The 230,686-nt window shown below is 30.0% G+C and carries 188 protein-coding genes and 2 tRNA genes (2 of these 190 running past the window's edge); 80 read left to right on the top strand and 110 right to left on the bottom strand.

Features of this window, described 5'->3' with window-relative positions:
* The 6 genes from BTO07_RS10045 to BTO07_RS10020 form a co-directional block, all read left to right on the top strand.
* Positions 1 to 1,048, top strand: the 3' portion of a protein-coding gene (locus BTO07_RS10045; protein ID WP_087521101.1) for a molybdopterin molybdotransferase MoeA. The gene continues 197 nt to the left of window position 1, outside the view; 1,048 of the gene's 1,245 nt are visible here — the last part of the coding sequence; its start codon lies off the left edge, out of view; the stop codon is at positions 1,046 to 1,048.
* Complete coding sequence (gene moaC / locus BTO07_RS10040) at positions 1,048 to 1,521, top strand: cyclic pyranopterin monophosphate synthase MoaC (protein ID WP_087521100.1); 474 nt, start codon at positions 1,048 to 1,050, stop codon at positions 1,519 to 1,521. The genes BTO07_RS10045 and moaC overlap by 1 nt, the downstream gene beginning before the upstream one ends.
* Positions 1,522 to 1,610: 89 nt before the next feature.
* Positions 1,611 to 2,720, top strand: coding sequence for an NTP transferase domain-containing protein (locus BTO07_RS10035; RefSeq protein ID WP_087521099.1), 1,110 nt, complete (start codon positions 1,611 to 1,613; stop codon positions 2,718 to 2,720).
* 49 nt (positions 2,721 to 2,769) lie between these two features.
* Positions 2,770 to 3,234 (top strand): hypothetical protein, encoded by a 465-nt coding sequence (locus tag BTO07_RS10030; RefSeq protein ID WP_087521098.1) that lies wholly within the window; start codon positions 2,770 to 2,772, stop codon positions 3,232 to 3,234.
* A 50-nt stretch (positions 3,235 to 3,284) separates the two neighbouring features.
* Entirely contained in the window at positions 3,285 to 4,694 is a 1,410-nt protein-coding gene (locus tag BTO07_RS10025) for a sensor histidine kinase (protein WP_087521097.1), read from the top strand.
* A gap of 48 nt (positions 4,695 to 4,742) precedes the next feature.
* Positions 4,743 to 5,516, top strand: coding sequence for an enoyl-CoA hydratase/isomerase family protein (locus BTO07_RS10020; protein WP_087521096.1), 774 nt, complete (start codon positions 4,743 to 4,745; stop codon positions 5,514 to 5,516).
* Positions 5,517 to 5,600: 84 nt separating this feature from the next.
* Here BTO07_RS10020 and BTO07_RS10015 read toward each other — a convergent pair whose 3' ends face one another.
* Entirely contained in the window at positions 5,601 to 6,179 is a 579-nt protein-coding gene (locus BTO07_RS10015) for a hypothetical protein (RefSeq protein ID WP_087521095.1), read from the bottom strand.
* Positions 6,180 to 6,441: 262 nt separating this feature from the next.
* Positions 6,442 to 7,023: a hypothetical protein gene (locus BTO07_RS10010; RefSeq protein ID WP_087521094.1), complete on the bottom strand. Its 582-nt coding sequence runs from the start codon at positions 7,021 to 7,023 to the stop codon at positions 6,442 to 6,444.
* A gap of 194 nt (positions 7,024 to 7,217) precedes the next feature.
* Here BTO07_RS10010 and BTO07_RS10005 point away from each other — a divergent pair, with 194 nt between their 5' ends.
* Together BTO07_RS10005 and BTO07_RS17435 are read left to right on the top strand one after the other, a co-directional pair.
* On the top strand, positions 7,218 to 8,087 hold the full coding sequence (locus BTO07_RS10005) for an AraC family transcriptional regulator (RefSeq protein ID WP_087521093.1): 870 nt from the start codon (positions 7,218 to 7,220) through the stop codon (positions 8,085 to 8,087).
* Between the two features lie 8 nt (positions 8,088 to 8,095).
* Complete coding sequence (locus tag BTO07_RS17435; protein WP_198342448.1) at positions 8,096 to 8,269, top strand: hypothetical protein; 174 nt, start codon at positions 8,096 to 8,098, stop codon at positions 8,267 to 8,269.
* Here the strand turns inward: BTO07_RS17435 and BTO07_RS10000 are convergent, their stop codons facing one another.
* From BTO07_RS10000 to BTO07_RS09990, 3 genes are all read right to left on the bottom strand, one after another.
* Positions 8,270 to 8,929 (bottom strand): HD domain-containing protein, encoded by a 660-nt coding sequence (locus tag BTO07_RS10000; RefSeq protein WP_087521092.1) that lies wholly within the window; start codon positions 8,927 to 8,929, stop codon positions 8,270 to 8,272.
* A gap of 1 nt (position 8,930) precedes the next feature.
* Positions 8,931 to 9,170: a hypothetical protein gene (locus tag BTO07_RS09995; RefSeq protein WP_087521091.1), complete on the bottom strand. Its 240-nt coding sequence runs from the start codon at positions 9,168 to 9,170 to the stop codon at positions 8,931 to 8,933.
* A gap of 74 nt (positions 9,171 to 9,244) precedes the next feature.
* Complete coding sequence (locus tag BTO07_RS09990; protein WP_087521090.1) at positions 9,245 to 9,655, bottom strand: BrxA/BrxB family bacilliredoxin; 411 nt, start codon at positions 9,653 to 9,655, stop codon at positions 9,245 to 9,247.
* A gap of 349 nt (positions 9,656 to 10,004) precedes the next feature.
* Here BTO07_RS09990 and BTO07_RS09985 point away from each other — a divergent pair, with 349 nt between their 5' ends.
* From BTO07_RS09985 to BTO07_RS09960, 6 genes are all read left to right on the top strand, one after another.
* Positions 10,005 to 10,772, top strand: coding sequence for a TerB family tellurite resistance protein (locus BTO07_RS09985; RefSeq protein ID WP_087521089.1), 768 nt, complete (start codon positions 10,005 to 10,007; stop codon positions 10,770 to 10,772).
* 160 nt (positions 10,773 to 10,932) lie between these two features.
* Complete coding sequence (gene ileS / locus BTO07_RS09980) at positions 10,933 to 14,340, top strand: isoleucine--tRNA ligase (RefSeq protein ID WP_087521088.1); 3,408 nt, start codon at positions 10,933 to 10,935, stop codon at positions 14,338 to 14,340.
* A 5-nt stretch (positions 14,341 to 14,345) separates the two neighbouring features.
* A complete protein-coding gene (locus tag BTO07_RS09975) occupies positions 14,346 to 14,723 on the top strand; it encodes a TraR/DksA family transcriptional regulator (protein WP_087521087.1) in 378 nt (125 codons plus the stop codon).
* A gap of 58 nt (positions 14,724 to 14,781) precedes the next feature.
* Positions 14,782 to 15,426: a hypothetical protein gene (locus BTO07_RS09970; RefSeq protein ID WP_087521086.1), complete on the top strand. Its 645-nt coding sequence runs from the start codon at positions 14,782 to 14,784 to the stop codon at positions 15,424 to 15,426.
* Between the two features lie 43 nt (positions 15,427 to 15,469).
* Positions 15,470 to 16,087, top strand: coding sequence for a lipoprotein signal peptidase (locus tag BTO07_RS09965; protein WP_087521085.1), 618 nt, complete (start codon positions 15,470 to 15,472; stop codon positions 16,085 to 16,087).
* A gap of 98 nt (positions 16,088 to 16,185) precedes the next feature.
* Positions 16,186 to 16,791 (top strand): DUF4230 domain-containing protein, encoded by a 606-nt coding sequence (locus tag BTO07_RS09960; protein ID WP_087521084.1) that lies wholly within the window; start codon positions 16,186 to 16,188, stop codon positions 16,789 to 16,791.
* A 78-nt stretch (positions 16,792 to 16,869) separates the two neighbouring features.
* On the opposite strand, the gene BTO07_RS17430 is transcribed toward BTO07_RS09960, so the two are convergent.
* From BTO07_RS17430 to BTO07_RS17330, 8 genes are all read right to left on the bottom strand, one after another.
* Positions 16,870 to 17,046, bottom strand: coding sequence for a hypothetical protein (locus BTO07_RS17430; RefSeq protein ID WP_198342447.1), 177 nt, complete (start codon positions 17,044 to 17,046; stop codon positions 16,870 to 16,872).
* Between the two features lie 27 nt (positions 17,047 to 17,073).
* Positions 17,074 to 20,376 (bottom strand): Ig-like domain-containing protein, encoded by a 3,303-nt coding sequence (locus tag BTO07_RS09955; protein ID WP_157663322.1) that lies wholly within the window; start codon positions 20,374 to 20,376, stop codon positions 17,074 to 17,076.
* Between the two features lie 179 nt (positions 20,377 to 20,555).
* Positions 20,556 to 21,146 (bottom strand): phage tail protein, encoded by a 591-nt coding sequence (locus BTO07_RS09950; RefSeq protein WP_087521082.1) that lies wholly within the window; start codon positions 21,144 to 21,146, stop codon positions 20,556 to 20,558.
* A gap of 143 nt (positions 21,147 to 21,289) precedes the next feature.
* Positions 21,290 to 21,970 (bottom strand): response regulator transcription factor, encoded by a 681-nt coding sequence (locus tag BTO07_RS09945; protein WP_087521081.1) that lies wholly within the window; start codon positions 21,968 to 21,970, stop codon positions 21,290 to 21,292.
* Between the two features lie 12 nt (positions 21,971 to 21,982).
* Positions 21,983 to 22,774, bottom strand: coding sequence for a sensor histidine kinase (locus BTO07_RS09940; protein WP_087521080.1), 792 nt, complete (start codon positions 22,772 to 22,774; stop codon positions 21,983 to 21,985).
* A gap of 785 nt (positions 22,775 to 23,559) precedes the next feature.
* Positions 23,560 to 23,949, bottom strand: coding sequence for a hypothetical protein (locus tag BTO07_RS09930; protein ID WP_087521078.1), 390 nt, complete (start codon positions 23,947 to 23,949; stop codon positions 23,560 to 23,562).
* A 130-nt stretch (positions 23,950 to 24,079) separates the two neighbouring features.
* Positions 24,080 to 24,709 carry a hypothetical protein gene (locus tag BTO07_RS09925; protein WP_087521077.1) on the bottom strand — a complete coding sequence of 210 codons (630 nt, stop codon included), beginning with the start codon at positions 24,707 to 24,709 and terminating at the stop codon, positions 24,080 to 24,082.
* A gap of 1 nt (position 24,710) precedes the next feature.
* Complete coding sequence (locus BTO07_RS17330) at positions 24,711 to 24,848, bottom strand: hypothetical protein (RefSeq protein ID WP_157663321.1); 138 nt, start codon at positions 24,846 to 24,848, stop codon at positions 24,711 to 24,713.
* Positions 24,849 to 25,030: 182 nt separating this feature from the next.
* Here BTO07_RS17330 and uvrC point away from each other — a divergent pair, with 182 nt between their 5' ends.
* Both uvrC and BTO07_RS09915 read left to right on the top strand, forming a co-directional pair.
* Positions 25,031 to 26,827, top strand: a complete 1,797-nt coding sequence (gene uvrC / locus BTO07_RS09920) for an excinuclease ABC subunit UvrC (protein ID WP_087521076.1) — start codon at positions 25,031 to 25,033, stop codon at positions 26,825 to 26,827.
* Complete coding sequence (locus tag BTO07_RS09915) at positions 26,824 to 29,025, top strand: patatin-like phospholipase family protein (RefSeq protein ID WP_087521075.1); 2,202 nt, start codon at positions 26,824 to 26,826, stop codon at positions 29,023 to 29,025. Before uvrC ends, BTO07_RS09915 begins: the two co-directional genes overlap by 4 nt.
* A gap of 234 nt (positions 29,026 to 29,259) precedes the next feature.
* Here the strand turns inward: BTO07_RS09915 and BTO07_RS09910 are convergent, their stop codons facing one another.
* Positions 29,260 to 31,512 (bottom strand): inorganic phosphate transporter, encoded by a 2,253-nt coding sequence (locus BTO07_RS09910; RefSeq protein ID WP_087521074.1) that lies wholly within the window; start codon positions 31,510 to 31,512, stop codon positions 29,260 to 29,262.
* Between the two features lie 83 nt (positions 31,513 to 31,595).
* Positions 31,596 to 32,825, bottom strand: coding sequence for a porin (locus BTO07_RS09905; protein WP_087521073.1), 1,230 nt, complete (start codon positions 32,823 to 32,825; stop codon positions 31,596 to 31,598).
* A 337-nt stretch (positions 32,826 to 33,162) separates the two neighbouring features.
* Between BTO07_RS09905 and BTO07_RS09900 the strand changes: the two genes are divergently transcribed.
* Positions 33,163 to 35,964 (top strand): TonB-dependent receptor, encoded by a 2,802-nt coding sequence (locus tag BTO07_RS09900; protein WP_087521072.1) that lies wholly within the window; start codon positions 33,163 to 33,165, stop codon positions 35,962 to 35,964.
* A gap of 130 nt (positions 35,965 to 36,094) precedes the next feature.
* Entirely contained in the window at positions 36,095 to 38,059 is a 1,965-nt protein-coding gene (locus BTO07_RS09895; protein ID WP_087521071.1) for a hypothetical protein, read from the top strand.
* 74 nt (positions 38,060 to 38,133) lie between these two features.
* Here the strand turns inward: BTO07_RS09895 and BTO07_RS09890 are convergent, their stop codons facing one another.
* The 9 genes from BTO07_RS09890 to BTO07_RS09850 all read right to left on the bottom strand — a co-directional run bounded on the left by BTO07_RS09890 (position 38,134) and on the right by BTO07_RS09850 (position 50,563).
* Complete coding sequence (locus tag BTO07_RS09890; protein WP_087521070.1) at positions 38,134 to 38,484, bottom strand: toxin-antitoxin system YwqK family antitoxin; 351 nt, start codon at positions 38,482 to 38,484, stop codon at positions 38,134 to 38,136.
* 263 nt (positions 38,485 to 38,747) lie between these two features.
* Complete coding sequence (locus BTO07_RS09885) at positions 38,748 to 39,251, bottom strand: hypothetical protein (protein WP_087521069.1); 504 nt, start codon at positions 39,249 to 39,251, stop codon at positions 38,748 to 38,750.
* Positions 39,252 to 39,466: 215 nt separating this feature from the next.
* Positions 39,467 to 40,603: an efflux RND transporter periplasmic adaptor subunit gene (locus BTO07_RS09880; RefSeq protein ID WP_087521068.1), complete on the bottom strand. Its 1,137-nt coding sequence runs from the start codon at positions 40,601 to 40,603 to the stop codon at positions 39,467 to 39,469.
* Between the two features lie 2 nt (positions 40,604 to 40,605).
* On the bottom strand, positions 40,606 to 44,925 hold the full coding sequence (locus BTO07_RS09875; RefSeq protein ID WP_087521067.1) for a CusA/CzcA family heavy metal efflux RND transporter: 4,320 nt from the start codon (positions 44,923 to 44,925) through the stop codon (positions 40,606 to 40,608).
* A gap of 71 nt (positions 44,926 to 44,996) precedes the next feature.
* On the bottom strand, positions 44,997 to 45,296 hold the full coding sequence (locus BTO07_RS09870; RefSeq protein ID WP_157663320.1) for a hypothetical protein: 300 nt from the start codon (positions 45,294 to 45,296) through the stop codon (positions 44,997 to 44,999).
* 160 nt (positions 45,297 to 45,456) lie between these two features.
* Positions 45,457 to 48,834 carry a hypothetical protein gene (locus BTO07_RS09865; RefSeq protein WP_087521065.1) on the bottom strand — a complete coding sequence of 1,126 codons (3,378 nt, stop codon included), beginning with the start codon at positions 48,832 to 48,834 and terminating at the stop codon, positions 45,457 to 45,459.
* A 55-nt stretch (positions 48,835 to 48,889) separates the two neighbouring features.
* Positions 48,890 to 49,384, bottom strand: coding sequence for a methylated-DNA--[protein]-cysteine S-methyltransferase (locus BTO07_RS09860; RefSeq protein ID WP_087521064.1), 495 nt, complete (start codon positions 49,382 to 49,384; stop codon positions 48,890 to 48,892).
* Between the two features lie 5 nt (positions 49,385 to 49,389).
* Positions 49,390 to 49,788 carry an NUDIX hydrolase gene (locus tag BTO07_RS09855; protein ID WP_087521063.1) on the bottom strand — a complete coding sequence of 133 codons (399 nt, stop codon included), beginning with the start codon at positions 49,786 to 49,788 and terminating at the stop codon, positions 49,390 to 49,392.
* Between the two features lie 10 nt (positions 49,789 to 49,798).
* Positions 49,799 to 50,563, bottom strand: a complete 765-nt coding sequence (locus BTO07_RS09850; RefSeq protein WP_087521062.1) for a TatD family hydrolase — start codon at positions 50,561 to 50,563, stop codon at positions 49,799 to 49,801.
* Between the two features lie 101 nt (positions 50,564 to 50,664).
* Here BTO07_RS09850 and BTO07_RS09845 point away from each other — a divergent pair, with 101 nt between their 5' ends.
* Positions 50,665 to 52,017, top strand: coding sequence for a DEAD/DEAH box helicase (locus BTO07_RS09845; protein WP_087521061.1), 1,353 nt, complete (start codon positions 50,665 to 50,667; stop codon positions 52,015 to 52,017).
* Positions 52,018 to 52,019: 2 nt separating this feature from the next.
* Entirely contained in the window at positions 52,020 to 52,385 is a 366-nt protein-coding gene (locus BTO07_RS09840) for a Na(+)-translocating NADH-quinone reductase subunit F (protein WP_087521060.1), read from the top strand.
* A gap of 4 nt (positions 52,386 to 52,389) precedes the next feature.
* Here BTO07_RS09840 and BTO07_RS09835 read toward each other — a convergent pair whose 3' ends face one another.
* Entirely contained in the window at positions 52,390 to 53,610 is a 1,221-nt protein-coding gene (locus BTO07_RS09835; RefSeq protein ID WP_087521059.1) for a hypothetical protein, read from the bottom strand.
* Positions 53,611 to 54,255: 645 nt separating this feature from the next.
* Here BTO07_RS09835 and BTO07_RS09825 point away from each other — a divergent pair.
* Complete coding sequence (locus tag BTO07_RS09825; protein ID WP_232457006.1) at positions 54,256 to 54,408, top strand: hypothetical protein; 153 nt, start codon at positions 54,256 to 54,258, stop codon at positions 54,406 to 54,408.
* Between the two features lie 122 nt (positions 54,409 to 54,530).
* Here BTO07_RS09825 and BTO07_RS09820 read toward each other — a convergent pair whose 3' ends face one another.
* The 3 genes from BTO07_RS09820 to BTO07_RS09810 form a co-directional block, all read right to left on the bottom strand.
* Positions 54,531 to 55,283: a hypothetical protein gene (locus BTO07_RS09820; protein ID WP_087521057.1), complete on the bottom strand. Its 753-nt coding sequence runs from the start codon at positions 55,281 to 55,283 to the stop codon at positions 54,531 to 54,533.
* A 177-nt stretch (positions 55,284 to 55,460) separates the two neighbouring features.
* On the bottom strand, positions 55,461 to 56,180 hold the full coding sequence (locus BTO07_RS09815) for a 3-ketoacyl-ACP reductase (RefSeq protein WP_087521056.1): 720 nt from the start codon (positions 56,178 to 56,180) through the stop codon (positions 55,461 to 55,463).
* 93 nt (positions 56,181 to 56,273) lie between these two features.
* Positions 56,274 to 57,122, bottom strand: a complete 849-nt coding sequence (locus tag BTO07_RS09810; RefSeq protein WP_087521055.1) for an OmpA/MotB family protein — start codon at positions 57,120 to 57,122, stop codon at positions 56,274 to 56,276.
* A 115-nt stretch (positions 57,123 to 57,237) separates the two neighbouring features.
* Here BTO07_RS09810 and BTO07_RS09805 point away from each other — a divergent pair, with 115 nt between their 5' ends.
* Positions 57,238 to 58,230: an FAD:protein FMN transferase gene (locus BTO07_RS09805; protein ID WP_087521054.1), complete on the top strand. Its 993-nt coding sequence runs from the start codon at positions 57,238 to 57,240 to the stop codon at positions 58,228 to 58,230.
* A gap of 74 nt (positions 58,231 to 58,304) precedes the next feature.
* Entirely contained in the window at positions 58,305 to 59,585 is a 1,281-nt protein-coding gene (locus BTO07_RS09800) for a hypothetical protein (protein ID WP_087521053.1), read from the top strand.
* Positions 59,586 to 59,589: 4 nt separating this feature from the next.
* Here BTO07_RS09800 and BTO07_RS09795 read toward each other — a convergent pair whose 3' ends face one another.
* The 6 genes from BTO07_RS09795 to BTO07_RS09770 all read right to left on the bottom strand — a co-directional run bounded on the left by BTO07_RS09795 (position 59,590) and on the right by BTO07_RS09770 (position 64,285).
* On the bottom strand, positions 59,590 to 60,360 hold the full coding sequence (locus BTO07_RS09795; RefSeq protein ID WP_087521052.1) for a class I SAM-dependent methyltransferase: 771 nt from the start codon (positions 60,358 to 60,360) through the stop codon (positions 59,590 to 59,592).
* A 5-nt stretch (positions 60,361 to 60,365) separates the two neighbouring features.
* A complete protein-coding gene (gene map, locus BTO07_RS09790; protein ID WP_087521051.1) occupies positions 60,366 to 61,175 on the bottom strand; it encodes a type I methionyl aminopeptidase in 810 nt (269 codons plus the stop codon).
* Positions 61,176 to 61,232: 57 nt separating this feature from the next.
* A complete protein-coding gene (locus BTO07_RS09785; protein ID WP_087521050.1) occupies positions 61,233 to 61,634 on the bottom strand; it encodes a BT0820 family HAD-type phosphatase in 402 nt (133 codons plus the stop codon).
* Complete coding sequence (locus tag BTO07_RS09780; RefSeq protein WP_087521049.1) at positions 61,634 to 62,176, bottom strand: thioredoxin family protein; 543 nt, start codon at positions 62,174 to 62,176, stop codon at positions 61,634 to 61,636. Before BTO07_RS09780 ends, BTO07_RS09785 begins: the two co-directional genes overlap by 1 nt.
* 15 nt (positions 62,177 to 62,191) lie before the next feature.
* The gene (gpmI, locus tag BTO07_RS09775; RefSeq protein ID WP_087521048.1) at positions 62,192 to 63,709 is read right to left on the bottom strand and encodes a 2,3-bisphosphoglycerate-independent phosphoglycerate mutase; all 1,518 of its coding nucleotides are present in this window, start codon (positions 63,707 to 63,709) and stop codon (positions 62,192 to 62,194) included.
* 300 nt (positions 63,710 to 64,009) lie between these two features.
* Positions 64,010 to 64,285 carry a hypothetical protein gene (locus BTO07_RS09770; RefSeq protein WP_087521047.1) on the bottom strand — a complete coding sequence of 92 codons (276 nt, stop codon included), beginning with the start codon at positions 64,283 to 64,285 and terminating at the stop codon, positions 64,010 to 64,012.
* Positions 64,286 to 64,441: 156 nt separating this feature from the next.
* Between BTO07_RS09770 and BTO07_RS09765 the strand changes: the two genes are divergently transcribed.
* Both BTO07_RS09765 and BTO07_RS09760 read left to right on the top strand, forming a co-directional pair.
* The gene (locus tag BTO07_RS09765) at positions 64,442 to 66,187 is read left to right on the top strand and encodes an aromatic amino acid hydroxylase (protein WP_087521046.1); all 1,746 of its coding nucleotides are present in this window, start codon (positions 64,442 to 64,444) and stop codon (positions 66,185 to 66,187) included.
* Positions 66,188 to 66,196: 9 nt separating this feature from the next.
* Positions 66,197 to 66,514 carry a rhodanese-like domain-containing protein gene (locus tag BTO07_RS09760; RefSeq protein ID WP_232457005.1) on the top strand — a complete coding sequence of 106 codons (318 nt, stop codon included), beginning with the start codon at positions 66,197 to 66,199 and terminating at the stop codon, positions 66,512 to 66,514.
* A 147-nt stretch (positions 66,515 to 66,661) separates the two neighbouring features.
* Here BTO07_RS09760 and BTO07_RS09755 read toward each other — a convergent pair whose 3' ends face one another.
* Positions 66,662 to 67,048 carry a hypothetical protein gene (locus tag BTO07_RS09755; protein ID WP_087521045.1) on the bottom strand — a complete coding sequence of 129 codons (387 nt, stop codon included), beginning with the start codon at positions 67,046 to 67,048 and terminating at the stop codon, positions 66,662 to 66,664.
* 182 nt (positions 67,049 to 67,230) lie between these two features.
* On the opposite strand from BTO07_RS09755, the gene BTO07_RS09750 reads away from it, so the two are divergent.
* Entirely contained in the window at positions 67,231 to 67,674 is a 444-nt protein-coding gene (locus tag BTO07_RS09750) for a hypothetical protein (RefSeq protein ID WP_087521044.1), read from the top strand.
* Between the two features lie 59 nt (positions 67,675 to 67,733).
* Here the strand turns inward: BTO07_RS09750 and BTO07_RS09745 are convergent, their stop codons facing one another.
* Both BTO07_RS09745 and alaS read right to left on the bottom strand, forming a co-directional pair.
* Positions 67,734 to 68,681: a GSCFA domain-containing protein gene (locus BTO07_RS09745; RefSeq protein ID WP_087521043.1), complete on the bottom strand. Its 948-nt coding sequence runs from the start codon at positions 68,679 to 68,681 to the stop codon at positions 67,734 to 67,736.
* Between the two features lie 71 nt (positions 68,682 to 68,752).
* Positions 68,753 to 71,371, bottom strand: a complete 2,619-nt coding sequence (gene alaS / locus BTO07_RS09740) for an alanine--tRNA ligase (RefSeq protein ID WP_087521042.1) — start codon at positions 71,369 to 71,371, stop codon at positions 68,753 to 68,755.
* A 159-nt stretch (positions 71,372 to 71,530) separates the two neighbouring features.
* On the opposite strand from alaS, the gene BTO07_RS09735 reads away from it, so the two are divergent.
* From BTO07_RS09735 to BTO07_RS09710, 6 genes are all read left to right on the top strand, one after another.
* The gene (locus BTO07_RS09735; RefSeq protein ID WP_087521041.1) at positions 71,531 to 72,499 is read left to right on the top strand and encodes a M23 family metallopeptidase; all 969 of its coding nucleotides are present in this window, start codon (positions 71,531 to 71,533) and stop codon (positions 72,497 to 72,499) included.
* 94 nt (positions 72,500 to 72,593) lie between these two features.
* Positions 72,594 to 72,923: a MerR family transcriptional regulator gene (locus BTO07_RS09730; protein ID WP_087521040.1), complete on the top strand. Its 330-nt coding sequence runs from the start codon at positions 72,594 to 72,596 to the stop codon at positions 72,921 to 72,923.
* Between the two features lie 105 nt (positions 72,924 to 73,028).
* Entirely contained in the window at positions 73,029 to 73,637 is a 609-nt protein-coding gene (locus tag BTO07_RS09725) for a LemA family protein (RefSeq protein WP_087521039.1), read from the top strand.
* 5 nt (positions 73,638 to 73,642) lie between these two features.
* On the top strand, positions 73,643 to 74,083 hold the full coding sequence (locus BTO07_RS09720; protein ID WP_087521038.1) for a TPM domain-containing protein: 441 nt from the start codon (positions 73,643 to 73,645) through the stop codon (positions 74,081 to 74,083).
* Positions 74,080 to 74,919 (top strand): TPM domain-containing protein, encoded by an 840-nt coding sequence (locus BTO07_RS09715; RefSeq protein WP_087521037.1) that lies wholly within the window; start codon positions 74,080 to 74,082, stop codon positions 74,917 to 74,919. The genes BTO07_RS09720 and BTO07_RS09715 overlap by 4 nt, the downstream gene beginning before the upstream one ends.
* Before the next feature lie 78 nt (positions 74,920 to 74,997).
* The gene (locus BTO07_RS09710) at positions 74,998 to 75,846 is read left to right on the top strand and encodes a hypothetical protein (RefSeq protein WP_232457004.1); all 849 of its coding nucleotides are present in this window, start codon (positions 74,998 to 75,000) and stop codon (positions 75,844 to 75,846) included.
* Here BTO07_RS09710 and BTO07_RS09705 read toward each other — a convergent pair.
* The 13 genes from BTO07_RS09705 to msrB all read right to left on the bottom strand — a co-directional run bounded on the left by BTO07_RS09705 (position 75,843) and on the right by msrB (position 93,688).
* Positions 75,843 to 76,220 carry a DUF423 domain-containing protein gene (locus BTO07_RS09705; RefSeq protein WP_087521036.1) on the bottom strand — a complete coding sequence of 126 codons (378 nt, stop codon included), beginning with the start codon at positions 76,218 to 76,220 and terminating at the stop codon, positions 75,843 to 75,845. The two genes, BTO07_RS09710 and BTO07_RS09705, sit on opposite strands and share 4 nt — an antisense overlap.
* A gap of 7 nt (positions 76,221 to 76,227) precedes the next feature.
* Positions 76,228 to 79,920, bottom strand: coding sequence for a metallophosphoesterase (locus tag BTO07_RS09700; protein ID WP_087521035.1), 3,693 nt, complete (start codon positions 79,918 to 79,920; stop codon positions 76,228 to 76,230).
* 14 nt (positions 79,921 to 79,934) lie between these two features.
* Positions 79,935 to 80,534 carry a nucleotidyltransferase family protein gene (locus BTO07_RS09695; protein WP_087522602.1) on the bottom strand — a complete coding sequence of 200 codons (600 nt, stop codon included), beginning with the start codon at positions 80,532 to 80,534 and terminating at the stop codon, positions 79,935 to 79,937.
* 4 nt (positions 80,535 to 80,538) lie between these two features.
* Positions 80,539 to 81,558 (bottom strand): XdhC family protein, encoded by a 1,020-nt coding sequence (locus BTO07_RS09690; RefSeq protein WP_087521034.1) that lies wholly within the window; start codon positions 81,556 to 81,558, stop codon positions 80,539 to 80,541.
* Between the two features lie 60 nt (positions 81,559 to 81,618).
* On the bottom strand, positions 81,619 to 83,913 hold the full coding sequence (gene tamL, locus BTO07_RS09685; protein WP_087521033.1) for a translocation and assembly module lipoprotein TamL: 2,295 nt from the start codon (positions 83,911 to 83,913) through the stop codon (positions 81,619 to 81,621).
* A 7-nt stretch (positions 83,914 to 83,920) separates the two neighbouring features.
* Positions 83,921 to 88,933 (bottom strand): translocation/assembly module TamB domain-containing protein, encoded by a 5,013-nt coding sequence (locus BTO07_RS09680; protein WP_232457003.1) that lies wholly within the window; start codon positions 88,931 to 88,933, stop codon positions 83,921 to 83,923.
* A 169-nt stretch (positions 88,934 to 89,102) separates the two neighbouring features.
* Positions 89,103 to 89,372, bottom strand: coding sequence for a hypothetical protein (locus BTO07_RS09675; protein ID WP_087521031.1), 270 nt, complete (start codon positions 89,370 to 89,372; stop codon positions 89,103 to 89,105).
* A gap of 15 nt (positions 89,373 to 89,387) precedes the next feature.
* Positions 89,388 to 89,906: a peptide-methionine (S)-S-oxide reductase gene (locus BTO07_RS09670; RefSeq protein WP_087521030.1), complete on the bottom strand. Its 519-nt coding sequence runs from the start codon at positions 89,904 to 89,906 to the stop codon at positions 89,388 to 89,390.
* Positions 89,897 to 90,841: an aldo/keto reductase gene (locus tag BTO07_RS09665; RefSeq protein ID WP_087521029.1), complete on the bottom strand. Its 945-nt coding sequence runs from the start codon at positions 90,839 to 90,841 to the stop codon at positions 89,897 to 89,899. Before BTO07_RS09665 ends, BTO07_RS09670 begins: the two co-directional genes overlap by 10 nt.
* Positions 90,842 to 90,858: 17 nt before the next feature.
* Positions 90,859 to 92,415 (bottom strand): protein adenylyltransferase SelO, encoded by a 1,557-nt coding sequence (locus BTO07_RS09660; RefSeq protein WP_087521028.1) that lies wholly within the window; start codon positions 92,413 to 92,415, stop codon positions 90,859 to 90,861.
* A gap of 32 nt (positions 92,416 to 92,447) precedes the next feature.
* The gene (locus BTO07_RS09655) at positions 92,448 to 92,696 is read right to left on the bottom strand and encodes a glutaredoxin family protein (RefSeq protein WP_087521027.1); all 249 of its coding nucleotides are present in this window, start codon (positions 92,694 to 92,696) and stop codon (positions 92,448 to 92,450) included.
* Between the two features lies 1 nt (position 92,697).
* Entirely contained in the window at positions 92,698 to 93,234 is a 537-nt protein-coding gene (gene msrA / locus BTO07_RS09650) for a peptide-methionine (S)-S-oxide reductase MsrA (RefSeq protein ID WP_087521026.1), read from the bottom strand.
* A 1-nt stretch (position 93,235) separates the two neighbouring features.
* Positions 93,236 to 93,688, bottom strand: coding sequence for a peptide-methionine (R)-S-oxide reductase MsrB (gene msrB, locus BTO07_RS09645; RefSeq protein WP_087521025.1), 453 nt, complete (start codon positions 93,686 to 93,688; stop codon positions 93,236 to 93,238).
* A 192-nt stretch (positions 93,689 to 93,880) separates the two neighbouring features.
* Between msrB and BTO07_RS09640 the strand changes: the two genes are divergently transcribed.
* Positions 93,881 to 95,089: a Pycsar system effector family protein gene (locus BTO07_RS09640; RefSeq protein ID WP_087521024.1), complete on the top strand. Its 1,209-nt coding sequence runs from the start codon at positions 93,881 to 93,883 to the stop codon at positions 95,087 to 95,089.
* Positions 95,090 to 95,226: 137 nt separating this feature from the next.
* Here BTO07_RS09640 and BTO07_RS09635 read toward each other — a convergent pair whose 3' ends face one another.
* Together BTO07_RS09635 and der are read right to left on the bottom strand one after the other, a co-directional pair.
* Entirely contained in the window at positions 95,227 to 97,611 is a 2,385-nt protein-coding gene (locus BTO07_RS09635; RefSeq protein ID WP_087521023.1) for a GAF domain-containing protein, read from the bottom strand.
* A 77-nt stretch (positions 97,612 to 97,688) separates the two neighbouring features.
* Positions 97,689 to 98,999, bottom strand: a complete 1,311-nt coding sequence (gene der / locus BTO07_RS09630) for a ribosome biogenesis GTPase Der (protein ID WP_087521022.1) — start codon at positions 98,997 to 98,999, stop codon at positions 97,689 to 97,691.
* A gap of 81 nt (positions 99,000 to 99,080) precedes the next feature.
* On the opposite strand from der, the gene BTO07_RS09625 reads away from it, so the two are divergent.
* Positions 99,081 to 99,605 carry a hypothetical protein gene (locus BTO07_RS09625; RefSeq protein WP_087521021.1) on the top strand — a complete coding sequence of 175 codons (525 nt, stop codon included), beginning with the start codon at positions 99,081 to 99,083 and terminating at the stop codon, positions 99,603 to 99,605.
* On the opposite strand, the gene era is transcribed toward BTO07_RS09625, so the two are convergent.
* Positions 99,602 to 100,486 carry a GTPase Era gene (gene era, locus BTO07_RS09620; protein WP_087521020.1) on the bottom strand — a complete coding sequence of 295 codons (885 nt, stop codon included), beginning with the start codon at positions 100,484 to 100,486 and terminating at the stop codon, positions 99,602 to 99,604. The two genes, BTO07_RS09625 and era, sit on opposite strands and share 4 nt — an antisense overlap.
* Before the next feature lie 173 nt (positions 100,487 to 100,659).
* On the opposite strand from era, the gene BTO07_RS09615 reads away from it, so the two are divergent.
* Positions 100,660 to 100,732 (top strand) — tRNA-Met (locus BTO07_RS09615).
* A gap of 198 nt (positions 100,733 to 100,930) precedes the next feature.
* Here BTO07_RS09615 and BTO07_RS09610 read toward each other — a convergent pair.
* The 8 genes from BTO07_RS09610 to BTO07_RS09570 all read right to left on the bottom strand — a co-directional run bounded on the left by BTO07_RS09610 (position 100,931) and on the right by BTO07_RS09570 (position 112,258).
* A complete protein-coding gene (locus BTO07_RS09610) occupies positions 100,931 to 101,797 on the bottom strand; it encodes an RnfABCDGE type electron transport complex subunit B (RefSeq protein WP_087521019.1) in 867 nt (288 codons plus the stop codon).
* A gap of 54 nt (positions 101,798 to 101,851) precedes the next feature.
* Positions 101,852 to 102,709 (bottom strand): ferredoxin-NADP reductase, encoded by an 858-nt coding sequence (locus tag BTO07_RS09605; protein WP_087521018.1) that lies wholly within the window; start codon positions 102,707 to 102,709, stop codon positions 101,852 to 101,854.
* A gap of 283 nt (positions 102,710 to 102,992) precedes the next feature.
* Entirely contained in the window at positions 102,993 to 103,574 is a 582-nt protein-coding gene (locus BTO07_RS09595; RefSeq protein WP_087521016.1) for an electron transport complex protein RnfA, read from the bottom strand.
* The gene (gene rsxE / locus BTO07_RS09590) at positions 103,571 to 104,203 is read right to left on the bottom strand and encodes an electron transport complex subunit RsxE (RefSeq protein WP_087522601.1); all 633 of its coding nucleotides are present in this window, start codon (positions 104,201 to 104,203) and stop codon (positions 103,571 to 103,573) included. The genes BTO07_RS09595 and rsxE overlap by 4 nt, the downstream gene beginning before the upstream one ends.
* Positions 104,196 to 104,912 (bottom strand): FMN-binding protein, encoded by a 717-nt coding sequence (locus BTO07_RS09585; protein ID WP_087521015.1) that lies wholly within the window; start codon positions 104,910 to 104,912, stop codon positions 104,196 to 104,198. The genes rsxE and BTO07_RS09585 overlap by 8 nt, the downstream gene beginning before the upstream one ends.
* Positions 104,909 to 105,928: an RnfABCDGE type electron transport complex subunit D gene (locus tag BTO07_RS09580; RefSeq protein WP_087521014.1), complete on the bottom strand. Its 1,020-nt coding sequence runs from the start codon at positions 105,926 to 105,928 to the stop codon at positions 104,909 to 104,911. Before BTO07_RS09580 ends, BTO07_RS09585 begins: the two co-directional genes overlap by 4 nt.
* Positions 105,921 to 107,279, bottom strand: a complete 1,359-nt coding sequence (gene rsxC / locus BTO07_RS09575) for an electron transport complex subunit RsxC (protein ID WP_087521013.1) — start codon at positions 107,277 to 107,279, stop codon at positions 105,921 to 105,923. Before rsxC ends, BTO07_RS09580 begins: the two co-directional genes overlap by 8 nt.
* A 5-nt stretch (positions 107,280 to 107,284) precedes the next feature.
* The gene (locus BTO07_RS09570) at positions 107,285 to 112,258 is read right to left on the bottom strand and encodes a 2-oxoacid:acceptor oxidoreductase family protein (protein ID WP_198342446.1); all 4,974 of its coding nucleotides are present in this window, start codon (positions 112,256 to 112,258) and stop codon (positions 107,285 to 107,287) included.
* Between the two features lie 776 nt (positions 112,259 to 113,034).
* Between BTO07_RS09570 and BTO07_RS09565 the strand changes: the two genes are divergently transcribed.
* Together BTO07_RS09565 and BTO07_RS17690 are read left to right on the top strand one after the other, a co-directional pair.
* Positions 113,035 to 113,307 (top strand): hypothetical protein, encoded by a 273-nt coding sequence (locus tag BTO07_RS09565; protein WP_087521012.1) that lies wholly within the window; start codon positions 113,035 to 113,037, stop codon positions 113,305 to 113,307.
* A 156-nt stretch (positions 113,308 to 113,463) separates the two neighbouring features.
* Positions 113,464 to 113,595 (top strand): hypothetical protein, encoded by a 132-nt coding sequence (locus tag BTO07_RS17690; protein ID WP_442956785.1) that lies wholly within the window; start codon positions 113,464 to 113,466, stop codon positions 113,593 to 113,595.
* A 499-nt stretch (positions 113,596 to 114,094) separates the two neighbouring features.
* Here the strand turns inward: BTO07_RS17690 and BTO07_RS09560 are convergent, their stop codons facing one another.
* The 6 genes from BTO07_RS09560 to BTO07_RS09530 form a co-directional block, all read right to left on the bottom strand.
* Entirely contained in the window at positions 114,095 to 114,682 is a 588-nt protein-coding gene (locus BTO07_RS09560) for an IS3 family transposase (RefSeq protein WP_257789773.1), read from the bottom strand.
* 207 nt (positions 114,683 to 114,889) lie between these two features.
* A complete protein-coding gene (locus BTO07_RS09550) occupies positions 114,890 to 115,348 on the bottom strand; it encodes a helix-turn-helix domain-containing protein (RefSeq protein ID WP_087521009.1) in 459 nt (152 codons plus the stop codon).
* Between the two features lie 211 nt (positions 115,349 to 115,559).
* Positions 115,560 to 115,904: a hypothetical protein gene (locus tag BTO07_RS09545; protein WP_020894505.1), complete on the bottom strand. Its 345-nt coding sequence runs from the start codon at positions 115,902 to 115,904 to the stop codon at positions 115,560 to 115,562.
* 251 nt (positions 115,905 to 116,155) lie between these two features.
* Positions 116,156 to 117,439, bottom strand: coding sequence for a PIN-like domain-containing protein (locus BTO07_RS09540; protein WP_157663319.1), 1,284 nt, complete (start codon positions 117,437 to 117,439; stop codon positions 116,156 to 116,158).
* Positions 117,440 to 117,594: 155 nt separating this feature from the next.
* Positions 117,595 to 118,029, bottom strand: a complete 435-nt coding sequence (locus BTO07_RS09535; protein ID WP_087521007.1) for a hypothetical protein — start codon at positions 118,027 to 118,029, stop codon at positions 117,595 to 117,597.
* Positions 118,030 to 118,278: 249 nt separating this feature from the next.
* Entirely contained in the window at positions 118,279 to 120,108 is a 1,830-nt protein-coding gene (locus BTO07_RS09530) for an AIPR family protein (protein WP_087521006.1), read from the bottom strand.
* A 188-nt stretch (positions 120,109 to 120,296) separates the two neighbouring features.
* Between BTO07_RS09530 and BTO07_RS09525 the strand changes: the two genes are divergently transcribed.
* Positions 120,297 to 120,575 carry a hypothetical protein gene (locus BTO07_RS09525; protein WP_087521005.1) on the top strand — a complete coding sequence of 93 codons (279 nt, stop codon included), beginning with the start codon at positions 120,297 to 120,299 and terminating at the stop codon, positions 120,573 to 120,575.
* Here the strand turns inward: BTO07_RS09525 and BTO07_RS09520 are convergent.
* The 4 genes from BTO07_RS09520 to BTO07_RS09505 form a co-directional block, all read right to left on the bottom strand.
* The gene (locus BTO07_RS09520; protein WP_087521004.1) at positions 120,536 to 121,111 is read right to left on the bottom strand and encodes an HNH endonuclease; all 576 of its coding nucleotides are present in this window, start codon (positions 121,109 to 121,111) and stop codon (positions 120,536 to 120,538) included. The genes BTO07_RS09525 and BTO07_RS09520 overlap by 40 nt on opposite strands.
* A gap of 157 nt (positions 121,112 to 121,268) precedes the next feature.
* Entirely contained in the window at positions 121,269 to 122,012 is a 744-nt protein-coding gene (locus BTO07_RS09515) for a hypothetical protein (RefSeq protein WP_087521003.1), read from the bottom strand.
* Between the two features lie 237 nt (positions 122,013 to 122,249).
* Positions 122,250 to 122,675, bottom strand: a complete 426-nt coding sequence (locus BTO07_RS09510) for a hypothetical protein (protein ID WP_087521002.1) — start codon at positions 122,673 to 122,675, stop codon at positions 122,250 to 122,252.
* Between the two features lie 180 nt (positions 122,676 to 122,855).
* Positions 122,856 to 123,215 carry a hypothetical protein gene (locus BTO07_RS09505; RefSeq protein ID WP_087521001.1) on the bottom strand — a complete coding sequence of 120 codons (360 nt, stop codon included), beginning with the start codon at positions 123,213 to 123,215 and terminating at the stop codon, positions 122,856 to 122,858.
* Between the two features lie 205 nt (positions 123,216 to 123,420).
* Here BTO07_RS09505 and BTO07_RS17630 point away from each other — a divergent pair, with 205 nt between their 5' ends.
* Positions 123,421 to 123,552, top strand: coding sequence for a hypothetical protein (locus tag BTO07_RS17630; protein ID WP_257789744.1), 132 nt, complete (start codon positions 123,421 to 123,423; stop codon positions 123,550 to 123,552).
* Here BTO07_RS17630 and BTO07_RS17325 read toward each other — a convergent pair.
* Positions 123,545 to 123,694 (bottom strand): hypothetical protein, encoded by a 150-nt coding sequence (locus BTO07_RS17325; RefSeq protein ID WP_157663318.1) that lies wholly within the window; start codon positions 123,692 to 123,694, stop codon positions 123,545 to 123,547. The genes BTO07_RS17630 and BTO07_RS17325 overlap by 8 nt on opposite strands.
* A gap of 30 nt (positions 123,695 to 123,724) precedes the next feature.
* Here BTO07_RS17325 and BTO07_RS17320 point away from each other — a divergent pair, with 30 nt between their 5' ends.
* On the top strand, positions 123,725 to 123,889 hold the full coding sequence (locus BTO07_RS17320; protein ID WP_157663317.1) for a hypothetical protein: 165 nt from the start codon (positions 123,725 to 123,727) through the stop codon (positions 123,887 to 123,889).
* A gap of 218 nt (positions 123,890 to 124,107) precedes the next feature.
* Here BTO07_RS17320 and BTO07_RS09495 read toward each other — a convergent pair whose 3' ends face one another.
* The 19 genes from BTO07_RS09495 to BTO07_RS09410 all read right to left on the bottom strand — a co-directional run bounded on the left by BTO07_RS09495 (position 124,108) and on the right by BTO07_RS09410 (position 156,245).
* Entirely contained in the window at positions 124,108 to 124,446 is a 339-nt protein-coding gene (locus BTO07_RS09495) for a hypothetical protein (protein ID WP_087520999.1), read from the bottom strand.
* A gap of 6 nt (positions 124,447 to 124,452) precedes the next feature.
* A complete protein-coding gene (locus BTO07_RS09490) occupies positions 124,453 to 124,875 on the bottom strand; it encodes a lipocalin family protein (RefSeq protein WP_087520998.1) in 423 nt (140 codons plus the stop codon).
* 194 nt (positions 124,876 to 125,069) lie between these two features.
* Entirely contained in the window at positions 125,070 to 125,744 is a 675-nt protein-coding gene (locus tag BTO07_RS09485) for a hypothetical protein (RefSeq protein ID WP_087520997.1), read from the bottom strand.
* 163 nt (positions 125,745 to 125,907) lie between these two features.
* On the bottom strand, positions 125,908 to 126,783 hold the full coding sequence (locus BTO07_RS09480) for a hypothetical protein (protein ID WP_232457002.1): 876 nt from the start codon (positions 126,781 to 126,783) through the stop codon (positions 125,908 to 125,910).
* Between the two features lie 141 nt (positions 126,784 to 126,924).
* Entirely contained in the window at positions 126,925 to 127,983 is a 1,059-nt protein-coding gene (locus tag BTO07_RS09475) for an SIR2 family protein (protein WP_087520996.1), read from the bottom strand.
* A gap of 156 nt (positions 127,984 to 128,139) precedes the next feature.
* Positions 128,140 to 129,147: a hypothetical protein gene (locus BTO07_RS09470; protein WP_087520995.1), complete on the bottom strand. Its 1,008-nt coding sequence runs from the start codon at positions 129,145 to 129,147 to the stop codon at positions 128,140 to 128,142.
* A 155-nt stretch (positions 129,148 to 129,302) separates the two neighbouring features.
* Positions 129,303 to 129,797 (bottom strand): hypothetical protein, encoded by a 495-nt coding sequence (locus BTO07_RS09465; RefSeq protein WP_087520994.1) that lies wholly within the window; start codon positions 129,795 to 129,797, stop codon positions 129,303 to 129,305.
* Between the two features lie 151 nt (positions 129,798 to 129,948).
* A complete protein-coding gene (locus BTO07_RS09460; protein WP_087520993.1) occupies positions 129,949 to 130,695 on the bottom strand; it encodes an HNH endonuclease in 747 nt (248 codons plus the stop codon).
* A gap of 186 nt (positions 130,696 to 130,881) precedes the next feature.
* Positions 130,882 to 131,364, bottom strand: a complete 483-nt coding sequence (locus tag BTO07_RS09455; RefSeq protein WP_087520992.1) for a hypothetical protein — start codon at positions 131,362 to 131,364, stop codon at positions 130,882 to 130,884.
* Positions 131,340 to 131,993 carry a hypothetical protein gene (locus BTO07_RS09450; RefSeq protein WP_087520991.1) on the bottom strand — a complete coding sequence of 218 codons (654 nt, stop codon included), beginning with the start codon at positions 131,991 to 131,993 and terminating at the stop codon, positions 131,340 to 131,342. Before BTO07_RS09450 ends, BTO07_RS09455 begins: the two co-directional genes overlap by 25 nt.
* A gap of 163 nt (positions 131,994 to 132,156) precedes the next feature.
* A complete protein-coding gene (locus BTO07_RS09445) occupies positions 132,157 to 132,504 on the bottom strand; it encodes a hypothetical protein (protein ID WP_087520990.1) in 348 nt (115 codons plus the stop codon).
* 17 nt (positions 132,505 to 132,521) lie between these two features.
* Positions 132,522 to 133,010, bottom strand: coding sequence for a hypothetical protein (locus tag BTO07_RS09440; RefSeq protein WP_087520989.1), 489 nt, complete (start codon positions 133,008 to 133,010; stop codon positions 132,522 to 132,524).
* 92 nt (positions 133,011 to 133,102) lie between these two features.
* Positions 133,103 to 134,260, bottom strand: a complete 1,158-nt coding sequence (gene xerA / locus BTO07_RS09435; protein WP_087522598.1) for a site-specific tyrosine recombinase/integron integrase — start codon at positions 134,258 to 134,260, stop codon at positions 133,103 to 133,105.
* 274 nt (positions 134,261 to 134,534) lie between these two features.
* Positions 134,535 to 135,461: an endonuclease/exonuclease/phosphatase family protein gene (locus tag BTO07_RS09430; RefSeq protein ID WP_087520988.1), complete on the bottom strand. Its 927-nt coding sequence runs from the start codon at positions 135,459 to 135,461 to the stop codon at positions 134,535 to 134,537.
* Positions 135,462 to 135,481: 20 nt separating this feature from the next.
* A complete protein-coding gene (locus BTO07_RS09425) occupies positions 135,482 to 136,480 on the bottom strand; it encodes a PorP/SprF family type IX secretion system membrane protein (protein WP_087520987.1) in 999 nt (332 codons plus the stop codon).
* Between the two features lies 1 nt (position 136,481).
* Positions 136,482 to 144,287, bottom strand: coding sequence for a PKD domain-containing protein (locus BTO07_RS09420; RefSeq protein WP_087520986.1), 7,806 nt, complete (start codon positions 144,285 to 144,287; stop codon positions 136,482 to 136,484).
* A 307-nt stretch (positions 144,288 to 144,594) separates the two neighbouring features.
* Positions 144,595 to 144,768, bottom strand: a complete 174-nt coding sequence (locus BTO07_RS17315) for a hypothetical protein (RefSeq protein ID WP_157663316.1) — start codon at positions 144,766 to 144,768, stop codon at positions 144,595 to 144,597.
* A gap of 206 nt (positions 144,769 to 144,974) precedes the next feature.
* Positions 144,975 to 145,268 carry a TM2 domain-containing protein gene (locus BTO07_RS09415; RefSeq protein ID WP_087520985.1) on the bottom strand — a complete coding sequence of 98 codons (294 nt, stop codon included), beginning with the start codon at positions 145,266 to 145,268 and terminating at the stop codon, positions 144,975 to 144,977.
* A gap of 336 nt (positions 145,269 to 145,604) precedes the next feature.
* Complete coding sequence (locus BTO07_RS09410) at positions 145,605 to 156,245, bottom strand: T9SS type A sorting domain-containing protein (protein ID WP_087520984.1); 10,641 nt, start codon at positions 156,243 to 156,245, stop codon at positions 145,605 to 145,607.
* 878 nt (positions 156,246 to 157,123) lie between these two features.
* Here BTO07_RS09410 and BTO07_RS09405 point away from each other — a divergent pair.
* From BTO07_RS09405 to BTO07_RS09380, 6 genes are all read left to right on the top strand, one after another.
* Positions 157,124 to 159,061, top strand: a complete 1,938-nt coding sequence (locus tag BTO07_RS09405) for a protein-disulfide reductase DsbD family protein (protein WP_087520983.1) — start codon at positions 157,124 to 157,126, stop codon at positions 159,059 to 159,061.
* Positions 159,062 to 159,096: 35 nt separating this feature from the next.
* Positions 159,097 to 160,593 carry an aminotransferase class V-fold PLP-dependent enzyme gene (locus BTO07_RS09400; RefSeq protein ID WP_087520982.1) on the top strand — a complete coding sequence of 499 codons (1,497 nt, stop codon included), beginning with the start codon at positions 159,097 to 159,099 and terminating at the stop codon, positions 160,591 to 160,593.
* A 312-nt stretch (positions 160,594 to 160,905) separates the two neighbouring features.
* Entirely contained in the window at positions 160,906 to 161,733 is an 828-nt protein-coding gene (locus BTO07_RS09395) for a prephenate dehydratase (protein ID WP_087520981.1), read from the top strand.
* Between the two features lie 43 nt (positions 161,734 to 161,776).
* On the top strand, positions 161,777 to 162,922 hold the full coding sequence (locus BTO07_RS09390) for a pyridoxal phosphate-dependent aminotransferase (RefSeq protein WP_087520980.1): 1,146 nt from the start codon (positions 161,777 to 161,779) through the stop codon (positions 162,920 to 162,922).
* Between the two features lie 127 nt (positions 162,923 to 163,049).
* Positions 163,050 to 163,901, top strand: a complete 852-nt coding sequence (locus BTO07_RS09385) for a prephenate dehydrogenase (protein WP_087520979.1) — start codon at positions 163,050 to 163,052, stop codon at positions 163,899 to 163,901.
* A gap of 21 nt (positions 163,902 to 163,922) precedes the next feature.
* Entirely contained in the window at positions 163,923 to 165,005 is a 1,083-nt protein-coding gene (locus BTO07_RS09380) for a bifunctional 3-deoxy-7-phosphoheptulonate synthase/chorismate mutase type II (RefSeq protein ID WP_087520978.1), read from the top strand.
* Between the two features lie 356 nt (positions 165,006 to 165,361).
* On the opposite strand, the gene BTO07_RS09375 is transcribed toward BTO07_RS09380, so the two are convergent.
* The gene (locus BTO07_RS09375; RefSeq protein WP_087520977.1) at positions 165,362 to 166,003 is read right to left on the bottom strand and encodes a hypothetical protein; all 642 of its coding nucleotides are present in this window, start codon (positions 166,001 to 166,003) and stop codon (positions 165,362 to 165,364) included.
* A 196-nt stretch (positions 166,004 to 166,199) separates the two neighbouring features.
* Between BTO07_RS09375 and rsgA the strand changes: the two genes are divergently transcribed.
* From rsgA to BTO07_RS09340, 7 genes are all read left to right on the top strand, one after another.
* Complete coding sequence (rsgA, locus tag BTO07_RS09370) at positions 166,200 to 167,168, top strand: ribosome small subunit-dependent GTPase A (protein WP_087520976.1); 969 nt, start codon at positions 166,200 to 166,202, stop codon at positions 167,166 to 167,168.
* 3 nt (positions 167,169 to 167,171) lie between these two features.
* On the top strand, positions 167,172 to 167,624 hold the full coding sequence (dtd, locus tag BTO07_RS09365; protein ID WP_087520975.1) for a D-aminoacyl-tRNA deacylase: 453 nt from the start codon (positions 167,172 to 167,174) through the stop codon (positions 167,622 to 167,624).
* Positions 167,625 to 167,629: 5 nt separating this feature from the next.
* Entirely contained in the window at positions 167,630 to 168,277 is a 648-nt protein-coding gene (locus BTO07_RS09360; RefSeq protein ID WP_087520974.1) for a TatD family hydrolase, read from the top strand.
* A complete protein-coding gene (locus BTO07_RS09355; RefSeq protein ID WP_087520973.1) occupies positions 168,274 to 168,987 on the top strand; it encodes a tRNA threonylcarbamoyladenosine dehydratase in 714 nt (237 codons plus the stop codon). Before BTO07_RS09360 ends, BTO07_RS09355 begins: the two co-directional genes overlap by 4 nt.
* A gap of 80 nt (positions 168,988 to 169,067) precedes the next feature.
* Positions 169,068 to 169,706, top strand: a complete 639-nt coding sequence (locus tag BTO07_RS09350; RefSeq protein ID WP_087520972.1) for a YceI family protein — start codon at positions 169,068 to 169,070, stop codon at positions 169,704 to 169,706.
* A gap of 102 nt (positions 169,707 to 169,808) precedes the next feature.
* Positions 169,809 to 171,731, top strand: coding sequence for a DUF3857 domain-containing protein (locus BTO07_RS09345; RefSeq protein WP_232457001.1), 1,923 nt, complete (start codon positions 169,809 to 169,811; stop codon positions 171,729 to 171,731).
* A gap of 5 nt (positions 171,732 to 171,736) precedes the next feature.
* Positions 171,737 to 173,695, top strand: a complete 1,959-nt coding sequence (locus BTO07_RS09340) for a DUF3857 domain-containing protein (RefSeq protein WP_087520971.1) — start codon at positions 171,737 to 171,739, stop codon at positions 173,693 to 173,695.
* 49 nt (positions 173,696 to 173,744) lie between these two features.
* Here the strand turns inward: BTO07_RS09340 and BTO07_RS09335 are convergent, their stop codons facing one another.
* Positions 173,745 to 174,371 (bottom strand): CPBP family intramembrane glutamic endopeptidase, encoded by a 627-nt coding sequence (locus tag BTO07_RS09335; RefSeq protein ID WP_087520970.1) that lies wholly within the window; start codon positions 174,369 to 174,371, stop codon positions 173,745 to 173,747.
* A 4-nt stretch (positions 174,372 to 174,375) separates the two neighbouring features.
* Entirely contained in the window at positions 174,376 to 174,834 is a 459-nt protein-coding gene (locus tag BTO07_RS09330; RefSeq protein ID WP_087520969.1) for an Lrp/AsnC family transcriptional regulator, read from the bottom strand.
* Between the two features lie 156 nt (positions 174,835 to 174,990).
* Here BTO07_RS09330 and BTO07_RS09325 point away from each other — a divergent pair, with 156 nt between their 5' ends.
* Positions 174,991 to 176,190 carry an aminotransferase class I/II-fold pyridoxal phosphate-dependent enzyme gene (locus BTO07_RS09325; protein WP_087520968.1) on the top strand — a complete coding sequence of 400 codons (1,200 nt, stop codon included), beginning with the start codon at positions 174,991 to 174,993 and terminating at the stop codon, positions 176,188 to 176,190.
* A gap of 159 nt (positions 176,191 to 176,349) precedes the next feature.
* On the opposite strand, the gene BTO07_RS09320 is transcribed toward BTO07_RS09325, so the two are convergent.
* Positions 176,350 to 177,372, bottom strand: coding sequence for a metal-dependent hydrolase (locus BTO07_RS09320; protein WP_087520967.1), 1,023 nt, complete (start codon positions 177,370 to 177,372; stop codon positions 176,350 to 176,352).
* Positions 177,373 to 177,450: 78 nt separating this feature from the next.
* On the opposite strand from BTO07_RS09320, the gene nhaC reads away from it, so the two are divergent.
* Positions 177,451 to 178,920 carry a Na+/H+ antiporter NhaC gene (gene nhaC / locus BTO07_RS09315; protein ID WP_087520966.1) on the top strand — a complete coding sequence of 490 codons (1,470 nt, stop codon included), beginning with the start codon at positions 177,451 to 177,453 and terminating at the stop codon, positions 178,918 to 178,920.
* 3 nt (positions 178,921 to 178,923) lie between these two features.
* Positions 178,924 to 179,376 carry a GNAT family N-acetyltransferase gene (locus BTO07_RS09310; protein ID WP_087520965.1) on the top strand — a complete coding sequence of 151 codons (453 nt, stop codon included), beginning with the start codon at positions 178,924 to 178,926 and terminating at the stop codon, positions 179,374 to 179,376.
* Here BTO07_RS09310 and BTO07_RS09305 read toward each other — a convergent pair.
* Complete coding sequence (locus BTO07_RS09305) at positions 179,327 to 179,581, bottom strand: hypothetical protein (protein WP_087520964.1); 255 nt, start codon at positions 179,579 to 179,581, stop codon at positions 179,327 to 179,329. The two genes, BTO07_RS09310 and BTO07_RS09305, sit on opposite strands and share 50 nt — an antisense overlap.
* A gap of 333 nt (positions 179,582 to 179,914) precedes the next feature.
* Positions 179,915 to 181,888: a putative porin gene (locus tag BTO07_RS09300; RefSeq protein ID WP_087520963.1), complete on the bottom strand. Its 1,974-nt coding sequence runs from the start codon at positions 181,886 to 181,888 to the stop codon at positions 179,915 to 179,917.
* 181 nt (positions 181,889 to 182,069) lie between these two features.
* Here BTO07_RS09300 and BTO07_RS09295 point away from each other — a divergent pair, with 181 nt between their 5' ends.
* On the top strand, positions 182,070 to 182,669 hold the full coding sequence (locus BTO07_RS09295) for a ribonuclease HII (protein WP_087520962.1): 600 nt from the start codon (positions 182,070 to 182,072) through the stop codon (positions 182,667 to 182,669).
* A 244-nt stretch (positions 182,670 to 182,913) separates the two neighbouring features.
* Complete coding sequence (locus BTO07_RS09290) at positions 182,914 to 183,966, top strand: nucleoid-associated protein (RefSeq protein ID WP_087520961.1); 1,053 nt, start codon at positions 182,914 to 182,916, stop codon at positions 183,964 to 183,966.
* A 147-nt stretch (positions 183,967 to 184,113) separates the two neighbouring features.
* Here the strand turns inward: BTO07_RS09290 and lipB are convergent, their stop codons facing one another.
* The gene (gene lipB, locus BTO07_RS09285; protein WP_087520960.1) at positions 184,114 to 184,818 is read right to left on the bottom strand and encodes a lipoyl(octanoyl) transferase LipB; all 705 of its coding nucleotides are present in this window, start codon (positions 184,816 to 184,818) and stop codon (positions 184,114 to 184,116) included.
* Positions 184,819 to 184,889: 71 nt separating this feature from the next.
* On the opposite strand from lipB, the gene BTO07_RS09280 reads away from it, so the two are divergent.
* A complete protein-coding gene (locus tag BTO07_RS09280) occupies positions 184,890 to 188,189 on the top strand; it encodes a reprolysin-like metallopeptidase (RefSeq protein ID WP_087520959.1) in 3,300 nt (1,099 codons plus the stop codon).
* Between the two features lie 68 nt (positions 188,190 to 188,257).
* Here BTO07_RS09280 and pruA read toward each other — a convergent pair whose 3' ends face one another.
* A complete protein-coding gene (gene pruA, locus BTO07_RS09275) occupies positions 188,258 to 189,883 on the bottom strand; it encodes an L-glutamate gamma-semialdehyde dehydrogenase (protein ID WP_087520958.1) in 1,626 nt (541 codons plus the stop codon).
* A 154-nt stretch (positions 189,884 to 190,037) separates the two neighbouring features.
* Here pruA and BTO07_RS09270 point away from each other — a divergent pair, with 154 nt between their 5' ends.
* Positions 190,038 to 190,754 carry an NRDE family protein gene (locus BTO07_RS09270; protein ID WP_087520957.1) on the top strand — a complete coding sequence of 239 codons (717 nt, stop codon included), beginning with the start codon at positions 190,038 to 190,040 and terminating at the stop codon, positions 190,752 to 190,754.
* Here the strand turns inward: BTO07_RS09270 and BTO07_RS09265 are convergent.
* The 3 genes from BTO07_RS09265 to BTO07_RS09255 all read right to left on the bottom strand — a co-directional run bounded on the left by BTO07_RS09265 (position 190,720) and on the right by BTO07_RS09255 (position 193,514).
* Positions 190,720 to 191,709, bottom strand: a complete 990-nt coding sequence (locus tag BTO07_RS09265) for a DUF3667 domain-containing protein (RefSeq protein WP_157663315.1) — start codon at positions 191,707 to 191,709, stop codon at positions 190,720 to 190,722. The genes BTO07_RS09270 and BTO07_RS09265 overlap by 35 nt on opposite strands.
* Positions 191,710 to 191,837: 128 nt before the next feature.
* Complete coding sequence (gene apaG, locus BTO07_RS09260; RefSeq protein ID WP_087520955.1) at positions 191,838 to 192,224, bottom strand: Co2+/Mg2+ efflux protein ApaG; 387 nt, start codon at positions 192,222 to 192,224, stop codon at positions 191,838 to 191,840.
* Between the two features lie 75 nt (positions 192,225 to 192,299).
* Positions 192,300 to 193,514, bottom strand: a complete 1,215-nt coding sequence (locus tag BTO07_RS09255) for a type IX secretion system plug protein (RefSeq protein ID WP_087520954.1) — start codon at positions 193,512 to 193,514, stop codon at positions 192,300 to 192,302.
* 163 nt (positions 193,515 to 193,677) lie between these two features.
* Here BTO07_RS09255 and BTO07_RS09250 point away from each other — a divergent pair, with 163 nt between their 5' ends.
* A complete protein-coding gene (locus tag BTO07_RS09250) occupies positions 193,678 to 195,534 on the top strand; it encodes an ATP-binding protein (RefSeq protein WP_087520953.1) in 1,857 nt (618 codons plus the stop codon).
* Positions 195,524 to 196,168, top strand: a complete 645-nt coding sequence (locus BTO07_RS09245) for a response regulator transcription factor (protein WP_087520952.1) — start codon at positions 195,524 to 195,526, stop codon at positions 196,166 to 196,168. Before BTO07_RS09250 ends, BTO07_RS09245 begins: the two co-directional genes overlap by 11 nt.
* Before the next feature lie 43 nt (positions 196,169 to 196,211).
* Here BTO07_RS09245 and BTO07_RS09240 read toward each other — a convergent pair whose 3' ends face one another.
* From BTO07_RS09240 to BTO07_RS09225, 4 genes are read right to left on the bottom strand one after another with little or no spacing between them, the layout of a single operon-like run.
* Positions 196,212 to 197,777 carry a T9SS type A sorting domain-containing protein gene (locus BTO07_RS09240; protein ID WP_087520951.1) on the bottom strand — a complete coding sequence of 522 codons (1,566 nt, stop codon included), beginning with the start codon at positions 197,775 to 197,777 and terminating at the stop codon, positions 196,212 to 196,214.
* 3 nt (positions 197,778 to 197,780) lie between these two features.
* Positions 197,781 to 199,070 (bottom strand): hypothetical protein, encoded by a 1,290-nt coding sequence (locus BTO07_RS09235; protein ID WP_087522596.1) that lies wholly within the window; start codon positions 199,068 to 199,070, stop codon positions 197,781 to 197,783.
* A gap of 4 nt (positions 199,071 to 199,074) precedes the next feature.
* Positions 199,075 to 207,936, bottom strand: coding sequence for a LamG-like jellyroll fold domain-containing protein (locus BTO07_RS09230; protein WP_232457000.1), 8,862 nt, complete (start codon positions 207,934 to 207,936; stop codon positions 199,075 to 199,077).
* A 21-nt stretch (positions 207,937 to 207,957) separates the two neighbouring features.
* Positions 207,958 to 208,857 (bottom strand): tail fiber protein, encoded by a 900-nt coding sequence (locus BTO07_RS09225; protein WP_087520950.1) that lies wholly within the window; start codon positions 208,855 to 208,857, stop codon positions 207,958 to 207,960.
* Positions 208,858 to 209,352: 495 nt separating this feature from the next.
* Here BTO07_RS09225 and BTO07_RS09220 point away from each other — a divergent pair, with 495 nt between their 5' ends.
* The 13 genes from BTO07_RS09220 (at position 209,353) to BTO07_RS09160 (ending at position 219,956) form a co-directional block, all read left to right on the top strand.
* Positions 209,353 to 210,702: a Na(+)-translocating NADH-quinone reductase subunit A gene (locus tag BTO07_RS09220; protein ID WP_087520949.1), complete on the top strand. Its 1,350-nt coding sequence runs from the start codon at positions 209,353 to 209,355 to the stop codon at positions 210,700 to 210,702.
* Between the two features lie 4 nt (positions 210,703 to 210,706).
* A complete protein-coding gene (locus tag BTO07_RS09215) occupies positions 210,707 to 211,924 on the top strand; it encodes an NADH:ubiquinone reductase (Na(+)-transporting) subunit B (RefSeq protein WP_087520948.1) in 1,218 nt (405 codons plus the stop codon).
* Between the two features lie 2 nt (positions 211,925 to 211,926).
* The gene (locus BTO07_RS09210) at positions 211,927 to 212,673 is read left to right on the top strand and encodes a Na(+)-translocating NADH-quinone reductase subunit C (RefSeq protein ID WP_087520947.1); all 747 of its coding nucleotides are present in this window, start codon (positions 211,927 to 211,929) and stop codon (positions 212,671 to 212,673) included.
* Between the two features lie 3 nt (positions 212,674 to 212,676).
* Positions 212,677 to 213,330, top strand: a complete 654-nt coding sequence (locus BTO07_RS09205; protein WP_087520946.1) for an NADH:ubiquinone reductase (Na(+)-transporting) subunit D — start codon at positions 212,677 to 212,679, stop codon at positions 213,328 to 213,330.
* 82 nt (positions 213,331 to 213,412) lie between these two features.
* Positions 213,413 to 214,159 (top strand): NADH:ubiquinone reductase (Na(+)-transporting) subunit E, encoded by a 747-nt coding sequence (nqrE, locus tag BTO07_RS09200; RefSeq protein WP_087520945.1) that lies wholly within the window; start codon positions 213,413 to 213,415, stop codon positions 214,157 to 214,159.
* Positions 214,160 to 214,163: 4 nt separating this feature from the next.
* The gene (gene nqrF / locus BTO07_RS09195; RefSeq protein WP_087520944.1) at positions 214,164 to 215,474 is read left to right on the top strand and encodes an NADH:ubiquinone reductase (Na(+)-transporting) subunit F; all 1,311 of its coding nucleotides are present in this window, start codon (positions 214,164 to 214,166) and stop codon (positions 215,472 to 215,474) included.
* 505 nt (positions 215,475 to 215,979) lie between these two features.
* On the top strand, positions 215,980 to 216,846 hold the full coding sequence (locus BTO07_RS09190; RefSeq protein ID WP_087520943.1) for an alpha/beta hydrolase: 867 nt from the start codon (positions 215,980 to 215,982) through the stop codon (positions 216,844 to 216,846).
* Positions 216,846 to 217,640 carry an alpha/beta hydrolase gene (locus BTO07_RS09185; protein WP_232456999.1) on the top strand — a complete coding sequence of 265 codons (795 nt, stop codon included), beginning with the start codon at positions 216,846 to 216,848 and terminating at the stop codon, positions 217,638 to 217,640. Before BTO07_RS09190 ends, BTO07_RS09185 begins: the two co-directional genes overlap by 1 nt.
* A gap of 52 nt (positions 217,641 to 217,692) precedes the next feature.
* The gene (locus tag BTO07_RS09180) at positions 217,693 to 218,142 is read left to right on the top strand and encodes a retropepsin-like aspartic protease (protein WP_087520942.1); all 450 of its coding nucleotides are present in this window, start codon (positions 217,693 to 217,695) and stop codon (positions 218,140 to 218,142) included.
* Between the two features lie 20 nt (positions 218,143 to 218,162).
* Positions 218,163 to 218,612, top strand: coding sequence for a GatB/YqeY domain-containing protein (locus tag BTO07_RS09175; protein WP_087520941.1), 450 nt, complete (start codon positions 218,163 to 218,165; stop codon positions 218,610 to 218,612).
* 58 nt (positions 218,613 to 218,670) lie between these two features.
* Positions 218,671 to 218,744: transfer RNA gene (locus tag BTO07_RS09170), tRNA-Arg, on the top strand.
* Positions 218,745 to 218,876: 132 nt separating this feature from the next.
* Positions 218,877 to 219,293, top strand: coding sequence for a CBS domain-containing protein (locus BTO07_RS09165; protein ID WP_087520940.1), 417 nt, complete (start codon positions 218,877 to 218,879; stop codon positions 219,291 to 219,293).
* Between the two features lie 246 nt (positions 219,294 to 219,539).
* Entirely contained in the window at positions 219,540 to 219,956 is a 417-nt protein-coding gene (locus BTO07_RS09160) for a CBS domain-containing protein (RefSeq protein WP_087520939.1), read from the top strand.
* A 37-nt stretch (positions 219,957 to 219,993) separates the two neighbouring features.
* Here BTO07_RS09160 and BTO07_RS09155 read toward each other — a convergent pair whose 3' ends face one another.
* The 3 genes from BTO07_RS09155 to BTO07_RS09145 all read right to left on the bottom strand — a co-directional run bounded on the left by BTO07_RS09155 (position 219,994) and on the right by BTO07_RS09145 (position 223,561).
* Entirely contained in the window at positions 219,994 to 221,349 is a 1,356-nt protein-coding gene (locus BTO07_RS09155; RefSeq protein ID WP_087520938.1) for an exonuclease domain-containing protein, read from the bottom strand.
* On the bottom strand, positions 221,350 to 222,006 hold the full coding sequence (gene rpe, locus BTO07_RS09150; protein ID WP_087520937.1) for a ribulose-phosphate 3-epimerase: 657 nt from the start codon (positions 222,004 to 222,006) through the stop codon (positions 221,350 to 221,352).
* A 691-nt stretch (positions 222,007 to 222,697) separates the two neighbouring features.
* Entirely contained in the window at positions 222,698 to 223,561 is an 864-nt protein-coding gene (locus BTO07_RS09145; RefSeq protein WP_087520936.1) for a sigma-70 family RNA polymerase sigma factor, read from the bottom strand.
* A gap of 201 nt (positions 223,562 to 223,762) precedes the next feature.
* Here BTO07_RS09145 and BTO07_RS09140 point away from each other — a divergent pair, with 201 nt between their 5' ends.
* Positions 223,763 to 224,332: an RNA polymerase sigma factor gene (locus BTO07_RS09140; RefSeq protein WP_087520935.1), complete on the top strand. Its 570-nt coding sequence runs from the start codon at positions 223,763 to 223,765 to the stop codon at positions 224,330 to 224,332.
* Positions 224,333 to 224,635: 303 nt separating this feature from the next.
* Here BTO07_RS09140 and BTO07_RS09135 read toward each other — a convergent pair whose 3' ends face one another.
* Positions 224,636 to 225,250: a deoxynucleoside kinase gene (locus tag BTO07_RS09135; protein ID WP_087520934.1), complete on the bottom strand. Its 615-nt coding sequence runs from the start codon at positions 225,248 to 225,250 to the stop codon at positions 224,636 to 224,638.
* 282 nt (positions 225,251 to 225,532) lie between these two features.
* Here BTO07_RS09135 and BTO07_RS09130 point away from each other — a divergent pair, with 282 nt between their 5' ends.
* The 4 genes from BTO07_RS09130 to gldA all read left to right on the top strand — a co-directional run.
* On the top strand, positions 225,533 to 226,384 hold the full coding sequence (locus BTO07_RS09130; RefSeq protein WP_087522593.1) for a GLPGLI family protein: 852 nt from the start codon (positions 225,533 to 225,535) through the stop codon (positions 226,382 to 226,384).
* 30 nt (positions 226,385 to 226,414) lie between these two features.
* Positions 226,415 to 229,165 carry a TonB-dependent receptor gene (locus BTO07_RS09125; RefSeq protein WP_087520933.1) on the top strand — a complete coding sequence of 917 codons (2,751 nt, stop codon included), beginning with the start codon at positions 226,415 to 226,417 and terminating at the stop codon, positions 229,163 to 229,165.
* A 78-nt stretch (positions 229,166 to 229,243) separates the two neighbouring features.
* Positions 229,244 to 229,993, top strand: coding sequence for a hypothetical protein (locus tag BTO07_RS09120; RefSeq protein WP_087520932.1), 750 nt, complete (start codon positions 229,244 to 229,246; stop codon positions 229,991 to 229,993).
* 68 nt (positions 229,994 to 230,061) lie between these two features.
* Positions 230,062 to 230,686, top strand: the 5' portion of a protein-coding gene (gldA, locus tag BTO07_RS09115) for a gliding motility-associated ABC transporter ATP-binding subunit GldA (RefSeq protein WP_087520931.1). 269 nt of this gene lie beyond the right edge of the window; 625 of the gene's 894 nt are visible here — the first part of the coding sequence; it begins with the start codon at positions 230,062 to 230,064; the stop codon falls past the right edge of the window.

The following is a 230,686-nucleotide window of genomic DNA, read 5'->3' as shown; positions in this document are numbered from 1 at the left end:
AAGCTTTGAAATTGAAGGTATTCAAGCTGCGGGAAGTAAACAAATCACTTTAAATAACGCTGAAAATTGTATTGAAGTGATGACAGGCGCGGTTTTACCAAACAATGCAAACACTGTTATTAGATACGAAGATGTAACTATCGAAAATAGAGTAGCAACGATTAATGTAGATTCATTAAATGATGGGCAAAACATCCATAATAAAGGAAAAGACGGTAAAGTTGGCGATTTATTAATCAAGCAAAACACCAAAATATCAGCAGCAGAAATAGGAGTTCTAGCAACTGTTGGTAAATCGTTTGTAAAAGTAGCAAAACAACCAAAAGTAATGATTGTTTCTACAGGTGATGAATTGGTTGGTGTAAATGAAATTCCGCTAGAACATCAAATAAGAAGAAGCAATGTTTTTACCTTAGTTTCTTTGTTAGAGAAATTAAATATTCCTTCAGAAACAGCACATATAACAGATGATAAACCTATTTTAAAATCTAAAATTAAAAGCTTTTTACAAGAATATGATGTATTGCTTTTTAGTGGAGCAGTTAGTAAAGGTAAGTTCGATTTTTTACCAGAAGTTTTTGATGAATTAAGTGTAGAAAAACTGTTTCATAAAATTACTCAAAGACCAGGGAAACCTTTCTGGTTCGGAAGCGCAGCTTCTTTAAGTATTAGTGAACAGAATGTTTATCCGAATGAAAAAGATAATAATTGCAAGAAAACAATTGTGTTCGGATTTCCTGGGAATCCGATTTCTACATTTGTAAATTGTTTAGCGTATTTTTATCCTTGGTATTACAAATCAGTAGGATTAGAAGTTGAAAAAGAAACTGCAATTTTATCAGCAGATGTTACTTTTAAACCGAGTTTAACGTACTTTTTACAAGTGAAATTAAATTCTAGATTTGGACATTTAATTGCAACTCCAATTACAGGAAATGGATCTGGAGATTTAGGGAGTTTGGTAAAAACAGATGCTTTTATTCAATTACCAGATGATATAACCACGTTTAAAAAAGGAGATATTTTTCCTATAATAAGATATAGATAATGAGTGAATTCAGTCATTTAAACAAAAAAGGAAATCCTAAAATGGTAAATGTTTCTGATAAGAAAATTACCAAAAGAACAGCAATTGCAAAAGCAACAATGTTTTTAGGGAAAGAAGTAATTGTTCATTTTACAAATGATGAGTTAATCACTAAAAAGGGACCTGTTTTTCAAACGGCAATTATTGCAGGAATTCAAGGTGTTAAAAAAACATCAGAATTGATACCAATGTGTCATCCATTATTGATTAATGGAGTTGATATTGATATCAATATTATAGATTCTGAAAATATAGAAGTTTTTTGTGAAGTTACGATTACAGGAAAAACTGGTGTAGAAATGGAAGCTTTAACGGGTGCAAATATTACTTGTTTAACTATTTATGATATGTGTAAAAGTATCAGTCAGGAGATGATAATTAAAGAAGTAAAATTGCTAGTTAAAACTGGAGGGAAATCGGATATTAATAATTAAATGTCACCTCGAGCGCAGTCGAGAGGTAATGAATAGTTCTCGACTGCGCTCGAACGGACAAAGAGGATTTAAAAAAAGTTCTACATAAGATGAAAAAACATAAAAAACATACAAATTTAGAAAGAAGAGATAATGATACTTTTGCTCCTAATGAAATAGCATTTCTAGGAACAAATTGTGGTATTATTTCAGATTTAGTCCATAAAATTTCTGAGAGATTATCAAACTATAAATTGGCATATTTTGATGCTTCTCACGCAAAAGATGTTGCTGAAAATAAGTTATCAGAATTTACTTTTCATCATCAAGGAAACTTGCAAATTACAACTTATGGAAACGTAAATAAGTTTGAACAACGTTTACAATTTGCACAATATGATTATGTTTTTATCAATGGTAATCATTATCAAGGAGCAAAACAAATTTTAATTTTAGATGAAGCAAAAGAAGCTTCCGTTTTAAAAAGATTAGAGCAGTTAGATAGCATTCAGTTTGTTGTAAGGTTGAAAAAAGAGACGGAGTATTTTTCGTTCTTAGAGGAGAAATATGCACAGATAAAAAATATTACATGCTATACAATTGATGAGGTTGATAAAATTTCAAATCACATTCATAATCTTATTCAAGAAAAAATTGCGCCAGTAAAAGGGTTGGTTTTAGTTGGTGGCAAGAGCACAAGAATGGGGCAAGATAAATCTGAATTAGATTATTTTGGAAAACCTCAAAAGGAAGTTGCAAAAGAATTGTTAGAAAACAATAATTTAGAAACCTTTTATTCAGTTCAAAATTCATCAGAAAACGAATATGAAATTCATGATAAATTTTTGAATTTAGGCCCTTTTGGAGGAATATGTTCTGCTTTTCAAAAAGACCCAAATGCTGCTTGGTTTGTCTTAGCCACGGATGTTCCTTTTATAAATGATGAAGTAGTTCAGCAATTATTAAAACATAGAAATCCAAGTAAAATTGCAACTGCAATTAAAGGAAAGGGAAATGAGTTTCCAGAGCCTTTAATTACTATTTATGAGCCAAAAGCGTATCCTATTTTATTACAATATTTAGCACAAGGATATTCTTGTCCTAGAAAAGTATTAATTAATTCTGATGTAGAAATTGTTGAAATTGATGATGATTTTATCAGAAATATTAATACTCCTATAGACTTTGATACTGCTAAAAACGAGATAAATAAGTTGTAAATTAGAGGTGTTAAAGACATGCATATTTTAGAATAAACTTAATTTAAAAATGAAAACAAAGAATTTATTTTTTATTACTCTTTTTGGAATACTTTTTGCGAGTTGTGAACCAGAACTTTCTACGAAAGAATTTATGGTTGATAGTTGGGAAACTACCTATTTAAAAATAGAAATGTTCACTGTAAATAAAACCGATTCTTTGCAGGTGTATGAAGATACATTTGATAATAATCCAGAGTTAGTTGCACAATCTAAATATAACAAAGATGGTACTTTTTCTGCTTGGTTTAAAAACAGAAAAGGAGATCATGTCTCTAATTCTGTAGGAAAGTGGAATGTGGTAAATGATTCTTTAACTGTAGCTTTTCATTATGGAGGTAGAGATTTAAAAGTGAGTTATTTTATAACAAAAACTGAAGATGGGTTTGTAGGGAAAAGTAAGTATGATTGGGATGAAGATGGCGATTTTGATGACTTACTAACAATGAAAACTAAAAGAATAAAAATTGACTAAATTTGAGTAACTTTAAAAAGATTTCTTTAAGAATACGTATATTTTTATCAATGATTCTGTTGGTGTTATTAGCATCAATATTAATTTTGGTAGTAACTGTTTATCAATATGATGAACAAACAAAAGATTATAATATTCAACGTTTTGAGCGTAAAGAAGCAACTACAAAACAAACCATTGAGTTAGAATTAAAAAACAAGACTACATATTCTGTAAATACTCAAAATTTACCAAAAATATTTCAAGAGCGAATTTTTGAAATATCATCTATTAATAAGATGAATATTTCTATGTATGATTTACAAGGTGATTTACTAAAATCTTCAATTGCAAGTGCATTTGAAAAGATTGATAATAAACCAATTCCAGAAAATATTCTTAATGAATTGGCTCAAAATTCTAATCATAAAATATTTAAAACAAGAGAAGAAAAAGGAATTGGCTATCAATCATCATTTTCTTTTATTCATGATCCAAAGTTTAAAAGAATTGGAATTTTAGAATTACAATTTACTCAAGACAACTCTGAAATTGAAAAAGAATTGAAAGAATTTATGCAGAGGTTGGGGTTGGTATATATTTTAATGTTCTTAATCGCAATTGCTCTTGCGTATTTTTTATCTAGTTATATAACGAGATCAATAAAAACCATTTCTGATAAAATGGAGCAAACCCGTTTAAATAAAAGAAATGAAAAAATTATATTAAATAAAGCAAGTTCAGAGATTGGTATTTTAGTGGAAGCGTATAATAACATGATTGATGAACTGGGAGAAAGTGCTGCTAAATTAGCTAGAAGCGAACGAGAACAAGCGTGGAGAGAAATGGCAAAACAAGTGGCTCATGAAATTAAAAACCCACTAACTCCAATGAGACTAACTGTTCAGAGTTTTGAGCGTAGGTTTGATCCTTTAGATGAAAAAGCAAAAGAGAAATTAAAAGAATTTAGTCAAACATTAATTCAGCAAATAGATGTAATGAGCTCTATAGCCTCTGCTTTTTCTGATTTTGCTAAAATGCCAACTCAAAAAAAGGAGCAAATAGAAATTATTAGTGTTGTAAAGTTTGCATTAGATATTTTTAATGAATCATACATAAAGTATTACCCTGAAGAAACTGAATTACATGCTAATTTAGATAAAACACAGTTGATTAGAATTGTAACTAATTTAGTTAAAAATGCGATTCAAGCAACAGATAAAGAAGAGAATCCTTTAATTGAAGTTAAAGTTTTAACAGAAGATAATAATTTAAAAATTATAGTTTCTGATAATGGAAAAGGAATTGCTGAAGATGTGAAAGATTTAATTTTTGAACCAAAGTTCACCACCAAAACTAGTGGAATGGGATTAGGTTTAGCAATGATAAAAAATATAATTGAAGCTTATGATGGTTCTATTTCTTTTACTTCTAAAGAAGGAGTAGGAACTATTTTTACAGTGACTTTACCAAAGAAATAATATAATATTACCTTAAAAGAAATTGAGAGGTAATTAAATCCATAAATAATGAATTTCGAAAATATTTTAATTGAGAAAAAGGATAGTTTAGCTCAAGTAACTATCAACAGACCAAAAAAATTAAACGCACTTAATAGCGCAACTATTAATGAGTTAAATGTTGCTTTTGAAGCGTTAGAAGATGATGATGATATTAGAGTAATTATCCTAACAGGAAGTGGTGAAAAAGCTTTTGTTGCTGGAGCAGATATTTCTGAATTTGCTCATTTTTCTGTTGAAGAAGGAGGAGATTTGGCAAGAGAAGGACAAGAAATGTTATTTGATTATATAGAAAATTTATCTACACCTGTTATTGCAGCAGTAAATGGTTTTGCTTTAGGTGGTGGTTTAGAATTAGCGATGTCTTGTCATTTTAGAGTTGCATCTGATAATGCAAAAATGGGGTTGCCAGAAGTTTCTTTAGGAGTTATTCCAGGTTATGGAGGTACACAGCGTTTGCCTCAATTAGTAGGTAAAGGAAAAGCAATGGAAATGATTATGACAGCAGGTATGATATCTGCAGAAGAAGCCAAAGGGTGTGGTTTGGTTAATCATGTAACTACACAAGAAGAATTATTGCCATTGGTAGAAAAAATTGCAAGTAAAATTATAAGAAACTCATCGGTAGCTATTAGTGCGGCTATAAGAGCAATTAATGCAAGTTTTGAAGATGGTATAGATGGTTTTGATGTTGAAATTGAAGAGTTTGGAGAATGTTTTGGAACAGAAGATTTTAAAGAAGGTACAACTGCTTTCTTAGGAAAAAGAAAACCTAATTTTTAGAAAAAAGTATACATAAAAAGCGAGTCCAAAAGGACTCGCTTTTACTATTAAGCCATAAGCTTAATAAAACAATTAACTAAATTTTTATAGAGTAAACTCCTTTATATAACTTCTATTATCAGAAATCACAACAATTTTATATTTACCAGTTTTATTTTTAGATAGTTTGTAAGCTCTTTGTAACTCTTTACCTACTAAAGTTTCAGAAAGAACAACTTCATCATTATAGTGTATAATAATTTTTACAGACTCTTGTTTAAATGCTAGTTTAGAAACATAAATCAAATTCTCTTTAGCTCTAATTACAGGCTTAAATACTTTTTCATTATTGTTATTTAAGAAGGTAACTAAACCATTTTTAACATAAAACTCTTTAATATGAATTTCAAAGTCTTTGTTTAATTCAGCTGAATAAATTCCGTCTTCTAAAGCAGAAAAATTAAATATTCTTGAATAATTTCCAGAGTTTTTAATTTCATTACTATAGAATGCTGTTCCTTGATTATCTTTAATTGTTAAAGATTGCCCTTTCTTAACATTCTTAAACTCTACTTTAACTGTTCTTTTTGCTTTCTTGTCAGTAGTGTTTTTGTCTTCGTTTGCGTAACCCATTAATGTTCCTAACATTAATGCTACTAGTGTAATCTTTTTTAGTGTTTTCATAATATTAAATAATTATACTGCAAATTTAAGACAGAAGTTTAATTCTGAAAACATCAAAATTGGTTTATTTATGTTCTAAATTATCAGTTATTAAAATGTTAATTAACTACTAGGTTAATATAGAGTAGATTTAGGTTAATTTCACATACTGTGCGTGCATAGTAATTTAGATGTGTTAATTAGTTATATATAAAAAAGCGAGCCCTTTTGGACTCGCTTTTACTATCAAGCCATAAGCTTAATAAAACAATTAACTAAATTTTTATATTGTAAAACCTTTTACAAAAGTTCTATCTTCAGTATTAAGAATAATCTTATAATTACCAACTTTATTTTCAGATAATCTGTAAACTCTATTTAAATGCTCTTTACCTTCTAAAGTTTCAGAAAGAATAACATTACCATTATAGTATATGATAACCTTTAAAGGTTCTTGGTTGAAGTCTAATTTAGAAATATAAAGTAAATTGTCTTTAGTTCTAATTACAGGCTTAAATACTTTTTCACTATTGTTATTTAAAAAAGTAACTAAACCATTTTTAACGTAAAATTTCTTAATAATGATTTCAAAATCTTTATTTAATTCTGCTGAATAAATTCCGTCTTCCAAAGCAGAAAAGTCAAATATTCTAGAATATCTTCCAGAGTTTTTAATTTCATTATTATAGACTGCTGTACCTTGATCATTTTTAATAGTTAAAGATTGTCCTTTTTTAACATTCTTAAATTCTACTTTAACTGTTCTTTTAGCTTTATTATCAGTAGTGTTTTTGTCTTCGTTTGCGTAACCAATTAATGTTCCTAACATTAATGCTACTAGTGTAATCTTTTTTATTGTTTTCATAATATTAAATAATTATACTGCAAATCTATGACAGAAATTTTGTTATGAAAACATCAAAATTGGTATTTTTGTGTGCTAAATTATCAGTTATGTATATGTTAAATAGATGTTAAGTTAATATAGTATATAATTTTGTTAATTTTATACATCTTTTTAGATTTTAGTGTCGTAAATTTGATATAAATTAGAATATTATGAATGTTAAACCAACTTTAGAAAAAATTAGCCCAGATTTTGGAAGTTCTATACTTGTAAAAAAGCATACGGAGTTTTTAAAGCAGATAAAAGCTTTCTGGCATTTTCACCCAGAAATCGAATTGGTTTATGTAAATAAAGGAAAAGGTAAAAGGCATATTGGTAATCATTTGTCTTACTTTAATAATAGTCAGTTATTATTAATAGGTTCTAACTTACCTCATAATGGTTTTACAGATAGGCTTACAACAAATGGTTCTGAAACACTAGTACAATTTAAACCAGACTTTTTAGGTGAAGTGTTTTTTGAAGTACCTGAGATGAAACCTATTAGCATTTTGTTTGAAAAAGCGAAGAAAGGAATTCTATTTGGAGTAAAAACTAAAGAGAAATTAGGTCCTAAGATTGAGCGTTTATCAGAGAAGAAAGGGTTTAAGCAGATTTTAATTTTGTTAGAAATATTACATACACTTTCTAAATCTGAAGATTATACAATTTTAAATGCAGATGGTTTTGCTTTTGAAACACAACCACAAGATAGTAGTAAAATTGATATTATTTTTAAACATATAAACGAGAACTTTAATCAGCATATTAGCTTAGATGAAATAGCAGATTTGGTTAGTATGACCGTTCCTGCATTTTGTAGATTCTTTAAAAAAACAACAGGTAAAACGTTTACTAAATTGGTAAATGAATACAGAGTTGTACATGCAACTAAATTATTATCAGAAAGTCAGACAAGTATTACAGATATTTGTTTTGAATGTGGTTTTAATAATTTTTCTCACTTTAATAAATTGTTTAAAGAATTTACAGGAAAATCTGCTTCAAAGTACAGAAATGAAATGCTTAGTTTAATTCAATAATAAATTATATGAAAGATAAAATTGAAACTGCAATTGATTATTACACCTTTAAAAGTAAAGAGTTATTAGATTTTGTAAATTCTAATAAAAACTTAACTGTAGATCAGATAATTGAAAGCGGAGAAGAGTTAGCTGTTTTAGAACATAAAATAACAGCATTAGAAGTTGCAAAAGAGAATTAATTATTTAATTCCATTCCATTCATCATCAAATTGTTTTAAAAAATCTTCCATATAAATATGTCTACTTGTGGCAATTTTTTTTCCAGCAACAGTATTCATTTTATCTTTTAATAAAAGTAGTTTTTCATAAAAGTGATTAATTGTTGGAGCATTAGAATTTTTATACTCCTCTTTAGACATATTTAAATTCGGAGCAACTTCAGGATTGTAAAGAGCTCTGTTTTTAAGGCCACCATAATTAAAACATCTTGCAATACCAATAGCGCCAATAGCATCTAATCTATCTGCATCTTGTACAACTTTCATTTCTTTAGAAGTGAATTTTTCTCCAGTTTTATCAAAAGAATTTTTAAAAGAAATATGTTTTATAATGTTAATTACATGATTGATAATTTTCTCATCAACTGTTTGTTCTTCTAAAAATTTCTGAGCAACTTTAGGTCCAATAGTTTCATCACCATTATAAAACTTAGGGTCAGCAATATCATGTAATAAAGCAGCTAAAGAAACTACAAAAACATTTACATTTTCTTCTTTAGAAATTAACAAGGTATTTTTATAAACACGTTCTATATGAAACCAATCATGTCCACCTTCTGCATTTTTAAGTTCTTCTTTTACAAAAGTGATGGTATTAGAAATAATTTTTTCTTGATGCATCTTATTTTCTTAAAGCGAGTTCTTTTTTAATTTTTTTCACTTCAAAAATCATCACAAAAAACATTGGAGCAAAAAATAAAGGCAAAAAGGTTTGAAATGAAAGTCCGTTTTCCATTGTAGAGAATATCGCGAAAATGATCATTAATAGAATCACAATAGCTTGAACAATAGCTATTGTTTTCTGACTTTTAAGTTTTTTAAGAAGTTCTTCTTTTGAGTAATTAGAAAATGTAGATGCCATAAAATATGTTTTTATAAAAATAAAAAATCCATTCTAAAAAGAATGGATTTTTGTATAATTTTTTGAGTTGTTTCTTAACAAAACTCGTCGTAAGCCTGTGCTAAATTCTGTGCAATCATTTGTGCAGATCTACCTTCAATATGGTGACGCTCTAACATGTGCACTAAGTTACCATCTTTAAACAATGCGATTGCTGGAGAAGATGCTGGAAAAGGAATCATAAACTCACGTGCTTTTTGTGTAGATTCTTTTTCTACACCTGCAAAAACAGTTGTTAAGTTTGTTGGTGTTTTTTCAGCTGCTAAAGAAGCAACTGCTCCTGGTCTTGCAGTACCTGCTGCACAACCACAAACCGAGTTTACTACTACTAAAGTTGTTCCTTCTTTAGACATTGCGTTCTCAACGTCTTCACTTGTATATAATGCTTCAAAACCTGCGTTAATTAACTCATCACGCATTGGTTTTACTAATTCTTCTGGATACATATTTTCTAAATTTAAAATGCAAAGATAGGTATTTGTTTGTCAAAATTCAATATACTTAAAATGGTAGTTTCAATAGAAATATCAATAAAATTGATACCAATTACTTTTTTCTTTTTGGGCATGTCCATTTTTAAATAAAAGTTTCGTTTTACTACACTTTTTTTCAAAAATCGTCAGGCTTTTCGCACTCGCTTTTTTTGAGAAAACAAAAAAGAGCTCAAACAAATGCTTCAATCCTTCATGCAAATAAAGTCTAACTATTTTTAATGATTTCTATAAATCCAACAATCTAAGTATCTAATAATCTATTTTAATCTTTGTAACTTTGCCTCTTATTTAAAAATAATATATGGGAAGTTTTACGAAATGGTTAGGAGCAGGATTAGGATTTACTTTAGGAGGTCCTATTGGTGCAGCCATTGGTTTTGCAGTAGGTAGTTTTGTAGATGGTTTTTCAGAAAAAGATTTAACTGAAGAACAAAGAGAATATCAAGAAAGAGTTGGTCGCAATAGAGGAGGCAGAGGTTCTGTAGATACACAATCTGGAGATTTTGAAATGAGTTTACTTGTTTTGGCATCCATAGTTATAAAATCTGATGGAAAAGTAGATCAACGTGAGTTAGACTTTGTAAGGGCTCAATTTGTTGGTATGTATGGTAAAGAAAGAGCCAATAATGCATTTAAACTTTTTAGCGGAATTATAAAAAAAGAAGTTTCTGCACGTCAAGTATGTATTCAGATTAGACAAAATATGTCGCACGCTTCACGTTTGCAATTAATGCATTTTTTGTTTGGTATAGCTAAAGCTGATGAATTTGTAGTAGAAGCCGAAGTAGAAGAAATTAGAAAAATAGCAGGTTATTTATATATCAACCAAAGAGATTTTGAATCGATTAAAGCAATGTTTTATGATGCTTCAGAAAATGCTTATAAAATTCTAGAAATAGAAAAAACTACTACTAATGCAGAAGTAAAAAGTGGTTACAGAAAGATGGTGAAAAAATACCATCCAGACAAATTACAAGGTTTAGGAGAAGAGCATTTAAAAGGTGCAAATGAGAAGTTTCAAAGCATACAAGCTGCTTATGAAAAGATAAAAAATGAGAGAGGAATGTAAGCATGTATAACAAAGCTTCAGAGTAACAAAGTAGCAAAGTCATATTCTTTGCAACTTTGAGCCTTTGTAACTTTTTTTCACTTTACAACTTTGCTACTTTCAAACGTTTAAAATTCCAAGAAAATCCTTATTTTCGCATTCTTATTAGAAATGACAGAAAATGAAAGCGAAATTTCCTGAATATAAAGGACTTGACTTACCTAAAGTAGCAGAAGAAATTCTTGATTATTGGCAAGAAAACAACATTTTTGAAAAAAGTGTAACTTCAAGAGAAAATGCAAAACCATTTGTGTTTTTTGAAGGACCTCCTTCTGCAAACGGTTTACCAGGTGTACACCATGTTTTAGCAAGAGCAATTAAAGATATTTTTCCACGATATAAAACTATGAAAGGTTTCCAAGTAAAGCGTAAAGCTGGTTGGGATACACATGGTTTACCTATAGAATTAGGTGTAGAAAAAGAATTAGGAATTACCAAAGAAGATATTGGTAAGAAAATTTCTGTAGAAGATTATAACGCAGCTTGTAGAAAAGCAGTGATGCGTTACACAGGTATTTGGAACGATTTAACTCAGAAAATGGGTTATTGGGTAGATATGGAAGATCCATATATTACGTATGAACCAAAATACATGGAGTCTGTTTGGTGGTTATTAAAAGAGATTTACAACAAACAATTAATTTACAAAGGCTATACAATTCAGCCATATTCTCCAAAAGCTGGTACAGGTTTAAGTTCTCACGAATTAAATCAACCAGGTGCGTATCAAGATGTTACAGATACAACTGTAGTTGCACAATTTAAGGCGATAGAAAATACGCTTCCAAACTTTTTACAAAACGAAGGAACTATTTATTTTATAGCTTGGACAACAACTCCTTGGACATTGCCAAGTAATACTGCATTAACTGTTGGACCAAAAATTGAATATGTTTTAGTTGATACTTTTAATCAATATACATTCGAACCTACAAAAGTAATTTTAGCTAAGAAATTAGTAGGAAAACAATTTGGAGGAAAAAATAACTTTGAAGTTGAAACTTCAGAAGGTTTATCTGCTTATAATTCAGGTGATAAAAAAATACCTTATTTCGTAATTAAAGAATTTGTTGGTAAAGATTTAGTTGATATTAAATACGAACAAATTTTAGATTACTGTCTTCCAAATGATAATCCACAAGATGCTTTTAGAGTAATTGCTGGAGATTTTGTGACTACAGAAGATGGAACAGGTATTGTGCACACAGCACCAACTTTTGGAGCAGATGATGCTTTAGTTGCAAAACAAGCAACACCTGTAATTCCACCAATGTTGGTGAAAGATGAAAACGATAATTTAGTTCCTTTAGTAGATTTACAAGGTAGATTTAGACCAGAAATGGGCGAATTTGCAGGTAAATATGTTAAGAACGAATATTATAATGATGGTGAAGCGCCAGAAAGATCTATAGATGTTGAGTTAGCTATTAAATTAAAAACAGAGAACAAAGCCTTTAAGGTTGAAAAATATAAGCACAGTTATCCTAATTGTTGGCGAACAGATAAACCAATTTTATATTACCCATTAGACTCTTGGTTTATTAAAGTTACTGATGTAAAAGATAGAATGTATGAGTTAAACAAAACCATTAACTGGAAACCTGAATCTACAGGAACTGGGCGTTTTGGAAACTGGTTAGCAAATGCAAATGATTGGAATTTATCTCGTTCTCGTTATTGGGGAATTCCATTACCAATCTGGAGAACAGAAGATGGTAAAGAAGAAATTTGTGTTGGTTCTGTTAAAGAATTAAAGCAAGAAATGGCAAAAGCTGTTGAAGCTGGTGTTTTAGCTAAAGATATTTTTGCAGATTTCGAAGTTGATAATAACTCAGAAGAAAACTATGCAAAATTAGATTTGCATAAAAATATTGTTGATGAAATTACTTTAGTTTCAGCATCTGGACAACCAATGAAACGTGAAAGCGATTTAATTGATGTTTGGTTCGATTCTGGTTCTATGCCTTATGCACAATGGCATTATCCGTTCGAAAATAAACAGAAAATCGATGAAAACGAATCTTTTCCAGCAGATTTTATTGCAGAAGGAGTAGACCAAACACGTGGTTGGTTTTATACTTTACATGCAATTTCTACAATGGTTTTTGATTCTGTAGCATATAAAAATGTGGTTTCTAACGGTTTAGTTTTAGATAAAAACGGACATAAAATGTCTAAACGTTTAGGAAACGCAACAGATCCGTTTACAACATTATCAACTTATGGAGCAGATGCAACACGTTGGTACATGATTGCAAATGCAAATCCTTGGGACAATTTAAAATTCGATTTAGAAGGAATTGAAGAAGTAAAACGTAAGTTTTTCGGAACTTTATATAACACATATTCGTTCTTTACTTTATATACAAATACAGATGGTTTTTCTTATGAGGAAGCAGATATTCCTTTAAAAGACAGACCAGAAATAGATAGATGGGTTTTATCAGAATTACACACTTTAATTAATAAAGTTGATAAATTCTATGCAGAATATGAACCAACAAGAGCTGCAAGAGCAATATCAGATTTTACACAAGATTATTTGAGTAACTGGTATGTACGTTTAAGTAGAAGACGTTTTTGGAAAGGAGATTATCAAACAGATAAAATTTCTGCATATCAAACTTTGTACACTTGTATGAATACGATTGCAAAATTAGCGTCGCCAATTGCGCCGTTTTTTATGGATAGATTGTATCAAGATTTAAATTCTGTAACCGGTAAAGAAACATCAGAAAGTATTCATTTATCAGATTTTCCAGTATACGATGCAAGTTTTGTTGATAAAAGCTTAGAGCGTAAAATGGAAAATGCGCAAATTATATCTTCTTTAGTTTTATCATTAAGAGCAAAAGAAAAGATTAAAGTGCGCCAACCGTTACAAAAAATTATGATTCCTGTTGATAGTGAGCAACAGAAGGAAGAAATTTTAGCAGTTGCAAACTTAATTAAGAACGAAGTAAATATTAAGGAAATTCAAATTTTAGATGATGCATCAGATATTTTAATCAAACAGATAAAACCTAATTTTAAAACATTAGGACCCAAGTTTGGAAAAGATATGCGTTTTATCGCTGCTGAGGTTCAAAAATTTGACCAAGAAGATATTAACAAAATAGAAAAAGATAAAAACATTCTGCTTGACATTAATGGGAAAAATATTACTTTAGATATCTCAGATGTAGAAATATCATCGAAAGATATTGAAGGTTGGTTGGTTGCAAATGAAGGTTCGTTAACAGTTGCTTTAGATGTTACCATAACTGAAGAATTACGTAAAGAAGGAGTTGCCAGAGAATTGGTAAACAGAATTCAGAATGCACGTAAAGACAAAGGTTTAGAGTTAGCAGATAGAATAAAATTAACGGTTTTAAATTTCGAAAACCTACAAAAATCTATCACAGATAATAAAGACTATATCATGAGTGAAACATTAACCCAAGAATTGGTTTTTGTTGATGAGTTGAAAGATGGTACAGAAATTGAGTTTGATACCATAAAAAGTAAAATATTAATCGAAAAAATGTAAGATTTATGTCAGACGTAAAAGCAAAATACAACCAAGAGGACTTACAAGAGTTTAAAGCTGTTATTAACAAAAAAATCGCAAGAGCAGAAGAAGATTTAGCTTTGTTAAAAGCTGCATATAAAAATGATGCTAATAATGGTACTGATGATACTTCTCATTCTTTTAAATCTTTTGATGAAGGTTCTGAAGTGATGAATAAAGAAGCAAATGTACAATTAGCTATAAGACAAGAAAAGTTTCTTAGAGACCTTAACAATGCTTTATTAAGAATAGAGAATGGTACTTATGGAGTGTGTAGAGTTACTCGTAAACTAATACAAAAAGAACGTTTAATGTTAGTTCCTCATGCAACTTTAAGTATAGAGGCAAAACGTAAACAATAACCCTTTTATTTGTAATATAAAATTCTAAAAGCTTCTGTAAAGAAGCTTTTTTTGTTCAATGAAAAGACGTTTTATCATTTTATTCTGTTTGATTTCTACTGCAATTTTATCGCAAAAGAAAGTTGTTAAAAAATTTGAAACCCAATCAAAAGAAATAGAAATTTCTACGCTTGGGTTAGATGATTTTGTCATAGAAAATTCAGCATCAAATTTTATTGAAATTACTTTGTTTGCAGAAAATATAGAAGAACAGCATATTCTTTATAAAGAGGAGTTTAATTTAGTAAAGATTCAATTTGAAATACCAGATAATAAAATAGAAGATAGGGTTTTTAGAAAGTTTATTACCAAAAGATTGCATAGAGCAAGTGCAATAATTAAAGTACCGAAAAATAAAGTGATTGCAGTTTTTGGGGATGAAATAAACGTTGAGTCTAAAAGTTATAAAGGAGATTTAAAAATTTTTATTGAAAACGGAATTTTAAAATTGCATACAATTTATGCGAATTTACAGGTTAAAATGTATACAGGAAACTTATACGCGAAGTTGAATAACGGAAAAATTGATGTGGTTTCTAAAACCGGTAAAATTAAAATTAACGGTATTTTAGTTGAAAAATTAGATCAAAAAAAGGAAGAAAAATTAGAGAAAGAAATAAGTATACACTCTTTAAATGCTAATATTTTCTTAACTACTAAATAAACACAATAATATTGTTATTTTTGTGCCTACAAATACTAGAAAAATGTCAAAAAAGAACCTTGCAATTGCTACTATTCTAATTGCAATTATTTTAGATCAAGTAATTAAAATTTACGTAAAAACACACTTTATTCTAAATGAAGAAGTAGAGGTTTTTAATTGGTTTAAAATTCATTTTGTAGAAAATAATGGAATGGCAATGGGTTTTGAGTTTGGTGGTAGAGCAGGTAAACTTTTTCTAACGCTTTTTAGATTGGTTGCTGTAACTGGTATTATCTATTGGTTAGCACAAAACATTAAAAGAAAAGTACACAATGCAGTAATTATTGCTATTGCATTCATTTTTTCTGGTGCAGTTGGTAATATCATAGATTCTGTTATTTATGGAGTTATTTTTGATAGTTCAAATCATAAAGTTGCAACACTTTTTTCAGACAAACCTTATGGTGAGTTGTTTCATGGTAAAGTAGTAGATATGTTATATTTCCCTTTTTGGGAAGGCGTTTTACCAGAATGGATTCCTTTTATGGGAGGTGAAGAGTTTACTTTTTTTCAATATATTTTTAATCCTGCAGATGCTTTTATAAGTATTGGTGTTGCTTTATTATTTATTTTTAGCAAACAAGCTTTTCCAAAGGAAGAAGAAGTAGTTAAAGCTTAGTCTTCTAGTTTCAAATTTTAAAATTGATTTCTATTTCGTTTTTTTTGAGAAATTGTAACTAGAATTATTTGGTCTAACAGTTTAAATCTTAAAAAAAAATGCGCTTTCTAAAATACCTTATTGTTTTCTTAATTGGTTTTTTTATTGCCAAATATTGGTATGTTAAAAAAGAGAAAGATCATAAAAAGGAAGAAATACAAGTAGTTGTAAATTCCATTAAAAACTTAAGTAAACTGGTTGTTTCTAAAGGTACTTTCTCTGAAGTTTACAATTACACAGATTCTAAAAAATATTTTTACGATTATGTATCGTTTGATAAAAAAGCAATAATTACAGTTAATGCCGATGTTGAGGTTGGTTATGATTTATCAAAACTAGAAATTCAGATAGATTCTGTGGGTAAGAAAATCATTATCAATAAAATACCAACTCAAGAAGTTATTATTTCTCCTGATGTTAAATATTTCGATTTACAACAAAGTCAGTTTAATGTTTTTTCTAAAGAAGAATTGAATAAAATTAACCAAAAAAGTATTGAGAAGATTAAACAAACAATTGAAGTAACGGATTTAAAAGAGAAAGCAAAAACAAGATTGTTTGAAGAATTATCTAAAATTTATCAACTTTCATCTATTTATAATTGGCAAGTTGTAGACAATACAAGTTCGGGTTTTATAAACAGTTTTCAGGATTTTAAAAAGTAGTTTAAAATAAAAAAGGTTGCCAAATTTGACAACCTTTTTATAATTAGCATTACAATCCCCCAACTGTAATGCTTTTTATTAGAACCCAGCACCTGGTGCTTCAGGACTTGAAGCTTGTGCTTTCTGTGGGTTTAAAATCAGATAAGTTCCTAAAGCTGTTAACGCAGCATATTTACCATAATTTCCTATTTTTTTAATTGCTTCTTTACGAGTAATTTCTTGAGCAATATCTTGAGTTTTTTCTGTGTTTTTCATGATGTTTTGTCTTTAAAATTATCGTTATTATTCTAAAATTATTTTCTTGTTCAATTTACCATTTTCAGTTTCTAACTGAACAAGATAAACTCCTCTGGCTAATTTTGGTAAAGAAATATCTTTTACTCCATTAGATGTAAAAGAAGATTTTAAAACTTCTTTTCCTAGAAGTGTAAATAATTTAAAAGAAACATCATTTTTAGATAAACCAGCAATTCTTAATGTAGCATTGTCAAGTTTATAGATGCTTATATTTTCTAAAGCTACGTTTGTATCAACACTAAGTGCACTGTTGGTTGTATGCATGTAAAAACGACCAATTCCGTTTAAAGCTTCTGTTAAAGTAACTTTATAAGAACTGTTTGCTTCATCTAAACGTGTAAAGGTATTTGTTAACCTATCTTCTAAAAAGATTTTTAAAACTGATGAAAAGTTAGATGCATTTAACGAGAATGTAACTTCTTTGCCAATTTCAGCATTTATCCCAACAGGAATTATCATGTTTTCATAATCAGAATTTGGTAAAGCTTGTATGGCAAAATCTGTACCATCACTATTACTTAGCAAATGTGTAAAAACATTAAAACTAGAACTCACTCCCGTAAACGTACCTACATCAGAACCAGGATCTAAACCAGTAGTTTTGTTTTCTATATATCTAATTTTTGTTGATGAGTTTTTAGTTCCATCAGTAAGTTGTAAAATAATTTCTGGATAACTTGTACCGCTTCTTAGAAAAATGTTTCCAGTTTGGTGAGTTTCCATATCTTCAGTAAAACTAACAGAAGTTCCACCTGCATCAGGAGCATGAACAAAGAACCCTTGACCTGGAGCAATATAGAAAGCTGCATCATCTACAGATTTTTCTACATAAGCTGTCCCATCCCATAAATATAAACCAGCTCTTGACGGATCAAGGTTTCCAGCATCAAAATTTACTTTCAAAAAGTTATTCGTTGCATCGGCAGCATTACTACCATTTAAAAATGCTGTATATGGGTTACCTACTAAATTCCATCTATTTCCTGCTGGGTTATCTCCACCATCAGTAATAGGGAAAGTTTTATCAGTAGTATTTAAAGCTCCTGAGAAATTTAAAGTACCTCCAGTACTTTTTTGTATTGAATAACCTTTACCAGCAGTAAAGGTTCCGGCAGTGGTTAATGGGTTTACACCTGTTCCTGCACCTGTTGCACCTGTGTAATAGTTCCAACGAAAAGCACTTACAACGTTATTTACATAAGGAGCAACCCCGTAATTATTTCCGCTAGTATTAACATTTCCTGAGAAATTACTAATGTTCTTACCTGAAATTGGAGCAGAAATTAAATGCCAGTTTGTAGATAAATATCTGTGATAATCAACATTACTAATCCCTGTATGATTTCCTTTAACAATTAAAGAACCATTAGTAGAAGCATTTGATAATATATTTAGCGTTCCATTTTGGTTCAAATCACCATTAATTGTAATAGATCTACCACCTAGTATATTGAAAGCTCCACCTATGCTAATACTTAAATCGTTAACAGTAACATTGCTTATGTCTAAATTAATAGTGTTGGTACCTATATTAACATTGTCTGTACTTATTGGTAATCTGCCTAAAGACCAGTTACTTGTTACTGACCAATTGCCAGATGCAACAGTGTAACTATTGGTTTGGTTAGCTTCTGTTGTAAAACTTAAATCTGTTGTGTTTAAAATACCTGCATAGTTATTGTTTGCAGCATCTTTAAAAGCAGTATTATCTATTTGAACATAGTATTCAGTATTTAAATTTAAGTCTGATGAAGGATTAATTGTAGCTTTAGTTGTTGTTATTGAAACAGAACCAGAGGTAACTGCAATAGTTTCTACAATACTGTTATCAGATGTTTTTTTGATAATAATATTTCCACTAGTTCCTTTGCTGATGTTTTCAGAAAAAGTTAATTCTATGTTATTACTAATAACAACATTAGTAGCATTATCTGAAGGAGAAGAACTACTTAAAGTAGGAATTACTCCATCAATAACTAAAGCTTTATTAGCACCTAAAGAGTTTGCTGCTCCTGGAGTTGGTAAAGTCAATGTTGCATCTTTATTACCAGAATCTCTTATACTTGTTCCTGCTGTTAATGAGTTTGTTGCAACATAATCTAAATCTGCACTAATGTCATCAGCTTGAACAGTATAGGTAAATTGAAGTGTATTTGTTCCACTACCAGTTCCATTATAATTTACAGTTCTATCTGTTGTACCCGTTTCTAAAGTAATTGTTGGGGTTCCAGTAACAGTTATGTTTTCAGAAAATGTAGCCGTAATTATTATATTATCTCCTGTTTTATAGGTACCATTTGCTGTTGAAGAATTTATTGAAGTAACTGTTGGTGCAACTGCATTTGAAATAACAGTAGTAGCATTATTTGTAGCATCTACAGTACCATCATTTACAACAATAGTAAAAGTTGTAGTTTCTGTGGTAGCTGATCTATTGTCTGTTGGGTTAAAAACTAAAGCTTGTAATGCCGTTTGCATTGCTGCTGGAGTACGACTAGTAATTGCATAGGGCCCAGAACCTGATGAAGCACCAGTAAGCACACCATTTGCATAACTGTTTAAAGCAATGGTAGCAGTTAAATTATCTCCATCTGCATCTGATGTTGTTATGGCAGAAAAAGGAGATATTGTACTATTATCATTTACAGCTTGACCAGCTGATGTACCCCCTATTACTGGAGTCGTATTAGAAGCAGCTGCCTCCCATTTAAAAGCATCTAAGCCCAAGTAATCTAAGTTACTTGTACTTGAAAAAACTAATTCATCAATAACCTTATTAGAATTGTCACCTCCACCTTCAGTAGAAAAATTAATATGAGTGTAACCATTATTTGGCGAAAAAGTAGCTGGATTTGCAAAACCTGAATTTTTAGTAATTGTAAATACTGCTGTAGCATTACCGTTTAATTTACCAGTTATTGTTAAGGTACCACTATGTGCAGCTAATGATTTCGTAGAACAAAATAGGTATAGTTCTTTTACAGTAAAATTATTTGAGTTGTTCGTTTTTATGGTAAAATTAGTTCCATTATTTGTATTGTCTCCAGTAAATGAATTATCAATAAATTGATTATCAGCAGCAGTACCACTCCAACCGGCTCCACCAAAACTTTCAATATCATATGTTTCTGCAGCAACAGTAGAGGTTATGTTAAATGTTTGTCCACTATGAGTAAAAGAAGTTGCTCCTTCTGTTTCATCTTCAAAGACTTCTGTTGTTTGTGCAAAAGAAATTTCTGTTAAAAAAAAGCTACAAAAAGCAATTAAATAAAGTATTGTTTTTTTCATAATTTGAGACTTAATATTAGATTTCAAATTTAATTTTAAAAAAGCTAAAAAAAACAAGTATAAATACCTGTTTTTTTAAAGAAGTGTTTTAATAATTTTTCCTACACAAAGTTTATAGTTATTAAACCAAAAAGTCAGATTTTTAAATCTGACTTTATTATAATAATTTTTTAAGAAGATTAACTTCTTGAAGGGAAAATACCTTGCATAGCAATAATATAATTAATTGCAATAAAAGGTTGTCTGTTTTCATGAGATAAATTACCTCCAGTATTACCAATTGTTACATTACTAGAAGTTGTTGAACCTCCGCCTAAAGTAATATCTGGAGTAGAAGAATTATACATTTGTATAGGGTCTGTTCCTCTACCGTTAACTTCATTTCCTGCTGCCAAAAAAGATCCCGCTGCTGGAGTATGCAAATCAGCTTCAGCAGAACTAGCTTTTATTTCTACTGTTACATCTGCTGCAGAAGCGGCATGTGTATGACTAGGCATTTGAGTTTGATTTAAAGTAATATGCTCTGCACCTCCTTTTTGTCCCAATCTATAGTCACTTAATCCAGGTCCATTTCTAGGGCCTATTGGAGCTCTACCGCGTAAATCTGGTAAACCGAAAGTAGTTCTTCCATCTCCGCCATAAGTTGTTCCTAACAAGGAAAATAAAGCTGAATATTGACTAATTGGTAATAATTGACCGTCGCAAAAGGCCCACCCTCTAGGAGCAAAATTTCCTGCGAATAACATAATTGATGCCATCATTGGATCCATAATATAAATTTTTATTGGTTAAACATAATCCAAATGTAGACCTAACTTTCAAGGGAGTTTAGAGAGCTTGTTACTGAAAAAAAAAAGGGGTATAAATACTTAAAAAATAAGTATTTATACTCTAAAATGTGATTTAACAAGGATTATAAGTTAAAATCTGGAGTGATTTCTATTAATTTTTTCTGAATTCCATAAATAACCAAACCTGCAACATTTTTAGATTGTGTTTTTAAAAGAAGGTTGTTTCTATGACCTTCTACCGTTCTTGGACTTATAAAGAGTTTTTCTGCAATTTCTGCAGTGGTCTTTTGAGCACAAATCAATTCTAAAACATCTATTTCTCTTTTAGAGAGTAGTTTTTTATCTAAATCGCTTTTTATACGTTTTCCACTAGATGATATAATATTTTCATGTATAATTGTCAATACTTTTTCATCATAATAAAAACCCTTATCATACACTTCATTAATTGTATGAACTACCATTTTTGGACTCGTGTTTTTAAGAAGGTAAGAAGAAGCGCCAACATCGATCATATTGGTAATAAAAGATTTACCATCAAAACTTGTTAATGCAATTATTTTTATGTCTGGGTGTGTTTTATGAATAACTTTAGTAGCTTCAACACCATTCATTTCTGGCATTTTTAAATCCATCAAAATAATATCTGGAAACTCTTCTGTAGTTCTTATAAAATCTACTAATTTTTTACCGTTTTCTGCTTCAAAAGAAATATTAAAATTAGGTTCTCTTTCTAATAAAAAACGAATTCCGCTTCTAAAAAGCTGCTCGTCATCGGCAATTACGATATTAATTTTTTTCATAATTCGGGGTTTTTATATTACAATTAAAATTTTAAAGCCATTACCTATTTCACTTCCAATACTATATTTTCCGTTTAATAAAGAAACTCTACTTTCTATGTTTTTCATACCAAGTCCTTTTTTACTGTCCATACTATCAGCATTAAAACCAATACCATTATCTTTATAACTGAAAACTAATTTCTTGTTTTTATATGCTATATCTATAGAACTATTATTTGCCTTACCATGTCTTACGGAGTTGTTAATTAACTCTTGCGTAATTCTAAATAGGTGTAATTCGTTTTGCGGAATTAAATGTTTCTTTGGGTAGTTTATGGTGTAGTCTATATTAATTTTTCTGCTATTGTTAAAAGAATCTGCTAATTCTTCTACTGCATCTTTAAAGCCAAACTCTTCTAATATTGGTGGTAATAGATTGTGTGCAATTTTACGAGCACTTTCTAAAGTTTTATCCGTGGCTTCTAAAATACCGTTATTAACAATACTATATTCTTCTGGGGTTAAATTTCCATCTTTTAAAAGATTTGCATTTAGGTTAATTACATTTAGTTTAGAGCTAATATCATCATGTAAATCTTGTGCAATACGTTTACGTTCTTCTTCTTGTGTAATAATGATAGATTGTATAATTTCTTTTTGATGCGTTATTTCGAGATTTTTTTTCTCAAGTTCTTTTTCCACTATTTTTTTTCTTGAGAAAAAGAAAAATAATAGTAAAGAAATTCCCATAATTAGGAGTAACAAAACACTTATTAAAACGATAGCAATCACTTGGTCTTCTTGGGTAAGGAATTTTTCCATAAGGGGTTTTGAAAAGTCAAAACAAATTTACGGAAAAATATTGTTATCGTAAATATAGCAGTTTATCTGTTGTGTTTGTTGGGTTAGATGAAAATCAGGGGTTTATACGTGGTTTTCTATTTTTAGTATAAACCCTTGATTTATGATCTCTTTTTTAAAAGTATAGGTTTTCTAAAGTTCTTATACCATTCTATAAAAATTAAGAATTGAAATATTAAGTAAAGAAATTGGTTGATATCCCATACAAATTGTTTAACTTCTCTACGACCTATGTTACCTAAGATAAATAAAAGTGTACTACAAAGTGTATAAACAAAGAACCCTGAATTAAAATAAATATACTTTTTATCTTTATTGTCGTCTATTTTTTTTATAAAAAAATAAAAGCTATAAATTAATAAAGGAATAGAGGTTAAAGCAATTTCTAATTGACTCCATTTTCTATAAGCTTTATCGTAATTATAAAAGTAAATGATAAAACAGAGAGGTAATGTAACAGTTGTAAATAAAATTATTTTTTTTAATTTTTTTAAATGAAATATTTGTAAAAAAAATAGATTTAAAAAAATAAACTGACCTGTAAAAAAATAATGACTTAAATAAAGGTTGTTTGTTCCTGAGTTATACAAGTAACTAGAATAGAGTTGAATAATAGAACATAAAATTAAATACATTATAAAGTATTTAAATTCTTTTTCTTTACTATTATAGCTTAGAATAAATAATAAAGTATTTACTATTAAAAAAAGATACCCTGTATTTACAATTAAATCATCATAATTCACCTAGTTAAATCCGTTTAAAGGGCTATTCGGATCACATTCCTCAGGACAAGGTCTTGAGAAATCATAAATAAGATCACTTTCATCATCTAAAGTAAGTCCGTCTTTAGAAGAAATCATGTCTTTACCATCTTCATCTACACCAACTATCATTAGTTTTTCTTGGTGAATTTTTTCGCCAGTATCTGGGCAAATAAATATTGCGACACCAATATAGCCTCTAACACTTGCTACGTTTTCTTTTAAAACATTTACTAAATCAGATTTAGGAATATTAAATGCTCTACAGTCATTGTATTTGTTGTAGGTAGATTCAGTTTCTCTCCATTCTTTTGCCCACTTTTTAGCTGTTTTTAGACTAATTGTTTTTTCTTCATTTTTTTGTTTTTCCATGTTTAATAGTTTTAAAATTTATAAATAATTTGGGTTAGGCTATAAATCTAAATAAAAATAAAGAAAAAGGAGGGTTAATACTTATGTTTATATTGATAAACACGTGTTTTCACCTATTTTTTTATCCCATTTAATTAAGTTTTCTAAAATTTTTATACCAATCTACAAAGACTAATATTTGATAAATAAGGTAAAGAGATGCGTTAAAAAACCAAATAAAAATCTTTATATCAGATTTGAAACTACCGGCAACAAAAATTAAAGTGCTGCATGTAATATAGACGAACAAACCTGAGTTTAAATAAATAAATTTTTTGTTATCACTATCTATTCTCCTTACTAAGAAAATAAAACTATAAATAGTTAAAGGAATAGAGGTAATTACAACTTCAAACATATTATGTTTATTTATTAATTCAGGAAACAAGAAATAGCAGAGCCCCAAAGAAAGAGAGGCAATAAACAAGTATATTTTTATAATATTAGAAAGTAATTTATTTTTAAATTCTAGTATAAAAAAGAAACTTAATAAAACTAACTGACCTATAAAGTAAAAGTGAGTATAATGAAGGTTGTTTAAATGAAGACTTGAAAGATAACTCATTCTTAATTGTATGATTAACACATACAATAAGTAAAATGCTATAATTTTAAAAGCTACCGTTTTTTTACGATAGTCTTTAAAAAAAAGAAATGTATTAAGTGCTAAAGTAATATTTCCAAGAATAATTATTATTTTAAAAATTTCTTTTAATTCCATTTTACTTCGTTAAATGACATGTAAAAGCTCTACAATCGAAGTATTTGTTATAAGAAACTTCATCATCTCTCCATTCTGTAACCCATTTTTGTGCTTTTTTTAAACTAATTCTGTTTTTTTTGACGGGTTTTTTTTCCATGTTTAATAGTGTTAAGATTTATAAATAGTTATAGGTTAGGCTATAAATTTAAATAAAAGGAATTAAAAGGGAGGATTAGTACTTGTTTTTATGTTAAAAAACACGGGTTTATAGCTATTTTTTGTCCTTTTTTTAGTTGTTTTCCTTTATCGGGTGTTTAAAAAAAAGTGTATTTTCGTTATATGCCTACACCTTTAGAACTTCAAATAAAAACCTTACCAAATGAACCCGGAGTCTATCAATATTTTGATAAAGAAGATGTAATTATTTATGTAGGTAAAGCTAAAAATTTAAAGAAAAGAGTTGCTTCTTACTTTAACAAAAACCATGAAAATGGTAAAACCAGAGTTTTAGTAAAAAAGATTGTTCGTATAAAACACATTGTTGTTAATACAGAAACCGATGCTTTATTATTAGAGAACAATCTTATTAAAAAGTACAAACCACGTTACAATGTTTTATTAAAGGATGATAAAAGCTATCCTTGGATCTGTATAAAAAAAGAGCGTTTTCCTAGAGTATTTATGACACGTAGAGTTATAAAAGATGGGTCAGAATATTTTGGGCCTTATACTTCTGTAAAAACAGTTAGAATTTTATTAGATTTAATAAAGGAGTTGTATCCGCTAAGAACATGTAAGTTCGATTTAAGTCATCAGAATGTAAATGAAGGTAAATATAAAGTCTGTTTAGAATATCATTTAAAAAACTGTAAAGGTGCTTGTGAAGGTTTAGAAACAGAAACTCATTATAACAATGCCATTGTTGAAATTAGAAATATCATAAAAGGAAACTTTAAAGAAAGTTTAGAAAAATTTCAAGCAATGATGTTGGTTTTTGCTGAAAACATGGAGTTTGAAGAAGCGCAGAAGATTAAAGAGAAATTGTATTTATTAGGCAATTATCAATCAAAAAGTACCATTATAAATCCATCGATAAATAATGTAGATGTGTTTTCTATTATTTCTGATGAAACGCATGGATATGCAAACTTTTTAAAGATATCTAACGGATCAATTATTCAATCTCATACTACAGAAATCAAGAAAAAGTTAGACGAAACTGATAAAGAATTATTAGAATTATTTATTGTTGAAATAAGGCAACGCTTCGATTCTCAATCTCCAGAAATATATGTTCCTTTTAAAGTTGATTTGGGGGAAATTGTAAAAGTTTCGGTACCTAAGTTAGGTGATAAAAAGCGCATTGTAGAACTTTCTGAGAGAAATGCAAAGTATTACAGAATGGAGCAATTTAAGCAAGTACAAATTGTTGATCCAGATAGACATGTAAAACGAATTATGGCGCAAATGAAAAAGGATTTGCGTTTACATGTAGAGCCACGTCATATAGAATGTTTCGATAATTCTAACATTCAAGGAACGCATCCTGTTGCAGCTTGTGTTGTTTTTAAAGACGGAAAACCGAGTAAAAAAGATTATAGACACTATAATATTAAAACAGTTGAAGGGCCAGATGATTTTGCTTCTATGGAAGAAGTTGTTTATAGAAGATATAAACGTTTGTTAGAAGAAGAGCAACCTTTGCCACAATTAATAATTGTCGATGGAGGAAAAGGACAATTGTCTTCTGGCTTAAAAGCGTTAGACGATTTAGGTTTAAGAGGCAAGATTGCAATAATTGGTATTGCAAAACGTTTGGAAGAAATTTATTATCCAGGAGACCCAATTCCGTTGTATTTAGATAAAAAATCTGAAACTTTAAAGATTACGCAGTACTTAAGAAATGAGGCGCACAGGTTTGGTATTACGTTTCATAGAAATAAACGGAGTAAAACTGCAATTCAGTCAGAATTAGAGCAAATTCCTGATGTTGGTGCACAAACTATTACAACTTTATTGCGTAAATTTAAGTCGGCAAAACGTGTTAAAGAAGCTCCTTTTGATGAGTTAAAAGAAGTTATTGGAAACTCAAGAGCTACAAAGGTTTATGAATATTTTCATCCTCAAAAAAAATGAAAAATTTTTTAGTTATTTCTTTTTTAATGTTCTCAATTGTTTTTCATAGTCAAGAAAAACAACCAAAAGTCGGTTTGGTTTTAAGTGGAGGTGGCGCAAAAGGTTTTGCTCACATTGGTGTTTTAAAAGAAATTGATAAAGCTGGTTTACAGATAGATTATGTTGGTGGCACAAGTATGGGTGCAATTATAGGAGGTTTATATGCAGTAGGCTATTCTGGTGAACAAATAGAACAAATAGTTTTAGAGACAGATTTTATTTCTCTTCTACAAGATAAAATACCAAGAAATTCTGAAACTTTTTTCGAAAAAGAATTCGGAGAGAAAACAGTAATTACATTACCTGTTAAAGATGGTTCTTTAGGTTTGCCAAAAGCAGTTTCTAAAGGTCAGAATGTGTTAAATTTTCTATTAGAATTATTAGCTTCAGTAGAAGGTGTTACAGATTTTAATAAGTTACCAATTCCTTTTTTTTGTATTGCTACAGATATTGAAAATGGAGGCGCTGTTTTGTTAGAAAAAGGCTCTTTACCTTTGGCTTTAAGAGCAAGTGGCTCTTTTCCTACTTTATTAAACCCTGTTGTTTTAGATGATATGTTATTGGTTGATGGTGGTGTAGCAAATAATTTTCCTGTAACTATTATGAAGTCTAAGGGAATGGATATTGTTATAGGTGTAGATGTTGAAGGACAATTGTCTCAAAAAGAAAAACTGAACTCTGTTTTAGACATTATGAATCAGATAGTGAGTTATCAGATGTATAGTAAAAGTGGGGCAGAAAAGAAAAAGTTAGATGTTTATATTAATCCAGAAATTAAAGGATACAATGTTGTTAGTTTTGATAAAAAAGAAAAAATTTTAGAAAAAGGAATTGAAGAAGCAAAGAAGTTTACAACAGTTTTTGAAGAATTAGCCTTAAAACAAACTATTAAAAAAGAACGCAAGAAATTAAATTTTGATAATCAGAAATACTTTATTTCTGATATTGATTTAACGGGTTCTAATAATTTTACAAGAGCTTTTGTTTTAGGTAAAGTAAAAATTAGAGTAGGAGATAACCTATCAAGAAAAGAGATTACTAAAAGAATTCATTTACTATCTGCAACAAAAAATTACGAAAAAATAGCTTATAATTTAACTAAAAAGAAAGATAACACCTACTCATTAAAATTCACTTTAAAAGAGTCTAACGATAATGCAAATCTAAAATTAGGTGTTCATTATGATCTGTTATATCAATCTGGACTTCTAGTAAATTATAATCAAAAAAATTTATTATTAGAAAACGATATGTTTTCGATAGATATGATTTTAGGAGATAACTTAAGGTATAACTTAGATTATTTTGTAGATAATGGGTTCTATATAAGTTATGGTTTTAGATCTCGATATAATCACTTTAACATCAATTCTAAGTTTAATCCAATAGTTTCTCAGTTTCCTGCAATAAGCAGTATTAATTTAAGATATGCAGATATCACAAATCAATTTTTTATTCAAACAACGTTTAATAGAATATTTGCTTTAGGTATTGGTTTAGAGCATAAATATGTGAGTGCAAAAACAGAAACAATTTCATCTGCAAGCAGTCATGATACTACTTTTGATAATAGTAATTATTTAAATAGTTTTGGTTATTTAAAGCTAGATACTTATGATAAAAAAAGCTTTCCTACTAAAGGATATTTTGCAGATTTAAACTTTAAATGGTACATGCTTTCATCAGATTACAACGAAGATTTTACACCTTTTGCACAAACAAAAGGAACCTTAGGTTTTGCAACTACTTTTTGGGATAAACTTACTCTAAAAATGACTAATGAGGCAGGTTTTACTTTGAATAAAACAGATTCTGATGTTTTTGATTTTTATTTGGGAGGCTACAATCAAAATTATATTAATACTTTTATTTCTTTCTATGGATATGATTTTGCTGAACTTTCTGATGATACTTTTTTAAAAACAGAATTTAATTTGAGGTATGCTTTTTCAGAGAATCATTATGCTTCTTTTATAGCAAATTATGGTCGATTACATAGAAATGTTTTTGAAAATATAGATTTGTTTAAAAATGTACTATCTGGTTATGCTATTGGTTATAGTTATGATGCTTTTATAGGGCCAATAGAATTAAAATATAGTTGGTCTCCAGATACGAATGAAAATTATTGGTTGTTTAACCTAGGTTTTTGGTTTTAGATAGTAATACTACATAAACCTAAAAAAACCGATTAGATTAGCTCTTATTCCTTCAAAATCAATCTAAAATAGACAGTAATAAGAGGTGTAATGATTCGGTTTTCTCTTTATCTAAAGAAGAAGATATCTCCGTTTTATTATCAATTATTTTAAAAAAAAATACTTGGGTAAAACTATTACAAAAAAAAACCATGAAAATAATTTCATGGTTTTTTTTGTTAAGTAAAATAGAGATTATTTCACTTGTTTTGTACTTAAATAAAACTCTTCATAAGTTTCTAATAAACTCATTAGGGCTTTTATTAAATCTTTAGTTTCTAATAAGACACTAAAGTATAACGAAGTGTTTTTAGGACTCGTTTCATCTGTTCTAATTCTTGCTACTTGTTTTTCAATAGATGATCTTACATCTTGTAATAATTCGTTTTTCTCTACTAAAAGAGCATTCAAATTATCTAGATCTCTATTTTCAAAAATAGCAGCTTCCTTAGTTAATAAATCAGATAAAGCAATGTCTATTGTTTTTAAATCTTTAATCTGACCTTTCTTTAAGTTCTTATGATTGTTATTTACGTGCTTGTAACTTGCTCTAGAAATATAACTAATAGATTGTGCTACATCTTGTAAATAACCTAAAACCATAATGTAAAATCTACTTCCTTGTACAGAAGTTTCATCTAAAGATTTAATGAAATAGAAAACGCCATCTTTTAAACTATCTATTTCTTCATTCAGTTTAGCAACGTGTTTATCTGTTTTACGTAATTTATTTAAATCATGATTCGCTAAATCATTTACAACATTTGTATATAATTTATTTACACGATTTATTACTTCAGAAATATGATCTGCACTTTCTTCAATAACTCCATTAATAGTTATTAATTCTGCTCTTTCAATATGTACTTGTTTTTTAACTTCTTTCGATTTCTTTCTGTGGATTAATGTATTTCTTCCAATTAAGAAAGCAACAACTACTAACAGAATAGGAATCATAACCATATGCCAGCTAATTAAATAGGCAACGATTGCTGCAGCTAAAAATGCTGTAATTGCTGTTAAAAACCAACCACCAACAACATTTATTACACCAGCAACTCTATAAACGGCACTTTCTCTACCCCAAGCTCTATCGGCTAAAGATGTTCCCATCGCAACCATAAAAGTTACATAAGTTGTAGATAATGGTAGTTTCATAGAGGTTGCAATAGATATTAAAATACCAGCAACAATTAAGTTTACAGACGCTCTTACCATGTCAAAAGCAGGTAATTCGTATGTTTTATCTTTAGGTAATTCTATAACTGGTTTTTGAAATTTAGAATCTACAAAAGCCAACATCTGTTTAGGGAAAATTTTACTAATTCCGAAATTAATTCCCATTGCTGCTCTTACAACAACTCTAGATAAAGGGTTTGGTTGAAATTTCTCATGACCTTCTCCTTGTCTAGATAAATCAATCCCTGTTTTTATTACATTCTGAGCTTTACTAGAAGTCCAAAGTGTAATTACCATAATACCACCTGCAAATAATAATAACCAAATGTTAGATGGTACTTTTTTTGCTAAAACACCCATAGAGAATGCATCAGCAGCAATACCAGAAACTTCCCAAGCTTGGTAAGAGTTCCATGCAGCAATTGGTACACCAACAAAGTTTACTAAATCATTTCCAGAAAAAGCCATTGCTAAAGAGAATGTACCGATTCCGATAATTAATTTTAAAACATTAATTTTAAAAGTTGAGATTAAAACTTGAGAAATAAGAGACCAAGCAACAAAACTTCCTAATATAATTAAAAGTGTATTTCCTTCAATTAAATGTTTGATGTCTTTATAAAAAGGAGTTCCTTTCATTCCTTTTATAATGATAAAATAAGTGATTGCTGTAATTGCAAATCCACCAAATAAAGCACTAATATAAGTGGCTCTCTTTTCAAAATTGAAAGAATAAATCATTCTAGAAGCAAATTGTACAATTGCTCCTACAGAAAAAGCAACAACTACAGAGAGTAGAATTCCAAAAATAATTTTAGTTGCTGTTTCGTGATTAATGTAGCTCCAAAGATCATTAAAAGATTGTGCATCGTTAGCAGATATTTTTAACAAAGAAATACAAACTGCAGCACCTAATAACTCAAATACAATAGAAACTGTTGTAGATGTTGGCATTCCTAAAGAGTTAAAGATATCTAGTAATAGAATATCTGTAATCATTACTGCCATAAAAATAATCATAATGTCTTGGAACATAAACATATTAGGATTAAAAATCCCTTTACGTGCAACTTCCATCATTCCACTAGAGGTAACTGCTCCGAAGAACACACCTAAACTAGCAATAATCATAATATTTCTTACTGATATTGCTTTTGAGCCAATGGCCGAATTTAAGAAGTTAACTGCATCGTTACTAACTCCCACAACTAAGTCAACAATAGCTAAAACAGCTAAAGCGACTAACATTAAAATATATGGATCTCCCATTTTGTTTGTTTAAATTAAGTTTTGCAAATTTATAGACATAAATAATTGTCTATGTTAGGTTTGTGTTATCTTTTGATAAATAATTAAAAATGAATATCTACTTGTAATCTAAATAATAATTGATCTGTTTTAAAGCCGATATCAGTATAACTTAAATCTGTTTGTACTTTTAAACTATGTCCTGCAATATATTTAGATAAACCTAAAGTATATTGATTTTCTGCGCCTTTACCAGTTATCGTTTTATCTAAAGAAATGTTTGTATAACGACCAGAAACTTCTACTGTTTTAGAAAGCATATATCCAGATTGTAAATTTAAACCATTACCAACTTGTACTTCATCTCCTGTTAAAGTTCCATCAGAATTTTTTGCATAAGGATCATCTGCATCTCTATTTGCATATTCTGCCATAAAAGAAAACCCTTTATGTTTATACATTGCATCTAAATAAAGTGTAGAAATGTTAGTTTGGTAAAAATCTGCACTAGAACCTTCTGAAGTACCATTTATATACATATAAGAACCCTGATTACTTCTAGTTTTAGAGGCGTTGTTATTAAAATCATATGCAATACCTAAAGATAACTTTGGTTTTTGCTCAAATTTTAAATCACTTCCTTTATAATCACCTTTACCGGCAAATTCTCCAAAAGGAAATAATTCAACTCTAGTTGTATATTGATGACCACCAAGATTTCCTCTTGTAATATTTCTTCCTTCACCTTGGGCAATTGAAAATATTTCTTTAACAACAAAATTGTCAGAGAGGTTAAACTTATGTCTTAATTGCATTCCTATATCTCTATCAATAGTAAATCTACTATTTAATAAAGAACGATCTACTTGTTGCAAGTTTGCAGAAGAAATTACACGTTCCCTGTTTCCTGGTAATTTTGTTTGACCAAACCATAAAACAAAATTTCCAGAGAAATTCCATTTTAAAACGGCATCTAAAATATATCTAGGAGCTTCGTGTGTGTAATATGATGCGCCAGATTGATCTCTGTTAGATAAACCTAATTCTACTTTGTATTTTAATTTTGGAGAAAAAGCAAAACCATCAAATTTTAAACGAGATCGTCTAATTAACATTGAAGATTCTGGATTTGTAAGACCGTTACTTACATCCCACTGAGAAGTGGCAAGCGTTTGAAACCTTAAACCTACTTTCATTGTCCAAGTACTATCTTGTCCTACTAGATTAAATAGACCTTTACCAAACTTAGGCGCATTAGTCTCTTGTGCATTAATACTTAAGAAAGCAGAAATACAAATTACTGTTACTACATTTTGTAGTATTGATAATTTCATAATTATTAGTTTTTGTCGCTGCAAATAACTAATAGTTATGTTAAGTTAATGTTAATGTAGTATTATTAAAATAAAAAAAAACTGCCTTGGCCAAAGGCAGTTAGTCATATAAAATAGTTGACAAAAACTAATTGATTTATGATGACGTTTAATCTCATTCGATTGCTACAAAAATGCAACTCATATTTAAAATTAATGTTTACTCTAAATGAATAAAATGTTAATTAATTTTTCGATTTAACATTGAGTTAATGTTTCTGTAATGCAAGCATAATCTACAACTAACATAAGGTTTACAGTACTAGTAGACTTTTGCAGATGTAAATTATACACTAAAATGAAGAAAATTTTATTTATTACTTTTTTAGCTTTAAGTCAATTTGTTGTTGCTCAAGATAAAGGAACATTAAAAGGTCTACTAACAGATAAAGAAACCAACAATGAACCATTGCCTTTTGCAAATGTTCAAATTAAAGGAACTAGCATTGGTACAACTACAGATTTTGATGGTAATTATGTTTTAAATGTAAAAACAGGTAATCATATAGTGGTTTTTAGTTTTTTAGGATATAAAACAATTGAAAAGCCAGTTATTATTAAAGCGAATGAAACTGTAACTATTAATGGCGTGCTTTCTGCAGAAGAAGGAGTTTCTTTAGATGAAATTGTGGTTAGGTCTTCTAGTTCTAAAGAATCTGTTTCTGCGCTTTTACTAGATCAAAAGAAAGCAGTTGTAATTAAAGAAAGTATTGGAGCTCAAACATTGGCAAAAACAGGAGTTTCAAATGCAGCAAATGCAACTACTAAAATTTCTGGGGTAACTAAGAGTGAAGGTTCAGGAAATATTTATATAAGAGGTTTAGGAGATCGTTATTTATCTACAACAATGAATGGTTTGCCTATTCCTTCGGATGATGTTGATAACAAAAACGTGAATCTAGATTTATTTTCTACAAACATTATTAAAAATGTAGGTATTAGTAAAACATACACAACGGCTAGTTATGCAGATCAAGGTTCTGGTAATGTAGATGTAAATTCTAAAGAATACTCTAAAAAAGGATATTCAATATCACTTTCTGGAGGAACAAATACAAATGTCTTAGATGTTTCAAACTCATTTAGAAATACTGTTATTAATAATGATGTAACTTTTGGTTTTCATAAAAAACAATACGCTTTAGAAAACTTAGTAACGCTTCAAGGTTGGGATACAGAAAAAGTAGCGAATCCTATAAATTACAGTGGTTCATTTTCTGCAGGAAGAAAGTTCGAGATTTTTGGAAAAGATGTTTCTATCTTTCTTACAGGTTCTCATTCTAAATCATTTGAATATCAAGAAGGAATTTTTAGAGCTTTTAGATCTAATATTTTAGACAAAGCTTTTCCTGATGTTTCTAATGGAGCTATTTCTGCTACAAATGATGTTGAAAGTTTTATTTCTAAAACAAATACAACAGGTTATATAAATGTTGGATTAAAATTAAATGACAACAACAAGATTAGATACAATACTTTATTTGTAAATAAATCTACGGATAATTTATACGAACAAGGAAGAAAAGGTTTTGGTTATGTTTTTGATCAAGATCCGCAAGAAGAAGGCGCTTTTGTAAGAGATCAAAACTTTAGACAAACAACAATGTTTGTAAATCAACTTTTAGGTGAGCATAAATGGAATGAGAATAATACGTTAAACTGGGCTGGAGGTTACAATTTTGTTTTAGCAGAAGAACCAAATAGAATTAGAAATGAAGTAAATATTTTAGATATTACATCTTCATCAACAATTCAATATGCACATGTTGGAGATTTTCAACAAAGAAAATCGAGTCAAAAAATTCAAGATACAGAATACAATGGTTTTGTAGAAAATAAATGGGCTTTAGGTTTAGAAGATGAGGATAATCAGAAACCATATTCTTTAAACTACGGATTAAATTATAGATATAAAGAAAGAACATTTAAATCTTTATTTGTTGGTGTAAAAGCAAAAGGATCTAAAGCACCTTCTATTGATGAGTTGTCTTCTACATTTACGTCAACAGGTTTTAATAACGGTTTAACTTTAAGAACTTCAACGGCAGATAGATTTGAAGCAGATTTATCGATTATAGCAGGTTTTGTAAACTTCGATTTTGCTTTGGATAATAAATTATCTGGTAATTTAGGTTTTCGTTTTGAAAGAGATGAAATAAATGCAATTTGGGATGTTGCTAACTATTATGACTTAGTTAATAGTAGAGAAAGAGTAGGGACTTTAAATAGAGTTTACGAAAGTTTATACCCAAGTGTTAATTTAAAGTTTGAATTATCAGAAAATAAATACTTGCGTTTTGCATCAAGTATTACACAGACATTACCTGAGTTTAAAGAATTATCTCCTTTTGAATATGTTTCTCCAACGGGTCGTGTAACTAAAGGAAATCCTGATTTAGAAAAATCAGAAATTTATAATTTCGATTTAAAATATGAAATGTTTCCACAAAAAGGACAACTTTTTTCTGCAACAGCATTTTACAAGCAAATTAACAATCCAATAAATTTAGCACAAACGAGAGGTTCATCAGGATACTTCTTTTATGCAAATACAGGAGAAAAAGCAACTGTTTATGGTTTCGAATTAGAAGCAAAAACTGATTTAATAAAAAATGCTGATGATGAAGGTGTTCTAAATTTAACAGCGAATCTTACAAAAATGTGGTTAGAGCAAGATTTACTAAAAGATTTTCAATATAAAGATGTTACCAATTCTAGTTTACAAGGAGCATCCGATTTCATTGCAAATGGTTCTTTAAGTTTTAGTGATCATAAAGAAAAAGAATTTGTAGCAACTTTAACTGGTAATTATTCTTCAGATAAAATTTACGCTTTAGGTTCTCCAGAAGATTTTTCTAATAGTGCATCGTTATATAATGATGAAATTATAGAAAAAGGATTTGTAAGTCTAGATTTAGTATTGAGCAAAGCAATTAATAAAAACTTAATGGTAAAGCTTGTTGGTAGAAATTTATTAAATCCAGAAATAAAACAAACACAGTTAGTTAAGAGTCTAATTACAGATATAGAAACCAATGAAACTGTATTGTCTTACAAAAAAGGAAGTCAGTTAACATTAAGTGTAAAATATACTTTTTAGTCAATTAACGATTACTTAACAAAACGGTTAAAATCTTAGAAACCCTAACATACTATTAATGTTTAGGTAAAGAAAAGTAAAGGATAAGATGATTTCTTTGTATAAAAATAATAACCATATCAAACTAAAAATGAAAAAATCAGTTTTTAAAATTTTAAATATTGTAGCATTTTCTATTGTTACTTTAACACTAACAAATTGTGGAAGTGAAGAACCTTCTATAATTATTGAAGAACCAACATCAGAAGTTATTGGAAACTTAAATTCTGGTGTAATGAATGGCGGTTTAGAAGAAGATTATACTTTAACTGCAAGTACTGTTTATAATTTAAATTCATCGTTTGTTGTTCAGTCAGGAGCAACCTTAACAATTCCTGCAGGAACAAGAGTACAAGCTTTAAATGGAGGAACAAGTGTTTATATTGCTGTTTTAAAAGGAGGTAAAATTAATATTCAAGGTACAGCATCTAATCCTGTATTTATGTCTTCTGCTTCTGGGAATCCTGGAGATTGGGGAGGTTTAACAATCTGTGGAGACGCAACAACTTCTGCTGGTGTTGATGCTGAAGCTGAAGTAGGTGGTTTTATCTATGGAGGAACAAATGATGCTGATAATTCAGGTTCTATAAACTATTTAGTAATTAAAGGAACTGGAGCTCAAATTAATGCAGATTCTCAATACAATGGAGTTTCTTTATACGGAGTTGGTTCTGGAACAACAATTAGTAATGTTGCAGTAATCAATGGTTCTGATGACGGTTTTGAATTTTTTGGAGGAACAGTTTCTGCAAGTAACTTATACTTAGAAAATAACGAAGATGATTCTATCGACTGGACAGAAGGTTGGAATGGTACTGTAGATAATGCTTATATTTCTCATACAATTGCAGGTTTTTCTACTGTTTTTGAAGGTGATAAAGTAAACGGTAATCCTAAGTTTAACAATATAACTGCAGTTTCTACTGTTGGAGGTACTGCTTTACAATTTAAAAAAGAATCTGGAGGTACAATTACAGGTTTGTCATTATCTGGTTATGATGTATCTATTGATATGAAAGATGATGGAGCTTTAACAAATGTTTTAATTGATGGTGTTGCTGCAAATCCATTATTATCTTACACAAATCCACCAGTTGTTACTGCTGCAGATTATACTTGGGTAAACTCAAGTGTTTCTATACCAACTTCTGTTTTACAAGGAACTGTAACAAGTAAAGTAACTTTAGATGCTTCTGTAGTTTATAGTTTAAATTCATCTTACATTGTTCAAGATGGAGGAGAATTAGTAATTCCTGCAGGAACTAAAATTGAAGCAAGAGATGGTGGAACAGGTGTTTACATCGCTGTTTTAAAAGGTGGAAAAATAGATATTCAAGGAACCGCTACAAATCCTGTAGTTATTTCTTCACCTTCAGCAACTGCAGGTGATTGGGGAGGTTTAACAATCTGTGGTGATGCAACAACTTCTGCTGGTGTTGATGCTGAAGCTGAGGTTGGTGGTTTTATCTACGGAGGAACAAATGATGCAGATAATTCTGGATCTATTAAATACTTAGTAATTAAAGGAACAGGTGCTCAAATTAATGCAGATTCTCAATATAATGGAATCTCTTTTTATGGAGTTGGTTCTGGAACTACAATTGAAAATATTTCTGTAATTAATGGAGCAGATGATGGTTTAGAATTCTTTGGAGGAACAGTTTCTGCAACAAACATCTATTTAGAAAACAATGAAGATGATTCTGTAGATTGGACAGAAGGTTGGAATGGTACAGTAACAAATACCTATATTTCTCATACAATTACTGGTTTCTCTACAGCTTTTGAAGGAGATAAAGTAAATGGAAACCCCAAGTTTGTAAACTTAACAGCTATCTCTACAGTAGATGGAACAGCTTTACAATTTAAAAAGACTTCTGGTGCTACAATTACTAACATTTGGTTAGAAGGATATGCTAAAAATATCGATATGAAAGATGATGGTCCTTTAGCAAATGTAATTATAGATGGAGTTGCTGCTTCTACAACAGCAGATTACAAAACAGGTACTAAAGTTGATGTTAGTTCTTGGTCATGGAAAACTGCAGGTCTATAAGACTTTAATTATATTTTTAAATAAAAAAGCAGGCTATTAAGCCTGCTTTTTTTATTGATATATTTTTTTAATTCCTAGTTGTTAAAGGCTAGTTTAGTTTCAGCTCTCCAATCTTTAACACCTACAACAGTATTATTATTGTAAGTAATTTCTTTTAAAGATTCTTTATTCCAAACAAACCATTTTCCAGTTTTCTTACCTTCTTTATATTGCGCAATTTGGGTTTTATTTCCTTTCTTATCAAAACTAGTCCAAATACCAGTTAATTTTTTGTCTTTAAAAAAACCTTGAACTTTAACATCTCCGTTATCAAAATAGTAAGTAGCTTTCACTAAATCACCATCTCTTTCAAAAGTTGTTTCTTTTTCTTGTGAAAATCCTAAGGCTGATATAAATAATATTGCGAGTAAAATTGCTTTTTTCATGGTCTTTTGTTTTTAGTAATTAACATTCTGCTTACACAAATATACCGATAAATTACATTAAAAACACTATTAGGTAACATTAAATTAACATTGATAAGGAGTAAAATAAACATAAGTTACTGTAAAACAGTTTTTTAGGTTGTTTTTAGACCTGAAAGCTTAACATTGGAAATGAAAAAGATTAGAAGAACTTATTGATAAAATCAAAAAATCCTCCTGAAATTATCTATTTCAGGAGGATTTTTAATATATAATTGAGATCTTTAGAATCTCCAACCAACATTTAGTCCTAATCTTGGAACTAAAATAGGAGAGTCTGTACCGAATAAGTTTCTTCCAACTCCAGCGTATAAATCAATGATTAAACCACCAGAAGCAACATATTTAGTTCCAACAGCAACTCCTAAAGCGCCATCTGTATATTTTTTATAAGAAACACCACTACCTCCTAAATTAGTAACTTCTGTTTTACCGGAATTGATCCCAATAAACCCTTCACCAAAAAAGTTCCATTGTTCGTTCGTAGAAAAATAATGACGATAATAAGGTGTAATCATTGTATTTTCATTATATCTAAAAGTAATATCTTGCTTTGCTAAATTAAAAAGTGCAGAAATACCAAAAGAAGAATCTTCGGTTAAATAGTTTTCATAAGAAAACTCAATGCTCCTTATAATTAAGGCATCAGCAATGTCTAATTTAATTTCTTGTTGTGAGTAGGCTAGAGAACTAATTAAAATTCCGAAAGCTAAAAATAATTTTTTCATTTTTGAGTATAGCGTTTTATTACTTATAATAATATGCTGCAAACATACAAAAATGCTCTCAATTGTATACTTCTTGTGTGTTTGGTTTTTGAATTTTCACTCTTTCTGTCTAAATAATTTAAATTCAGATGTTATAAAGTATTTTTTTTTGGTTGAATTGTAACATAATAATTTTACTGTAAGTTGATTAAATTCAAATGTAAAATAAAAGAAATTTAATCTTCATTAAAATCATTTGACAACATAAAGCCACCTTTGGTAAGTATCTTTTTGTTTTCGAGTAAACTATAATTTACTACTTGTATGTAGTTTTCATCTTGCAACCCGATGTCTAATTTTACTTTTTTAAATACATAATAATCCTCCTTTTGTTCTTTTAAAACCAAAGCAAAATAAATATCTCCACTTTTTTTAATAGCGTTTTTTGGTAATGATATTTCTTTTTTTGATTCACAAATAATAGCTGCTTCAATATACATTCCTGAAATAAAATTATTGCTTTCCTCATCATTAATATGACCATGAACCTTAATAGTTCTGTCAGTATTTATAGAGGTACCAACTAAATGCACAGATGCATCAAAAGTTTTATCTGATGATTCTGGTATTTTAAATTCAATTTTTTGATTTTTTTTAATTTTTAAAACATCTTTCTCAAAAACAGCTAATTCTAAATGAATATGATCTGTGTTTATAATTTCTAAAAGTTCACTTGATGAAGAAACAAAAGAGCCATTACTTACATTTACTTTTGTAACATAACCACTAATGGGTGCATATAAATTTATAGTTGAAGTTATTTGTCCTTGATCTACAGCATTTGGATTGATGTTCATCATTTGTAACTTCTTACGCAATCCGTTATAACTTGCCAAACTAACTTTATATGTGCTTTCTGCTTTTAAATAGTTTTTTTGTGATGTAATTTTTTCATCAAACAAGGTTTTTTGTCTTTGATACTCATTCTTTAGAAAATTGAGTTGTGCAGAAATTTCTAAATATTCTTGTTGAATCTCAATAAATTCTGTGTTTTCTAAACTAGCGACTAATTGCCCTTTTTTAACTTTATCACCAATTAAAAGCGGAAATTTAGTTACATATCCACCAACAAATGTACTGATGCTAGATTTGTTTTCTGGCGGAACATCTATCATTCCACTAACTTTTATAACCGTATTAAAAGTTTGTTCAGAAAGCTCACCTAATTGCATACCTTCACCTTTAAATTGTTGAGCGCTAATTTTAATTTGATTGCTATTTATAGCAGTTTCTTCAACAGTTTCTGCTTTTTGTTCTGTATTTCCACAAGCAAAAAAAAGTAATGAAAATAAGAGTATATATATGTTTTTCATCTTTAAAAAGTATTTAAAATAAGATAATTAATATTGATAACAGTTTGATTGTACGCGTTTAAATTGTCTAGATAAGAGAGCTCAATATCTTTAGCGGTTTCTAAACTTTGGATGTATTGAAAAAAATCAATTTCACCTTCTTTAAAAGTACGATTAGCTGTTTTTATAATTTCGTTTTTAAGATTTTTTCCTTGATTCTCGTAGTAATTTATAGCTTCTTCATATTGATGTAAAGTTGCTAAAAGAGCATTGTACTCAGATGCTAACTTCACTCTGTAATCTTTCTGTTGTTCTAAAATAATATTTTCAGAAATTTTTGAAGCTTTTATTTTTGAAGTATTTCCATTAAAAAATAAAGGTATTTTTAATCCTATTTGATATCCTTTAACAGTATTTTTTATGAGGTCGTTTGTACCCTGAAAATATTCTAAACTAATATCTGGTAATAAACTTTGCTTCTCTTTTTTATACAAAGCATTTTGATAGTTTTTAGCATCTTCAAAATACTGAATTCCTAAATTATCTTTAGTCGAGATATTTTGTACTTCTAATTTTTGAAGAGGTTCATCTAAAATATTTAAGGTATCAACTTGTACGATACTTTTTAATTGTGCTGTCGAAAATAAAATCTCCTGAACAGCTTGTTTATAAATAGTTTCTAACTGTTTTTGTTTAGATTTTGCGGTAATCATTTCTAAATAATTAGTTTCACCTAATTCAAATTTACGTGCTGATTTTTTTGCAAAATCTTGAAACAAACTATCTAAAAATCGATACGTTTCAGCTTTATTCTTAACATAGCTCAGTTGATAATAATTAGCATAAACTGCTTTTTTAATTTGTAAAATTTGAATGTTATAATTAGTTTCTTCGATACTAACTTTTACTTTGTTTACCTTTTTATCAGCAAAATAAACTGTCGGAAATTTAAAATCTTGGGCAATACCAAATATTTTTAAAGGCAGATTGTTTGTCGCTAAATTATTTTCGTCATAATTATAGTAAATAGAAGTTTTATCAAAACTAAAAGCACTTCCAATCAAAGCTTTGCTTTCATCAATTTTTAAATTAGACGCTTTTAAACTTGCATTATTTTTAATAGCCAAAGTCAATGTTTCTTCAACGGTTAATTTAGATTGTGCATTTATATTAACTACAGATAAGAAACCAATAATAGTTATGATAGCCGTTTTATTTATTTTGATTGATTTTTTCTCTTCAAACCAAGCATATAATACTGGTAAAACAATTAACGTTAAAACAGTTGCTGTAATTAAACCACCAATAACTACCGTTGCTAACGGACGTTGAACTTCTGCACCAGCATTTGTAGAAATTGCCATTGGTAAAAAACCTAAAGCTGCTGCTGCTGCTGTTAATAAAACAGGTCTTAAACGTTCTGCTGTTCCTCGTTTTATACGTTCTTCAATATCATCCATTCCTTCTTCTTTAAGTTCTTTAAAATGCTCTATTAGAACAATTCCGTTTAATACTGCAATACCAAATAATGCAATAAAACCAACACCTGCAGAAATACTAAAAGGCAAATCGCGTAACCACAACAATAATACCCCACCAACAGCAGAAAGCGGAATAGCAGAATACACTAGCAAAGCTTCCTTTATAGAACCAAAAGCAAAGTAGAGTAGTAGAAATATTAAGGCTAATGCAATTGGTACTGCAACTTTTAAACGAGCCTTCGCGCTTTGTAAATTTTCAAATTGCCCACCATAAGTAATTGTATAGCCAACAGGCAATTTAAGTTTACTATCAATAATAGTTTTAACATCATCTACAACAGATTGTAAATCTCGATTTCTTACATTAACACCAACCACAATACGACGTTTGGTATCGTCTCTCGATATTTTTGCAGGTCCTGTTGTATATTTTATTTCTGCTAATTCGCTTAAAGGAATTTTATTTCCACTTGGAGTATCAACATATAAATGCTGAAGACTTGATAAGTTTTTTCTGTTATTTTGATCTAAACGAATTACTAAATCAAAACGCTTTTCACCTTCAAAAACATTACCAACGGTTCCTCCTGCAAAACCCATTGTAATTAATTGATTTACATCAGAAATATTTAGACCATAACGCGCAATTTTACTTCTATTGAAGGTGACACTCATTTGAGGTAGACCTTCTACTTTTTCAATAATAATGTCAGATGCACCTTGCACATCTTTAATGATTGCTTTTACTTCATCTGCTTTTGCAGCTAAAACAGATAAATCTTCACCAAATATTTTGATAGCAACATCTGCTCTAACTCCTGTAATTAATTCATTAAAACGCATTTCTATAGGTTGCGTAAATTCGACTTCCATATCTGGAATTATCGATAAGGCTTCTTTAAACTTATCTGCTAATTCGTCTTTACTTTTTGCAGAAACCCATTCACTTTTTGGTTTTAGTTTGATAATTACATCACTTTCTTCCATAGACATAGGGTCTGTTGGTACTTCTGCTGCACCAATTCTACTAACTACTTGATCTACTTCTGGGAAATTGTCTAATAGAATTTGTTCTATTTTAGTGGTGATTTCAATGGTTTTGCCAAGTGAAGTTCCTGTTTTTAATACAGGTTGAATTACAAAATCTCCTTCATCTAAAGTGGGCACAAATTCGCCTCCCATTCTACTAAACAAGAAAATACTTGATATTAATAAGATTCCAGCTAAACTAATTACCGTTTTTTTATGTTTTAACGCCCAATGTATAGAAGGTTTGTACCAAGAGTTTAAAATTTTCATTAAACGTACAGAAATGTTTTTATCACTAGGTTTACTCGGTTTTAGAAACAGTGAAGAAGCCACAGGAACATAAGTTAAACAGAGTAACATAGCGCCAACCAAAGCAAAACTAAATGTTAAAGCCATTGGTTTAAACATTTTGCCTTCTACACCACTTAAAGATAAAATAGGAATGAAAACGATTAAAATGATTAATTGCCCGAAAATGGCAGAATTCATCATTTTTGAAGCACTTTTTAATGTAATTGCATCAATTTCTTCTTGTTTAACTTCTTTTTCGAGTAATTTTAGTTTGTCACTTTCTTTTATGATTCTAAATGCAATAAACTCTACAATAATAACTGCTCCGTCAATAATAATTCCAAAATCGATAGCTCCAAGACTCATTAAATTAGCATCGATTCCAAAAATATTCATCAAAGAAATAGTGAATAATAAACTTAATGGAATCACAGATGCAACCACTAAGCCAGAACGTAGATTTCCTAATAATAAAACAACAACAAAGATGACAATTAGCGATCCTAAAATTAAATTTTCTGAAACGGTAAATGTGGTTTTATCAATTAACTCGCTACGCTCTAAAAAACCATTAATGTAAACGCCTTCTGGCAAACTACTTTGTATGGAAGCAACACGTTCTTTTACGGCATCAATAATTGCTTTGGAGTTACCATCTTTAAGCATCATAACCTGACCAAGAACTTTTTCTCCTTGACCATTTCCTGTAATAGCTCCAAAACGAGTTGCGCTACCAAAACCAACTTTGGCAATGTCTTTTATATAAATTGGAGTTCCATCATTTTTAACCACAATATTACCAACATCTTCCAAAGATTTTATCAAACCTTCTCCACGAATAAAAAATGCTTGATTTGTTTTTTCTATATATCCACCACCAGCAACACTGTTGTTTTTTTCTAATGCATTATAAATTTCCGAAACAGAAATATGCATCGCATTTAACTTATTTGGGTTGATGGCAACTTCGTATTGTTTTAAAAATCCTCCCCAAGTATTGACTTCAACTACTCCAGAAATTCCGGATAATTGACGCTTAACAATCCAATCTTGAATGGTTCTTAACTCTGTAGCCGAATAACGGTTTTCATAACCTGGTTTTACATCTAAAATATATTGATAAATTTCACCTAAACCTGTTGTAATTGGTCCCATTTCTGGTGTTCCAAAACCTTCAGGAATTTTCTCAGAAGCAGATTTAATTTTTTCAGCAATTAGTTGTCTAGGTAAATATGTGCCCATATTGTCTTCAAAAACAATGGTTACAACAGATAATCCAAATTTTGAAACAGATCTAATTTCTTCTACACCTGGTAAATTAGCCATTTCTAATTCTACAGGATAGGTAATAAATTGTTCTACATCTTGCGTAGATAAATTACGAGAAGTCGTAATTACTTGTACTTGATTATTGGTAATATCTGGAACAGCACCAATAGGAATTTGGGTTAATGAGAAAATTCCAAAACCAATAATAAAAATAGTGAAAATGAAAACAAGTAGCTTGTTTTTTAAGCTTAAGTAGATGATTTTTTCTAACATTATTCGTATATTAAAACATTGTAAGCTATTGAGAAATAGCTTGTTAATAAATGATTTTAATCAGTGGTGAATTATGCTAATTTTGGAGGTTGAAATACAGAGGGTTTTTCGTGAAATGAGAAAGAATCTGTATAAAAATAGTTGGGTCTTACGTTTAATACCATTTGAGTTTTTAACTCAAAAAAAGTGTTACTGAAATTGAAATCAGAAATGAGATGATTACACGTTTGTGAACTTTTTTTGAAAGGTAAATCCTTGTGTTCTTTATGTTCTGTGGTAGATGAAAGTTCCTTTTCTCCATAATGTTCACTTAAAAACTCAAGAAAGGTATCGCCATATTTATCTTGATGATATTGGGCGTGCTCTAGCAATACTTTTATTTTTGGAAAAAAATCCAAATCAATATTAAGACTCTGAAAGAGAATTAAATTTGATAATAGTATTGCAGTGAATTTCATCATTATACTACAAAGTAAAGATTTTTTTTTAATTCTAAATGAAATAATTGTTACATAAGAAGATATTTAACTTTTAAAAAATAGCTCTTAATTGTATACTTCCTGTATGTATGGTTTTTGAATTTTCGCTCTTTCTTCCAAGGTAATTTAAATTCAGATTTAAGAAAGGATTTAATTTTTGGTTGAATAAAACAGACCAAGTATAATTTTTTCCTGATTGCAAACCTTCTAACATTTGGTAGGCAACAGGCGTGTTTGTGTTTCCAGTAAAATCATTTAAAAATACATTTATATTGGCAGAAATTTGATTCTTTTTACTGCTGATGTAAAAATATTCAACTCCGAATTTTTGTTGATTTAATTGTTCGAAATCTTGCAACAGATTCTCTTTGTTCTTAAAATGATAAAAAGCTGTAAGTCGATTGTTCTCATTGTATAGAAAACTGATTTTTGGCTGAATCTCATTTGTATGAATCGTATAATTTCTATTGTTGAAATTTTCAGTTTCTAAATCATTCTCAGAATTTTTTCCCATCAACTCAAACAACCAGAAAGAAGCAAATTTATGAGCATAATCTACTTGATGTAGTTTGATGTTGTTTTCTTGACTTCCGATAAAATATTGTTGTTTATTTCTGTTCTTCCCAAATGTATAAGTAACACTGTGTTTCTGAAGGTTTTTGTTGAAATAAATACTATTTCTGATATTAAAACTAAGACCAATTAATTTATTTTCATCAAAATCAAAAGGGTTGAAATTAAAAGAATTTCCAATTCTTTCTTGTTCATTTTCTACGCTTAAAAAACTCTGATTGTAAAAATGAGAAAGCATTTTTCGAAATCCTTTTTTAGAAGACCAAACTCTAGGATTTAAACTTAAAGATTGGGTGAATTTTGCTCTCTGTGTAGCAATAAATTGCAAGTTAGGTTTTGGTAAACGTAAATATTCTGCTTGATCTTGAAATTCAGCAACTTCAAATTCATCAAAATCTTTAATTCCATCACTGTTATAATCGATCCAAGTATAATACCCTAAACCAGGTTCTGTCTTTATATAAATATATTCTTGTCTAGCAATATTTCCAGATGAGGTTTCATAAACAGTTCCTAGATTGATAAAATTATTAAATAACTTCTGATTAAAAACTACTTTAGAGTTTAGAGACTTTTCATCATCTGTAAACTTGTTTTCTGTAAGTCTATAATTAGCAAAAATGCTTAAACTCGTTTTTTTGTTTTGTATCAGTTTACTGTTTAAATAAAGTGTTTTTCTATTGTTAATTTCAGTAAAAGCATTCGATTTAATACTATCATTGTTTCTATAATTAAAACCGAATTTAGCAAAGACATTTGTGCTGTCTCCAATACCAAAATACGTTTCAACCTCTTTAAAACGATGACTTGTATTTATAAATTCTTGTGTTGTACCGTTTTTTCTGCTGTTTGTTTCAAAATTGATAAAAGCACCTAACCATTTTTTATTAAAATTTTGTTCAGCTTTCGCTTTTGCTCTAAAAAAGGAGTTGTCTTCTGTAGTTGAGGTGTTTGTTAAAAAGCTTCCGTCAATATAAAAAGAAGTCTTATTTAGCTTCATTTTAGACTGTAATTCGTGTTTACTTCCGTTAAACGTATTCAGATAACTTAGGTTGTTATATCGATATAAAACAAAATCATTCTTTTTATTTTGAAGCGAAAATTCTGATTGAAAATAATTTTTGGTAGCATTATTTGTTAAGATATTCCAATCTCTATTAAATTCAATAGATTCCCATCTCATTTCAGTTTTAAAATTATTCTGAACAAATTCGTGAGAAATAGCACTTTTTAATTGCCACTCCTTGTCAATTAAAATTTGTTGCCAATTTACTTTTGCTGCAACAGCAACATTGTTCGCATCATCTATTGTAGAAAATAAATTTGCATCATTATTACTGATCGCTATTTCAGTGTTTATTTCAGTTTTTTTAGTAGAATCGTAATTAGATTTTAAAACAAACGTTTGCTGTTTTGTTGGAGGTGCTAATTTAATAATTGGGCTATAGCTACCTAAATTTACGCCTGCATAAACATAAACGTTACCAACTGCAGTGCTTCTGTCTAATTGATAATCACCATTATTTGAACCCACATTTGTAAAGGTTACAAAATAGAGTTCGTCAGTTTGGTTATTAGAATATTCGAAATTTTCTACAACACCATTAAGTACTTTTTTGTAGCCTATTTTATTTTCATCAAAAGCATCTAGAAAAGCGCTTTCTGCAACCATTAAATCAGTATCATTTCCAGCATTTGCTAAAATTTGTTTCTGATCATCAGTTAGACTTTGTTGTAAAGGTTGATTTTTAGCATCGTTTTCATTATAAAAATAGGCGCTGATATTTAGTTTTTCACTTTTATAGGTTGCTTCCTCATAAGTTACAAATCGTGTATAATTTCTATCTGCATATTGAAACTCTACAGCAATCCTCATATCGTTTGTTATAGGATATGTTGTATTAAAAGTAATTTCAGCTAGATTATAATCAATAGTATAATCATTGCTTTCTCCACGTTCAATTTGAATTCCGTTTATATAAACCTTTTCACTGCCAGCAATAATTAAAATTGCAGACTCATTATTTACACCATAAATTTTATATGGACCTTGGTTTCCTTCGCTTCCTGTAACTCTATAACTATTAAATTTTCCTCTTACAACTGCGCCTGAAGCAGCGACTTTTATGTTTTCATTAATAGAAGCTTCTACTCTTAAACCTGCAATTTGTTTGCTAATAGGCATAAAATAACTATCAGAATTTTGTAAAGAAATATCACCTGCTTTTACACGCCAATTATCAGTAAACATTTCAATAAAAATTCGATCAAAATCTGTAATGTTTTGTGAATATCCATTTTCTTGAACAGGAATATTTGTATCAAAAATATTAGCTCTTAAAGTAACGTCTTTAGATAGTTTTCCTGATATTTCTAAATCTAAAGCAGAGTTTGTTACTGCGTTTTGATTGTTTCCAGAAGTAATTCCTCTACTAATAAAACCTTTTGTTTGTAAGCCTTCAAAGAGTTTTATTTCTGATGCTTTTTTATTGGTAGTTAAGCTATATAATTTACCAGTATTTGTTCCGTTTGGTAAAATAAACTTGTCATTAAAAGGAGTGTAAATTTTTGTAATAAAATCTGGAAGTCTAAAATACTCAACGGTAATTTCAGCATATTTTTTCGAGTTGATAATTAAAATAGCATTGCTATAATCAATTTTATATGCTGATGAAGGAATTACTTTTAGGAAAGTATCTAAGACTTTAAATTTCTGAGGATTTAAAGCCACGGAATCTAATTGAATTGTGTCTTTTTTAACCAAAATATTCTTAACACTAAAATCTTTAGATATTGTTTGAGATTGGATCGTAAACCCAATAAACAGCAATAAGAAAAAGAGAATTCTTTGAATCATAAGAAGTGATACATTCTTAACGCAAAAATATGTTTTTTAATATTTGGAATAAAAATTAAAACAGTGATTGCTGTTTTACAGGATTCTCATGTGCTAATAACCATTTTTTACGCCAAATTCCGCCTGCATAACCAGTTAAAGAACCATCAGAACCAATAACTCTATGACAAGGAATAATAATCCAAATTGGGTTTTTACCATTTGCAGAAGCAACTGCTCTTATGGCTTTTACATCTCCCAAAGCCTTGCTTTGTTCTAAATAAGTTCTCGTTTTATTATAAGGAATATTCAATAATTCATCCCAAACTCTTTTCTGAAAAGTAGTTCCTTGTGGATTTAATTTTAAGTCGAAATCATTCCTTTTACCTTCAAAATAGTCTTCTAATTGAGTTACACATTCTTGCAAACATTCAGGAATATCAGATTCTGTCACTTCGAGCGCAGTCGAGAAGTCTTCATCTAAAACAGAAACAGATTGAATTCCGTTTTCATCACCTACAATTTTTGCAGTGCCAATTGGTGTTTTGTAATATGTGGTTTGTGTATCCAAAAATTTTATTTTAATTCTTTGTTTTCTTTTAAATGATGAAATATTTTTTTGTCGACTTCAGAAATTATTTCAAGGTTAGAAGAGTCTAGCCATTTTAACACTTCTATTTCGTTATTTGCTTTTAATTGACCCGTAAATGTTGCTTTGTAGCAAGTCATTTTAACAATTACTCCTTCTTTATCACCATCAGATTGTGCTGAAAAAGTTCCAAAATATTTAATAGAACTAGCAATAATATCAACACTTAGTTCTTCTTTAACTTCTCTAATTAAAGTTTCTCGATCTGTTTCTTCTTTTTCTCTTTTCCCTCCAGGAATATAAAATTTATTTTTCCCTTTAGATTTAGAACTTAAAATTTTCCCGTTTCTTAATTCTATAAAAGCAATTTTATCAATTTCCCTCATCAAGTATTATTTATATTCCAAAAACGTCTTTTGAATTCTGAGTAGTAATTTCTGAAATTTCGTTGAAAGAAAGTCCATAAATGTCAACTAATTTATCAACTACGTTTGTAATATAAGCACTTTCGTTTCTTTTTCCTCTGTATGGAGTTGGCGCTAAATAAGGAGAATCCGTTTCTAAAACGATGTGTTTTAAATCAATTTCATTTAAAAATTTATCAATTTTTCCATTTTTAAAAGTAGCAACACCACCAATTCCTAATTTCATATTGTAAGAAATTGCTTGTTTTGCTTGTTCTAAAGTTCCTGTAAAACAATGAAAAATCCCTCTTAAATCATCCCCTTTTTCAGTTTCTAATACTTCGAAAATTTCATCAAAAGCATCTCTACAATGAATAACTATAGGTAATTTTTTTTCTTTTGCCCATTTAATTTGAGTTCTAAAAGCTTCTTGTTGTTGTGTTAAAAGCGTTTTATCCCAATATAAATCAATTCCGATTTCGCCAATAGCGTAAAAGTCCTTTTTATCAATCCATTCTTTAACATGCGCTAATTCTTCTAGGTAATTTTCTTTTACTGAAGTAGGATGCAAGCCCATCATTAAAAAAACATCATTAGGAAAGTCTTTTTCAATCTTCATCATGCTTTCTGTGTAAGAAGAATCTATCGCGGGAATAAAAAAACGTGAAACACCAGCGTCTTTAGCACGTTGGATTGTTTCTGCTTGGTCTTGTTCAAACTGACTAGAATATAAATGGGTATGTGTATCTGTAATCATTTCTTGTAAAAATTTCTATTGCAAAACTACTAAATATTCTTACTGAAAAGGGCTATTGTTTAGCGTTTTATAAAGCGTACCTTTGCAGAAAAATATTAAGAATGACTTTTCAAGATTTAGGTATCTCTACTCAATTACAATATGCTGTTGATGATTTGGGCTTTGTGAATGCAACTCCAATTCAGGAACAAGCATTTTCAGTAGTAAGATCAGGTAAAGATGTTGTAGGAATTGCGCAAACAGGAACAGGTAAAACCTTTGCCTACATGATGCCTATTTTACAAGATTTGCCATTTTCTAAGCAAAAACATCCAAGAGTTTTGGTGTTAGTACCAACTCGTGAGTTGGTTTTACAGGTAGTTGAACAGATAGAACAATTATCAAAATATATTAATACACGTGTTTTAGGAGTTTATGGTGGTGCAAACATCAACACTCAAAAACAATCAATTTTACAAGGTCAAGATATTATTGTTGCGACTCCTGGTCGTTTGTATGATTTGGCTTTGAGCAATGCTTTAAAGTTGAAGTCTATTCAGAAATTAGTAATTGATGAAGTAGATGTAATGTTAGATTTAGGATTCCGTTTTCAGTTGATGAATATCTTTGACGTGCTTCCAGATAGAAGACAAAATGTTTTGTTTTCTGCAACGATGACAGAAGATGTAGATGCTTTAATTTACGATTTCTTTAAAAAACCTGAAAAAATATCTGTTGCAGTTAGTGGAACTCCATTAGATAATATAGAGCAAATTTCTTATAACATACCTAACTTTTTCACGAAAGTAAATTTGTTACATGACCTTTTAAACGATAAAGAAACTTTTCATAAAGTATTAATTTTTGTTGGTTTTAAAAGAACTGCAGATTTGTTGTTTGAACATATGCAAGAAGCATTTAATGACGAAATGTGTATCATTCACTCTAATAAAACTCAGAATTATAGAATTCGTTCTATAAGACAGTTTGATGAAGGAAAGAATCGAATTTTATTGGCTACAGATGTAATGGCTCGTGGTTTAGATTTCGATAAAGTTTCTCATGTTATTAACTTTGATACACCAGAATTTCCTGAAAATTACATGCACAGAATTGGTAGAACTGGTCGTGCAGAAAAAGCAGGTAAAACAATTTTATTTTCAACTCCGAAAGAGCAAGAATCAAAAGGAGAAATTGAAAAGTTGATGAAATATGAAATTCCGGTTTTAGAACTTCCTGAAGAAATAGAAATTTCTGAGCTATTAACTGAAGATGAACGCCCAAGAGAAGATCAAGGGATTTCTAAAAATAGAACTTCATTAGAATACGTTCCTGGACCAGCATTTCACGAAAAAAGTGAGAAGAACAGTCAGGTTAATAGAGGTGGTTCTTATAGAAGAGAAATAGCCGCAAAATATAAGAAGCCTAGAACTAGAGGGGATAAAAATTATAATAAAAGAAATAAGAAGAAATAGTAATGCAGATTTTAACAGCACAAGAGTTGCATAATTTAGCAATGAACATTGTTGGTAAGAAGCTTGTAAAAATGGGTTATGAGTTTCAGGCTATAAATAGTCAGTTAAAAAGACATCCTCAATATGTATTATTCAAAAAAGGAGAACCTACTATTTTTGTCTTGGTAAAAGCATCTAGTAACATTCAGAACCCAACTGAATATGATGTTGTTTGGATGGAAACTTTTAAAAACCATGCGAAAAAACAAAATGCAAAAGTTTGGTTTGCAGGAGTAGGAATTGCCAATGCAGAAAGTGTTGATAGTCCTGTTTTTAAAGATCAACCTTATTATGTTGCTTTTGAAGACTTTATAAAGATTTTGGAGTAGAATATTATTTGTTATATTTTATAACATTTATAGAATATGCACCGCCTTTTTCTTCAAACGCAATATAGGGTTTACCATTACTTGGGTTGGTTTTTAAAATTACTTTAGCAACTCCATCTTTATAATAATCGGTTATATCATCCTCTATTTCTCCAATATCTTCCCAATTAGAATTTGTAAATTTTTTAACAACAACTATTCCACTTTGTTTGAGTATTGCTATGTAAGGAGTGTTTTCAAATACAGACATGCTCATACTATATCCATTTTGATTTCCACTACCTAAATCACCCAAAGTTTCCCAATTATCATTGTTTAATTTTTGAACTTTAAGATCATAATTATAACGATTATCAAAGTACCCAACAATAGGGGTGTCATTCATATCGAAACCAAGTTGTATGTTTAGTACTTCGCCTTCTGAAAAACCTACCTGATTCCCAATAAAATCCCACGATGTTCCATTAAATTTTCTTACTATTATTTTCTTGCCAAAACCAGAATCACTGTAAGCTACATATATTTTGTCTTGAGAATCAACAGCTATTTTACAGTATTTTGCATCATAATTAGAAAAACCTTCTTGTCCAACAATTGTAAAATTTGTACCATCATATTTTTTAACAATAATTTTATTACGGCTTCCAGATTGATTCTCTTTTTCTTGTTCATATAACATATAGATATTATCATTACTATCTACTGTGATATCTAAATAGTTAACTTTATTATTAGATATATCATTTGCAACTATTTCCCATGTGTTATTTACATATTTTTTTAGTGAAGCAAATCCTTGGTTAGATCCTGGAGAAGAATTAACATAGAAAGTATAAGGTATATTATCTTTGGTAAATACAGTTTTTAAGGAAAGACCTTCAAAAGTTCCATTAGAGTTCCAATTGTTGTCTTCATATTTATAAAAATAAGCGTCACTTCCAATTTGACTACTGCTATAGCCGAAAAAAGGAATATCATTTTTATCAAAAGAAAAGTTAAAGCCTCTTGGAGTTGTAAAATTCGTGTTTTGTGTAATTAATTCCCAAGATTTTATTATTGGTTGAGCGTTTTGATGAAAAGTAAAACCTAAAACATGTGGGTTTTCAATGTCAAATTTTACAAACCATTCTCTAGATTCATTTGTTTTATTCTCAAGAAGATTTAGTGTAACTTGTACATTATCTCCATTACCTGTTTTTGGTGAGACAATAATCCAATCGGGCATATAATCTGATAGAGTCCAAGCAGCATTTGATGATATTTCTAATATTATTGTTTGTGAATCAAAACTTAGAGTGTATTCTTTGGGGGAAGTTGTTGTTAAATATCTATCATCATAATAAGGATGTTGTGTTATAACTAAAGTAGTAATCTTTGTTTCAGTTACAAAAAGTACTTCTGCAGTTCTAGATTCAACCTCACCATTTGTTGATTTAGAATTTTTAGAAAAGTTTATTTCTAAATTAAAGTTGCCAGAACCTTGCGTTGTATTAAAAGAAACCCAATCTGGAATGTTAATTATATTCCAAGAGGTATTAGATGTAATTTCTATAGTTTCGGTTTTTTCTTTAAAGTCTGTTTTAATTTCTTCTAGTTGTAGTTCAAAAAAAAGTATTTCTTTTTTTTCGCAACTATTAAAAAATAAGATTTCTCATAGCAATTAAAATATATCAGGTATAGTTCAAATTTAGTTTTTTTTTGTGTAAAAGGTTTATTTGTATATATTACTTTTAATGAAAGTTGCATACTAGGATGTTATTTTATGAGTAATAAAAATTATTTAATTTAAGTATAATGATCTCTTTTACTCTTCTTTAAAAAAGGAGAACCTATCAATATTCAAAACCCAACTGAATATGATGTTGTTTGGATGGAAACTTTTAAAAACCATGCGATAAAACAAAATGCAAAATTTTGGTTTGCTAGTGTAGGAATTGCCAATGCAGAAAGTGTTGATAGTCCTGTTTTTAAAAACCAACCTTATTATGTGGCTTTTGAAGACTTTATAAAGATTTTGGAGTAAGGTTCGTTTAACGGTTTAGGTCAAGGAAAGTTGCGGTTGGTAAACCGTAATTTTTCGATGTTTGTTATTTCGTTTATTTGTTTGTCAGATTTCTCTAATCATTAAATGGAGCAATTTTTTTTTTAATTCGGTGATATTAGAATATCTCCTTTATAAATATGCTTTTCCATTAGACTTTTCAATTCAGTAGTGCAGTTTTCAGAATAATCCGAATAGGTAGTTCCTTTAAATAATAGATTATCATTATCATTATCGTTATCAATCCACTCCATAAAATATAGAACTAATCCAAATTTTGACTCTTTTTTTATTATTTCTCTAACTTCGTCTAATGTTGGAGCTACTCGTTTTTCTTTTTTTATAGTATGATAAGAAGGTTGATTTATGTCAATTATTAAAACTGTATTTTCATTAGCATATTCTTTTTTGTTCTTATTTATAAATTTATTTAATAGTTTTCTTCCAGGATTTGATTTGTCAGAGCTTTCTAAGAATCTAATTGAAGTTATTTCAAATCCAATATTTTCAACTATAAAGTCTGGCTCATTTTGGTTAGCATCTCCAAATTTGAATTCTAATTTGTTTTCTGATGAAGTTCTGATGAAATGTGCACATTGATTAATTTCAAAAATATGTCCGTGAATTGAAATATCTGAATTATTAACGATTCTTTTTAAATAGAAATCGTATATATTATCATCATAATCTTTAATATCCATTAAGGATAGTCCAAATATTCTTAGATGATGTTTTTTTACTTTTTGATCAATTTTAGATGAATAAGGAATTGAATTAATTTTAACAGAAATAGGATGAGTTAAATCTGACAAATCAATTTTTAATGTTTCTTTATAATATTTGAGAATTTTCTTCATCAATATTTGCTAACTATAATGATATGACGTTGTTTTAATGACTGATATCAGAACTTAAACGAAGTTAGTTGATTTTTTTGAGAAAGTCAAGTAACAATAAATTAGGTAAAAGATTGTGTTATTCAACAATTTTATACCTCGTTTTTGTTTCAATTGTAATAAAGTACTTATAAGTAATTACGGATTTGTAGACCATAAAGAAGCTCCTTTAAGCATTGCTCTTCTTGGTAATTTTAAGCCAGTAACTATTAATTCAGCAAAATCTTCTGGTTGTAAAACACTGTCTTCAGAATCTTTATTTGCAATACCTAATTCTATAGACATATCAGAAGCAATAGTACTTGGAGTTAATGTACAAACTCTAATGTTGTTTTTACGAACCTCTTTCATTAAAGATTCAGACATACCAATAACTGCAAATTTAGAAGCAGAATAAGCAGATGTTGTTGCGTTACCACTTAATCCTGCTGTAGATGCAATATTAAAAATATCACCTTCATTATTGTCAATTAAATAAGGTAAAACTTCTTTTGTTACATAATACATTCCCATTAGGTTAGTTTGAATTATTTGAGACCATTGGCTCACTTCCATATCATTCAAAGTACCAAAAGCAGCAATTCCTGCATTGTTTACAAGAATATTAACGTTACCCAATGTATTTATAATATTCTTGATTCCTTCTTTAACATCATCATAATTACCAACGTCAAATACTGAGTAAATAGCTTTAACGCCAAACTCTTTTAGTTCAGCAACTGTTTCTTTTAAAACAGCTTCATTTCTACCTGTTATTGCAACGTCTATTCCTTCTTTTGCGAATGCTATTGCAGTCGCTTTTCCAAGTCCTCTTCCTCCACCTGTAATTATTGCTTTTTTATTTTTTAAATCTTTCATTTATTTTGCTTTTTTTTGATAACAATTTTTGTTAAAAATGAAAAAAACCATCTGAATCTCAGATGGTTTTTTAAATATTATTTTGAATAAAAATTACTTCGTAGCATCTTGCTCTAATAAATCAAAAAATTGATTTAATTTAGGCATGATAATGATTTTTGTTCTTCTATTTTTTGACATGTTTTCTGGCGAGTCATTAGCAACTAATGGTACATATTGACTTCTTGCAGCAGCAATTAATCTTTCTGGTTTTACACCAAATTTATATTGTAAAATTCTAGTGATAGAAGTAGCTCTTTTAGCAGATAAATCCCAGTTGTCTTGTAAAAATTCAGTTTTAATTGGTCTAGAATCTGTATGTCCTTCAATCATAACTTCCATTTTAGGTTGTGCGTTAATTACTTTCGCAATTTTCTCTAAAACAGTGTAAGCTCCTTCAGTTACATTATAGCTTGCGCTTTTAAATAATAACTTGTCAGAAATAGATATAAACACAACTGTTTTTTCAACATTTACCTCAATGTCTTTATCTTGAATTCCGTCTGTTAAATTTTTAGTTAAGTGGTATTTAATAGCAAGATTTAATGAATCTTTTTGAGTCATTGCTTTTCTTACCCCATTAATATATTTATCTTTTTCACTTAATTGAGAAATAACATTTTTAATATTATCAGAAGAAGATTGAGTTAAAACAGTTAAGTTTTCAACTTGTTTTAAAGCTACTTTTTTATCTTCTTTTAAAGTCTTTACTTGTTCGCCTAATACAAAAGCTTTAGTAGATTCTTTTTCGTTTTCAATTAAACACTTTTGTAAATTTGTTTTTACATTTACTAATTCAGATTTAGTTTGATCATGTTTAGCTTGTAAAGCAACAAACTCTTTTTTTGTAACACAAGAACTTACTAGAATAGTAGTTAATAACAGTAATGATATTTTTTTCATCGTTTAAATATTAAATTCAGTTGACAAATTTAACAAAATGGATTAACAAAAAGTAGTATTAATGATATTTTATGAAAACTTTATGTACTATTTTTGTAATCTGATTTTCAAACTAATGATACTTAAAAAAATAGTTGGTTCTATTACGATTTTATTGCTTTTTATATCTTGTGCTAAAGAACAAAAAGCTGAAGACTTTATTTTAAAAGGACATGTTTTTGGTACAACTTATAAAATAGTGTATTTAAATGCATCAGAAAATCATCAGAAATCTATAGATAGTTTGTTTTATTTAATGAATAAATCACTGTCAACTTATATTCCTACTTCAGATATTTCAAGAATTAATAAAGGAGATTCTACAGTTATTGTTGATGATTTATTCTTAGAAGTTTTTAAAAAATCGAAAAGAATACATAAAGAAACAAATGGACATTTTGATCCAACTGTTGGTAATTTGGTAAATGCATGGGGATTTGGCCCGAATAGAGAAAAAAGAAATTTAACAAGTGAAGAAGTAAATGAACAAATGCAGCTTGTTGGTTTAGATAAAGTAGAAATTGTTAATAGAAGGGTTGTAAAACAGGATTCTAAAATATATTTAGATTTTAATTCTATTGCAAAAGGGTTTGGAATTGATGTTGTTGCTCGTTTTTTGAGTAGTAAAAAAATAGCGAATTATTTAGTTGAAATAGGAGGAGAAATTCGTGCTAAAGGAACTAAAGAGAATAATGTTCCTTGGGTTATTAAACTTGTAGATCCATTAAAAAAAGATGAGATTAAAGGTTATAAAAAGATAAATTTATCAAATAAATCTATGGCTACATCTGGTAATTATAGAAAATTTAGATTAACAAAAAATGGGCAAAAATTTGTTCACACAATAAACCCCAAAACGGGTTATGCAAAAGAAAGTAATTTGTTAAGTGCTTCTGTAGTAGCTAGCTTAGATTGTGCAGATGTAGATGCTTATGCAACTGCATTTATGGCAATGGGGTTAGATAAAGCAAAAGAGTTTTTAAAAAATCATAAAAATATTGACGCTATTTTATTATTTGTTGATAAAAATGGGGGTTTAAAAGAATATAAGACAATTACTTACAAGTAGGTACTTTTGTTTCTGTATTTACGCTGTATTTTTGGTATATTGCATTTTGTAACCTGGGGATAATTACTATTATTATGAAAAAACTACTTTTAGCGTTTTTATGCTTAATGACTTTTGCATTCACTAATGCTCAGTCAAACAAAGACATTGCAAGTGTCTATATTAAAAGATCTCAAGAGAGTCTTTCTAATTTAGAGGTAGAACTTTCTTTAGTACATTTTAACAAAGCGATGAAGTATATGGATACTATTACTTCTTCTAAAGTTGCTAAGTTAGGGGCTTTCATCCATTATGAATTAAGAAATTTTGCAGATGCTCTATCTTTAGCTAAACAATATTTTGTTTTAGAAAAGAATAAGAAAACAGAAGAATATTTAGAATTTTTAGATCTCTATGTTAATATTAATGAAGAATATGAAGCTCAATTAGCCGAAAATAAGAGGTTAGAAGAGGAACGTATCAGGAAAGAAAAGGAGTTGAAAAGAATAGATTCTCTAAAAACTATTTGGAATAATAAATCTGAATCTCTTTCATTAAAAGTCGATAGTATTTATATTTTTAATAAAAATAATCTAGCAATTTTTAAAGTTAATAATTATTACGGGGTAATTACTGATAGAGGAGAGGTTTTAGTAAAAGCAGATGAATATCAAGATGTTTTAAGTTTTGATGGTTTTTTTATCCTAAAAAATAAAGAGCAAGAAGCTACTAAAGTTTATTGTTTTAACTCTAATTCTAAAGCGGGTTTTTTACTACCAAGTCCCTCAGATTTCAATCCGATTTCTACACATTATGGTAAAATAATGTTGCCTAGAGGAAATGGTAGGTTGGTAACTTATCCAAACAATTCTTATGAGCCAATGGTGTACGATTTAAACGTAAAGAAAAATGTGAAAGTTGCCAATAAACAAGATTTATTTAAAAGCTTAAAAAAGAATGATGTTATTGATAAATATAATAAGGATGATGAATTAAAGATTAACAAAATCTGGTATAATTTTGGAGGTCATTTAGGAGGAGGAATTTATCCATTATATTTAGATAATAATTACAAAATTCACTCATTTTTATGTTCGGTTGATGGAAATGTTATAAGAGCTACATCCAATTACCAATACATAGGTGCTTTTTATAACAATAAGTTTCAAGCGATAAAAGATAATAAGACGGTGTGGATAAATCAAAACGGAACTAAGGTTAATGAACCAAAAGATGAATCAGGAGTTTATACAGCAGGCATTAATGTTGTAAAGTTAGTTAATGGATCTTACCAACTGATGAAAGATGGTTTTATTGTTTTAGGTAATGAAAAGCTAGAAAAAATGGCAGACTTCTTAAGAAATAACAAAAAGTAACAGATTACTTTTTATAACATACAGGAAGAATTTCATTCTTCATTAAACAAAATCGTTCTAGTTTTTCTGGAGCGATTTTTTTTGTGTAATCAATTTCATTAACTTTAAAACCTATAGAACGTAGCTTGTCAAAATAATCTCTACCATAAACTCTTACATGATCGTATTGACCAAATATTTTAGCACGTTCTTTTCTGTCTGTTATAGAATTATCTTCAAAAGTTTTTTCTCTTGATAAATCTTGTGGGATTTGAAAAATACCAAATCCACCTTTTTTGAGGACTCTACATAGTTCTTGCATTGCTTTTGTATCATCTATAATATGTTCTAATACATGATTACAGAAAACAATATCAAAAGAGTTGTCTTCAAAAGGTAAGTCGCAAATATCTGCTTTTACATCTGCAATTGGAGATTCTAAGTCAGATGTAATATACTCCAGGTTTTTCTGTTTTCTAAAGATGTCTAAAAAACATTGTTCTGGAGCAATATGTAAGGTTTTTAGTTTTTCTGTTGATGTAAAAAAATCAGTTTCATCTCTTAGAAACAACCACATTAATCGGTGTCTTTCTAAAGAAAGGGTAGATGGTGAAAGTGCATTTTCTCTTTGTTTACCATATCCATAAGGTAAAAACTTACGAAAAGATTTCCCATCAATAGGATCTGTAAATTTATCACCTTTTAAAGAAAAAGCAATGATTGGTCTAACTAGGTAACTAGCTTTTATCAACCAAGGTCTTGGTACTGTATTTAATATGGATTTGAATAGAGACACAAGCCTTATAAAACTGCTCTAAATTCATCTTCTTCATCAGTAATAATACCTAAAGCTTCGTGTACGTATTTAAAAGTTGAAAGTAGTTCTGGTTTACCGTTAACAATTGCAACATCATGTTCAAAATGAGCTGAAGGTTTGTTGTCTAAAGTTGTAATTGTCCAACCATCACTATGTTGTCTAATTTTATGAGTCCCTAAATTAGTCATAGGTTCTATGGCAACAACCATTCCTTCAGTAAATTTTTTTCCTCTCCCTCTTTTTCCGTAGTTTGGCATTTCTGGATCTTCATGCATTTCTCTACCTAAACCATGACCAACCAATTCTCTAACAACTCCATAACCGTGTTTCTCTGTAAAGTTTTGAATAGCAAAACCTACATCACCAACTCTATTTCCTGCTTTAAATTCGCGAATACCAACATATAAACTTTCTCTAGTTACATCTAAAAGTTTTTTAGTTTCTGGTAAAATTTCACCAACAGCAAATGTGTATGCGTGATCTCCGTAAAAACCATTCTTTTTAGAACCACAATCTATAGAAATAATATCGCCTTCTATTAAAGGTTTTTTATTAGGAATACCATGTACAACTTGAGAGTTTGGACTCATGCAAAGTGTATTTGGAAAATCATATAATCCTAAAAAACCAGGAATAGCTCCTTCAGATCTAATAAATTCTTCGGCAAGTTTGTCTAAATATAAAGTAGAAACTCCAGGTTTTACTTCTTTAGCAAGCATACCTAGCGTTTTAGAAACAATTAATGCACTTTCGCGCATGATTTCTATTTCCTCTTTAGTTTTTATCTTAATCATGTTAAAAAAATTTAACGGCAAAGTTACTATAATTTCTATTACTAGTAAGGACGTTTCTTATTTGAAAAAAGAGAAAAAACCTTTTTTCTTTTTTGGTGTTGGATCGTGATTAAAGATCGATTTATAGATTGCAGTCCATCCTAAAAAACCACCAACATTTCTATCGTCTATAAATAAGTCTGCATGAATTTTACGGCTGTATTTTTCATCATAATCTTCCTCAGGGAAGTTTTTGTTTATAGCGTAAAATTCAATATTATTTTCTTTACAAAAAGCAACAGCTTCATCTAGTTTTTTTCCATTTCTATATGTCCAAAGAATTAATCGGTGTCCTTCAGATTGTAGTCTTTTTAATGTATCAAAGGCAAATATTATTGGTTTCCCAATTTTTGGATATGCATCTTCTACAATAGTACCGTCAAAATCTACAGCAATAATTAATGGATTACTAGGTATCATTATTTGTCGTAAGAATGTTTATAAGCTTCTCCTGTAACAATTTTCAGCATGTCTTTCTCTAAAGATTCACGAGCATATTCAACATATCGTCCAATTTCTTTTCCATCTTTATAAAAGATAAAAGTTGGAACTCTTTTTATGTCTAAACCTTCTTGTAAATTATCAGGAGTTTTTTTACCTCTGTTAACCGTTATTAATTCGAAGTTATTTAAATTAAATTCTGCTTGTTCTAAAATTTTATAAAAACGAGGAGTTTCTCTTTTGCTATCTCCACACCAAGTACCCATAAAACCTTTAATTTTAATCCCTTTTAACCCTTTTTTTAAGGAAGCAATTGTTGAAGGATCTGGTTTATATGTATCAAATTTTTGAGTAAACCATGTATTATAAGGAGTTTGTTGAAAAGACTCTTTGTTAGCAAAGCCAACTAAATCTCCTCTTTGGTTTTTTACTGCAGTTGCTTCTTTAGCCTCAACTACTTTTTGTTGCGTGCTGCAACAAGATAAAACGATTATACAAACTAATAAAACAAGTTTTTTCATTTTTTTATATTTAAATTATAATAAAGAATGCTGTGTCATTTCTTTAGGTTGTTCTACTCCCATTAAATCTAAAATTGTCGGAGCAATATCACCTAATACACCACTGTTTATTGATTTTATTTCTTCATCAATTAAGATAAAAGGTACAGGATTTGTTGTGTGAGCTGTATGAGGAGATCCATCAGGATTCATCATAGTTTCACAGTTACCATGATCTGCAATTAATAAGATAGAATAACCATTTTCTAAACCAGTTTCTATAACTTCTTTTGCACAAATATCTACAGCTTCACAAGCTTTTATTGCAGCATCCATCATACCTGTATGCCCAACCATATCTCCGTTAGCAAAGTTTAAGCAAACAAAATCTGCTTCACCTTTCTTTAAATCTTCACATAAAGCATCTTTTAATTCATAAGCAGACATTTCTGGTTGTAAATCGTAAGTCGCTACTTTTGGTGAGTTCTTTAAAATTCTAGATTCACCTTCAAAAGGAGCTTCTTGTCCTCCAGAAAAGAAGAATGTTACGTGAGGATATTTTTCAGTTTCAGCAATTCTAATTTGCTTTTTACCTGCTTTAGATAAAACTTCACCTAAAGTATTTTTAATATTATCGGTGTTATAAATAGTGTTTATTCCTTTAAAACTTGCATCGTATAAAGTGATGGTTGTGTAATAAAGATCTAATTTTTTCATTCCAAATTCTGGAAAATCATTTTGAGATAAAGCGTTTGTCAATTCTCTACCTCTATCTGTTCTGTAGTTAAAGAATAAGACAACATCTCCTTCTTTAATTTGTGATTTTGGAGATCCATCTTCATTAGTTACAATGATAGATTTATGAAACTCATCTGTAATTCCGTCTTCATAATTTTTATTCATTGCAGCAATAGCATCAGTAGTTTTAGTACCAACTCCATTAACAAGACCATCATAAGCTTCCTTTACACGTTCCCATCTATTATCTCTATCCATTGCATAATAACGCCCAGTTACAGAAGCTAATTCTCCTGTACTTTCTTTCATATATTCTTGAATGTCGTTAATAAAGTAAGTTCCAGATTTTGGATCACAATCTCTACCATCTGTAAATGCGTGTAAAAACACATTATCTACTTCATTTTCTTTTGCAACATCTAACAATCCTTTTAAGTGATCAATATGTGCGTGAATTCCTCCATTAGAAAGTAATCCTAATAAATGAACATCTTTGTTGTTTTCTTTTGCGTATTTAAAAGTGTCTAATAAGGTTTTTTCTTTCCCTAAAGTTTTTTCTTTTACAGCTTTATTTATACGAGCTAAATTCTGATAAACTATTCTACCAGCACCTAAATTCATGTGGCCAACTTCAGAATTACCCATTTGTCCTTCTGGTAAGCCAACATGTTCTCCATCTGTCCTTAATTGAGCGTTTGGATATTTATTGTATAAACCATTAATAAAAGGTGTCTTTGCGTTGTAAATAGCGGATACTTTTGGGTCTTGTGTTATTCCCCAACCATCCAAAATCATCAATATAACTTTCTTGTTCATTATCTTAAAATTGAACAGTAAAAATAAGAAATATTTTTGTCTTGCTTTTGTTTTTTTAACGAAACCGATAGCGTATTTTCTTATTTGAATAATTCGTTTAATTCTAAACAAATTTAACCTTCTTGTTAAAAGCGTGTTGATTGTGGTTTATAAGTGAAACGTTTTCTTTTTTTAAGCGTCTTCTATATATAAACATTAAAAGGACAGTTAAGAGAAGATTTTTAATGAAGTACTTTAGTATTATTATTTGAATTAATTAATCTAAAGCGAAACAGACTATCTTTTAGGTAGTCTGTTTTTTTATGATAAAGAATATCCCATGTAATTTAAACCAATTAAAATAGCTGCAATTAATAGTATTAAGATGGCTACTTTTCGTTTAAATGTAATTTCATTTTCTTCTATAAGTTTTTCTTTTATTTTTTTTAATTCGGATGGACTTGCTTTATTATCAAAATGGAGTTCAGATTTTTTACTTTTTTTATAATTTTTAATTTTATCAAAAGTAGAAACACGCGATCTTTTGTTCGCTTTTAAACTTGCAATCATGTGTGCTACAAATCCCTCTCCTGCCATAGTTAATAATTTTACCTTTATTTATAAGTAGCGGAAAAGCATAAAATGTTACATATATTTTTACGGTAATTGTATAAAAAAAAGTTTAATGCATCTTTAATTGTGATATTAATATTTTAATATGTAATTTTGTGAGAATAATTCAATATTTTTTTAATGAGCCTACATTTTGAATTGAACGAAGTTACCAAGAAATTACCCAAACATTTACACAAGTTTATTGTAAAACAACCTTATGAAGAATATACAGCCCAAAATCAGGCGGTTTGGAGATATGTAATGAGAATGAATGTAGATTATTTGAGTAAAGTAGCTCATAAATCATACATGAAAGGCTTAGAAAAAACAGGTGTTTCTATTGAAAATATTCCTTACATGGATGGAATGAATAGAATTTTAAAAGAAATAGGTTGGGCAGCTGTTTCTGTAGATGGCTTTATTCCTCCGAATGCTTTTATGGAGTTTCAAGCATATAATGTTTTGGTAATCGCTTCAGATATGAGGACGATTAATCATATAGAATATACACCAGCGCCAGATATTATTCATGAAGCTGCAGGTCATGCGCCAATTATTTCAAATCCTGAATATGCAGAGTATTTAAGAAGATTCGGAGAAATAGGTAGTAAAGCAATTTCTTCTTCTAAAGATTATGAAATGTATGAGGCAATTCGGCTTTTATCAATCTTAAAAGAAGACCCGAATTCATCAGAAACAGCAATAAACGAAGCTCAAGAAAAAGTAGAATATCTTCAAAATAATATGGGTGAATTGTCTGAAATGGCTCAAATTAGAAATTTACATTGGTGGACCGTAGAATATGGATTGATTGGTTCTTTAGAAAAGCCTAAAATATATGGAGCAGGTTTGCTCTCATCAATAGGAGAAAGTGCTTGGTGCATGAAAGATGAAGTAAAAAAGGTACCTTATTCTATAGAAGCTGCAAATGTTAGTTTTGATATCACGAAGCCTCAACCACAATTATTTGTAACTCCAGATTTTGCATATTTAAGTTTGGTTTTAAATGAATTTGGAAATACAATGGCTTTAAGAACCGGTGGTTTAAAAGGCGTTCAGAAATTAATTGATTCAGAAAGTTTAGGAACGGTAGAATTATCAACCGGAATTCAGATTTCGGGTGTTTTTTCTAAAGTCATTCATTATAAAAATAATAAAGTTGCTTATCTACAAACTGTAGGTGCAACTGCTTTGTCTAATAGAGATAAAGAATTAATAGGACACGGAATTACAAGTCATGCAAGTGGTTTTGGAAGTCCTGTTGGTAAATTAAAAGGAATTAATTTACATATAGAAGATATGAGTCCTAGAGATTTAAGAGCTTACGGAATTTACGAAGGTGAATTCATGACTTTAGAATTTGAAAGTGGCGTTATTGTAAAAGGGAAGGCAATTACCGGAACTAGAGATTTAAGAGGGAAAATTTTAATTATTTCTTTAGAGGATTGTACGGTGACTTATAATGATGAAATTTTGTTTAAACCAGAATGGGGAATCTATGACATGGCAATTGGTAAAGAAGTTATTTCAGTGTATTCTGGTCCTGCGGATGTTGATTCTTTTTTAGATTTAAGTAAAGTTTCAGAAACAAAAACTCATAAGATTACATATTCGGCTAAAGAGCAAGAATTGTATCAATTATATGCTGATGTTAGACGAATGCGAGAAGAAAAATCTTCAACAAATAAAAAAATAACAGAAATATTTAATCAGTTAAAAAGTGAATTTCAAGCAGATTGGTTATTGTGTTTAGAATTATATGAATTAGCTTTGCAAAATAATTATGCTATAAAAGTTGCAATTTTAGAAAGACTAACAGCGTTAAAGTGTAACAAAAGCTACACAAAGCTAATTGAAAATGGTTTAGTTTTGTGCAAAAATTAATAATATAGTATGGGTTTATTTAACTTATTTAGAAGAAAAAATATGGGCGAAGAAATTAAAGAATATTTAGCAAAAGGAGCAATTGTCTTAGATGTAAGAACTAAGCAAGAGTGGGATGAAGGGCATACAGAAGGAGCAGAACACATTGTTTTAACAGTAATTCCTTTAGAAATAGAGAAAATAAAATCTTGGAAAAAACCTATTATTGCGGTTTGTAGAAGCGGGGCTAGAAGTGGTCAGGCAACTCAATTTTTAGCAAATAATGGTGTAGATGTTATTAATGGCGGTCCTTGGGGGAATGTAGATCAATACGTTTCTAACAAATAATGAATTTTAAATAAACGGTTAAAATCGTTTATTGTTTTTAGTCTACTATCAAAAAAAATAGAACCATAACAGTTGTTGTGATTCTATTTTTTTTGATATAAACTTTAATTCCACCATCAAATTTGTTAAAATAATAAGGCGTAAACCTTAATTAGTAAAACCTTTTTTTCGATGTCTTTGAAGTCGATTATATACTTTTAATGAATGTGTTATTTTTCTTACAACTGCAAATGTTCCACCAAGCATTGCACCAACAAATGCACCCATTGTAATTGGGTCGAAATGGTGACCTGTTATAAGGTATTTCACATAAAAAGTAATCATTCCTATAACTATAGAAACAAGAAATACTTTTAGTTTAGATTTTGATAAGTGATAAAATATCCCGCAAAAAACACCTGTAATAATAGATGTTGCTGTAATTTTTGTTAGAAATAATTCTAGGATAGTAGTTTCCTTAGAAGAAAAAATTGAAGTTATAAATAAGCCAATCAAAACTCCAGAAAGGATACCAATTATTATTTTTCGAATCATTTTTATAAAGAGAATTATAAGCTATAAAAATACATAAATTATTTAAACTAAATTAAATTTCTTTTTTTGAGCTTTTAAATCGTTCTCATTTTTTTTAAATTAAAAGTAGGGTAAAGTAAATCTTAGTTGTTTAACTAATAGAATCACCATAGTATATTATTAGAATTTAAATTTATAAAATTATGAAAACAATAAAAATCGTATTAACTATAATCGCTATTTCTACTTTAGGAATTATAAATGCACAAGAAAAAAAAGACGAAGTTTCTAAAAAATCTAAATCTTCATATTATGAAAAAAGAGCTAAAGAAGACGCTAAGTTTGAACAACAATATTCTGCGGAAACTAAAAAAGACGAAAAGAAATTTTGGAAAGAGCAAAAAACTTATGAAAAAGAATTAAAAAGAAAAGATAAGGAAGCTCATAAATCTTATATGCAAGGAAAAAAAGATGCATATTCAGAACATCAAAACCATTGTAATAACCATTGTGATCATGGTTATTATTACCATAATCATGCAAGGTTTTATTATACATATGAGTACAGAAGACAGCCAAAACCAAGAAGCAGTATAAAAACGGATGTAAGAGTTGGATTACCAAGGGTAAGAGTTGGTCTTTTTTAAAACTGAATTATAAAAAAAATAAGAAAGCTTGTTGTTACTATATCTGCAAGCTTTTTTTATTAAAATTTTATGAAAGGTAATTTAGATTGGATTTTACTGATTTTTGAGTCTAAGTTCTTTAAAAATTTCTGATGTTGCTCAGAATTTTCGTTAAAAGGTCTGTGAGAAATTCCTTTCTGAATCGTTTCTACCTCTTGCATTGTTGGTTTTGAGTTTTCAGAAATCCAAATTTCAATAAATCGCTCCCAAATGTAATTTATGGCAGTTTTGTTCGGATGAACCATATCTTCTGCATAAAAACGATAATCTCGTAATTCATCCATCATAATTTCATAAGAAGGAAAATAAGAGACATCATCTGTATTAAGAATTGAATGAATTGCTGTAATTAAATGTGATTTACTTTGTGTGTTTTCTAAAAAGCCATCTTTTAAATGTCTTATTGGAGAAACTGTAAAAAGTACATTTACGTCTTTGTTTACATATTTTAAAAGTGCAATAGTAGCTTCTAAACTTTCAATAATTTCATCAACAGAAAGCAACTCTTTTAAGAATTTTTTCTGTGGAATTTTATGGCAATTAGCAACAACTGTGTCTGTTTCAATAAAACGATACACCCAAGAAGTCCCTAATGTAATTATAATATGGGTTGCTTCTTTTAGTTGTTTATTGGTAGCTGATATCGCTGAATTTAAATTATCTAAAAGCTCGTTTTTATTAGGAGAACTTAAATGAGAATGCGCATCAAAACAATGCCAGCGTTCATTTTGGAATATTAAATCTTCAGATACATATTCTTTTTCATTGATAGCATTAGTAATAAGGTTCTCTATTGCCTTTGGATGAAATAAAATTCCAAATGGATTTTGATTGGTTTGAAACTTAAAATAATTTAGTTTATCACCAATATTTTCAGAAAAACATGAGCCTAACAAAAGAAGCTTAGAATTGTAATCTATTGGGTTTCTTATTTCTTTTTTTAAGGGAATTATTGTCTGAAGCTGCATTTTATAAAAGTAAAATAAAAAAGGTTCAAAATAAAATTTTGAACCTTTTTTGATGAGTTTTCTAATTGCTTTTATACCAAATAATCCTTAGCTCTATCTAAAGCTTTAGGAATTCCTCCAGGGTTTTTTCCTCCAGCAGTTGCAAAGAAATTTTGTCCACCACCACCACCGTGAATCAGTTTTCCTAGTTCTCTTACTACTTTTCCTGCATCATAACCACGTTCGTTTGCTAATTCTTTAGAAATATAACAAGTTAACATTGCTTTTTCTTTTGAAGGAGCAGTCGCAAATAATAAGAATAAGTTTTTATGTTCTTTACCGATTGAAAAAGCTAGGTTTTTAATTCCGTTTGCGTCTAAATCTATTTTTGTAGCTAAAAATTGAACGCCGTTTATTTCTTGCAATTGATTTTTTAATTCTCCAGTTAAATTCTGAGCTTTATCTTTTAATAATTGCTCAATTTGTTTCTGTAAAGAAGCGTTTTCATCTTGTAACTTCTGAACTGCTTTTACAGGCTCTTTTGTGTTATTTAGTAAATCTTTAATTTCAAATAAAGACCTGTTGTTTTCGAAATAAAAATCTTTTACAGCATCATTTGTAATTGCTTCAATTCTTCTAATTCCAGATGCTACAGCTCCTTCAGACTTAATTTTAAAATGCCAAATATCACTTGTGTTTTTTACATGTGTTCCTCCACAAAGTTCAATAGATTTTCCAAATTTTATAGCTCTTACAGTATCTCCATATTTTTCTCCAAATAAAGCCATTGCACCATCGGAAATTGCTTTTTCCATCGGGATATTTCTACTTTCTTCTAAGGCAATTTTACCCTCAATTCTTCTATTTACAAAGTTTTCTATTTCACGTAATTCATCCACAGTTAATTTAGAGAAATGTGAAAAATCAAAACGTAAATATTTAGAATGAACAGCAGACCCTTTTTGTTCTACATGAGTTCCTAAAACTTCTCTTAAAGCTTGGTGTAATAAATGTGTTGCTGTATGATTACATTCTGTTCTAGAACGTTGTTTTTTGTCAACTAAAGCTTTAAATGTTTCGTTAATATATTTAGGCATATTTTTAGTAAAGTGAATAATAACATTATTCTCTTTCTTAGTGTCTAATATATAAAGAACGTCTCCTTGAGTTGTTTCTAGATACCCTTTGTCTCCAACTTGTCCTCCACCTTCTGGGTAAAAAGGAGTTAAATTAAAAACTAGTTGATACATTTCTCCATCTTTTTTAGAAGTAACTTTTCTGTATCGAGTAATTTTTACATTTGCTTCTAAAGAATCATAACCTATAAATTCTTCTATTGCGTCATCAGTTAAAATAGTCCAATCTTCGGTAGACATTTCACTTGCAGCTCTAGATCTCTTTTTTTGTTTTTGAAGTTCAGTTTCAAATCCTTTTTCATCTAAATTTAATCCTTTTTCAGAAAGAATTAAAGATGTTAAATCGATAGGAAAACCATATGTGTCATATAATTCAAAAGCTTTATCACCAGAAACTTCATTACCAGAAGTGTTTTCTATAATTCTATCTAATAATAATAAACCTTGGTCTAAAGTTCTTAAGAAAGAAGTTTCTTCTTCCTTTATAACATTTTCTATTAATTGACTTTGAGCTTTTAATTCAGGAAAAGCAACGCCCATTTTTTTACTTAAAACATCAACCAATCTATAAATAAAAGGTTCTTTTTTGTTTAAGAACGTAAAACCATAACGAACAGCCCTTCTTAATATTCTTCTAATTACATAACCAGCACCAGTATTGCTTGGTAATTGTCCGTCTGCAATAGAAAAAGCAACTGCTCTAACGTGATCAGAAATTACACGAATTGCAATATCTTGTTCTAAATTTTCACCATATTTTACATGGGTAATTGTTTCAATTTCTCTAATTATAGGTGTAAAAACATCTGTATCATAATTAGATTTTACGTTTTGCATAACCATACATAAACGCTCAAAACCCATTCCTGTATCAATATGTTTGTTTGGTAAATCTTCTAAAGTTCCATTTGCTTTTCTATTGTATTGCATAAAAACTAAGTTCCATATTTCTACAACATGAGGATGATCTTCATTAATTAAAGTTCTTCCATCAACTTTCGCTTTTTCTTCTGCAGAACGAATATCAACATGAATTTCAGAGCAAGGTCCACAGGGTCCTTGTTCACCCATTTCCCAGAAATTATCTTTCTTATTTCCTTTTAAAATACGGTCTTCAGAAATATATTGTTTCCAAATATCAGAAGCTTCTGTATCCATATCTAAATTATCAGCATCATCAGATCCTTCAAAAACAGTTACATATAAAATATCTTTATCAATCTTATAAACTTCAGTTAATAGCTCCCAAGCCCAAGAAATTGCTTCTTTCTTAAAGTAATCGCCGAAAGACCAGTTTCCTAACATTTCAAATAATGTATGATGATAGGTGTCATAACCAACTTCTTCTAAATCGTTATGTTTACCAGAAACACGCAAACATTTTTGAGAATCTGATATTCTGTTATTATTTGGTTTACCGTTTCCTAAAAAATATTCTTTAAAAGGAACCATTCCTGCGTTTACAAACATTAACGTTGGGTCATCCTTTGTTACCATTGGAGCAGAAGGAACAATTAAATGTCCTTTTTCTTTATAAAAATTTAAAAAAGTAGCGCGAATATCTTGTGATTTCATAATAAAGAAGTTTCCAACAAGTTGGATTATGTTAATATTTTTTTAAAATTACTACCTTAAAAAAGTAGTTGTAAAACATTTTGTAAATTAGCGAGTTATTAAAAATGAGATTGAAACAAAAATCGATTTTTAAAACACAAAAATAGTACATTTAGAATTATGGCAAAAGTAAAATATTATTACGATGCAGACACGCTTTCTTACAGGAAAATTACTGTAAAGAAGGGTGATTACTATAAGAAAAGTGTTTTCGGAGTTTTAGCAGCATTCTTAATTGCTTTCATAGGTTTTATTGTTTTTAGTCAATTTATAATGTCTCCTAATGAGCGAGCGCAAAAAAGAGAGCTAGAAAACTTAAACTTGCATTACGAGTTACTTTCTAAAAGAATGGAAGAAAGTTCGTCCATCTTAACACAACTTCAACAAAGAGATAATACTATTTATAGAACTTATTTTGAAGCAAATCCAATTCCTGATGAGCAAAGAAAAGCTGGTTTTGGTGGTGTAAATAGATATAAATATTTAGATGGTTTCGATAATTCAACCATGATAACAAAGTTAACGAAAGAGGTAGATGTACTTTCTAAGCAATTGGTGGTTCAGTCTAAATCTTTGGATGAAATTGTAGTTTTAGCAAAAGAAAAAGAGAAAATGTTGGCTTCAATACCAGCAATTTTACCTGTTAAAATAAAAGATTTAACAAGAATGGCTTCTGGTTATAAATGGAGAATGCATCCAATTTTGAAAATTAGAAAGTTTCATAAAGGAATGGATTTTACAGCACCAACAGGAACACCAATTTTTGCTTCTGGTAATGGAAAAGTAATTAGAGCGCAAAGAAGTGCTACTTTTGGTAATGTTGTTTATATAGATCATGGTTATGGGTATAAAACTATTTATGCACACATGAGTAAAATTAAAGCCAGAAAAGGGCAAAGTGTAAAACGTGGAGATTTAATCGGTTTTGTTGGTAATACTGGGCGTTCTGTTTCCGCACATTTACATTATGAGGTTCACAAGAATGATAGAGCTTTAAACCCTATTAATTTTTATTACGGAGATTTAACTCCAGAAGAGTTTGCTGCAATGCAAAAAGCAGCGGAAGAAGAAGGTCAGTCTTACGACTAAAAATCGTGTAATTGTTAAATCGTTTAACTGTTTAAAATGAAAACATAATTTAAGAATTACACTTATACATAGTTAAACAATTACACAATAATAAATGCATGTAGATTTACCAGAAAAAAGGTATTATAAAATAGGTGAAGTAGCTAGTGCTTTTAATGTAAATACTTCTTTAGTTCGTTTTTGGGAAAAAGAATTTGATATTATTAAGCCTAAAAAGAACGCGAAAGGAAATCGTTTATTTACTCAAGAAGATATTAAAAACTTCAAATTAATCTTTAATTTAGTTAAAGAAAGAGGATTTACATTAGAAGGCGCAAAACAGAAATTGAAGAAAAACCCTGAATCTATTTTTGACAATCAAGAAATTATTAGTAGACTAGAAGCTGTAAAAGCAGAATTGATTCAAATTAAAAATCAATTGTAACTTTTTCTTCTTTTTGTGTCTAATAATTGCAATGGGCTTTAGATTCTTAAGAATATTAGGTAATATTGTAAAACAAAAAATCAACAAAAATTAAATTTAGAAATTATGAAAAAATGGTTAATTCCTGTAATAGTAATATTAGTAATCGGATATTCAGTTTATAGTTGGGCAGTAGGTTTTAATAATACAGCAGTAGAATATCAAGAAGATGCTAAAACAGCTTGGTCTAATGTAGAAAGTTCTTACCAAAGAAGAAACGATTTAATTGGTAACTTAGTAAAAACTGTACAAGGAGCTGCAGATTTTGAAAAAGAGACTTTAACAGATGTAATTAATGCAAGAGCAAAAGCAACTTCTGTAAACATTAACGCTGGAGATTTAACACCAGAAAAAATGGCTCAATTTCAACAAGCACAAGCAGGAATGAGTGGAGCGCTTTCTAAATTATTAGTTTCTGTAGAACGTTATCCAGAATTAAAAGCAAACGCAAACTTTTTAGAATTACAAAGTCAGTTAGAAGGAACAGAAAACAGAATAAATGTTGCTAGAGATCGTTTTAATGGAGGTGTAAATACTTACAATAAATTGATAAAGAAATTTCCTGGATCTTTCTTAGCTGGTATGTTTAATTTTGATGAAATGGATCGTTTTAAATCCAATGCTGGTTCAGAGAATGCACCTGATGTAAATTTTGATTTTAAAAATAAAAAATAAGAAAAATGTCTAAAGTAGAAGCGTTTCTTTCTCCAGAAGAAGAACAAGAAATTATTTCTGCGATTAGAGTTGCAGAGAAAAATACTTCTGGCGAAATCCGTGTACATATTGAAGCTTCCTCAGAAAAGAAGAACCATGATGAGCGTTCGTTAGAAGTATTCAATCTGTTAAAAATGAACAATACCAAAGATGAAAATGCGGTATTGATTTATGTTGCTGTAAAAGACAAGAAATTTGTAATTTATGGTGATAAAGGAATAAACAAAGTAGTTCCTGAAGATTTTTGGAATTCAACCAAAGATGTAATGCAAAACCATTTTAAACAAGGGAACTTTAAACAAGGAATTGTTGATGGAATCTTAAAAGCAGGAGAAGAATTACAAGAGCACTTTCCTTGGCAAATTGATGATGAAGATGAACTTTCTAATGAGATTTCTAAAGGATGAAAAATTTAGTTTCTAGTACTCAGTATTCAGTTAATTCTAAGTTATTGTTTTTAGTAGCTTTATTATTTTCAATAAGTCTTTTTTCTCAAGGGTATAAGATTCCTGATAAACCTAAGTTTCAAACAAGTGTTTATGATTATACAGGATTATTAACTCCTAGCCAAAAATCTAATTTAGAAGGCAAACTAGTACGTTATTCAGATAGTACTTCTACACAAATTGTTATTGCAATTATCTCATCTACTGAAGGTGAAAATATTGCCTATTTGGGTGCGAATTGGGGAGAAAAGTGGGGAATTGGTCAAGCCAAAGAAGATAATGGTGTTTTAATGTTGTTGGCAAAAGATGACAGGAAGATAACCATACAAGCAGGTAAAGGAACAGAACATTTACTAACCGATTTTCAATCAAAAAGAATCATTGAAAGAGTTATAATTCCAGAATTTAAAAAAGGAGATTATTACAGTGGTTTAAACAAAGGTTCAGACTATATTTTTAAAACTTTAAACGGAGAATTCCAAGGAACACGTAAGAATGATGCTGAAGGATTTGATCCTGGAATCATCATTTTTATCATTATCATCATCGTCGTTTTTATTCTAATTTCTAGAGGAAATAAAAATAACGGAAGTGGAGGTAAACGTTTTAGAAGAGGTTCTCTTGCTGATACTATTTTCGATACCATTATTTTAAGTAACGCTGGTAGAGGTGGCGGAAGTTTTGGTGGCGGATTTGGTGGTTCATCAAGTGGAGGATTTGGCGGTTCTTCTGGAGGATTTGGTGGCGGATTTGGTGGTGGAAGTTTTGGTGGAGGTGGAGCTTCTGGAGGTTGGTAAAACCTAACTTTTTCAAAATTTCATTATTCCAAAACGAAATAAATATTCTTAAATAACAATCGTAAATTTTAACTACTCTTGAAAACGATCACATTTTTATTCAGTTTATTACTTCTTGTTGGTTGTCAGAACTTTGGAGAACTTACTATTTTGTCAGATTTACCTAACGATTTAAGAGAAGTTTCTGGAACTGAAGTTGTTTCGAATTCTAACTTAATTTGGATGCTAAATGATGGTGGGAATAAAACTAAAATTTACGGAGTTTCTAAAAAAGGTAAGATTGTTAAAGAGACTAGGATAAAAGCAAAAAACAACGATTGGGAAGATTTAACTTCAGATGAAAAAGGAAATCTTTATATCGGTGATTTTGGTAACAACGAAAGCCGAAGAAAAAATCTTGTTATTTTAAAGGTAAAACATAAAGACTTATCAAGCTCTAAGAAAGTTGCCGTTGAAAAAATTAGGTTTTATTACCCAAATCAATCAAGTTTTCCACCTAAAAAAAAGCAACTTTTTTTCGATTCAGAATCTTTCTTCTATTACAATAACTCACTTTATATTTTTACTAAAAGTAGGGTGAAAAATAAATTTGGTAAAACATCTTTATATAGAATTCCTGCTACAAAAGGGAATCATAAAGCAGAATTTATTTCTGAATTTAATAACTGTGATGAAATGGATTGTTGGATTACTTCTGCAGATATTTCTAATGATGGAAGTAAAGTAGCATTGCTATCACCTTCATCCGTTTTAATTTTTTCTGATTTTAAAAAGGATGATTTTTTATCAGGAAAACTAATAAGAATTCCTCTAAACTACAATTCTCAAAAAGAAGGAATTACTTTTAAAACTAATAACACATTATTGATTACCGATGAAAAAGCACATGGTGTTGGAGGTAATTTTTATGAGTTAAAAATAAATTAAACTACAAACTTGTAGATTAATAAAGCCCAACCAATAATTAAGAACAAACCTCCCAAAGGAGTAATTGGACCTAAAATTCTTATCTTTTTATTTCTTGCTGAAGAAATAACCAATCCATAGATAGAAAAGGAAAAGAGAATTGTTCCTACTATAAAAGCGTAAATAATATAATTGTTTATTGTAGCATTATCATTCAATTGAAAACCTAAAAGAAGTAAAACAATTGCATGATATATTTGGTGTTTTACGCCAGTTTCAAAACTTTGTAATTGTTCTGTGGTTAGTTTTTTCTTTAATAAATGAGCGCCAAAAGCACCAAAAATCACTGCTGTTAATCCGAAAGTTGCTCCTGTAATTAATGCTATTGTATTCATCTTTATTTTAAAATTTAAATCCTAAACTAACGGCTATTCTTAATCCTTCATTACTGTTAAATGCAGCAATATTCGCTCCTAACATATTTGCAGCGTTAAAGAAAACGCCACCACCATAAGAATGATTCCAGTTTTTTGAACTAAAAGGATTTACAGTCAAACTTTGTTCTCCCCATACTTTACCATAATCAAAGCCACCATAAATACCAATATTTAAAGGGACTAAACTTGTTTTTACTTTACTTAAAAGTAAACGAAGATCTGTAGATTGATAAAATGAATTCTTACCAGTAAAACGTTGATTTCTAAAACCTCTTAAACCGTTACTGTTACCTCCAATAGTTGCTGCTTGGTAAAACTCATAAGAATCTCCAAAATTAAAATGACCTTTTAATTTTGTTGCCAATACTAATTTCTTACTAGAAAATAATTTGTGATCAAATGAAATAGTAGGAATTAAATAAGCGAAATTATGATCGTTTTTTAGGTTTGAAGTATACCCTAATTTTAATTCAGTTTTCATTCCCATTGTTGTAAAAACAGGATTGTCTGTGTTTTCAAATTGATAACTAGCTTCTGTATTTATAAATTTTTGACCTTCAAAAACAGGGTCAGTTGGACTTAGTTCTAAGTTAATAAATCTTCCTGTAGTATTTTCTATTTTATAGTTTTGAAAATTTACACCGATTTTAATTTTTGCTCCTAAATCTCCTTTCCAATGAACAAAAGTACCAGCACTAATTTCTTTTATTCGAACTCTATTGTATTCCTCTTCTTCTACTTCATTAGCTGCTGGGTTTAAAGAGTTGTTACCTAATCCAAAGTAGTTTATTGCAAAATTAGGACTCGTAAAAGTTGCATTTATACCTAGATTCCAATTTTTAAAAAAGTTAGCAAATTCACCTGAATAATTAAGGTAAAAACCATTAGTTGCAAAATAATAAGAAGCGTTTAAAATGTGTTGTGAAGTAAATGGATTTCTTTCAAATCCATAAGCAGTATATACGTTAGAAAGTCCAATTCTTACACCATCATCAGGGTTAAAACCAATAGTTGGTGATATTAACAGCTCACTGTTTTTTAACTTCTTATAATCGTAAACATTTGTTTCATAATCATCCGTTAATTTCTTACTTCCTTTATTTGTTACAAATGTATTTTTCTTAGATTTAAAATCGTAAATTTTTACTTTCTTGCCATTTATTATATTATAAGAATCATTATTTTGTCCGCCAATAATTCTAACTTTTATCACCTGATTATCATTACCTTTTACAACAAAAGTATCTTTATCATCTAAACCATAAATCCAAATTTCTTTGGTTTCAGATTTGTTATAAGTTCGTTGATGAAAAATAGATTCTTTTTCTCCTTTTTTAAGGCGATATCCAGTGATTTTTGTATGTCCATTTGGTAATCTTTCAATATCAAACCAATCATCTTTGTGTGTACCTCTTATTACCTGAAATTTATTTACATGGTAAAAATAAGAATCAGAAATTTTCTGTAAATTCCTTCTTCTTCCTTGTAATTTTGTTTTTATTTCAGAAATTGTTTTGCCTTTTACTTCTTCTGGGAAATTTGTAAAAGCATCGTCAATTACTGCGTCAGTAATATTAGTAGTTATTAACTTTACTTGAGCATCCCAATCCTTTTTACTTGCAGTAGAAATTAATGTCATGTCTAAAGGATAAGGCTCTAAATTAAACCATTTAGGACTTTTTAGTTCATCACTATAAGATTGCATTAAACGTAAAGTTGGTACTATTTTAGTTGCAATATTTAATAAAGCTCCATCGCCAAAAATAGAAAAAGCTTGATCTCTATCTCTAGGTATTGGTCTGTAAATGGTTTGTTTGTCTTCCTTAAAAACGGCCCATCTCCATTGATCTTCATGTCTATCCCAATCACCAATTAACATGTCGAATAATCGTGCTTTTATGTATGCTTTTTCGTCTAAAACATGATTTTCGTTTTTATTTAAATTATTTAATAAATCATCTGTACTTATTACTTTGTCAGCAAAACCAAAACTAGCTTTATCTCCATGACCAGAAGCTGCTCGTTCTTCAATCATGTATAATTCGTCTCCAAATTCATCATTAAAATAACCTAAACTATTCTGTTTTGGAATGTAATATAAAACAGGATTTGTGTGATAAACGCCAATAGCATCAGACAATTTACCAATTGTAAAAGGTGCATAAGGGTGTGAGCCTGTAAAAACATCATTTAATAAGTTTTCTGTTTTGGTATCATCAAATTGTCCTTCAATATATTGATCTTTAAAAGCGACCGCTTGTAAATATTGTACCGCATTTTTACGCAAAGCACGCATCACATATTCTCTGCCTTTTTTATCACGAAGTCTTAACGATTTAGATTGATGTCCACCACCTTTTCTAACAGGTTTTAAACCTCCAAAAAGTGTATCTAAATCTACAGTTGGTGCATTTACTTCTGTTCCAAAATATTTACGATAACGTTCTCCCCATAAAAAACGATAAACACTACCTTTAGTGATTTCTTCTTTAGTATAAATGGATGCTTTTTTCTCAGTAATTCTATTTTTAGGAAAAGTGGTAAAACCTTTCTTTTCATCTGCTTTTAATACTTCTGTTTGATAAACAACTTTATCATCTTTTACAGTATAAAAACGAACGTTTGAAGAACCGTCTTTATAAACTTCTAATTTAGCAAAACCTTGTTTTCCATAAGTGAATTTTGCATTACCAGTTCGTTTAGTCGGAGTCGTTTTTGAACCAGAACCACTAACTATTTGAGGGAGATTATCTTGAACGATATATTGTAAATTATGATCATGACCAGAAACAAAAATTGTTTTATCATTTTCTTGAGATAAGGTTATAATACGTTTTCTAAGTTCGTTGTATTTTTTATTTTGGATGTCGGTATTTGTAAGTCCTGATGTTTTTCGGATTAAATTTTTAAGAGAACCTAAAACAGGCAAAGGATTCATATGACTTTTTAAAGAATATTGACCTCCATGAGAACCATTTGTAAACATCGGATGATGTAGAGCAACAATTGTTGTTTTTCCTCTTGCTTTTTTTATCAATCCTTCAAATTCGTCAAAGAATTTTGTTCTTGTTTTTATTTCGCAATTATCATTCATGGTTGGGTGATTGTCCCAATTTGTTAAATACCAATGTGTATCAACAATAATTAAAACAATGTCTTTAGAGATATCTACTTTCTCTAAAGGACAACCATTTTGTGGTAGAAATGAGTTTTTACCCAACGCTTTTTCTACTAATTTTTCTTCTCTTTTTAATCCATCTAAGCCATGATACCAATCATGATTTCCAGGTATAAATATTGAGTTACCATTAAATAATTTAGCAACATCTGTCTGTGCTTCAATTCTTCTTTTTGCTAAAGGATATTTTTTAGATTTTTTTTTCGGAATTCCAGTTTCATAAACATTATCACCTAAAAAAAGTAAAGTTGATTTTTTTGATGCTCCTTTAATATGTTTTCTTAAATAGTTTAAAGCGGGTGAGTTTTTAGTTAATGTAGAATTACCGGCGTCACCAATTAAATAAAAAGTATGAGCAATTAAAGTACTATCTTTTTTAATTACGGTTTGTTGATTCTCTGCAACCTGCATTTCTATTGTTGCACAAGCGGAAATCAATAAGAAGAGTAAAGAAAATAGAGTGTATTTGAGTGGTCTCATAAATGCAAAACTAACTATTTTAAAATTGAATTTTTATAATGTTGTAAATCTTCTTTTGTGTCAATGTCAAAAAGGTTTGTTGTTTGTTGAGGACAAATAATTTCACGCTTTCTTTTATTGATAAATTCTTTAGCTCCTTTATTTCCTTCAATTAAAAGTAAGGATGAAAAATGTTTTTCAGGAAAAATAACAGGAACTCCTAGTTTTTTTCCATAGTTAGATGCAATAATTATATCATCATTTGTTTGAAATAAATGAAGCATAGCTTCTAAATAAGAGGTTTCAATTGCTGGTTGGTCGGCAAGTAAAATAAAGATTCCATCAAAATGAAGTTTCTTGCTTTTAAAATAATTAAGACTCGTAATGATACTAGAACTTAATCCGTTTTCAAAATTTTCATTGGTAATAAATTCAACGTTTTTAATATTTATTTCAGATTTAATTTTATCCGCATTAGCGCCTAAAACGCAAAATATGTTTTCAGAAAAAATACTTTTTACTTTCTCTAAAGTAAGTTCTAAAAGTGTTTTATTGTTAATTTTCTCTAACTGTTTTATACTATTCATTCTAGATGATTTTCCGGCAGCAAGAATTACAATAGCAATATTTTTCATCAATTTAGTTATGAATTTTACCAGTAAGTTTCCTTAGAGAAAAAGGCTCTTTTTTTCTAATTACTGATAAAATTTCAGCAACGATAGAAACAGCAATTTCTTCAGGAGTTTGTGCTCCAATATGTAAACCTGCAGGTGTGTAAATGTTATCTAAAAAATCTTCAGAAATATCAGGAACAAATTCAAAAAGTTCATTAAATAAACGTTCTCTTCTATTTGGGGCACCTAAAATGCCTATATATTTTGGTTTGTATTCAGACAGTTTTACTACATATTTCAAATCTTGCACATAACTATGATTCATAATTACAATGGCGGTATTTTCTTCAATATTAGAAAACTGAATTGTTTCTGCAGAATTACCAATAACAGAATTTGCTCCAGGAAAATCCTTGATTGTTCTACTGTCTTTTACGCAGGTAATCACATCAATTTCCCAACCTAAATTAGAAGCTACTTTACAAAGCTTAACTGCATCGTGTTCTCCACCAATTATAATCAGTTTAAAACTTGGATGTATAATTTGAGAAAAAACTTCTAAATCGTTTTTGTCTTGAGTTTTGAAAGTTTCAGAAAACTCAATTTGCTTTTTGTTTTCAAAAGTTACAACAGAACCAAAATTACCAAAAGCTTCATCTTCTTTTATAAAATGACTTTCAATTTTTATAAATTCTCTTTTTGAAGTTGCATTAGAAAAGTGAGCAATAAAATTATTAGTGACAAAAAAGGGTTCAATTAAAATATACAATATACCTTCACAACCTAATTTGTAACGACCATCATAAGTGATTACTTTTGGTTTGTTATCAACAAAAACACTTTTTGCTCTGTGAATAATTTCTTTTTCTACACATCCACCACTAACAGCACCTACAGAATTAAAATTTTCAGAAATTAGCATTCTAACTCCTGGTTTTCTGTAAGATGAACCCTCTAAATATACCACGGTTGCCAACACATTTTTCAATCCTTTTTGTTGATTGATGTCAGCTTGATTGATGATTTCTTTAAGTTCGTGGATCATTGAATAAAACTAAATTTTTGCTCTAATATAAAACTTTTAACGATATTGTTTTTGGTAGCCCTAAAAAGAATAACCAATTGCAAAGTTAAAAACAGGTTCATCTGCTCTAAAGTCCCAACGTTTTCCTTCTTCTAAAGAAGGATCATGAAATGGAGCCGCCAAATCGAAACGAATAACAAAACCTTGTACATCTACTCGCAAGCCAAAACCTGCACCCATTCCTAATTCATTTATAAAGTTGGACGTCAATTTGTCTCTAACATTACCATCACTATCATTAAAATCAGAGTTTGAAACGGAATTCCATATATTTCCAGTATCCGCAAAAACAGCTCCTTTTAGAAAAGAAAAAATAGGAAAACGGTATTCTAAATTTGCTTCTAAACGAACATTACCTGTTTTATCAAAATAAGAACTCGCAGTGTCTGTATCTTTGTCATTATAAGTTCCTGGTCCAAGAGATCTAATACTAAATGCTCTAACGCTATAAGGACCGCCAGAATAATATTGTTTTACAAACGGAATAACATCAGAATTCCCGTAAGCATAACCATAACCGGCAAAAAATCGAGCAGCAATTGTTTGCTCTTTTTTAGCACCAAAATTATAGTGATATCTAATATCAACATCAGCTTTTGCATATTGTGCATATTCCAAACCTAAAAACTGTTTAGGTTCACCTACTGTTTTTTCTTTACCTAATAAACCAATAGAGTTTCCTGCAACATCTAAAGTAGATTGTACATAAAATTGATGACTTTTTGCAGCATTCAACATTTCATTATAGGTGAAAGAAAAGGTAAGTCCGCTTATAAACTGCTGATCAAAACTGCTCTGTAAATAGGAATTATTATCTAAAATTTCTTGAAATTCTGCGGTCGTATTTGATAGGCGTGTATAATTTACAGAAATAGGGTTCACCTCATACGTAATATATTTATTGGCATTCCAAGTATAGCCAAAAAGTGCTGTGCCAGATAGCAATTTGTATAATTGACTTCTGTTTAAATACGTAGCACTTAAGCTTACTTTGGTTTTGGGAATTGAATAATCGAAATAATCTTTATTGATAGAAAAAGGTGAGATAACTCTCGGGAAAACAAGTTCGCCTTTTAAGCCCAATTCTAAACTACTCAAGCCAGAACTACTGCTAGAAATTTGGGTTTCGTAACCAATATTTGTACTGATGTTTAACGTTTCGCCTCCTTTAAATAAGTTTCTATTGCTATACGTTAACGATAATTCCGGACCTGCAAAATTGTTAGATTTGGTAACGGCTTGTAATTCTGCACGTATGGCACGTTTGGTTAAAGGTGATAAAAAAATGTTTGCTTCTAAACTAGCTATACTATCTGTAATAGCATCTTTTATCTCTTTATATTGAATGTTTACAAACTTATAGACACCAATAGAAGAAAGTCTTCTGGCGGTGTTTTTAGAGGTTGATGGATTAAAAAGATCGCCTTCTTTTAAGGTGATAAATTCATCTAAATATTTTGGATCAAAAAATAACGTGTCTTGATGATAGTTTTTTTCTTGATAACGAATGCTTTTTACTTCTGTAGAATCATTTAAATTATAATTCGGATAAACATTAATGTTTTTTATCTGATAAGGAACGGTTGCTTTTTTGGGTACATTCGCTTTTAATTTTAAAAATAAATCGAATTTTTTACTCTTATATCTATTGGTATCCGCTTCAAATAATAAAAACTCCGAATTAAAATTATAATATCCTTTGTTCTTTAATTCGGTATCTAATCGCAGTCTTTCTAATTTTAAATTACCCAAATTGAAACGCATCTCTTTTTTAATTGGAGATGTTGTGCTTAAGCTTTTAATGTCTTCATAAATAGGCGAAACCATAGAATCTATTTTGTAGGTCGCCATTTTATAAGGAGCAGGTATTTTTAAACGATATACTATAGAAGCTTCTTTTTTTTGCTCTTTAAAACTAGACCCAACTGTACTATAGAAAAAGCCGTAATTTTCTAATTTATTTCTTAAAATTTCTTTATTCGATATGGCATTTACATCCGATTGATAAACTGGTTTTTGTCCTATTTTTTTATACAACCATCTGTTTAGAAAGTTGGTTTTTTCTTGCTGATTTTTATAGTAATAATACAAGCCAAGGTGCATACCAAGGAATTTTGTATTTGGTTGTTGACTCAAAACGGAAGATAAATCTTGTTTTAATTCACTTACTTTTTGTACTGTTGAGTCTGCGTCTATTTCTATGGAAGCCCCCGTGTATAAACGTTTGTTTTCTGGGATGTGTTTTTTAATACCACAACCGTAGATAAATACGAATAGTACTATTATAAAAGATTGTTTTTTATAGGATGCTTTCAAAATTTAGTTACTTTTTAGGTTCTGAATAATCATCGTTCTTAGTTTTTTTTGCGTTCTTTTTGTCTTCTCTTGAACGTAGAATAGAATTCCAAAGTTGATGAAACTCATTGAATTCTTTGGTAAAAATCAATGCAATTCCGTTTACAATTATTTGTCCGTCTATTACATTTTCAAATTCACTTTTTCTAAAACCTTTAAGACGATACCTACCATCTTCAGTAATTTTATATTCTAAACTTACATTACCAATTAAAGGAGATTTTTCTTCGGTAGTACTGCTTCCTTGCAAGTCTACTTCGCTACCAACTCTTACTGTTAAACGATCATTAAATAATTTTTTCTGAGCTGCAACATCTAATTGCGTTCTATCTGTTGGTGTGTCTCCTTGATAATCTGTATAACTATTTAAACCAAAATCTAATTCGATACCAGAGCCACCTAGAATTTTATTAGAAAAAGAATTCAACTGTCCAGATACAGCATCATTTAAATTGTTTCTCGCAATGGTTGCAAAGCCACCAGAACTACCATCGCTGCCAGAATCCGGATAAAATCGATTTAAAACTAACAAAGAAAAAACCTGTTTATTTAATTCTTCCTCTTGTTGATTTACTTGTTGCACACGCTCGTAAACTTGACCACTTATTGCACCTTGTTGATCTTCTGGCATGTCTAAATTAAAAGATATTTTTGGTTGCATCAATTCGCCTGCAATATTTAAATACACATTAAACGGCAATACTTGTTTGTATTTATTTTTTGTTGATGAATCTTCGCCAGAAGTTTGAGAAGCCATTAAGTCTGATGCAGAGGTTTTTAATGTATATTTTGTTCGGATGTCTAACTTGGCATCAAAAGGATCTCCGCCCCAAGAAATTCGACTTCCAGGAACCAATACAAATTTTCTATCTACAACATTGTATAAATTCAGTTGATAATATCCGTCGGAAACTTCATAAGCACCCGTTAAAGACAAACGTCCATTTGGGTTCATTAGAAAGATTAAATCACCATCACCAGAAACCTTAAAATTATCACCCGATTCTTTATCTATGATAATATTTACAGCTGCTTTTTTATCAATTTTAAGTAATGCCTTTATATCAAAACCTGTAATAGTAGCCGTTTGTTCTTGTTTTTGTGTTAAAATAGCATCCGGATTTTCTCTATTCACAAAAGCAACAATACCGTCTCTTTCTTCAATATTTGTATAACTAGAAGGTAACACATAAGTAACATCTGTGTCTGAACCAACAACTAATTTTGCATTTAATTTAGGAATCTGTAAATCTCCTGTTAGTTTTGCATCAACATTAATAGAAACTTTTCCGTACAAAGATTCGTTGTTTTCTTTTGTAGCATTTAGCACTCTAAACTTATTGGCTTTAACGTCTAAATTAAAAGAAGGGTTTATAAAATTCTTAGTTTTGATGTCTCCAGAAAGTACCAACGAATTTTTTTCTGCATCTAATATTGTAAAATTAGATAGGTGTAAACCTCTGTTATCTACTTGTAAAGTTTCATCCTGTAAATTGAATTTTGCATTTAATTTAGCAACTTTAAAAGCGGCGTTTGTAAAAAGTAAATTCCCATTATATTTAGGGTCAGATGTTTTGCCTGTTACTTTAAAATTACCAGAAAAACTACCCGAACCTTCTTTGATTTCACCTAATGAAAGGGTGTTTAAAGCTTTCATTTGAAAACTATGAATCAATAAGTCTAAATTTAAATTGGCATCATTATTATCTACCAAATAGTCGCCTTTTAAATCTAAATCGATACTACCTTCTTTTAAAGCAGCATTAAAATCATACTTTCCGTTTTCTAAAGATTTAGCATCTACACTTAATTTACCAAAGTCTGTTTTTAATACTTTTAGCTTACTAATGTTTAGATTTGCAATAATACCAGTGTCACCAAAGGGTTGTTCTAAAATAAAATCTCCATTTAAAATTCCTGTAGTAATTTCGTTTTCTGGACTTAAATAATTAAAAACTTCATTGATTTGAAAGTCTTTATAATTGATAGCGATATGATCTTTAGAAATACGCGGAATTTTATCTGTAATTTCTATAGATTGCTTGCCTTTACTAATTTTAAAATCGGAAAATGTAAGTTTATTTTCTTCAAAAAGGATGGCATTGGTTTTAGGTATTTTCCAATTATGGCTATTTAAAAATAAACTGTCCTGATCTATTGTAAACTTTAGTTTATCACTGTTACCAGTGATGGTTGTGTTTACATTCATTAATTTTTCACCCTCATAGAAGCCTAAAAAATTAAGTGATAATTCGTTGTCTTTTTGTATACCTGTAATTATTGTTTTGGGCACGTTTAAAGGTCCTGCGGTGATTTCTTTAAACCCTAAATTAAAGTTGAAATCGTCTTTATCTGTTTGCATAGAAAAAGCCAAACTATCTAATTCATTGTCACTAAAATTAATGTGTGGAGCAGCAATGTTTGCAGTCAATTTTCTTTCTTTTTCTTTAAAATTGACATTAATATTTATAGTGTCTAAATCTTTTAGATTGACTAGAAAAACATCTTTTAAAAGTGGCGTTTGAGAAACTTTAGCTTTTAAAATTAAATTTACTGGGTTTGCAATGGTATCAGAAAGTGTAATATTTCTATAAAAATAACTAGAAACATGACGCTGTAATGCGGTACTAAATGTTTGTGGATCTGTGTTTGATTCTAGATTCAAATCAATCATTTTATTTTTTAAAGAAACAGCCGTTGTGTCTTTGTCTATAAAAGCATTGGCAGTTACATCTCCTAATAAAAACGTTCTATTATTGTAGATAATCACCCCATTTTTTATGTTGCTTTTTACCGTGTAATTTTTAATGTTCCCCGCAAAGTCCAGAGAAAGTTCCATTCCGGTTTTTACTTTACGTTGTATAACACCAAGTGCTTCTAAATTTGCGCCAATTAGGTTTAGATTTACAGTTGCTTTTGAGTTTATAGAATCTAAATTTACATTGGCATTTAAATCGAAATTCAAATTTTGATCTTTATAAGTAGCCGTTATTTTTCCTTTACTGTTTTTTACATCGCCTTCTAAATGTAAATCTTTAATCAGATATTTTTCTAATTGAAATTTAGAAATAGTCGTATTTAAAGTAGCATCTAAATTTTGAATGTTTTTACCACTTCCTGTAGATGTTAAGGATGCGCTTAATTCTCCAAAATTAGGATTCATTAAAAGAGCTCCAATATTATAATTTTCAATTTTTAGATCAGCATTATAACTAATTTTAGCTTGGTCTTTAAAGTTTCCTTTAAGAATAGCAAGACCTTGTGATGTTGTTATTTTTGTATTTGTACTGATGTTGTTTAAAGTACCTTTTATGTTACTTTTCATTAAAATATCTTCAGGTAAATGAATACCGAAAGCTTTTTCGTCAACAATCTGTAAAAGATCATTTCGTTTTGTCTTTGCTTTAAAATTAGCAATATTTAATTCTAGTTTTTCTGGGTTTGTGCTGTTTTTGATGTTCCCATCTATAGACATTTTAGTAGCAATTCCCCAATTTAAATTTGTATTAGAAATATTTAAATCTGCTAAAAGTCCGGTAATATTTATTTTTCCAAAAAGTTCTTTCTTACTTAATTTTGTTACGTATTCATTCTGTTTTAAGCTAGGTTCAAATGTGAAAAACTCTTCTATAAAAATGGAGAAATTCGGAATACCTAATTTAACTCTTGTATTTTCTGGTGATGAAATTAATTGAGAAATCGATTTGTATTTTGCGTTTGCAAAGCCAGAAACCATACTTTTATTTAAGTTGATTTTTAGATTAGAAACTTTTAATTCGGTATCTGTTACTTCTGTGTTTAATGTGAACTTCCTTAACCTAAATCCTGATTGTTCTTTAAAATTAAATGTAGACAATTGCAACCCAGCTTTTTTGTCTTTCAAGAAAATGTCTGCTGCTTTTAATGTTACTTTTTCTAATGCAATAGCATTCGGATTAAAGATGTTTTTAATAACTTTTTCATTGTTTACAAAATACTTAATGTTGTTATTTTCTAAATTTATATCAGTTATTTGTACATTAAAATTGGGCCACTTACATGTTGTGCTATTATTTGCAGCGGGTTTTTTATGTGATAAAGTATTACTCGAAGCTGTTTTTAAGAGGATATCAGAATTTTTAAGCTGAATGGTAGTAAGCTGAATGTTGTTTTTAGACAAATCAATTTCAGGAATTTCTGTATAAAATTCATCAATATTTATATCAGCAATTAATTTATCTTGTGGATTCTCATAATATGTTTTTACATTTTTTAGAGATAATTTTTTAACAGATAATAGAGGTAGAGAAGTTTCCGTAGTTGAAGTATCTGAAATTACAGGTTTCTGAATCAATTTAATATTTGTATCAGAAAGAGCGATTTTATCGGCATTAAAAATCATTTTCTGTAAATCAACTTTTTCCATATTGGCAGTTAGATTACCAATTTTAAAATGGCTATCAATACCCAATACTTCATCATTAAAAACAATATGAATGTTTTTTAAATCAAGATTTCCTATAATAATTTTTAAAGGTTTTGTTGTAGAGTCTTTAATAACTGGAGTTGAATCTTCAGTTGCAAATGCATCAATTAAAAACTGAAAATTATAACCAGAAATGGTGTCTTTCCTTTTAATATTTGCCTGTAAACCGTCCCAATTTAAATTATCAATGCCAACAGCATCTCCTTTAATCATTGCCCAGAGAGGTAAATTAGCTTCTAAAGATTTCGAATAAATTAAGGTGTCTCCTTTGGTGTCTTCTACGTATAAACCATCTAATTGCAAGCTACCTTTAAAAGTTAAAAAAAGCTTGTCTACAGAAATTTTTGTGTTTGTTTTATCTGTAACAAAATTTACGGCTTTATCTACAATAATACTTTGTCCCCAAGGGCTTCTTACAAATAGTATCAACAAGGTAATAAGAATCATAAATCCTAAAAAGATTCGTAAAAATCTTTTTAAAAATCGATATTTCTTATGCTGTACTTTTTTAGACACTGTATTAGGCAATTTTAGTTGTGCAAATGTAACTTGCAATTGCTAATCAAATTGTCCTTAACTCAGATTCTTTTAACTCTTTTGCTAAAATTTAACGATTTTAGTAAGTTACTGTTTCAGTAATTATAAAATATGAAATGAATGTAAAAGAATTGAGCCGTTTATATTGTTATTTGTAACCAACTTTACACGTCTCACATTCATAATTATCTTGATTAATTGTAATTCCACTAATATTGTTTTCTACAATTTTATTGATAAAGTTATTGTACGTCTTGTCGTTTCCAATCAATTTATTACCCTTGTTCAATTTATAAAATTCACCTTCCCATTCTTGTTTTCCCCAACAATTTGGACAAATACCTTCAGGAGCTTTTTTAGACGTATTTCCTTCAGCCTTTGAAGTGAAATATTTTTTTAGGTTTTGGATGATATTCATAATTAATTTGATTTTTTAAATAGTCGTATTCAGGTGATTTACCTTACGCTGATTGACTTGATTTGAAAATTCAGTTATTAAAAATTTTAACTTAGGGTTGATGTAATTTTTACAAAATGGTTTATTAGGATTTGCTTGATAATAATTCTGAAACTCTTCAGTAGATGCTTTAAACCCTTTAAAATCTAACGTTTTTGTTATGATTTTATTATCAAAGCCTAATTGTAATTTGTCAACTATTTTTAGAATATCGTCTTTCTGATGTTGAGAAAAATAATAAACAGCAGAACGATACTTGCTTCTCATAGAATGATTGCTAGTACTTTTGTGTGTTAATAAATGGATTTCAATTAGTGTTTCTAAATCAATTTTCTTAATATTAAAATGAACAATAACTGCCTCAGAAAAATTACTATTTTCTTCTGTTGATGAAACCCAACCTTGTTCTACCTTTTCGACACCGATTAATGTTTGAAAAACTGCTTCTGTACACCAATGACAACCACCACCAAAAGCAATTTTAGTTAATTCCATTGAAGTTTTTTTCTTTCAGTCCAGTATGAATCTGTAGAAATTTTTAGTGAGTTTAATATTTCAATTTCTTCTTTAGACAGCATAAAAGAATTCAGTTTTAAATTCTCTTTCAATTGTTCTGAATTGCTTGCGCCACTTAAAACAATGCTGTTAGTGATTGTTTGCTCACAATATTTCAAAGAAATGGCATCTACACCAACCTTGTGTTTTTTTGCTAAGTTTTCTAAAGTTGTATACATTTTATCATAATGAGGATAGTTCTCATTTTTAAAAACTCTACCATTTGCCAATGCTTCTTTTATTACAATTGATTTATCTTGATTTAATAATTCATCAGAAATCTCCTTTAAACTTTGATCTAAAAAATTATAAGTTACTTGAAATAGGTCAAATAATTGTTTACCATCAACAAAAACTTCCAATGCTTTTTTAATTACTTCAACTTGATTTGTACCTGTAGTTGTTAAGCCTATTTTAAGATTGTGTTCCTTTTTTAGAAAAGCTAATTGTTCTAAAACTTGCTTGTTTTCTAAAACTCCAGTTTCTAAAGTTGCAGAATGAATTTGATATACTTTTAAATAGGGTAGAAGCTGTTTAGAGAACTTCCATTGTTCATTTAATTTAGATAAACTATGTTCTTTTACTTCATGAACAGTTGCATTCGCGTCAAAATTTGCAGTATATGTATAACCCCATTTTGTAGCAATTTCAATGGTTTTATCATTTTTAGTTTGCAACCATTCTAATACTAATTCTTCTGCCAATCCATAACCTGGAGCAGTATCAAAATAACGAATTCCTGAATTATATGCATCTTCTAAAACCGAAAAACTATGTTTTCTAAAAGCTGCTAAGTCTAAGTTATCACAATCTTCTTGACGAACATTTATGTATTGAGGTCTTCCTAAAGCAGCAGTTCCTAATCCTAATTTCATAGTTGTTTTTTCTTAATTTATGAGCTACAAGATAACATAGAACAACCTACTTTATTTCTTGCCCATTCAGGTCTTTTTGCAAACCATTTTTCATTTTCTGGTTGTTCAGAATATGGTTTTTTTAAGAGTTGAAATAATTCATCAATTAAAGTGTAATTTCCTTTGTCAGCTTCATCAATTGCTAATTGTGACATGTAATTACGTAATACATATTTAGGATTTACAGCATCCATTTTTTCTTTTCTTTCTTCGGATGAAACTCTTTCAATTTGAAGTCTTTCATCGTATTTTTTGAACCACAAATTCCAACTATTGATTACTTCATCAGAAATGTTTTCAAAGTCGTAAAATGATTTTTTTATCAATTGTAAACCAGAATTTTCATCAGTAAAACTACTTAAATTTCTAAAGAAAATGGTCATATCAGTTTCTACTAATTGTAAAGTGTCTTCTAAATTTTGAATTAGTTTTACATCTTCTTCATCCGAAGTAAATAAACCTAATTTTGATTTCATCATCTGTAAAGATTTCTGTTCAAAATCAGTTTTATATTGCTCTAAAATTGCATTTAAAGGTTCCACTTCCTCAATGATAGGATACAAAGCATTTGCAAGTTGATACAAATTCCATAAACCAATATTTGGCTGATTTCCATATCTGTAGCGTTTGTGTTGTCTGTCGGTTGTGTTTGGCGTCCAACCAAAATCGAACCCTTCTAACCAACCATAAGGTCCAAAATCGATGGTTAAACCTAAGATTGACATATTATCAGTATTCATAACTCCATGAACAAAGCCAACACGTTGCCAATGAATTATCATTTCTAAAGTACGCTCTGAAACTTCCTTAAAAAAGTTGATATAACTTTCTTTTGATGGTTTTCCTAAATGAGAAAAATGATGTTTGATTGTGTAATCAACCAAAGCTTTTAAATTTTTTAGATCTTTTCTAGCTGAAAAAATCTCATAATTTCCAAAACGTAAAAAACTTGGTGAGATTCTAGAAACAATTGCGCCTTTCTCATACGCAGGGTTTCCATCATATAAAACATCACGTAAAACATCGTCTCCAGACAAGCTTAAAGACAAAGATCTTGTTGTTGGCACACCTAAATGAAACATTGCTTCAGCACATAAATATTCTCTTACAGAAGATCGTAAAACGGCTAAACCATCTGCAGTTCTAGAATATGGAGTTTCTCCAGCTCCTTTTAATTGTACTTTCCAGTTTTTATTTTTGTATTCTACTTCAAATAAATTAATAGCTCTTCCATCACCTAATTGTCCTGCCCAATTACCAAATTGATGGCCTCCATAACACATTGCAAAAGGTTTTGTATTTGGATAAATATCATTTCCTGTAACAATATTTTTAAAGAATTCTGATTTCGTTTCTTCTTGAGAGATACCTAATTCAGAACTCATTTCTTGCGAAACGTGTACTACTTTAGGTACTGCCGTTTTCTTAGGATTCACGTATGAAAACACAGCTTCTTCAACTTGTCTTCTTGTATTCTCAAGAATTGAATCTGCCGGATTTTCTGTAGTAAAAGTATTCTTTATGTTAAGTTTCATTGATCAATATTTTATTGTGATATAAAAAATGCCTAATACTCGTTATGGATTTTATCAATCCACTTTTGAAGATCTTTATCAGAAGGATTTCTTAATTTTTTATAATTATTAGTAATTGTAGGGAAATTTAACTTTCTATTTTCATACAAGTTACGTAATTCTTCTGCATTTTCTTCGTATTGTTCTACATCTAAAAACGCGTAATCTAAATTACGCGTTTCTAAAAATGTTTTATAATATTGAGTTTTATGGCATCTTTCTGCGCCATATAATTTAATCATTTTACCTCAGTTTATCTGCGTGTAATTTTCTCAATTTCGCCAATTTTGGTTCAATTACAAAACTACAATATCCTTGTTGTGTATTCTCTCTGTAATAATTTTGATGCTCTATTGTTGCTTCATAGAAAATTGTTGACGGACTAATTTCTGTCACAATTTTATCATTATAATATGGTTGAATCTGTTTTAAAACTTCTTCAGAAACCTTCTTTTGAACATCATTATGATAATAAATTACAGATCTGTATTGAGTTCCTCTATCAGCACCTTGTTGGTTTAAGGTTGTCGGGTCATGAGTCGTCATAAAAATGACTAAAATATCTTCAAACGAAATTACATTTGCATCAAAAGTGAGTTGAATTACTTCTGCATGCCCTGTTAATCCCGAACAAATTTCTCTATATGTTGGTCTTCCAGGAGCATTTCCGCCAGAATACCCAGACACAACTTTTTCTATACCTTTTACTTCTTGAAATACAGCTTCTGTACACCAAAAACATCCACCTCCTAAAGTGGTAATTTGTAAATTTTTAGTCATTTTAAGAATTCCCTTTCTCTAATTGCATAGACTCAGAATTAATACAATAACGCAATCCGCTTGGTTCTGGTCCATCAGGAAAAATGTGTCCTAGATGTCCATCGCAAGTATTACACATTACTTCAACTCGAACCATACCAAAAGAAATATCTTTATGATATTTAATGGCATTTTCTTTAATAGGTTGCGTAAAACTTGGCCAACCAGAACTAGAATCGAACTTTATCGTAGAATCAAATAAAGGCGTATTACAACAAACACAGTTGTATTGTCCTTTATCATAAATACTACATAAAGCGCCAGAATTTGGTCTTTCTGTTCCTTTTTGCCTAGTAATTCTAAACTGTTCTTCGGTTAATAATTCTTTCCATTCAGTTTCGGTTTTTTCAACTCTTTTATCTGAAGTTGGATTTCCTTTTGCTGTAAAGCTGATAATTTCTTTCCAAGTAAGCATATTTTGTTTCCTTTCTTTTCTAAATTAATATTGTTATGCTAGCTGTTTTTTAGACGTAAAAACACTTGTTAGCTTACAAATAATTCTTAATTTGTACGCTGATGAAAGCAATTCATAAATTTACGACGAATATTGATAAAGTTATCAGAGGGGTTATCACTTATTCTTATTCATTTATAAAATAATTTTACTATGAGCACATTAATTGTTGATACAGAAAAGTACGTCTTTAGTTTATTAAACACCGATTTAGATCGAAAATATGTGTATCATAATTTAGTACATACACAAAGAGTGGTTAAAAGTACAAAGGAGCTTATTGAAAATTTAAAAATTGACAAAGTAGCTGCTGAAAATTTAGAAATTGCTGCTTGGTTTCATGATACAGGTTTTGTAAAAGGAGCTGAAAATCATGAAGAAGAAAGTGTTAGAATTGCTTCAAAGTTTTTAAAAGAACATAAAGTTACCGATAAAAGAATTGAAGTTACTGCAGGTCTTATTCTGGCAACTAAAATGAATCATCAACCCAAAAATGATTTAGAGAAAATGATAGTAGATGCAGATTGTGCGCATTTAGCTTCTAAAAGTTATTTTGATTACACTTTTTTATTAAGAAAAGAATGGGAGTTAACAGGTTTTAAAAACGTTTCTGACATAGAATGGATTGCAGGAAATATTGAATTTTTTACGCAACAACATCGCTTTAATACAGATTATGCTTTAAAAAATTGGACAAAAGCGAAACAGAAAAACTTATCTAAATTAATAAAGAATCAAAAAGATTTAAAAGACGATATTAAAAAATTTAATCAGAAGCAAGATGCTTTAGAGTTAAAAAAAGAGAAAGGAAATGTACCTGAGCGTGGTGTAGAAACAATGTTTAGAATCGCTTTAAAAAACCACATGACTTTAAGTAATATTGCAGATACTAAAGCGAATATTTTACTTTCTGTAAATGCTATTATTGTTTCTTTAGCATTGTCTAATTTATTACCAAAACTAGATAATTCTTCAAATAGTTATTTAATTGTGCCAACAATTCTATTTATAATTTTCACAGTTGCATCTATTATATTATCAATTTTAGCAACGAGACCTAATGTTACACAAGGAAAATTTACAAAAGAAGATGTTGCTAATAAAAAAGTTAATTTATTGTTTTTCGGTAATTTTCATCAAATGAAATTAAATGATTTTGAATGGGGTATTACAGAAATGATGCAAGATAGAGATTATCTTTACGGTTCTTTAACGAAAGATTTATACTTTTTAGGGTTAGTTTTAAACAGAAAATATAAAATATTAAGAGTTACTTATACCGTTTTTATGATTGGTATCATCGTAAGTGTATTAGCTTTTGCTGTTGCTTTTAAAATACAAGAAACTGGGGCTTTTTTATAAAATATAAATGTATTTTTTTGGGCGTTACCTAAAGGTCGGGCTTTACACTATATCTTTTTTTCGAAAAGCAAAAAAGGATGTCGTTTCAATCCCTAACGCATGCATACTCATTAAAATAAAACGTAGAAAACAATATTTTAAGCTTCGATTTCTTGAATTAAATCATGAAAAGTAATTGTTTTATTTTCATCAAAATCTTTTTGATAAATAACTTCTACTCTTAATGCTTTTAATCCTGTAACACCTTGTAAATCTTCTAGATCTAAAAATTCTATTTTACCTAATTGATTTTTAGATTGTAAGTAATTAATGTACTTTATATACTCTAAAGCATCTCTGTCTTGAGAATATACAATGGCTATTTTACCAGGAACAGTTAAACGATTTTTTGTGCCTTTAATATTTGCTTTATCAATTCGCTTTTTTATGATTTCGTATCTAATGTTATAAGCTCCATCAACATCAAATTGCTTTTCATCCATTCTAAATTTTATAGCCATAGCATTACTATGTACTAAAATTAAGGAAGCAACACGTAAATCATGTTTCATGTTTTTACGCTCATAAAATGCAAGATTCTCCATTTCATAAGTAATCTTTAACTGCCATAAACGAAGGTTGTACAAGTATAAAGTATCAAAAGTCTTACTTTTTGTAATAGACTGACCTATATACATGTTGTATTCTACACCATCCGTTTTGTATCGCTCAAAATAATGAGGAAACATTTCTTGAGCTTGTTTTTGTTTATCGTCTAAGAATTTAGCTAGTTTGTCATTTAATAACGTAACGCTGTTCTCGTATTCTTTTCTTTTTTCATAAACAACATTTAAATTTTTATCTAAACGGTTCATATAAACGCTAACTTTCTGTGAAAGTTCTGTATTAATATCTTTTATATGACTAAAAACTGGGTAAATTTCTCTATTCAGAAAATCTAAAATATTTATTTCATCACCAGCACTTAAACCTTCTGTTACATCATTTAGATAAGAAGAAACTCTAAACATTAATTCATTGTAAATAGGTAGTTTTTCTGATTTACAAGCGTCTTTTAATACTGCAATAGCTAAAGTTAACTGAGTTGTTAAATCTTCTTTGATGGCTGAATTTCTTGCCATTGAAGATCCTTTTATATCACTTTGCCCAAATAAAGGGAATACATCATTAAATACAATTTCATCTAATTTTGCATTGTCATTTGTTTGTCGTTCTGTGTGATATTTTTCTGCAGCTTCATAAAATCGCCATTTTACAGAATTATGAATTGAGGTATAGTTTTCTTGAATAGTTGCTTCTAAAATATTTTGACGCTCTTCTGAAGTTCTTTTTACAGCAGCTTCAAAAACAGGAATAATATCTTTTAATTTGTTGATATTAACAGAGTTTAGTTCGTAAGCTCTTGGAGAAGCAATTTCTAATAAAGCTAAATCTCCATTACTTGAAGCCTTAATTGGTATCAATATAATACTCTGTATGTTCGATTTATATAAATTCTGATAAAAGCCATTTTTATTTGTACTCTTACCATATTCTTCAACATCAGAAATTATAAATGTTTTATGGTCTTTGAATACTTTTTGCATAATGCCGTTACAGAAGTAACCTGTATTGCAATTTATTTCAGTGTCATTTAAGATTAAACTATTCGTTTTATTAACCTTGTTTTCACAGACTTTAGTGTTGATGTTGTCAAAAATAGAGAAACCTAATTTTAAATCTTTTATGCTATAAAAATCTCTTAAGTTACTTTGTAATTTAGGAATCAAATTTTCTCCACCAGCTAATAAGTTTTCTTTGATGGATGATAACATTTCTTCTGAAGTAACATCAAACAAACTAACAATCCCAAATCCTTTAAAAATATAGCTGTCTTTTGGGAACTTTTCTTTCCATAGTTCTATGTTTTCAAAGTTGTTTAGTAATTCTTTAAAATCGTCTTCCGTTATTGAAGGAGCATTCTTAGTAGGTGTAATTTCAGAAAAATCAGCATTAAATGAAGCTCTATAATATTTCATTGTTCCAGTTGTTTTATCTGGAATATCAAAATAAAATGGTCTTTTTACATCAACTTTATAACCATATACAAAACCTAAAATAAATGTACAGGCCATAATGTACATACCATCGTCTCCAAAATTACGAACATTTAATTCGTAATCATCACCTGCATTACTTAGTATGTTTTCAAAACGATCTGTAAATTTAAACGAAGTAAAAGAGAAAGGAATACTTGCTGCTTTTATTTCGTTTAATAATAAAGGTTCTGGAAACAAGGGATTTAATAATAAATCTATCTGCTCTTTATATTTGTCTAATAAAGTATAATCTGAAAAACCATCATTCAACTCAGGATGCTTCTCAAAAAGTTGCACCATATTTATGGCAGAACTATGAAAAGGATGATTTATAAAATCTTTTCCAGCATATTTCTCAAATAAGTCAAAAACTTTTTTGAAAGATATTTTTAGTTGTAATGGTAATTCAACTTCCGAAACTAAACTTGATTCTATAATTTTCATGTCTTTTATGCCCTAAAGGATTTACAATAATACTCTACATTTAGACGTTAAAAGGTAACAAAAGTTACAGAATAATCCTATTTCTGTCTAAAGTATATCGTTATTGGTGTTCCTGTAAAATCGTAAATTTCTCTTAATTTATTTTCTAAAAATCGTCTGTATGGATCTCTAACGTATTGTGGTAAGTTACAGAAAAATGCAAATTGTGGTGTTGGTGTAGGCAATTGCATACAATATTTTATTTTCACAAATTTACCTTTTGTAGCTGGTGGTGGGTAACTTTTAATGATGTCTAACATTACATCATTCAACTTACTTGTAGGTATTTTCATTTTTCTTTTCCCGAAAACTTCTACTGCAGTTTCTATGGCTTTAAATAAACGTTGTTTTGTTAAAGCAGAAATAAATACAATTGGCACATCTGTAAAAGGTTCAATTTGTTTTCTAACCATTGCTTCAAAATCACGCATTGTATTCGTTTCTTTCTCAACTAAATCCCACTTGTTGATTAAGATAACGACTCCTTTTCTGTTTTTTTCAGCTAACCAAAAGATATTTTGATCTTGTCCTTCGAAACCACGAGTGGCATCAACAACAAGAATAATAACATCAGAATATTCAATAGAACGTACTGCACGCATTACCGAATAAAATTCTAAATCTTCTTTTACTTTAGATTTTTTACGGATTCCTGCAGTATCAACTAAATTAAAATCGAATCCAAAACGATTGTATTTTGTATCAATAGAATCTCTAGTTGTACCTGCAATATTGGTTACAATGTTTCTATCTTCTCCTATTAAAGAGTTTATAAATGATGATTTACCAGCATTTGGTCTTCCAACAACGGCAAACCTTGGTAATTCTTCTTTTTCTAAATCTACTTCTTCTGGAGCTGGCATTTTTTCTGCTAAAGCATCTAATAAATCTCCAGTTCCACTTCCGTTAATTGATGCAATTGTATAATATTCTCCTAAACCTAGATTGTAGAATTCTACAGCATCTGGTTCACGCATTGCATTATCAACTTTATTAACTACGGTGAAAATTGGTTTTTTCACCTTGCGTAAAAGTTTAGCAACTTCAGCATCCATTGGTGTAATACCATCTTCAACATTCACTACAAAAACAATTAAATCTGCTTCATCAATGGCTAGATTTACTTGTTTTCTGATTTCTCCTTCAAAAATATCATCAGAGCCAATAATGTATCCACCCGTGTCAATAACTGAAAACTCTTTACCGTTCCAGTCAGATTTTCCATAATGTCTATCTCTTGTAACTCCACTAACAGAATCTACAATAGCTTCTCTTCTCTGTACCAATCTGTTAAAAAGTGTTGACTTTCCTACATTTGGTCTTCCTACAATGGCAACGATACTATTCATTTGAATTCAAATTTTTTGCAAAGATACAATTTACTATATGATTAATTATTGTAAATTTAAACAGTTATAAAATAGATTTTTATGAAAGAAAACCTAAATGTGTTAATTGAGAAGAGAAATAGTGAAGTTTTTCTTCGTCCGAGGCTTAAAATAGACCTTAAAGATGGTTCTGAAGAAATACTAGAAAGGTTCTCTAATGAGTTTAAAAGTGATGATTGTAGATTCTTAGGAAACATTGTTGATGGGCACGTGTTCATTAGTGTTTCTAAGAAAGATGAGCATTTTTGGTCCCCACAATTACATCTAGAGATTATAGGGAAAACAAGAAGAACATCTCTTTTAAAGGGTTTGTTTGGACCTAAGCCTCAAGTTTGGACACTTTTTATGTTTATACATTTTGTAATAGGAATTTCTTTTTTTGGTTTTGCAATAATGCTTTTCAGTAAACTTTCCTTAAAAGAATCTATCCTTCTTCCTTTAATCATGATGGTATTTTTACCCTTATTTTGGGTTCTACTTTACTTTTTAGGAAAAGTAGGTCGAGCAACAGGTAAAGATCAAATGAAAGATTTACATGATTTTATGATAAAAGTAATCAACCATTAACTTTGATTATAACCAAAACGTTTTAGTTGCGTTTTATCACTTCTCCAATTCTTATTTACTTTTACATATAACTCTATATATACTTTCTTCTCGAAGAATTTTTCTAAATCTTTTCTAGCTTCAGCACCAACTCGTTTCAGTGCAGAACCTTTATGACCAATAATAATTCCTTTTTGTGTTTCTCTTTCTACCATAATTATAGATCGAATTCTCACAATTTTTTCTTCCTCAATAAATTCTTCTGTTTCAACTTCTACAGAATACGGAATTTCTTTTTTGTAATGCATTAGAATTTTTTCTCTAATTTTTTCATTTACAAAAAATCGTTCTGGTTTATCTGTTAATTGATCTTTAGGATAAAAAGGAGGTCCTTCTGGTAATAACTCTTTTATTTTATCGAAAACAGCAAGTATATTAAATTTTTCTAAAGCAGAAATCACAAAAACATCCGCGTTAGGTACTTTCTTTTTCCAATATTCAACTTTTACTTCTACTTCATCTTGAGTTGATTTGTCAATTTTATTCAATAATAAAATAACAGGAATTTCACTATGAATGATTTTTTTAAAGAAAGATTCGTTCTTTAATTCCTTTTCACCAACTTCAACCATATATATAAGAACATCAGCATCATCTAGTGCAGATTTTACAAAATCCATCATAGAAGATTGTAATTCATAGGCAGGTTGTATGATTCCTGGAGTATCAGAAAAAACAATTTGATAGTCGTCCTCGTTTACAATTCCAAGAATTCTATGTCTAGTTGTTTGTGCTTTTGGTGTGATGATAGATAGTTTTTCACCAACCAAAGCATTCATCAAGGTCGATTTACCTACGTTAGGGTTTCCAATAATATTTACAAATCCTGCTTTATGTGTCATGCTGCAAAGATAGTTGGTTTTTGTATTTTCTATCATAATTTATGATGGAAAAAAATAAATGAAAAAAAGTTTGGTCAGTTGTTTTATTAAGTTGTATCTTTGCAGTCGAAATAAACGGATCGAATTTTATGAGTCGAAAGTTAAAAGCTAAGTTGTTTATTTTGAAATTATATCGCGGGATAGAGCAGTAGGTAGCTCGTCGGGCTCATAACCCGAAGGTCACTGGTTCGAGTCCAGTTCCCGCTACTAATAACCTAATTCTTAATTGAGTTAGGTTTTTTTATGCCCTAAATTCAAGGGTTTTATAAATTTATACATCTACAATTATATTACATTTTAATAATTTCTTTAAAATTAGGTGCTCAATTAGGAGTACACTAATTATAATTAGGTGTCATAATGGATCAAGTCAAAAAGTTGTGTAATTTTCTTATTAAGCGTAAATTACGAATTACCCATTGATCTTTTACCCTTACGGATGATTTTTCTACTTTCTTTCCCTTTAATTGCAGCTCCTTTATCATTTAACCAAACAATAGCTCCTGTTGGGCATCTTTGAATAGGTATTTGTGTATTATGATTTTCGGCATAGTTAATTACTGGCAAGTTGTTTTTCATAGTAATTAAATCATCAGGTGCATCCATATCACATTTTCCACAGGCAGTACAAGCAACCTCGCAATCTTCTAAAACGGCATTACCGTGGTCAAGATTTTTACAAGCCACCCAAAGTTTGTTGCTTATTGGTTGTAAAGAAAATAAATCTTTAGGACAAGCTTCTACACAATCACCGCAGGCAGTACATTTATCTACATCTACGACAGGAAGTCTATGTTCGTCCATAATTATGGCATCAAAATCACAAACAACTTCACAGTCACCATGTCCTAAACATCCCCAAAAACAGCCTTTACCACCACCAGAAATCAAAGTGGCCGCCTGACAACTTTGAATTCCAATATATTGGGCTCTATTGATAGCTACATTCGTTCCTCCAGCACAAGCGAGACGAGCGACTTGCTTTTCTTCAGCACCTAATACAACTCCTAGAAATTGAGCTATAGATTCCCTTCCTTCATCTGTACTAACAGTACACTTTCCTGGTAAGGTTTTTTGATGTACTAATGCTTCCGCAAAGGGGCGGCAACCTGGATAGCCACATGCACCACAATTTGCATGAGGCAACATATCTTCCACAATTTCTATGCGTGGATCTTCATAGACATAAAGCTTCTTGTTCGCAATAATTAGCATTATTGATAGAACTAAAGTTAAACCTCCGAGTGCGGCTATTGCAACAATGATAGACATATTATTTTGTGGATTTATTAAAAAATAGGCTCTCTTTTATATCTCAATTTCGGGTTAATAAATAATTTCAGCCCATTTTTTTCCGGCAATTAATTCGGCTTTTCGAAGTCGCCATTTTTCTTCTGAGCCTAAAATATCTGAAAATGCCTTGTTAAGTTTTTTGTGAATAGCTTCATATCCAGCAACATAAATACAGGTATTAGATTTTCCAAGTAACTCAACTATTTCAGCAGTTTGCCCTACAAGTGCTTTTTCTAGTTCAATGGGGTCAGCCCACTGTGGTCTTGGACTTAATGCATGAAAGGCTTTGAATGTTTCTTCATCATAATAATTTGTAAGATCTCCATCTTTATCATTTAAATACAATAATTCCAAACCGCTACGAGCACCATAAAACAAACGGATTTGCCCTTCCCAATCTTTAACATCTTGATAAATGTGCTTTATAAATGCTCGGAATGGTGCAATACCTGTACCCATACCAATGAGAATTAAATTGGCAGTTTTGTCCTGTGGAACTTTAAAAGGCAAATCAAATGGGCCTGTAACCGTAATTTCATCCCCTTTTTTGCGGTTGCATAAATAATTTGAGGCAACTCCCTGATATTCTTCTCCACTGAAATCATCAACATACGAGCAGCGTTTCACTAACATAGTAAGTTGTCGTTTACCTTTGACGCTTTTTGGTAAATCAGCCACACTATATAGCCTGTGATGGAATTTATTTCCAAAATCACCAGAAGTTTTTACCAATACTCCAAAGCTTTGGTTTACTTCGCATTCAAATTCAGAGTCTTTCACTTCAAGTAAAATTTCACGTACTTCTTCAGTATCCTTTGGCGTTAGTCGTGATGTATTTTTAACGACTGCCTTATACCGTTTATCAATATCAAAATCTAATAGATTTGCCATAGTTTTTTTATTTTTATTATTAAGTGTATTATAATCAGTATTTAATCATTTTTTGTTTGGTGAACATTTCTACCTTGTTTCACTCTTCTTTTTTTCTCTCACAAACCGAGGAAGTACAACCACAATTTGAACAACTTCTTCTGCCTGCCAGCACATCATCTTCTAAATATTCTTCGCGAAATACATTTTTCCACTGAGTTTGTACTAATGTCCATAACAGCACTAAAGCTACTATTGAACCAATTCCGATTATAAGTGATTTAAACATATTTTCTTTTTTTTATTAAGCACCAAGGCCTGCAAAACCCATAAAGCATAATGATAATATACCTGCAAGAAACAGGGTTAATGCTGTTCCTTTTGAAACGTTAGGTACTTCAGCAAAATCTAACTTTTCTCTTAAGCCTGAAATTAATAGCAATGCTAGTGTAAATCCTACCCCGGCTCCTAATGCATAGACCACACTTTCTGAAAAATCGTACCCTTTATTTGTCTGAAATAATGCTACACCTAGAATTGCACAATTAGTAGTTATCAGTGGAAGAAAAATACCCAAAGAGCGAAACAATGCCGGACTCATTTTCTTAATGAACATTTCAACCAATTGTACGGTAGAAGCAATCACAACAATGTAACTAATCAACTGAAGGTAAGGAGCATCGATTGCTACCAAAAAGGCGTGAATTCCATAAGCACACATAGAACTTATTAGCATTACAAACGTAACAGCACCACCCATTTTTGAGGCAGTTTCAATTTTTCCTGATACGCCCAAAAAAGGGCAAATACCCAGAAAATAGGCCAAGACAAAGTTGTTAACTAAGACGGCATTGAGAAAAATAGTTCCTAGAGATTCTGTGTTCATAATTTTATTTTTCTTGTTTGTATCACATTAATTATAAGTAACCAAGCTGCAAGTGTAAAAAAACCACCAGCCGGTAATATCATTACTATCCAATTTTGAAAATTCTCTGGAAAAATGGCGAATTGAAAAATGGATCCATTACCAAGAAGTTCTCTCACTGCCCCTAAACAAAAAAGAGCGAACGTAAATCCTAGCCCCATACCAAGAGCATCAAGCATAGATTTCCATACCGTATTTTTAGAAGCAAATGCTTCTGCACGGCTTAGAATTAGGCAGTTTACCACAATTAATGAGATGAATGCACCAAGGCTTTTGTACAACTCTACACTGATAGCCTGAATAGCATAATCGGTCACAGTAACAAAAGTGGCGATTATAAGAATATACGAGGCAATACGTACTTGCTTGGGAATAAAATTCCGAAGTAAGGATACCAAGATATTAGACATCAATAAGACAAAAGCTGTTGCTAAACCCATAGCAAGGGCATTTTCTGCCGTATTTGAAACAGCCAATACTGGGCACATACCTAGTACTTGCACAAATACAGGATTATCTCGCCAAATTCCTTTGATAAATTCATCGGTATTGGAAACTTCCTGTTTGGATGAGGTATTATCTTTACTCATTGCTTTCTGTTTGTTTTCCATTAGGTTTATTATCGTTTATCATCTTTATGTTACTGTTAAAGAGAATAGGAACGTCTTTTGCTGTGCTTACACCAATAATCTTTCCGATTGCACGAGAAGAAATAGTAGCTCCAGTTATTCCATCAATTTCCCAAGGGTTTTGTTTTTCTCCTTGTTTCACTGTAATCACCTTATTTTTGAGTTTTCTATCATTCGTAAGGCTTACGTCTAAAGCTTTAAAATTGTCAATAAAACGCTGGTCTTTTTCAATTTTATCTCCAAGTCCTGGAGTTTCTTTGCTTTCTAAAACTTGAAACCCAATTAGTATTTGTTCCTTAGGATCGTAACCATACAATACTCGGATAATGTCTGCATAACCTTGTCCGGCGGCATCGATAGCATAACCTACAAGTTTTTCATTTTTATCATATCCTGCATAATAGGTAGATTCATATTTTTCTCCAGTTTCTATCTTGGTTAATTCTCCTTTGGTGTTTATACCAAAAGCTTGTGTACTAACAGTTCCCGGGAGAACTTTAAAAATAGCCTTCTCTAAAGCTTCTGCTTTAAGTTGTAGTACTCTAGGCAGCGTTAGTTGATAAGCAGACACAATAAGTAGCGCGCTTATTATTCCAATAACTAGCATAGCCTTTAGCATTTTTATGCTACTAGAAGATTCTTGCTTTTCTATTTTGGTAGCTTTACTCATGTAACTTTTATTTTTTTATTTGTTCCATAAACCCTATTTCTAACAAGATTATCAATATGGGGAGAAATCGCATTGGCTAGTAAAATAGAATACATAACGCCTTCAGGTAAACCACTCCATATTCTAATCACAATTGTTAAGATGCCAATAATACCTCCATAAATCCATAAGCCTAATGGCGTAAGTGGTGAGGATACCATATCTGTTGCCATAAATACAGCACCTAACATTAATCCACCAGAAAATAACATAAAGAATGGAGAAGGATATATTTCGCTATTGCTTAAATAAAGGATTCCACTTAATATAAATGCACTTAATAATACCGCCAATGGAGTTCTCCAACTCATCATTTTTCGAGATATCAAATAAATACCACCCAAAGCAATGATAACGGCACAAGTTTCACCAGTTGAACCACTAGTTTGACCAAAAGCTAATTCTATTGTTGGTGCTACAATACCATCAAATTTAAAAGCCGTAAGGGGAGTTGCTCCCGAAATGGCATCAAATTGTGGTTGCATAAATGGCATAGTAAAGATCGACTGAGCAATAGTAGAAAATCTATCTGGCAGTAAAGCTGGGTGCCAGGTAGTAATTGCTACAGGGAAGGCAGCTTGTAAAACAGCTCGAGCCACAAGTGCTGGATTGAATACGTTATAACCTAATCCACCAAAAATATATTTACCAAGCGCAATACTTATTACCCCGCCAACAAAAGCCATCCATAAAGGAAAACTTGGGGGCAAAGTAAGTCCTAATAATAACCCTGTAATTACAGCAGAGTAATCATGAACTGTAGATTCTTTTTTAGAAAGTTTACATAAAAAATGCTCTGTCAATACACTGGCTAGCGTTGCTGTAGCAATAACAAGTAAAGCATTTAATCCAAAAGAATAAACAGAGAAAAATACAACAGGCAGTAATGCCCATACAACATTTCTCATAATGTCACCGGTACTTCGCCTTTTATAAATGTGTGGCGATGAGCTTATATTTAATGTTTTTTTAATCATTTACTTTTTCTTTTTTTTCGGCTTCCCGTTTTCGTACAACTCGTTTAGCCAATCTGAAATACTGAACTAGTGGAATATGGGATGGACATACATATGTGCATGATCCACATTCAAAACAGTCCATTAAATTATTATCTGAAGCCATTTCGTCATAAGCTTCAAATTTTGCTAGGATTCCCAATTTGGATGGATTTAACATAATAGGACAAGCATCTAAACAAGCACCACATTTAATACAAGGATATGTTTGGGACGACTTGCCTACATCTTCTCCTGTAAATACCAAGATGCCTGAGGTTCCTTTTACAATAGAAATATCGAGGTTAGAAACCGCTACGCCCATCATTGGACCTCCCATATAAACTTCACTAATTGCTTCGTCTACACCTACATAATCCAACACATAACGTAATGGTGTGCCTACAGGAATTAAATAATTTCCTTTCTTTTTAACTCCGTGTCCAGTAATGGTGATAACTCGTTCTTGTATACCGCGTCCATGAGGTAATAATCGTCCAATCTCTGCAGTTGTAGCAACATTTACTACCACGGCACCAACTTCAATGGGTAGCCCTTTTGACGGAACTTCTTTATTGAGGATTGAGGTAACCAGCATTTTCTCCGCACCTTGAGGGTATTTTACCGGAAGCACTTTTATGGTAACAGGTAATTCTTTAGGAATGTATTTTGCTAAGTGATCAGCTGCATCTTGCTTGTTAGCTTCAATACCAATAATGGCTTTTTTAGCACCTGTAGCTTTTAGTAAATATTTAATTCCAGTAAAAATGTCATTTTCCTGTTCTAACATAACACGGTGATCCGTTGTTAAATAGGGTTCACATTCTACTCCATTAATAAGTAGAGTTTCGCATTTTTTTCCTTTAGGAATTTTCAATTTCACATGAGTTGGAAATGCTGCTCCTCCTAGACCAACAATACCTGCATCCTGAATTGCTTGCAGAATTTCTTCGGCAGTAGCTGTATCAGGATCAATCGGTTTTCCCTCTAGTATTTCTTGAGTAGAAGAGGGAAATGTTTTGAGATAAATTCCAAGGGACATTTTTCCCGAAATTGTTGGGACATTTGCTATTTTTTGAATAATACCAGAAACAGGAGCATGTAATGGAACGGAAACGTAACCTACAGCTTTTGCTAATAATTCTCCTCGCTGCACTTCTTGACCTTCACGGACAACAATTTGAGACGGCGCACCAATGTGTTGAGCTAAAGGTAAAATGATGACAGGAGCAAAGGGAAACTGCTTGATCGCAAGACCATTGGTTTCTCCTTTGCTTTCTGGAGGATGAATACCGTGTTTAAACGTATCCTTATGAAAATTGAATAGCCCCATATTTCTTAGTTAAATTTTTCTCCTCGGCCTATCCATTTTTCAATATCCTTTGCAGATCTATCTGCCGGTAATCCCGGATGAATTACACCTGCTGTACATTTTTCAGCCGCTTTGACTAAGTCTTGATAAGGACCCGCTTTAGGATTTTTTATGTACGCTTTATTATTTTCGTTGTAAGCAAAAATATTAGGATTAAGTTTAGTGCACTCATCACATGATGTACATTCTTCGGTTTCTAACCAAGGAGCTAAATATTCCCCATTGGATGGTTGTTCTTCGACAATGACATCCGCATCGGCTGTGTTAATTTTACCCATTGCCATTTGTGCAATAGGGTCTCCATTACCGCCAGCAAGTTTCATAAGTCCTTGTGCAATATTACCTACAACTTCATTTCTTATTTTTTCCTCTAGATTTTCTTCCTGAGGTTTTTCTATTTCTACTCCTGCAAGGTCGCGTAACATTAACCAGAAGTCTCGTCTTTCTTCACAAGACTCAACAATTGGTTTTGCTACCAACACTCTATTCAGTTTTTGTTCTCTATCAACCGCCCATATGTATGGGAATTTACCTTCGCGATCGCTTTCTTCTAGTAATAAGAAGTCTGCTAATAACACCATATTGTCATTCCAAGCACTACGGGGAACTTTTCTAAAGTGTTTTCTAAATCGAGCTTCCGTTAATGCAAAATCAGCAAAAGTCATCGGTAATTTCATCGTAAGGTCTTGGCCATATTCCTGATATTTTAGGTCGTATGTTGGCCATGTTTCTTCCATACCTGGATTACCAGATAAATCAAGTCCTTCTCGAGTTTTTATTCCATTGTCTGGATTATATTTAAATATAGGATATGCTCTAGATTCTACAGCAAGTTTCGCCTGGTGTGCACCTAAATCATCTGCAACACCGTGTTCTGGTTGACAAGTAGTATATAGATTGAAAAGTGCTGGTCGTTTGGTCATTAAACCATCGATAAAACCTTCAATCATATGACTTGTATTAGCCAATGTTCCTTGCATTACGTATGTATTTCTGTGTGCCATAGCGATAAGACCAATCTCTTTTCTAGGTTCAGTTTTTCCTTTACTAACCTTACCATATTGAGCCATATCAGAAATTTGACCAATGAAACCAGAAGTACAAGCCTGTCCTCCTGTATTCGAATATACTTGGGTATCTACAACAATCACTTTAATTGGTGTACCTGAAGCCATCATTCTTGATAAGTTTTGGAAACCAATATCATACATGGCACCATCACCACCAAGTGCTACTACTGGTGGGCAAAGCAACCATTCTTCATCTGTAAATTGCTCCCATTTAAAGTAAGTAAAAAAGTCATCATGTTCTGTTGCATCATATTTTCCTGAAAGCTCTAATTCTGCCTTACGAATCGTTTTAAAACCGTCGGCCATTTTAGACATATGTCCTTCAAAAACTCCCATTGCTAAAGATGTTGAATCTTGGAATAAGTGATTAGCCCATGGAAATGGATATGGATTGAAAGGCCAAGAACTTCCCCAAACAGAAGTACATCCGGTAGAGTTAAGCATACCCATATTAGAACGACCTTTTCCGGTTGTACCATTGGTATATTTCCATTGCAATTTCTTTAATCTAGCAAGAAGTTGTGTTACATTACGCAACCACTCTTGGTCAATTGGTTCACTATCATGTTCAGACTCTAATCTACGGGTAATTTCGCTCATAGTTAAATCTGAGCTTTGCATTTCTTTGACAATTTTTGCCATAGTATCCGAATCCGTCAGATCTAAACGATGCATTAATTTGACTTGGATGTGTTTTTCTAATTTATCGATTAGCCCATCAATATATGCCATGTGTTTTTCAATACGTGGCTGCATAAGTGACTCAACAGTAGCGGTAAATATGTGTACTACTGATTTTTCAGAACATCCTAAGCAAGCACCATCTCCACTGGCAAAGTTTAAATAAGCTTCTTTATTTAGTAGAATAGTTTCTAATGGCCCAATTTTCTCTTCAAGACTATCAATACGATTGAATTTTGGTTTCGTGCTTGGTAAGTCCATCCAAAGATCCCATTCTTTATTAAGTTTTACTACCGAACCTTCGGTTTGCGGTATCTTAATCAAGGCATTATCATTACAAACTTCAACACATTCCATACATCCTTTACATGTATTTGGGTTGATAGTTATACTGAATAAACCACCACTATTTTTTTCTTTTTTCTCATGTAAATCAAAATAAGGTCTAGTTAAAGCAAAGTTGAATTCTCCTAACTCCTCTTTAAACCAATCAAATTCTTTGGCTAGTTCTTTAGCTATTCCTTTATCAGAAGCATCAATAGTCATATCGATAGCATTATAAACACAATCATTGACCGTTGATTCATCTTTAGAGGTGGTAAATAGTTTTCTAACATTACCTTCTAACTTACGAACAGCTTTAGGTAAGTGCTCCAGTTTTCCGTGATTCTTTTTTACACGTTTCACAAGAGTATCAAAAACATCGGACACCTCGCTTACAAGTCCTGGTATAGCAGTATCTGGACAAACAGTATAACAGTCTCCACAGGCTGTACAATTGTTAGGAATCCATTCTGGGTGTTCAAATCGAATCCCCGTCATATTACGGAATACTGATGTAACTGCCGGCATTACACTTAATCCTATAAACGGATCTGTAATGTTATCATTCCCCATTCCTCTTAAATAGAAGTTACCTGTTTGTTCCCAGAAGCGGTGAATATCACTTAATTGTGATTCACTTTGTGGGATTTCTTTCATCATTTTTGGGATTGACGGAATTGGTAGACCATTGCCAATGGCTTTGTCATTATGCCCAGCACCCAGTACTTTTTTAGTGATTTCATGTACTTCATCAAATCCACGTTTTACTACACGCATATTATCATCTACTACACGTTGTCCTTTAGATCCAAATTTATCTTGTAATTGGTCTTCAATGGCTTTTAGTAATTGCTCATCCGAAAATCCTGATTTTTCCATAAGAGGAGAAGCTGAGAAAAATGCACCTTGAAAGGCAATTCCTTGCATACGTAATTGCAATTCTGGATCAGTGGCTTCTTCACGTGCTATTTTAAACCCATCTATATAATACACATGGATTTCTTTATCGATAATTATCTTTTGATAATGTACCGGAATATCGGCCCACACTTCATCTGCAGTTGCTCTCTCACTCTGAATAATGAAGTTACCTCCTTTTTTGAGTCCCGCTAATGCGTTAGTGTGTTTAAAAACATTAGGATCTGGTGATAAAACAACATCTACAAAGAAATATTCACAGTTTATTTTAATCGGTTCTGAAGAAGCTGCAAGATAGTAAGTGGTTGGTTGTCCTTTTTTCTCCGAACCATATTTTGGATTAGCCTTAATATTGTACCCTAATAATTCATATAAGGTCATCGCCATGTTTTTACCTGTAGTAATTGCACCCCAACCACCGATAGAGTGGAAACGTACAGTTATGGCATCTTTTGGCATTAAGTTTGGATTCTCTGAGCCATGAACGGCTAATTCACTAACTTTTGGGTAAGATTCCACAATAGTTTCTTGGTATGCCTTTTGTTTTGGTGAGTGTGGAATTTTACGAATAAAATCGATAGATAGATAAAACATTTTTTTATGTTTTCCATCGGGTAGCATATTTTCGATTGTACCAATGATTCCTTCTGGTTGTAAATCTCTACTTCCCATACCAAATGATCCAGAGTAAACTGCAGGCATTTCGGATATGTCGTAAGAGGTTAACTCAGGATAAGGTTTGTGCTTTTTATCCATACCATTTTCAACACACTTGTTTAAAACAGCACGAACTTCACGAGTAATAGGTGAATCGACAGCCAATGGTTGATCTAGTCGTTCTAATATAGTAATAGCCTTTTTGCCTTTTAATATTTTTGCAAGCATATCTGCTGGAAATGGTCTGAACATAACAAGGTTAACCACCCCTACTTTTATTCCACGTGTTTCTCTAATGTAATCCACAACAGCCTCTGCGCTGGGAACCAAACTACCTTGTCCTAAAATAAGATAATCAGCATCATCTGCTTTATAAGTCATCACTCGTTCGTAGAGTCTTCCTGTGAGTTGTTCGTATTCTTTAAAAGCCCTGTCTGCTAATTCCTTAATATGATCAAAGAAAAACGGACGTTGTGCAGCAACACTCTGCATATAAGAATCTTGATTTTGCACAATACCTGCCATAACAGGGTTGTCTACATCCCATATTTCTGGAATACGACGACGTGTTTCGCCATAAATAATTCGCTGAGAAGGTGTTGGGGTATTGATTATGTCATCAGGTTTACCTAGGTATTCTTTAATCAATTCACGTTCTGGTAAAAGAAACGATTCGATTAAGTGTGTAGTTAAAAAACCATCCTGAGCAATAATACCTGGAGTAAGTGCTAATTCTGCAATACGGTGTGAGATAATATTAAGATCTGCTACATCTTGCGCTTTTTTTGCAAACATTTGAAAAAAACCTGTATCATCTACAGCATGATAATCATCGTGTCCTGCGTGTACATTTAAGGTAGATTTGGTCATTGCTCGAGCACCAACATTCAATATATAAGTAAGACGTTTTCCTACAGCCGCATATAGTGATTCGTGCATATAAGCAATTCCTTGACCGGAAGAAAAATTAGATGTTCGTAAACCAGTCATCGATAAACCAGCAGTTACAGCAGCAGCAGCATGTTCACCTTCAGGTTCAATGAATATTAAAGGCCTATCAGAAATATTTAAATGCCCTTTGGCAGCAGCATCGGCCCAATACTCACCCATTTGGGTTGATGGAGTAATAGGATATGCCCCAGCAGCATCTGTAGATTCACGTTCGCACATAATTGCTGCCGTGTTTCCATCCATAGCTACGGGTTTACCTGGGTATTTGTATGATTTATTGTTTTTGTTACCTTTTGCATTCTTGGAAATGCCAATTTTTTCTAAAAATGATTTGCTCATAATGATGCTCTATTTGATAGTTTTTTTAGTTACGGTACTCTAATATAATTAACCAATTGTTTTCGTCTATTTTACTAGATTAATACAGTTATCTATTTTATTGAAATAGGCACTAAATTTAGAATCCTTAGTGAATTTTATATCACTCAAATAAACGTTAATGAGCTGACTCTCGATAGCACGATATTTTTTCAATAATGTCTCAAAATAATTTCTTCAATGAACTTGATTTCATTAGTGTTGATCTGTAATAGTTTTAATTTATAATAGAGTATTACAGAACCCTAATGAAGAGGTACTAAAATTACATAAGACAATATTCTGATTTTATGACTTTTATCATGGAGAAAGCTCTTTTTTATGCTTATTAGTTAAATGGAAGGGATGAGGAGAAACGAAAAAATCCAATTTGAAATTACGGTAATTAGAACCACATATATTAATGGGTAGTAGCTAAATATTTTTAACGTTGATAATGGTTAGGGGGGATTGGAATGGAAAAAGGAAAAAATAAATTACAAAGTGTAAAGTGCAAAAAAAAAATGATTTGTTTTTTTGTAATCCATTTTTTTAGGCTTAAAAATAAATAATTACTTCTATTTTTATATGATATTGAGTTTGATTGTGCATACCATTTGTACCAAAAAATATTTATTTATACGTAAAATCTTTTTTTGAAACTTTATCAAAGTTAACTTCTGAAACATTTTTAAAAGTATTTAAAATGATGTTAAAATTCTTTTTTTGAATCTAAGACATATCAAGATTTTAAAGAATTGCTCCGTCTCGCATCTTCTTCTTTAACAATCGAAAGTGGAGGTTCTTTAGGAGAATCTAAAGAATTAATAACAGGATATATTCATTCAGGTCAAGCCTTTTTTGTAAGTTCTAATGTAGCTTTTACTTCTGTAACTTTTACCAAAGTAAAGCAAATTCATCAAACAGATGTTACTTTTTACAAAAGTTCTAATCCAAAAATAGAATTATTAATTTCAGATGGTTCTTATATTTACACTTTAGATGATAATAAATATTTTGTACGAAAATAGCTAACAGATTTCAATGATTTATTTCCGAATAAGTTTATTAATGTTTTCTACAAAATTAGGTACACCGTTGTTAATAAAATAAAACTATGGAAAACAATAAACTAAACATATTACTCTTACTGTAACAGAAGAGATTAAATCAATAAAAAAAATGCCATGTTAGGTGTAGTGTCAATTTTTCAGGACGTCACAAAAAGAAAAAGATTCTCAACAAGATTATTTGTAAATCCATGTTATTGGAATGGAAAAAAACAAACAGTTTCTATACCCGATAATAAAATTACATGAACAACCAACTAAGTCTGATTAAACAAAAAGTTAATCAGGTTTTTTTGTTTTTACAAATCAATGAAACTGTATTTGATGTAAATGATATTTATTTAAAATTTATAGGAATGAATTCTAAAAGAGATATTACTTAAATGTATCATCTAATTAGGAGATATAAAAGATAATTTTACCCAAAAAATATAAGTAATTTATCATTGTATTCTAACGCCTAGATTTTGGGTTAGAATAAGAAGTCAATTCAATTTTATTGAAATCTAGCTTTCGAGTTTTCTACTTATTTTTTTATTTCTAACTTTCTATTCTTCGAATATTCTTTTGAAACCAAATAGGTTCAGAACCTGAAAATTGAGATTAAATTACAACTATATTTAAATAAGTCAATATTTTTAAATTAGTAAGAAAAAAAATGGAAATTAACCTTATTTCACTAAATGTATTATACTGATATAGGTTGACCTTTTTTGGTCTAATTTATACCTTTAAAATTATTTATAATCTAAATAGTTAGTTCAGGTAAATTTACATTATTTCTTCGATACGATTTGTATTTTATATTCGGGTTTAAATGTACTTCTGCAGGTTTTCTTAAATTGAGGCTAAAATGTGTTCTTAAATTATTGTAAATGTATACTGCTTGTTTTGTTATTTCTTGAGCAATAGAGGTGTTTTTAATAATTTGTTTTAATCCATATTCGTATTTTAAAGTTCTATTAATTCTTTCGGCAATAGCATTTTCGTAAGGATCGTATTTTTCAGTCATACTGATTGTAATTCCGTTATTTTCTGCAAATTCGGTGTACTTCGGGTTACAATATTGAAAACCTCTATCTGAATGATGTATGAGTTTTTTAGTTGGATATTTTCTGTTTTTAATTGCCATAGCGAGCGCATCTGTACAAAGTGATGTTCTTATATGGTTATCAAGTTTGTATCCCATAATTTGCTTCGAATAAGCATCTGTAACAATGGCTAAATAATTGTGTCCATTTTCAGTTTTAATATATGTGATATCGCTTACCCAAAGTTGTTCAGGTCGAGAAGGAACGTGTTCTTTGACAAGGTTTCTATATTTTCTAAAAAAAATGTTTAGAATTAGTTGTCGTTACATAGTTTTTTCTTTTCGGTATCAATAAATTGTAGTGTCTTAAAAAGCGATAGAACTTATCTCTACCTATATTAATATTCTGATGTGTCATTTGATTTTTTAATTCAGGATAGAGCTTAATACCACCAGTTTTAGAACCTACTTTTTTACGATATTGTAATACCATTTTAATTAATATTCTATCGTTTATTTTTTTGTTTTCGAAGGTTTTAATTCTTTTGTAGAAGGCTTGTTTAGAAATCCCAAAACACTGATAGAGCCATTTTCTTTTAAAATGTTTTTCTTTTTTAGTTCTATCTCTTTTGCTAATGTTTCGGGCAACGACTTTTTTGACATATCGACTCCTGTAATAATTTCCATATCCGCTATAATATCCTGCTGGAAGTCTTTTACAAACTCAAGTTCTTCAATACGCTCCTTTAATTTTTTGATTTCATCGATTTTACTCATACCTTTATTTTGTTGAGCTAAAGTACTATATTTTCTAATCCAATATGAAATAGTAGTTCTAGGAACATCATATTTTTTGGAAGCAAAGTTTGTGGAAATCTGACCATTTTGAATTTGGTCAACGACGAATAATTTGAGTTCTAAAGTTGCTTTTTGGTAGCTTTTTTTTCGCCAGGGTTGTTTTTGTTTTTTCATAAGTGACTATGATTAAGTGTTTAATTTTTAGTCAACCTATTTCAGTAAAGTACATTCATTAAATGTGTTACAACGTTGATGTGTATGGTTAGTTGCGTGGTTAAGCACCTAATTTAGCAAATAAATCACAGATAGAATATTCCGCAGGAATGTTCGTAAGTCGGCAGTGACCAAGCAATTAATTATACACGGTGTTGTAGCCAGTTTTTATTCAAAATTTTTCTTTCATAATTATACTAAAAATAGAGTCGCACTCTCTGCTTGGTTTTACTTTAAGTTTGGTCATTCCACTTTTAAAAATATATTCGTAATTATTTGGTCCGATGCAAGAGCTTCTATATTGTTTTTCAGGATTATTAGTTTCCACAGATTTCATAAAAAACTCATTCAATAATTTTCTATCATCTCTAATTGTAACAAATGTTTGATAGTCAGTTCCTTTGTCAATAATAATTAAAGATTCAAAATCATTTTTTTTAACAAAAAGATTATATTCAGAATATCCAGGTAAACCTCCGTAAACATTTACTTGTATTTCTATATTTTCCGAGTTCAAAATAACGTTCAATTTATCCTCATTCGTTTTGTTGCAAGAAGCAAAAGTCAGAACGACAATTGTCAAAATCAAGATGTTTATTATTTTATTCACGATTTTTCTCAAATTGGCTACAACGTTGTTGTATAAGCTTTGTTGCGTTGTTTAAGCAGTGAATTTAGTAAATAAAACACGAACGGCGAAATTCCGGAGGAATTTCCCAAGTGAGCTAAAACCAGCAATAAAGTTTATACGGTGTTAGGCACAGTTAATTATTTCTTTCGTTTCTTATAAAAGTCTAATATGAATTTAGATTTATATTTTTCAAGTTGTTTAAGATTTTCGTTTAACCTTTTCAATTCTTCATCTTGTTCCGCTTCTAAATAACCTAAATTATGAGCATATTCTTTAATTTCGTCATTTTCGTCACTTTCCAAATATATATTTGTTCTAGTGTTTGAAACTTTGTTTTGATATTCTTTTATTTTTTCTATTTCTTTTTTAACTGATGATATTTTATTTTGAATCTCTACAAAATCTATTTTTGCATTTTTCAGTCTTAATTTTGACTTTTCTTTTTCAATTTTAAGTCTTTCTTGACTACTTAATTCAATTAGTTCTTTAGTTTCTGAAATTGAGGAATCTTTTATATTCTCATCTATTTCTAGTTTTGCATATTGTAAGAAAGATGATGTGTCATACATATAAAATGTATCTAGATCAGTTGCTTGAGAATATATTTCATTTAATAATTCCATTCTGGCTCCTAATTTTTTTCCTCTTTTTTTTTGCCACCAATCTTCTTTAATGTCACCTGTTACTAAAACTGCGTATTCAGTTTTTTCTTTCTTACATTTTTCAATTATTTCTTTCCATAGAAGTAAGTCTCCATATTTTCTTTTAAAGTTTTTATTTTCATATGGATAAAAACCTTTTTTAGATCCGTCCATATAACCAGGTGGAACTTGATTTTTATAACGTTCTTCTCCTTCTTTATATATATTCTCAAGAGATTCCTGATCAAAAGAAATACCAACGTTGTTTTTAAAAATTTCAAGTACTTTTTCTTTTATAATATCGTCTTCATTAACATCAAATTGTTTTTCTTCTAACTTATCTAAATACTCTATAAATTCTTTTAAAAAGTTTTTACTATTTTTAAAATTTTTGTCTTTTATATATTTTTCGGGCTCTATTAAGGAATGTCTTTGAGCTAATTTTAAATTATTTAATTCTTTCCTTAAAGTGTTATTTGATTCCTCATATTCTGATATAGTTGATTCAACTAATTTTTTAACTTGATTGAATTTATTCTTTTGGTCACTAATTACTTCTAGTCTATTATTCAAAAATTCTAAAAGAACTTGAAATCCAATCCAAATCCTATCTTTAAATTTCTCATTTTGAAAAACACTAAATAAATCTTCTCTTGCAGATATTGGTAGTCTGTACAAGTCTAATAATACATTAGAATCAAAAATAAATGTTCCTTTATTCCAAATTGATTTAAAGTCAATTTGTTTATTATTTCTATGAATTTTTTTTAGTAGTTCCATTTTTCTTCTAATTGTGCCTAACGTTGTTGTATAAGCTTTGTTGCGTTGTTTAAGCAATGAATTTACTAAATAAAACACGAACGGCGAAATTCCGAAGGAATTTCCCAAGTGAGCTATAATTAGCAATAAAGTTTATACGGTGTTGGCTGTAGTTTTTATTCGGTTTCAATGTGTCCATAAGTTGTTTTCAAAGTTTTTTTATCCAATTCAAACTGCTCAACTTTTCCTGTTTTTGGATTAATAAAATTTCGAGCAGGTAATAGAACAGAAAATTCAGGTTTTTTCGTTGGAATAATTTTCACGATTTTGTTTTCAGGAATATCTTTGGTGTTACACAAATCTAATATTCTAAATATTTTTTCGTCTTTAGTTTGTACTATTGATACAGATGCAAATGCCAAATTTCCACATAGTCCCGAAGATGGTAAATGCATTAATATTCGAGCTTCGATTGGTTCATCTAGTTCGAAAAATTCCCAATCTTTATCGTAAGAGCTAAAGGTCTCATTTTTTTGACCACTTGGAAATTCATTTTGCGCGAATCCGATTCCGCAATTGAGTAAAAAAATCAGAAGTATTATTATTTTCAAAGCTTATTGTTTAAAATTCAATTCCAATTTAATTCAGTTGTTTTTTATAGAAAAGTCTTAATGAGTAAACCTATCCTCTTGTTTAGTTAACGGACTTTTAAATTACAGCCAACGTTGTTGTATATAGTTTGTTGCGTGTTTCAAGCAACTAATTTAGTAAATAATTACTGACCAAGAAAGTCCGCGAGGACTTTCGTAAGTAGGCAAGAAGCCAGCAATAAATTATATACGGTGTTGTGCATAGTACTTTTACAATTTTAATTCAACTATAATTCCTTTTTCGATTTTCAATTTTTCCGAAAAGGATTTACTCATAGATGGATAAAAATCCTTACTTTTAAATATAACAGAGTTAACAATTTTTGAATTTAATTTTTTTCTTTCTTTTAAATTTTCAAGTATAAACTTTGTTATAAATATATAGCCTTTGTCAATTTTTTCTATTGTATTTTTTTCGAAGTAACTTATTACTTTACCGTTAATAGCTTTTAAATTATCTTCATTTGTTTTATAAAAAAGCAACTTAAAAAGAGCCATTATTTCAAAATTTGCGTACTGAATAAAGTCATATTCTAAAGTTGATTCTTGATCACTTGTTAACTTTACAGTAGTATCAATTCCATCTATTTCCTTTTTAATTGCTTTTCTTTTTCTGTCTACTAAAAGGTTTAAATGATACGAAATAAGCATATCATCATATTTTGTGTCTTTATTAAAAATTAATTCATAAAGACCGTTTGGTTTTAATTTTTCACTAACAAATATTAGCTTTTTGCTCTGTTTTGCATTAAAAGGATCATTAATGAAATATGCTAAATAGTTTTGACCTAAAGCTTCATTTGTTAATTTTGAAATTCCTTTAATTTTTTTTCTAAATTCTCCTCTTCTTGTTTCATACCAGACATTTGAGTGTTTTAGAAAATCAAATTGTAATCTTTTTTGAACTTCATCATTTGAATGGAAATCTCTTTCACTTATAGGGTTTTGAGAATTGGTATATCGAGTTACTTTAAGATCAAAATTATCTCCACCAGTTGTAACTGTTCTTAAGGTAATTAGTCCATATTCATCCATTTTTTCCCTTTCATTATCACTTGCATTTTTATATGCTTCATAAATACTAAAAACGGTTTGAGCACCATTTATGACTTGAATTCCTTTAATTTTTACATTAGTGGAATCTTTATGAAAATATTCTATTTTATCGGTTATTGCTGTGATTCCATTGTTAAAGTACCAGAAATTCACAGATTCGGTTAAGATAGTATTCTTAATGCCTTCATTAAACATTGAGTTTGGAAGAGGGTTTCTAATGTTTTTGTAAAATAAAGATTGTCCGTATTTATCAAAAAGATTGTAAATTTCCTTTGGCTTAACTAAAAATATATTTGATGGATGTGGTTTCTCAATTGAAATTACTTGTTCTTTTTCAAACTCCAAATTGAATTCAGATTTTGGTATATATGGTGTTTCAATTGGATTGTGAGTTTTTACCCCTTTATATTCTATTTCAACAAATTGTTGTTTTAGTTTAAAGAAATCAATAAATTCAAAAGAAACCAAGGGTGATTTAAAATCATTAATATGTTCATTAATATCAATATCTCCATTACATAGAGCTAAAAAAACAAATTTGACTTTACCATTGTTCTTTTTGTGGTCAATAAATTTCCTGTATTGAACATTAAAATTTTCGTTATGTTCAGATTCTTTTTTTCCAGATAGGATTAATCTAAAATCACTTAAACAAGCTTTTACTTCTTTAGTTATTTCTTTTGCTTTGTTTATGTTGCTTTTTGCAAACCATTTAGCTTGAACAACATAATATATTTCTTTTCCTAATTGATCTTTGTTAGTGAATATTAAATCGCAAGAAGAGTCATCATTACCTTCTGTAATTAAATTTTCAAAGTCAGAAAGGTCATTATTTGGTAAATATCTATTTAAAAACCAAAGAAGAAAAGAAAACGATTTTTTTCCATTTTTATCTTGTTTTTTTAGATGTTCATTCTTTTTAAAGGTATCTGATAATTCATCGATTCCTTGATCAATTATATCATAGAAAATTTCGTTCTTCATTTCATTTTTTTTGTATTATGCACAACGTTGTTGTATAAGCTTTGTTGTGTTGGTTTTGCAGTAAAGTTAGTAAATAATTAAGAACCAAGAAAGTCCACGAGGACTTTCGTAAGTAAGCTATTTGCCAGCAATAAAGTTTATACGGTGTTGGCTGTAGTATTTTTTTCAATTTTAAAATTTTTATTATTATGCATAAAAAAGATATTCAAGATTATACTGACTTTTTAAATAATCCTAATTCAAGACTTAAAGATTTTTACAAATTTTCAACAGAAGCACAAGATCATATAATTCACGCAAAATTAACAGTTCTTTCAAGTGAATTTCAGTTTTGGTTGCAAATGGCTTTTGATAATGATTTTTCAAAAATTAAAGTTGAAACTGATAATTATAATTTTAAATTAAATATTTCATTTCCTAAAAAATATCACAGATTTGATGATGAAGGAAAATGTATTTCTAAATGACACTTTCGGCAAACACTTATTAAATCTTCTAATTTTTCATTAAATAAATTCTCATATGTTAAATGATGTACATCTTCGGCTTTTTTTTCTTTACAAACTCTACACAATGAATTATCTCTTTTCAACACTTCGTTTCGTTTGGTTTTCCATTTTTCAGAAAGTAAGTATTCATTATATTTTCCTTTTCTTGAATTATAAAAGGATTCAGACAAAGAACTTTTTTCAAATTGAAAATTCTCTTTGTATTCCTTATCTCGTTCTAAATTCAGCTCATTTTCAACTAGATGAAAATATTTCTTTTTACTTAACGGCTTATTCTTGTTTTTACAAGCGCCACAATTCAAACATTGTTCCCTAATAAAATATAAACTTTCATTTTTTCTATCAATAACATAAATTTTATATGAATCTCTACAACAATCATTCAATTCTGCAAAATTCCAAAAATGACAATTTTGGCATTCGTAAATATTATGATAGTCATAACTTTTTAGCACACTTATGTTTCTACTTTCGCATTTTTCACATTCCTCCATAGTTTTGGTATATTACAGCCAACGTTGTTGTATAAGCTTTGTTGCGTGGGTTTAGCAGTAAAGTTAGTAAATAATTACTGACCAAGAAAGTCCGCGAAGACTTTCGCAAGTAGGCAAAAAGCCAGCAATAAAGTTTATACGGTGTTGCCACACGTAATTATTCAGGTTTTTCATTTTTCAAATATTCATAACTATTTTTAAAATACTTTTTTATTGATGGTTTCAAAAAGTTTGAATATTCCGTATTTTCATTTCGCTCATTAGATAACCAAGCCATTGAATAAGCTATTATTTGTTCAGGTAAATATCCAATTCCACTTGATTGCCATCCAAATCCTCCATTTGTTGAAAATTGTGAAAAATTAAATCTTGAATTTCCTATAAAAATTCCAAAACCATAACTTATGGCGGTTAAGTCAGTTAAAAATTCATCATTTTCCTCAATTCGATTTTCTCCTAATAATATCTGGTGAGACAATTCGTGAGAAATTGTTGCAATTAATGAAATAGGATCTTTTAATTGTTGAGTTTCAATTGAAATTATAATTCCGTTTTCATTCTTTTTGTAAATTCCAGCAGCACTTTCCCATTCTCCATTTATATCAGCAGGTGTTGTTAAAATTGTTCCATTTTCGGATTCTACAATTCCGTCTGAAAAAAAGTCAAGTTTTATTTCTACGTCTTTGATGCTCATTAATTCCATTGTTCGTTCTAAAATGAATTCAGCATCTTTTTCTGTTTTATCGAAATTCCTGTTGTAAAATTCTTTCGTTGGTTTCACAGTTTGAATTTCCATAAAATGTTCTTCTCCTAATTCAGCTTTTAACCATTTTAAATCTTCATCAATCCAAACTTTGTCTTCTTCTGTAATTGGTAATTTTTTTCTTTTATTCCAGAACATTTTCGTTCAGTTTTTTTATGTGTGGCAACGTTGATGTATATGGTTTGTTGCGTGTTTCAAGCAACAAATTTAGTAAATAATTACGGACAAAGAAAGTCCGCGAGGACTTTCGCAAGTAGGCAAAAAGCCAGCAATAAATTATATACGGTGTTGCCAACCGTTTTTTATTCAGATTGTTAATTTTAAATTCAAATATTATGTCAAAATTCAAACAACTTAAAACTCCAGAAATATTATTTATTGACGATTGCGATACTCAATATAATTTCCATAAGCTATTCCGAAATCTGAATCGTTATCGGAAAGTTCGATTTTATTCAATTCGGATTGGTCTTTTGCTTTTATCTTTTCTCGGAATTTATGGAATCCTGCAACTGCTTTAGGCGACATTGAATCCGCAAACACGTCAAAATATTTATCTAAATCCGTTTGATAATTTATTAATCCAATATTCACATTTTTTAAATCCCAACTAATGTTAAACGTAACTACATATTTTCCAGCAGAAAACATTCCAGAAGGTAATTCAGTCGTTTTTGGTGTTCCGTTCAATATTTTTTCAAAACTCAAACCGTGTGTTGCTAAAATATATTCAGCCTTTTTTAAGTCAGTCGTAAAACCTCCTAAATCATATTTTTCTATTTTATCTACGAATAATGTCATTTTTCAGAGTGTGATTGGTAAATGGTTGGCAACGTGTTTGTGTAATAAAAGTTGCGATTTTTGTGAACGGCTATTTTCCGCAGGAAAATAGAAGTGAGTAAAAAAGCAATAACTTTTGGTTAAGCTAAAATTAAGCAATTTTTACTACACGGTGTTGGCAAATCGTTATTTTTCCACCATTTATTTTTCATTCTTTATTCTGCTAAATTTCGGATATGAACTTACATATTCAACCCAAACACTATCTCCGATTTTTAACTTTTCATTTTTTGAGTCTTCCCGATATTTTTCACCTTCAACAATGAATTCGTAAGAAAATGAGAATTTTTGTGAAACAGGACTGTTTCCCCAGTAATTCTCTTCATTTACAATTACAGCTTTTGTCGTTTCAGATTTTTTATTTAATAGATAACTCTTCAAGTTTCCTTTCAAAACTATTCCAAACAAAAAATACAAGACAATTCCTAAAAATAGAAAGAGACTCCATTTTTCAGTAAAATATTTGATAATATTTCCATCTTTTTTCTTCTTTTTTTTCACAACTATAAATTCATTATTATTCTTTCAGTTTCCTTATTTTTTATGTTTGCCAACGTGTTTGTATAACATTAGTTGCTAATTATATAAGGTAAATAGAATATAAATAGTTCAACATCTACACGATAAGCTATGTCTATTATAGATAAGCTAAAAGTAGCAATTAATATTATACGGTGTTGGCAACAGTATTTTAATTCCTAATATTATGTCAAAATCAATTTCCGATAAAAAAAGAAAATCTAAAATTAAAAAAGCTTTAAAATATCTTTCTTATTCAGATGCGGAAATGTTATTACATAAAACTAAAATGGAATTAAAATCTGAATTAATTATTTAGATCTAAGTAATTTAATAATTAAATCTATTTTTTCATTCAGTTCATATATTTTTTCTTCCATATTCATTACTGATGAATTTACAGATAGTAATTTTTCGTTTATAGAATTTATTTCACTTTTAATTTTAGTTAATTCAGCCATATTTATTTTTATTATTAATTATTCCTTTTTATGTCAAAATTTTCAAAAAAACAACTAAATGAGTTATCTGAAAGAGTTTCTTTATTAAATAAAGAATTTAAAGAAATTCAAAAAACATTTCCTTTCGTAGATAAATTTACTTGCCACAAATTAGATTCAAAATACATTGTTGGTTATGAGATTACTATAGATTAATTAAATATAAATACCTTTTAAATCTTTCAAATATAATTGTGTTATGTCAAACCTTAATTATTTAATATTCAAAAAACCAACGGAAGAATACCTTGCATTTCGTAATTATTACGACACAGTTATTCAGCCTATCTGTAATAAATTTATATTACGTAAAAATAGAACAACTAAAGAAACTGATGCTTTCGTTGAGGAAATGAAAGGTATGTCTTTAGATGCTAAAAAACGCTTTCCCTACCCTGATAAATAGTAATATTCCCGTGCTTATCTTCTAATTTCATAGTCGGTATTTTTATTGACCTTTCAATACTCAGTACCTTATGTTTTGTGTTCAAAAAATCAATGTAACAACTCCCATTTTCTATTGATATTTTATAAAATCCAAACATCAATTTCCCTGTTGAATTTTCAATAAAATGTAATTGATACATATCAGTTTCCGCACCATCTTCTGTATATGGGAATATCTGAAATATATAATTATACTTATCATCTTCTGTAGTCCACTTTCCTACTAAATTAGCAAGACATTCATTGTAGTTCTCTTTTGTATTCATATTTCTTTAATTTACTCTGGTGTATTCCGTATATGAAAGACCTCCTTCACAAAAACTATTATCTTTATTTCCTATTTTAAGAACATTTCCTGATATTTCATAATAATCAAAAGTACCAAACCCGTTAATAATTAATTTATCATTAGATATATCCCAAGTTGAATTTTTCGTATAATCAAATTCGCAATTACCTTTATACCTTTCGTATGCTGTTTCTGTGAATATTCCTTCTGATTCAAAAGTTATTCTATTCAAAAGTTCGCAAGTACCTGATTCTCCAATGTCGTTATCTCCATTAGGACAAGTATCGGCTTGTTTTACTGGTTTCCAAGTTCCTTCAATATTACTAAATACATCTTCGTCATTGCTGCTGCAAGAAAAAGTTATAATTGATAATAACACTAAACTAAATAATTTCACTTTTTTCATAATTTTTGTTTTTCCTTTTTTCGTTAATTTTCACTTCCTTTCTCCATTATTCTTATCTCTCTACTGTTTATATTTTTGCCAACGTTGTTGTGTTATGGAAAGTTGCGATTTTTGTGAACGAGGAATTTCGGCACGAAATTCAGAAGTTGGCAAAAAAGCAACAAGTTTTAATTTTAGCTAAATATAGCAATTTTTCATACACGGTGTTGTGGCACGTTTTTCTCTTTCCACTTTTCCTTATTTTTAATTATTTTAGCAGATAATAAATTGATTTCGTCTTTCATTATATTTTCCAAACAAGAATTAATTATTGTTTTCGTTCCGCTCAAATTCAGAATTTCATCTTGTTTTGGTTTTCCATATTCTATTGTAATCATTGACGCCCAAATCGAAACACGATATTGAGATTCTATTAAAAACTCTAAAAATTTCTGAATTCCTCTTTTGTTTAAAATGTATTTGCCTAATTCAATAATTTCCTTGTATTCATTTAGTTCTCTTTTTTCAAAGTCAAAAGGATGAATTGAATTTAAATAAACATTTTTACAAAGAAATAAAAATTCAGTTCCTTTTTCGTTAATTGGAAATTTAATTGGTTCAATATTCATTCTTTTCGCAACTTTTTCCAATTTGTAATTCAGTTCAATATTTAATTCTATTTCACATTCAGTTATAATATATTCAAGTTGCTTATAAGCTAATTCATATTCTCGATGTTCTAAATATTCTGAAATAATATTTTTACCATCTAATATTCCCGAACTTTCAGTTTTTGTTTGCTCAATTTTATTTAACCAATTGGAATTCAGAATTTCATCGGCTAATTCAGCAATTTCTTTTTCTATTGATTTCTTAAATTTCTTAAACAAAGTTCAATTTTTTTTTAATGTGCCACAACGGTCTCGTATAACCGTCAGTTACGGTTTTAAAGTTAATAATTTTCGGTTAAGAACTGACGTTAGCAATTCCGAGTGGATTCGGACGTAGTCGAATCCGCCGTAATTGCGGTTATACATTGTTGTGTGTAGTGCTTTATTCATTAATTACCTCATTTAAATATGCTAATAACCAAATCGTAATTCCTGTTTTTACTTTTAAACTTCTAACTTGATTTTCTGTAATTCCTACATTTGGTTGATGAACATTGCATAAAATCGAATAGCAGTCACAAACATATTTTATCTCATTTTTGGTAAAATCTTCCAACATTCCATATTCAAATTGAGATGTAAAAAACTCAATTTTCTGCTCTCTTTTAATTCGTATGTGAATTAGTTTTTGTTTTCCGTTTTTATATTTCTTAAACTCTTTCTCAAACATTTCCGCATCTTTCAATTTCTCAATTGGTGCGAGAATGTCATCAATTAAATATTCTAAAATTGTGCGTAAAGAAATTAAGCAATGTCTTAATCGATCAGGATTTGAGTCGTTTTCTAGTGCGTGATTAGCTCCATACCATAGATTTTCAAGTCCAAGTTCTTCCAAATATGGCACAAGATTTTCGGTTAAAATTTCTTCTTTGTCTTTTATATCTTCATCAGTCAAATTGGTAACTAAACTTTCTTTAAATTCTTCTGCTGATTTTAAATTCAGAATTTCAAGGTCAGTTATAAATCCAAATTGTAATTCAGGATTGTTTTTTAATCGTTCGCCAATATTTCCAATTTTCCTTAAACTCTCAAGTAGTTCAGAATTTAGAAATGGCTTAAACTCTGGAATATCAAACTTTGGAAAATTATAAGTTGGTATTTCTATTTTTGGAAGTAAGGCTTTGAATTTATTTTGTGTGTCAATCATTCGCTGGACACTTTCGGGCAACGCAAATCTGTCGGCAATTTTAGCCATTTCAATCAGTTTTGAATTCATTCCTGCCAATTTTGATATTTTATCCAAAGTGTTTTCTTGCATTACACACAACGAGTTTTTATATGATTTGTGCGGCTGGAAAATCGGAGATTTTTCGGACGTAGCAAATCGTTTGTTGAATGTTTGTCGTTAATGTTAGTTCGAATGTAAGCATAAATTATATGAGGTGTTGGGCACAGTTGTTTAATCAAATATAAAATTCAAAGATTCTTCACTAAATCCATTATACCAAAATTGACAGTTTTCGATTCCGTCAAATCTATCTCTAATGTTTTTTTCTGAAGTTTCATTTTCAGCAAAATCTACAACTTTAACATTGTATTGTCCAGTTTTTGATCCTCTTACAAGCTTTGGGTACATAAATGCTCTTGTGTGAAAATCATCTTTTCTAAAGCTAAATCCAATGAAAATAATTTCCAACTTATCATCGAAATATCTTTCAGGAGTTTCCCAAAGTTCTCCGTAATCCTTTAATTGGTTGAGTTTGTCATAATTTGGAATAATTATCCAAGGAGATTTATATTTGTTATATTGATTTTTTAAATTTCCTTTATACTTATTGATTTTTTCAAAACCGTAACCTAAACTTTCAAAATTATTAGTAGATGATTGCTCTTTTATCGAGCTAAACCAATCAATTGAACCGTGTAATTTTAATAAAGGAATACTTTTTTTTCGTTCTTTAAAGTTATCATCATCTAAATTTAATTGATTTCTATATTTGATATTTTGAAAATCAAACAGATGTTCTAATAGAGTATCCCAATTGAATGTTATTATTAAAGAATCTTTTATTTTTTCTATGAAACTTTTATAAAACTCTGGAATTTTATTAAGTATTTTTAATTGTTCTTCATATATAACTTCTCCAAGCCATTGTTTCATAAAGGCTAAAAATTTACTTCCGTGTTCGTTAAACTTTTCTCCTGTACTTAAAAATGTAGATTCTGCAGCTACAAAAGAAAGAAATTCTTCCAAGTTAATTTGGTTCATTTCTCCATTCATTATTTTTTCGTGGGAAATGTCTTCCTTTGGATAATAATATTGAAGTTTATTTAATAGAACTTCGGCTTGTCCCATTTTGACTTTGCCATTTGAGTCAAAATAATCTTTTTCAGATGCCTTTTTATGAATTAAAATTAATAATCCATTTGTTAGAGGCATTCCTGCAGGAAACGAAAATCCGGCTCCGATTACAAAAACTTTCTTAATTCCAAAAATATAACTCAACTCTCCTTTCATTCTGAATTTTTTTGTTTTTCTGAAATTGTGCCCAACGTTGTTGTATAAGCTTTGTTGCGTTGTTTAAGCAGTGAATTTAATAAATAAAACACGAACGGCGAAATTCCGAAGGAATTTCCCAAGTGAGCCAAAACCAGCAATAAAGTTTATACGGTGTTACCCAACGTATTTTTTATTCCATTTTTCATAATCTTTCTTAAAACTATCTTTGTAGATATTTAAGTCAAAAGTTTGTCTTTCATTTGGGTTATTGCAAGAAAGTTTAACTCCATTAGCAAAGATTTTTTCAATTCCTTTTATTTTGGTGTTATATAAATATTCAGAAACTACCCAAGTTTCACATTGAAATAGCATTAAATTGGTTAGTTTTCTTTGTACTCTTTTCTCATTTTCTTTAAAGAAAGTATTAAAATAACCTTTTACTTTTGATTCATTTTTTTTATTGTAACCGGATAAAAGAATTGATTTGTCTTCATATGGAAATATATTAATAAATATTTCAGAAACTCGTTCCATATCTTTTCCGAATTTTATACGATATTTATGTAATTCCTCAGTTGTTTCATAGTTGTAAAATGCTGATAAACATAAATCAATTTTAGTCATTTTCCTATTTTCAAAAACATAAGATTCTGTGCCTTTGTCAAGATCTTTCCATATTTCAGATTCTGTAAGTTTTAGGTCCTTTAAACCTAATTTTTCCTGCCTCACATATTCAAGGAAGTAGGGGTTATTAAATTGAAAAGGGTTTTCTTGTAATAGACAATCAAACATTTTAATATTTACTTCTTTTCTCCAAATTTCATTATAAATTGTTCTTAAAGTAAAAAGTAAACAAGATTCATAATCATCAAAATCAATTTTATTGTTTTCTATTTTTTTAAATAATTCAGTATCGTGTTTTTTACAAAAACAATTAAAAGAAAAAATATCATTGATTCCAGTTCTTTTGAATTGCATTTTTGTTTCTTTAAAACTGTTGATTTTTAATTCATAAAGATGTCTATCTGTAGCTATTTTTGATAAAATTCCATTTTTCTGAAGTATATGAGAATTTATAGATTTTTCTGTACATTTTGGATGATAACATATATCTATACTTGAAATACCCTTTTTTTTACATTTAGTAAAGAGTTTGGCAGATTCAATTTCTCTGTTTGTCATTTTTTATGTTGGGTAACGTGATTGTATAAGAATAGTGCGGTTTTGTGTGCGAGGATTTTCCGAAGGAAAATCAGAAGCTAGCAAAACGCACTGCCCTTTGATTAAGCACTAACTACCGCATTATTTTTATACGGTGTTGTAACCAGTATTTTTTTTTAATTCATTGTAAAATTTTGTTCCTTTTCAATAACTTCCATCACTTTTTCATAAGGAATCATCAGCTTCATTTCCGAACCATTATAAAATTCCACATAAGGATATTTTAAAGGTCTATAAAATTCTTTTGGAAAAGGATATTCCTTTAATGCCTTTGTCATTTGTGTGAAAAATTCCACTCCATCATAATAAGCTCCATAAGTGTAAGGAAACAAACTGTCAATTGTCGTTCTCAATTCCTTTGCATTAATCCGAGTATTTTTATTAGAGCGAAAATAGAAAATATCACATTCCGTTTTACTATGCTCAATTTCAAATTCTTTATCATAATTGAATTGATAATTTTCAGAGATTGCATAGTCAAGTTTGTAAATCGAGGATATGTTTTTTAGAAATTCAGAAACGCTATTTCTATTAATTTCCGCAATCTTTTGATTTTGGTATGAAACAACCAAATTAACCCTCCATTTTCTTTTAGTTACAGTTTTTCTCATATTGGTTACAACGTTGTTGTATAAGCTTTGTTGCGTTGTTTAAGCAGTGAATTTAATAAATAAAACACGAACGGCGAAATTCCGGAGGAATTTCCCAAGTGAGCTATAATTAGCAATAAAGTTTATACGGTGTTGTACACAGTTCTTTTTTTCAACGTATTCTCGAATAAATATTCCGAAGTAGTTCTTTTTCTTTTTTATTTTCAGTTAATAAACCCTTCAAAACTATAAATCCGAGTTCTTTAACTTGCTCTAAATTTTTTCCTTTTTTGACTTTTACAAATTCTTTAAAAACAAACCACTTTTCTCCTTTGTTTTTTAATAAAATTTGAAAAGAATAATAATTCTCTTTTCCATATATTCTAATTTGACTGTGAGAATGTGTAGTGAATAAATATGTATTTCCTTTTTTAGTTAAACTTTCTTCCCAATAAGATTTATTAATAAAATCACTTATTTTTCTAAAAATTTTTAAAACTTCATTACTTAAAAATTGGTCTTGTCTTGTCAAATATTCAATGCAAGTGCTTCCAACAATTTTTTCTCCCCATTCTGGATGATAAGTTAAATGTTCATATCTAATTTCTTTTCCGCAACCTTTTCTTTCGCAAATTCCATCTAAACCACCCAAATCTCCAATTGAAATTAAAGTCCATCCGCTATCAGGTTCTACTAATCCGTGTTCTCTTGAATGACAGCCTTTACAAAGAGTTATGCAATCACTTAAAGCATAGTCCCAAGGTTTAAAATTCGGTTTGTAATTTTTATGATGAGTTTGTAAAATAACTTCAGATTCGTTTCGTCCGCATTTCAGACATTTATTTCCATCTCTTAATTTTACTTTTGTAGAAAAATCAAACCACTTTTTATTCTGATAAGATTTTCTATAATTTCTCATTTTATTAGATGAATTTCAATGGTTTTTGGATTTTCCTCGAATTGTGTACAACGTTGTTGTGTAAGGAAAGTTGCGTGGTTTAAGCACTTAAGTTAGTAAATAAAACACGAACCAAGAAAATCCGCGAGGATTTTCGTAAGTAGGCTTTTACCAGCAATTTTTTTTACACGGTGTTGGCAATAGTTTTTAAAAAAATTCACTGTTTTTTCCAAACACTTCAATAACTTTATCTTTTCTAATGTTATAGTAGAAAAAAAGAAATCCACTATCATTTCCTTTGGTTAATGGTTTTGTTATGATTGTTTCAGCTTTAATTCTATTTGTAGTCAAATTTTTAATTTTAATTTTTATTTTTTTCGTTGGGTTATTTGATAAGTTTCCAAGATATACACCAATTCTTTCATTAGCTTCATAGTGTGTATTTATATCATTTATTTTGTCGTCTTTAGTCGAATTTTGAAACTGATAAACTTGTTTATTTTGTTTTAAGTCGTTTATATAACTTAACTCTAAAATAAAACCAATTTGTTCAAATTCAACTTCAACTGTAATTTCATATTTGTTTTTTTCCCTAATTTCATCTTCTGAACTACAGCTATATAGCAATGCTATAATTGTTAAGAAAATTATTGAATAAAAAGTGTTTACAATTTTTTGTCTATTTCCCATAATATTTTTTTTAGTAATTCTTTTGTTTCTTTCATTAAATAAAGTAAGAAATTTTCAGTTATCTCTATTTTGTTTCCTTTAATTAATACTTCTTTATTTAAAGTTATACTTTTAATTTTTTCATCTACTATTCCTCCTTTATGAGCAATATAGTTTCTTATTATTTTCTGTTGTTTAATTTTCGTAAAGTTAGGTTCTGAATTTTTAAAACTTATACTATATTTTTCTTTCAGTAATTTTTTGTAAATAACAAAATCATCTTTTCCTTTATACTCATTTTTATGTTTTAAATAATTAATATTCGGATTGTTGCATAAATCTGACAAGATATTTTCTAAAACAGAGAATATTAATAAACAAGAAGAATATCTTTTATGCGATTCTAAATCTTTAACTATTAATTCTCTATCAATTAAATAATCTTCAGCTTGTTCAATTTCTTTATTATCTATACTTTGAGATTTTATTTTATTCTTAAAAATTTCAAAATTGGACTTTATGTTTAATATTGATTTATTATCATATTTAATCATTTCAGTTAATGCCTCCAATTTTATGGATATTTCCCATTCTTTAGAGTATAATTCAGAATTCTTATAAAGTTTAATCTTTGAAAAATCTTTTCTCATTTTTATTTCTATTGGTTAATTATTGCCAACGTGGTTGTATATTGAAAGTTGCGTTTTAAGTGAACGGCTATTTTCCGAAGGAAAATGGACGTTTACAAAAATGCGACTAGTTTTGTAAAGCACTAATTTAGCAATTTTTACTATACGGTGTTGGGCATAGTTTTTATTCTATCAATTCCAATTTTATAAAAATCTCCATTAACCAAATTTTGTCTTTTCCGCTATTTTCGCAGTCGTTTAAATTTATTCCATATTTTTTTTCATCTATTTCATATTTAATTTCACCAATTTCTATTTCTAATACTTTATAAGTTTTAACGATATTTTCGGCGTTTTCATTTATTTCAGAAATAGAAATTATTTGTCCTTTTTTGAAATTGTTTATTTTACCTTTTCTTCCTTTTTCTTTAATATTATTTAAAACTTCCAAATCAGCAGTTGAGAAACAATTGCCATTTGAAATGTTAAAAATAAATCTGGGATAATATGGTAATTCATTTATTTCATTCATTATTTTAAAGTCTAATTTTATTTAAAAATAGGTGAAAAAGGAAAGACATCAAAAGAGTTGATTTTTTTTCCTTCGTTATTATATATTACGATAGATAAAGCTTGCCCATTTCCATTTGTTATTAGTCGGTATAAGTTTGAACTCGTTCCAAAAAGTAATGGTTTTTTTTCAGTTTTGCTAACAAAACCAGTTTTTGCATTATAAATACTGTTTCCTTTTTTAATTTTTAAATTGTATGGTTCTTCATATTTATTGAATCCAATAAAGGTTGAAGAATTTTCTGCAGAAAATATTGCAATTGCTCCTTTTTCAACTTTTATAAAAATATCTTCATCATTAAATTTATCTATTCCAAGGTATGTGTAATAATAATTTTTGAAATCTCCAAAATCATCTCTTTTAATTTCTTGTTCCCAATTGTCGTTTTTGAAATTTTGATTGTTTTGACTTTTAACCGAATTCGTGTAAATTAAAATTGTAAATAATAATAAAATTATATTTTTCATATTTTTTTCTTTCTGTTATTTCCTTTAATAGACTTATCGTTTCTTAAATTATGCCCAACTGGTTATATGCAATCAAAAGTATTGCATTTTGGTTATATCCTCCCGGATAATAAAAACTTTTCCTTTTCATTATCCATTCTTTTTATCTTTCTTAGAGCAACATCTAAAGGGTTTTGAATCTCCATTAAATCTTTTCGCTTCACATGTGTGTAAATCATTGTTGTTTCTGGTTTTGCATGGCCTAATAATGATTGTATATATCTAATGTCAACTCCGTTTTCTAATAAATGAGTAGCATAACTATGCCTTAATGTATGTGGTGTAACCGTTCTTTTTATTTGCGCTTTTGCACAACTCTTTCTTAAAAATTGTCGAACACTCTCTGCTGTGTATTTTCCTTTTTTTTGCCCTTCTACAAAATAAGTAACTGGTTTATAGGAATGGTAATAGTTAGATAAAAGTGGAATAAAACTATCTGCTAAACTAACATATCGATCTTTTCTTCCCTTTCCATTTTTTACAATAAGTTGTTTTCTTTCAATATGAAAATCGACTAATTTTAAATTAATTAGTTCGCTAATTCTTAACCCGCAAGAATAAATTAAAGCAATAATAGCTCTGTGTTTTAAGTTCTGTGTAGCGCTAATAATAGATAAAACTTCTTCTTGTGATAAAACATTAGGCAGTTTTCTATTCTTTTTTGGTCTTTCTAATATTAAGTTATTAATTTTTGTGTGCGGATGAAAAACGATAAATATTTTTAATGCACTAATAAATTGCCTTTGAGTACTAACTGAATATTTTCGTTCTAAAAACACTTTTTCAATAAAAAGTTCTACATCTCTATTCGAAAGTTCTGTTAATGGAGTTTCTGTATGAAAATTAACAAAATCTGCAACAAAAAAGGTATAAGTCTGTATAGTACTTTCGCTATATCTTTTTCCCCTTAGATAAAGGAAGAAATTATTTAATAGTTTTTTCTGATCCTCTGTTAGATTTCTTTTAAAAATTACTTTTTTTGAAATCTTATTAGTATTAATAGCCGTAATATCTTTAAAAGTATTTAAAATGATATCTAAATTCTCTTTTGAGTCTGGTATATACCAAGATTTTAATGTACTACTCCATAATGCTCCTTCAGTTTTTCTTAATAAACCTATAAGAGTATCGTTGTATTCAAACTTAAGAAGAAGTTGTGGTTTTCTTCGATGAACCTTTTGTTCTAAAAATATTTCAGGAAGTTTTATCAATTTTTTTCTTTTTAATAGCATTTAAATATATAGAAAAAAAATGAATGGTTGATAAAATTAAAAGTATTATTTTAAATAAATTGAATCATCGTAAACGATTTTACCTTTTAAACCTTAAAAAAGAGGTAAATAGATGATTTACTAGAACTTATAATCTGAATTTTATTGGTTCTAGTCAAGTTTTCGCTACAAAGTTTAACGCTAATTAAAAGAACGAATTGTGTCTCATAATTCGTTCTTTTATGCAATTAACCCCAAAAATTTATATTTTAACTTAATCAACCAAAGATATTTCTAAATAAACTGGCAAATGGTCAGAAATCATTCTAGCATTGGTTAAGTTCTTACATTCTTCAATAAAATCTACAATACCAGAATTTTCTTTTTTAATAATATTAGAATTATAGTAAATATTATCAATTGCGTAATTCGTGTAAGTCCCATTTTTACATGTTCGTTTTAAAGTTGTTGCTGTATTTTTAATGGCAGGTTTAAATCCCTTTTTGTATAAAGGATTCCATACATTATGTTTTTCATTCAAGTTAAAATCACCTAAAATAAAAATATTTTCTGTTTTTAATTTTTTAGGATATTTTTTAAAATGTACAATCTCCATTTCAGGGTTTCTATTATATACACGTGCATGAATATTGATAAAATAAAAGGAAGTTTTAGTTTTTTTAATTTCAAATTTGGCAATATAAGGCTCTCTTTCAATTACTTTTTCTAATGATGCGTCTAAAAAAGGCTTGTTTTTTAGGCTTAGTTTAGAAGTTTTCCAAATGTATGCATATCGTTCACTACTATAACTAGAAGAGCTTTTGGTAGGGTTACTTATACTGTAATCCCATTTACTACCAAGTCTATTTAATTCACTTACAATTTTTGCGATTGCCTGAGCACCTTTAGGATCTTTGGCAACTACTTCTTGTATGGCAATAACATCAAAATTGTTTATAATCTTTGCAATAAAACGTATTTCTTCATTGTTTTTAGTGCGTCCTAAATCTTGAATATTCCAAGTTAATATTTTTAAGTTGGAGGTCTTAGAAACTAAATTTAAGTTATTAAAGAGAGTTATTTTATTATTGTGAATACTAGATGCATTATAATTTATCGAAATACAAATTAAGAAAAGACCAATTAAAACTATCTTCTGATGAATCTGTTTGAATGCTGTTTTTTTTGAAGTGAATTTCAATGTATGAGTTTATATAAATATTAAAAGAAAGGAACACATTTATACCTGTCTAATTTTCTTATATTTATGTCAAAATCATAAGAGACAGAAAACTCGTGAATACCACCAGTGTTTAAGAGTTTTGTTGTGCTAAAATCATAAGAATAACCAAACCTAAACCCTTGCCATCTAAAACCTGCAAAAGTACTTATAGAACTTATTAAAGAATTATTTTCATTATTTTTTATTGGTGATGTAGCAGCAGTCAATCCAAAAGAAAACTGATCCTCAAAAACATATTGCGCACCAATATCTAACCGGTTAAAGCTCCCTTGTTTCATAAAATTAGAAAGTATATATACTTTACTTTTACTTGCGAACCAAGTTCTGTTGTTTTCTAAAAAAGGCAAATAATATTTTGCATGTACAGACCAAAAGACCTCTAAGGGTACATTGCCGTTTTCTGTTAAAGAAATATTGGGTTTATTCAAATGTTTTACTGTTAAACCAATCCAAGTATCTTCATTATTAAATAAAATAGAAGAATTAAAGTCGAAAAAATTTCTTTGTGATTTTAATAAAAGTGGATCTAAAGTAGAGGTGTTTATAGAATTATTATTTAAATTAATTTGATCTTCTAAAAGAATGTTTTGAAATCCGTAATTCTTCATTCCAAAACCTGCAGAAATACTAGGTCTAAAAAACCAAGTATCACTTATTTGAAATGCCATGGCAAAATTTAAGTTAACTTGATTAAAAGTATAAGATGTAGGGGTTTCAGTTTGGTTTAAGAAACTAACGCCAAGACCTGTTTTATAACCTTCAAACCAAGTATCAAAAAAAGCATAATTAGAAGTTGTTTTAAAAGCACTATTTCTCCATTGAGATCTAAACACAGAACCAACTTTTGTACTTCTAATTGCGCCAGTAAATGAAGAGCTTAATGTTTCTGGAACTAAAAAAGCTTGCGAAAAAATTACATCTTGTGAATAACTAGCTAAACTTGTAAAAACAAAAAAGAGGAGTATAATTTTCTTCATCTTATTTTAGTAGTGTTATAGGTGAAGTTTTTATAATTTCCTTTTTGTAAAAAGTAAGACCTTTAACAACCATAATATAGTTTCCGTTTTCTGCTGGTAATCCTTTTATAACACCATTCCAACCATTTAAATTGATGCCTTTTTCATAATAAACACTTGTTCCCCAAGTATCGTAAATTGTCATTTCTAATTCTATAAAACCTCTGTGAGAAGGCCTAATTGTTTCATTATAACCATCACCATTTGGTGTAAATGCATTTGGGTTTACTAATAGATAACCTTTTGTAATAATTACGGTTCGCTCTACAGTTTCTATACACCCAGCATCATATTCTATAGTTAAGATTACTTTAAATTCACCAACTTTATCATACGTATGTATTGGTTTTTCTTCTTTTACAATCGGACTTCCATCACCAAAATTCCAAGTAACTTTCGAGTATTCTCCTATAGATAAATTAGTAAATTGAATTGGGTCTTCTATTGATAATAAATCGTACTTATCTATTGCAAAAGCATGATATCTAAACTCTGGTATTCCAATTGTTGGTACATTTATGATAATAGATTTTGTAGCTATACAACCTTTGTTATCAGTAATTATTAATGTGTAAGAGCCATTTTGTGAGGTAGTCATAATAGAATTATCAAGTCCAGAAGTTGTGCCAGCAGACCAAGTGTACGTGTATGGTAAATATCCACCAGTTACATTTGCTTCAATTTGTTTGCTTACGTATTTTACAACGCAATCTGTTATGGTGGTTTCTAGAAAAGAAATATTTATAGGATCCTGTCTAAAAATATTAAATTGTCTGTTTACATTACATCCATTTGCATCCGTAATTTCTACAGAATAATCTCCAGGAGGAATATTTTCTAAATCCTCAGTAGTTTCATTTGTGCTCCATAAAAAGGAATAGGGTTTAGAGCCTCCAGAAATTTCTAAATCGATACTACCACTATTAACTATGCTACAATCTATGGCGTCTATAACTGTACTAGAAATACCAATTGCTGGCGGGTTTGTAAATATAAAAGTTTCTTCTATTGGACATTGATTTACATCGCTATCTAAAATAACAACAGTATAAGTGCCAGCTGAAAGATTATTTCTTTGAACTCCTGCACTGGCATCATCGCTCCAAGTGATAGAAGTAGGAGAAATTCCACCTGTTAAATTAAGGTCTATAGAACCATCATTTGCGCCATTACAAGAGATAGGAGAAACAACAGGGTCAATAAAAAATATAGGTTGCTCAATAATTATAGATACTTGTTCAATACAATTATTTTTATCTATAATAGTAGCAATGTATGTATCTGCGGATAAGTTAGATTGCGAAAATCCGTTTGCTAAATTGCTCCAAGATATTTTATATGGGGCAACTCCTCCAGTTACAGTTACAGTAATTGCTCCATCTGTTTCTCCATAACAAGTTACATCCGTTTTTGTGTAGTTTATTTTAATTTCTGCGGATTGATTTATGATAAATGTAGCATTTGTAGTACAACCCAAACTATCTGTAACGGCTAATGTATAAGTACCTGCACTTAAATTGCTGATGTTTTTTGATGAACTTGTAAATCCTTTTGGACCAGACCAACTATATAAATAATCGAAAACACCTGGTGATATTTCAATCTTTGTACCTCCAGAAACATTCATTTCTACAGCACCAGTTGCATCACCAAAACATAAAATATCTTGTTTAAAAACTGTTGCTATTTTTAATCCTTCTGGTTCTGTAAGTACAATATTTGTTGAAGTTGTACAGTTATTTTTATCGGTAATTTCTAACGTATAATTTCCAGCAGTTAATACATTTTGATTTTCTGCATTTTGTACAATTCCACTACCATTAGTAGTTGTCCAATTATAAGTGTATGGCAAAGTTCCACCAGAAATAGTAACTTCTATTTCTCCATCATTTCCGTTGAAACAAGAAATGTTTTTTTCTAAATCTTTAGCGATTGCTAAAACTGTAGGTTGTGTTATATTGAATTCTTCAGTAAAAGTAAAACCACTTTTGTCTTCTATTGTTATTGTATAAAGACCGATTTCTAAATTTGTAATAGTTGCATTGGTTGATGTAAATCCGTTAGGACCAATCCAAGAAATTAAGTAAGGACTCCCTGTTTCAAAAGGAATTCCTCCATCAATATTTGTTGAAACTGAACCATCATTAGATTCAAAACAACTATTATTAACAACTATTGCATTCGAATTTATACTTGGGTTTACGGTAACTTCTAAAGCAAAAGAGCTTCCATCACATTTTGTAGTTGCAGGAGTAATTATATAGGTAACTATTATAGGTAAAGTTCCTGTGTTTTCTAAAGTTTGACTTATTTGGTCTTGTGGTGTTGTTTCCGCAGAAGTTCCTAAAATTGAACCAGTAGGATTAAAATTAGGAGCAGACCAAGTATATTTTGTTCCATTTGGCACTACGTTTCCAGCAATTGAATTTGGATCGAAATTAAAAGTTGCTTCACTATAAATTGTGATTTCTGCGGAGTTAATTACAGGAATTTCATTGACAATTACACTAGCAGCATCAGAAATAATTTCTGAACATCCACCAGAGGTGAAAGAAATAATAGCATAATAATAAGTTGTTCCAACAGTGTTTGTTGGAGGGTTGTATGTCGTATTTGTTTCACCAGAAATAGCAGTTCCAGTTGAAACGTCATCAACAGTATTCGAAAACCATTGATACGTTGCAGTTCCTGTTCCGTTTTTGTATGCAACTTCCAGTTCAGTAGCAGTTTCATCTAAACAAATTTCTGAAGAAATGGGTTGTTTTAAAAAAGTAGGAGCAGTGTTTACAATTAATTTAGAAACATCACTTGTTATAGAACAATCTGCTTCTGGTTGCGATACCATTACATAATAATAAAACGTACCAACATTAGCTGTGTTTGGAGTTAATTTTATTGAAACTTCACCAACAATTAGAGTTCCACCAGAATTGCTATTCGTGTTGTTTTGATACCACTGATATGTTTTCGCTGAGGTTGTTCCACCAGAAACAGTTATAGTTAAATTTTCAGGAATTGAACTCTGACATAATTCTTGATTAACAATTGGCTGCGTATCAATAACAGGATCTAAAATAACTTCAATTTGAAAAATAGCACTATTGGCGGAAGAACAACCGTTTCCGTCTAAAGAGATTTCAGCATAAAAATAAAAATTACCAGCAGTTGAAAATGAAGATGGTGTATATTTTGAGTTTGTTGCTCCACTAATAATTGTTCCTCCAGAATTAGAATTTGTAGTATTTGAAAACCATTGATATGTTGCATTTCCTGTTCCACCAGAAAAACTAACTTCGAGTTCATTTGCGATTCCACCAATACATACAATTTGTGCAACAGCAACAGGATTTACCGTTAATTGTGGTGAAATTTCAACCTTAGCCGTATTTGATAAAATTTGAGAACATCCACCAGAAGAAAAAGAGATTTCTAAATAATAGTAAGTAATTCCGATAACAGAAGTTGGTGGATTATAATTTGCATTTATGGCACCTGTAATTTTAATTCCTCCAGAATTAGTATCAGTTGTATTTGAAAACCATTGATATGCAGGTGCTCCAACTCCGTTTTTGTAAGCCACTTCTAATAGAACTGCTACACCGTCTAAACAAACTTCTGAAGCAATTGGTTGTGTAGTAATTATTGGAGCTTCATTTACTATTAATTTTGAAACTTCACTTGTAACTGAACAACCAGATTCCGATTGAGTAATTATTACATAATAATTAAATATACCAACATCATTAGTATCAGGTGTGTACATATTAGAATTTGCACCAACTTCTACTGTTCCAGTTGCTGAGTTTTTATACCATTGATAGTCTTTTAAAGAAGTTGTTCCGCCAGAGACTGTCACCATTAAATCTATTGGAGTTGTACCTTGACATAGTTCTTGAACTCCAATTGGTTGTGTATCAATAATAGCATCTGGAACAACTTCAATTTGAAAAACATTACTATTTGCAGAAGAACAACCATTTCCTTCTAAAGAAATTTTAGCATAAAAATAAAAATTACCAGTAGCTGAAAAAGAAGAAGTTGTATATTTTGATTTTGTTTCACCAGTAATAATCGTTCCGCCAGAGTTAGAATTTGTTGTATTTAAAAACCATTGATATGTTGCATTTCCTGTTCCACCAGAAAAACTAACTTCGAGTTCATTTGCGGTTCCACCAATACATACAATTTGAGCATCAGCAACAGGATTTACAGTTAATTGTGGTGAAATTTCAACTTTAGCCGTATTTGAAAAAATTTGCGAACATCCACCAGTAGAAAATGAGATTTCTACATAATAAAATGTAGTTCCAATATTATTTGTTGGTGGATTGTAAGAATCTGTTTGAGCACCTGTAATTGCAGTTCCACCAGAATTAGAGTTTGTTGTATTAGAAAACCATTGATATGCTGCGGTTCCTGTTCCATTTTGATAAGCAACTTCTAAAAGTGTTGCTGTTCCGTCTAAACAAATCTCAGAAGAAATAGGTTGTTTTGTAAATACCGGAGCTTCATTCACTTTTACAACTGAAACTTCACTTTCTACACTACATCCAGATTCGGCTTGAGAAACTACAACATAATAATACAAAGAACCAATAGCAGTTGTTGATGGTGTATATGTGGCTGAAGTGGCGTTTAAAATTGCAGAACTACCATCAGTAGCGCTATCTGTATTTACATACCATTGATATGTTTTATCAGTTGTAGATCCTCCAGAAACCGTAACTGTTAAATCTTTAGGAGTTGCATTTTGACATAATTCTTGAGTTGTAATTGCTTGTGCATCAATAACAGGGTCTAGAAGAATATCAATTTGAAAAACTTCACTATTTGCAGAATTACATCCAATACCATCTAAAGAAACTTCTACATAATAGTAAAAAGTTCCTGCAGATGATAATCCTATTGGAGTGTAAGTTGAATTTGTTGCTCCGTCTACTAAATTTCCTCCAGTATTTGTATTTGAGTTATTTTTATACCATTGATAAGAAGGGCTTCCTGTTCCATTAATATAAGAAACCTCCATTTCATCAGCAGAACCACCAACACAAAATACTTGATTTAGAGCAGTAGAATTAATTATTAATTGCTTATTTACAATAACACTCGCTGTTTCAGAAAAAATTTCTGAACATCCACCAGAGCTAAAAGAAATTTTTACATAATAGTAAATAATCCCTTCTATATTTGTTGTTGGTTGATACGTTTTATTTGTGGCTCCAGTAATTTCAGTTCCGTTTGTACTATTATCAATAGTGTTTTTAAACCATTGATATGTAGCACTTCCTACTCCGTTTTTATAATCGACTTCTAAAAGTGTTGCCGTTCCATTTAAACAGACTACAGATGAATTAGGTTGGGTTGTTACTTCTGGGGAAGGGTTTATAGTTATTGTAAATTCTACCGGATTTCCTTCACAAATTCCTAGTTTTGGAACAGCAATGTATTTAATTGTGCCAGCAGTATTACCATTATTTATTATGGTTTGAACAGGAATTGTATTCGCTGCTCCATTTGATGTAAAACCTGTAATATTTGCACTTGCAGTTGCTGACCAAGAATAATTAGTACTTGGGTTGTTTGATGTTAATATAATTTCAGTTGTATTTTGACCAGAACAAATATTTTGATTAAAATCTGAGTTTGTAATTGTTGGTGTTTCAAATATTTCAAATTCTTCAGTAGCAGTATTAGAAATACCACAATCATTTGTAACTTCTAATGTTATTGTATGAATTCCTGCAGTTGTGTATTCAATATTACCAGGGTTTAATGTAGTTGCACTTGCTGGTGTACCTCCGGTAAAAGTCCAATTATAAGTTAGTGCACTTGTGTTTGTAGTACAATTTTCTATGGTTGCTGTAGGATTAATTGTTGTGCTTCCACAAGCATCATCAATATTATTAACACTAACAGTTGGTGGTTTTTTTACATCAATTGTTTTTGTAGTTGTTTCAGTGCCACAACCAGTTGTTACTCTTTGAATTATTGTATATTTTCCAGAATTTTTGAATAAAAATTGAGGGTTTTCTGAAGTTTCAGTTGTGCCGTTTGTGAAATCCCAATCAGAAGAGGTTCCGCAATTTAAAGAAGCATAAGAAACCGACCATTTATAGGTTGGTTCGCTACATAAATCAGTTTTGTCTGTAGTATTTGTTGCTGCAACAGCAAAAGGAATACAACCTTCATCATTATCAACAGAAAAAATTGGTATTATTTCTGGCTCTATACAGATTGTTTTTGTGGATACTTTGGGGCCACATTTACTTTCAATTGATAAAGATACTTCATAAGTTCCTGCTGTAATATAAGTGTGTTGTATATCATTTAAATTATTTACAGAGAAAAATTTTCTAATTGTTCCATCACCAAAATCCCAAATAACATCTGCATTTTTAGAACATCCAGATTCATCACCAAGTGTAGATTTATTTCGAAAAGAAATACTTGTATTTACACAAGATTTATCAATTGTTTCGAACTCTGCTTTTGAAGACTCTAAAATCACAATATTATCAACTGTAAATGTAGTAGTAGCACAGGCATTTTGAACAGATAAAGTGGCAATAAATTCGCCATTCAATTCAGAACAGCTCCCTCTTTCATAATTATGGCTAATGTTATTTTCAGCTTGTACTTCAGCTTGAGTGTAAGTTTTGTTTGGAGTGTTATCACCAAAATCAATAGTATAAGTTGTGTCAGAAGAATTTTGTTCATAGTTGGTTATAGGGAAAATTAATTCTGAATTTCCTAAGCATAAATTACTTGTATTTCCAGGACTGGCTAAACCACCTGCAGGATTACTAACATTTTTTACTTCGTAAGATACTTCATTAACACATCCATTAGAACCTGTAGCTTTAATTTTGATACTATAAATACCAATATTTATGTAGGTGTGTTTGGCAGGAAAAGTAGCTGATGAGGAGGTGTTTCCATCTCCCCAATTTATAAAAAATGAACCTACACAACTGTTGTTTGAAATATTTTCAACGGATACTTCATAATTTGAGCTAGAAGCTGAAGCATTATCACAATTGCTAAATATGTTACTTCTTGTTTTTTCATCTCTAAATGCAATATCTGGCTTCTCTTTAACCTGAATTGTTTTTGTTTTAAATGAAGAACAACCATTTACATCTGTAACAGTTAGTTTTACTGAAAAAGGTTTTGTATTACACCCTAAAGCTTCAAAAGTATGTGTTGGGTTTGTACTTGTAGAGGCTTTTCCGTTTCCAAAATCCCATTTGTAAGTTAACGCTCCAACTCCTGAAACGTTACTTGTAAAAGTTACAGATTCACCAGAACAGGCTTCATCATTATTAAAAGTAAAATCAACTATTGGTAGCGCATTTACTTTTATTGTTTCTTCTTGGTCATTAATATCTATATTTTGAACAGGGTTACTACTATCTTTTATATTTATTAATTTATATGTAAAATTACCAACAGTGGTTCCGTCTAAAGTAATTGTTATAGCGTTACCAGATGTGGTTGTGATTTCTGGTTGCAGATTATTATTTAATTCATAAGTAAAAGTGTAAGGTGAAGTACCTTTTTCTGCTTCAAAAGTAATACTTGTAGACTCACCTTTACAGACTTCTGAATTACTAGCGGTAATAGTTGCAGTAATGCTTTCAAAAAAGGTATTTTTTATATAATTATTTATATTGCTCTGTGAACTAAAAAGCAAACTACTTATAAGTACAATAGTTGTAAGTACAATGCTATTTTTAATTTTTGGGGGTAAAATATTTTTCAGCTTCATATTTATATATGAACACCACTTAGAGGTAAAAGATGATATGTAATAATATCAAATTTTTAAAAAAAGGATGTAATTTTTTAATTTTCAATTTCTTTCAGTTTCAAAGATAACTAAACCTATTTATAAGTGATTTAAAAATTTGACTTTTAAATGTTTACTGAACAATACCCGTATTTTATATTTAATGCAACCAATATTAGAACGAGTAAGAATATTCTTTTTTTATTTTAGCTATTATTTTTTAGATGGTTTAAGAAAGAAGTTCGTCTTATCTAAGTTCATTGTTGGAGTTAAATTTATTATTACTCTAATTAGTAACAGGTTTCATAAATTGAATCCAAATCATTGCAAGAATGGGTGACATAAAACCAAAGAAACCCCAACCTCCTTTACTTCGATTCAATTCTTCTGCCTTACTTCTACAGACGATTACTCCTATGATTTTAAACGCTATGATTAATATTGGTAATATTGATTCCATATTTTTATTTAAATGTTAAGTTTAATTCGTCTTCTGCTTTTTTTACTTAAAAACTTATATAAATCTCTTGACCCATTTATACTATTCATAAGATTGGTCATGTCAATAGCCGTATTTTATATTTAATGCGACCAATATTAGAACGAGTAAGAATATTCTTTTTTTATTTCTTTAAAACAATTAAACGAGTGTTTCAATTAATAATTCTAGTTTACTTTTATTGCAGAAATCATAGCTAATTGTCTTGCTTGATCATCTTCTCTTTCTCTCTTTTCAATTTGTTCAATTTGTTGAAATATAGTAGCATTATGAGATTCTACTTTACCAGAAATTGTAAATAGATCAATTATTGTCCAAATTCCGAGACCACCAAGAGTAAACCAGAATAAAAATTGAATTCCCCACTTTCCAAGGTAAGCATATTGAGCCCCTAGAAAAAAGAAGAATAGATAGGCCGTTCCCACTGATTTAATTTGAGATTGTAATACATGTTTGTTCATCCTTTATCATTTTAAGTTTGTTAGTTCAAATTTACTTCCAACAAAGAAAAAAACCTTACGGGTTACCGTAAGGTTTTACTTTTCATAGCAATTCTCCCTTTTATGATATGTTTCCTCCAAAACTTTTTAAAAAGAAATTATTACTCAAAGGTAATTTGCTTATGTGAAAGTATTTTACGGGAAACCGTAATTAAGAGAAAAAAAGATTAGATAAGTTATAATGTATTGATAGTGTGAGTTTTAGTATTTAAAATGATTACGTCGTTTATTCAATCGTTTTTCAAAAAGAAAATTCTTACGAACCTTTTTATATTAAGTCTTTAAATTAAATATTGATTATTCAATCACGATTTTCTTATTAATTTCACCTTTACTAGTGTTTAGTCTAACGATATAAACACCTGTTGGTATTTGTTTTTTAATGTCTAATTTGTAAGAATTATTTTGTTTTTTAATTTTCCAAAGACTCACTTTTTCACCTAATATATTGTAGAGTTCAACATTTGTAATATCAACTTCTAAATTTTTAGAGATCACTAACGTATGATTTTTATTATCTGCATAAACGTTTGTGTATGCATTATCAATAATATCATCTGTAGATAAAGTGGTGTTGGGTTTAAACGCTAAAACAAATCTATCTGTGTATACACCTTCATTTAGATTTAATACAGCTTTAGTATTTATAATCTCATAAAAGATACCAGTTGTTTTATCTATAATATATACGTTTTCACTTACATTTTTTATTTCATCTACAGTAATTGAAACCTCACCAGAATATCCCATTGTTATTTCTAACGGTACTTCTAAATCACTAGTTATATCTTGTATACCAGAGATTACATATTTAGTGTCATCAGTTGGAAATTTCCAATAAAAGTCAGTGGTACTTATGTCATAGATACCTGCATCATATCCTTTTTCATACTCAAAAGTATTGTTAGGATTAAACGAGATTCCGATTTGACGGTGAATACTTATTGCTTGCTCGTTTAAGTAATCCATACCTAATTTAATGATTGGTACAGTGTTTTCGTGATTTCCGGTATTTTTAGAAGCAGTTTCTTCTCCTTTAAAGAATACAGAAACGCCTGCCGCTTCATCAATAAATTCTCTTTGACTATTGTTAAATACAACAGCACCTCCGGTTGCATCACCTTCTATAAAGAAACCTTGACCGATAGGAATATAGAGCCCTGGAGCATCATACGTATGACCTGTTCCTGTACCACTAGTTCCGTTACTTTGATTTACAGTATAAGCATTTGCCGCAACACCTAAATCAATAGTTCTAGTAGCATACCCACCAATATATCCTGCAAAATTATGTCCTGTAGAAGTACCTACTTGAGAATTTACTTCAGAAGCATGTTGCCAAAAATAAAGTGTTCCTGTTAATGAGCTTTCATTATCTTCTATAAATTTTTTAACATTTATAGCAGAAGAAAAAGGATTTCCTACTAAATAAGATTGTCCTGCACCAATGTTAGAAGCATCAAGATTACCATCATTAGGGATTCCAGTAAATGTATAATTTTGTGCAACACCCGGGCCTTTAAATATAAATCCATCTCCTGCAGCAATAGTTCCTGTTTCATACCTTTGTGCCCAATTAGAACGACCATCAGTAGAAGGTGAATAGGTATAAATCCAATAGCTAGCTAAAGAAATAGGATTTGTATTATGATTACCATCATAACCACCTACAAAAGTAATGTCTTGAATAGTATTTGAAGCAGCTAAAGGGGTTGTACCATCTTTAAAAACAGTTTCTAAGCTATATGTTGTACCGTTAGAAGTAACAGGCGAACTCATGTAATTATATCTATAAAAACTTGGTACTGTAGAGTTTTGATCTACTAAAAGTTTTCCAAGTCCAGATACCTTCGTAGCATCTGTATGAGTTTGTACTAATTGTGAGGTACCTACCAAACGAATTTCATCATTAGCATTGGTTAAGTTTACATCATTAGTAACAACCAATAGATTATTAGTAACAACTAATTTACTATTGTTGTCTATTTCTAGTTTTCTGGCACTTAATCTTGCTGTAGAATGATTGTAATCTCCATTAACAACTACATGTCTAGATCTATCTGGGTAACCATTATTCCAAGTGGTTCCAGAGTTTGTTGTAATGTTTATTCTGTGTAAACCTAATAAAGTGTTAGCATCTGTATTAGAACTTGTTATTTCAGAAATAAGAGGATCATGAGGATGTCTTTGTGCACCGCCAGCACTTAATAATCTATAAGGATCTAATGCATCATCAATAAATAGCACCCATTCACTTGCTGTGTATGTATTATTAGGAACTAATGTTTCATCTATTCTAACATAAGATGTTTTATCAACAAAACCTGAAATCACATCATATCTTTTTGTCCAAGACGTTGCATCGTTTAGTGTAGATAATGTGATTATATCATTAGCACCACCAATATCTGTAAGCATATTAACATTTACAAAGGTTGCATTATCGATAACAGTTGCAGTACCGCTTATATTAGTAATTGCATTTGCAGTATTCTTAAACAAGACAGACTCTCCTGGGTTTAAAGGAGTTGTTACAGTGTAAGTAACATTTGGAGGTATACCTGTTTGATCACCTGTTCTATCTTTATACAATTGTATTTTGATAATATTAGCGGCAATACTATTAACGCCTATGTTGGTTATCTCAATCCATTTTTCAGAACCAAAGTGATACACTTGCGTAATCATTGGTATCCCATTAATAGTAGTATCTCTATAATCTAAATCACCAATTGAAGTTGCATCATCATCAACATCACCAAGACTAGCTTTATTAGGAATATTGATACCATCATTTACATTAAAAGCATCATTGTTAGTTCCGTGTTCAAAATTATCATCTAAACCATCACCATCAGTGTCAACTCCTGAGAGTGCATTTAGGTTTCCGTTTTCTAAAATGTCATCAATTCCATCATTGTCAGAATCAGCATCTAAATAATCAACATTGTCAACACCGTCTGTATTTTCTGGAACGATACCAAAAAGAGCCCCATTTTCATAGTTATCATCTAATCCATTATTATTAACATCTGTCATATTAGCACCCACATCACTAGGAGCAATATATCCTCTAGTAGGTTGTCCTTCAATATTATCAGGAATTCCATCATTATCTGCATCAATATCAAGGAAGTCTAATTTTCCATCAGTGTCAGAATCTCCATTAGGGTAGGTGTCTGGATTTCCATCACCACTAGTATCAGCACCCGTAAGGATTAAAGCGTTAGCTGTATTAGCACCAACAGTATCTGTACCTGTAGCTAATGCATTTGTAGGATCTCCATCAACAAGATCATTAAAACCATCAGTATCCGCATCTAGAAAACCATCCGCTTTACCATCTCTATCAGCATCAGTACCACCAGCTTCTACAACATCAGTGATTCCATCATTATCAGAATCTAAATCTAAATAATTAAGAATTCCATCACCATCAGTATCTCCATTAGGGTATGAGTTTGGTTGTCCATCATTATCAGTATCAGTACCTGTAACAATTAAAGCATCACTAGTATTATCACCTGCAGTATCAGTACCGCTTGTTAATACATTTGTAGGATCACCATCAACAACATCGTTAAAACCATCAGTATCCGCATCAATAAAGTCATCAGCGATACCATCACCATTAGCGTCTGTTCCACCAGCTTCTACCACATCCGGAATTCCATCATTGTCGGCATCTAAGTCTAAATTGTCTAATATACCATCACCATCAGTATCTCCATTTGGATAAGTGTTAGGAGTACCATTATTATCATCATCGGTACCCGTAATAATTAAAGCATTGCTAGTATTAGCGCCTGCAGTATCTGTACCAACAATTAAAGCATTTGTAGGATCACCATCTACATCATCATTAAACCCATCATTATCTACATCATTTCCAGCAAAGTTATCAGCTCTACCATCACCATTAGCATCTGTACCACCAGCTTCTACCACATCCGGAATTCCATCATTGTCGGCATCTAAGTCTAAATGATCTAAGATTCCATCATTATCATTATCTCCATTAGGATATGAATCTGGGTTACCATCACCACCTGCATCAGGGCCAGTAAGGATTAAAGCATTGCTAGTATTAGCACCTGCAGTATCTGTACCAACAGTTAAAGCATTTGTAGGATCTCCATCTACATCATCATTAAACCCATCATTATCTGCATCATTTCCAGCAAAGTTATCAGCTCTACCATCACCATTTGCATCTGTACCACCAGCTTCTACAACATCTGGAATTCCATCGTTGTCAGCATCTAAGTCTAGATTGTCTAATATACCATCCCCATCAGTATCACCATTAGGATACGAATCTGGTTTACCATCACCACCTGCGTCGGGACCAGTAAGAATTAATGCATCACTAGTATTAGCCCCAGCAGTATCTGTACCAGTAGTTAAAGCATTTGTAGGGTCTCCATCAACAACATCGTTAAAACCATCGTTATCTGCATCAACAAAGTTGTCTGTTTTACCATCACCATTTGCATCTGTACCACCAGCTTCTACAACATCTGGAATACCATCGTTGTCTGCATCTAAATCTAAATAACTAGGAATCCCATCACTATCAGTATCACCATTAGGATACGAATCAGGTTTACCATCATCATTTGCATCATCACCAGTAACAATTAATACATCTGCTGTGTTTTCTGAAATACCATCTTGACCAACGTCTCCGTCAACAACATCGTTAAACCCATCATTGTCTGTATCAATAAAGTTATCTGCTCTACCATCACCATTAGCATCAGTACCACCAGCTTCTACAACATCTGGAATACCATCGTTGTCAGCATCTAAGTCTTGTGTATTAGGAATACCATCACCATCAGTATCAGGGTTTGCAATATCGCTTCCTCCATTATTTGAATCGTAACGATCATCTAAACCATCATTATCTGTATCATTTACTAATGTACCATCAGTATTGATATCATCAATAAGTCCATTTCCATCAGTATCTTCACCACCAGCTTCTACAATATCTGGAATCCCATCATTGTCTGAATCTAAGTCTAAGTGATTAGGAATCCCATCTCCATCATTGTCATAAACATCAGGAATACCATCACCGTTTAAGTCTGTATAGTCAGTTCCTGTATTACCATCACCACTTGTATTATCGGTAGTATCTTTGTAATTAGGTATCCCATCACCATCTTCATCAGCATCATGTAAATAGACACCACTTTCATCAGTATCAGGTATACCATCATTGTCATCATCTAAATCTATGTTATCTGGAATACCATCATTGTCTGCATCTGGAGAATCTCTATAATCTACATCACCAGTTCCAAAGTTAAAGTCACTATCTTCATCACCATAAGCTGCTTCTAAAGTAGCCGAATCTGTTACTTTATTTCCTACACCTAAACCATCATTTACAGTTGCGCCAGAGATACCAGAATCATCATTATCATCGAAAGCATCATCTAAACCATCATTATCCGCATCTGTACCTAAAGCTACATTATCTGTATCTCCGTTTTCAGTAATATCAGGAATCCCATCATTATCTGAATCAAGGTCTAAATAATCTGCAGTATCAGTACCATCTGTGTTTTCTGGAACAAAACCAATACCACCAACTTCATACACATCATCTACACCATTGTTGTTAACATCTGTCATATCAGTTCCTACATCACTAGGCTCAATATAAGTACCAGAAGGTTGTGCTTCAATATTATCTGGAATCCCATCGTTATCTGTGTCAATATCTAAATGGTTTAACTTTCCGTCGTTATCTAAATCTCCATTAGGGTAAGAGTCTGGTTTACCATCTCCACCAGCATCAGGTCCTGTAACTATTAAAGCATTACTAGTATTTGCACCTGCTGTATCTGTACCTGTAGTTAAAACATTTGTAGGATCACCATCAACAAGATCATTGAAACCATCAGTATCTGCATCTACAAAACCATCAGCTTTACCATCTCGATCTGCATCTATACCACCAGCTTCAATAACATCAGTTATTCCATCGTTATCTGAATCTAAGTCTAAAAGATCTAATATGCCATCACCATCAGTATCTCCATTAGGATATGAATCTGGTTCACCATCACCACCAGCATCAGGGCCAGTAATGATTAAAGCATTGCTAGTATTAGCACCTGCAGTATCTGTACCAACAGTTAAAGCATTTGTAGGATCTGCATCAACAACATCGTTAAAACCGTCATTGTCCGCATCAATAAAGTCATCAGCGATACCATCACCGTTTACATCAGTACCACCAGCTTCCACAACATCCGGAATCCCATCGTTGTCAGCATCTAAGTCTAAATTGTCTAATATACCATCACCATCAGTATCCCCATTAGGATATGAATCTGGGTTACCATCACCACCTGCGTCGGGACCAGTAAGAATTAAAGCATTGCTAGTATTAGCACCTGCAGTATCTATACCGTTAGCTAAAGCATTTGTAGGATCCCCATCAACAACATCATTGAAACCATCATTATCCGCATCAACAAAGTTATCTGCTTTACCATCACCATTTGTATCTGTTCCACCAGCTTCTACCACATCCGGAATTCCATCATTGTCGGCATCTAAGTCTAAATTGTCTAATATACCATCACCATCAGTATCTCCATTTGGATAAGTGTTAGGAGTACCATTATTATCATCATCGGTACCAGTAAGAATTAAAGCATTGCTAGTATTAGCACCTGCAGTATCAGTTCCATTTGCTAAAGCATTTGTAGGATCTGCATCAACAACATCGTTAAAACCGTCATTGTCCGCATCAATAAAGTCATCAGCGATACCATCACCGTTTATATCAGTACCACCAGCTTCTACCACATCCGGAATTCCATCGTTGTCAGCATCTAAGTCTAAATTGTCTAATATACCATCATTATCAGTATCTCCATTAGGATATGAATCTGGGTTACCATCACCACTTGCATCAGGACCAGTAAGAATTAAAGCATTGCTAGTATTAGCACCTGCAGTATCAGTTCCATTTGCTAAAGCATTTGTAGGATCTGCATCAACAACATCGTTAAAACCGTCATTGTCCGCATCAATAAAGTCATCAGCGATACCATCACCGTTTATATCAGTACCACCAGCTTCCACAACATCCGGAATACCATCGTTGTCAGCATCTAAGTCTAGATTGTCTAATATACCATCACCATCAGTATCTCCATTAGGATATGAATCTGGTTTACCATCACCACCTGCATCAGGGCCAGTAAGGATTAAAGCATCGCTAGTATTAGCACCTGCAGTATCTGTACCTGTAGTTAAAGCATTTGTAGGATCTCCATCAACAACATCGTTAAAACCATCGTTATCTGCATCAACAAAGTTGTCTGCTTTACCATCACCATTTGCATCTGTACCACCAGCTTCTACAACATCTGGAATACCATCGTTGTCTGCATCTAAATCTAAATAACTAGGAATCCCATCACTATCAGTATCACCATTAGGATACGAATCAGGTTTACCATCATCATTTGCATCATCACCAGTAACAATTAATACATCTGCTGTGTTTTCTGAAATACCATCTTGACCAACGTCTCCGTCAACAACATCGTTAAACCCATCATTGTCTGTATCAATAAAGTTATCTGCTCTACCATCACCATTAGCATCAGTACCACCAGCTTCTACAACATCTGGAATACCATCGTTGTCAGCATCTAAGTCTTGTGTATTAGGAATACCATCACCATCAGTATCAGGGTTTGCAATATCGCTTCCTCCATTATTTGAATCGTAACGATCATCTAAACCATCATTATCTGTATCATTTACTAATGTACCATCAGTATTGATATCATCAATAAGTCCATTTCCATCAGTATCTTCACCACCAGCTTCAACAATATCTGGAATACCATCATTGTCTGAATCTAAGTCTAAGTGATTAGGAATCCCATCTCCATCATTGTCATAAACATCAGGAATACCATCACCGTTTAAGTCTGTATAGTCAGTTCCTGTATTACCATCACCACCTGTATTATCGGTAGTATCTTTGTAATTAGGAATTCCATCACCATCTTCATCAGCATCATGTAAATAGACACCACTTTCAGCTGTATCAGGTATACCATCATTGTCATCATCTAAATCTATGTTATCAGGAATCCCATCATTGTCTGCATCTGGAGAATCTCTATAATCTACATCGCCAGTTCCTGGGTTAAAGTCACTATCTTCATCACCATAAGCTGTTTCTAAAGTAGCCGAATCTGTTACTTTATTTCCTACACCTAAACCATCATTTACAGTTGCTCCAGAGATACCAGAATCATCATTATCATCGAAAGCATCATCTAAACCATCATTATCTGCATCTGTACCTAAAGCTACGTTATCTGTATCTCCGTTTTCAGTAATATCTGGAATCCCATCATTATCTGAATCAAGGTCTAAATAATCTGCAGTATCAGTACCATCTGTATTTTCTGGAACAAAACCAATACCACCAACTTCATACACATCATCTAGACCATTGTTGTTAACATCTGTCATATCAGTTCCTACATCACTAGGCTCAATATAAGTACCAGAAGGTTGTGCTTCAATATTATCTGGAATCCCATCGTTATCTGCATCTATATCTAAATAATCGTCTATTGTGTCTGAATCTGAATTGGTAGGATTTGTACCAATACCTGCTGAACTTGGTACACCTAAAGTGTTACCAGAAATTCCTACAGTACCATCAGCTTTACCATCTCTATTGGCATCAATACCACCAGCTTCTATAACATCTGTAATTCCATCGTTATCTGAATCTAAATCTAATGAGTTTGGAATACCATCACCATCTGTATCGTTACATAAATTTACTTTAAATAAATCTATAAAGTTACCAGCTGCTGTAGGTCCTCCACCATTGTTACTAGATACCGATGTAAAAGATATTCTTGTTGTTGTTTGACCAGCAGGAACAATATAAGTTCCGCTATATTTTACCCAAGCTGAATTGTCTGTAGACATTTGTTGTTGAAAAGCTTGAGTTGTTGTATTTCCTATATTTACATTTGCAACATCTAAACCTCTTCTTCCTCTGTGATAAATACTCCAAGTCATAACTTGACCACCCACAGTTGTTATATCTTGATAAAGAGAGGCGCTTTCATCTGTTGCATTTATTTCTGCATGATAATCTCCACTATATGAAGGCGTAGGAGCAGGATCTCCTCCATTATGATTGGTATCCCAAATTTCTATAATTCCGTCTGCTGCAGTTGTAGACCAATTTACAACATCTGCTTGAGGCAATTGAAAAGATTGATTTGGAGATGTACCATAAGTATTTACTGCATTAGTTTCAATTACAGTTTCAAAATCTCCATTTAAAGCAACATCACCAGTACAGCCTTCTTCAATATCTAAAATACCATCATTATCATCATCTAAATCATCTTCATCTGCAATTGTATCGTTATCAGAGTCTCCAGGAGTATCTCTAAAATCTACATTTCCTCCCGAAGCTAAATCACTATCTGCATCACCTAAATTACCTGCATTAGGTGGATTGATACCGTTATTTACACCATTATTGTCATCAAATATATCATATAAACCATCTCCATCTGTATCAATTCCTGTAAGTGAATTGTTTGTTGCATCACCATTTTCTGCAATATCTAGAGTTCCATCATTATCAGTGTCTGTATCTATATAATCTGGATTGTCTGTGTTATCTGTATTTGTTGGCACAAAACCAATGCCACTAACTTCATAAGAATCATCTACACCATTTTTATTTAGATCTATCATGGCAATTCCTATTCCAGAAGGAGCTGTATAATCGTTGGTAGTTTGAGCTTCTACATTATCTGGAATTCCATCATTATCTGCATCTATATCTAAATAATCTGGAATTGTGTCTCCATCTGCAGTTTCTGTTGGAGAAGTACCTGTACTTGCTGTACTTGGTACACCGTTGGTTGTTGGAGCAGTTCCTATAGTTCCATCTGCTTTACCATCTCTATTTGCATCTGTACCTCCAGATTCTATTACATCTGTAATACCATCGTTATCTGAATCTAAATCTAAGTGATTTGGAATACCATCTCCATCTGTGTCTTTTGGCAAACAATATTTTAGTTCAAATAGTTGCATCGTTACATTACCTGTATCTCCATCTTCTTTACCTGCAATAAAAGTTATTTTGTTTATTGGTCCATTAGCAGAAACTATAACACTATTATTTGGAGCATTATCTCCAGTAGTATATAAACTAACTACAGATTGGTCATTAATTGTATATTGTCCACTAGGTAAATTATTATTAGCTACCTCAAGTGGTACATCTGCACCGCTTAAACTAGCAGAGAAATCTATTCTATCATCAAAATCTAATCCACCCCATTTAAATTCTACATTATATACAGGTTCTGAAAATGTTAATGTATAAACTGCTACACTAATTGTACCTGCATTGGCAGGATAAGAAGAACCATTAGGGAAATTTGTTGTTTTAGGTTGAACATTAATATAAGTTCCGTCTACAGTAGCAGTTGTTGCACTTGCTACACCAGATACCCAAACAGCAGAGTTTGTTAGTTCGTAAGAAAAAGAAGCGTTTGCACTTCCAAAACTATAGATATTTGCCACAGAACCTGAACTTGAACCACCATTTGTACCTGTATTTGTGTTTGTAAAAGCTTGACCTAAATCTATATAGGCAGCTGAAGGACAATCGTTTTCATCTGTATCTAAAATACCATCATTATCATCATCTAAATCAACATCATTTAAGATACCATCATTGTCAATATCATTTAGAGCAACAAAGTTATAGGGACTATCTATTTCTTTAATAGTAAAGGACGTGGTACTTAATAGTCCTAAAATTAATATACCTGATAGAAAAATTTTTTTGTAACGAATCATTTCCCCAAATAATTCAGTAATCTGTGCTTTGTTTAACATGAAAAACATTTATTTAATTGCAAAAAAAAAATTGTTGTTTTGCCTCAACTACTTATTTTAGACACAAAAAAAACTAAAGGTCACATTTTGTAGCTAATTCCCCCCTAAATCATTGTTTGTTATGTTTTTTTTATGTATAAGTGAACAAAACAAATAATTTGCAATAATACTAAATAAACAGAAAAGTATTGTCTTTGTATGGGTAACATATGGTTAAAATTAAATTAAAGAAAGTTGTAAATTATAATTAATGTTGCATCCCATGAAACAGATGTTGCGTTTTTTTTTTAATTAATATTATGTAATTGTTAAAAAGTAAGGGTTATAAACTGATAATTAAATTCAAAATAATGATTTAAATTTCTATCTTGAAAAGCATTTAACGCATAAGAAGTCTAGTTAGTGTTACTACTAGAGCTTATTTTTTCGGTACCATTATGTCTTATATTATTGATAAAATGAACACCAGGTTTCAACTGAGTTAAAGTATAAATAGAAGGAGCTTTGAAATTCTCAAATACATAAAAAAATTAATGTTTTTTTTATTTTGATAGAAGGAATATAATCCTTCTATTACAAGCCTATTTATTAAGCAATTGTTGCTATATTTAATAGTATTAAGATAAAGTTCATGTTTCTTTAGTTTGTAAACCTATTAATTATCAAATGAAATATTCATTTTTTTTTAAATTAAAGACTCTTGTTCTATCTATTTTTAGCTCAAAACAGAATTATTTAAAGCCAAAAAGGGACTCTTTTGTTAAATTAACCCATTCATTAAACTTAGTCTTATTGAATTAATTATCTTTGATTCTTGAAAGAAATTAAAATAGGTATATACCTATTTAATTAGTCCTTTTTATAATCGATTTTTACACATGAAAAACATATTCTTTTTTTTATTTCTAACATTTAGTTTAGGAATTTTCTCTCAAATAGAAGATCCTTTACAGTGGTCAACATCCGTTGAGAAAGTATCTGATACAGAATTTATATTAATATCTACAGCAACCATAGAAGAAGGTTGGCATTTGTACGCGCAAGAAGTTCCAGAAGATGGACCTATACCTACAACTTTCACTTTTGATGCTTCAAAAGGAGGTTTTTCTCTAGAAGGAAAAACAATAGAAGAAGAAGGGCATACAGTTGATGATCCTGTTTTTGAAATGAAAATTAAGTTTTTTGAAAACTCCGCTATTTTTAAACAAAGAGTCAAAACAACTTCAGATATTAATTCCATAAAAGGAGTTGTAGAGTTTATGGTTTGTGACGATTCTAAGTGTTTAGCGCCTACGGAAATAGATCTGGTCTTTAAATTAAAACGAGGAATTAAAACAAGTGCGATTTCAAGTACATCTGAAGATGTTAAAAATGAAGGAGATTCAGGTTTGTTAACATTATTCTTTTTAAGTTTTTTAGGAGGATTGGCAGCATTGTTAACTCCTTGTGTATTTCCTATGATTCCTATGACTGTTAGTTTTTTTACGAAACAAAGTAAAACAAAGGCAGCAGGAATTAGAAATGCGATTGTTTATGGATTGTCAATTATAATAATATATGTTGTAATAGGTTTAGCCGTCAGTGCCATTTTTGGACCAGATGCTTTAAATGCTTTGTCTACAAATGTTTGGTTTAATATTATTTTCTTTTTAATCTTAATATTTTTTGCTGCTTCGTTTTTGGGTGCATTTGAGTTGGTTTTACCAAGTTCTTGGGGAACAAAAATAGATTCTAAAGCAGATAGAGGAGGTTTTATTGGAATCTTTTTTATGGCATTAGCTTTAGCGATTGTTTCTTTTTCTTGTACAGGTCCATTAGTAGGTTCTGCTTTAGTTGCAGCAGCAACAACAGGAGAAAGAATTGCGCCAATTGTAAGTATGTTAGGTTTTTCTACTGCAATAGCATTACCATTCGCTTTGTTTGCTGCGTTTCCAGGTTGGTTAAATTCATTGCCAAAATCTGGCGGATGGTTAAATACAGTAAAAGTAGTTTTAGGGTTTTTAGAATTAGCTTTAGCTTTTAAATTCTTATCAAATGCAGATTTAGTTTTACAAGCTCATTTATTAGAAAGAGAAGTGTTTATTGCGATTTGGATTGCTATTTTTGGAACATTAACGTTATACCTTTTTGGTAAAATACAATTACCTCACGATTCACCTTTACAACACATTTCTGTTGGTAGATTAAGTTTAGGTTTGGTGTCTTTAACGTTTACGTTATATATGATACCAGGTTTATGGGGAGCGCCTTTAAATATTATAAGTGCATTTCCACCACCACAACATTATAGCGAATCTCCATATGGAGTAGGATTTACAAAATTAGGGTCAGGTGGAACTGAGAATTACTCAGATCTTCCTGAAGGTGCACATATAATGGCACCATATGATATTGTTGCTTTTCATGATTACGAAACAGGTTTGGCATATGCAAAAAAGGTTGGTAAGCCAGTAATGTTAGATTTTACAGGACATGCTTGTGTAAATTGTAGAAAAATGGAACAAAATGTTTGGGTAAAACCAAAGGTTTTAAAATTGCTAAAAAATGATGTGGTTTTAATTTCATTATATGTTGATGATAAGCGTAAACTAAAAGAAAAAGATATTGTAGACTCTAAATTAAAACCAGGAAAAAAGTTAAAATATATTGGTCAAAAATGGAGTGAAATGCAAACCATTAATTACAAGACCAATACACAACCATTTTATGTTTTAATAGATCATAATGAAGATAACTTAATTAGTCCGGTTGCATATACTCCAGATGTAGACACCTATTACAATTGGCTAGAAAAAGGAATCTCAAACTTTAAATAACTATTTTAGAATTGAAAGTAAAGCTTTTATAAATTATGATTTCATCAAAAGAAAATAGCGTAAAGTCAGATTTAGAACACTATTTTAATCAATTTAGAGAAAATATAGTTGGTATAAATCAAACATTTCAATCTCCTTATGGAGAACAAAAATTGATTTATACAGATTGGACAGCAAGTGGAAGGTTGTATGCGCCAATTGAAGATAAGATGTTACATCAATTTGGACCTTTTGTTGCAAATACACATACAGAAACATCAACTTCTGGAGCTGCTATGACATTGGCATACCATGAAGCTAGAAATATTATTAAACGTCATGTAAATGCAAATTCTAATGACGTTTTAATTACTACAGGAACAGGAATGACAGGAGTTGTCAATAAATTCCAAAGAATTTTAGGTATAAAGGTTTCAGAAAATTTAAAAGATCACACTACGATTCCAGATGATTTAAAACCGATTGTTTTTATCAGTCATATGGAGCATCATTCGAATCAAACTTCTTGGTTAGAAACCATTGCAGATGTAGAAGTTGTTCCTTGTAATCATGAAGGTTTGTTGTGTTTAGAAGAGTTTGAGATCTCTATTCAGAAACATCAACATAGAAAAATAAAAATAGTTTCTATTACCTCTTGTTCTAATGTTACAGGTATAGAAACGCCTTATCATGAAGTTGCAAAATTAATCCATAGTTATAATGGATTGTGTTTTGTAGATTTTGCATGTTGTGCACCTTATGTAAATATTAATATGCATCCAGAAAATGAAGAGGAGTATTTAGATGCTATTTTCTTTTCTCCACATAAATTTTTAGGAGGTCCAGGAAGCTCTGGTGTTTTGGTTTTTAATAAGAAATTATATAAAAATACAATTCCGGATAATCCAGGAGGAGGTACCGTAAGTTATACAAACCCTTGGGGAGAACATGATTATTTAGATGATGTAGAAGCAAGAGAAGATGGAGGAACACCAGGTTTTTTACAAACGATTAGAATAGCACTTTCTATTCAGTTAAAAGATAAAATGGGTGTTCAGAATATTAGAAAAAGAGAAGAAGAAATTAATGAAGTTGTTTTTAATACTTTAGAAAGTTTACCTGGAGTTAAAATTTTAGCGCCAAACCATAAAGAACGATTAAGTATTTTTTCTTTTTATTTTGAAAAACATCACTTTAATATTGTTGTAAAATTATTGAATGATAGATTCGGAATTCAAACAAGAGGAGGTTGTTCTTGTGCAGGAACGTATGGACATTTTTTATTAAATGTAGATCACGCCACTTCTAATAGAATTAAAGATGAAATTTTACACGGCTGTAATACACAAAAACCAGGTTGGGTACGTTTATCTGTGCATCCTACAATAGCAACAGAAGAACTGAACTTTATTTGCCAATCATTAAAAGATTTGACGGAAAATATTGAGGAATGGTCTAAAGACTATCAATATGAAGCAATTAAAAATGATTTTAGCCATAAAACAGTAGCTCCAATAGAAAAACAATTGGTAAAAGAATGGTTTAAAATTTAGAATTATCATTCTAAGAGCCTTTTTGCTTGAAGGATTCTGTAAAATAAGTGATATATTTTATCGGATTTTTAATAATACGTCAATTCTTTTATAAAAAAGGATATATAATTTGTTTGTCTCAATTTAATCTTTAGATTTGTCTCTTACAACAAAAGAATACAAATGTTAAATAATCATTTTACTCGTTTCTATTTTTACTTTTATTTTTACAATAAGAGGAGAGACTTTGTATCGTGTTTTTAGCAAACATTTATAAAATATAAAGTCTCGAATTTAATTCGAGGCTTTTTTTTTTGATATTATTTAAAAGTAATGAATAAAACAATAGCCATACAAGGAGCAGAAGGCTCAAACCACCATAAAGTTGCACGCGACTTTTACGGAACATCTATACAATTAAAAGAATGTATGTCTTTTGATGTCTTGGTAGATAGTTTATTAGACGGTTCTGCAGATCTTGGTGTTATGGCTTTAGAGAACACAATTGCAGGTTCTATTATTCCGAATTATGCATTAATTGATAAACATAATTTACATATTATAGATGAAGAGTATTTAAATATTCATCATCATTTAATGGCTTTAAAAGGTCAGGATATTGAAGATATAAAAGAAGTTTGGTCTCATCCAATGGCATTGTTACAATGTAAAGAATTCTTTAAAAAGCATCCTCATATTAAATTAGTGGAAGATGTAGATACTGCTGAGGTTGCAAAAAGAATTTCGAAAGAAAATTTAGTTGGTATTGCAGCAATTGCACCAAAAATTGCAGCTGATATTTTCGGTTTAGAAGTTCTTGAAGATGAAATTCAGACAATTAAAGACAATTCAACAAGATTTGTAATTGTACAAACTGAGGAGCCAAGTAATGGTGTTGATCAAATTAACAAAGCTTCTTTAAAATTTCAATTAAATCATAAAAGAGGCAGTTTAGCAGCCATCTTAAATGTGTTGAGCGATTGTCAAATGAATTTAACAAAAATTCAATCATTACCAGTTATAGAGACACCTTGGAAATATTCCTTTTTTGTAGATATAACTTTTGATGAATATAAAGATTACAAAAAAGCGGAAGCAATTATAGAAATAATGGCAGAAGAATTCAAGATTTTAGGAACTTATAAAAACGGTAGAAAATAGCGCAGCTATCCTGAATTTATTTCAGGATCTCATTTAAAACAATATGATTAAACCAGCCAAAAGATTAGATACAGTTCAAGAATACTATTTCTCTAAAAAATTAAGAGAAGTTAGCCGTTTAGCAGCTGCAGGAAAACCAATTATCAATATGGGAATTGGATCTCCAGATTTACAACCACCAACGCAAGTTTTAGCGGCAATTCAAGGAAGTTTGAGTGATGCAAGTGCGCATAAATATCAATCTTATCAGGGCTTACCGGAATTAAGGAATGCAATATCTAAGTTTTATAAAAATAAGTTTTCTGTAGATTCTAATCCAGAAAATGAGATTTTACCTTTAATGGGAAGTAAGGAAGGAATCATGCATATTTCTATGGCTTTTTTAAATGAAGGCGATAAAGTATTAATTCCGAATCCTGGGTATCCAACATATACATCAGTAACAAAATTAGTAGGAGCAGAACCACTTTTTTATAATTTAAGTGATGCTACAAATTGGCAACCAAATTTTGAAGAATTAGAAGCACAAGATTTATCAGAAGTAAAAATTATGTGGGTAAATTATCCTCATATGCCAACAGGTACAGATGCAACATTAGAAACATTTGAAAAATTGGTTGCATTTGGTAAGAAGCACAATATTTTAATTATAAATGACAATCCGTATAGTTTTATTTTAAACGAGTTTCCTATCAGTATTTTACAAGTAGAAGGCGCAAAAGACATTGCTTTAGAATTAAATTCTTTAAGTAAAACTTTTAATATGGCTGGTTGGCGAGTAGGTATGGTTTTAGGGAAAGCCACTTATATCAACGAAATATTAAAAGTAAAGTCTAATATGGATTCTGGTATGTTTTACGGAATTCAAAAAGGAGCAATAGAAGCATTACAATTATCTGATGATTGGTTTTTAGCTCAAAATAAAATTTACGAAGAACGTAGAAATCTAATTTGGCAATTAGCAGATAAGTTAGACGCAACATATAGTAAAAATGCAACAGGTTTATTTGTTTGGGCAAAAATACCTGAAGGAAAAAAATCTGAAGAAGTTACAGATTCAGTATTGTATGACAATGATATTTTTATCACACCAGGAACCATTTTTGGATCTCAAGGAGAAGGATACATTCGTTTTTCATTATGTGTAACAACAGAAATAATTAAAGAAGCAATTAGTAGGTTGTCATAGAGTTTGCAGTAGCAGTTTTCAGTTAGCTTGTTTGCAGAAAAATAAAAAAAAGATTGTCGTTGAGAAAAATAATGATGAGACAATCTAAAAGTAAAAATTCCTTTTTTTAAGGTTAGAGAAAAATAAAATGAAGAATATATACATGATTGGTATTGGTTTAATTGGCGGTAGTTTTGCTATCGACATTAAAAAGAACAATCCAGAAGCTGTAATTCATGGAATTAGTAGAAAAGATGAAACCTTAAACAAGGCTTTAGAATTAAATCTAATAGACAAGAAAGCAACTTTAGACGATATAGAAAATGCAGACCTAGTAATTGTCTCAATTCCTGTAGATGCAACTGTAAAATTATTACCAACCATTTTAGATAAAATATCTGATACAGGTTTGGTTGTTGATGCAGGTTCAACAAAAGAAGAAATTTGTAAGGTGGTTGAACATCATCCTAAAAGAAGAAATTTTTTAGCATGTCATCCAATTGCAGGAACAGAAAATTCTGGACCAACAGCAGCGATTTCTGGCTTATACGTTGGAAAAACGAACATTATCTGTGAAGTAGAAAAGACAACTTTTAAGCTTCAAGAAAAAGCTTTAGAACTTTTTAGAGCCATTGGAATGCGTATTCGTTACATGGACCCAGTTTCTCATGACAAGCATATTGCGTATGTTTCGCACCTGTCCCACATAAGTTCATTTATGTTAGGTAAAACGGTTATCAATAAAGCAAAAAACGAACGCGATATTTTTGATATGGCAGGTTCAGGTTTTGAGTCGACAGTTCGTTTGGCAAAAAGTTCGCCAGCAATGTGGACACCAATTTTTAAACAGAATAAAGAAAACGTAATAGAAACGTTAGAAGAATACATCAACAATTTACAACAATTTAAAGAGTTGATGATAAAAGACGATTTTGAAGAAATTTTTAACGAAATGGATAGCACAAATCACATAAAGCAAATATTAAACGGCATAAAATAATAAGCCAAAACAAGTAGAAAAATGGAGAATACAAAAGAATTAAGAACATGGTTGGATGATATGAATTTAGATCATCCTCTAGTAATAGCAGGGCCTTGTAGTGCAGAAACCGAAGAACAGGTTTTAAAAATAGCACACGAATTAAAAGATTCTGATGTAAGTTACTTCCGCGCAGGAATTTGGAAACCAAGAACAAGACCAGGAATGTTTGAAGGTGTTGGTGAGATTGGTTTACACTGGTTAAAGAAAGTAAAAGAAGAAACAGGTATGAAAACCTGTACAGAAGTTGCAAACGCAGCGCACGTAAAATTAGCAATCGAAAACGATGTTGATTTATTATGGATTGGTGCACGTTCTACTGTATCTCCTTTTATCATGCAAGAAATTGCAGATGCATTGGCAGGTACAGATAAAATTGTATTAGTAAAAAATCCAGTAAATCCAGATTTAGCTTTATGGTTAGGTGGTATCGAAAGATTATATACTGCAGGAATTAAAAATCTTGGAGCAATTCACAGAGGGTTTTCTACTTATGAGAAATCAAAATATAGAAATACTCCAGAATGGCAATTAGCGATTGAATTTCAAAATAAATTTCCAGATTTACCTTTAATCAACGATCCATCTCATATTACAGGAAATAGAGAAATGATTCAAGAGGTTTCTCAAACAGCTTTAGATTTAAATTTTGATGGTTTAATGATTGAAACTCATTTCGATCCTGAAAACGCATGGAGTGATGCTGCTCAGCAAGTTACACCAACAAAGTTAAAAGCTATAATGGAAGACTTAAAAATCAAAAAAGAAACAGAAACAGCAGTTAGTTACAGAGAACCTTTAGAAAACTTAAGAGCTCAAATTAACGTTGTAGATGATCAATTAATTGGTTTGTTAGGTAAGAGAATGGAAGTTGCAGACAAAATCGGAGGTTTAAAGAAAGATCAAAACGTTGCTGTTTTACAGTCTAGACGTTGGAATGAAATCTTAGGGAACATGGTTTTAGAAGGTAGCAGTAAAGGTTTAAGTGAAGAGTTTGTTTTAAAAATGTTTAAAGCAATTCACCAAGAATCTATCAATCACCAAGAAAAGATTATAAACGGATAATTTTTGGGCGTTACCCAAGGATCAGGCTTTCATTACTCACTTTTTTTGTTTTTTAAGAAACAAAAAAGAGTTCAAACAAGCCATTCAATCCTTAACGCAAAGAGCAACCCCAAAAAGGAAGTTCTTTAAAAATTACTTTTAGAATATGCAATCAAACCTTACAGTTTAACACTGTAAGGTTTTTTTTATGCATAAAACTATATTTTTCTATTTGCCTATGTGGTCCAAAATAATATGTTTTCTTCACATTACTACTTGTAATATAATTGATATATAGATGATTATTTAATACGTTCTTCTTTTTTAGGCGTAAAAAAACCGCCAATTGGCGGTTCTATAAAAATAAAATATTATTATTATTTAGTGTATGGTATTCTTCGAGAAACTTTTCTCATTAATACATTAATTAAATCTTGTGCATCAGAACCAAGAGTCCCTTTTACTTTTTTAAGATAATTAACAACTAATTCATCATCAACAGTACTTGTAAAATCCATATTCATAGTTGCACTATTTGTAGCAAATAACCCACCAGTTAAAACAGCTAGTCCAATAGCAGCTCCATTAGACATTGGTTTAGAAGTTTCATAAGAACCAGTTATTATTGTTTCTACACCTAATATTTTACCTAATTCGCTAGGTAAATATTCATCGTATGAATGAATATCGATTCCTTTTTTCTTCAATAAAGCATTTGTTCTTTTAGGATTTTGTACTTCTACAAGTAATGTACCTCGCTTTTTTCTTGTTAAAAACCAAGTATACATTGCTTTTTGAATATCTAAAGCTTCATTCTTCCCCATCTCAATAATCTGTTCTGAAGTAAAATCTTTTAACTGTTTTGGTCTTAATTTTACTTGTACATTTAAAGGTAAAATAGCAATTGTTTTTGTGTTTTCAACATACGTTTTAGCATCTGGATGAACATATAGTTTTGTTTGTGCGCTAGTTACATTTACACAAATTACAAGTGCAAATAGGGTAATTAAATTTTTCATAAAAGTTTTTTTTAAATTTGATAACGAATATAAATTTATTTTTAAGACTGATGGTGTAAAAAATAAGTTTTATTTATCTCAAAAAGCTCTCCTTTGCTGTTGATAAAACAAGGTTTACCAAACAATTTTCTCTAAAAAACGAAATCACACCAACTGACATTCCCATTTTTATTTAAAATTCTGCATCTTTGTATTAATGAAAGGAATCGTTTATAAATCTACAGGAAGTTGGTATCAAGTAAAATCAGAAGATGGTAATTTTCATCAATGTAGAATAAAAGGAAAATTTAGAATCAAAGACATCAAAAGCACCAATCCGATTGCGGTTGGCGATAAAGTTGTGTTCGATTTAGAAAAAACAGGAGATGAAGAAGAAGGTGTTATCAAAAAGATTTTAGACAGAGATAATTTTATTGTCCGTAAATCTGTAAACCTTTCTAAGCAAACACATATTATAGCTTCAAATATTGATCAAGTTTTTTTATTGATAACGATCAATAATCCACCAACATTTGCAGCATTTATAGATCGTTTTTTAGTTTCTACAAGAGCGTATCGTATTGATACAATTTTAGTTTTTAATAAAATAGATTCTTACGAGTTAGAAGAACGTGCAGAGATTTTATATTTAAAAGATATTTATGAAGCAATTGGTTACAGATGCATAGAAGTTTCTGCAACTCAAAATATAAACATCGATAAAATTAAAGAAATAATGACAGGTAAAACATCTATGTTTGTTGGTCATTCAGGAGTTGGTAAATCTACTTTGGTAAATGCGATTGAACCTTCTTTAAATTTAAAAACCAAAGAAATTTCTGATCAACATAAACAAGGTAAACACACAACTACATTTGCAGAGATGTTCGATTTAAGTTTCGATGCAAGAATTATAGACACACCAGGTATTAAAGGTTTTGGAGTTGTAGATATTGATAAATACGAATTAGGAGATTATTTTCCTGAGTTTTTTGCCTTAAAACAAGATTGTAAATTCAATAACTGTATTCATACAAAAGAACCACATTGTGCTGTAAAAGATGCGTTAGAAAAAGATGAAATTTCTTGGTCTCGTTATAAAAGTTACCTTCAGATTTTAAGTGGAGATGAAGAGAAAGAACATTTTAGAACAGATGTTTGGGATGAAGAAGATAATGAAGAATAGCTTATGAAAGTTGTTATTCAAAGAGTTTCTAAGGCAAGTGTTACCATTAATAATGTAAAAGTTGCTTCTATAGAAAAAGGACTCTTAATTCTTTTAGGAATTGTAGCAAACGATACTCAAGAAGATATTAATTGGTTAGTTCGTAAAGTTGCAAATCTTCGCATTTTTAATGATGAAGATGGTGTCATGAATAACTCACTTATTGATGTTGATGGAAATGCAATTGTTGTAAGTCAGTTTACATTGCACGCATCCACCAAAAAAGGAAGTAGACCTAGTTATATGAAAGCTGCAAAACCTGTAATTGCAATTCCTTTGTATAAGAACTTTGTAAAAACGTTAGAAACAGAATTAAGTAAAACTGTGCAAACGGGTGAATTTGGCGCAGACATGAAAGTTGAGTTATTAAATGACGGACCAGTAACAATCATTATCGATTCAAAGAATAAAGAGTAGTTTTTATGTTTTTTTTTGATGTTCATACCCATAAAAGATCTTCGTCGAAAAATATCTTTTCGATAGAAAATAAATACCCAAACGCAACAGATTTCACCAAACCTTTTTCAATAGGAATTCATCCTTGGTTTATCAAACCAGAAAATGTAGAAAAAGAACTTTTAATTATTGAAAAAAAGTTAAAAGAAGATAATTGTTTTGCTATAGGGGAATGTGGTTTAGATAAAATTACAGAAACTGATTTTGAACTTCAAAAAGAAGTATTTAAAAAGCAAGTTGAACTTTCAGAAAAATATCAAAAACCTTTAATTATTCATTGTGTAAAAGCATATCAAGAACTTATTGAAATAAAAAAGGAATTGAAACCAAAACAAGTTTGGATTTTGCATGGTTTCAATAAGAACTATCAAGTTGCAGAAAGTTTATTGAAAAACGGAATTATATTGTCTTTCGGAACGGCAATTATCAAAAATAAAAAATTACAAGAAGTTGTTTCTAAGGTTGCTATTTCATCAATATTATTAGAAACAGACAATGATTTAAACATTGATGTTAAAGAAGTGTATCAGAAAATATCAGAAATAAAAAAGATTACAGTTGAAGAGCTTCAGCAAAAAATAAAACAGAATTTTAAAAGTATTTTTAAGAAATGAGTTGGTTAGAGCGTACAGAATTATTAGTGCAAAAAGAAGGTTTAGAGAAATTACAAAATGCCAATGTTTTAATCGTTGGTTTGGGTGGTGTTGGTTCTTATGCTGCAGAATTTATTGCAAGAGCAGGGATCAATAAAATGACAATTGTAGATGGCGATGTTTTTGATGAAACTAATAAAAATAGACAATTACCTGCCTTAGACTCTACTATTGGAGCATCGAAAGCACAAGTTTTAGCAACGCGTTTAAGAGACATAAATAAAGATATTGAGTTAACGGTTTTAGAAGAATTTTTATCGCCAGAAAGAGCGTATGAAATTGTTTCTAAAGAATTCGATTATGTTTTAGATTGTATAGATACAATTACGCCAAAAGTGAATTTAATTGTTGCAGCAAGAAGAAAGAAAGTCAAAATTATTTCTTCTATGGGAGCAGGAGGTAAGTTAGATGCTACTAAAATTAAAGTAAAAGATATTTCAAAAACGAAGAACTGCACCATGGCAAGAGTTTTACGCAAACGTTTAAAAGAACGAAAAGTAGACAAAGGTGTAAAAGCAGTCTATTCAGATGAGGTTCAGATTGCAACAAGTTTAAAAAGAACAGATGGCACCAATTTTAAGAAGTCTTATTATGGTACAATTAGCTATATGCCTGCTGCTTTTGGTTTGCAAGCGGCTGCTCATGTAATTAATCATATTGTAAAAAAGTGAAATTTATTTTCCTTGGAAAATAAATTGATGTATATTTGCCATGGAAAATAAAAAACCAATAACTTAATTTATACAAAAAAATGAAAAAAATAATTTTATCATTAGTAGTAGTTGCATCAGTATTAACTGCTTGTAAAGAGAATAAAAAAGACAAGGTAGAAGTAAAAGAAGCTGTAAAAGTTGAAGCTGTTGTTGCTAAAGTAAATAATGTTGATGCAGCTGCATCTGTTTTAAACTGGAAAGGAACAAAACCTGGAGGCGCTCATAATGGAACAGTAGCTTTACAAAGCGGTGTTTTATCAATTGAAAACGGAGCTTTAAAAGGAGGTGAGTTTGTAATTGATATGAGTACAATTACGAATGTTGACATGAAAGGGAGTGATGGAGCAGGTAAGATTGAAGGTCATTTAAAAAATGCTGATTTCTTTGATGTAGCTCTTTACGCAACTTCAAAATTTGTAATTACTAAAGTAGAAGAAGTTAATGGAAAGTTAGCTGTTACGGGTAATTTACAAATTAAAGATGTTACCAAGAGTATTACAATACCTGCAACAATTTCAACTGAAAACGGAATTACAATATTTAAAAGTGAAACTTTTAAAGTAGATAGAGCAGATTTTAATGTAAAGTATGGTTCTAAAAAATTCTTTGAAGGATTAAAAGATAAGTATATAGATGACATTATGGAATTGTCTTTTGTTGTTAAAACGAAAGCATAATTTAGATTCATTTCAAATTCTTTTTTAAAGGCTAGAAACTTTTGTTTTTAGCCTTTTTTGCTTTTCTTTTTTTTAAATTTGGAAAGCTATATAAAAAAAAGAATGAAAAAGAAAAAACTTCTGCTCCCTGTCGTAGTATTCCTATGTTCAATAGTATCTACTTTTAGTCAAAAAATAAATTATTCTTCCTTACTAATTCCAACAGAATTAAAAGAAAATGCAAATGCAGTTATTCGAGACAATTCAATAGAAATTACTTTTGAAGATGTTGGTGAAATGATTGTGCATAAAAGAAAAGTTGTTACTGTCTTAAATAAATTAGGAGATAGAAATGCATCAATGTATGCACATTACGATAATACTACAAAAATCACGAAACTTTCAGCCGTAATTTACGATGCTTTTGGTACTCAAATAAAAAAATATTCTAAAAGTAAGTTTTTAGATGTCAGTGCAGTAAGTGGTGGAACCTTGTATTCTGATTCTAGAGTAAAATATGTAGATTATACTGCTGTCTCTTATCCTTATACAATTGTTTTTGAATCTGAATATAAAACATCGACAACTAGTTCTATGCCAAGTTGGTACCCGATTAATGCGTATTCTCTTTCAGTTGAAAAGAGTCAGTATAAATTAATAAATCCAAAACAAATTGGAATTAACACAAAAGAAAAAAACTTTAGTGGTTATTCAATTGAAAAAACGCAATCAGATAACGAGTTATATAGTATTATAGAAAATCAACCAGCAATTAAATACGAAGCTAACAGTATTTCTTTTTCTAATATCATGCCTAGATTAATGGTTGTGCCAAAAGATTTTCAAACCGATGGTATAAAAGGCAGTTATTCTAACTGGAAAGAATTAGGGACTTGGATGAACCAGAAAATCTTATCTGGTACTACTGATTTGGATGAAGCGACTAAACTTAAAGTTTTAAGTTTAGTAGAAGGGATAGACAACCCGATAGAGAAGGCTAAAATTGTATATAAATATATGCAGGATAAAACCAGATATATTAGTGTACAAGTTGGTATTGGAGGCATTCAGCCAATTGCCGCAAACCTAGTAGATAAAGTTAGCTATGGAGATTGTAAAGGTTTAACAAATTATACAAAAGCCTTATTAGAAGTTGTTGGTGTTAAATCTAATTATGTTCATGTTGAGGCAGATACTGATGATAAGGTTTCATTCGAAAATGAATTTGCTTCTTTAGCTCAAGGAAATCATGTTATTTTAAATATTCCAAATAATGGAAATGATATTTGGTTAGAATGTACAAGTCAAACAATTCCTTTTGGGTTTTTAGGAGATTTTACTGATGATAGAAATGTATTGGTAATGACGCCTGAAGGAGGAGTTATTAAAAGAACACCAGCTTATAAAAACGAGTACAATCTTCAAGAATTAAAAGCTAAAATTCAATTAGAAGAAAACGGAAGTTTAACAAGTAGTTTAAATAGAGTATCTAAAGGAATTCAATATGATGATAAGTCTTTTTATGAAACTTTATCAGAAGAAGATCTTATAAAAAGATATAAGTCTAGAGTTTGGAGTTATAATAATAACCTAGAAATTACTTCTGTAGATTTAATAAATGATAAAGAAAAGGTAGTTTTTAAAGAAGATTTAAAGGTTTCTATTAAGAATTATGCTTCTGTAAATGAACAAGAATATTTATTTAGAGTAAATGTTTTTAATAGAGAAAGTTATGTTCCTAAGAGATATAGAAGTAGAAAATTACCATTAAAAATTTCTAGAGGTTATAAAGATGTAGATGCTTATGAATTTACAATACCAAAAGGATATGTTTTAGGAGTATTACCATCAGAAAAAGTAATCTCTACAAAATTTGGTACCTACAAAGTTACTTTCACGAAAATAGATGACGCTTCTTTTAAATATCATAAAACGATTATAATTAAAGAAGGCATTTATCCTAAAGAAGATTATAAAACTTATAGAAGTTTTAGAAGAAGTATTGCTAAGTATGAAAATTTAAGAATTGCTATTACCTTAAAATAAATTAAATGAAAAAGATTACAATTGCATTGCTATTATTAAGTCAGTTATCATTATTCGCACAAGATTATAAATTTGGTAAAGTATCTAAAGAAGAATTAGAAGAGAGTTTTTATCCCTTAGATTCTACTGCAGATGCTGCTTATTTGTATAGAAAAAGAAGAACTTATTTCGATTATATTCCAAATGATGGTTTTCAAATGGTAACCGTAATTCATGAACGAATTAAAATTTACTCAAAAGAAGGTTTTGATATGGCAACAAAATCTGTTGCATATTATGACCCAGAAGTTGGAGAAGAACAATCTGTAAGTTCAATAAAAGGATATACATATTCTTTAGTTAAGGGTAAGGTTTCAAAAGAAAAATTATCAAAAAAAAGTATATTTAAAGAGAAGAAAAATAGATCTTACAGTATAAAGAAAATTACAATGCCTAATATTAAAATAGGTACAGTTTTAGAGATAAAGTATAAGCTAATTTCACCATATACAAGCTCTATAAACGATTTACAATTTCAATATGGTATTCCTGTTAAAAAATTAGATTATAAAATTGAGATTCCGGAGTATTATTCTTTTAATAAAAGATCTAAAGGGTATTATTCTGTTAAAATGAAGAAAGACTCTAAAAGTGGAACTGTTGGTTCTACAAATTTTAGAGTTGATGTTTTTTCATTTGATGGAAACACGATTCCTGCTTTAAGAGATAATGAACCTTTTATTAGTAGTATTCATAATTATAGAGGAGGAATGAAATTTGAGCTAACTCAAACAGATTTTTCAAGTCTTCAGGGTAGCGTAAAAACCTTTTCTAATTCTTGGCAAGATGTTAGTAAGCAAATTTTTAAATCTTCTAGTTTTGGTACAGAACTAAAGAAAAGTAGTTATTATAAAGACGATTTAGAAAAGATACTTACAACTTCTAAAACAAATTTAGAAAAAATTGCAGCCATTTTTAATTTTGTTAAAAAGCAAGTAAAATGGAATGGAAATTATAGTAAATACACAGATAATGGTGTTAGAAAAGCATACAAAGAAAGAGTCGGTAATGTAGCAGATATCAATTTGATGTTAACATCAATGTTGCGTTCTGCTGGTTTTAATGCAAACCCTGTATTGTTAAGTACCAGAAAAAATGGTATTCCGTTTTTTCCAACGTTAGATGGTTTTAACTATGTTATTGCTATGGTTGATTTTCAAGATGAAAGTTATGTTTTATTAGATGCATCAGAAGAATTTTCTTTGCCAAATATGTTGCCAACTAGAGCATTAAATTGGAAAGGTAGAAAAGTAACTAAAGAAGGTGGATCTATTTGGGTTGAGTTAACATCATCTAAACATGCTTCTGAAGATAATAGTGTAATGGTGAAAATTTCTGATGAAATGATGGTTGAAGGCATGGTTAGAACAAAATACGATAACCTGAATGCATTAAATTATAGAAAGAATAATAACCACATAAAAGAGGAAGATTTAATAACAAAATTAGAAGAAAAGTACAAATTAGAGATTGAAGATTATAAAGTATTAAATAAAAAGGTGTTAGAGAAAAGTGTTATCAGAAACGTTAAATTTTTAAGTGAAGATTTAATTGAAGAGATAAACGGAAAAATTTATATAGAGCCTTTGTTGTTTTTATCAGAACATAATAATCCTTTTAAATTAGAAGATAGAAAGTTTCCAGTAGATTTTGCAACACCATGGAAAGATAGAAATACAGTTTCAATACAAATTCCTGAAGGTTATAAAGTGGAATCATTACCAGAATCATTAGCAATTGGTTTGCCAGATGGTTTAGGTGTGTTTAAATTTAGAGTAATGCAACAAGGAAATAAGATAAGTACAATATCTATCTTACAATTTAATGAAGGAGTCATAAGTGCTCAGTATTATGCTTCATTAAAAGATTTTTACGGACAAATGGTAAAGAAACAATCAGAGAAAATAGTCTTGATAAAGTTGTAGAATTAATAATCCCAAAATGAAAATTTTGGGATTATTTTTTTAATATAATTTATGATGGAAAACCAAGCATGGTTCCCATACCAACTGTAAATAACCAACAACCATAAATTGCATGTTCTATAGAAACCAAAAGTGTAGATTTTGTTTTCTTAAATGTGTATGCAAAAAGAATACCTCCAATAAAAGTAAGAACTAGTACTAAACTACTTTTGAAAAAAATATGTGCTAACGAAAACAAAGCAGCATTTATAAGAATAAAAACGAACTCATTTTTAAATAGATTTTTATAACGCTGAAAAAAGAATGTTCTATAAATAAGTTCTTGCGGGTATACAGAAAAAAGAGAGTAAAAAAGCAATATTAGAATCCATAATTTGGGTTTGTTTAGAACAACAATAAAAAGGCTTTTAGAATCTGTGAACCAAACAAAAAGGGAGGTAATCAAAGTAATAATTAAGAATTTAATGAATGTCGATTTCCAGAATTTTTTCCAATTAAGGTTTTTATTGATGCTAAATTTATTCTTTTCTACTTTTAATAAAATATAAGTAACATATATAAAGCCTAAAACACCAATAATCAGTTTTAATATTGGTGAAAAATCGAAAGTGTAACTTACTGGAATTACTATAAAAATAAGGATAAGTTCAATAAACTTATAACGGATAGATTGCATGTTATTATAATTTTATAAGTGTTGTGTTTTTTACTTCTTCTATTGCAAATGTACTGTGAGTACTTCCAATATATTTTATTGCGGTTAATTTTGTAACCATAAAACTTCTATATTCATCCATATCTTTTACGTAGATTTTTAAGATGTAATCGTAATCTCCACTCACATGAAAACATTCAGAAACTTCTTCTAATTTTAAAACCTCACGTTCAAAAGTAGTGACATATTCTTTAGAATGTTGAATGAGTTTTATATGACAAAAAACTAAAAAGGATTTTTCTATTTTATTTTTATTGATGATAGCCACATACTTTTTAATGATTTTCTCTTTTTCTAATTTTTTGATTCTTTCATAAATAGCAGTTACAGATAAATTGAGTTGCAGCGAAAGTTGTTTGGTGGTTTGTTTACTATCAATTTGCAGTAAATTGATGAGTTTTTTATCAATAGAATCTAAAGTCATAATTTAAAATTTTCTATAAAATAGTATTTATCAAAGCTGTTTTAGTTTTTAAAACTATAATTAAAATCAAATCTAGTAAAATAAACTATAATAGATTATTTGTATTGATTAATTTTCTTTTATGTTGTTGTTTTGTACTTCTAAAAACTATCAATTATGAAATTCAATCCAGCAGATAAAATTCAAGATCTACAATATTTTGGAGAATTCGGAGGCGTAAATCCATCCATTTCAGATTCATCTACCTATACTTTTTTATCAGCAAAAACAATGCTAGATACTTTTGAAGGAAATACAGATGGATGCCATTTATATTCACGTCATACAACGCCAAGTAATTTGTATTTAGGAGAAGCTTTAGCGGCAATGGAAGGAACTGAAACTGCAAATGTTTCAGCATCAGGAATGGGAGCAATTACGCCTGTTATATTGCAATTAGCTGGTGCTGGAGAACACGTTGTGTCAAGTAGAACTATTTATGGAGGAACGTATGCTTTCTTAAAAAACTTTATACCAAGGTTAGGCATTAAAACTACTTTTGTAGACATCACAAAATTAGATATTGTTGAAGCTGCAATTACAGAAAACACTAAAATTTTGTATTGTGAAGCAGTCAGTAATCCTTTGTTAGAAGTTGCAGATATAAAAGGTTTATCCGCTTTAGCGAAGAAATATAATTTAAAATTGGTTGTAGATAATACGTTTTCACCATTGTCTATTTCTCCAATAAAATTTGGAGCAGATGTTGTAATTCATAGTTTAACAAAATTTATAAATGGTTCTTCAGATACAGTTGGTGGTGTTATTTGTGGAACTCAAGAGTTTATAAATAACTTACGAAGTGTAAACGATGGTGCAAGTATGCTTTTAGGTGCTACAATGGATAGTTTAAGAGCTGCATCTATTTTAAAAAATATGCGAACATTGCATCTTAGAATGAAACAACACAGTTATAATGCTGCTTTTTTAGCTGATAAATTTCAAGCTGATGGATTAAAAACGGTATATCCAGGATTAGCATCTCATCCTTCTCACAAATTATTTAAATCGATGATGAATGACGATTTTGGCTTTGGAGGAATGTTAACCATTAATGTTGGTTCTTTAGAAAAGGCGAATGAATTAATGGAGTTAATGCAACGTAGAAACTTAGGGAATTTAGCGGTAAGTTTAGGTTTTTATAAGACATTATTTTCTGCTCCAGGAACTTCTACGTCCTCAGAAATACCAGAAGAAGAACAAAAAGAAATGGGACTTTCAGATGGATTGATTCGTTTTTCAATTGGTTTAGATAATGATATAAATCGATCTTATGAGATGATGAAAGAGTGTATGATTGAGGTTGGAGTTTTGTAGGTTTGTTATAAAGTTACAAAGACTCAGGAGTTCAAAGACTCAAAGTGTTATTACGAGAAAGAAAGGCGAAGTAATCTGTTTTTTAATAGATTGCTTCGTTCGTTTTTGAAACAAGTTTATAATAGACGTAATTACGATTTATAGAAATGAATTGTTTAATTAAATACCCCAAAACCGTTCTGTAAATTTAGCAAAATCTTCCTTTTTTGGAGAGGTTCCATCAAAAGGTAAAATATCCCATTCTTCATTTTGAAAGAAAATAGTAAAATTGAAAACAGAAGTATTTATATCATTAGGGTTTAACATTGGGTATCTTAAGTCTACATATTTATAAGTGCCTATTTTATCCTTTTTAGAAAGATTGTAATATCCGTTACTAAACCAAGCTAGGGTTTGTAAGTTGTAGTCACTCATATCTATTAAATCATGATTTTTTTCAACCGTAATAATTTTATCTGCAGTTGCGCTTTTATCAAACAAAGAATAAAAAGTTAAGTGATATTGAGAATCTGTTTCTGCAACAGAATACCAAAGAATATTATTTAAAATAGTTGGTTGAGCAGAAAAATGATTGTAAGGAATACCTGCTTTTTCAAAAGATTTTCTAAAAATAGCATCTATATAAAATTTATTAATAATGGTAAATAACATATAGGTAGAGCTAATATAAATACCTGCTTTTAACCACCAAGTTCTTCGTGTTCTTTTTCGGTTGAAAAACATCATAACGATTAAACTCAATAAAAAAGGAACTGTATATAAGGGATCTACAACAGAAATGTTGTTAAAAGCGACTCTGTAATCAGAAAACGGAACAAACAATTGTGTTCCATAAGGTGTAAAACAATCTAAAATAGGATGTGTGAAAATGGATAAAAAGAAAAGCCAAATCCAGTTTTGTTGCGTTGTAGTTTCTTTTCTCGCTCCAGTATTATATAGCTTGTAAGTAATCCATCCAAAGAGAAAAGCACCTAAAACTGCAAATAAAATAGAATGCATAAAACCTCTGTGAAAAGCCATTGCTTGTATTTCATTATTGTAAAGTAATTTTCCTACAAATACATCTAAATCTGGTATTGTGCCACCAATTGCTCCAAATAATAAAGCTTTATTTCCAATCTTTTTACCGAGTGCAATTTCTCCACAAGCAGCGCCAAGAACAATCTGAGTTAACGAATCCATGAAGGCAAATGTAAGCAACCATTTTGATTTGCATAACATTTTGTAAAATCGTAACATTACAATACCAAAAAGAAACGTATGCCAAAGGACAAAAATCTTTCAGAAATTAAAATAGAAGATCAAAAAATTATAGATAATAAAGAGTTAAATCTTTTTGAATCTTTAATTCCAGTTGTGATTTTAATGGGGTTGTTAGCCTATAATATCTTTTTTGTTGAAGGACAAGAATGGTTTGGAGGCTATACAAATCAATATATTTTATTAATGGGAGGTTTGGTTGCTGCATCTGTAGGATTATTTCATAAAGTTTCTTTTACAACAATGATTGCTGAGGTTTGGGAAAACTGGAAAAGTGTTTTTGTGCCAATTATGATTCTTTTTTTAGTAGGAGCATTAGCAGGAACTTGGTTAGTTAGCGGTATTATTCCTGCCATGGTTTATTATGGATTACAAGTTTTAAGTCCAGAAATATTTTTACCAGCATCTGTTATAATTGCTGCAATTATTTCTGTTGCAACGGGAAGTTCTTGGACCACTTCTGCGACTGTTGGTATTGCTTTAGTTGGTATTGGTAGCGCATTAGGTATTCCTACAGGAATGATTGCAGGAGCAGTGATTTCTGGAGCTTATTTTGGTGATAAAATGTCTCCTCTTTCCGATACAACAAATTTAGCCCCAGCAATGGCAGGTACAGATTTGTTTACTCACATTAAATACATGACAATAACAACAGTACCTACAATTATTATAACCTTAATTGTATTTGCAGTTTTAAGCACAACAATAGACACTACAGGTAGTGCCGATATTAGTAATTTATTAGTTACAATAGATAATACATTTCAAATATCTCCTTTATTATTTCTAGTTCCAGGGATTGTTATTATTATGATTTTAATGAAAACGAAACCATTAGTAGCTTTAGGAACAGGTGTCGTTTTAGCAGGAGTTTTTGCATTTATTTTTCAAGGAGATTTACTAAACAGTTTATCAACTTCTAAATTTCAGGCAATAATTAATGCTGTTTTAGTAGACACAAACATTCATACTGATAATGAAAAATTATCAGAATTATTTTCTTCAGGAGGAATGAATGGAATGATCTGGACAATCTTATTAATTATCTGTGCCATGGTTTTTGGTGGAGTTATGGATGCAATTGGTGCATTGGCAAGAATCACTAAAAGTTTATTGTCTGTAGCAACTTCTGTATTTGGTTTGTTTGCGAGTACAGTTGTAAGTTGTTTAGGTTTAAATGCAATTGCATCAGATCAATATTTAGCAATTGTAATTCCTGGTAAAATGTTTAAACAAGCATATGAGGATAAAGGTTTAGCACCAGAAAATTTAAGTAGAACTTTAGAGGATTCAGGAACTGTAACTTCAGTTTTAATTCCTTGGAATACTTGTGGAGCATATCAATCTACAGTATTAGGCGTTTCTGTAGCAGATTATGCCGTTTATGCTGTTTTTAATTATTTAAGTCCTTTTACAACTTTATTATTTGCTGCTTTAAACATTAAGATTAAACAGTTAGTGAAAAAATAATATATGATTGTTAGGGTTGATGAATCTGACGCTCAGGAACTAACTGAAATTGCATTAAAATCGAAATCTTTTTGGGGGTATTCTAATGAGTTATTAGAAAGTTGGAGAAATAACTTAACAGTTACTTCTGCGATGATTTCTAACTGTGCTATTTTTAAATTTCTTGTTGATGATCGTATTACTGGGTTTTATATTTTAAATCCACCAAAAAAGAAATCTATAGAGCTAGAAATGTTGTTTGTTTTACCAGAATTTATAGACAAAGGAATTGGGAAGCAATTATTACTACATTCTTTTGATAAAGCTTTAAAGTTAAATGTAAACTCAATGACTTTATTAGCAGACCCAAATGCTGTTCCTTTTTATAAATCGAGAGGTTTCTATGAAATTGATAAAAAAGAAAGTGCTATTCTTGGTCGTTTTTTGCCAGTTTTGAAAAAAGATTTAAAACAATAGAAATCAATAACAATAACCAAGGAGTTCCGTGCATTAAAATATCAAACCAATCTTGCCCTTTCATTGCGTGTTCTCCAGAAAAAGCATTTCCGCCTAAAATCCATTTGATTTTACCCCAAATATGAGGTTCTCTAAAAGGAGCAAGTCCTAAAGTTAAACTTGCTATTAAAAATAATTTCCAGTTGTTTTTAAGTTGATTTTTCATTTTTTCTTAGAGTAAAAAATTTAAAGATGGAAAATATAAAAATTATTAATGAATGAAAAGTTAAGTAGGTTAAAATTCTAAAGAAAAAGCTAAAACTATATTTATCATCTTCACTTAAAAATATTATAGATAAATATAAGATGATTATAGATATGTTTACTAATATAAATGTTCCTATATTTTTCCACTTGAATAATAGAAGTAAGTTTAAAATACTGGTTATTAATATTATTAGTATAAAAACAAAAATTAATATCATAATTATCTTAAAAAAATATTTTCAAACAAGCTAAAAGTCCTTCCTTTTGGGAAGGATTTAGGATGGGCTTCTTTTTAAATAAACCAGTTCCAAACCATACCAAAACGAATTGTAAAATCTCTATAAGGATAATTAGGAGCAGAAAAATAATTTTTTTCAGTAAAGCTAGAAGTTACATTTTCAATTTTAAAATACAAACGTGTTCTTCTTACTTGTGCATTAAAGAAAACATCTACTGTTGGAAATCCAATTTCTTGAGTGTCTTGTAGTGTGAATTCTGCTAATAACGGATTGTAAGCATTCATTTTATATTTTGTAAAGTACTTAAACGTAGCACCAATATTTACCAGCATTGGCTTTCCTTTAAACCAATAATCTTCATAATACAACGTGTTTCTTGTGACCAATTCTGGTACTCTAAAAACAGAGCTTCCACTGCTAACATTCTGGTACATTACTGTGTTGTCTAAAGCCAATTTCCAATATTTAATCTCTTTACTTGCTTTTACTTTTAAATATGTAATCTGATTTGCAAATTGTTGAGGTTTGTTGTCTTCGTCAAAATAAGTATAGTTATCTATATTGGTGAAATTTAGAGAAGCATTTATCCATTTAGAACTAAAATCAAAACCTAAATCTCTTGTATTTACAGAGCTAAAATCATTTTGCCAATTGTAATCATCATATTTACTTTGATGTAATAAAGTGTTAAAGTTTGGTGATTTAGAACTTATTAGTAAACTTCCTTTTACTGCAAAAAGACTGTCTTTTTTATAAAGAGCTTCACCTTTTAGAAAATTACCAGACAATCTACTGCTTCCAGGAGAAAAATTACCTGTAGCATTTAATTGAAAATTCTTAATTTTAGCATTCCAATCTGCTCCAACTGAAATAGCGCTACCTTCTAGTTTTAATTTAGAGATATTACTACTGCTGTTTAAGATAGTATCATAACCGTGAGAATAATTAGTTAAATTTATTTTAGCTTTAAACTGACCTAATACATATTTAGAATTAAAATCTAAATTCAACTCGTTATTTGTAATTGTGGTTTTGGCTACGTTGTTGCTCGCGTCAGCTGAATTTTCATTACCAAAAATATCAGTTCTGGTAGTGGTTTGAATAAAACTATATTCTTTTGTTTCAGTCGTAAAAACATGTCCAACTTTTAAATTACTAAAGTCTTTTTTATTGATTGTATCTTTACTAGCCAATAATTTATAACTGTGATCTAAATAAACTCTTTTACTGTTAAATTGATTTTCAGCATCATCTAAATTAACATCTAATCTTGCTCTTGTAGTGTAGTTTGCATCATCACTTTGAAACTTATCAATTTCCACTTGTGGTAATCCTCCACTTTCTTCGTTAAAAAAATCTTGAGAAGTTAAATGCCCACGAATTTCGTATCGATTATTTTTTGTTCTATAATGAAAAGCACCTCTAAAATTTCCATGGCTTGCTAAAGATCTTCTATAAGCGCCTAAAGAACGAATTCCTTTATAAGACAAGGAAACATTTAATCTTCTTGAAAAATTTACAGTAAAAATAGCATCTAAAACTTGTCCTTGTTGTAAACCTGTTCTGTAAGTAATTTGAGTGGTTGGTGTAGGAACTTCGTAATATTTTATTTCATCAATATCAAAATAACTAAACTGTTTTGCTGTAAAACCAATATCTGGAAATAACTTTAGATTGCTAAAATCATATCCTAAATTAGTAAAAGTCTGACCTTGATTGTGGAAACCTAATAACTCAAAATTATCTTTTCTTAAATAATTAAATTTATAATCTTTTTGTATCGTTAATGTAGTATCAATATAAGTGGTGTCTCTTTTATGAGAGAAAATTTTATAATCGGTGTATTTTGTTTTTCCAGATAATGTAACCGAAATTTCCCCAGTACTTTTAATCGAATCATTCTGAGATCTATCAGAATTATTAAAGCCACCACTTTTTTGACCACCAGGTTTAACCGTTAGTTGCGAAAACATTGTGTTTACACTTAATAAAACAAGAATTGAAAAGAAAAATAACGATTTGTTCATAGATTGTTTCTGCAATGGCAAATGTAAAATAATTTAACGAAAATAATCGTTAATAATTATCACGAAAACTGTTAATTAAAATAATTTAAAGTTTCCATAAAAATACCATTCCTGTGAAATTTATGCTCAACTTGATTGGGTAACAAGAATCTAAAAGAAAAACTTTTCTTTTCTTTGTAAAATGTTAGCATCAAATTATAGTGGTTTTTCTTTAGAAGCAGGTACAGACGAAGCTGGTAGAGGTTGTCTTTGTGGCCCTGTTGTGGCGGCAGCTGTTATTTTACCGAAAGATTTTACGCATCCTTTTTTAAATGATTCAAAGCAATTATCAGAAAAAAAGCGAGATGAGTTACGTCCTTTTATAGAAGAACATGCCATTGCTTTTGGCGTTTCTTTTGTTTGGCAAGAAGAAGTTGATGAAATTAATGTCTTACAAGCCTCAATTACAGGGATGCATCGTTCTATCGAAATGCTAAAAACCCAACCAGAATACATCATTGTCGATGGAAATAAGTTTAAAGATTACAAAGACATTCCTTACGAAGCTATTGTAAAAGGCGATGCAAAATATTTGAGTATTGCAGCAGCTTCCGTTTTAGCAAAAACGTATAGAGATGAATATATGGCAAAGATTCATCTAGAATTTCCGATGTATAATTGGGCAAAAAACAAAGGCTATCCTACTAAAGAACACAGAAACGGAATAAGAGAATTTGGCGCTACCAAATACCATAGAAAAACGTTTAAACTGTTACCAGAACAGATTAAATTAAAGTTGTAAAATATTTTTTAGAAGCTATTTCCTGCTGTTCATTATATCTTTTTATAGCTGTCATTGAGAAGTTTACTTTTTTGTAAACTGTGGCAATCTCCTTACCTGGTAATGATGCTTATTTAAAAGGCTATAAAAAGGATGCCATTTCCATCAGGGCTAAAATTACTTGCCAACATTTAGAAAATCTCGTTGATTTATTTCTTAATTATTTAAAAACTTCAACTATTTTTACGCTCCAAAATTCTAAGTGATGATAAAAAAAACCAAAGCAGAAATTACCAAATGTATCTTACATAAAGTTGCTAATAAATTTAATAGCGGACACAATGTTTTTTCTGAAGAATTAATTCGTTTCGATCAAGAAAGTTACGATTTAATGAAGAATTTTTTAATGAAACCTTTTGGGAGTTTAACCCAAAGCTACCGATTTTCTCATCATGCAGATGTTCGTTTAAATGAATTAAACAACTATGCTTCAGAAGTTTTTAAAGAAGAAAGTTCTTTTATAGAATATTCTAAGAATATTGTAAACCATTTGTATGAACAATCTAATTCAGCACAAATAAAAACAGGAGATGTACTAGTTGTTTTTATAGAAGGTATAGAATATAAAGATGTATTAACAGAAGCTGTTGGTATTTTCAAAATAGAAAATAAAGTTGACTTTTTTCAGTCTTATTTAGATGATAATGAGAGTTTTGATGTAGTTGTTCAAAAAGGAATTTCTACAAAAAGAATAGATAAAGGGTGTTTAATTTTAAATACTTCAGATACAGAAGGTACTGTTGTTTTATCTGTAGATAATAACAATTACGATGCTCAATACTGGATTAAAGATTTCTTAGCTGTAAAATTAGCAGACGATTATAATTCTCACACAAAAAACTATTTAGAAATGTGTAAAGAGTTTTCTGAAGAAGTGATTAAGCCAGAATTAGGGATGCACGAACAAGCAGATTTTTTAGCAAACACAGTAGATTATTTTAAGGAAAATGAAGCTGTAGATTATGCTGGTTTTAAAGAAGAGGTTTTTGAAGAAGAAAAGCATAAAGAAAAATTTGACGAGTATAAAAAACACTTCGAAACGTTAAACGATGTGTTAATTAGAAATAATTTTGATGTTTCTGGAGTCGTTTTAAAGAAAGAGAAAAATAAGCTTAAAACAGAAATTAAGTTAGATACTAATATTAGTATAAAACTAGATGTAGATGCACCAGAAGCTGCTTCTGAATACTTAGAAAGAGGATATGATGAGGAAAAGAAAATGAAATATTATAAAGTGTATTTTAACGAAGAAAAATAAAATTAAACGTCATTGTGAGGACAAAGGACGTGGCAATCTTTAAAATAATTGCTTTATTTTTCGTTTTCGGTCAGTTTTGTAAAGACAAGAATCTACTCTTATAAATAAAATCCTGCTTAAGTTAGTCTTAAGCAGGATTTTATTTTTTTAAGAATTGATAAATTCATCAACTTCAAAACGTTCTTTAAAATGTTTCAGGATTTTAGATTTTACTTCTTCCATATCTACTTTTTTGCCTAGTTCAGCTTCCATAGAAGTAACTGCTTTTCCTTTAATTCCGCAGGGAATAATATTATCAAAATAACCTAAGTTAACATTTGCATTCAATGCAAAACCATGCATCGTTACCCATCGAGAAGATCGAATTCCCATTGCACAAATTTTACGAGCAAATGGAGTGCCAACATCTAACCAAACTCCAGTTTCGCCATCACTTCTAACACCTTTTAAGCCATATTCTGCAATTGTTAAAATAATAACGTCTTCTAAAAAGCGTAAGTATTTGTGAATGTCAGTAAAGAAATTTTCTAAATCTAAAATTGGGTATCCAACAATTTGACCAGGTCCATGATACGTAATGTCTCCACCGCGATTTATTTTATAAAAAGTAGCCCCTTTTTCTACTAATTGTTTTTCGTTTAGCAGCAAGTTACTTAAGTCACCACTTTTACCTAATGTGTAAACATGAGGATGCTCCACAAATAAAAAATGATTTTTGGTATCTTTTTTGTTATCATTTCTTCGGTTATCAATCTTAACATCAACAATTTCTTGTAATAATTCGGTTTGATAATCCCAAGTTTCTTTATAATCTTTTACAGATAAGTCCTTTAACAGTATGTTTCTATTCATCATTTCGACTACAAAGATAATTATTTCATTATATTTGGAACATTAAACAGTGCTATTTTAAAAACTATTTTATGAAAACTAAATTACCCCTATTACTTATTTTCATAGCTTTGTTTTCTTCGCTTGAAGAAATGAATGCTCAAGATTTCTTGAAAAAGATTGGCAAAAGCAATTCAGCTATTAAAGAAAGTAAAATTTATAAGAAGAAAAACTTACCATCTAAATTTGAACTAATATCTCTTAAAGAAAATGATTTTAAAACATTCTTAAAAGTAAAATCTAAGAATGAAAAAAAGACATTGAGATTACCAAATACTAAAGGAGGGTTCTCAAATTTTGCTATAAAAGAAGTTTCAAATTTTGAAACAAAGCTATCAGAAAAATTTTCAAATATAAAATCATATTCTGCTCAAGGAATAGATGATCCAACTGCAGTTGCAAAAATAAGTGTTGGTACAGATGGTTTTCATGCTGTTGTGTTCTCTGGTAAAGAAGAAACACTTTATATAGATCCTTATACAAAAGATAACAAAACATTAATTGCTTACAAAAGAAGTGATTTAGAAACAAATAAAGATGATTTTACGTGTCAAGTAGAAGAAATTTCAAGAAAAAGTATAACAGAAGGAAAGACAATATCAAATGCAACTGATGGAAAATTAAGAACATTTCGTTTGGCATTGGTTTGTAGTGGTGAATATGCTCAGTTTCATTTAACAAATCAAAATATTGAATCTTCTGCTACAGATGAAGTTAAAAAAGCAGCGGTTTTATCAGCAATGAATACAACGATGACTAGGGTTAATGGGGTTTTTGAGAGAGATTTATCTGTTAGAATGGTAATTGTAGGAGATAATGATAAAGTTATTTTTTTAGATGCTGCTACAGATAATATAACTGATGGTAATCCAAATACAATGATTAATCAAGTACAATCTATTTGTGATAGTGAGATTGGAGATGCTAATTATGATATTGGACATGTTTTTAGTATTGGAGGAGATGGTTTAGCTGGTGGTGGTGTAGTTTGTATTACAGGAAGTAAAGCAAGAGGTGTTACAGGAAGAAGCAATCCAATAGGAGACGCTTATGATATAGATTATGTTGCTCATGAAATGGGGCATCAATTTGGTGCAAATCACACTCAAAATAATGATTGTAATAGAAATAATATAACAGCTGTAGAACCAGGAAGTGCGTCTACCATTATGGGGTATGCAGGTATTTGTTCACCAAATGTACAAGGACAGAGCGATGATTATTTTCACGCTGTAAGTATTGCTGAAATGTGGAGTGTAATTCAAACTTCTGCCAGTTGTGCAGTGATAACGGATACAAGTAATTCTGCTCCAACTGCAAATGCAGGTTCAGATTATAGTATTCCTAAATCGACTCCTTTTGTATTAAAAGGAACTGCAACAGATGCAAATGGAACTTCTAGTTTAACATACAATTGGGAGCAAATAGATAATGAAATTGCATCAATGTCTCCTTTGTCAGCAAATACAGGAGGGCCAATGTTTAGATCATTATCTTCAATGACTTTACCAAACAGATATATGCCAGATTTAACAACTGTTCTTGCTGGTAATACATCTTCCACTTGGGAAGTTTTACCGTCTGTAGAAAGAGATTTAAACTTTTCTTTTTTAGTAAGAGATAATCATGCTGGTGGGGGAAGTACAGCTAGAGATGATATGAAAGTTTCTGTAGAAAATGCTGAAGCTTTTACTGTTTCTGCTCCAAACTCTGCGGTTTTTTGGTCAGTTGGGTCTACTCAGTCAATAACTTGGGTTAAAGGAACTACAGATGCAGCTCCAATAAATTGCTTAAATGTAAATATTAAATTATCTATTGATGGAGGAGTTACTTTTCCAATTATATTAAAATCTAATACACCAAATGATGGAGTAGAAAATATTGTTATTCCTAATAACATAACATCTTCAGCGAGAGTTTTAGTAGAAGCAGCAGATAATATTTTTTACAATGTGAATTCAACAAATTTTACCATTTTTAAGGATCTTTTATTGACAAGTACAACAGATGTAGCGTCTGCGTGTAATACAGAGAGTCAGGAGGCAAGTTATATTTTAAGTGTAAATTTTGCAGATGATTTTTCTGAAACAGTTTCATTATCAAGTACAGGGCAACCATCAGGATCTATGGTAACTTTTAGTCCAACAACTCTTTCTGGAGATAGTAGTATTACTATGAAAATTTCTAATTTAAATGGAATAACTAGTCAAGCGTATTCAATCAATGTAGAAGCAAGTTCTACGAGCGTTACTAAAAGTGTGAATGTACAGTTAAATGTTACTGATTCTAACTTTTCGGCATTAATACTGACTTCTCCTGTCAATAATGAATTAGCTGTAGAGAGAGCTGTTGTGTTAAAGTGGGGCGCAGATGTAAATGCATCTAATTATGATGTTGAGGTTGCAACAGATAGTGGTTTCTCAACAATTATTTCGAGCGGAAATACAACTACAAATTCATATTATTTCTCAAATTCTTCTCAGAATACAACTTATTATTGGAAGGTAAAACCTAAAAATACATGTGGAGATGGTGTTTTTTCAGAAATTTTTAATTTTAAAACAATCTCTTCTTTCTATTGTGCTTCTACTTTTACTGATGAAGTAGGAGGAACAGAGCATATTACCAATGTAACTTTTAATACCATTAATAATAATTCTGGAAACGATACTGTTGATGGATATGAAAATTTTGCTTCTGTTGAAACAAATATTAAAAGAGGAGACTCTCATCAAATATCTGTGACATTAGACACGGGAGGATATCAAGATCATTGTTTTGTTTTTATAGATTGGAATCAAGATTATGTATTTGATAAGGCAACTGAAAGATATGATTTGGGTACAAAGGTAGATGCGGATGGTGACGTCAATACAACAAATAAAGGTACTTTAACGTCTGATATAACAGTTCCTGATGATGCGGTTTTCGGTAGTACAATAATGAGGGTTGTTATTGAATATGATGATTCAAGTAGTTATGGTGATGGTCCTTGTGATTCTGATCATTTAAGCGAATATGGTGAAACAGAAGATTATACAGTAATTGTTGATACTACAGCGTCTATTGATGATGTTGTTTTTGAAGGGTTTAATCTGTTCCCAAATCCAACAAAAGGAGAATTTACTTTAAATTTAAAGGTTATAAATACTGATGAAGTTTCAGTTCAGTTATTTGATATTAGAGGAAGATTGATAGATGAAAAAAAATATTATAATACAATTACTAATTTTTCTAAAAGAATGTCTTTTGAGAAAGCTTCTGCAGGATTGTATTTGTTGAGAGTTATTAATGGAAACAAACAAACAACAAGAAAGCTTATTATAAAGTAAGAGTTGTATAAAAGATAAAAAGCCTCATCAAATTTGATGAGGCTTTTTTTGTAAAACGAACTTTACTATTATCCTAAGAAAGGATATTTATAATCTACTGGTGATACCAATGTTTCTTTTATCAATCTAACAGAAGTCCAACGTAATAAATTTTGTGCAGAACCAGCTTTATCATTTGTTCCAGAAGCTCTTGCTCCTCCAAATGGTTGTTGACCAACAACTGCTCCTGAAGGTTTATCATTAATATAGAAGTTTCCTGCTGCGTTTTCTAAAGCTTTAGAAGCTTGCTCAACAATATATCTATCTCTAGAAAAGATAGCTCCTGTTAAAGCATATTCAGAAGTTTCATCAACTAATTTTAATGAAGCTTCCCACTCAGCATCTTCATATACATAAACTGTCATTACAGGTCCAAATAACTCTGTACACATTGTTGCGTATTTTGGAGAAGTACTAACAATAACAGTTGGCTCAATAAAGTATCCAACAGATTTGTCATGATTACCACCAATAATTATTTCTGCTTCTTTATCTGCTTTTGCTGCATCGATGTAACTTGCAATTTTATCAAAAGAACCTTCATGAATAACTGCATTTACAAAGTTAGAAGTATCTTCTGGAGACCCCATTTTTAACTCACTTGTTTGTGCAATTAAATGTTTCTTAACTTCTGGCCAAAGTGATGCAGGAATGTAAGAACGTGAAGCGGCAGAACATTTTTGACCTTGGTATTCAAAAGCTCCTCTTGTCATTGCAGTTGCAACTTGTAAAGGATTTGATGAATTGTGTACCCAGATAAAATCTTTTCCACCAGTTTCTCCAACAATTCTTGGATATGTTTTATAGGTATGAATATTGTTTCCTATTTGTTTCCATAATTCTTTAAAAACATGTGTAGAACCTGTAAAATGTAATCCAGAAAAATCTGGAGAAGCTAATACAGTATCAGAAATCATAACAGGGTCTCCGTAAACAACATTAATAACACCATCTGGTAAACCAGCTTCTTTAAATAAATCTACAATTACTTGTGCAGAATACGCTTGATGATCAGAAGGTTTCCAAACAACAACATTACCCATTAAAGCTGCTGATGCAGGTAAGTTGGCTGCAATAGAAGTAAAGTTAAAAGGAGAAATTGCATATACAAACCCTTCTAATGGTCTGTACTCAACTCTGTTCCAAACTCCTGCTGAAGATGTTGGCTGATCTTTAAAAATATCAGTCATATATTCTACGTTAAAACGGAAGAAATCAATCATTTCACAAGCAGCATCAATTTCTGCCTGATATACATTTTTAGATTGTGCAATCATAGTTGCAGCATTCATTCTTGCTCTATAAGGACCTGCTAATAATTCAGCTGCTTTTAAGAAAATAGCAGCACGTTCCATCCAAGAAACACTAGACCAAGCTTCCCTAGCTGCTAAAGCTGTAGAAATTGCAGTATCTACATGCGATTTATTTGCAGTATGGTATTGCCCAACAACATGTTTATGATCATGAGGAGGAGTAATGTTTTTTGTATTACCTGTTCTAACTTCTTCACCATTTATGTGCATTGGCACATCGGTGTTGCTATTAAACATCTCTTTGTAGGTTGCTAATAATTCTGCTCTTTCTGGAGAACCAGGAGCATATCCCTTAACAGGTTCATTTACTGCTTTTGGAACATTAAAAAATCCTCTTGCCATATTGTATGTTTTTTAAAATTTATCGACTAATTTTGAGTTTCAAAGTTACAATTTTTGTTTCAATAAATTTAGAGGATTTTTGATGTCTTTTGTTATGGTAAATTCAGTAATAGCATCAAAATGTAAAGTTTATGATAAATAACAACAAATATATATGTGTACAGTAACCTATCTTCCTTTAGGAAATAATAATTTTATTTTAACTTCTAATAGAGATGAAACTCCGTTAAGAAACACAATTCATCCACAAGAATATTTAGAAAATGGAGTGCTGTTAAAATATCCAAAAGACGAATTAGCAGGAGGAACTTGGGTTGGTTTGAGTGATAAAAAACGATTGGTTTGCCTTCTAAATGGTGGATTTGAAATTCATAAAAGAAAGAGTTCTTATAAAATGAGTAGAGGAATTATTGTTAAAAATATTTTATCTGCGGATGATAGTGTTTCTTATATTAATAATTTTGATTTTACAGAAATTGAGCCTTTTACATTAGTTTTGGTTGATTGGAAACAACAATTAGAAACTTATGAATTGGTTTGGGATGGAATAACAAAACATTTTACGAAACTAAAACAAGAACCTAAAATTTGGTCTTCATCTACTTTATATACTCAACAAATGAAACAATTGAGAAAAGAATGGTTTGCAGATTTTCTAAAAGAGAACATAGGTTATCAACAAGATAAAATTGTGCAGTTTCATGAAAATGATACATTAGGAACTCCTGATTTTTCTATTAAAATGAAACGACCTTTTGTAGAAACAGTGAGTATTACATCCATAATAAAAATAGCTTCAAAAGTTAAAATGAATTATTTAGATTTTGTAAATAATTCTAAAACAAAGCAAAAGATATTAATAAAAGAATAGAAATACCAATTGACGAAATAATAAAATAAAAGATGTTTAAAAACGAAAACTTTATAAAGGTTTTAAAATATCCTTGTTTGTAAAATTGCCTCATTGCAATAAATAGATAGAGTAAAAATAATATGGTGAAAATCCAGATTTGAGGTTTTAATCCAAAAATATCTAATAAAAAGTAGATGGATAGCAGCATAAAAAATACTGTCTGTGTATGAAAAACAAAAATTAAATGATCTACATAAGTGTATTTTCTTCTAATATAAAAGAGTTTTAAAAACAAGGTAAATAAAGGGAGAAATACAAATAAAGCTATTGATCCGTAAGAAAGTAATTGATTTACAAATTGTTCTTGACTTTCTTTTTTATCTATAAAAGAATTGATAGCCTTTGCTCTATTGTACAGGAAACGATTAAAAAAAGTTTTCTTTTCTTTTAAGCTATCTAAAGCATCATCAATTTTTACTTTTGGGTGTTTTTTTTGATAATTAACAAACTTACCTACTTTTAGGCCATCTAAATTAATATTATTTGCACTAGAAGATTTAGTTGAATCTTTTGCTTCTTCAGCAACTTTTTCTACAATTTCTTTTCTTTTTAAAGAATCTATTAGAAGCCAAGAATCTTTTAATTCTTTATTTACAACATTTTTTAAAGAGTCTATATTAATGTCTTTTTTATTCTTAATATTATTATTAATTGTAAGTAGACTTGATTCTTGTTTTCTACTTCCATTTTTTAACTCCTTAAACTTATCTAAATTTTTGCTAAGCCCAAGAATCAAAAAGAAAATAATAGAAACCGTTAAGTAAAAACGAAATGGATTTGTGTAGCGTTGTCTTTTTCCAGCAATGTAGTTTTTAGAAACTTCTCCTGGTTTTATTAAAAGTGGAATTATTGTTTTCCAAAATTTTGCATCAAAATTAAACAAGCCATTAAAAAGTTCATGAATAAAGCTCACAAAAGTAATTTTATTCCCTTTATTTTCTTGTCCACAATCTGGACAAAATTTTTCTTGCCCACTAAAAGGATGCCCACAATTTAAACATGCAGGGTCTTTAATTTTAGCGAGTTTGTTTTTAGACTTACTTAGTTTAATATCGTTTGGTTTGTTAGTTGAAAAGTTGGTATAATAACTTTAAATTGTTCAAAAGTTTCCATATTTATCATCGTATAAAAACCTTTCATAGCACCTATGTTAGATTCTAAAAAGCAACCAGAACTATACGTATATGTATCATTTGGTTTTAAAGTTGGTGTTTGTCCTACAACACCTTCTCCACTAACAACTTCTGTGTTGTTAAGTGAATCAAATATTGTCCAAAATCGATCGGTAAGTTTTACGGTTTCTGAAGATCTGTTTTCTATGGTAATTGCATATCCAAAAATATGATACATTTTATAGTTTCTATAACTTGTACCATTATATTTCGTTTCAACAGAAATTTTTATTCCTTTTGTGATCTGATTTATCATTGTTAGTAAATGTAGTTTTTTTGATTAAAAACCACAAATGATTTTCTACATCATTTTAAAGAATAATAAATGTTTTTATTTATTTTGATTGAAATATCCTGTACCAATACCAATTACACGTTCATAAAAACTACCAAAAGGTTTGTAGTAAACAATTACTGTGTATTCGTTTTCGGTTTCATAAAAAGAACCATTAATATCATTGGTGTTTAAGTTACCATCAGAATTTAAAGTTGCAAACGTATAATTGTAAAAACCTTGTTTTAAAAGGATGTTTCCTGTGTAGGATTTTTCTTTTGCTTCATATTGCATTTTGTTGTCATCAGAAATATTAAAATCATTAAAAGCACCATAAACATAAACTTCTTTACCTGTAAAAGGTTCGTCTGCTAAAAGCGAAAAATGCATCATGGCATAATCTGCTTCTGTATTAGAATCATTAGCTTCTAATGTTCTAATTACAAATTGGCCATTAATATCTGGGTTGTAGCTATATTCTCTATATTTATTATAGGTAAAAGGATATAAGAAATGATGAAAAATATCCTTTTTTACAACTCTGACAATGTTTAAACTAGTATTTCTTACAAACTTACTGTCAAAGTTTAAGTATTCATTTCCTCCCCAAAAATTGGTCTTATTTGTATACGTATATAGTAATTGATTTTGTTTGAAAAAGGTAGGTTGTAAATCGGTTATTTTTTCATTCCAATTCTTATTTTTTAAAACAACCACATTTATTTCTTGACCAGGATTGTTAATTGTAATATTTGGGTGATTTATAGAAAACTGAACAGTTTGTTGTGTGTTTAGTGTTTTAGTATTTCTACTTCTTGCAACTGTTACGCCAACTGTTGTAGCGCTTTCATACAAAACAAAACGTCTTGTTAAGACAACTTCGTCATCATAATTTAAAACAGATAAAAGATAATTTCCGCTTTTAGTAATTACGGTATTTACATTCGGAATTTGAATTGAATAATGTGTATAGTTTTGAAATGTATTAAATGAATTGGTAACATTCAAGATGGTGTTTTGGTCAAACCCATCTATATATTGACTTGAAGATAATCTACTAGATTGCCAATCGTGCGTCATGTGTTCAACTTTATATTGATACTCTTTACTATCTGCGTCTAAATCATCAAAAGACAATTCTAAAACTGTACCTAAAGGAACAATTGAAGAAAAGTTGTTTTCTTGAAAAGGTCTTAGTTGAACAGATTTTATGTTTTGCGAAATTACAGTGTTAACTATAAGTAATAAAATGATTGTTATTTTTTGATGCATATTTTTGATAAAAATCTAATTCAAAAGTAGTGAATTTTGAGTTCTAATCTTTATTACAAATATTGTACCTTTTTTAAATCTGAATAGAATATATAATTCTGCAGGGTTAATTATTGTATATTTCAATTTCAAACATTTCCCTACGTTTATCTATTAAATTAAAATGATAAGATATTATTTACTTATAATTATTTTCTTTTTTGATGGAATTGGCTATTCTCAAAATACATCAAAAATTGAAGAAATTAACACTTATTATAATTCTGGTTTAGAGTTAATAGATAATAAAGAGTATGAAAAAGGGCTAGAACTTATTACCTTTGGATTAAAAGAATCAGAAAATATAAAGTACAAAAAATTAATTGGGCAGGGTTATTTTTATATTTCTAGATATTATCAAAAAAAGAGGTTTTATCTAAAAGGAATTGCCGCTGTAAATAAATCTTTAGCAATTTTTAAGGAGCTGAATAACGAGGAAGAAGTTTATAACTGTTTCTACAAACTTGGTTATTTCTATTTAAACAATGATCAATATGATAAATCATTAGAGAATTATTTTGCTGCATTAAAAATTGCAGAAACTAATAATAACGAAGATAAGATTGCGCTAAATCTACAGAGAATTGGTGAGGTTTATTTAAAGACACCAAATTTAAAAAAAGCAAAAATCAATTTTAATAAAGCGATTGCAATTTTTACAAGATTGAAAAATGATCGAAGTGTAATGTTTAATCTAACTAATTTAGGTGCAAGTTATCAAAAAGAAGGAGATTTAGAAAAGGCAATCGACATTTTTAAAGTGGGTATACAAAAGGCTAGAGTGTTAAACGAAAAAAGAAGTGAATCTATTTTTCTAGGTAATATTGGTTCCTCATATAGAAGACTTGAGCGGTATGAAGAGTCTTTAGATTATCTTTTTAAAGCATTATCAATAAAAATAGAACAAGAAAGATATACAAGTATAGCACATACTTATAATGATATTTCTGAGACATATATAGCGATGGATAACCTTTTTAAAGCTAAAGAGTTTGCTTTAAAAGCTATAAACACAGCTAAAGGATATAGTTTGCGTCAAGAAAGGTATGGGTATTTTATTTTATCTAATATCGAGTATGATTTAGGTGAATATAAAAATTCTCGCAATAATTTAAAAGCCTATCAGAAAATAGAAGACAGTATATTTTCAATAGGAAAAACGAAAAGTATCAATAATTTACAGATTAAATATGAAACTGAAAAAAAGAGCTTAAAAATTGAAGCTCAAGAAAGCAATATTGCATTGTTAGATTCTAGAAACAAGGTTAAGAGCCAATGGTTGTTTTTTGGTAGTTTAGGTCTTGTGTCTGGTTTCTTTTTTATTACTTTATCTAGGTCTAGAAATAATGCTAAAAAGGAAAAGAAACAGCAAGAAAAGTTTTCTCAAGATTTGTTAATGTCACAAGAAAAAGAAAGAACAAGAATTGCAAAAGACTTACATGATAGTGTAGGGCAGCAATTAACATTGATTAAAAGGAAATCTCAAAATTTACAACAAGAAGAAATAAGTATAATGGCTAATAATGCATTAGAAGAAGTAAGGAGCATTTCTAGAGATTTATATCCTGTTTTACTAAAACAGTTGGGGTTAACAGATAGCATAGAGCAGTTAATTAATGATTATGATGAGCAAACTGACTTGTTTTTTTCTATGGATATTGATAATGTCAATAGTTTTTTTACAGAAAACACCAGTTTAAACTTTTATAGATTAATTCAAGAATGTTTAACCAACATTGTAAAACATGCAAAAGCAAAGTCGGTAACTATAAACATTAAAAAAGAAAATAATAATATTGTTACTTTAATATCTGATAATGGATTAGGTTTTGATGTAAATGACAGTAAAAAGAAAAATAGCTTAGGTTTAAAAACTATCTTTGAGAGAATTAAAATTATGAATGGTAATTTGTCTATTGATAGTAAATTAAATAACGGAACTAGTTTTATCTTTTCTATACCTGCAAATAATGAATCTTAAAATAAGTATTCTTGTTGCAGATGACCATCCTTTATTATTAAAAGGATTAAGAAATGAACTCTTAAATTTAAACTTTAATGTTTTAGAAGGTGCTAATAATGGTGCGCAAGCTTTAGAAATTATAGCTAAAAAAAAGCCAACAATTGCAATTTTAGATATTAGCATGCCTCTTTTAACAGGTTTTGAAGTGATTAAAAAAAGTAAAGAATCGTTATCAACTACAAAGTTTATAATTTTAACTTCTTATAAAGAAAAAGGATTTATTTTAAAAGCAAAACAATTAAACATTTCTGGATATTTATTAAAAGACGAACCTTTTTCAGAAATCAAAAAATGTATTAAAAAAGTATTAAAAGGGGAGTTTTATGCAAGTTCGGTTTTTGATGATGTTTTTAAAAATGAAGTTTCTCCACAAATTGAAAAAATAAAATTCCTTTCTCCTTCAGAAAGAACAATTGTAAGGTTAATTGCTAATGAAAATTCTACAAAACAAATTGCAGAAATTTTATCCATATCTTCTAGAACTGTCGATAAACATAGAGCTAATATTATCTCTAAGTTAGACTTGCAATCAGACTCAAATGCGCTCTCTGTTTGGGTAAGTAAAAATAAAGATTTATTAGATTTGGTTTAGTATATTATTAAGGATTAATTAAATAATAATAATACTTTTTTCATCAATCTTTTTTAATGATTTTTTTTGTTTGACTTCCTTGACTTGTAATTATTTTTACAAAGTAAATTCCCGAAGAATAATTTTTGAAATCAATAATTGATTCTTGTTGATTTACCTTTTTTTCAAAAACAATTTTTCCATTTAAATTATACACTACAATCTTCTCTAAAGCTTCTTTTTTATTGGTTATTTTTATAAAACCTGAAGTTGGGTTTGGAGCAATAAATAATTTGTTAGAAGGAGTAAAGCTATCTGTTGATAAAACTTCATTATTCAAAAAATAGGATTCAAATTTTTGTAAAGCAATTGAATTTCCAATAAGATCTTTAATATCACTATTGTTTTGTAGTTGTAAAGAAATAGTGCCGATTTCTGAATTTGAATTAGAAATATTCACTCTATATTGGTTACTCAAAATTTCACTTACAGATGAAATTGTTAATTCATTAGACGCCATTCCTTTTAACTCAAAATCTGTAATATCTACGTTTACAACATGCTCATTAAAAGTAACAAGAAACCACCAAGAATCTACATCTGACTCAATAGAAATAGTGTTAATTATTGGTTTTGAAATATCATAACTTAATTCTATTTTATTTGAAATTTCATTTTGATTGTTATTTACATCTAGAGAAGCTCCTGCAGGAAGTTGAACTGAAAAGTTTCTTTGTGAAAGCGGAATAATAGTAGCTTTATAGAATCTCGAATTTGAAGTCGTTAAAGATGTTATTACTGCATTTTCTACTATAAAATCTGATGCTTCTAAATCAAAAACAACTTTAGAGAAAATAATGTCTAAAGAAACTGGAATCGAGTTTGTATTTAAATTTTCTGTACTAGAAATGTTTACTGTTGTTGGGTTATTGTTTAAGGCCAAGGAAACAGAAATCGTGTACTCTTGCAAATTGGCTTCATTTTCGGATATTACTTTATAAATAACAGGATTGGTGAAGTCATTCACAGAACTTCCTGATTCTTGCAAATATCCATCCGCAAAAACTTTTGAATTTACACTAGAATCAAATATTGCGGTTAAAGAGCTAATGTCTGTGCCTTCTGGTAAAACAATGTTTATTTCGTCTGAAGAAATATCTAATAATAAAGAAGATATTCCAGAGAAATTAAAGTAATTAAAAATTGCACTTTCGTTTAATTGTGGATTTGCAATACTATAAGATTGAAAGATTCCTCCAATATTTCCATCAATAGTAAAAGTTTCTGATTTATCAATGTCGATAACAGTTTGAGTTGTGCTATTATATATTTTAAAGTTGATGTTTTCTCTGTCCTCATTTGCGAATACAGACAAGTATGTAACGTATTTATTAGAATTTTCTACAAAGACAACATTAGAAACGCCTCTTATTTCTCCATTTACAAAAGCGGCAACTTTATCATTTGAAGCTGTTAAAGTTGTTCCGTTTATATTTAAAAACGCGGTAAACGTCATGCTATATTGGTAGTTTGCTGTGTTTACAGACCAATTAGGACCTTGAGCATTTATAGTTTGAATAAAAAAACTTATAAAAACAATAATGAATGGTTTATAAATAAATGTTTTCATTTGTTAGTTTTGATGTACATTAATCACTGAGTTTAATAATAAATTTCCTGCTTTATCTTGTATTTTATTCGTCGATTTCAGGTTTAATGAGACTGCTCCAATAAAATTAGTTATATTATTTACATGTATTGTATAGGTTGAATTGTTTTCTTTTTCAACTGTAAATGTTGCATCGTCTACACTTTTAAAATCGGTTGAAAATACGTTTTCTACAGCTTCACTAAAAACAGCAGTAAATTCTAAAGTGTCATTTATTGTAATCTCATTTGAAGGATTTTTTCTTTTAATTGATAACAAATAAGGACTCATTAAATCGTATGTAAAAAGCAACTTATTTGAAGCTAAATTACCTTTACTTTCAATATTTTGAACTTTGTTTTCAGTAATTTCAATTGAAAATTCTCCTTGTTGAATTGGTACAATTTCCAGAATATGCAATAAGTCATTTTCTTTTTTAATTGATGAAACAATAGCGTTTGTTAGTGAGAAATCGTCAATAGAAAAATTAGAAAGAGCAACATTTGTTTCCATATTAATTAAAACAGGAGCGTGATTTACGATCGTATTTGCATTTGTTTTTAACTCAATTTCTGGCGCATCTATATTTGAATTTTCTAAAGTTACATTAACATCGTATTCAACCAGAACTGCTTCATTTTCAGATAAGAGTTTGTATGTAACGGTATTTGTAAAATCGTTTTCTGTAGTTTCTGAAATTTGTTTTGCAGTATTAACAAAGAAATTAGCACCATTACTTATACTAAATTCTGTATTTAAATTTTTAATATTTGCATTTGCTGGTAAAACAATATCAACAGTGTTGCTTGTAATCGTTTTTGAAATACTAGTAATTCCAGAAAAAGCAAATGAATTTAAAAGAGCTTCATTACTTAGGGTAGGACTTGCAATACTATACGATTGAAAGATTCCACCTAGGTTTCCATCAATTTCAAAATTTTGAGTTTCTGTAACTTCATAAACAGTTTCATCTGTGCTATTAAAGATTTTAAAACTGATTATTTCTCCACTTGTATTTGCAAAAGCAGATAGATATACTACATATTTATCTAGACTTGAAACATAGGTAACATTGGCAACGCCTCTAACTTCCTCATTTACTAAGGCAGCAACTTTATCTTCTGATGAAGATAAAGTTTTGCCATTAATATTTAAAAATGCTGTAAATGTCATACTATATTGATAGTTAGATACATCTACTTGCCAATTAGGATCTTGTGCTAAAACATTTGTAAGACAAAAACTCACAAAAAAGAGAATGAGATATTTTTTCATCATCTTATTTTTTAACCATTTTTTGAATACTGTTTTTACCAGAAGAAGCAGTTACTTTTATCAAGTAAATACCGCTAGCTAAATTTGCAGTATTTATTGTTGTTTTAGTTGAATTTGTTTCAATTTTATTAATTAAAACACCAATAGTAGTATAAATTTCAATCTTGGTAATTCTCTCATTTTGTTGTGACGAATCTATTGTGATTGAATTTGAGAATGGATTTGGATACAAAATTACATTACTTAAAAACACATTATCAGTTGATAGACTGTTAGAGTTCAAAATAACAGGAAATTGCATATTTCCATAGACTTTATTGTCTTCAAAAACAAAACTAGAAGTAACGTCAATTTCGGTCTTTCCATCAGAAATTATAAACTTTAAAACATCATTTTTTTCACTGAAAACAGATATGAAACTCATTCTCTTATTTTCTAAAGTTACAATTGGAGATGTACCTCTTAAGGTTCCTTTTGCATCATAGACTAAAACTTCTGTAAATTTATCATTCCCAATTATTTCAACAACAACACTCATATTTCCATTGTATTTAGAGAATAAAGCAATCGTTTCAACAGAGTGCTCTTGTTCTTTAGAGTTTGTTCTCGCTGCGTTTTGAGAATTAGGATAATTCAATGTTTGAGAAGTTCCAGATTTAATCATATATCCTCTATTAGATTGCATATAATTTAAGGTTCCGCTCCAACCAGAATTTGAATCATAGATTGCAAAATTGTATTGATCTTTTAAGACATCTCCATCTGTTGGATTGTAAAATGCAAGTGCTTCTTGTAAGCTAATATTTCTATGAATAGGAAAAGGTAGCCAGTTCCAACCCTCGTTAATTGTTAGGTTTACATTTGCTTCATCAACATCATTTCCTAATAAAACTAAAGGATTCTCATTTGCTAATTTTACTTTGTACATTTTGGTGTTCTCTAAAGTAGATAAAGAACCAAACCAATTATCAGCTTCAAAACGAGTAAATTCATTTTGAGATTTAATTTGATCATCATCTTGTAATGTTAGCCCATCAAATGTAGCTTTCACATCATTAAATCTATTATCTTCTACAAAGAAAGAAACCCAAGTCCAACCTTCATTTAGATTAGTTTGTTGTTCCGTAAATTGTGCTCCAGAAAAAATAGTTGGATTCGTTTTTGATCCTAAAATTTCATTCTGTAAAAAGGAAGTTTTAGGTGTATTATCAATAGATGCAATTAATACAGTACCATTTATGGCATCCCAAATTTTAAAAGTTACTTCTTCTGCACTAGTAACATTGCTATACATTGTTAGGTATACAAAATAACTATCATAATTAGAATCGTATTTTAAATAGGCTTCACCTCTTGGATTGTTATCTACAAAAGCGCCTATTTTAGTGTATTGGTCTCTAGAGAATGTATTATTAATCTTTATTTTACCAATAACATTCATGCTATTAGAGTAATCTGGCGCATTTACAGACCAATTTGGTGCAGGTGTTAATACCCTTAGCTCAAAAGTAAGTCTATCATTAAATTCAGAACCTGTTTCTAAGAAAATATTAGCATTGTAAATTCCCATTGCCAATTCATTATCTACGGAAAAAATAAGTTGTTTAGTAGCATTAGGTGCTACTAAACCAGATGTGTTTTCTAAAGATACCCAAGTTGGTAAACCTGTAATAGCATATGCTTGATTACTTCCACCAATATTTACAATATCCATAGTAAAAGTATAGTCTTCGTTTACATTTTTCTCGTCTTTTATCTCTTTTGTTTGCTCTTTTGTAAACCATTCTATTTCTTGTCTGTTTACAAATGCAGACCAACTTATTGGAGAGATTTGCTCATTAAAATGTTCATCTGATAATCTAGAAACAGAAAAGTCTAAAATTTGACCTTCAAAAAGCGACCATTGTTCTTCCGTTAATTCGGGTTGAATAATCATCTGGTCTCCATTAATTACAGTAGAAAAAGGAATGTTTGTAAATTGTAATTTGGGTTTTAAAGCAGGTGAATCTTGTGAGTAACTTTGAGCGCCTCCATTTAAAATTGAAAAGGTAGAACTTGTTATGTTATTTACTGCAAAATGATTGTATTTTGGTCCTTTTGTAGTATTACCAGCTTCTTGATTAAAGTCTGCATACAGCATTAAACCTTCTGTATTTACATCAATTTCAAAATAACGATCTCTTTTAATTTGTTCGAAACTTCTAGCGGTATTCCATAAACGAATTTCATCTAAATCTCCCGTAAAATGATTATCTATGGTTTCAATAGAAGAAACATCTTCATGGAGTCTTGCTCCAATTAAAATTTTATTTCCAGAAATTCCTCCAATATTTACAGAAGAAACAGAACTAGATTCTAAAGCATCTACATAAGAATTTATAGAGCCACCTCTTTTTACAACCAATGCAATATGATGCCAAGTACCATCAGTAATACTTTGTGTGGTTAAATTATAAGAAATGTTTTCTGATAGTAATTCTAGATTTCCATCAGATTTCATGTTTACAGACCATTTATTTCTTAAGCCATTCGTCTGAACTGGATCAGAATCATTTCCTTTTCCATTTGAAAAAATAGTTCCTTGTGATGCAGTCGAAGTTTTAATCCAAAATGAAAGTGTAATATCTTCTGCAATACTAGGTTGCACAAAACCAACATTTTCTAAGGATAAATAAGAATTATTGGCAAAAGAATACGCTGTTCCTTTAGGTTTAATATCCCAATCTAAGTTTACAGTTGCATTTCTACTTTTTGCTTTATCAACACCCACTTTTCCATTTCCTTCATCTAGTGTCCAATAACCAAGTAGGTTTAATTCTCTTCCTGATAAAGTTTTATCTTTTGCAACAGTTGCTTGTGCTGGTGTAAAGGTTTTAGACCAAAAACGGATATCATGAATATTACCAATTGTATTTGTACCACCAATAAAAATTGAACTATTAGAATTGATGTCTAAATTATTGGATAAAACTTCATCTTCTAATTCTATTCCGTTTTCTAAAATAAGTAATTGAGGGTCATTTCCACTTTGATAAACTAGTGAATAAAAATTATATTGAGCAGGATTTATAACCGCTTTTACAGATTGTCCTCCAATACTAAATGTCAATTCATTTCCAACTAAAGTTGCATTAATTCCGTTTTCTTGTGAAATTAATTTCCCTGTTCCTGTAGTTGCATTTTTATACCAGAATTGAACCGTAAATGATTCGTTTGGTAAGATCTGATTTGGAAGTTCTATTTGATTTGCACCGCCATCTAAAAACACAGAAACACTATGGTCTATTACCTGCTGATTACTTAAACCAGACACTTTAATATTGGTTGCACCGCGTTCAAAAATAGCTTCATTAAAACGGATGGAAATATCTTCTCCAACATCTAAAATACCATCTGAAGGTTGAGGTATTCCAAACAAAACAGGAGCATTTAAATTTATGGTTCCAGAAATAATACTAGAAGTATATGTTATATCATCTGTACAAGAAGATATAGCTCTAAATTCATAATTTCCATCAGGAATTTTATCCCCAATAATGTCCCAATTATAAGTGAATTCAGAATCTGAACTACTTATTACAATTCCGTCATCATCTGATGCATCCTCTTTTAATTGTTGCGTACCATAATAGGTGCTAAACTTAATCCAATTTGCAGAACTTGCATTTCTGTATTGCAATTCTATTTTTTTGAAACCTGCAAAATCGGTATTAAAATCTGTAAATGTTATTGGAAATTTGTTTGTGGTTGTTATGCCATTAGCATCTTTAGAGAATCCTTCTGCTCTGTTAAAAATCCAATTATCTTCTGGAGCTGAAACGGTTACTTTAGAACACGATTTCTTAAACTCAACTGATACATCTATCAAACCTTCAGAATCATTAATATCATCACAAGGATTTTTTAAATAAACTCTAATGTTATCGTATTTAAATACACTTGAAGCAGATGATTTATAAACTTCAAAAGGGAATTCTACTGTTTCATTAAATGGCACATAAATATTTACTCCATTTGACGCTATATTGGTTGTGGCTCCATTTAGGGTTAATGCATCTACTACTAAAATATATTCTAAATCAGATTGCGTTTCACTTAAATTCTTCAGTTTTAAAGTAAATAATGCACCTTCACTTTCTGGAACATTAGTTAAAACTGTTTTATCTGCTTTTATTTCTGGAGCATATACTTTATTTGTTGCTTCAGATAAAATTTCTCCTCCAAGACCAACTATTGTTGGATCATATCCAGTTTTTTTATAAAAAAGAGAAGTTACAGCAGGCTCATAAGGGCAAGATGTTGCACCTCCTTTGGTGATAAAAATGGGTCCATAACCATTAAACATATTTACAACATCTACACTTAATACATTGTGTTGGTCATTGTCTTTTAAGGTGTAGGATATTGTAGTTGTATTTTCTGTTTCAAAGTTATCAGCATCAGTATCTACTTCTGTAATACTTCCGTTAATAAATACAGTGGCTCCTGTACCATTAAAAGTAGCACCAAATTCTCTTTTAGCTTCTGCAGAAATTTCTATAGTTTCTTCCGTAGTTCTACCTACAAGATTTATTGTGGCTGTTGAGCTTGTGTACTCGCCAACTCCAGCATCAAAAGATTGATTAGAAAAGAAATTATCTGCTACTAATTGCTTTAATCCTTGAGCGTTAGAACCATAATTTGATCCTATTTTATCTACAATTGATTGTTTGTAAACTGAGCTATTATTTTTAGCATCGTATTTAGACTTTTCATTTTCTTGAATAATTTTACGCCATAAATTAGCTTGATTCTCATAACTTTCTTTAGTTGGTCTTGGTACTAAAGGAGTTGTATTTGGGCTTGTATCTGGAACAAAATTTGCAGCTAATTCTTCTAAAGCAGGAATTAACGTTTCAATTATGTGTTTTTGAGAATACTGAAAAAACGTTTTAGTTGGTTGTTCCGCAATGTAAAAATCTTTAGCAGTACTAATATATAAAGTAACATCATTCTCATTTTCATCTTTTACCGTTAAAGGTAGCGATGCTACAGAGTCTCCATTTGGTAATGTTGGTGGTACATCGGTTACAAACATATTGTTATACAAACCATAATAGACATTTTTTGCATTTCCTATATATAGATCTCCATCTGAACCTACATAATTGGGGTCATCACTTGTAGAAATAGTTGTATTAAAAGTATAGCTATTTAGTGAGGTATTAGATCCCGTGTTTTCTGTTGATTTTGTTATTGATACTTCAATATTGTTTATCACTTCAATTTCAGTTCCTACAGAAAAGAAAGGCGTTCCTGCAACAGTTTCAAAATTAACACCAGCAGCAATTACGGCTCCACCACCTATAGAGTTTCCTCCGGTATTGGATGATTCTTTTGTAAACGAAATTGTTGTTCCTTGTTCTATAGAAGCAAAACTATTAGAACCTGGAGGGTCTCTTAAAATGATATCTGGTTGCTCCGGAGCAATGGTTGCAAATGCAGTACCACTTGTGCTAGCACCTCCTTTAACGATTCCTTTTGCTTTAAATTCTGAAAAATTAGAAATGGTTATTGGGTTACTTCCAGTTATATTATACTCAACAGATAGTGTACTTAAAAAACCATCTACCAATGAAATATTTGGTGGGCCTGCTAAAAATGAATATTTATATTTCTTTCCGTTTTCAATAGAAACTATGGTGCTTTTTCCTGGAATTTCTAAATTATTGGTAATATTAAAAGTTCCTTCTGTATAGAATTCTTTTGTAATTACAGCTTCTGTCTTGTCTTTATTTATATAATTCTGAGAGACTTCAAAAAGAATATTATAGTTCTTTTTTTGAATGTAGATTGGGTTTTGTAAACCACTAATGTCAAATTTGTTCCCTCCAATTATAATTTCCTTTTCATATTCTTGATTAACTAATGCCAAGGTAACAGGCGAGTTATATCTAAAACTCTTTTTATAGTTGAAAGCCTTAGTAACTAATTCTGTCCCGTCTTTTGTTGTAAGGCTGATAGAATCTAACACCGGAGTTGCTAAAAAGTTTAGCGTCTCAGTACTCGATAAAATAGAAATATCTGTGTTTTTAGTTATCTTAAGATCTGCTGTTCTTATATAATAAATAAAAGGAATTAAAGTCGCTTTGTATTCTCCTGTAATAGGATTTGTAGTTACATCAACATCAAAAGTAGGTGTGTCTATGTTTCCTTTAAGTTTTATGCTAGCAACTCCGATATTGTTTTTAGATGAAATAACTTCACTTGCTTCAGTTTCCTCATCTTCAAAATTAATATGTGAAAATTCTCCGTCAATTCCAAAACCAATTGGTTTGTCAGATTCTATTTTACCACCAACAACTCTACCAATTAAAGAAATTCTTGTAGTGTCTATAAACCATCTTGGTTCTATTTGGTCTTCAAAAAATTCAAACGTGTTTGAAGCCGGGAAATAACCAGCATGCTCAAAAGTGTGTCCATCTTTTTTCACTTCAATTTTATGATTTCCAATGGGTACATTTATGGTGAAATGACCTTCTGTATCTGTTTCTACAGGTTGGTTTTCTTCGTTAAAAACAATATTTCCATCTATATAAACATAGGCTTTTTCTAAACCTACAACTGGGTATTTTTTTAATTCTCCATCTTTGTAAAACCCATTTGAAGTGTCAATACTTCCACCTTCATAATAAAATTGTGCTTTGTTAATAATAATTTTAGAACCATTACTACTCACTCTATATTTATTGTAATCAAAATCTTCAATTTGTGTATACGCAGTTTCATCTGTATCTAAATCTATTGTATTAAAAACATTTTGTACGTTGTAAACTGCTCTACCATTAAATTTAAAAGAAGAAATATCTTTAAAATTTAATTGATTTATAACACTTGCTTCAGCGCCTAAAAATACAGTTTGACTTGCAGGTTCAAATTTATGTACACCTAAAGAAGGTGTAATTACAAAAGATTCTCCAGTACCAGAATACGGAATACTAGAAACCGTATAGCTACCATTGGCATCTGTTACTCCAAAAACACCTAGTTGTTCAAAACTTGGTTTTGTGTTACTAAATTGAATACCATTTGTAGCATTTGGTGCTAAAATACCGTTGTTTTTATTTTGACGGAATCCTTTTTTAGATAAATCATATACATTGGTTCCTGCGTTTTCATCCATTCTTAAATAGATGCTTAAAGCAGTTTCTCCACCACTTAAGTACCTTCTGTAGTCTCTTCTTATTTCTTCATTAGAAAGTGCTCGTTGCCAAACTCTAACTTCATCTAAATAACCAGAATAACCATCTACTAAAATTAATTTATTAAGGTTTGCATTCCCAAAAACAGGATAGTTTCCAACTTTATTTATGGTCAGTTTAGGTTTTGTAACTCCATCTGGAATTGTAGCGCTATCTATATAATCTTGCGTAATTTCTCTACCATTAATATAAAATTTTGGTGTTTTTTCGTCTTCTAAAACAGCAGAAATGTGTATAAATGAAGTATCTGTTAAGTCTGAAATATTCTTAAAAACATCTTTTCCTAAAAAATCTAATTCACCTGTTGGATACGAATCTTCTAATGTTATTTCCTGAATATTTACATCACTTACAAGTACCTGAAATTTTAGTGAATTTGCATCAAATTTTCCTCCTACAAATTTTACAACTTTACTATTGTCTGTAGAAAATTTAAAAATCTCTCCAGAATTAGTAACCCAAGATTGTAAAGTTAATTTGTTAGCAGGAATTTCGTATTCAATATTATCTATAGAAACAAATCCGTTGTCAATTTTTAAACTACTTCCACTAGAGTTATTTTCTTCACCATTTGCCTCTGCAAAGACAATAACATCTTGCACTGGGCTACCACCATCAAAACTTACACTTCCTGATACTGTAGCTGTTGGGTTTCTAAAACCGACACCTTCTATATAATCTAAATAAAGTTCATTAAAATTAGAAACACCAAATGCTTCAATTCGATACTTATACAATACGCCGCTTTCTACTTGGGTGTCATTATATTCAAATACATCTTTACTAACACTACCAATTAATTGTTCTGGAGTTGCGCTTCCTAATTCTTGTCTAAAAACATTGATTTTCTCAATTAAATTCTGATTGGCGCCAAATTCCCATTTAATATTTACGCGATCACTAAAATATCCTTTAGAAACTTCGAAACCATCTATTATAAAAGTAGGTGATACGTATAATACACCGTATGGAAAACCTATTGTTGATTTATTATTGCTTTGAACAGAAGAATAAATTATTCTATCTGGCTGTAATTCACCATTTACGATACCACTTCCTAATGCATTAATAATTGTATTTCCATCCTCTAATGTAACCGAAGCTGAAGGAATTGTAACTGTTGGTCCTTCTCCTCCCATATAAACAACACCAGCTACATTATTTACCATAATTACAGCAATAGCACCTGCATTTTGGGCATTTAGTATTTTACTAGCAAAAGTACAGGTACCTCTTCTAATTACAGCTATTTTTCCGTTTAATGCAGCTGCATTTGTAAAAGCAGTACACCCATCATCAGTAGGGTCTGCGTCATCTATTGCTAATACTAAATCTCCTGTAAAGGCTCTATCTAAAGACGCACCAAAAGTTGTGTTAGCATTAAACTCATATTCTCCTGCAATTGAAGAAGGGCTATTAATGATTAGGCCAGCAGCTTTAGGAATAGCAGATCTTATGGAAGACCCTACAATAAAGGGGCTTCCTATGTTCATTTGCATCTGTAAATTAGTGTCTTTATAATCTACTGCAACATTACCAACAAAAAGTTGGTGTTGGCTCTGGTCTTGTGCTTTGGCTAAATAACTAACCAAACACAAACATAATATGTGTAGTATTCTTTTCATCATAATTGTTGTTAAAAATTACTACAATTTTATGATATAATTTACACCATAATTTACTGGACGAGTTTCTGTGTCACCAGTTGAACCAACTGAACCAGACACCACATGGCCATGACTCCCAGCATTAGAACTTGTATTGTTTGTAATACGATACCCTATTTCTCCAGAATTCCAACCACCGCCATCTATACCAGATTGATCTCCTGCTCCAGATTGATAAGCATGCGTATGTGAACCAGCTGTATTCGCAAATAAACTACCACTACCATGTAAATGACTTCTAAATGTATCCGTTTGAAAAGTGCCCAATCCTGGTCCACTTCTACCATTGGTAGGACTTAAACCTGTACCTCTTAAAAATGTACCTTGAAGATTAGGCGCAGTATTACCAACCAATGCTATTAATGCTGCAGAACCTGTTATAGATGTTAAGCTTTGCCCATCACAAAGCACCCAGCCTTCAGGAGCTGTTGTACCTGAATAAGGCATAATGGCACCTGTTGGTACGCCGTCATCTGCATTTGTTGCATTTGTTGCCAATGCTGCTTTTTGAGCAAAAAATGCATAAGGAGTGTATTGAAAAGTTTGGTTATAGACTTCTATGGTGTTTCCTTCATAGACCACTAAAACTTTCATTTTTAAATTTGTTATTGAAAAATCTACATTGTTAAATGCACTAGTAGTTGGGTTTCCTGTACTTACTATATGAGAAAAGACACCAAAATTATCTGTTTTAATAGCTTGCGTTTCTGAATAGAGAACAGTGTTGTCGTTTTTTGTAATGCTAAACGTAAATGTTAAGTTAGTATCTGTTATAGCAGAACTTGCATTATCTCTGGCGATACCTTGTATTGCAATTCCTTGTGCAAATGAGATTGTTGTAATAAACAAAAACAATAATGTGTTATAGAACTTTTTCATGATTTTTGACTTAAATATTTGGTTAGTTAGTTAGTTTATGTCAAAACTATGTATTCCTAATGAGTCTTGATATAAGTAGTGCCTGCAATATATACGTACCTATACGTATATATTGCAGGCACTACTTATGTGTTGTTTTTCTATTTGTGTTTATCTTTGTATCACTGTTATTTGAATTTTAAAGTAGATTATGGGTGATAATTAATTAAATATAAGATCTTAACCAAACTTTTTTACTTCATTTATTTGTAAATTATTTTCCCCCAACATTCTATTTATTTTGAATCTCACATTTAATTTATGTGAGATTTTTCTATTAAACATGTTCTGTTAAATATTCTAGATGAACTACAACGTTTTCATTTAAATTATTATTTAAAATCATTATAAATAGTATTTTTTAGCGAATATAAAAGTCAAAATATATCAGTCATAATGGGCAAAAACCCTAAATTTGCATGATTTTTTAAGATAACTAACAATTCCAAATTTACTATGTCAAAAGACATTCGTATTAAAAAAGGCTTAGATATTAAGCTTGTTGGCGGTGCAGAAAAAACTACTAAAGAGACTTCTTTAAGTAGTGTTTACGCAGTGAAGCCAGAAGACTTTCACGGAATTACACCTAAACTTATCGCAAAAGAAGGCGCAGAAGTAAAAGCTGGAGAAGCACTTTTTTATTCAAAAAGTGACGAACGTATTTTATTTTCAAGCCCTGTTTCTGGTAAAGTTGTAGAGGTAGTACGTGGAGCAAGAAGAAAAGTGTTAGCAGTGAAAATTGCAGCAGATTCAACACAAGAGTATAAAGATTTCGACACTAAAGATGCAGCGAAAATGTCTGCAGAAGAAGTAAAGAATCATTTGTTTGCTTCAGGTTGTTGGCCATTTGTAAAACAACGTCCTTATGATGTAGTTGCAAATCCAAACCAAGCACCAAAAGCTATTTTTGTTTCTGCCTATGCAAGTGCACCATTAGCAGCAGATTTAGATTTTACTTTAGCAGGTAAAGAAGCAGAATTGCAAGCAGCAATTACAGCTGTTTCTAAACTTACAGATGGTAAGGTTCATGTTTCTGTTGGAGCAAATTCTAATTCTCCTTTAGCTAGTTTAAATGGCGTAGAATTGCATAAGGTTTCAGGACCCCATCCTTCAGGGAATGTGAGTACTCAAATTGCAAACATAGATCCTATTAATAAAGGTGAAGTTGTTTGGGTAATTACTCCACAAGATTTAGTAATTATTGGTGAGTTACTTTTAACTGGTAAATTTAATGCAACAAGAACAGTTGCTTTAACAGGTTCTAAGTTTAGCAAGCCACAATATGTAACTGCAATTGCAGGAGCAACTATTTCTGATGTAACTGCAAGTAATTTAGAAAACGATAATACAAGAATCATTAGCGGAAACGTACTTTCTGGAAAGGAAGTAAAAGAAGATGAATTTTTGGGTTATTATGACAATCAAATAACTGCAATTCCAGAAGGAGATGATTATGAATTATTTGGTTGGACAACACCAGTTTTCAATAAGATTTCTACTTCTAGAGCGTTAACTTTTTCTTGGTTAACTCCAAAGAAAAAATACGATTTAAATACAAATACAAACGGAGAGCACAGAGCATTTGTTGTTACGGGTTCTTACGAAGATGTTTTTCCTTTAGATATTTATCCAATGCAATTGTTAAAAGCATTTATGTATAAAGATTTAGACGAAATGGAAGCTTTAGGAGGTTACGAAGTAGCTCCAGAAGATTTTGCACTAACAGAATTTATTTGTGTATCTAAACAACCTCACCAGAAAATAATACGTGAAGGTTTAGATTTAATGAGAGAAGAATTAGGATAAGATTATGGGCTTAAAACAAAATTTACATAATTTAAAAGAGAAATATAAAGGAACAAAAATGGCTCCTGCGTTTAACGCAATCCATACCTTTTTATATTTACCAAATGTTGTTACTCACGGAGGAACACATATAAAAGCAGCAGATGATTTAAAGCGTACCATGAATACGGTAATTTTAGCTTTAATTCCTTGTTTGATTTTTGGAATGTTTAATGCAGGTTATCAACACCATGCAGCAATAGATGCTACTTTAAGAGCAGATGTATTAGCAAACTTTTTTACGTTCGACAATCTTTGGATTGGAATCATAAAAGTGTTACCATTAGTAATCATTTCTTACGGAGTTGGTCTTGGAGTTGAATTTATTTTCGCTATCATAAAAGGGCATGAAGTAGAAGAAGGTTATTTAGTAACTGGTATGTTAGTTCCATTAATTGTACCTATTGATACTCCTTTATGGATGTTATCTGTAGCAGTAATTTTTGGAGTTGTAATTGGTAAAGAAGTGTTTGGAGGAACCGGAATGAATATCTTAAATCCTGCTTTAACAATTAGAGCTTTCTTATTTTTCGCATATCCAACTTGGATGTCTGGAGATAAAGTTTGGGTTCATGGAGCAGATCCTCGTATGGGAATGCTAGGGACTGAAAATATTCCTGATGCAATTTCTGGAGAAACTATTTTAGGTGCTTATGCTCAAGGTCAAGAAGTAATTTACTCTAATTGGGATATGTTCTTTGGTTTTATACCAGGTTCAGTAGGTGAAACATCAACATTCTTAATTCTTTTAGGAGCAGCATTCTTGATTTTTACAAAAATTGGAAGTTGGAGAATTATCGTTTCTACTTTCTTAGGAGCAGCAGTAATGGGGTTAATATTTAATCAAATTGTAGCAGCAGATATTATTACAGAATCTAGCAAGTTTTACGGATTAATGAACACAGTTTGGTGGGAACACTTAATGATTGGTGGTTTAGCATTTGGAGCAGTTTATATGGCTACAGATCCTGTAACAGCATCACAAACAAATAAAGGAAAATGGATTTACGGTTTTTTAATTGGTTTTATTTCAATTATGATTCGTGTGTTTAATCCTGCATATCCAGAAGGAGTATTTTTAGCAATCTTATTAATGAATGTATTTGCTCCAACAATAGACCATTATGTGGTTCAAGGAAACGTAACGAAAAGATTAAAACGTACTAAAGTTAAAACTGCCTAATTATGAGTAAGAGAACAGATAGTAATTCATATACAATGATTTTCGCCGTAATTATGGTGTTAATTGTTGGTTCGGTATTGGCTTTTTTCGCATCGTCTTTAAAACCAAATATTGACGAAAATAAAAGAATCGAAAAGCAGCAAAACATACTTTACGCTATGGGCGTAAATGAAAATGAAGGAACAAGTGCAAACTTTGTTTCTAGAGATATTGCCGGTACTGAGTTTACAAAATACATCAAAAAGCAATTAATTATTCAAGGTGATAAAAATACTGAAGACGATAAAGCGTTTTTTATTGATGTTAAAAAGCAACAAGCTTTAGCCAAAGATGGTAATGTAAGAAAGTTGCCTTTGTTTGTTGGAGAAAAAGATGGTAAAACATTTTATGTAGCACCAATTAGAGGTAAAGGTCTTTGGGATGCAATTTGGGGTTATGTAGCTTTAGATGAAAACATGATTGTACAAGGAGCATATTTTGATCATAAAGGTGAAACACCTGGTTTAGGAGCAAACATAAAACAACGTTATTTTATGGATGATTTTATTGGTGAACATTTAATGACTGAAACTGGAAGTTTTAAAGGAATTACAGTTGCCAAAGGAAATAACGATCCAAAGAACGAAGACAAAACAGATTATGAAGTGGATGCAATTGCTGGTGCAACAATTACTGGTGATGGAGTTTCTGCAATGATCAAATCTGATTTAAAATTATACGTACCTTATTTTAAATCATTAAAAAAATAATTTATGGGACTTTTATCAAAAAAAGACGCAGCATTAATTACAGATCCATTATTGGACAATAACCCAATTACAATTCAAGTATTAGGTATTTGTTCTGCTTTAGCAATTACAGCAGAATTAAAAGCTTCTATTGTAATGGCTGTTTCTGTAATGTTTGTATTAGGTTTAGGAAACGTAGTTATCTCTTTAATGAGAAACATTATACCATCAAAAATTAGAATTATCGTTCAGCTAATTGTAGTTGCAACTTTAGTAATTATTGTTGATTTAGTTTTAAAAGCTTTCGCTTATGAACTGAGTAAAACACTTTCTGTTTTTGTGGGATTAATTATTACGAACTGTATTATTATGGGGCGTTTTGAAGCTTTCGCTTTAGGAAACGGACCTTGGCGTTCTTTCTTAGACGGAATAGGAAATGCAGTTGGTTATGGAGTTATTTTAATAATAGTAGGTTTCTTTAGAGAACTTTTAGGAGCAGGAACTTTGTTAGGATATCCTGTATTAGGGAACCCTATCCCAGGAGAATTATCAGGTTTATATGCTTATGGATATGAAAATAACGGTTTTATGTTATTATCACCAATGGCATTAATTGTAGTTGGTATTATTATCTGGATTCAACGTACTAAGAACAAATCATTAATAGAAGAGAATTAAAAGTAAACAGTAAAACCAGTACTCAGTTGGCAGTCAATGCTGATACTGAAGACTGTAAACTGTAGACTGAATACTAAAAAATATGGAACATATAGAATTATTTTTCAAATCGATATTTATAGATAACATGGTATTTGCAACCTTCTTAGGAATGTGTTCTTACCTTGCTGTATCTAAAAAAGTAACTACTGCTGTTGGTTTAGGAGCTGCTGTAATTTTTGTATTAGCAGTAACTGTACCTTTAAACTGGTTGTTAGATCAGTATATTTTAAAAGAAGGCGCATTAGTTTGGTTAAATCCAGAATATGGAGTTAATGGAAGCGAAACTATGGATTTAAGTTTCTTATCATTTATCATGTTTATTGCAACAATTGCAACCATGGTACAATTGGTAGAAATTGTTGTTGAAAAGTTTTCACCATCACTATACAATTCATTAGGTATTTTCTTACCGTTAATTGCTGTAAACTGTGCTATTTTAGGAGGAAGTTTATTTATGCAATCTCGTGAAATTCCTTCTTTAGGATTAGCACTAACTTACGGAGTAGGTTCTGGAATTGGATGGTTTTTAGCAATTTTAGCAATTGCAGCTATTCGTGAAAAAATTAGATATTCAAATGTTCCTCCTGCATTAAGAGGATTGGGAATTACGTTTATCATTACAGGATTAATGGCAATTGGTTTTATGAGTTTTGGAGGTATGTTAACTGGAGGTGATGAGCCTGTAGAAGAAAAACCAAAAGTAGAAGCTGAAGCTACCATTAAAAAAGAAGAAGTAAAAACAGCAACTAAAGAAATTGTAGCTGAAAACACAAATATAAACCAATAGTAGCATGATATTAGCAGCAGGTACAACAGGAACCATTATTGCAACAGTAGCAGCTTTTTTAGTATTAACACTGGTATTAGTAGCATTATTATTATTTGTAAAACAAAAATTATCTCCTTCTGGTCCAGTAACAATTACTATCAATGGAGAAAAGAAAATAGAAGTAGGTTCTGGTAGCACACTTTTAACAACATTAGGAAACGAGAAAATATTTTTACCATCGGCTTGTGGTGGTGGTGGTTCTTGTGTTCAGTGTGAGTGTCACGTAAATTCTGGTGGAGGTGAAGCTTTACCAACAGAAACACCTCACTTTACAAAGAAAGAGTTAAAAACAGGAATTCGTTTAGCATGTCAAGTAAAAGTAAAGCAAGACATGGATATTTCTATTCCAGAAGAAATTTTTGGAATAAAGAAATGGCCTGCAACTGTTGTAAGAAATTATAACGTAGCCACATTTATTAAAGAGTTTGTAGTTGAAATTCCAGAAGATATGGGATACAAAGCAGGTGGGTATATTCAAATTGAAATTCCAGCTTGTGAAGTAAATTTTGCTGATATGGATATTACAGCGCATCCAGAAGAACACGATACACCAGATAAGTTTGAAGCAGAATGGGACAAGTTTAACTTAAGACCATTAGTAATGAAAAATGCAGAAACTGTAGAAAGAGCATATTCTATGGCTTCTTATCCTGCTGAAGGAAGAGAAATTATGTTAAATGTACGTATTGCTACACCTCCTTTTGATAGAGCGAAAGGTGGATGGATGGATGTTAATCCTGGAGTAGCATCTTCATATATATTTAATTTAAAGAAAGGTGATAAATGTGTAATTTCAGGTCCTTATGGAGAATTCTTCATTAACGAATCTGAAGCAGAAATGTTATATGTAGGTGGTGGAGCAGGTATGGCACCAATGCGTTCTCATTTATATCACTTATTCAGAACCTTAAAAACAGGTAGAAAAGTAACATATTGGTATGGAGGTCGTTCTAAAGCAGAATTATTTTATATCGAACACTTTAGAGCTTTAGAAAGAGATTTTCCTAACTTTAAATTTTATATTGCTTTATCTGATCCAACAGAAGCAGATAATTGGACAAAGAAGACCGATATTAGTGATGAAGCTGGAGATGGTTTTGTAGGATTTATACATAATTGTGTAATTGAAAACTACTTAGATCACCATGATGCACCAGAAGATTTAGAATTGTATTTCTGTGGACCACCATTAATGAATAATGCTGTTCAGAAAATGGGAGAAGATTTTGGTCTTGCTGATGAAAACATTCGTTTTGATGACTTTGGAGGATAAATTTCAATAAATATATATTATTATAGAGCCGATACAAATTTTGTATCGGCTTTTTTTATGTTACTAATTTGATTGTTTATTAACATAATAGATCGTTTAAGAACATTCTTTTTAGGATTACGTAATTATTGATTATTCTTGTAAAAATGTTCCCTACTATTTATGAAACAATGCCCTATTTGTACTAAAAGTAAAAAAGAAAAACTATCTATAAATAGTTTTATCCCTTCTCTTGGGTTTAATAAATGTTTCAATTGTAAAAAGAAGTTTATTTGGGTAAAAGTTCTCAATAAAAACTACTTTTTAAAGAATCAATCATTATTAAGGTAGAATCCTTTTAAGTTTGAATAAGATAAATAATGATTTACCTTATTCGTTTTTATCCTTTTTTAAATGGATTACTAAAAATGTTTCATCTCCTAAAATGTATAGAATATTTTTTTTCACATACTCAAATAATTTAAATTCCTTAAAATTCAGTAGATTAGTAAACTAATCTATATCAATGAACTGGACTTTCTATCTTATTATCTTTCTAAGTATTGTAGTAGTAGTTAGTATCGTTATTTATTTCTTTCAAGAACGTTTTTTATTTCACCCAGAAAAACTGCCTAAAGATTTTCAGTTTCAATATGAAAATCAAGAAGTACAAGAATATAATTTGGAAATTAAAGAAGGTGTTACTATAAATGGATTGCACTTTAAAGCAGAAAACTCCAAAGGATTGGTGTACTATTTAAAAGGGAATTCAAAGAGTATAAAAGGTTGGGGTAAATTTGCAGTAGATTTCACAATACATAATTACGATGTGATTATGATTGATTATCGTGGTTTTGGAAAAAGTACAGGGAAAATGAGTCAAGAAAGCATGAAACATGATGCTTTGTATGTGTATGATAAACTGAAAGAAGTTGTAAAGGAAGAAAATATCATTATTTACGGACGCTCATTAGGTACAGGTTTGGCTACCAAAGTTGCTTCTGTAAATAACCCTAAAATGTTGGTTTTAGCATGTCCTTACTTTAGTATGAAAAAGAATGTAAGAAGGTATCTTCCTTTTATTCCTTTAGGTTTGGTAATGCGTTATTCTATGCCAACCTATAAGTGGATTAAATACGTTGAATGTCCTATCAAAATTATTCATGGTACAAATGATAAAGTAATTAAGTTTGCATCTAGTTTAAGACTATCCAAAATGAAACCAAATCTCACAAAATTGTTTCCAATAATTGGTGGCGGACATAAAGATTTGCATAATTTTGAAAGCTATCATAAAACTTTAAAAGAAATTTTAGTTGCTGAAGAAGAATTAGAGTTTGATAGATCAAAAACAAGTATCGATTTTATAAGAACTAAAAAGAGTAAGAAATAGTGATAAAGAGAATTATAGCTTCCATTAGTTTTTTGTTGATAATAGGATTGGTTTTTTTCTACTTCTTTCAAGAGAAATTTATTTTTATCAATTGGAAAAAATTAGATAGAAATTATCAGTATAATTTTCCAAATAAATTTGAAGAAATTTTTATAAAAACAGATGGAAACAACGAAATTAATGCACTTCATTTTAAATTACCAAACCCAAAAGGAGTTGTTTTATTTTGTCATGGAAATAAGGGTAATTTAACAAGATGGGGAAATCGAGTTGCTTATCTTTTAGAGTATAATTACGAAGTACTGGTTTTTGATTATAGAAATTATGGAAAAAGTACAGGGAATTATAATGAAGAAGCGATGTATAATGATGCTTTATCTACATACAATCATTTAAAAAAGGATTTTAATGAAGAAAAAATTGTTGTCTATGGATTTTCATTAGGAGGAACTTTTGCTACAAGAATAGCATCTCAGAATACTCCTAAGGAATTAGTGTTAGAGGCACCTTTTTATAATTTGAAAAAAGCATTACAATGTTATTCGAAAATTGCACCCACTTTTTTGTTGAAGTATCAATTTAGAACAGATAATGATATCACTAAAGTAACTGCTCCAATTACTGTTTTTCATGGTAATAATGATAGCACAACTTCTTATAAAGGTTCTAAAAAGCTATTAGAACTAAACTCATCAACCAAAAACAAGTATATTAAAATTGATGGAGGAACACACCATAATATTAGACAATTTGATATTTATAAAGAAAAATTGAAAGAAATTCTAGAGCGTTAGTATCTTCTGAATTTTATAAATTGTATTTTTGAATTTCAGAAAGCATAACTTTATGAAGCGTTTAGAAAAGATTTTAAAGAAGAATAAATACATCAAAATAAAACTAAAGAAAATTGCTACTAATCATTTAGAATTGAAAGCAACAATTAATGGTATAAAAGGTAAATTTATTTTAGATACTGGTGCTTCAAATTCTTGTGTAGGTTTAGATTTAATAGAATACTTTAATCTAGATACAGAAGAAAGTGATACAAAAGCTGCTGGAGCAGGAGCTACAGATATGGAAACACTTCTGTCTCAAAGTAACCACTTAAAAATTGGCAGTTGGAAAACTAAGAAATGCCATTTAGTTTTATTCGATTTATCTCATGTAAATACTGCTTTAACGCAACACCATGCAAAAGAGGTTCATGGAATTATTGGAGCTGATATTTTACGAAAAGGAAAAGCATTTATAGACTATAATAAAAATGTTTTGTACTTAAAAAAAGCAAAGAAATAATTAATTTAAAATAAAATAGAATGAGTTTGCAAAAACAAGTAATGGATAAGATGAAAGAAGCAATGAAAGCAAAAGATAAAGTTGCTTTACAAGCTTTAAGAGCAGTGAAAGCTGCATTTTTATTGGCTAAAACTGAAACTGGTGTTCAAGAAGAATTAACAGAAGAACAAGAGTCAAAAATTATTCAGAAGCAAGTAAAACAAAGAAAAGATAGTGCTGCTATTTTTCTGAAACAAAATAGAGAAGATTTAGCAGCTCCAGAATTAGCTGAAATTACAGTTTTAGAACAGTTTTTACCAGAAGCCTTATCAGAAGAGAAAATTGAGGAAGTTGTTATTGCAACAATTGAAAAATTAGGCGCTTCTGGAATGAAAGATATGGGTAAAGTGATGGGAATTGTCTCAAAAGAATTAGCAGGACAAGCTGATGGAGGAACTATTTCTGCTTTTGTTAAGAAGAATTTAATGTAAATAAAAATAAATTTTTGCTCTCTTTTTTTTAAAATTACAAAGGGCAGAAATTACAAAAGGCCCTATAGTTCAACTGAATAGAATATCAGATTTCGGCTCTGACGGTTGCAGGTTTGAATCCTGCTAGGGTCACAAAAAGCTACTAATTACATCATGTAATTAGTAGCTTTTTATTTTATTAAAATAATTCCATTTACTGATATAAGTCATCTTTTAGAAGCGCTTTAATGCTGAAATTTGATATAGGATTTAAAGTCATATATTATGAGGAAAGATGAGCCTGTATCAACAATAATGGCAACCGATTTGGTTACATTATGTATTAGTGATGATTTAGTAACCGCAGAAAAATTGTTTATTAAAAATAAAATTAAACACATTCCTGTAGTTAAAGAAAAAGAAATCATAGGTATGTTAAGTTACACAGACATACAAAGGGTTAGTTATTCAGATATAAGTGACGATCAAACTTCAATAGATAGTTTTGTATATAATACATTTACTATTGAACAAGTTATGGCAAAGAATATTGTAGCAGTTCCTCCTTATACATCTATTAAAGATGCAGCAGAATTGCTTACAAAAAAAGGATTTCACGCATTACCAGTAGTTGAAGATTCTGAGTTAGTAGGAATAGTTACTACAAGGGATTTAGTAAAATACTTGGTAGCAAATTTATAGCAATATTATAGTGGTTTTTATATTGGTTAGTTAGTAAGAAAGAGGCTTTTAAGCCTCTTTTTTCATTTTAATTTTATCTTCAAATATTTTTTTAAAAACAAATTTTGCAATTTTTATTTATTACTATTTGGTTTTTTTATTAGAAAAAAAAGGACTGAAAATATTTACATTTTTTTATGGGCTAACTGATACAGGTCATTTCTTAGACTTTCTTTAATGCTGAAATTTGATTTAAAGTCATAAATTATGAAAAAAGATGAGTATGTTTCAACAATAATGGCAACTGATTTGGTTACATTATGTATAAGTGATGATTTAGTAACTGCAGAGAAATTGTTTATTAAAAATAAAATAAAACACATTCCTGTAGTTAAAGAAAAAGAAATCATAGGTATGTTAAGTTATACAGACATGCAAAGGGTTTGTTGTTCTGATGTAAGTCAAGATAAAACTTCAATAGATAGTTTTGTTTATAATACATTTACTATTGAGCAAGTAATGGCAAAGAATATTATAGCAGTTCCTCCTTATACATCTATTAAAGATGCAGCAGAATTGCTTAAAAGAAAAGAATTTCACGCTTTACCAGTAATAGAAGATTCTGAGTTAGTAGGAATAGTTACTACAAGGGATTTTGTAAGATATTTGGCAGCAGAATTATAGTGATCTTAAATTGGTTAGTTAGTAAGAAAGAGGCTTTTTAAGCCTCTTTCTTATTTATATAAGCTCCTATTATTCGTTGAATATCTTTATTATCTTTTTTGGGTTCTACAAAAAACTGGTAATCTTCTGGGTTTTCTAATTGTTCAGATTGATGAATATCGACATAACCAAAGCCTTGATAAATTCCATCTAAAATTAGTGCAAAACCAACTTCGTTTTTAGTTCTTCCTTTTTCTTTGATCACTAAATTATCTGCTCCAATACCAACTGATTTGATTGCTTTTTTAACTCGTTTATTATAATCTTCAACCGATTCTTTATCGCAACAAATACCTTTGCATTCTTTTAATTGATAATGAAAGCAACGAGAAACATTGGTTTGTAAATGACAGTATTTTGGGCACAATACAAATTCTTTACAAAGTGTTTCTAAATGATTTCTAGCTTCTGCCACAGAGTAATATTTCATTATTGGATTAGGAATCAATTTTAGCCTATTAGATGCTAAATGAATGATACCTTTTTGATCTTCATAAGAAAATATGCCAACAGCTTCTCCTGCTCTTCTTTGAGCTCTATTAAATTTTGGATAAATCTGTTTTATTTCTGCTGATTCGTGCAGCAATGCTAACAACTCACTACCTGTTTTTGTGAAAGAAATATCAGCAGTTTCTAAACACATCATTTGCTCTTTTTTCTTTTTGTCATAAAAATGACTGATAACGCGTTGCTTTATATTATTTGCTTTACCAACATAAATAACTTCTTTGGCTGAGTTTTTAAAGTAATAAACGCCAAAAGTTTCAGGTAAATTATCAACGGTCTTTTTATCTAAAAGAGGCGGTAAGGTTGCTTGTCTAGATTTTGGATTTAAAAAAGAGTTGATTGTAAAATTATCATCTCTTTCAATTAATCTTCTAAACAATTCTGTAGTTGCTTCAGCATCTCCTTTAGCTCTGTGTCTTCCATTAATAGGGATGTTTTCTGAAGTACAAATATTCCCTAAACTATAAGAGTTTAAGCCAGGAATAATCTTTCTTGATAAACGAACAGTACAGAGTTTTTTTCGTTTAAAATCGAACCCTAAATTTTTAAATTCTTCGTGAATAATATTATAATCGAAGTTGACATTATGTGCTACAAAAATGGTGTCTTTGGTAATTTCTGCAACCTTTTTTGCAATTTCATAAAACTTGGGTGCATTTCTTACCATTGCATCTGTTATGCCTGTAAGATTGGTAATAAATGGCGGAATGTTTTGTTCTGGATTTACCAAAGTAGTAAACTCATCAACAATAACTTTTCCGTCAAAAACAAAAATGGATATTTCGGTTATTTTAGAACCTTTATATCCATTTCCTGTTGTTTCTATGTCGACAACTGTGTATAACAATTATTCGATAGTCTTTTTTAAGTCAGCAATAGTTTTTGTAGGATTTTCAGATCCAAAAACATAACTACCGGCAACTAAAACATTTGCTCCAGCTTCAATTAATGCATTTGCATTATAAGATGTAACACCTCCATCAATTTCTATCTGACATTCAGATTCTGTGAATTCAATTAAATGTTTTAATTGACTTACTTTTTTATAGGTGTTTTCTATAAATGATTGTCCTCCAAAACCTGGGTTTACACTCATGATACAAACTAAGTCTAAATCTTCAATTACGTCTTCTAAAACTGAAATTGGTGTGTGAGGGTTTAAAGCAACTCCTGCTTTCATTCCTGCTGCTTTTATTGCTTGTATTGTTCTGTGTAAGTGTGGACAAGCTTCGTAATGTACCGTTAAAATATTTGCTCCTAAATCTGCAAAAGTTTGAATGTACTGATCAGGATTTACAATCATTAAGTGTACATCAATCGTTTTTGTAGCGTGTTTAGTAATCGCTTTTAAAACTGGCATTCCGAAAGAAATGTTTGGTACAAAAACACCATCCATAATATCAATATGAAACCAATCTGCTTCACTATTGTTTACCATTTCGATGTCTCTTTGTAAGTTAGCAAAATCTGCTGCTAAAATTGAAGGTGCAATTAAATTACTCATTAGTTAGTTGTTGTGTTGTTATTTAATTTTGCAAAGGTAATTAAATTGTTATTGCGAGGTACGAAGCAATCTCTTAAAAATGTTAGAATAATTTATTATAAAATTCGACCACATAGGCACATAGAAAATAGAGATTCTATGGAAAGAAAGAAAATTATATAAATAGGTTTAGCCCTTATTAAACGGCATCCTTTTTTGTACTAAATTTAATTGACTGTTCGATAAATAAAAAAATCTCTATGTTTATTTTGTCTCTTTTTCTTTTCCATTGATGAATACTGAATCAAGTTCAGCACAGGCTTCAACAAAAATCTAGACTGATTTTAATTTTTTTAAATTCTACTTTGTATTCTACTATCGCATCCAGACCACTACGTTCTTTGGATGCTTGCCGTTCCATACAATTTGAATTTCTACAAAAATTAAAAGTAGGTCGGTAGAAAGAAATTTGTAATTAATTTTAATTTGACCAAATAGATTCATAGAAAATATAGAATTTGTGGTAAAAAGAAAAGTTTATAAATAGGTTTAGCCCTGATTGAAGCGGCATCCTTTTTTATTTTTCATAAAAAAGATATAGCGAAAAGCAGGAAATAGCTTCAAAAAAACTCCCGAAAAGAATTCGAGAGTTTTATAAATATTTTAATTTAGGTTTCGGTATGAGTGAGATACCAAAATCAATCTGCGATTGCTAGCCTAAGTAGGTCATTAAAATTTTAGATCTAGAAGTGTGTTTTAATCTTCTAATTGCTTTTTCTTTAATTTGACGAACACGCTCACGAGTTAAATCGAAAGTTTCACCAATTTCTTCTAAAGTCATTGGTTGGTGTTCACCTAAACCGAAGTATAATTTTACAACATCTGCTTCACGTGGAGTTAGCGTTTCTAAGGCTCTGTTTATCTCGATACGTAAAGATTCGTGTAATAATTTTCTATCAGGGTTTGGAGATTCTCCAGAGTTTAATACATCGTATAAGTTAGAATCTTCACCTTCAATTAAAGGAGCATCCATAGATACGTGACGTCCAGAATTCTTCATAGATTCTTTTACGTCATTAACCGTCATGTCTAATTTCTTAGCAATTTCTTCTGGACTTGGCGGTCTTTCGTTTTCTTGCTCTAAGAAAGCGTACATTTTGTTAATTTTATTGATAGAACCAATTTTATTTAACGGTAAACGTACAATTCTAGATTGTTCTGCTAATGCTTGTAAGATAGATTGACGAATCCACCATACTGCATATGATATAAATTTAAAACCACGAGTTTCATCAAAACGTTTTGCTGCTTTAATTAAACCTAAGTTTCCTTCGTTTATTAAATCGGGTAATGTTAATCCTTGATTTTGATATTGTTTTGCAACAGATACAACAAATCTTAAATTGGCTTTCGTTAATTTCTCTAATGCTCTTTGGTCACCAGCTTTAATTAACTGTGCTAATTCTACTTCTTCATCAGCAGTAATTAAATCTACTTTTCCTATTTCTTGTAAGTATTTATCTAACGATGCAGTTTCTCTATTAGTAACCTGCTTGGTAATTTTAAGTTGTCTCATCTAATTCTCTATGACTTTTTAAAGGATTAATGTATTGCTACATTTTATTATACGTTAGAATCTTAATTTTTGTTACAAAAAGTTTCACATTTTTTTTAAAAGTCTATTTTTTACCATTCACCGAGCAAATATGGTAACTAATCTTTTTATTTATTTTGAATGTGACTTATTGTATTTATTTGTGTCATAAATATAACCGAATTGAAAACACTTGTATTAAAAAAAGTTACCGACGAAGATTTAGTCTTTAAAATTATAGAAACAAATAATGCAGAATTATTTGCTGAATTGTATGATAGATTTTCTAAAGTAGTATATAATAAATGTTATGGTTTTTCTAAAAGTAAAGAAGAAGCAGAAGATTTAACACATGATGTTTTTATTAGGCTGTTTGTAAAACTAAGAACCTTTAAAGGTAATTCTAAGTTTTCTACATGGTTATATTCTTTTACATACAATTTTTGTGTAAATTATGTTCAAAGAAATGCCTACAAGAAAAAAGAGAAAATTACAGTTGTTACAGATCAAATAAAAGATGAATATGTTTTTGATGAAATTGACGATGCTAATTTATTCGAACTAAAGTCGGATAAATTAGTGAAAGTTTTAGCTTTAATTGAGCCAGCAGAGAAAATGATTTTATTAATGAAATATCAAGATGATATGAGTATTAAAGAAATTATGGATGCGTTACAAGTTGGTGAAAGTGCAGTTAAAATGAGAGTCAAAAGAGCAAAAGCAAAAGTTGTAAAAATGTACGATGAACTGTAAAAAATATGAAAAACTCTTTTAAGAAGATCCTCACTACCCATGAGGTCCCTAAAGTTCTTAAGAACAAAATTCTAGATGACATTAGTATGATAAGACGTACTTTTGATATTTCCGATATTTTTTTAATGAAATATCCAGGAACTCTCTCGGATTTTTATATACATGAAGAAATTTCAAATAGATAAAAAATTTAAAATTTGATTGATCGTTGGGGGACTATCAATTATTATTGTGATTTTTCACAAAAAGAAAGAGACCGTTTTAACGGTCTCTTTTCATTTTAAATATTTTGTTTTTATGTGTTTAAAACAACCCGTTTATTTGAGCGTCTATTCTGTCTATAATATATCCTAAATCTTCTTGGTTAGTAACAAAATCAAGATTATCAACATCAATTATTAGCAACTTTCCTTTGGTATAAGTAGATATCCAAGCTTCATAACGCTCATTTAATCTGCTTAAATAATCGATACTAATAGAGTTTTCATAATCTCTACCACGTTTATGAATTTGCCCAACTAATGTAGAAATATCTGCACGCAAGTAAATTAATAAATCTGGAGGAGTCACTAAGTTTTCCATTAACTCAAATAAAGAACTATAATTACTATAATCTCTATTTGTCATTAAACCCATTGCATGTAAGTTCGGAGCAAAAATATGAGCATCTTCATATATTGTTCTATCCTGAATTATATTTTTACCAGTTTCTCTTAATTCTAAGATCTGACGAAATCTGCTATTTAGAAAATATACTTGAAGATTAAACGACCAACGTTCCATTTCTGTGTAAAAATCGTCTAAATACGGATTTTCATCAACAGATTCAAAATGAGGGTTCCATTTATAATGTTTGGCTAATAATTTGGTTAGCGTGGTTTTACCTGCGCCAATGTTTCCTGCAATTGCAACGTGCATATATTAAATTATAATAAGATTAAAAGGTGTGCTAAAGTAGTAAAAATAATAAATAGAAAAGGGTTAACAGATTAATTTATATCTAAATCCTCTAACATTATTGTTTTGAATATTAGTATCGCTTTTTAAATTTTCGCTGAGTTTACTAATAAATACTTACATATAGCTACTATTAAAAAATTGTAGAATTTATATTTTTTTAAAGTTGTTTTAAACCTTTAGGTTTTTCTTAAGTCTTATGTAATGTACATTACATTTATTTTTATTCGAAAATTAAAACCTATGAAGTCAATATTTACATTTATTCTAGCACTTATTTCAATAACTACTTTTGCTCAAAAAGAGTTTCAAGGAAAAGCAACTTACATGTCTAAAACTACGGTAGACATGAATAATTTTGGGAGACCTGGAGGACCACAAATGACAGAAGCAAGAAAAAAAGAGATTGCTCAAAGAATGAAATCGATGTTAGAAAAAACATTTATTTTAACTTTTGATAAAACATCGTCTGTTTATAAAGAAGATGAAAAATTAGCTGCACCAACATCTGGAGGAGGATCTAGATTTATGGGAATGATGGGAGGAAGTGGGGTAAGATATAAAAATACAAAAGATAAAGTAGCTTTAGAATCTACCGAATTTTTTGGAAAAAAGTTTTTAGTTTCTGATGAAATGAAAAACTTAGAATGGGAGTTAGGGAGTGAAACCAAACAAATAGGTAATTACACTTGTTTTAAAGCTACGTTAGTAAAAGAGGTGGATCCTTTAGATTTTTCTAACATGAGAAGACCAGATGATAAAAAGAAAGAGGATGGTGAAAAAAAATCTGATAAAGTTGAAAAACCAAAACAAATTATTATTACAGCTTGGTATACACCACAAATACCCGTTAGTAATGGTCCAGGTGAATATTGGGGTTTACCGGGTTTAATTTTAGAAATCAATTCTGGTAGAACTACAATTTTATGTACTGAGATTGTTATGAATCCAACAGAAAAAAAAGAAATTAAAGCGCCTACTAAAGGAAAAGAAATTACTAGAGAAAAATATACGATTACTGTTAAAAAGAAGATGGAAGAAATGAGAGAGCGATTTAAGAACAGAAGAGGAAATGGTGGAAGAGGACCTCATTAAATTTATATAAAATAACTACAACTTATACACATGAAAAAATTACTACTCGTAACCATTCTTATGGTTACACTATTTACAAATGCCCAAGTTAAACTAACAGGTTTTGTAAAAGATAGTATTGGAGAACCTTTAGAAATGGCGAATGTTTTTGCTGTAAATAAAACAACCAAAAAGGTGAGCTCTTATGGTTTTACAGATTCTAAAGGACGCTATAAATTAGACTTAGATAAAAACTCTTTTTTTAATGTTAAGATTAGTTATATAGGTATGAGAACTGCAGCTTTTGTAGTTGAAACCAAATCAGAAGATGTTGTTAAAAGTGTAGTATTAGCTTTTGATAATACTTTAGATGAAATTAATATTGTTTCTAAAATGCCAGTTACTATAAAAGGAGATACTATCGTTTACAATGCAGATTCTTTTCAAAATGGTACAGAAAGAAAGCTAGAAGATGTATTAGCAAAATTACCTGGTGTAGAAATTAATGATGCAGGAGAAATTGAAGTTGAAGGTAAAACTGTAGAGAAAATTATGGTTGATGGTAAAGACTTCTTTGATGGTGATACTAAATTGGCAACAAAAAACATTCCTTCTAATGCAGTAGATAAAATTGAGATTTTAAAAAATTTCGGAGATGTAACTCAGCTTAAAGGTGTACAAAATAATCAAGATAGAGTTGCAATAAATATTAAACTAAAAGAAGGCAAAAAGAATTTTTGGTTTGGTGATATAACTGCAGGTTCAGGGAATTCTACAGACGAGAGTTTGTATCTTTTACAACCAAAACTATTTTATTATTCTCCAAAATATACAATTAACGTTATAGGTGATGTTAATAATATGGGAGAAGTTGTTTTAAATAGAAGCGATATTAGAAACTTTAGTGGAGGCTTTAGAAGTCAAAGTCCTTCTAACGGAACAAACATAAGTTTAGGAAGTGCAGGAATTGGTTTTTTAAATGCAAATGCAAGAAATGCGAATAAAATTGAAACAAAATTAACAGCTTTAAATTTTAGTTATTCACCAAATCCTAAATTAGATTTAAGTGGTTTTTTAATATTTTCTAGTAATAGTAATGGACAACAAAACAATGTAACTAGCGATTATTTAGATCCTACAATTCCAGATGATTTTACACAAAGCATCACAGACCAAACTAGTAATACAGGTTTATTTAAGTTTACCACGAACTATAAAAAGGACGCAAACAATCAATTAGATTATGATCTTATTGGTCGTTTTTCAAATGAATATAGAACAGATGATGTAAACTCTAGAGTTTTAAGTGATATTAGTGAAAGTGAAAGAGCAACACCTTATAAAATCAATCAAAAATTAAGTTATTTTTATACAGCAAATGAAAAGAATATTTTTGCTTTAGAGGCGCAACATTTGTTACAAGATGAAGACCCTTTTTATGTAGCATCTTTGGAGAATGATTCATCAAATAATGATGATGCAGATAATGATGGTTTTGACGATGCAGCAGAAACATTAGGTTTAGATAGAAGTTTAGAATATTATAATTTAGAACAAGATAGACGTGTGAAGTCGAATCAATTAGATGTGAAATTAGATTACTATAATATTTTAAACGATAAGAGCAATTTAAATTTCGTTTTAGGAACGATACAAAGTAAGCAGAATTTTGATTCTAAGTTTTTTCAGATTTTAGACAACGGAAATACATTTGATCCAACTCCTACAATCCCTGGAAATACAGATCCACAAACAACAAATGATACAGAGTATACATTCTCAGATATTTATGCAGGATTAAGATATCGTTTAAAATCGGGTATTTTTACTTTTACACCTGGTTTTACTTTGCATTCTTATTCTGTTAAGAATACGCAATATGAAACTGAATTATTTGAAGATAAATTTGAAAAATTCTTTCCAGAACTTGCAGTAATTGCTCAGTTTAAAAAGAGTGAAAGTTTACGTTTTTCTTATAAGCAAGAAGTGAATTTTACTGATGTTAATCAAATTGCAAGAGGAATAGTTGCTAATAGTTATGATTCTTTTTATTATGGAAATAGCGAGTTAATGAATGCACATGTTCATAATGTAAATTTAAATTATTTCAGCTTTAATATGTTTAATTATACAAATGTATATGCGAGAATAAACTACAAAAAAACGATAGACCAAATTAACAAAGATGTAAACTTTGAACCAGGTTCTGTAGTATCTAGTAGTACATCATTAAATTCGCCTTTTGATAATGAGAGTTTTAGTGCAAATGCAAGATTTGGTAAAACAATTAAGAAGGTTAAAGCATCTTTAAGTGCTAGTTATAATTACAGTAAAACCTATCAATTTTTAAATTCTGTAGAAAATACGAATACACTTAATTCACAAAATTATTCAGCAAGTGTAGGTACTAACTTTACAAAAGCGCCAAATGTTACTTTAAAATATAGGCTTGGTTTAACAGACCAAAGCAATAGTGCTAATGATAAAGATAATGAGGGAGTGACGCAAGCACCATCTATAAGTTTTGATGCTTATGTTTGGAACTCATTAACTGTTCGTACAGATTTTTCTTATAATGAAGTAAAACAAAACGGAACGGTTGCAAATTCTTTTAAAATTTGGGATGCAACTTTATCATATAGAAAAGATAAAGATGCAAAATGGGAATATGAGTTAGTGGGTAGTAACCTTTTAGCGACAGGTTCTAGAGCATCAGTTAATACAAGTAATGTTTTATTCTCTATAAATGAGACCTTTATTTTACCACGATTTATAAGTCTTAGGGTAAGATATCAACTTTAATATTAATTTATAAGGATTTAATAAAAAATGGCTCAATTTATTGAGCCATTTTTTATTTTGTTTATTTATTTTTGCAAAATGAGTTTATTAGCATCCAAATCATCATTTTACGCTACTTTTAAAAGTTTAGGAATCCTTTATATATTTATTGGGTTTGGTTTGTTTTTAGATAGTTTTCATATGGTGAAAATTACTAAAAACGCACAGTTGTATGCTAATATTAGTATGTCTATTGGTTTTTTTCTTACTTTTTGGCAAGTGAATAATCGTATTAGAGAACAAATGATTTATGCCGTAATTATTGCTGTTTTAGGAGAATATTTGTTTTCAATTCTTTTAGGAATGTACACATATCGATTAGAAAACGTACCACATTATGTTCCTCCTGGTCATGCATTGGTGTATGTTGGTGTGTTGTATTTTTCTAGAGCATCATCAATTATTAAAAACAAACTTAAGATTGAAAATATTTTTACCATATTCATACTTATTTATGCAACAGCATTTTTAATATTTGGTAACGATGTTTTTGGTTTTGTAATGACAATTGCAACGCTATTAATCTTAAGAAAAAAGCCAAGAGAAAGATTTTTTTATTTAACAATGTATATAACAGTTGCCTATTTAGAAATTATAGGAACCAATTATCTGTGTTGGGAATGGCCATCTACAGCTTGGGGAGTTTTCGATTTTCTACCAAGTTTTAATCCACCAAGTGGAATTAGCCTTTTTTACTTTTTATTAGATTTAGGTACTTTATGGTTTTATAAAAAACGTCATAAAATAGCTTGGTCTAGAATGAAAAATATTAGAAAAATTCGTTTATAAATTGCTAATTGTATAAACTAAAAAAGCATTAACTTCGTTATCAATAGTATTCAAACTAAATTTATAAGATGTCTATAAAAGTAACATCAGTTTCTAAAATTTATAAAACTCAAAAAGCATTAAATAATGTTTCTTTTTCTGCGGATAAAGGGCAAATCATTGGTTTTTTAGGTCCAAATGGAGCAGGAAAATCTACGATGATGAAAATCCTTACAGGTTTTATAAAGCCCAATTCAGGTGAAGTTTCAGTAGATGAAATAGATGTGTTACAAAATCCTTTAGAAGCTCAGAAAACGATTGGTTATTTGCCAGAACACAATCCTTTGTATACAGAAATGTATGTAAGAGAATACTTGCAATTTCAAGCTGCAATTTTTAAGGTTGATAAAAGCCAAATAGAAGTTTGTATCGAAAAAGTAGGATTAACAAATGAAGCTCATAAAAAGATAAATCAATTATCTAAAGGATATCAGCAAAGAGTTGGTTTAGCAGTAGCTATTTTACACAATCCAAAAGTGTTAATTTTAGATGAACCAACTACAGGTTTAGATCCGAATCAACTGGTAGAAATTAGAGCACTAATTAGAGAATTAGGAAAAGATAAAACGGTTTTGTTTTCTACACACATTATGCAAGAAGTAGAAGCTGTTTGTGATAGAGTTATCATTATTAAAGAAGGTGAAGTTTTGGTCG

This window comes from Polaribacter sp. SA4-12 (assembly GCF_002163675.1).
Lineage (GTDB): Bacteria > Bacteroidota > Bacteroidia > Flavobacteriales > Flavobacteriaceae > Polaribacter.
The sequence above is the reverse complement of the archived record's forward strand: the minus strand, read 5'-3'. Positions and strand labels throughout refer to the sequence as shown.

Excerpts from the sequence above, each read along its gene's own strand:
- BTO07_RS09940 (WP_087521080.1), bottom strand. The coding sequence starts at position 22,774 with ATGGAAAAATTCCTTACCCAAGAAGACCAAGTGATTGCTATCGTTTTA.
- BTO07_RS09455 (WP_087520992.1), bottom strand. The coding sequence starts at position 131,364 with ATGGGAAATAGACAAAAAATTGTAAACACTTTTTATTCAATAATTTTC.
- era (WP_087521020.1), bottom strand. The coding sequence starts at position 100,486 with ATGACACATAAAGCAGGATTTGTAAATATTATTGGAAACCCTAACGTA.
- BTO07_RS09805 (WP_087521054.1), top strand. The coding sequence starts at position 57,238 with ATGATACTTAAAAAAATAGTTGGTTCTATTACGATTTTATTGCTTTTT.
- BTO07_RS09915 (WP_087521075.1), top strand. The coding sequence starts at position 26,824 with ATGAAAAATTTTTTAGTTATTTCTTTTTTAATGTTCTCAATTGTTTTT.
- BTO07_RS09925 (WP_087521077.1), bottom strand. The coding sequence starts at position 24,709 with ATGGAATTAAAAGAAATTTTTAAAATAATAATTATTCTTGGAAATATT.
- BTO07_RS09255 (WP_087520954.1), bottom strand. The coding sequence starts at position 193,514 with ATGCATCAAAAAATAACAATCATTTTATTACTTATAGTTAACACTGTA.
- BTO07_RS10010 (WP_087521094.1), bottom strand. The coding sequence starts at position 7,023 with ATGAAAACAATAAAAAAGATTACACTAGTAGCATTAATGTTAGGAACA.
- BTO07_RS09540 (WP_157663319.1), bottom strand. The coding sequence starts at position 117,439 with ATGGAACTACTAAAAAAAATTCATAGAAATAATAAACAAATTGACTTT.
- BTO07_RS09250 (WP_087520953.1), top strand. The coding sequence starts at position 193,678 with ATGATAAGATATTATTTACTTATAATTATTTTCTTTTTTGATGGAATT.
- lipB (WP_087520960.1), bottom strand. The coding sequence starts at position 184,818 with ATGAATAGAAACATACTGTTAAAGGACTTATCTGTAAAAGATTATAAA.
- BTO07_RS17330 (WP_157663321.1), bottom strand. The coding sequence starts at position 24,848 with ATGGAAAAAAAACCCGTCAAAAAAAACAGAATTAGTTTAAAAAAAGCA.
- BTO07_RS09930 (WP_087521078.1), bottom strand. The coding sequence starts at position 23,949 with ATGGAAAAACAAAAAAATGAAGAAAAAACAATTAGTCTAAAAACAGCT.
- BTO07_RS09695 (WP_087522602.1), bottom strand. The coding sequence starts at position 80,534 with ATGAAAAATATTGCTATTGTAATTCTTGCTGCCGGAAAATCATCTAGA.
- BTO07_RS09735 (WP_087521041.1), top strand. The coding sequence starts at position 71,531 with ATGGCAAAAGTAAAATATTATTACGATGCAGACACGCTTTCTTACAGG.
- BTO07_RS09460 (WP_087520993.1), bottom strand. The coding sequence starts at position 130,695 with ATGAGAAATTATAGAAAATCTTATCAGAATAAAAAGTGGTTTGATTTT.
- BTO07_RS09135 (WP_087520934.1), bottom strand. The coding sequence starts at position 225,250 with ATGCACGTTGCAATTGCAGGAAACATTGGCGCAGGTAAAACCACGCTA.
- BTO07_RS09655 (WP_087521027.1), bottom strand. The coding sequence starts at position 92,696 with ATGATTAAATTATATGGCGCAGAAAGATGCCATAAAACTCAATATTAT.
- BTO07_RS09800 (WP_087521053.1), top strand. The coding sequence starts at position 58,305 with ATGAAAAAACTACTTTTAGCGTTTTTATGCTTAATGACTTTTGCATTC.
- BTO07_RS17435 (WP_198342448.1), top strand. The coding sequence starts at position 8,096 with ATGAAAGATAAAATTGAAACTGCAATTGATTATTACACCTTTAAAAGT.
- BTO07_RS09415 (WP_087520985.1), bottom strand. The coding sequence starts at position 145,268 with ATGAACAAACATGTATTACAATCTCAAATTAAATCAGTGGGAACGGCC.
- BTO07_RS09880 (WP_087521068.1), bottom strand. The coding sequence starts at position 40,603 with ATGAAAAACATATATATACTCTTATTTTCATTACTTTTTTTTGCTTGT.
- BTO07_RS09605 (WP_087521018.1), bottom strand. The coding sequence starts at position 102,709 with ATGGCAAATCTATTAGATTTTGATATTGATAAACGGTATAAGGCAGTC.
- BTO07_RS09340 (WP_087520971.1), top strand. The coding sequence starts at position 171,737 with ATGAAAAAGATTACAATTGCATTGCTATTATTAAGTCAGTTATCATTA.
- BTO07_RS09755 (WP_087521045.1), bottom strand. The coding sequence starts at position 67,048 with ATGATTCGAAAAATAATAATTGGTATCCTTTCTGGAGTTTTGATTGGC.
- BTO07_RS09970 (WP_087521086.1), top strand. The coding sequence starts at position 14,782 with ATGAAAAGACGTTTTATCATTTTATTCTGTTTGATTTCTACTGCAATT.
- BTO07_RS09335 (WP_087520970.1), bottom strand. The coding sequence starts at position 174,371 with ATGCAATCTATCCGTTATAAGTTTATTGAACTTATCCTTATTTTTATA.
- rsxE (WP_087522601.1), bottom strand. The coding sequence starts at position 104,203 with ATGAGTAAAGATAATACCTCATCCAAACAGGAAGTTTCCAATACCGAT.
- BTO07_RS09765 (WP_087521046.1), top strand. The coding sequence starts at position 64,442 with ATGAGCCTACATTTTGAATTGAACGAAGTTACCAAGAAATTACCCAAA.
- BTO07_RS09720 (WP_087521038.1), top strand. The coding sequence starts at position 73,643 with ATGTCTAAAGTAGAAGCGTTTCTTTCTCCAGAAGAAGAACAAGAAATT.
- BTO07_RS09205 (WP_087520946.1), top strand. The coding sequence starts at position 212,677 with ATGGGACTTTTATCAAAAAAAGACGCAGCATTAATTACAGATCCATTA.
- BTO07_RS09125 (WP_087520933.1), top strand. The coding sequence starts at position 226,415 with ATGAAAAAATTACTACTCGTAACCATTCTTATGGTTACACTATTTACA.
- BTO07_RS09770 (WP_087521047.1), bottom strand. The coding sequence starts at position 64,285 with ATGGCAGGAGAGGGATTTGTAGCACACATGATTGCAAGTTTAAAAGCG.
- BTO07_RS09330 (WP_087520969.1), bottom strand. The coding sequence starts at position 174,834 with ATGACTTTAGATTCTATTGATAAAAAACTCATCAATTTACTGCAAATT.
- BTO07_RS09520 (WP_087521004.1), bottom strand. The coding sequence starts at position 121,111 with ATGGAGGAATGTGAAAAATGCGAAAGTAGAAACATAAGTGTGCTAAAA.
- BTO07_RS09145 (WP_087520936.1), bottom strand. The coding sequence starts at position 223,561 with ATGAGACAACTTAAAATTACCAAGCAGGTTACTAATAGAGAAACTGCA.
- BTO07_RS09360 (WP_087520974.1), top strand. The coding sequence starts at position 167,630 with ATGTTTTTTTTTGATGTTCATACCCATAAAAGATCTTCGTCGAAAAAT.
- msrA (WP_087521026.1), bottom strand. The coding sequence starts at position 93,234 with ATGACTAAAAATTTACAAATTACCACTTTAGGAGGTGGATGTTTTTGG.
- dtd (WP_087520975.1), top strand. The coding sequence starts at position 167,172 with ATGAAAGTTGTTATTCAAAGAGTTTCTAAGGCAAGTGTTACCATTAAT.
- BTO07_RS17630 (WP_257789744.1), top strand. The coding sequence starts at position 123,421 with ATGTCAAAATCAATTTCCGATAAAAAAAGAAAATCTAAAATTAAAAAA.
- BTO07_RS09670 (WP_087521030.1), bottom strand. The coding sequence starts at position 89,906 with ATGGAATTAACTAAAATTGCTTTTGGTGGTGGTTGTCATTGGTGTACA.
- BTO07_RS09305 (WP_087520964.1), bottom strand. The coding sequence starts at position 179,581 with ATGAAAAATCAACTTAAAAACAACTGGAAATTATTTTTAATAGCAAGT.
- BTO07_RS09760 (WP_232457005.1), top strand. The coding sequence starts at position 66,197 with ATGGGTTTATTTAACTTATTTAGAAGAAAAAATATGGGCGAAGAAATT.
- BTO07_RS09960 (WP_087521084.1), top strand. The coding sequence starts at position 16,186 with ATGCGCTTTCTAAAATACCTTATTGTTTTCTTAATTGGTTTTTTTATT.
- BTO07_RS09745 (WP_087521043.1), bottom strand. The coding sequence starts at position 68,681 with ATGCAGCTTCAGACAATAATTCCCTTAAAAAAAGAAATAAGAAACCCA.
- BTO07_RS09625 (WP_087521021.1), top strand. The coding sequence starts at position 99,081 with ATGAAAGAAAACCTAAATGTGTTAATTGAGAAGAGAAATAGTGAAGTT.
- BTO07_RS09220 (WP_087520949.1), top strand. The coding sequence starts at position 209,353 with ATGTCAAAAGACATTCGTATTAAAAAAGGCTTAGATATTAAGCTTGTT.
- BTO07_RS09595 (WP_087521016.1), bottom strand. The coding sequence starts at position 103,574 with ATGAACACAGAATCTCTAGGAACTATTTTTCTCAATGCCGTCTTAGTT.
- BTO07_RS09350 (WP_087520972.1), top strand. The coding sequence starts at position 169,068 with ATGAAAAAAATAATTTTATCATTAGTAGTAGTTGCATCAGTATTAACT.
- BTO07_RS09550 (WP_087521009.1), bottom strand. The coding sequence starts at position 115,348 with ATGAAAAAACAAAAACAACCCTGGCGAAAAAAAAGCTACCAAAAAGCA.
- BTO07_RS09665 (WP_087521029.1), bottom strand. The coding sequence starts at position 90,841 with ATGAAATTAGGATTAGGAACTGCTGCTTTAGGAAGACCTCAATACATA.
- BTO07_RS10030 (WP_087521098.1), top strand. The coding sequence starts at position 2,770 with ATGAAAACAAAGAATTTATTTTTTATTACTCTTTTTGGAATACTTTTT.
- BTO07_RS09320 (WP_087520967.1), bottom strand. The coding sequence starts at position 177,372 with ATGGATTCGTTAACTCAGATTGTTCTTGGCGCTGCTTGTGGAGAAATT.
- BTO07_RS10000 (WP_087521092.1), bottom strand. The coding sequence starts at position 8,929 with ATGCATCAAGAAAAAATTATTTCTAATACCATCACTTTTGTAAAAGAA.
- BTO07_RS09470 (WP_087520995.1), bottom strand. The coding sequence starts at position 129,147 with ATGACAAACAGAGAAATTGAATCTGCCAAACTCTTTACTAAATGTAAA.
- BTO07_RS09270 (WP_087520957.1), top strand. The coding sequence starts at position 190,038 with ATGTGTACAGTAACCTATCTTCCTTTAGGAAATAATAATTTTATTTTA.
- BTO07_RS09495 (WP_087520999.1), bottom strand. The coding sequence starts at position 124,446 with ATGAATACAAAAGAGAACTACAATGAATGTCTTGCTAATTTAGTAGGA.
- BTO07_RS09525 (WP_087521005.1), top strand. The coding sequence starts at position 120,297 with ATGCATAAAAAAGATATTCAAGATTATACTGACTTTTTAAATAATCCT.
- BTO07_RS09325 (WP_087520968.1), top strand. The coding sequence starts at position 174,991 with ATGAAATTCAATCCAGCAGATAAAATTCAAGATCTACAATATTTTGGA.
- BTO07_RS09410 (WP_087520984.1), bottom strand. The coding sequence starts at position 156,245 with ATGTTAAACAAAGCACAGATTACTGAATTATTTGGGGAAATGATTCGT.
- BTO07_RS09120 (WP_087520932.1), top strand. The coding sequence starts at position 229,244 with ATGAGTTTATTAGCATCCAAATCATCATTTTACGCTACTTTTAAAAGT.
- BTO07_RS09245 (WP_087520952.1), top strand. The coding sequence starts at position 195,524 with ATGAATCTTAAAATAAGTATTCTTGTTGCAGATGACCATCCTTTATTA.
- nqrF (WP_087520944.1), top strand. The coding sequence starts at position 214,164 with ATGATATTAGCAGCAGGTACAACAGGAACCATTATTGCAACAGTAGCA.
- BTO07_RS09850 (WP_087521062.1), bottom strand. The coding sequence starts at position 50,563 with ATGATTACAGATACACATACCCATTTATATTCTAGTCAGTTTGAACAA.
- BTO07_RS09375 (WP_087520977.1), bottom strand. The coding sequence starts at position 166,003 with ATGAAAAATTTAATTACCCTATTTGCACTTGTAATTTGTGTAAATGTA.
- BTO07_RS09445 (WP_087520990.1), bottom strand. The coding sequence starts at position 132,504 with ATGAATGAAATAAATGAATTACCATATTATCCCAGATTTATTTTTAAC.
- BTO07_RS09395 (WP_087520981.1), top strand. The coding sequence starts at position 160,906 with ATGAATAAAACAATAGCCATACAAGGAGCAGAAGGCTCAAACCACCAT.
- map (WP_087521051.1), bottom strand. The coding sequence starts at position 61,175 with ATGATTAAGATAAAAACTAAAGAGGAAATAGAAATCATGCGCGAAAGT.
- rpe (WP_087520937.1), bottom strand. The coding sequence starts at position 222,006 with ATGAGTAATTTAATTGCACCTTCAATTTTAGCAGCAGATTTTGCTAAC.
- BTO07_RS09660 (WP_087521028.1), bottom strand. The coding sequence starts at position 92,415 with ATGAAACTTAACATAAAGAATACTTTTACTACAGAAAATCCGGCAGAT.
- BTO07_RS09950 (WP_087521082.1), bottom strand. The coding sequence starts at position 21,146 with ATGGATCCAATGATGGCATCAATTATGTTATTCGCAGGAAATTTTGCT.
- BTO07_RS09675 (WP_087521031.1), bottom strand. The coding sequence starts at position 89,372 with ATGAATATCATCCAAAACCTAAAAAAATATTTCACTTCAAAGGCTGAA.
- BTO07_RS10025 (WP_087521097.1), top strand. The coding sequence starts at position 3,285 with ATGATTCTGTTGGTGTTATTAGCATCAATATTAATTTTGGTAGTAACT.
- rsxC (WP_087521013.1), bottom strand. The coding sequence starts at position 107,279 with ATGGGGCTATTCAATTTTCATAAGGATACGTTTAAACACGGTATTCAT.
- BTO07_RS09910 (WP_087521074.1), bottom strand. The coding sequence starts at position 31,512 with ATGGGAGATCCATATATTTTAATGTTAGTCGCTTTAGCTGTTTTAGCT.
- BTO07_RS09725 (WP_087521039.1), top strand. The coding sequence starts at position 73,029 with ATGAAAAAATGGTTAATTCCTGTAATAGTAATATTAGTAATCGGATAT.
- BTO07_RS09380 (WP_087520978.1), top strand. The coding sequence starts at position 163,923 with ATGGAGAATACAAAAGAATTAAGAACATGGTTGGATGATATGAATTTA.
- BTO07_RS09475 (WP_087520996.1), bottom strand. The coding sequence starts at position 127,983 with ATGAAAGGAGAGTTGAGTTATATTTTTGGAATTAAGAAAGTTTTTGTA.
- BTO07_RS09225 (WP_087520950.1), bottom strand. The coding sequence starts at position 208,857 with ATGAAAAAGTTCTATAACACATTATTGTTTTTGTTTATTACAACAATC.
- BTO07_RS09635 (WP_087521023.1), bottom strand. The coding sequence starts at position 97,611 with ATGAAAATTATAGAATCAAGTTTAGTTTCGGAAGTTGAATTACCATTA.
- BTO07_RS09345 (WP_232457001.1), top strand. The coding sequence starts at position 169,809 with ATGAAAAAGAAAAAACTTCTGCTCCCTGTCGTAGTATTCCTATGTTCA.
- BTO07_RS09405 (WP_087520983.1), top strand. The coding sequence starts at position 157,124 with ATGAAAAACATATTCTTTTTTTTATTTCTAACATTTAGTTTAGGAATT.
- nqrE (WP_087520945.1), top strand. The coding sequence starts at position 213,413 with ATGGAACATATAGAATTATTTTTCAAATCGATATTTATAGATAACATG.
- BTO07_RS09900 (WP_087521072.1), top strand. The coding sequence starts at position 33,163 with ATGAAGAAAATTTTATTTATTACTTTTTTAGCTTTAAGTCAATTTGTT.
- BTO07_RS09995 (WP_087521091.1), bottom strand. The coding sequence starts at position 9,170 with ATGGCATCTACATTTTCTAATTACTCAAAAGAAGAACTTCTTAAAAAA.
- BTO07_RS09425 (WP_087520987.1), bottom strand. The coding sequence starts at position 136,480 with ATGAAGAAAATTATACTCCTCTTTTTTGTTTTTACAAGTTTAGCTAGT.
- gpmI (WP_087521048.1), bottom strand. The coding sequence starts at position 63,709 with ATGAACAAGAAAGTTATATTGATGATTTTGGATGGTTGGGGAATAACA.
- BTO07_RS09965 (WP_087521085.1), top strand. The coding sequence starts at position 15,470 with ATGTCAAAAAAGAACCTTGCAATTGCTACTATTCTAATTGCAATTATT.
- BTO07_RS09480 (WP_232457002.1), bottom strand. The coding sequence starts at position 126,783 with ATGCAAGAAAACACTTTGGATAAAATATCAAAATTGGCAGGAATGAAT.
- alaS (WP_087521042.1), bottom strand. The coding sequence starts at position 71,371 with ATGAAATCACAAGATATTCGCGCTACTTTTTTAAATTTTTATAAAGAA.
- BTO07_RS09215 (WP_087520948.1), top strand. The coding sequence starts at position 210,707 with ATGGGCTTAAAACAAAATTTACATAATTTAAAAGAGAAATATAAAGGA.
- BTO07_RS09295 (WP_087520962.1), top strand. The coding sequence starts at position 182,070 with ATGTTAGCATCAAATTATAGTGGTTTTTCTTTAGAAGCAGGTACAGAC.
- BTO07_RS09835 (WP_087521059.1), bottom strand. The coding sequence starts at position 53,610 with ATGCCCGATTGGATTATTGTCTCACCAAAAACAGGTAATGGAGATAAT.
- BTO07_RS09810 (WP_087521055.1), bottom strand. The coding sequence starts at position 57,122 with ATGAAAAAAATATCATTACTGTTATTAACTACTATTCTAGTAAGTTCT.
- BTO07_RS09570 (WP_198342446.1), bottom strand. The coding sequence starts at position 112,258 with ATGAGCAAATCATTTTTAGAAAAAATTGGCATTTCCAAGAATGCAAAA.
- BTO07_RS09640 (WP_087521024.1), top strand. The coding sequence starts at position 93,881 with ATGAGCACATTAATTGTTGATACAGAAAAGTACGTCTTTAGTTTATTA.
- BTO07_RS09180 (WP_087520942.1), top strand. The coding sequence starts at position 217,693 with ATGAAGCGTTTAGAAAAGATTTTAAAGAAGAATAAATACATCAAAATA.
- BTO07_RS09975 (WP_087521087.1), top strand. The coding sequence starts at position 14,346 with ATGTCAGACGTAAAAGCAAAATACAACCAAGAGGACTTACAAGAGTTT.
- BTO07_RS09290 (WP_087520961.1), top strand. The coding sequence starts at position 182,914 with ATGATAAAAAAAACCAAAGCAGAAATTACCAAATGTATCTTACATAAA.
- BTO07_RS09190 (WP_087520943.1), top strand. The coding sequence starts at position 215,980 with ATGAACTGGACTTTCTATCTTATTATCTTTCTAAGTATTGTAGTAGTA.
- BTO07_RS17430 (WP_198342447.1), bottom strand. The coding sequence starts at position 17,046 with ATGAAAAACACAGAAAAAACTCAAGATATTGCTCAAGAAATTACTCGT.
- BTO07_RS09610 (WP_087521019.1), bottom strand. The coding sequence starts at position 101,797 with ATGTCTATCATTGTTGCAATAGCCGCACTCGGAGGTTTAACTTTAGTT.
- moaC (WP_087521100.1), top strand. The coding sequence starts at position 1,048 with ATGAGTGAATTCAGTCATTTAAACAAAAAAGGAAATCCTAAAATGGTA.
- BTO07_RS09785 (WP_087521050.1), bottom strand. The coding sequence starts at position 61,634 with ATGATACCTAGTAATCCATTAATTATTGCTGTAGATTTTGACGGTACT.
- BTO07_RS09450 (WP_087520991.1), bottom strand. The coding sequence starts at position 131,993 with ATGAGAAAAGATTTTTCAAAGATTAAACTTTATAAGAATTCTGAATTA.
- BTO07_RS17325 (WP_157663318.1), bottom strand. The coding sequence starts at position 123,694 with ATGGCTGAATTAACTAAAATTAAAAGTGAAATAAATTCTATAAACGAA.
- BTO07_RS09905 (WP_087521073.1), bottom strand. The coding sequence starts at position 32,825 with ATGAAATTATCAATACTACAAAATGTAGTAACAGTAATTTGTATTTCT.
- BTO07_RS09355 (WP_087520973.1), top strand. The coding sequence starts at position 168,274 with ATGAGTTGGTTAGAGCGTACAGAATTATTAGTGCAAAAAGAAGGTTTA.
- BTO07_RS09280 (WP_087520959.1), top strand. The coding sequence starts at position 184,890 with ATGAAAACTAAATTACCCCTATTACTTATTTTCATAGCTTTGTTTTCT.
- BTO07_RS09990 (WP_087521090.1), bottom strand. The coding sequence starts at position 9,655 with ATGTATCCAGAAGAATTAGTAAAACCAATGCGTGATGAGTTAATTAAC.
- BTO07_RS09515 (WP_087521003.1), bottom strand. The coding sequence starts at position 122,012 with ATGTTCTGGAATAAAAGAAAAAAATTACCAATTACAGAAGAAGACAAA.
- BTO07_RS17690 (WP_442956785.1), top strand. The coding sequence starts at position 113,464 with ATGTTAGGTGTAGTGTCAATTTTTCAGGACGTCACAAAAAGAAAAAGA.
- BTO07_RS09700 (WP_087521035.1), bottom strand. The coding sequence starts at position 79,920 with ATGAGACCACTCAAATACACTCTATTTTCTTTACTCTTCTTATTGATT.
- BTO07_RS09865 (WP_087521065.1), bottom strand. The coding sequence starts at position 48,834 with ATGATTCAAAGAATTCTCTTTTTCTTATTGCTGTTTATTGGGTTTACG.
- BTO07_RS09875 (WP_087521067.1), bottom strand. The coding sequence starts at position 44,925 with ATGTTAGAAAAAATCATCTACTTAAGCTTAAAAAACAAGCTACTTGTT.
- ileS (WP_087521088.1), top strand. The coding sequence starts at position 10,933 with ATGAAAGCGAAATTTCCTGAATATAAAGGACTTGACTTACCTAAAGTA.
- BTO07_RS09230 (WP_232457000.1), bottom strand. The coding sequence starts at position 207,936 with ATGAAAAGAATACTACACATATTATGTTTGTGTTTGGTTAGTTATTTA.
- BTO07_RS09465 (WP_087520994.1), bottom strand. The coding sequence starts at position 129,797 with ATGAGAAAAACTGTAACTAAAAGAAAATGGAGGGTTAATTTGGTTGTT.
- BTO07_RS10015 (WP_087521095.1), bottom strand. The coding sequence starts at position 6,179 with ATGAAAACACTAAAAAAGATTACACTAGTAGCATTAATGTTAGGAACA.
- uvrC (WP_087521076.1), top strand. The coding sequence starts at position 25,031 with ATGCCTACACCTTTAGAACTTCAAATAAAAACCTTACCAAATGAACCC.
- BTO07_RS09820 (WP_087521057.1), bottom strand. The coding sequence starts at position 55,283 with ATGAAGAAAATTCTCAAATATTATAAAGAAACATTAAAAATTGATTTG.
- BTO07_RS09130 (WP_087522593.1), top strand. The coding sequence starts at position 225,533 with ATGAAGTCAATATTTACATTTATTCTAGCACTTATTTCAATAACTACT.
- apaG (WP_087520955.1), bottom strand. The coding sequence starts at position 192,224 with ATGATAAATCAGATCACAAAAGGAATAAAAATTTCTGTTGAAACGAAA.
- BTO07_RS09845 (WP_087521061.1), top strand. The coding sequence starts at position 50,665 with ATGACTTTTCAAGATTTAGGTATCTCTACTCAATTACAATATGCTGTT.
- BTO07_RS09955 (WP_157663322.1), bottom strand. The coding sequence starts at position 20,376 with ATGAAAAAAACAATACTTTATTTAATTGCTTTTTGTAGCTTTTTTTTA.
- BTO07_RS09510 (WP_087521002.1), bottom strand. The coding sequence starts at position 122,675 with ATGACATTATTCGTAGATAAAATAGAAAAATATGATTTAGGAGGTTTT.
- BTO07_RS09420 (WP_087520986.1), bottom strand. The coding sequence starts at position 144,287 with ATGAAGCTGAAAAATATTTTACCCCCAAAAATTAAAAATAGCATTGTA.
- BTO07_RS09400 (WP_087520982.1), top strand. The coding sequence starts at position 159,097 with ATGATTTCATCAAAAGAAAATAGCGTAAAGTCAGATTTAGAACACTAT.
- der (WP_087521022.1), bottom strand. The coding sequence starts at position 98,999 with ATGAATAGTATCGTTGCCATTGTAGGAAGACCAAATGTAGGAAAGTCA.
- BTO07_RS09310 (WP_087520965.1), top strand. The coding sequence starts at position 178,924 with ATGATTGTTAGGGTTGATGAATCTGACGCTCAGGAACTAACTGAAATT.
- rsgA (WP_087520976.1), top strand. The coding sequence starts at position 166,200 with ATGAAAGGAATCGTTTATAAATCTACAGGAAGTTGGTATCAAGTAAAA.
- BTO07_RS09165 (WP_087520940.1), top strand. The coding sequence starts at position 218,877 with ATGAGGAAAGATGAGCCTGTATCAACAATAATGGCAACCGATTTGGTT.
- BTO07_RS09690 (WP_087521034.1), bottom strand. The coding sequence starts at position 81,558 with ATGATCCACGAACTTAAAGAAATCATCAATCAAGCTGACATCAATCAA.
- BTO07_RS09890 (WP_087521070.1), bottom strand. The coding sequence starts at position 38,484 with ATGAAAAAAGCAATTTTACTCGCAATATTATTTATATCAGCCTTAGGA.
- BTO07_RS09855 (WP_087521063.1), bottom strand. The coding sequence starts at position 49,788 with ATGAGGGAAATTGATAAAATTGCTTTTATAGAATTAAGAAACGGGAAA.
- BTO07_RS09815 (WP_087521056.1), bottom strand. The coding sequence starts at position 56,180 with ATGAAAGATTTAAAAAATAAAAAAGCAATAATTACAGGTGGAGGAAGA.
- BTO07_RS09840 (WP_087521060.1), top strand. The coding sequence starts at position 52,020 with ATGCAGATTTTAACAGCACAAGAGTTGCATAATTTAGCAATGAACATT.
- BTO07_RS09895 (WP_087521071.1), top strand. The coding sequence starts at position 36,095 with ATGAAAAAATCAGTTTTTAAAATTTTAAATATTGTAGCATTTTCTATT.
- BTO07_RS09730 (WP_087521040.1), top strand. The coding sequence starts at position 72,594 with ATGCATGTAGATTTACCAGAAAAAAGGTATTATAAAATAGGTGAAGTA.
- BTO07_RS09175 (WP_087520941.1), top strand. The coding sequence starts at position 218,163 with ATGAGTTTGCAAAAACAAGTAATGGATAAGATGAAAGAAGCAATGAAA.
- BTO07_RS09240 (WP_087520951.1), bottom strand. The coding sequence starts at position 197,777 with ATGAAAACATTTATTTATAAACCATTCATTATTGTTTTTATAAGTTTT.
- nhaC (WP_087520966.1), top strand. The coding sequence starts at position 177,451 with ATGCCAAAGGACAAAAATCTTTCAGAAATTAAAATAGAAGATCAAAAA.
- BTO07_RS09235 (WP_087522596.1), bottom strand. The coding sequence starts at position 199,070 with ATGAAAAAATATCTCATTCTCTTTTTTGTGAGTTTTTGTCTTACAAAT.
- BTO07_RS09160 (WP_087520939.1), top strand. The coding sequence starts at position 219,540 with ATGAAAAAAGATGAGTATGTTTCAACAATAATGGCAACTGATTTGGTT.
- BTO07_RS09580 (WP_087521014.1), bottom strand. The coding sequence starts at position 105,928 with ATGATTAAAAAAACATTAAATATAAGCTCATCGCCACACATTTATAAA.
- BTO07_RS17315 (WP_157663316.1), bottom strand. The coding sequence starts at position 144,768 with ATGGAATCAATATTACCAATATTAATCATAGCGTTTAAAATCATAGGA.
- BTO07_RS09385 (WP_087520979.1), top strand. The coding sequence starts at position 163,050 with ATGAAGAATATATACATGATTGGTATTGGTTTAATTGGCGGTAGTTTT.
- BTO07_RS09715 (WP_087521037.1), top strand. The coding sequence starts at position 74,080 with ATGAAAAATTTAGTTTCTAGTACTCAGTATTCAGTTAATTCTAAGTTA.
- BTO07_RS09945 (WP_087521081.1), bottom strand. The coding sequence starts at position 21,970 with ATGAAAAAAATTAATATCGTAATTGCCGATGACGAGCAGCTTTTTAGA.
- BTO07_RS09210 (WP_087520947.1), top strand. The coding sequence starts at position 211,927 with ATGAGTAAGAGAACAGATAGTAATTCATATACAATGATTTTCGCCGTA.
- pruA (WP_087520958.1), bottom strand. The coding sequence starts at position 189,883 with ATGGCAAGAGGATTTTTTAATGTTCCAAAAGCAGTAAATGAACCTGTT.
- BTO07_RS09750 (WP_087521044.1), top strand. The coding sequence starts at position 67,231 with ATGAAAACAATAAAAATCGTATTAACTATAATCGCTATTTCTACTTTA.
- BTO07_RS09780 (WP_087521049.1), bottom strand. The coding sequence starts at position 62,176 with ATGAAAAAACTTGTTTTATTAGTTTGTATAATCGTTTTATCTTGTTGC.
- BTO07_RS09885 (WP_087521069.1), bottom strand. The coding sequence starts at position 39,251 with ATGAAAAAATTATTTTTAGCTTTCGGAATTTTAATTAGTTCTCTAGCC.
- BTO07_RS09585 (WP_087521015.1), bottom strand. The coding sequence starts at position 104,912 with ATGAGTAAAGCTACCAAAATAGAAAAGCAAGAATCTTCTAGTAGCATA.
- msrB (WP_087521025.1), bottom strand. The coding sequence starts at position 93,688 with ATGCTTACTTGGAAAGAAATTATCAGCTTTACAGCAAAAGGAAATCCA.
- BTO07_RS09985 (WP_087521089.1), top strand. The coding sequence starts at position 10,005 with ATGGGAAGTTTTACGAAATGGTTAGGAGCAGGATTAGGATTTACTTTA.
- BTO07_RS09490 (WP_087520998.1), bottom strand. The coding sequence starts at position 124,875 with ATGAAAAAAGTGAAATTATTTAGTTTAGTGTTATTATCAATTATAACT.
- BTO07_RS09440 (WP_087520989.1), bottom strand. The coding sequence starts at position 133,010 with ATGAAAAATATAATTTTATTATTATTTACAATTTTAATTTACACGAAT.
- BTO07_RS10005 (WP_087521093.1), top strand. The coding sequence starts at position 7,218 with ATGAATGTTAAACCAACTTTAGAAAAAATTAGCCCAGATTTTGGAAGT.
- BTO07_RS17320 (WP_157663317.1), top strand. The coding sequence starts at position 123,725 with ATGTCAAAATTTTCAAAAAAACAACTAAATGAGTTATCTGAAAGAGTT.
- BTO07_RS09390 (WP_087520980.1), top strand. The coding sequence starts at position 161,777 with ATGATTAAACCAGCCAAAAGATTAGATACAGTTCAAGAATACTATTTC.
- BTO07_RS10035 (WP_087521099.1), top strand. The coding sequence starts at position 1,611 with ATGAAAAAACATAAAAAACATACAAATTTAGAAAGAAGAGATAATGAT.
- BTO07_RS10020 (WP_087521096.1), top strand. The coding sequence starts at position 4,743 with ATGAATTTCGAAAATATTTTAATTGAGAAAAAGGATAGTTTAGCTCAA.
- BTO07_RS09300 (WP_087520963.1), bottom strand. The coding sequence starts at position 181,888 with ATGAACAAATCGTTATTTTTCTTTTCAATTCTTGTTTTATTAAGTGTA.
- BTO07_RS09825 (WP_232457006.1), top strand. The coding sequence starts at position 54,256 with ATGGAAACTTTTAAAAACCATGCGATAAAACAAAATGCAAAATTTTGG.
- BTO07_RS09705 (WP_087521036.1), bottom strand. The coding sequence starts at position 76,220 with ATGAATACAATAGCATTAATTACAGGAGCAACTTTCGGATTAACAGCA.
- BTO07_RS09530 (WP_087521006.1), bottom strand. The coding sequence starts at position 120,108 with ATGAAGAACGAAATTTTCTATGATATAATTGATCAAGGAATCGATGAA.